This is a genomic window from Herbaspirillum sp. SJZ106, assembly GCF_006715495.1.
Lineage (GTDB): Bacteria > Pseudomonadota > Gammaproteobacteria > Burkholderiales > Burkholderiaceae_D > Herbaspirillum.
Genome location: NZ_VFNI01000006.1, coordinates 1 through 201,968, shown reverse-complemented (window position 1 = coordinate 201,968; position 201,968 = coordinate 1). Strand labels below are relative to the sequence as shown.

Here is a 201,968-nt window from a genome sequence, read left to right as displayed (position 1 = left end):
CCCATTTTTCATGGCGCTCCAACGGGCACCCCGAAGGGGCTGGCACTTAGGGGCCGCCTTTCTTTGCTTACTTTCTTTGGCGGGCCAAAGAAAGTAAGCGGCTGCCGGGCCGCCCCCGGCGCTCCGCTTCGACCGAAGAAAGATAAGCATTAAGCCAGTACATCTGCACACAGCAAGACCAGACTACCCAAATAACGACCATACAACCAACACATAAGGTGAAGCCCCCTCACGCCGCCGCAAGCACCTCCCCCTCTTGCGGCGGCACCCCATACCCCTGCGCCTTCACCAACTTCCGCAGTTCGCCAATAAAAGCCTGCGTCAGTTGCGACAACGGCTCCAGCCGCACATGCACCAGATTGGCCTGCAGGATGGGCGCGCGCGCCACCGGCCGCACCACCATCTGGCTGCTGCCGGCCCAACTGCGCACGGAGAATTCGTCCACCAGCGCCACCCCCGCCCCCATCTGCACCAGCGAACAGGCATTCTGCGGCGAGCCCACTTCCATGATGGGCCGCAGCGCCTCTTCCTCGGCCTGGTAGAAGCGGCCGACGATGCCGCCGAAGGGCGAATCCTTGTCGTAGGAGATCAGCGGGAAGGGCCTCAGGTCGGCCAACGCCAGCGTGCCGCGCCGCGCCAACTCGTGGTTGTACGGCAGCACGCACACCAGGCGGTTGCTGCACAGCGGCACCACCTCCAAGTTGGGATGCTCCATCGGCAGGATGATGATGCCCAGGTCGGCCTGGCGGTTCAGCAGGCGTTCCTTGAGGTAGCCGTAGTTGAGGCAGTGGAAGCTCAGCTTGACGTCCGGGTGCCGGTTGCGGAACAGCGTGATGGCCTGCGGGATCAGCATCTGCCCGATGCTGGGGCTGGAGACGATGTTGAGGATGCCGCTGCGGTTGTCGGCCAAGTCGGTGGCCAGTTCGTTGACGCGCTGCACCGCCTGGTAGACGCTCTCCACTTCATGGAACAGCTTCTTGGCCTCGGGCGTGGCGTACAGCCGGCCCTTGATGCGCTCGAACAGGGCGAAACCGACGCGCTGCTCGGTATGCGAAAGCAGGCGGCTGACTGCCGGTTGCGAAACGAACAACAGCTGCGAAGCGCCGCTGATGGAGCCGGTGATCATCACCGCGCGGAAGATTTCGATCTGACGCAGGTTCAGTGCCATAAGTCCTCGCCATGCATAACAGGATGTTAAGGGGAACCGACAAATGAGCAAGGAGCATGCCCAGCGGCCTGGGTTAGAGTTTCTTCATCGATTGTGAACCCAACCGCCCACTCCCGGGAAAGCACCATGTCCACTCCCCCACCTGACGGCCAGACCGTCTTCGTCATCAATCCCAACAGCACGCAGCGCGTCACCGATGGCATCGATGCCGCCATGGCGCCGCTGCGCATGGCCGGCGGCCCGGCCATCGAATGCCTGTCGCTGCCATCCGGCCCGCCGGGCATCCAGAGCCAGCACGACGTCGAATCGGTGACGCTGCCGCTGGCGGCGCTGGCGCGCTCATTGGAAGCGCGCGCCGGCGCCTTTGTGATCGCCTGCTTCTCCGACCCCGGCTTGTTCGCGGTGCGCGAAGCGGTCAAGGCGCCGGTGCTGGGCATCATGGAATGCGGCATCCTGAGCGCATTGACGCTGGGCCAGCGCTTCGGCGTGATCGCCATCCTCGACGCCTCCATCCCGCGCCACCTGCGCGCCTACGGCGCCATGGGCGTGCAGTCGCGCCTGGCCGGCGAACTGGCGATCGGCCTGAACGTGACCGAGCTCTCCCAATACCAACGCACGCTGCAACGCATGACCGAGGTCGGCCGCCGGCTGCGCGACGAGCGTGGCTCCGACGTGATCGTCATGGGCTGCGCCGGCATGGCGGTCTATCGCGAACCGCTGCAGCAGGCGCTGGGCATGCCGGTGGTGGAACCGAGCCAGGCCGCGGTTGCGATGGCGATCGGCCGCGTCAAGCTGAACTGGCATGGAGCCTGAGATGAGCGACAACACGCAAGACCTGATCGAACAATTGCGCGCCATCGTCGGCGACGCCGGGCTGGTGACCGATGCGGAGGCGCAGGCGCCTTACCTGAAGGACTGGCTGGGCAAGTGGCAAGGCCGCGTGACAGTCGTCGTGCGCCCGGCCGACACCGTCCAGACTGCTGAGGTGGTGCGGCTGTGCCACATCACGCATACGCCCATCGTCACCCAGGGCGGCAACACCGGCATGAGCGGCGGCGGCACGCCGGACGACAGCGGCGCCCAGGTGATCCTCTCGACCACGCGCATGAACCGCATCCGCGAGGTCGACCCTCTCAACAACACCATGACGGTAGATGCCGGCGTGATCCTGGCCAACGCGCAGCAAGCCGCGCGCGAGGCGGGCCGCTACTTCCCGCTGAGCCTGGGCGCCGAAGGCAGCTGCACGGTCGGCGGCAACCTCGCCACCAATGCCGGCGGCATCGCCGTGCTGCGCTTTGGCAACATGCGCGAACTGGCGCTGGGGCTGGAAGTAGTGCTGCCCGACGGGCGCATCTGGAACGGCCTGCGCGGGCTGCGCAAGGACAATACCGGTTACGACCTGCGCGACCTTTTCATCGGTTCCGAAGGAACGCTGGGCGTGATCACCGGCGCCGTGCTCAAGCTGTTCGCCCAGCCGCACGCGCGCGCCACCGCCTGGGTCGGCGCCGATACGCTGGAGCAGCTGGTCGAATTGCTGGCGCGCTCCCGCGCGCGTTGCGGCGAACGGCTGGTGGCCTTCGAGATGATGTCGGCCGCCGCGCTGGCGCTGGTGCTTCAGCACGTGGCCGACACCCGTGCGCCGCTGGCGCAGCCGGCCGCCTTCAACACATTGGTCGAACTGGCCGACACCGAGGATGGCGGCCTACAGGCGATGCTGGAAGATGTGCTGGGCCAGGCCCTGGAAGACGGCTTGGTGAACGACGCCATGTTCTGCGCCAGCCAGGCGCAAAGCGCGGCGCTGTGGAAACTGCGCGAGGGCATCTCGCAAGCGCAGGTGCGCGCCGGCAAGGTGGTCAAGCACGACATCGCGCTGCCGATCTCGTCGCTGGCAGCGTTCACGCAGGCGGCCGAGGCCGCCATCGGCGGCGAGGGCAGCACCGCCGAGATCGTCAACTTCGGCCACCTGGGTGACGGCAACCTGCACTTCAACGTGATGATCCCGCTGTCGTCGACCGATGAAGAAGCCAAGCACGCCACCGCCGTCTTCAACCGGCTGGTGCACGACCTGGTCGCGCGCATGAACGGCAGCATCAGCGCCGAACATGGCGTAGGCCAGCTGCGCCGCGACGAACTGCGCCATTACAAGCAACCGCTGGAGATGGAATTGATGTTGCGGATCAAGCAGGCTTTCGATCCCAACCTGATCATGAATCCGGGCAAACTTCTTTAAGCGCCGCCGGTCCTGTCCGCAGGCGAAAAAAAACGGCGAACCGGAGTTCGCCGTTTTTCATTGCGCAGCAACGCTTACTTCTTGCGCTGCGGCGGCAGGTCGGTGCAATGCCCTTCCGCCACTTCCGCCGCCATGCCGAGCGATTCGCCCAGCGTCGGGTGCGGGTGGATGGTCTTGCCGATGTCGACCGCGTCGGCGCCCATCTCGATGGCCAGCGCCACTTCGCCGATCATGTCGCCGGCGTGCGTGCCGACGATGCCGCCGCCGATCACGCGGTGCGTCTCGGCGTCGAACAGCAGCTTGGTGAAGCCTTCGGAACGGCCGTTGGCCACCGCGCGTCCGGAAGCGGCCCACGGGAAGTGGCCCTTCTCGATCTTGATGCCGCGGGCCTTGGCTTCGTCTTCGGTGACGCCGACCCATGCCACTTCCGGATCGGTGTAGGCCACCGACGGGATCACGCTGGCGTCGAAGAAGCTCTTCTCGCCGGCGATCGCCTCGGCCGCCACGTGGCCTTCATGCACAGCCTTGTGCGCCAGCATCGGCTGGCCCACCAGGTCGCCGATGGCGAAGATGTGCGGCACGTTGGTGCGCATCTGCTTGTCGACCGGGATGAAGCCGCGCTCGCCGACGATCACGCCGGCCTTGTCGGCAGACACCTTCTTGCCGTTGGGGCTGCGGCCTACGGCCACCAGCACCAGGTCGTAGACTTGCGGCTCGGGCGACTTGGCGCCGGCTTCGGCGGCCTCGAAGGTGACCTTGATGCCTTCCTTCAACGCTTCCACCGCCACGGTCTTGGTCTTGAGCATGACGTTGTCGAAGCGCTTCTCGTTGAACTTCTGCCAGACCTTGACCATGTCGCGGTCGGCGCCCTGCATCAGGCCGTCCATCATCTCGACCACGTCGATGCGCGCGCCCAGCGTGGAGTAGACCGTCGCCATTTCCAGGCCGATGATGCCGCCGCCGATGACCAGCATGCGCTTGGGCACCTGGCGCAGTTCCAGCGCGCCGGTGGAGTCGACGATGCGAGGATCCTGCGGCACGAACGGCAGGTTCACCACCGATGAGCCGGCGGCGATGATGGCGTGCTTGAACTGCACCACCTTCTTACTGCCGTCGGCGGCCGTCACTTCGATATGGTTGGGGCCGGCGAACTGGCCGTTGCCGTTGACCACGGCGACCTTGCGCGCCTTGGCCATGCCGGCCAGGCCGCCGGTCATGGTGCCGATCACCTTGTCCTTGTAGCCGCGCAGCTTGTCGATGTCGATCTCGGGCTTGCCGAAGGTGACGCCGTGCGAGGCCATGGCGGCGGTCTCGTCGATCACGGCGGCCACGTGCAGCAGCGCCTTGGACGGGATGCAGCCGACGTTCAGGCAGACGCCGCCCAGCGTGGCTTCCTGTTCGACGATGACGGTGTTGAGGCCAAGGTCGGCCGCGCGGAAGGCGGCCGAGTAGCCGCCGGGACCGCCGCCCAGCACCATCACGTCGCACTGCACGTCGGCGCTGCCGCCGAAGCTGGCGGCGGCCGGTGCGGCCGCTGTGGCTGCGGGAGCGGCGGGCGCTGCCGCCGGGGCTGCCGGTGCCGCCGCTGCAGGCGCCGGAGCAGCTGCCGGCGCAGGGGCCGCGGCGGCCGCGTCCGAAGCTTCCACCATCAGCAGCACCGAGCCTTCGGCGACCTTGTCGCCGACCTTGACCTTCAGTTCCTTGACCACGCCCGCCGTCGACGACGGGATTTCCATGCTGGCCTTGTCGGACTCGACGGTGATCAGCGACTGGTCGACCTTGATCGTGTCGCCCACCTTGACCATCACTTCGATGACTTCGACTTCCTTGAAATCCCCGATATCGGGGACCTTGACTTCAGAGAGACTCATTGTCTTGGCTCCGTTATGTTCTGTTTCGCTGCGCGCCGCCACCGGGGCGGCGCATCGACTTGATTAGAGCAAGGACTTGCGCAGGTCGCCCAGCACGTCAGCCAGGTAGGCCGAGAAGCGGGCCCCCATTGCACCGTCGATGACGCGGTGGTCGTAGGACAGCGAAGTCGGCAGCATCAGGCGCGGCACGAACTGCTTGCCGTCCCATACCGGCTTGGTGATCGACTTGGACAGGCCGAGGATCGCCACTTCCGGCGCGTTGATGATGGGCGTGAAGGCGGTGCCGCCGATGCCGCCCAAGGACGAGATGGTGAAGGTCGCACCCTGCATGTCGGCCGGCTTCAGCTTGCCGTCACGCGCCTGTGCCGACAGCTCGCCCATTTCGGTGGCGATCTGGCTGATGCTCTTCTGGTCGGCGTTCTTGATCACCGGAACCACCAGGCCGTTCGGCGTATCGGCCGCGAAGCCGATGTTGTAGTACTGCTTGAGGATCAGGTTTTCGCCATTGGCGTCCAGCGAGGAATTGAACGCCGGGAATTTCTTCAGCGCGGCGACGCTGGCCTTGATGACGAACGCCAGCATGGTCAGCTTGACCGGCGACTTGGCCTTGGCGTAAGCGGCATTGGAGGCGACGCGGAATTCTTCCAGTTCGGTGACGTCGGCTTCGTCGAATTGCGTCACGTGCGGGATCATCACCCAGTTACGGTGCAGGTTGGGGCCGCTGATCTTCTTGATGCGCGACAACGGCTGCAGCTCGGTGGCGCCGAACTTGGAGAAGTCCAGCGACGGCCACGGCAGCAGGTCCATGCCGGCGCCGCTGCCGTTCTTGCCCGGTGCGGCGGCAACCTGGGTCGAACCGGCCATCACGCCCTTGACGAAGTTCTGCACGTCCTCTTGCAGGATACGGCCCTTGGGGCCGGTGGCCGGCACGCGCGCCAGATCCACGCCCAGTTCGCGCGCGAACTTGCGCACGGACGGCGAGGCGTGGGCCTTGCCGCCGGTGCTGGTCGCCGATGCGGTGGCGATGGCCGGCGCGGCGGCCGGTGCTGCCGCAGGCGCTGGCGCAGCCGCGGGGGCCGCGGCAGCAGGCGCTGATGCGGCGGCCGGTGCGGCAGCAGGCGCGCCGCCGGTGGTTTCCAGCGAGGCGATGATGCTGCCCTTGGCGACCTTGTCGCCCAGCTTGACCTTCAGTTCCTTGATCACGCCGGCGTGGCTGGACGGGATTTCCATGCTGGCCTTGTCGGACTCGACGGTCAGCAGCGACTGTTCGGCCTTGACCGTGTCGCCGACCTTGACCATCAGTTCGATGACTTCGACTTCCTTGAAGTCGCCGATGTCGGGCACTTCGATCTGGATCACGCCGCCGGCGGCAGCGGGTGCAGCAGCGGGAGCAGCAGCAGGTGTCGGTGCGGGCGCCGCAGCCTGTGCCGCTGCCGGCGCCGCTGCTGCGGCTTGTGCTGGGGCCGCGGCCGGCGCTGCGCCGGCGCCTTCGCCTTCGACGATCAGCAACAGCGAGCCTTCGGCGACCTTGTCGCCGACCTTGACCTTGATTTCCTTGACCACGCCAGCCTGGCTGGAGGGAATCTCCATGCTGGCCTTGTCGGATTCGACGGTGATCAGCGACTGGTCGACCTTGATCGTGTCGCCGACCTTGACCATCACCTCAATGACTTCGACTTCCTTGAAATCGCCGATGTCCGGGACTTTTACTTCGACTTGACTCATCTGTTGCGCTCCGTTGTTCTGTTCCCCGGCCTTGGGCTGGGAGGGGGTATTCGCAGAGGGGAAGGTGCTGCCGCGTGGCCATTGCATCTTAAGCCATGTTGCGGCCGCCGCTTTCCTGTTTTCCGGCTGGCACCGACACGAAACATCCCCGCGATCAGGAAGCTGAAGCGGGGATGCTCGGGTCGGCGGAACTTACTGGGTCACCGGGTTCGGCTTGTTCGGGTCGATGCCGTACTTGGCAATCGCCTGCGCCACGACTTCAGGCTTGATCTTGCCTTCATCGGCCAGCGACTTCAAGGCCGCCACGGTCACGAAGTAGCGGTTGACCTCGAAGAACTCGCGCAGCTTGGCGCGGGTGTCCGAACGGCCGTAGCCGTCGGTGCCCAGCACCTTGTAGGAACGGCCCTTGGGCACGAAGGCGCGGACTTGTTCGGCATAGGTGCGCATGTAGTCGGTGGAGACCACGATCGGGCCGTCGGTGCCTTCCAGCGATTGCTCGAAATAGCTTTTCTTCGCGGTCTCGGCCGGGTGCAGCATGTTCCAGCGTTCCACATCCTGGCCGTCGCGGGCCAGCAGCGTGAACGAGGGCGCGGACCAGACGTCGGCGTCGACCTTCCAGTCGTCGCGCAGCAGGTCGGCGGCGGCGATGACTTCGCGCAGGATGGTGCCCGAGCCCAGCAGTTGCACGCGCAGCTTGTTCTTCTTGCCGCCTTCGTTCAACAGGTACAGGCCCTTCAGGATGCCCTCTTCCTGGCCCGGCTTGATGCCCGGATGCGCGTAGTTCTCGTTCATCACGGTGATGTAGTAGAACACGTCTTCCTGGTTGGCCACCATGCGGCGCAGGCCGTCATGGATGATCACCGCGACTTCGTGGGCGAAGGTCGGGTCGTAGGGTACGCAGTTCGGGATCGCCGAGGCGAACACGTGGCTGTGGCCGTCTTCGTGCTGCAGGCCTTCGCCGTTCAGGGTGGTGCGGCCGGCGGTGCCGCCGATCAGGAAGCCGCGCGCGCGCATGTCGCCTGCCGCCCATGCCAGGTCGCCGATACGCTGCAGGCCGAACATCGAGTAATAGGTGTAGAACGGGATCATCACGCGGTTGTTGGTCGAGTACGAGGTCGCCGCGGCGATCCACGAGCTCATGCCGCCCGCTTCGTTGATGCCTTCCTGCAGGATCTGGCCGGCCTTGTCTTCGCGGTAGTACATGACCTGGTCCTTGTCGACCGGTTCGTACAGCTGGCCGACCTGGCTGAAGATGCCGATCTGGCGGAACAGGCCTTCCATGCCGAAGGTACGGGATTCGTCGACCATGATGGGCACCACGCGCGGGCCCAGGTTCTGGTCGCGCAGCAGCGCGGTCAGCACGCGCGAATAGGCGGCGGTGGTGGAAATTTCACGGCCTTCGGCGGTCGGCTCCAGCATTGCCTGGAAGGCGGACAGCTCAGGCACCGGCAGCTTCTCGTCGGCTTGCGGACGGCGCTGCGGCAGATAGCCGCCCAGGGCCTTGCGGCGCTCGTGCAGGTATTGCATTTCAGGCGCGTCGTCGGCCGGCTTGAAGAACGGGATATTGGGCAGGTCGGCGTCCGAGATCGGCAGCTGGAAGCGGTCGCGCATGGCCTTGATGGCCTCGTCGTCCAGCTTCTTGGTGTTGTGCGCGGTGTTGCGCGCTTCGCCGGCCTTGCCGAAGCCGTAGCCCTTGATGGACTTGGCCAGGATCACGGTCGGTTGATCCTTGCTCTCTTGCGCGACCTTGAAGGCGGCGTAGATCTTGTGCGGATCGTGGCCGCCGCGGGTCAGGCGCCAGATGTCGTCGTCGGACATCTTGCTGACCATTTCCAGCAGCTTGGGGTGCTTGCCGAAGAAGTGCTTGCGCACGTAGGCGCCATCCTTGGCCTTGTAGTTCTGATATTCACCGTCGACGGTTTCCATCATCACCTTCTGCAGGATGCCTTCCTTGTCCTTGGCCAGCAGCTCGTCCCAGCCGCTGCCCCAGATGACCTTGACCACGTTCCAGCCGGCGCCGCGGAAGTCGGATTCCAGTTCCTGGATGATCTTGCCGTTGCCGCGCACCGGGCCGTCCAGGCGCTGCAGGTTGCAGTTGACCACGATGACCAGGTTGTTGAGCTTTTCGCGGCCGGCCATGCCGATGGCGCCCATCGATTCCGGTTCGTCCATCTCGCCGTCGCCGCAGAAGGCCCAGACCTTGCGGTTGTCGGTCTTGGCGATGCCGCGGGCGTGCAGGTACTTCAGGAAGCGCGCCTGGTAGATCGCCATCAAGGGGCCCAGGCCCATCGAGACGGTCGGGAACTGCCAGAATTCCGGCATCAGTTTCGGGTGCGGGTACGAAGACAGGCCCTTGCCGTCGGCTTCGCGACGGAAATGGATCAGTTGCTCTTCGGTCAGGCGGCCTTCCAGGAAGGCGCGCGCATAGATGCCGGGCGAGGAGTGGCCCTGGATGTACAGCAGGTCGCCGCCGTGGTCTTCGGTCGGGGCGTGCCAGAAGTGGTTGAAGCCGATGCCCAGCATGTTGGCCAGCGAGGCGAACGAGGACAGGTGGCCGCCGAGGTCGCCGTCGACGCGGTTGGCCTTGACCACCATGGCCATGGCGTTCCAGCGCATCCACGAGCGCAGGCGCTCTTCGTATTCGAGGTTGCCGGGGCAGTGCTCGCCCTGGTCGGCGGGGATGGTGTTGACGTAGGCGGTATTGCTGGAAAACGGAATATGCGCGCCGCGGCGGCGGGCCAGGTCGACCATGCGCTCCATCAGGTAGTGGGCGCGGTCCGGACCTTCCTTCTCGATCACGGCTTCGAGGGCGTCAAGCCACTCCTGGGTTTCCATCACGTCGGGATCGTTGGCGGCCTGCGCCAGGACTTGGTCGATTTGGGCTGACATGTCATGTCTCCTGTTTGTTGAAGGCCCTGGCCAGATCTCATGGACTGGCCGGGTCGGTCGGGTCATTCAGTGCAAATAGCCGCCGGCGATGATGCGTGGAAAACACTCATAAACTCTAATGTACGGTCTTCCAGCCGTATGGACGACGCATTTTATCAGGGATTTTTTGATTTTCAAATTGCGATAATTGATTTCATAATGCAAAATTATGCTGCAAAGCGGCATGAACAGGCGCTTTCCAGCCACCGTATTTTTACGGTCAGGACGATATGAAGGGGATTTTTTGCCATGTTTGCAATGCCGCAAAATAATCCTTCGCCACCCCGTTCAGGCCATCGAAGAAGCACTGCGACCGCAGCGGCCCACCACGAAAAATATCAAAAAGACAATGAAGTTCGCATCACAAGCCTGGCGGCAGCAGCGATACCGCCCCATGGATCATGCACCGGATGAGGTCGGTTCTATATAGATAGGCGTAAAGACGGCGGCTTGGTTCCGGCCTGGAGGATCAGACGCTGATATTGCCCAGCGTGCTGGCGCGGTAGGCGGCGACGAAGGCGTCGAAGTCGCCGGTCTGGGTGCGCTCGATTTCGCGCTGGGCCTCCAGCGAAGCCTGGGCGATGGCGACGAAGTCGGCGGTCTGCGCCGCCGTCAGCGGCTCGGCCAGCAGTTGTCCGGCCTGCGCCGCGCTGTTTTGCAGGGCCCAGGCCGGGAAGGAATTGCCGGCCGCGCGGATCTCGCGCAGCACCCGCGCCGATGGCGTGGCGTCGGGGTCGGCCAGCTTGGCGCGCTGGGCGGCCATGCTGTCGCGGTGGGCGCTGCCGCCGGCCTGCCGGTCCAGCAGTTCGGCCACCGGCGCCATGCGCTCCAGCAGTTGCTCGCCCCATTCCTTCAAGCCGATCGCACGGCCCTTGAACTGCAATTGCAGGCCGGGCTGACGCCCCTGCTTGACCGTGGCCATGAAGTTGGCGCGGTTCTCGATACCCTCCTCGTCCGAGGTCAGGCAGCTGTCGTCGAAAGCCAGGAAGTGCAGGAACACATCGAGGAAGCGCGCCGTCTGCAGGTTGATGCCCAGCGGATCGAACGGGTCGATGTCCATACAGCGCACTTCCACATACTGCACGCCGCGCGCCGACAAGGCCTGCACCGGGCGTTCGCCGCTGTAGATGACGCGCTTGGGGCGGATCGACGAATAGAACTCGTTCTCGATCTGCAGGATGTTGGTGTTGATCTGCACCCATTCGCCATCGCGCTTGGCGCCGATCGCCTCGTAAGGCGGATAGGGCTCGCTGACCGCATGCGCCAGGCTGCGGATGTAGGCCGGCAGGTTGTTGTAGTGCGGGGTGATGTTGGCCTGGGCGTTGTTCTGGTAACCCAGGTCGCTCATGCGCAGGCTGGTGCCGTAGGGCAGGTAGAGCGTGTCGTCGGACAAGGTCTCCAGCTGGTGCGGGCGGCCGCGCAGGAAATTGGTCGCCACCGCCGGCGAGGCGCCGAACAGGTACATCAGCAGCCAGCTGTAGCGGCGGAAGTTGCGGATCAAGGCGATGTAGCGTTCCGACTGGTAGTCGCGCCGCGAAACCGAGGCATCGACGCCGCGGTCGCTTTCGCGCAGCACGTCCCATACGCCTTCATTCAGCGAGAAGTTGTAATGAATGCCGGCGATGCACTGCATGGTGCGGCCATAGCGCAGCGCCAGGCCGCGGCGGTAGACGTGCTTGAGCATGCCGATGTGCGAACTGCCGTACCAGGCGATGGGAATCTCGTCCTCAGGCGGCAGCACGCAGGGCATCGAGGCATTCCACAGCAGCTCGCCGCCCAGCCGGGCGTAGACGAAGCGGTGGATCTCATCCAGCCGTTGCAGGGCGGTGGCGATATCCGGCTCGGCCGGCGTGATGAATTCCAGCAGCGACTCGGAGTAATCGGTGGTGATCAGGTCGTTGGTCAACGCCGAACCCAGCGCCGGCGGATGCGGCGTATGCGCCAGTTGCCCGTGGCGGTCGACCCGCAGCGTTTCGCGTTCCACGCCGCGCAAACCCTGGCCGAGCAGCGCGATATGTTGCGGGCTGGCGAGCTGTTGCAGGCGTTGGTTCAGCAAATCGGTCATGCGGGCGTCCTTCAAAAGTGATGTCGTAGCGCTTTGGTTGCGGGAGCATAACCGAAATTGAAATTCCCCGTCGCGCACGGGGCAAAATGCCCCCATTGTGGAAGCGCGGGCATTTTGATTGCATGAAAGGCAATTTTCTTCGATGCTCTTCCGTCGGGCGCCGCATCGTCGCCCGGCCGCGCTGGCTTTATAATCACGGGTTCTGCGCTTCATGCGCTTTCATCGCCCCGGCGCCGCCCGGGGCTTTCGCCACCGCCCTGCTTCTATATTTGCCATGCCAGCTCAACTGATCGACGGAAACCTGCTCTCCCAACAACTGCGCGCCGACGTTGCCAAACGCGCCGCCGCCCTGACCGCTCAAGGCAAGCAGCCTGGCCTGGCGGTGATCCTGGTCGGCGACAGCCCGGCGTCCCAGGTCTATGTGCGCAACAAGGTCAAGGCTTGCCAAGACAACGGCCTGTATTCGGTGCTGGAAAAGTATGAGGCCTCGCTGACCGAGGCCGAACTGCTGGCCCGCATCGACGCCCTGAACCAGGACCCGAAGATCAATGGCATCCTGGTGCAGCTGCCGCTGCCGGCCCATATCGATGCGCACAAGGTGATCGAAGCCATCGCCCCCGAGAAGGATGTGGACGGATTCCACATCAGCAACGCCGGCCTGCTGATGACCGGCCAGCCGCTGTTCCGCCCCTGCACCCCGTACGGCGTGATGAAGATGCTGGAATCGATCGATTACCCGGTGCGCGGCGCCAACGCCGTCGTGGTGGGGGCTTCCAACATCGTCGGCAAGCCGCAGGCGATGTTGCTCTTGCAAGCCGGCGCCACCGTCACCATCTGCAATTCCAAGACCCGTGACCTCGGCGCGCATACCCGCAACGCCGACATCCTGGTAGTGGCCACCGGACGCCGCAACATCGTCACCGCCGACATGGTCAAGCCGGGCGCCGTGGTGCTGGACGTCGGCATGAACCGCGACGACAACGGCAAGCTGTGCGGCGACGTCGACTTCGCCAACGTCAAGGAAGTCGCCGGCTACATTACCCCGGTGCCGGGCGGCGTCGGACCGATGACCATCACCATGCTGCTGGTCAACACCATCGAAGCCGCCGAACGCACCTGATATTGAACTGAATAGAGAAGACTCCATGACCACTGACATCGCCGCCAATCCCCTGCTCGACTTTTCGGGCTACGCCCAGTTCGACGCCATCCAGCCGGAACACGTCACGCCCGCGCTGGACAAGCTGCTGGCCGACGCCGGCCGCCTGGTAACCGAACTGGAAGCGCCGATGGCGGAGGTCACCTGGGACAACTTCGTCGAACCGCTGGAGTCCGCCACCGAAAAGCTGGGCCGCGCCTGGAGCGTGGTCGGCCACCTGAACTCGGTGATGGATACGCCGGCGCTGCGCGCCACCTACAACGAGAACCAGCCGCGCCTGGTGGAATTCTGGACCGGCCTGGGCCAGAACCTGGCCTTGTTCGAGAAGTACAAGGCGCTGCAGGCCAGCCCGGCCTTCGCCTCGCTGTCGGCCGCGCGCCGCAAGGTGGTGGACAACGCCGTGCGCGACTTCCGCCTGTCCGGCGCCGAGCTGCCCGACGACAAGAAGGAACGCTTCGCCGCCATCCAGGAAAAGCAGGCGGCGCTGACCACCCGCTTCTCCGAGAACGTGCTGGACGCCACCAACGACTTCGGCCTGTTCGTCGAGGACGAAGCCGAACTCGCCGGCCTGCCGGATGACGTCAAGCAGGCCGCGCGCGCCGCCGCCGAGAAGGACGGCAAGCCCGGCTTCAAGTTCACGCTGCACTTCCCCTCCTACTTCCCGGTGCTGCAATACGCCGACAACCGCGCGCTGCGCGAGAAGATCTACCGCGCCAACGCCACCAAGGCGTCCGAGCTGGGCGCCAGGCCGGAATGGGACAACAGCGCCAACATCGACGACATCCTGAAGCTGCGCAAGGAAGAGGCGCAACTGCTGGGCTACGCCAACTTCGCCGAAGTCTCGCTGGTGGCCAAGATGGCGCAATCGCCGGCCGAAGTCATCGCCTTCCTCGAAGACCTGGGCCGGCGCGCCCGCCCCTTCGGCGAAAAGGACTATGCCGAACTGAAGGCCTTCGCCAGGGAAAAGCTGGGCCTGGACACACTGGAAGCCTGGGACAGCACCTATGCCTCGGAAAAGCTGCGCGAGCAGCGCTACGCCTTCTCGGAACTGGAAGTGAAGCAATACTTCCCCGAGCCCAAGGTGGTGGGCGGCCTGTTCCAGGTCGCGCAGCAACTGTTCGGCGTCACCATCAAGCCGGACACCGCGCCGGTGTGGCACAAGGACGTGAAGTTCTTCCGCATCGAGCGCGACGGCCAGCTGGTCGGCCAGTTCTACCTCGACCTGTACGCGCGCAGCGGCAAGCGCGGCGGCGCCTGGATGGACGACGCCCGCGCCCGCCGCCTGACCGCCAACGGCGTGCAGACGCCGATCGCCTACCTGGTGTGCAACTTCACCGAACCGGCGGTGGTCGACGGCGTGGCCAAGCCGGCGCTGTTCACGCACGATGAAGTGATCACGCTGTTCCACGAGTTCGGCCATGGCCTGCACCACATGTTGACGCAAGTCGATGAAGTCGGCGTGTCCGGCATCTCCGGCGTGGAATGGGACGCGGTCGAGCTGCCGTCGCAGTTCATGGAAAACTTCTGCTGGGAATGGGATGTGCTGCAGCACCTCTCCGCGCATGCCGAGACCGGCGCGCCGCTGCCGCGCGCGCTGTACGACAAGATGATCGCCGCCAAGAACTTCCAGTCCGGCCTGCAGATGCTGCGCCAGGTGGAGTTCTCGCTGTTCGACATGATGATCCACCACGAGTACCAGGCAGGCGGCGACCAGACCGTGCAGCAATTGCTCAACGAATTGCGCGACCGCATCGCCGTGATCCGCCCGCCTGAGTTCAACCGCTTCCAGCACTCGTTCTCGCACATCTTCGCCGGCGGCTATGCGGCGGGCTATTACAGCTACAAGTGGGCCGAAGTGCTGTCGGCCGACGCCTACAGCGCCTTCGAGGAAGCCGCTGCCGGCGGCGGCAACGTGGTGTCGATCGAAACCGGCCGCCGCTTCCAGCAGGAAATCCTGGCCGTGGGCGGCTCGCGCCCGGCCATCGAGTCGTTCAAGGCCTTCCGCGGCCGCGAACCGAGCATCGATGCGCTGCTGCGGCATAGCGGCATGGCGGCTTGAACACCACACCGTCGTCCTGATGAAAGTCAGGGCCCAGCGTCGTTTGTCACGCTCTGCAAGCGCCTGCTGAGCGTAACGGACGGCGCTGGATCCCGGGGCATGCGCCGGGATGACGGTGCCATGAATATGGCTCGCGGCGAAGCAATCTTCTCCGCCCGATCATGGCAGCCCGTACCGCTTGCCACTATACTTCCGCCATGACCCGCATCGACTTCCATAGCAACGTCCCGCAAAAACTCGCCTATGTCTGCCGGCTGGTGCGCAAGGCGCGCGGCGCCGGCACCCAGATCGTGCTGCGCGTGCGCGATCGCAGCGAACTGCAGCAGCTCGACCAGGCGCTGTGGACCTTTTCCGAACAGGACTTCCTGCCGCATGTGGCCGCAGGCGATCCTCTGGCCGCGCAGACCCCGATCATCCTGACCGCCAGCGACGACATCGAACTGCCGCACCACCAGGTGCTGATCAACCTCTCAGGCGAAACGCCGGCCCATTTCGCCCGCTTCGAGCGCATGCTGGAAATCATTTCCGTCGACGACGCCGACCGCGCCGCCGGCCGTGAGCGCTACCGCTTCTACAAGGAACGCGGCTATCCGCTGTCCCACTTCGTGGCCAGCTAAGCGACGGTGCATGCCATGAACCACGACGACAACAGCATCCCGCTCCTGACCGAGGTCATCCCGCTGGCGCCGCCGCAGGCCGGCCATCCCGCCAGCGCCGCAGCCCAGCCCGGCGCCTTCTGGCAGCCGTCGGCGCCGGCCGCTCACCAGGCCCAACCCGCACCAGAAATGGCCAGCCCGAGCGCCGAACAGTACCGCCAATGGGAACAGGAAATCAGCGAAAACGTCCTGCAAAACCTGCTGGCGCAAGCCGATTCCGTCCTGCAGCAACACCTGCAGGACCAGATGGCGGTGGTGCTGGACAATATCTCCGACATCCTGACGCAGCGCGTCAAGGAGAGCCTGCGCCAGGCGCTGGCAGAAACCGTGACCCGCGCGGTGGCCGAGGAGATGGCCCGCTTCTCATCTTCAAAAAATTAAACATCTGCTCCAATTTCTTTGTTTTTTAAATAAACAAAGCCTCATTGCTTAATATTGAAGAAAATTCCTTGCCGGTATTGAATACATCGGCAATCGGGAAATTCTTACAATGCTGCTATCTGCTATCTGCGATCTGCTATCTGCTGGCAGCTCGGCGCCGCCGCGCACCAGACCACGCATAAACCGGGAGAATGAGATGAAAGTGATCGTATTGGGCGCAGGCATTATCGGGACCGCTTCGGCCTGGTTCCTGCAGAAAGAAGGCTACGACGTCACCGTCATCGAGCGCCAGCCCGGCGCGGCGCAGGAAACCAGCTTCGCCAACGGCTGCCAGATCTCGGTCTCGCACGCCGAGCCGTGGGCCAACCCGGCCGCGCCGATGAAGGTGCTCAAGTGGCTGGGCAAGGAAGACGCCCCGCTGCTGTACCGCTTCCGTCCCGAATGGCTGCAATGGAAGTGGGCCGTCAGCTTCCTGCGCGAATGCACTGCCGCCCGCACCGACGAGAACATCCGCAACATCGTCGCCCTGTGCGAATACAGCCGCCAGACCCTGCAGGCCGTGCGCGCCGAAACCGGCATCCAGTACGACCACCTGACCCGCGGCATCCTGCACTTCTATACCGAGGAAAAGGAATTCCAGGAATCGCTGCCGGCCGCCAAGCTGATGCGCGACCTGGGCTGCCCGCGCGAATCGATCGGCGCCGACGAAGTGGTGAAGATCGAACCGGCGCTGGCCTCGATCCGCAACAAGATCGTCGGCGGCGACTTCACCGCCACCGATGAATCCGGCGACGTCTACAAGCTGACTACCGGCCTGGCGCAAAAGGCCGAGCAAGCCGGCACACAGTTCCGCTTCTCCACCACCATCACCCGCCTGATCACCGAAGGCGCGGGCGCTTCGGCCCGTGTGACCGGGGTCGAAGTCATCAATCCGGACGGCCGCCATGAGGTATTGAAGGCCGATGCCTTCGTGGTCGCCATGGGCAGCTTCTCGCAACCGCTGGTCAAGCCGCTGGGCATCGACCTGCTGCTCTATCCAGGCAAGGGCTATTCGGCCACCTACAAGGTCATCAATCCCGACGCCGCCCCCACCGTCTCGCTCACCGACGACGGCTACAAGCTGGTGGTCTCGCGCCTGGGCGACCGCCTGCGCGTGGCCGGCACCTGCGAACTGAACGGCTATACCCGCGAGCTCAACACCACCCGCTGCGAAGCCATCACCCGCCGCACCCGGGAACTGTTCCCGGACGGCTGCGACTACGAGAACCCGGTCTACTGGACCGGCCTGCGCCCGCTGACGCCGTCCAACGTGCCCTATGTGGGCAAGACCAAGTTCAGCAACCTGTACCTGAACACCGGCCACGGCACCCTGGGCTGGACCATGGGCTGCGGCTCCGGCCGCGCCATCGCCGAAATCGTCGCCGGCCGCGTACCGGAGATCGACTTCGCCTTCACCGGCCTGCCGCGCTGGAACCGCGGCCCGGCCGTGGTGCAGCAAGCCGCCTGAGCGATACGCAACGTCTCATCCTTCACTGTTGTTGTCCCTCGCGGGCCGGTTTCCCCGGCCCGCTTTTTTATTGCCTGTTTGATTTCCCTCATGCCGTAGCCGCGCAGCGGGGCCAAGGCGGCAGGTACGCTTACATTTGCTGACACCCCCTTGGTGTAGAATCGTTTGCTTGCCTCGCGCGCTGCGCGGGCCTACGCTCGGGAACCAACTCAGCTCATCCGCGCGCTTTGGGCGCCTTCAGACGCTTTCTGCGGTTGGTTTTTCCCGATCCGACTCCATCTGGCAGACATCTGCCTTGCCGCATGCCAACATCGGCCGGCGGCCTGCAACATCAAGAGGACCATGCAATGAAGTGGGTAATCGTCTTTATTTACCTGTTTTCGATCGTTTTCATCCATTTCCGCGGACGCGTGCGGCTGCCCTTCCTGCGCCAGTTCTTCGACCACTCGTCGATCATGTCGCCGATCAACCTGTTCATGTACGCCTTCTCGCGCGTACCGGCGGTGCCCTATCCGGCCGTGCGCGAGTTCAAGGACCTGGCCCTCATCGACGAGAATTGGGAAACCATCCGCGATGAAGCCGTGGCGCTGCAGAACCTGGCCAAGATCAAGGCCGCCGAGAAAAACGACGATGCCGGATTCAACTCCTTCTTCAAGGCCGGCTGGAAGCGCTTCTACCTGAAGTGGTACAACGCCAGCCATCCTTCGGCCGAGAAATTCTGCCCCAAGACCGTCGAGATCCTGCGCCGCGTCCCCAGCGTGAAGGCGGCGATGTTCGCCGAGCTGGCGCCGGGCGGCACGCTCAATCCGCACCGCGACCCCTATGCCGGTTCGCTGCGCTACCACCTCGGCCTGGTCACGCCCAACGATGACCGTTGCTTCATCGAAGTCGACGGCAAGCGCTATAGCTGGCGCGACGGCCAGAGCGTGGTGTTCGACGAGACCTTCATCCACTGGGCGCAGAACGGGACCGAGACGAACCGTATCATCCTGTTCTGCGATGTCGAACGCCCGCTGCGCTACCGCTGGGCCGAAGCGATCAACCAATGGCTGGGCCGCACCATGATGACCGCCGCCGCTTCGCCCAATGAAACCGGCGACCAGACCGGCCGCGTGAACAAACTGTTCCGCTTCGTGTGGCTGGCCGGCCAGTATCGCCGCCGCTTCAAGAAATGGAACAAGACCGTCTACCGCATCACCAAATTCGGGTTGATCATCGCCATTGCGCTGCTGATCATCTATGCCTGACAAGCTGGCGAAAGTGACAGCGACATAAAAAATCGCCGGTCTAGGGCCTGTTAACATTTAATTTGCGAGATGCGTTGCCTCCAGAAGGCGGGGTGGCAAGGCGCGCGGTGAGGCTGGTGGTGGGCCACCAGCCTCACCGGGCAACGCGGCCAGCGCGTCTTCTGGAGGCAACCCTCCGGGAGCAGCCAGCAAGCGTCGCCTGCCGTTGTTGTTGCTCCTTGCCGTAGCACCACTACGACGCGTCGCCACGCCTAGGCAGACAACGCTTGCTGGCCACTCGCACTCGTAAATTAAATGTTAACAGGCCCTAACAACCTAATGCCGTTCAGTTAAACGCTGAACGGCATTTGTGTTTGTGCGGTCCAGATTCCGTTCGCCCTGAGTAGCTGCGCAAGCAGCGTATCGAAGGGCAGGCAAGAGCGCTAAACGGTGACACGCTGGCTTCGATACGCCCCTGACGGGCCTACTCAGCCCGAACGGGCTTGGGGGATGAGCGCTTCAGAATTAGCCTTGACTGAACGGCATTACGGCCTAGCAACCGGCGATTTTTTTGCGCGCGTTTTGCCGCGCTTGCATACGGCGCCGCCGTCCCTCGGGTATGCATGCGATGCCAGGATCAATTCTCACAAATACTCACGAAACGCACTCGGGGCAAGGCTTCCAGGCAACTGTCCATGAATCGGCAAACGCGCACAAAGTCAAAAGACTATCAAACCAGCGCGTAAATATGACTCACTGCAAAACAAAATTTCCAAGTGGAAATGAATTCGATATTTTCGGTTTCAAACTGCAGAAACTGCTTCATCCCAGCGCGCGCGAACGTGTAAAATCATCCCGCTTCCTTGCTTGATTCATGGCGTGATTCTTGCATAAGTGCTGATACATCGCGCGAATGGCGAAGCACGAAATCCGAGTACCGACCATACATAGAACAATGGGCTCATGCAGGACATCGATAACGAGATGAAGAAACCGCTGCTCAAGCATCTGGTAGAGATCACTGCTCACCGGGAGCATTCCCGTCTGGCGCTCTCCGTCATCTCGGCGCTGTACCAGCTGACCAATGTGCAGGAAATCCGCATGCTGGATATCTTCAACATGCGCGATACGCACTACGTTCAGGAAAAGATGGTGATCCGCGACGGCGAAGTCCACACCATCGACGAACACACCAGCGACGACCCCAAGGAACCCCTCTCCAGCTACCCGGCGATGGTGGCCTGCATCCGCAGCCATCTCAACGAATATCTCGAAACCGCCGAGGACGGCACGCACATCCTCTGGCTGCCGGTATGGCTGCACGGAAAGATGAACTCCTGCGTCGAAATTCGCAGCACCAAGCCCTTCGATGCACAGATGCTCGATGTCATCCATGGCATCTTCCATGTCTACTGCAATTACCAGAGCCTGCTCGACTACAGCGAGCGCGACGCCTTGACCGGCCTGTTCAACCGCAAGACCTTCGACGAACAGTTCACCAAGTACGCCTTCGCCATCGCGCCGCATGAAGCGCATTCGCTGGAGAAGAACGACCGCCGCCATGACGGCCTGGCTGAAGCCAAGGGCCACTGGCTGGCCGTGGTCGACATCGACCACTTCAAGCAGGTCAACGATCGCTACGGCCACCTGTACGGCGATGAAGTGCTGATCCTGATGGCCAACATCCTGCGCGCCTCCTTCCGCAGCCACGACCGCATCTTCCGTTTCGGCGGCGAAGAGTTCGTCATCCTGCTGCGCTCGACCACCCTGTCCGACGCGCGCAAGATATTCGACCGCTTCCGCCAGAACGTGCAGGAATACGACTTCCCGCAGGTCGGCAAGGTCACGGTCAGCCTCGGCTTTGTCGGCATCTCGCGCGAAACGCCGGTGGTCATCCTCGGCCATGCCGACCAGTCCCTGTACCACGCCAAGAAAAACGGCCGCAACCGTATCTGCTTCTATGAAGAGCTGGTCGATTCCGGTGTACTGCATTCCGGCATCACCACCAACGACACCGTCGAATTCTTCTGACCCGCCGTCTTCGACGAACGCCTCCCCAACCGCCTTCACGGCGGTTTTTTCTTGCCCTCCCCCCGCGATCCGGGCCGCCGGCGGGACTCATGCGTTTGGCGCATCCTTCCATGTTTTAAAAGCATGAGACATCGCAATTCGGCTTTCGTATGATCGCTGCGTTCCTCACCATCCGTGCGGGACCGGCCGTTTCGACGCGCCATCAGAACAACGGAAGCAAGCCGTAAAACGGACTTACAAACTGTCACCAGGAGACTTCAAATGCAGCAGGCAAAATTCAAACAAATCGGCGCTGTCATGATCATGTCCGCCGCCTTCGCCGCCCTGAGCGTATCGGCGCAGGCCCAGGACAAGAAACCCAACGTCGTGGTCATCGGCACCGGCGGCACCATCGCCGGCGCGGGCGCTTCCAGCGTCAACACCGCGGCCTACCAGTCGGCCGTGGTTCCGGTCGACAAGATCATCGCCGCCGTGCCGGAAGTGTCGAAGATCGCCAACGTGCGCGGCGAACAGATTTTCCAGATCGGCAGCGAAAGCTTCAATGACGAGCGCCTGCTGAAGCTGGGCAAGCGCGTTTCCGAACTGCTCAAGCAAAGCGATGTGGACGGCATCGTGATCACCCACGGCACCGACACCATCGAAGAGACCGCCTACTTCCTCAACCTGGTGTTGAAGAGCGAGAAGCCGGTGGTGGTGGTCGGCTCGATGCGCCCCGGCACCGCGCTGGGCGCGGACGGCGCGCTGAACCTGTATGACGCGGTGCTGGTCGCCGGTAGCAAGGAAGCCGCCGGCAAAGGCACGCTGGTGGTGATGAACGACGAAATCCATTCCGGCCGCGACGTCACCAAGAGCAACTCGTTCAAGGTCGAGACCTTCCGTTCGCCCTACGGCCCGCTGGGCTACGTGGTTGAAAACAAGCTGATGTTCTACCGCCTGCCGGCCCGTCCGCACACCACGCAAACCGAGTTCGACATCGACAAGATCAACAGCCTGCCGCGCGTGGATATCGCCTACAACTACGGCAACGTCAGCCGCGCCGCCTATGACGCCTTCGTCAACGCCGGCGCCAAGGCGATCATCCATGACGGCACCGGCAACGGCAGCGTGGCCGAACAGATCGTGCCGGTGCTGCAGGAAGTGCGCGGCAAGGGCGTGCAAGTCATCCGCGCCACCCGCACCGGCAGCGGCGTCGTGATCCGCAACGGCGAGCAGCCTGACGACAAGTACGACTGGGTCGTCACCGACGACCAGAATGCCCAGAAGGCCCGCATCCTGGCCGAACTGGCGCTGACCAAAACCAACGACAGCAAGGAACTGCAAAAGATCATGTGGAAGTACTGATCGGCCAACCTTGGCGCAAACCGGCGCAGACCGGGCCGATTTGCGTTGTTGCAAAAAAACTGGGATGACTCCCAGTTCCCTCTTTGCCCCGCTTCGGCGGGGCTTTTTTCGTCCGCAAGGCTGGCCCCGGGCAATGCAACCCGCCGCCTTCCCGGCTCCGGAACATTCCCTCTTGCGGCACAGTCTCACCAGACCCGACCAAGAGGAGATCGCCATGGACAAACGGCTTGCCTTGCTGACAAGCATCGCCGAACTGAAGAGCTCCCACGACGAAGCAGCCACGATGCTCTCGCACATCATGCTCAACGTCATCCGCACCGCCAGGCACGAAGATAGCGGGCCGCCGCTGCTGAAGTCGGTGCGCCAGTACCGCAAGGCCATCAAGGAACTGAAGATACAGTGCCTGCAGGTGGAAATGATCCTGGCCGAAATGGAAATCCCCCGGCACGTCCATTGACTCATTGCCCCGTTGGCAGTCCGCAGGCGCCGCCTGCGGACATGCGCGATGCGTGGTATAACTCTCCTTCTCGCAGGCCGGCCCATCCACAAGCAACTGGCCGGCCCGCACATCGACAAGACGCCGCCAGAGCTGTCGCCATCACCATCATTGACGCCCGCCGCGCAAGCCGCAACTGCCGTCGGCGGCATCCCTGTAACCCCTGACGAACGAGGACCTCATATGTATAAGGACGTACAGCTTTTCATCAACGGCGAATGGAGCGCCAGCGTTTCCGGCGGCACCATTGACGTGGTCAACCCGGCCACCGAAGAAGTCATCGGCAAGATCGCCCACGCCGGCCGCGAAGACCTCGACCGCGCGCTGGAAGCCGCCCAAAAGGGCTTCGACGTATGGCGCAATATCTCCGCCTTCGAGCGTTCGAAGATCATGCGCCGCGCCGCCAACCTCCTGCGCGAACGCGCCGACGAGATCGCCCGCCTGATGACGCTGGAACAAGGCAAGCCGATTCCCGAAGCCAAGATGGAAACCCTGGGCGCGGCCGACACCATCGACTGGTTCGCCGAGGAAGCCCGCCGCACCTACGGCCGCCTGGTACCGGCGCGCGTGCCGGGCGCCTACCAGATGGTGATCAAGGAGCCGGTCGGCCCGGTGGCTGCCTTCACGCCCTGGAACTTCCCGCTCAACCAGGTGGTGCGCAAGCTGTCGGCCGCGCTGGCCGCCGGCTGCTCGATCATCGTCAAGGCGCCGGAAGAAACCCCCGCCTCCCCGGCCGAACTGATCCGCGCCTACGCCGATGCCGGCGTGCCGGCCGGCGTCATCAACCTGGTCTACGGCGTGCCGGCCGAGATCTCGGAATACCTGATCCCGCATCCGGTGATCAAGAAGATTTCCTTCACCGGCTCCACCCCGGTGGGCAAGCAACTGGCCGCGCTGGCCGGCCTGCACATGAAGCGCGCCACCATGGAGCTGGGCGGCCACGCCCCGGCCATGGTGTTCGACGATGCGGACATCGACGCCGCCGCCAAGCAACTGGCCGCCGCCAAGTTCCGCAATGCCGGCCAGGTGTGCGTCTCGCCGACCCGCTTCCTGGTGCAGAAGAACGTGTTCAACGCCTTCGTCGACAAGTTCGTCACCTACGCCGAGCAACTGAAGGTCGGCAACGGCATCGACGCCGGCACCACCATGGGCCCGGTGGCCAACAAGCGTCGCATCCCGGCGCTGGAATCGCTGATCGACGACGCCGTCTCGCAAGGCGCGCAACTGCGCACCGGCGGCAAGCGCATCGACGGCCGCGGCTACTTCTTCCAGCCCACCGTGCTGACCAACATCCCGCTGTCGGCCCGCGTGATGAACGAGGAACCGTTCGGCCCGCTGGCGCTGATCAACCCGTTCGACACGCTGGATGAAGTGATTGCCGAAGCCAACCGCCTGCCCTTCGGCCTGGCGGCCTACGCCTTCGCCAAGTCGGCGCACACCAAGCACGCGCTGGCCGCGCGCGTGGAAAGCGGCATGCTGACCATCAACCACCTGGGCCTGGCGATCCCCGAACTGCCGTTCGGCGGCATCAAGGACAGCGGCTACGGTTCCGAAGGCGGCACCGAGGCGATCGAAGCCTATATCAACACCAAGCTGGTGACCCAGTTGGATGTCTGATCGGCCTGGATGAAATAAAAATGGCGAACCGGAAATCCGGTTCGCCATTTTTTTATCTGCCGCTCAATTCACCGTCGTCCTGACGAAAGTCAGGACCCAGCGTCGTTCGTCGCATCACCCCGACGCCGGTTAATCGCTACCAACGACACTGGATCCCGGCCTGCGCCGGGATGACGGGAAGCTGCGATAAGGATTTATTCTTCGCCCGACGGCGGCACCAGGATATCGCGGCTGCCATTGCGCGACATGGCCGACAGCACGCCGGCCGTCTCCATCTGTTCCACCAGCCGCGCGGCGCGGTTGTAGCCGATGCGGAACTGGCGCTGCACCGATGAAATGGACGCGCGGCGCGACTTCAGCACGAAGGCCACCGCCTCGTCATACAGCGGATCGGATTCGGGATCGGGCATGTCGCTGCCGAACATGTCGCCTTGCGCCGCATCCTCCGCGATCAGCGGCGCCAGGATCTCTTCGATATAGCGCGGCTCGCCGAACGACTTCAGGTATTCCACCACACGGTGCACCTCCTCGTCGGAGACGAAGGCGCCATGCACGCGCTGCGGATAACCCGAGCCGGGCGGCAGGAACAGCATGTCGCCATGGCCCAGCAGCGACTCCGCGCCCATCTGGTCGAGCACGGTGCGCGAGTCGATCTTGGACGATACCTGGAAGGCCACGCGGGTCGGGATGTTGGCCTTGATCAGGCCGGTAATCACATCCACCGACGGGCGCTGCGTGGCCAGGATCAGGTGGATGCCGGCCGCACGCGCCTTTTGCGCCAGGCGCGCGATCAGCTCTTCCACCTTCTTGCCGACCACCATCATCAGGTCGGCCAGCTCGTCGATGACGATCACGATGGTGGGCAACTTGTCCAGCGGCTCGGGCGCGTCCGGCGTCAGGCTGAACGGATTGGGGATCTTCTCGCCGCGCGCATGGGCGTCATCGATCTTCTGGTTGTAGCCGGCCAGGTTGCGCACGCCCAGTTTCGACATTTTCTTGTAGCGGCGCTCCATCTCGTCCACCGCCCAGTTCAGCGCATGCGCGGCCTCGCGCATGTCGGTCACCACCGGCGCCAGCAGGTGCGGAATGCCTTCGTAGATCGACAGTTCCAGCATCTTGGGATCGATCATGATCATGCGCACTTCTTCCGGCGTGGCCTTGTAGAGCAGCGACAGGATCATGGCGTTGATCGCCACCGACTTGCCCGAACCGGTGGTGCCGGCCACCAGCATGTGCGGCGCGCGCGCCAGGTCGGTGACCACCGGCGTGCCGGTGATGTCCTTGCCCATGGCCAGCGTCAGCAGCGAGGCCGACTTGCGGTAGGCTTGCGAATGCACGATCTCGGACAGCTTGATCATCTGCCGGCGCGCATTGGGCAGCTCCAGGCCCATGCAGGTCTTGCCGGGGATGGTCTCGACCACGCGGATCGAGGTCAGCCCCAGCGCGCGCGCCAGGTCCTTCATCAGGTTGACCACCTGCGCCCCGCGCACGCCCTGCGCCGGCTCGACTTCAAAGCGCGTGATCACCGGCCCCGCTTCGGCGCCCAGCACCGCCACCGGCACCTTGAATTCCTTCAGGCGCTGTTCGATCAGGCGGCCGGTCTCTTGCAATTGTTCGGCATCGACTTCGATGGCGGCATCCGGCACCACATCGAGCAAATCCAGCGCGGGCAATGGGATCTGCACCTGCGGCTCGGGCGCTTCATCTTCCGCATAAGCGGTAACGGGCGGCGCTACCGGCGCCGGCCCGGGGCTGCGCACCGCAAACGATGGCGTACCGGAAACCGGACCGGAAGGCGCTTGCGGCGCAGGAACCGATTCCGGTTCCTGGTCGAACAGCGACATGAAAGGATCTTCAATATGAAGCGCTTCAGGCTGCGCCTCGACAGGCGCAACAGAATCAACAAGAGCGGCCGGAACCAGCGGTTCCGGCACAGCTTCGAGCCATGGCGCCGTGTACGGCTCGACGGCTGCAGGCTGGGCTGCCGCCGGCATGTCTTGCGGCATCTCGCCGTGCGCCATGCCGGATTCCGCAGCTGGGGCGATGGCGCCGCCATCCGCCATCTGCATCCCGCCCGCAACCGCAGGCGCCTGTGGCTCGGCCGCTTCGCCGCCGGCAACCGCTTTCTGCCCCGCCGCTTCTTGCAGCGAGCGCATCAGGCGCGTGGGAATGACATCGGCGCGCTCGGCCGGCGTACTGGGTTCCGGGGCCTGCCTGGCCGCGCGGCCGACACTGCTGATGCGGATGCTGCGGGTCGGCGCCAGGCCGGGTTGCGAAGATTGGCTAGGCGTCGCGCGCACGATCGACGGCGGGATCTGCTGCGCCGGCGGCATCGGATTGGCCGCGCGCGACAGGCTGGCATTGGCCGCTGCGCTGGCGGCGGTAATGGCGCTGCTGGCAGCGGCGCGCGCCAGCATGGCATCGGTCGGGCGCAAGGTCTCGAAAGTCGCCCATTCCGATTCAGGGCGCGGGCGCGCATCTTGCGCCATGGGCTTGAGGGAAGGCCATTTTCCGCCGTGTCCGGAACTGTCCTGCGGTGGCGTGAACTGGCGCTGCGCGGCGCTCCTGTTCAGTGCCGACAAAGGCACTTGCCAGTCCTCCCGCCCGGCCATGCCGGGGTGGCGGCCGGGTGCGGCGGCGGGTGCGCCGGTCGCCCGCTGCATATTGGCCAGACCGGCTGGACGGGCCGGCGGCATGCGCCGCTCGGCGCCTTGCGCCGACGAGCCGCCATAGCGGAGCCCCGCCAGCCGGTTGCGTTCGCTCTCGATGCTGCCGCGCCGCGGCGGCGCCAGGTCGAGCTCGGGATGGTCGTCGCGGTCGGCCTGGTTGCCGCGTCCGAAGAACGCGCCCAGCAGCCACTTCAACCCCAGCGCCGCCAGCGCCAGCATCAGCACCACGGCGATCACTTTGTTGAACTTGCCGGCCAGCGCGCCCATCAGGGCGAAACCGAACAGGTCGGCGCTGGCGCCCTCGTCGGCGGTATCGAACTGCGCGCGGATGAGCGACTCGATAGCGCTGCTGCCGCACAGCAGCAGCAAGGTGCCGAGCCAGACGCGGATCGCGCCGCGTCCGCCGAGAATGGATTTGCGGGTCAGCGCGGACACCGCCGACCTCAGCAACAGGGGCAGTATCCACAGCACCGACCAGCCAAACCACTTGATGAAAATCATGCTATTCCCAAACTGAATCCGGCAGGCTGCTTGCCTGAACCGGCATCTTGATTCCAGATCCACGGCCGGTCAGGATCCGGCCGCCAGCGAGTGTAAACCATCCTGGCGTCATTGCTCCCCTGCCCCGGCCCCTGCCTCTGCTTCAATGCTTGCGGCCATGGCAGTGGCAGCCCACCACATGGTCGTCGACCATGCCGATGCCTTGCATGTAGGCATAGACGATAGTGGAGCCGACGAACTTGAAACCGCGCTTGGCCAGATCCTTGGAAATCTGGTCCGACAGCGGCGTCTTGGCCGGACATTCCCCGTGCGCCTTCCATTTGTTGCGGATCGGCTTGCCGCCGACGAAGCCCCACAGGTAGGGATCCAGCCCGCCCGTTTCTTCTTTCAGCCGCAGATAGCTATGCGCATTGGTGATGACCGCGGCCACCTTCAGGCGGTTGCGGATGATGCCTGGATTGGCCAGCAATTCGGCTACCTTGCGCTCGTCGTAGCGGGCGATCTTGCGGGCGTCCCAGTGATCGAAGGCGGCACGGTAGTTGGCGCGCTTGTTGAGCACGGTTTCCCATGACAGGCCGGCTTGCGCGCCTTCCAGGTTGAGCATTTCGAACAGCCGGGTCTCGTCGTGGCAAGGCACGCCCCATTCCTCGTCGTGGTAGCTCACGTACAAGGGATTGTTCATATTGACCCAGGCACAGCGTGTTTTCATGTTTCCCCCTTCGTCTTGTCGATTCAGACCGGCCATAGCGGCGGCTCATCCATCAGCGCGATCTGCTCGCGCAGCTCCAGGATGCGGTCTTGCCAGTAGCGTTGCGTGTTGAACCACGGGAAGGCGACCGGGAACGCCGGATCGTCCCAGCGCCGCGCCAGCCAGGCCGAATAATGGATCAGGCGCAAGCTGCGCAGCGCCTCGATCAGGTAGAGCTCGCGCGGGTCGAATTCGCAGAAACTCTCGTAGCCGGCCAGCAGGTCGGACAACTGGCGCACCATGTCGCCGCGCTCGCCCGAGAGCAGCATCCACAAATCCTGCACGGCCGGGCCGCTGCGGCTGTCGTCGAAATCGACGAAGTGCGGGCCGGCGTCGGTCCACAGCACATTGCCGACGTGGCAGTCGCCATGCAGGCGCAACGCCCGCACCTCGCCGGCACGCTCGAAGCAGCGGCGCACGCCATCCAGCGCGTGGTCGACGGTACTGAGCCAGGAAGCCTTGAGCTCATCCGGGATGAAATTGTGGGAGAGCAGCCAGTCGCGCGGCTCTATGCCGAAGCTGGCGATATCCAGCGCCGGGCGCTCGGCGTAAGGCTGCTGCATGCCGACCGCATGGATGCGGCCGATGAAGCGCCCCATCCATTCCAGCGTGTCGGGGCTGTCCAGCTCGGGCGCGCGTCCGCCGTGGCGGCGAAATACCGCGAAGCGAAAGCCCGCATAGCGCTGCAGGGTCGCGCCGTTTTCCAGCGCCAGCGCCGGCACCACCGGTATCTCCTCGTCGGCCAGTTGCTGCGAAAACGCATGCTCTTCCAGGATCTGCGCGTCGCTCCAGCGCAGCGGCCGGTAGAACTTGGCCACCAGCGGCGGCCCCTCCTCCATCCCGACCTGGTAGACGCGGTTTTCGTAGCTGTTCAAGGCCAGCAGCCTGCCATCGCCGAAGAGGCCGACGCTGTCGAGGGCATCGAGCACCATGTCGGGCGATAGCGTGGCGAAGGATGTGGCGTCGGGAAAATTGCTGGCGGATTCATTCATCCGGCTATTGTACTGGCGAGTACCGGCGAGGCGGCGGTCTGCGTGCTTCAAAGACCTCTCGCGGCAGTAGACAAACCGACAATGCTCGCACCGCTGGCTGAATAGAATTACACTGGCAAGCTGATTATCAGTAATTCGCATACCAAGGAAGCCATGCACCTCGACCAGCCCCTTTCCGATCAAGAGTTCGACGAACTCGACGATTTCCTCCTGTCCGACCGCTGCGCCGACGACGTCATGACCATGGACACGCTGCACGGCTACCTGACCGCGCTGGTCATCGGCCCGCAGGAAGTGCTGATGGCCGAATGGCTACCGCGCGTGTGGGGCAGCCGCCCGGAAGACACGCCCAAGTTCAAGTCCGGCAAGGAAGCCGAGCGCATCACCAGCCTGATCGCGCGCACCATGAACGAGATCGCCATCACCTTCGAGGTTGCGCCCAAGGAATACGAACCGCTGTTTTGCGAGCGCGAGCATGAAGGCAAGCCGCTGCTGGATGCGGAAGCCTGGGCCTGGGGTTTCTGGGAAGGCATGCAACTGCGCGCCCAGCAATGGGACGAGATCTTCCACTCTGACCTGGCGCCGCTGATGCGCCCGATCTACCTGCTGGGCTCGGACGAGCTGGAGGAAGAAGAAACCAAACTGATCGACGATCCGGTCAAGACCCACAAGCTGGCCATCGAGATCGAATCGGCCATCCCGCATATCCACCGTTACTGGGCGCCCAAGCGCAAGTCGGCGGTGGAGCAGGTGCAGCGCGACGCGCCCAAGGTCGGCCGCAATGACGATTGCCCCTGCGGCAGCGGCAAGAAATACAAGAAGTGCTGCGGGGCCGATGGCCAGGAGTAAGACTGTCCCGCCATTGTCGTCGCAAGCCAAGGTAAAACGGCGCGCCAGCATGAACTGGCGCGCCGTTTTGCATGAAAAGGACTGCGCAATCAGGCCGGCAACACGCCCATCTTCTTCAACGCCTGGCGCACGATCCGCTCGCGCTTGGGCAAGTCGGCCATGCGGTTGGGCGTGTCGATATTGAGCGCGAAGAACACCGGGCCTTCCTCCCGCTCCACCCAACCCACCCACCAGCCGATCTTGCCGCTCCAGCCGGATTTGGCGCGCAGGATCCAGTCCTTTCCGGCCTCGTTGACCATCACATCCTTGACGATCAACTGGTGTTCCACCTTGAAAGGCAATTCATTGCGATACAGGCGGCGCAGGAAGGCGATCTGCTCATTGGCTGAAATGGCCAGTTGGCCATCGACCCAGAACGGCTCGGGGCCGTCGGCCGAGGCATTGCCGTACGGGATCTTGCGCATATAGGCGACTTCGCGCTCCTTGCCGATCTCGGCGGCGAAACGCTCGAACACCCAGACCGCCGAATAGCGCATGGCCGAGCGCAGGTCCTGGTCGCGGTTCCATGCCGGGACGGAGCGTTGCACGCCATCCCATGGGATCACCTGGAACTCGTCGCGCAGCACGCCGGCATCGAGCGCGATCAGGCTGTGCGGCACCTTGAAGGTGGATGCCGGCACGAAGCGCTGCGCCGCCCGCTCCTGTGCATGTACCAGGATGCGTTCCTTGCCGCCGCGCAGGTCCGCTACGACCAGCGTACCCGGCACGCCGGCTTCGGCAAAATAGGCCGCCCAGTTTTCTCCCGTTTCATTACCTGAAGAAGAGGCGGCTGCTTTTGCCAAACCCGGCATGGCGCCGGCGGCAATGGCGGCCTGCAGGAATAGGCGTCGACTGGTTGACATGGCGTTCCTTTCATCATGTTGTACACACCTGGGCGACACTGCCGCCCTCGCGCACAGGCCGCCCAATATAAAACGCCCCGGTTCAAGCCGGGGCGTCAGGTGTAGAGCTGCGCGCTCAACCCAAGTTCATTCCTGGATGAAATGCTCGCGATAAAACTTCAATTCTTCGATCGATTCCAAGATATCCGCCAGCGCGGTATGCATCTGGCGCTTCTTGAAGCCGGTGGCGATGGCCGGCTTCCAGCGCTTGCACAGTTCCTTGAGCGTGGACACGTCCAGGTTGCGGTAATGGAAGAATTCTTCCAGCTTGGGCATGCCGCGCACCATGAAGCGACGATCCTGGCAGATCGAGTTGCCGCACATGGGCGACTTGCCGGCCGGCACGTATTTCTTCAGGAATTCAATCAGTTGCTTCTCGGCGTCGGCCTCGGTCACGGTCGAGGCCTTGACGCGCTCGATCAGCCCCGAGCGGCCGTGGGTGCCCTTGTTCCAGGCGTCCATGCCGTCCAGCACTTCATCGGATTGATGAATCGCAAACACCGGGCCTTCGCCCAGCACGTTCAGCTCGGAGTCGGTCACCACCACCGCCACTTCGATGATGCGGTCGTTGTCCGGGTCGAGGCCGGTCATTTCCATATCCACCCAGACCAGGTTCATCTCATTGGGGCGGATCGGTGCGGCAACTGCTTGCCCGGCGTTGGCGTCGGCGGCTTGTGACATAATTCTTCCTTATCGATGCAGTGGGAAAACGCCCATCTGCAGGTTTATTCGTTCGCTTGCTGTATGGATTGATCGTCCTGCTGTACAGCGCTGTCGCCCAGAAACTCTCAGGACAGGCCGGACATTGAACCTCCGCCATTTTCGCACAGGGAAAGCATGTCTTCACTCACGTTCTCGGTTTTGTTCGTCGCATTCCTGGCCGCCAGCCTGGCCGTTCGCTTCTGGCTGGCCGCGCGCCATGTCCGCCATGTACTGGCGCATCGCGCCGCGGTGCCGGCCGAATTCGCCGAGAAAATCCCGTTGGCCGCGCACCAGAAGGCGGCCGACTATACCGTGGCGCGCACCAGGTTCGGCCTGGTGACGCTGGCGGTCAACGCCGCGGTGCTGGTCGTCTTCACGCTGCTGGGCGGGCTGCAATGGCTGTCCGGTACCATCCTGGGCTGGACCGGCGGCCCCGGCATGTGGTACCAGATCGGCCTGGTGGCGGCCTTCGGCATCATCTCCGGCGCGGTCGACCTGCCCTTCGATTACTACCGCCAGTTCCGCCTGGAAGCCCGTTTCGGCTTCAACAAGATGACGCCCGGCCTGTTCTTCAGCGACCTGGTCAAGCAATCGCTGGTCGGCGCGGCCATCGGCCTGCCGCTGCTGTGGGTGGTGCTCACGCTGATGGAAAAGGCCGGCGCGCTGTGGTGGCTCTACACCTGGATCGTGCTGTGCGCGTTCCAGCTGCTGATGCTGGTGATCTACCCCAGCTTCATCGCCCCGCTGTTCAACAAGTTCACCGCGCTGGAAGACGATAACCTGCGCCGCCGCATCGAGGGCCTGATGCAACGCGTCGGCTTCGCTTCCAAGGGCCTGTTCGTGATGGACGGCTCCAAGCGCAGCGCGCACGGCAACGCCTATTTCTCCGGCTTCGGCGCGAGCAAGCGCATCGTCTTCTTCGACACCCTGCTGGCGCGCCTGGCGCCGCAGGAGATCGAGGCGGTGCTGGCGCACGAACTGGGCCATTTCAAGCTCAAGCACATCGTCAAGCGCGTGAGCGTGATGTTCGCCATCTCGCTGGGCTTTTTGGCGCTGCTGGGCTACCTCAAGGGCCAGGTGTGGTTCTACACCGGCCTGGGCGTGAACCCGTTGCTGTTCGGCAGCAACGATGCGATGGCGCTGATCCTGTTCATGCTGGTGCTGCCGATCTTCACCTTCCTGCTGTCGCCGCTGTCGTCGCTGACCTCGCGCAAGCATGAGTTCGAGGCCGATGCCTTCGCCGCCCAGCACACCAATGCGCAAGACCTGGTGTCGGCGCTGGTCAAGCTGTACGAAGACAATGCCTCGACGCTCACGCCCGATCCGCTGCACTCGGCCTTCTACGACTCGCACCCGCCGGCCTCTCTGCGCATTGGCCGCCTGAACCTGGCGCAAGGCGCCGCGGGCCACTAGCCACTAATCAACATGTTCCGGCTGCGCCTCGGCGCAAGCGGAACCGAGGAGAATTTCATGAGCATTACCGCCAACGAACTCGCAGCCCGCCGCTGCGCCCACCAGACCGACGCCCTGGACGCAGCCGCCATCCAGGCCCACCTGGCCGCCTTGCCCGGCTGGCAGGTCGACGGCGGCAAGCTGGCGCGCAGCTTCGACTTCAAGGACTATTACCAGACCCTGGCCTTCGTCAACGCCATCGCCTGGGTGATCCATGCCGAAGACCACCATCCCGAGCTGGCGGTCAGCTACAACCGCTGCGGCGTGAAGTTCGATACGCACAGCGTCAACAACGGCAAAGGCGGCCTGTCGATCAACGACTTCATCTGCGCCGCCAAGGTGGATGCCGTGTTCGCCCAGCGCGCCGCCTCCTGATGGCATCGAAGAAACCGCACGCCGCACCGCGCCAGGCAGCCGGCGCCTTGGAAGCCGGCCTGGTGATTGCCGCCCACGGGCGGCATTATCTTGTCCAGGCCGGCGAGCAGAAATTGCAATGCGTCACGCGCGGCAAGAAAAGAGATGTGGCCGTCGGCGACCGCATCCGCTTCGCCCGCACCTCGTCCAACCAGGGCGTGGTGGAATCCATCGACGAGCGCAAGACGCTGCTGTACCGCTCCGACCAGTACAAGTCCAAGCTGTTGGCCGCCAACGTCACGCAATTGTTCATCGTGGTGGCGACCGAACCCAGCTTCTCGGACGACCTGGTATCGCGCTCGCTGGTGGCGGCCGAATCGGCCGGCGTAGCCGCCCACCTGATCCTGAACAAGACCGACATCGCCGAAGCGCTGCCGAAGACGCGCGAACGGCTGCAGGTCTACTCCCGCCTCGGCTATCCGGTGCACGAAGTCTCGGCCACGGCGCAACCGGAGCAGACCCGCGCCGCCTTCATGCCGCTGCTGCAAAACCAGAGCACCATCCTGATCGGCCAGTCCGGCATGGGCAAGTCCTCGCTGATCAACCTGATCATTCCCGACGCCGACATCGCGGTGCGCGAAATCTCGGCGGCATTGGATACCGGCAAGCACACCACCACCTTCACGCGGCTGTACCAGATGGGGGAAGAGACCAGCATCATCGATTCGCCCGGTTTCCAGGAATTCGGCCTGTACCAGTTGAGCGAAGGCATGCTGGAACGCGCCTTTCGCGACTTCACGCCGTACCTGGGCAAGTGCCGCTTCTACAACTGCCACCACCTCAACGAACCCGGCTGCGCGGTGCTGGAGGCGGTGCAGTCCGGCGCGATCTCGGGCATGCGGCATCAGTTGTATGCGCAGCTGGTGCATGAATCGTCGCAGACCTTGTACTGAGTTCTGCCCGCCAGGAAAAACGGCCGCCTTGCATGTGCAGGCGGCCGTTTCTGTTGGCACCGTCCGGCTCAGAATTTGTAGGCTGCACTCAGCAGGACACTGCGCGGCGCGCCGGGCATGATCTGCGTCACCGCGGTGGAACTGGCGTAGTACTGGCGATTGGTCAGGTTGGTGACGGCGAGCGTCAGTTCAAGCTTGGGCAGGCGATAGCCCACCTTGCCATCCCAGCGCGTGTAGGCGGGCAGGTCGAGCCGGTTGGCCACGTCGGCGTAACGGGAGCCTTCGTAGACCAGCCCGGCCTCGCCAAAGAAGCCCAATGCCGGCGCATAGCTGACGAACAGGCTGCCGTTGGCGCCGGAGATGCCGGTCGAGCGCTTGCCTTGGAGATCCGGCGTGGCGCAGCGGTTGCAACGGGGCGCATCGACGATGCGGGAGCGCTGAACCGCAAAACCGCTGCGGATGAACCAGCTCGGCGCCACCTGGCCGTCTACCGACAATTCAATGCCGCGATTGCGTTCCAGGCCGCTGGTGACGAACAGGTTCGGGTTGCTGGAAATCAGGGTGCGGCGGTTATACAGATCCAGCTGGAATACCGACAAGGTGGTGCTGATTTTCTTCTCCAGCCAATCGCTTTTCACGCCGACCTCGAATTGCCGGCTGGACTGCGGCTGCAGCGCATTGTTGGACACCGTGCTTGCGCCGGTGTCCAGGTTGACGGTATCGGCCCCTCCGCTCGGGATAAAGCTTTTGCTGTAGGAGGCATAGAAACTGTGCTCGGCCAGCGGCGACCAGACCAGGCCCATACGCGGGCTCAAGGCGGAAGTCGTGCGTTCGGCCCGGGCTCCCGCGCCCATGCGGCTGGTCGAATCGACCGCGAAGCGATCCCAGCGCACCCCCGCCAGCATCTTCCATTGCGACGAAAGGGTGAGTTGATCCTGCGCATACAGGGCGATGCCGTCGGCGCGATGCAAACTGTTGCTGAACAAGGCCGGTGGCGCCAATGCATCTGGCGCCTTGGAGGGATTCAACAACGACACGCTGCCGGCGGGGGCACGGGAATACAGCGTCGGCTGCCGGCGTTCCACGCTGTATTCGGCGCCGAACAGCATGTCGTGACGCACGGCGCCGGTCATGGCGCGGCCTTCCAGCTCCAGATTATTCTGCCAGTTGCGCTGGTGCATATTCTGCTGCCAGCGCGCGCGCCTCACCATACTATGGTTGGCTCCCTCGAGATTGGTCGCGAAGGTATTGTCGAAGATGCTGTTCAGATGGAGCATGCCCAGCGTGTAGCGCAACTTCCAGTCCTGGTCGATCCGCTGTTCCAGCGTGGAGCGCAGGTACAGCATGCTGTCCTTGATGTAGTCGCGCTCCGGCACGCCATAGGTGGTGGCCCGGCCCGCCGGCGGCAACTGGTAGGGGCTGCCGGCGTTGCGGCGCCAGGCCGGCATGCCGCGATCCGGGGTGCGGTCGAATTCGGAAAACTCCGCCTGCAGCAGCCATGAGGTGCGGCCGTCGTCCCACTTCAGCGAGGGAGCGATGTATTGGCGCGCGCTGTTGACGTCGTCGCGAAAGCTGTTGGCATGCTCGCGGCCGGCATTGATGCGCATGGCCCATTGCTCGCTCAAGACCTTGTTCACATCCGCGGCAAAGCCCAGGCGGCTGTAACTTCCGGCGAATAGCTTGAGGCTGCTCTGGACATCGGCTCCCGGCTGCTTGCTGATGCGGTTGATCACCCCGCCGCCGCTGCCGCGCCCATAGAGGACGGCGGCCGGCCCCTTCAAGATCTCGATGCGCTCGATATTGCCCAGGCTGCGCACGTACTGCGCATCGTCGCGGATGCCGTCGAGGAAGACGTCGCCGGCACTGGAGAAGCCGCGGATCTTGAAGGAATCGAAACGCGTGTCGGAATTATTGGTGACGCCCGGCACCCCCGCCAGCGCCCCGGCCATGGTTTGTGCGCCGTAGGAGGCGGCGTCTTCCATGTTGACGCTGTTGACGGTTTGCGGCACATCCCTGAGATCGGCGGCCGTGCGCGTCGCCGTCGATACCTTGCCCGGACGCGGGTCGTAATGGCTGCGCTCGCCGGAGACTTCGATGTGCGGCAGCTTGTCATCCGCTTCGCCTTCTGCGAAGGCCGGGATGGAAAACAGGGAGGAAAAGGCCAGCGCCATCACGCTGAGGCGATGCTCGGAAATGCATTGGGTAGGCATGGATTGAATGAGGCCCGGACAGGGCCCCTCTCTGATCAAAAAGGAGGGGCAATTCTAGGACCACAAACAACAATAATTCTCATTACCATCAACGCGAGAATGCGAAAGCGCCAACAAATCACAAAACATGGCGCCCGCCCTTCAATAAATGAAAGAAATCCACCGATGTCTTTCTGACGCTTGATCGCTTGATCTTTTGACATGCCGGAACCGGCGCCAGGCGGGCATCAAGCCCCGCGTCGTACAATCCGATCCGCATCCGGCCGGAACACCGATGCCTCGCGGCAGGCACAGCACGGGCTGCGGCCCGGTTTCCTCCCGGCAACCCCGGTCGGGTATCTTTTTGCCCTGAATCCCTTATAATCTAAGCAGTTATAACGATCGGCGGCAGGCGCCACGCTGGCCGCCGTTTTCATTTATGGCAATCAAACACTACCTTCAGTTTTCCGACTTTACGCTTGATGAATACGAATACGTGATCGAACGTTCTCGTGTGATCAAACGTAAGTTCAAGAATTACGAGCCCCACCACACGCTGGCCGACCGCACGCTGGTGATGGTGTTCGAGAAGAACTCGACCCGCACCCGCCTCTCCTTCGAAGCCGGCATGCACCAGATGGGCGGCGCGGCGATCTACCTGAACACGCGCGACAGCCAGCTGGGCCGCGGCGAGCCGGTGGAAGATGCGGCGCAGGTGATGTCGCGCATGTGCGACGTGATCATGATCCGCACCTACGGCCAGGAAATCATCGAACGCTTCGCCGCGCATTCGCGCGTGCCGGTGATCAACGGGCTGACCAATGAGCAGCATCCCTGCCAGGTGCTGGCCGATGTGTTCACCTTCATCGAACACCGCGGCTCCATCTGCGGCAAGATCGTGGCCTGGATCGGCGACGCCAACAACATGCTGTATTCGTGGCTGCAGGCGGCCGAGGTGTTCGGCTTCCATGTCAACGTCTCCACCCCCAAGGGCTACGACATCGACCCGGCGCAAGTCACGCCCGGCAACAAGAACTACACCTTCTTCGCCGACCCGGCCGACGCCTGCCAGGACGCCGACCTGGTCACCACCGACGTGTGGACCAGCATGGGTTACGAAGATGAGAACGCTGCGCGCCTGAAGGCCTTCGACGGCTGGATCGTCGACGGCCCCAAGATGGCGCGCGCCAGGAAGGACGCCCTCTTCATGCACTGCCTGCCGGCGCACCGCGGCGAGGAAGTCGCCGCCGAGGTGATCGACGGCCCGCAGTCGGTGGTCTGGGACGAGGCGGAAAACCGCCTGCACGTCCAGAAGGCCCTGCTCGAATACCTGGTACACGGCAAGTTCGACTGAGCCGCCCGCACCAGCAACAAGTCATATCAACACACTCGCAACAGCCAAGATCATGTCCAACATCCTGCAATCCGTTCCGGTCAAACAAAAAGTCGGCATCGCCTTTTCCGGCGGCCTCGACACCAGCGCCGCGCTGACCTGGATGCGCCAGAAAGGCGCCATCCCCTACGCCTACACCGCCAACCTGGGCCAACCGGACGAGCCGGACTACGACGCCATCCCCAAGAAGGCGATGCAATACGGCGCCGAACTGGCGCGCCTGATCGACTGCCGCGAACAGCTGGCCAACGAAGGCATCGCCGCGCTGCAAAGCGGCGCCTTCCACATCTCCACCGCCGGCGTGACCTACTTCAACACCACCCCGCTGGGCCGCGCCGTGACCGGCACCATGCTGGTGGCCGCGATGCGCGAAGACAAGGTCGACATCTGGGGCGACGGCAGCACCTTCAAGGGCAACGACATCGAGCGCTTCTACCGCTACGGCCTGCTGGTGAACCCCAACCTGAAGATCTACAAGCCGTGGCTGGACAATACCTTCATCGATGAACTGGGCGGTCGCAAGGAAATGTCCGAGTTCATGATCAAGTCCGGTTTCGACTACAAGATGTCGGTGGAAAAAGCCTACTCGACCGACTCCAACATGCTGGGCGCGACCCACGAGGCCAAGGACCTGGAGTTCCTGAACAGCGGCATCAAGATCGTGCAACCGATCATGGGCGTGGCGTTCTGGCGCGATGACGTCGAGGTCAAGGCCGAAACCGTCACCGTGCGCTTCGAGGAAGGCCGCCCGGTGGCCCTGAACGGCAAGACCTTCGCCAACATGACCGAGCTGATCCTGGAAGCCAACCGCATCGGCGGCCGCCACGGCCTGGGCATGAGCGACCAGATCGAAAACCGCATCATCGAAGCCAAGAGCCGCGGCATCTACGAAGCCCCGGGCCTGGCGCTGCTGTTCATCGCCTACGAGCGCCTGATCACCGGCATCCACAACGAAGACACCATCGAGCAATACCGCGACAACGGCCGCAAGCTGGGCCGCCTGCTGTACCAGGGCCGCTGGTTCGACTCGCAGGCGATCATGCTGCGCGAAACCGCGCAACGCTGGGTGGCGCGCGCCATCACCGGCGAAGTGACCATTGAACTGCGCCGCGGCAACGACTACTCGATCCTCAACACCGAGTCGCCCAACCTGACCTACCAGCCGGAACGCCTGACCATGGAAAAGGGCGAAGGCGCCTTCACCCCGGCCGACCGCATCGGCCAGCTGACCATGCGCAACCTGGACATCACCGACACCCGCCAGAAGCTGGCGATCTACCAGAGCACCGGCCTGCTGGACAGCAGCACCGCCGTTTCGCTGCCGCTGCTGGACAAGGATTCGAAGTAATCGCCTGCAACCGAGATATCTGAAAGAATTTCTGATGAGCACCCAATTCGACAACGTCACCGTCCTGAAAAAGGGCAATGTCTACTTTGACGGCAAGTGCGTCTCGCACACCGTGCTGTTCGCCGACGGCACCAGGAAGACCCTGGGCGTGATCCTGCCCGCGTCGCTCAATTTCGGCACCGCTTCGCCGGAAATCATGGAAATCATCAGCGGCAGCTGCCGTGTGCGCCTCAAGGGCGAAGAAACGTGGAATACCTACGGCGCCGGCACCCAGTTCAGCGTACCGGGCAATTCGTCCTTCGACATCGAAGTCACGGAAACCGTGGATTACGTCTGCCATTACGGCTGATCCGCCGGCAGTTGCAGCGCATGTAAAAAGCGCCAGTCGATGACAAATGCCGTTCAGTTAAGCACTGAACGGCATTTTCATTTGTGGAGTTGTGTTTGTGGAGTCCAGACTCCGTTCGCCCTGAGTAGCTGCGCAGCAGCGTATCGAAGGGCAGGCAAGGCCGCTGACGCTGGCGCGCTGGCTTCGATACGCCCCTGACGGGTCTACTCAGCCCGAACGGACTCCGGTGTTGAGTAGCTCAGCATTAGCCTTGACTGAACGGCATTCCAGATCTGCCCGCTCAGATGAAAACCGGCTCCGGCTCCAGCACCACCCCGAACCTTGCCTGCACGTCGGCCTGGATCGCCCGCGCCAGCGCCGCCACCTCGGCCCCGCTGGCGCCGCCCCGGTTGACCAGCACCAGCGCCTGCTTCTCGTACACGCCGGCCGCGCCCAGCGACTTGCCCTTCCAGCCGCACTGGTCGATCAGCCAGCCGGCGGCCAGCTTGTAGCTGCCGTCGTCCTGGCGATAGCTGACCAAGTTGGCATGCTGCTGCACCAGGGCCTCGCGCTGCTGCGCGCTGACGATGGGGTTCTTGAAGAAACTGCCGGCATTGCCGATCCGCGCCGGGTCGGGCAGCTTGCGCGTGCGGATGGCGATGACGGCATCGGCAATGTCGCGCGCGCCGGGTTCAGAAATCTGCTTGTCGGCCAGCGCCTGCGCAACATCGGCGTAGCTGGCGTTGGCCTGCCATTTCCTGGGCAAGGCAAAGGTGACGTCCAGCACCACGGCGCTGTCGCGCAGTTCATGCTTGAACACGCTGTCGCGATAGCCGAAGCGGCAGGCCGGGCCGTCCAGCACCGTCACTTCGCCGGTGGAGAAATCGAAGGCGCTCAGCGCATGGAAACGATCCTTGACCTCCACGCCGTAGGCGCCGATGTTCTGGATCGGCGCGGCGCCCACGCTGCCGGGAATCAACGACAGGTTCTCCAGCCCGCCCAGGCCCTGGGCCAGCGTCCATTGCACGAAGCCATGCCAGTTCTCGCCGGCGGCGGCGCGCACATAGGTGAATTCGCTGTCCTGGCCGACCACGGCGATGCCGCGGCCGCACATGTGCAGCACCAGGCCGGGAAAGTCGCGCGTCAGCAGCAGGTTGCTACCGCCGCCCAGCACCAGGCGCGGCAAGGCGGACAGTTCGGCGTTTGCTCGCACGGCGCGCAAGGTGTCGACGGCATCCATGGCATCGATGGCCAGGTAGGCTTGCGCGCGGGCGTCGATGCCGAAGGTATTGAGTGCGCGCAAGGAAAAATCGCGCTGTACGGGGATCGGGAACATAAGGGCTGGATTATAGCTGCTGCCGGAGAACGTCTGTCGGCGCACATGCCATAGCCCTGCTGCCGCCAGTCCGTTAAAATCTCGTTGGTAACGCCGGAACCCTCCGGCCGCAAGAATAAAAGGATACTGCCATGCCCTCATTTGATACCGTTTGCGAAGCCAACCTGGTCGAAGTCAAGAATGCCGTCGAGCAGGCCAACAAGGAAATCTCCACCCGTTTCGACTTCAAGGGCACCGACGCCCGCGTCGAGCAAAAGGAACGCGAACTGACCGCCTTCGCCGACTCGGAATTCCAGCTCGGCCAGGTGCGCGACGTGCTGACCAACAAGATGACCAAGCGCAACGTCGATGTGCGTTTCCTCGACGAAGGCAAGATCGAGAAGATCGGCGGCGACAAGGTCAAGCAGGTGATCAAGGTCAAGAACGGCATCGAAAGCGACGATGCCAAGAAGATCGTGCGCGTCATCAAGGACAGCAAGATGAAGGTGCAGGCCAGCATCCAGGGCGATGCCGTGCGCATCGCCGGGGCCAAGCGCGACGACCTGCAGGCCGCCATGGCGCTGCTGCGCAAGGAAGTGAAGGATATCCCCCTGGAATTCAACAACTTCCGCGACTAAGCGGCGGCAATACGATGACGACATAACGACAACGCCGGCATGATGCCGGCGTTGTCGCTTCAGGCCACGCTGTTGCGCTGCGTGGTATCGCTTATTTCCCCGCCGCGGCCATCATGGCGTTGGCGCCCTCGCGTATCTCTTCCGGAGTCAGGTCGCGCACATGCGTGGCCACCGACCATTTATGACCGAAGGGATCGACCAGTTGCCCGTAGCGGTCACCCCAGAACATGTCGGTCAGCGGCAAGGTCACCTGGGCGCCGGCCGCCACGGCCTGGGCGAATACGGCATCCGCGTCTTCCACGTACAGGTGGATGGTGACCGGCGAGCCGCCCAGCGCCTTGGGGCCCAGGCTCTTCCATTCCGGCGCTTCATCGACCAGCATCAGGTAAGAATCGCCGATGCTGATCTGCGCATGCATCAGCCTGCCGTCGGGGCCGGGCAAACGCCCCCGGTCCACGGCGCCGAAGGCTTTCTTGTAGAACTCGATGGCGTCTGCGGCGCCGGCACAGACCAGGTGCGGCGTGATGGAATGCATGCCTTCGGGAATCGGTTTGACTTTGGATGAAGTAGACATCTGCAATCTCCTTAAGTATTTTAAGCATCAGCAATGGAACTGCGGATGCCATTCTGCACCGGGACACATGCAAAACAAAGCTCTTCCATCACACTTGCGCCGCACGGCCGCCAGTGATGCGGATAAAAAAACCGCCGTGGCCACAACCTGGCTCACGGCGGCTTGCCATGCAACAACAGCAATGATCAGGCGGCGTCGCGCTCACCCACCAGGCGGCGCTGCTTGACCGAGTCGGCCAGGCCTTGCAGCACTTGCAGGCTTTCTTCCCAGTTGATGCAACCATCGGTGATGGACTGGCCGTAGGTCAGTTCCTTGCCCGGCACCAGATCCTGGCGGCCGGCCACCAGGTGCGACTCCACCATCACGCCGACGATGCGGGTGTCGCCGGCGGCGACCTGGCGGCCGATGTCGGCGCACACCGGGATCTGGTTTTCCGGCTTCTTGGAACTGTTGGCGTGCGAGGCGTCGATCATCAGGCGCGAGGCCAGGCCGCTCTTGGCGATGTCCTGGCATGCGGCTTCCACGCTGGCGGCGTCGTAGTTGGGCGTCTTGCCGCCGCGCAGGATGATGTGGCAATCCTCGTTGCCGGCGGTCGAGACGATGGCCGAGTGGCCGCCCTTGGTGACCGACAGGAAGTGGTGCGGCTGCGAGGCGGCCTTGATCGCGTCCACCGCGATCTTGACGTTGCCGTCGGTGCCGTTCTTGAAGCCGACCGGGCACGACAGGCCCGACGCCAGCTCGCGGTGCACTTGCGACTCGGTAGTGCGGGCGCCGATGGCGCCCCAGCTGATCAGGTCGGCGATGTATTGCGGGCTGATCACGTCGAGGAATTCGGTGCCGGCCGGCAGGCCCAGCTCGTTGATGTTGAGCAGCAGTTCGCGTGCGGTGCGCAGGCCGTCGTTGATGCGGAAGCTGTTGTCCATGTACGGATCGTTGATCAGGCCCTTCCAGCCGACGGTGGTGCGCGGCTTTTCGAAGTAGACGCGCATCACGATTTCCAGCTCGTTCTTGTGGCGCTCGCGCTCGACCACCAGGCGGCGCGCGTATTCCATCGCGGCCTTGGTGTCGTGGATGGAGCACGGGCCGATGACCACCATCAGGCGGTCGTCCTGGCCGTGCAGGATGCGGTGCAATGCGGTACGCGCTTCGGCCGTGGTGCTCTCGACCTTTTCGGTGCAGGCAAACTCGCGGATCAAATGCGAAGGAGGAAGCAGTTCTTTCATTTCTCGGATGCGAAGATCGTCAGTGCGCGGCATTTTTTCTCCTGAGTTGCTTTAGCTTGGTTAGCTGGAAATCGACTAAAAAAAAACCGCCATCACTGGCGGTTTTTTAGGAAATTCGGTTTTGTCTTTTTACGAACGCTTACCGCTTTTCACCGCCGTGGGGCTGGAATAGCTAAAGTAAAAATAAAAGTAAGCGCGGAAGAAAGACATCGTCGGCTGCATGGATAAATCGAAACAGGCACCCATAGTGCTACAAATCCCGGGCTTTGGCAAGCGAAGCCACCAAAATGGCTTTCCCATGATTATTTACACAAAACATCCAAAAATAATGACTTAAATGAAAATTTAAACTCAAAATATGTGCAAAGACGGCTACAAATACAATAAATAACCAAGGCCGATGCACGGAATCTGGCCCCTATCCGATCATCCCGGGTGTGGCGGACATGCAAAAAAACATTGAAATCGCCTGCCCATTTCACCTTTTTACTGCTTCGGCGCCGCAGGCTCACCCCGCTCCGCAGCCAATCGGCTTCCTAAAAAAATAAAAGCCGCCGGGAACGCCGGCGGCTTTTGTGAGGCATGCGAAAAACGCTCAGGCGGTGCCGCCCACCGTCACGCCATCCAGGCGCAAGGTCGGCTGGCCTACGCCCACCGGCACGCTCTGGCCCTCCTTGCCGCACACGCCCACGCCCGAATCCAGGCTCATGTCGTTGCCGATCAGCGAGACGCGGTTGAGTACATCCGGGCCGTTGCCGATCAAGGTGGCGCCCTTGACCGGATAGGTCACCTTGCCGTTCTCGATCATGTAGGCCTCGCTGGCCGAGAACACGAACTTGCCGTTGGTGATGTCGACCTGGCCGCCGCCGAAGTTGACCGCATACAGGCCGTTCTTGACCGAGGCCAGGATCTCGGCCGGGTCCTTGTCGCCGGCCAGCATGTAGGTGTTGGTCATGCGCGGCATCGGCAGGTGCGCGAACGATTCGCGGCGGGCGTTGCCGGTCACCGGCATCTTCATCAGGCGCGCGTTCATGGTGTCCTGGATATAGCCCTTCAGGATGCCGTCTTCGATCAGCGTGGTGCACTGGGTCGGATTGCCTTCGTCGTCGATGTTGAGCGAACCGCGGCGGTCGGCCAGGGTGCCGTCGTCGACCACGGTCACGCCGCGGGCGGCGACGCGTTCGCCGATGCGGCCGGAGAAGGCGCTCGATCCCTTGCGGTTGAAATCGCCTTCCAGGCCGTGGCCGATCGCCTCATGCAGCAGCACGCCGGGCCAGCCGGGCCCGAGCACGACCGTCATCGGGCCGGCCGGGGCCGGGCGCGATTCCAGGTTGACCAGTGCGGTGGCGACCGCTTCGGAAGCGTACTTCTCCAGCAGCGCGTCGGTGAAATAGGCATAGCTGTAGCGGCCGCCGCCGCCGCTGCTGCCCATCTCGCGGCGCCCGTTCTGCTCGGCGATGACCGTCACCGACACCCGCACCAGCGGGCGGATATCCGCCGCCAGCACGCCATCGGCGCGCGCCACCAGCACCACGTCGTATTCGCCCGACAGGCTGGCCATGACCTGCACCACGCGCGGATCCTTGGCGCGCGCGATGCGCTCGACGCGCTCCAGCAACTGCACCTTGGCGGTGGCGTCCAGCGAGACCAGCGGATCGTGCGGCAGGTACAGCGCGCGGCCGCCGCCGGGAGTCATGTTGCCGGCGACCTTGATCTTGCCCGCACCCTGGCGCGCGATGGTGCGCGTGGCAGCCGCGGCATCCAGCAAGGCGCGCTCGGAAATCTCATCGGAATAGGAAAACGCGGTCTTGTCGCCGGACACGGCGCGCACGCCGACGCCCTGGTCGATGGAAAAGCTGCCGGTCTTGACGATGCCCTCTTCCAGGCTCCAGCCCTCGCTCTTGGTGAACTGGAAATACAGGTCGGCGTAATCCACTTTATGGGTGAACATGCTGCCCAGCGCTTTCAACAGCTTGGACTCGTCCAGGCCGAAAGGGGTCAGGAGCACGTCGCGCGCCACTTGCAGGGCGCCCATATTCGGTTCAAATAATTTCATAGGATCTTCTGGAAGGCTTAATACAGTGCAGCGACATCGGCAACAACATCGGCGACGACATCAGCAACGTTTCAAAACTTGCGGTGGCGCAATGCCGGCAGGCTTTCTCTGACATATTGTAGACGATGGGGGTCGATATCGCCGATCACAAGGCCTTCGCCTTCGGGCAATACGGAAATGATTTCCCCCCAGGGGTCGACCAGCATGCTGTGGCCCCATGTGCGGCGCCCATTGACGTGCTTGCCGCCCTGGGCCGAAGCCAGCAGGTAACACTGGTTCTCGATGGCGCGGGCGCGCAGCAGGGTTTCCCAATGGGCATTGCCGGTGGTGTAGGTGAAGGCGGCCGGCATCACGATCAATGCGCACTCGCCCATGGCCCGGTACAGTTCCGGGAAACGCAGGTCGTAGCAAACCGACAAGCCCACCCGGCCGAACGGCGCCTCGAACGTCTTGACCTCGGTGCCGTATTCGATGGTGCGCGCCTCGTCGTAGTTTTCTTCGCCGCGGGAGAAGCTGAAGAGGTGGATCTTGTCGTAGCGCGCCACGCGCCGTCCCTGCGGATCGTAGACCAGCGACGTATTGAGCACCTTGCCGTCGGTGGCCGCGGCCATCGGCAGCGTGCCGCCGATCAGCCAGATGCCGTGCCTGCGCGCCAGGTCGGCCATGAATTCCTGGATGCGGCCGGCCTGGTCGGTCTCGGCATGGCCGAGCTTGTCGCGCTCGTGCATGCCCATGATGGGCCAATATTCCGGCAGCAACACCAATCCCGCGCCCTGCTCCGCCGCCTGGCCGACCAGGCGCGCGGCGCTCTCGAAGTTCTGTCCTACCTCGGGCGTCGACACCATCTGTATCGCCGCCACCCTGAATGCTTGCGTCATGTTGTCATGCCTCATCGGAAATGCCTGCATTGCTTCAAGTACATTACCTCAAGTATCGCGCAGAACCGCCTGCCGCGCCGGCAACGTCAAGCTCCCGGCGCATCGACGGAATCAGTGGCCCACGTTGATCGGCGGGCCGATATCCTGTGCCCGGCGGCGCGCAGTCCCGGCAGCCTCGGCCGGCGTCGCCGGCTTGCCGTTATCCGGCACGCGCTCGGGTTCGACCTGCGACACCTGCCCCTGCTTGACCACGATAGGATCGCTCCACGGGCCGGTGACCTTGTATTCGAAAGTGAGTGACTTCATCACCGGATTGCGCAGGAACAGCTGGGCCAGCAAGGTGCCTACGCCGACCACCGGATTGACCGCCATCGCCACCACCGAAGCAGTGCCGAGGTTGATTTCGGGAATCACCACGACATGCAGGTCCTGCGTTTCCCTGGCGATGTCAGCCGAACCGTTCATCAGCACCGAGGCGGTGACGCCGGTCATTTTCAGGTTGTCGGTAGTTGCGATGCCGCGGTTGACCGAAGCGGTGCCGACCACGTTGTCGAACGCAAAGCCTTCGGAAAACACATCGCGGAAATCCAGCGTCAGGCGGCGCGGCAGCGCCTGCAGGTTCAGCACGCCCAGTAGCTTGCCCGCCCCCGGGTCGACCTTGAGGAATTGCCCTGAATGCACATCCATGTGCAGTTGGCCGCCCAGGCTGGCCATGTCCATGGCATAGGGCAGGCCCTTCCAGCTCAGGTCGCCGTCCAGCTTGCCGTGGCCGCCCCTGATCGTGCCCGGATAACCGAAGCGCTCCAGCAACTTGCCGGCGTCGTTGATATCCAGCGCATAGGTGATGTTGGTGGTATTGCTGGCGCCGAAAGACATCCAGTTGCCGGCGGCGCGGAACTGCGCATCCTCATTGGCCAGCACCAGCCGATTGATGCGCCATTCACGGCCCACCGCAGTCATCATATTGTTGGCGTCGAGCTCCAGGCGGCCAAGCTTCTTGCCTGCCAGTTCGAACTGCTCCGCGCGGATATCCAGCGCGGGCATTTGCTCCGAACCGCCGGCGCCTGATGCATTGGCATTGGCGGCGTCGGCCGCGCCATTCCCCTTGGGCAGAACCAGCGAAGACAAGCGCGCCGTGACCTTGCCCGACCCGCGGCTGCCGCCGGGCTCGTCCCAGGTAATGTCGCCGGAAACCTGCTGCGACTCCAGCTTCATTTTCCAGGCGTTCTTCTGGTGCGTGGCGTCCAGCACCAGCTTGTTGAGTTTTTTGCCCATCAGCGTGAATTCGCCTACGCGCGCCGAGACCATGTCCGGCTCCACGTATTGGGCCATTTCCGAACTGGTCAGCTTGCTCTGTCCCGCCGCCGATGCCGCATTGCCCTTGCCCGCGATCTCGGCCTTGAAAGCCTGCCAGGCATCCATGTCGACACTGTCGGCGGACAATGCCAGCTTCAAGCCCGACGCCGGCGACGGCAGCGGCTGGTTGTAGGCGATGCCGCCGCTGACCACGCGCCACTCGTCGGAGCGGGCCGCGACCTTCTCGCGCAGATAATGCGATGCGATGTTCGGGCCCAGCGCGACCTTGATCTCTTCGCGTTCGATCAGCGGATCGTTGGAGGCGACGGGCTGCAGTTCGAAGCGCATCGGCAGGCTCTCCTGCGGCGACTTCCTCAGCGGCGCCGGCAACTCCGACCCCAGCCCGGCCAGGCTGGACTCGACGATCACCTCGGGATGATGCTGGCGCACCAGCACCGAAGCGGTATAGCGGGCGCCGCCGGACAGGCGCGCCAGCAAGCGTTGCATCGAAGCTTCGGGATAGAGCTGGCGCAAGGCGTCGATATTGATCGCGCCATCCATGCGAACCTGGCTGCTGCCGTCGCGCTGCGTGCCGCCGGTAATGGCCACGCTGTCCCCCAGGAACTGGCCGCGGATGCCGTTGAGGCTGAAGCCGCGCTCGTTGAACTCGACCTTGCCGACGGTGCGATACATCATGGGCAACGTAGGCAACAGGTCGACATCGTTGTTGGCGAAACTGAACACGCCTTGCGCCTTGGTATCGATGGCATGGTTCAGCGGCATCTGGAATTTCAGCTCCAGCCGCGCATCGCCGGTGGCGCTGGCCTGGGCCATGACCTCGCCGGTCCAATGCGCCACCGGGCTTTGCCTGACATATTGCAGGAAGGTCGACATCGGGCCGTTGGCCGCGCCATCGATCTCCAGCACGGCCTCATGCGAGGCCAGGTCGGCAATGCGCGCCGTGACCCGGCTCAGGTTCGCGCCCAGGGTCCTGGCGCTGTCGGCCTTCACTTCCAGCTGCGTGCTGTCGATGCTGAATCTGCCGCTCCCGTCTTCCAGCAAGGGCCATTCCGGTTCCTTGCCATCCTGGTTCACATGGCCGGGCGTGTAGTTGATCTTGAGCCCATCGAAGTCGCCGCTGACCAGGAACCGGCCCTTGGGCTTGTCGCCCGGCTTTGCCGCATGGAAAGGGAAGTCGGCCAGTGCGCCCTTGAGCGTCAGCTGCACATCGCGCATGGTGCCGTCCATCAGCCCTTCGGTGAGCCAGCGCCGCAGCGGCTCGCTGATATGCGCCGGCAGGTAGCGCCGCAGCGTCTTGAGGTCGAACGCGCTCAGTTCGCCGGTGATGTCCACGCTGCCCAGCGACTGGCCCTGCAACGGCAGCAAATGCGTGCCGCGCAGGCGGCCGGCCACGCCCGGCTGGGTAAATTGCATGTCGTCCAGCGCAAACAGCAGGGTCTGGTCCTTCTGGTATTGCCAGTGCGCCTTGAGATCCAGACTGTCGAAAGGCATGCTTGGCTCGGCAAACATTTGCTCCGGCAATTGCAGGGCCATCTTCTTCGAAGACAGGCGCACCGTGCCGCCTTTCTCGGTCGCATCGATTTCCCCGGCCAGGTTCTCCACGCCCGGAAGACCTGCCCACTGCGCCGGCGCCGCCTGCTGCAGCGCGGTCTTGCGCACCTCGACATGGCGCGCCTGGGCCTTCAGGCCAAGACCGGTAAAACCGCCCCGGATGCGGTAGGAAGTCAATTCCGGATAAGTCCCCTGCCACTGCACGGTGAAATCGTGAAGCTCGCCGCGCGGAGCCAGGTCATCCAGCAGCTTGCGCTGCGACAGCGTCAAGGGCAGGCGCGCCGCCAGTTGCGACAGCGCCTCCAGGTTCAGGTGGGTGGCCTTGACGCTGGTCTGTTCGGCTTTGAGCAGGGTGGCCGGCTCATAGCTTTCGGATATCGATGTGGGCGGCAGGCTGAAACCATCCGGCATCTCGATGGAGAAATCCGAGAGCGCCACCTTGTGGCCGTTGGCGCCGAAGGTAGGCACGCCGTCCTCGGGCGTGCCGCCCAGGCTCTCGCTGGCCGAAATGCGACCATTGACGCGCTTGAGGTTCAGCGGCTCCAGCTTCTTCGACAGGCGCGCGGTGAAATCGGACAAGGCCAGGTCGGCGGTGAAATTGGCCACCTTGGCGCGATCCAGCGCCAGCCAGGCGCGCACCGAACCGCGCCCCTGGGCAATGTCGAGCGGATAGTCGAACCAGGCGCGCCAGACCGAAAGATCGGTCTGGCGCAGGTCGGCATAGAGGGTGCCGGTCCAGTGCGAAACGTCGGAAATGCGGCTGGCAAAGGCCGGATGGCTGAAATCGGCGCGCACATCCAGCGGCGCCGCATACGCGGCCGGTGGCGTGGCGCGCAGGGCCATGCGGTGGCGCAACCAATGGTTGTGCAATACCAGGTCGACATCTTCCAGCGCCAGTTCGGGCGCGCCGCGCATTTCATCGCTCCAGCGCAGCTTGCTGCCGCGGATGACAATCTCGCGCTGCGACAGCAACCAGTCCAGCGAACTGCCGTCGCCGCCGGTCGGCACCGGAATGCCGGCCACGAACAGCTTGCCGGAGGGATCGCGCCGGATGGACAGGTCGGCTTGTTCGATGACCAGGCTCTCCAGGCGCAGGCCGGCCACCAGCACGCTGGTCCACGACAGGGTGGCGGACACGTGCGGCAAGGTCAACGCAGGCTGGCCGGCCTCGTCGTGTACGGTGATGTTGTTCAGCGAGAGTTGCGGCCGCAAGCCGCTCCAGGAGGCGTCGATGGCATCGATGGACACCGCGCGGCCGATGGCCTTGGAAGCCACGCCCTCGATCTGCGGCTTGTAGTGGCCGATTTCGGGCAGCACGACATAGCGCAGCACCAGGAACAACGCGCAGAAAATGAAATAAGCCGCCAGCAGCAGCTTGAAGGTGAAGCCGAGGACGTGATAGCTGGCCCGGTTCAGGTGAAAACAGGTGCCCCGCACGATTCGCCAGCATAGCGCCCAATGGGCAGGCTTCGATGTGGCGTTATGTTGTTCTTCGGACATCAGGCTAAGGCAACTCGATATGAAATAATTCGCGCGAATGACATGATCGCATGGAAAACATGGTGTTGCCATCCGAACGGAATAGCTATGAACAGCAAAAACAGCGATAAGTTTAAAAACGGGGGATAAAATCCGCCTTTGGATAAAAATCCGTCAGTGCCGCGTCAGGCCAGTCCTATTTTCGGTTGTCGCCGGCCGGGACTGAACCTGTTTTACGCCCTGTTTTCCTTCTTTTACACCTGCGCCAACCCATTCGTCCCCTTATGCCAGATCCGACCGCTCCCCTCGTCAACGCCCAGGCTTCACGTTATTTCACCCGCTGGACCCAGGCCGACGCCGCCCGTCCGGCACTGGTCGCCGAAGCAGCCGCCCGGGCCATGGATCGCGCATTCTTTGCACGCCGCCTGCAGGCCGACCTGGATACCGGCCTTGCGCTCAACGCCGCCATGCGCCGCCTGCGCAACCTGGTTGTCTGCACGCTGATCGAGCGCGACCTGGCCGGCCGCGCCGACCTGGGCGAGGTCGTCGCCACCATGACCGAGTTCGCCGACTTCGCGGTGCAGACTCACCTGGCCGCCCTGATGCGCGAGCAGACCGCGCTGTACGGCGTGCCCATGGGCGAGGAATCCGGGCGCCAGCAGCAGATGATCGTGCTGGGCATGGGCAAGCTGGGCGGCGGCGAGCTCAATGTCTCCTCCGACATCGACCTGATCTTCGTCTACCCGGAAGACGGCGACACCCGGGCAGAAGATGGCCAGAAGCAACTCTCCAACCATGAATTCTTCGTGCGCCTGGGCAAGAAGCTGATCGGCGCCCTGGCCGAGATCACCGAGGACGGCTTCACCTTCCGGGTCGACATGGCGCTGCGCCCCAACGGCAATTCCGGCCCGCTGGTGGCCAGCTTCAACATGGTCGAGGAATACCTGGTGCGCCAGGGCCGCGAATGGGAGCGCTACGCCTGGACCAAGGCGCGCGCGCTGACCGGCGACCCGCAAGACATCGCCGCGCTGGAAGCCATCAGCCGCCCCTTCATCTTCCGCCGTTACCTGGACTTCGGCTCGATCGATGCGCTGCGCTCGATGCACGCGCAGATCCGCGCCGAGGTCAAACGCCAGGAAGCGCTGCATCCGGACCGCAGCAACAACGTCAAGCTGGGACGCGGCGGCATCCGCGAGATCGAATTCGTCAGCCAGGTATTCCAGCTGATCCGGGGCGGCCGCGATCCGGAACTGCGCGACCGCTCCACCCGCGTCACCCTGCGCACGCTGGCCGCCAAGAACCTGCTGGCGCCGGAGGTGGTGGAACAGTTGCTGGCGGCCTATGCGTTCCTGCGCGACCTGGAACATCGCCTGCAATACCTGGAAGACGCGCAGACCCACACCCTGCCGGTCAATCCCGATGACCTGCTGCTGGTGGCGCGCATGATGGGCTACCCCGACAGCGCGGCCCTGCTGCAGGCGCTGGAAGCGCATCGGCGCATCGTGGCGGCGCAGTTCGATGCCATTTTCAACGACAAGCAAGCCGCGCCCGACAACGAAAGCGAAACCCCGGGCATCAACGACACCGACGGCCTGGAAGCCATCGCCGATGCGCTCACGCTGGTCGGTTTCCCGGCGGCCGATATCGAAGCCGGCGCCAAGCGCCTGCAACTGACCTGGCAATCGCCGCGCATGCAAAGCCTGCCGGAACAGAGCCGCAACCGCCTCAATACCGTCATCAACGCCGCCCTGCCGCTGGTGGCGGCATTGCATTACGACCAGTTGCCGACGCTGGGCCGCCTGCTCGACTTCCTTGAGGCCATCGCGCGCCGCGCCGCCTACCTGGCGCTGCTGACCGAATATCCCCATGCGCTCACACGCCTGATCCGCATGATCGGCGCCAGCGGCTGGGCCGCCACCTACCTGATCCAGCACCCCATCCTGCTGGACGAACTGCTGGACGACCGCAACCTGAAAGCCGACTCCGACTGGGCCGCTTTCGCCGACAACTGCCAACGCCAGCTCGACACCGCCCCGGGCGATACCGAACGGCAGATGGATATCCTGCGCGAGCTGCACCACACCGAACTGTTCCGCCTGCTGGCGCAAGACCTGGAGGGCGACCTGTCGGTGGAGAAGCTGGCCGACGAACTCTCGGCGCTGGCCGACATCCTGGTCGCCGCCACCATCAAGGCGGCATGGCAGACCATCGCCCAGCGCCACCGCGAAGTGCCGCAGTTCGCGGTGATCGCCTACGGCAAGCTGGGCGGCAAGGAGCTGGGTTACGTGTCCGACCTCGACGTGGTGTTCCTGTACGACGACGACGACCAGGAGGCCCCGGCGCTCTACGCCAAGCTGGCGCAGCGTTTCATCACCTGGATGACCAGCCACACCCCGGCCGGCACGCTGTTCGACATCGACATCGCGCTGCGCCCGGACGGCGCCAGCGGGCTGCTGGTGTCGCCGGTCAGCTCGTTCGAGAAATACCAGCTCAACTCGGCCTGGATCTGGGAACACCAGGCGCTCACGCGCGCACGCTTCTGCGCCGGTGACGCCGCCATCGGCGAACGTTTCGAAGCGCTGCGCGAACGCGTGCTGCGCCAGCCGCGCGATTACCAGAAACTGGAGGAGGAAGTGCTGTCGATGCGCCGCCGCATGCGCGACGCCCATCCCAACCGCAGCACCCAGTTCGACCTCAAGCACGATGAAGGCGGCATGATCGACATCGAGTTCATCGTCCAATACCTGGTGCTGCGCCATGCGCCGGAACATCCGCAGTTGACCGGCGACATCGGCAACATCGCGCTGCTGAAGCTGGCCGCGCAACTGGGCCTGATCGACACCGCGCTGGCGGCTGAAGCCGCCAATGCCTACCGGCTCTTCCGCAAGCTGCAGCACCAGATCCGCCTGCAAGGCGCGGAACGCGCCCACATCGACGCCGAGCGCGTGGAACATGAGCGCGCCTGCGTGATCCGGCTGTGGCAGTTGGTGTTTGGTTGAGCGGACCGCTTGCCGGAAAAACAAGAAGATCCCGTGAGGGGTAATGCCGTTCAGTTAAGGCTAATTCTGAACCACTTATCACGGAGCCCGTTCGGGCTGAGTAGGCCCGCCAGGGCCGTATCGAAGCCAGCGTTAGCGCTCTTGCCTGCCCTTCGATACGCTGCTGCGCAGCTACTCAGGGCGAACGGAGTCTGGACTGCACAAACAAAAATGCCGTTCAGCGCCTAACTGAACGGCATTACTCCGTAAGGGGCGTTTTTGCTTTGCTGCGCCTCAATACTTGGGCGTGGGCTTGCTGTCGTCGTCGCGGCTGGCGCGGCGGTCGCTGGAACCGCTGTCGCGCGAGGAGCTGCTATCGCGGTCGCGCGACCGGTTGCTGTCGCGGGTACTGTCGCGCTCGCGCGAACGGCTGGAGGAATCCTTGGCGTCCCTGCCATCCTTATTGTCCTTGCTGTCCTTGGCCGGTTCAGGCGGCGGCGGAGGTGGCGGCGTGACGGTCTGGATGTTCTTGGCCGCCATGTATTCGTGCATGTCCTTCCAGCCGGCAAAGATGCCCGCCTTCAGGGCGTCCGGATTGCGCTGGTAGCAGTCTTCCAGGGTCTGGCCGGCCTGGCGGCAACCGGCGCCCAGGGCAATGCCTTCGGCCTTGGCTTCCTCCGGGGTCTGCTTGGGCTTGGCGAAACTGCTGATGTAGTCGCACGCGGAAAGCGAAAAGGCGACACCGGCGATCAGGGCCAGCCTGGCAACGAGGCGATGCGCTTGGAATGAGGTTGCTGACATGACGTCCCTCTTATGGATTCGAATTGATCTTGTTTGAAATGCAATGCCGCAAACGGACGAAAGGCCATTGCAAACCGAAGTTTGCAACAGCCTTTCGATCCTTTGCAGGCTGATGACATATTTTCACCGGCCTGCGCAAGCTTGCATCCGAGGAAAAGAACCCGAATCAGCCCGGAAATTGACGATACCGACCGGGAAAATTTCCAGCGGCCGGTATCGCCGGGGTCTTACTTGGCGGTCGCCAGGGCCACGGTGGTGTCCAGCATGCGGTTGGAGAAGCCCCATTCGTTGTCGTACCAGGACGAAACCTTGACCAGGCGGCCGGAGACCTTGGTCAGGGTGGCGTCGAAGTTGGACGATGCCGGGTTGTGGTTGAAGTCGACCGACACCAGCGGATCGGTGTTGTAGGTCAGGATACCCTTCAACGGACCGGCTTCCGAAGCGGCCTTCAGGATGGCGTTGACTTCGTCCACGGTGGTGTCGCGCGCGGCGACGAAGGACAGGTCGACCAGCGAAACATTGATCGTCGGCACGCGGATCGCGAAGCCGTCCAGCTTGCCGTTCAGCTCAGGCAGCACCAGGCCGACCGCTGCTGCAGCGCCGGTCTTGGTCGGGATCATCGACTGGGTGGCCGAGCGGGCGCGACGCAGGTCTTCGTGGTAGACGTCGGTCAGCACCTGGTCGTTGGTGTAGGCGTGCACGGTGGTCATCAGGCCGTTCAGCAGGCCGATCTTGTCATGCAGCGGCTGCACCAGCGGCGCCAGGCAGTTGGTGGTGCACGATGCGTTGGAGATCACGGTATCGCTGGCCTTGAGCACGCCGTGGTTGACGCCGAACACGACGGTCGCGTCCACGTCCTTGCCGCCCGGAGCGGAGATGATCACCTTCTTGGCGCCGCCCTTGATGTGGGCGCTGGCCTTTTCCTTGGTGGTGAAGAAGCCGGTGCATTCCAGCACCACATCCACGCCCAGCTCGCCCCATGGCAGCTCGGCCGGGTTGCGCTGCGCCAGCACCTTGATGCGGTCGCCATTGACCACGATCGAATCGCCGTCGACGGCCACGGTGCCCGGGAACTTGCCGTGCGCGGTGTCGTACTGGGTCAGGTGGGCATTGGTCTTCGGATCGCCCAGGTCGTTGATGGCGACGATCTCGATGTCGTGCTTCTTGCCGCCTTCGTAGTGGGCGCGCAGGATATTGCGGCCGATGCGGCCATAACCGTTGATTGCGACGCGAATTGCCATGCTCTTCTCCTTAAGGTATTAAAAAATCAATGCAAACCGGTTCTGCCGGAAAACCGCCCACAGCAAGAGAGTCTACTGGGGCGGCCGGGGCGCTCCCGGCCATTTTTCGGTCTTTCCCGGCCTTGTTCTTGCGTATTGTTCTGGCCCTGCCCTGCACTGCACCGGATGACCTGCGTCTCAGGCAAACCTTCCGGCTGACGATTCCCTGCCGTCCGCTTAAGACGATGATGACTTCAGCTTGCGCCAGACGAAACCGACTTCGTCGATCTCGGTGCCGTCGTCCCAGGTGAAGGTCTGCTCGAACAGCTGTTCGGCGCCCAGTGCCTTGAAAAACTCCCGCGCCCCCTCGTTCTTGGCCAGCACCCAGGCCATCAGTCCGGTGGCGCCGGCGCTGATCAGGGTCGCCGCGACGTTGGCCAGCAGCTTCTTGCCCAGGCCGCGGCGCTGTTCATCGGGCAGCACGCAGATGGCGGAGAGCTCGGCATCGCAGCCGAACTTGCTCTCGGCCAGCGTCATGCCCGAGGCAAAGCCGATGATCTCGCCGCCGGCTTCGGCCACGAAGGTGCAGGCCGCGTCCGAGGACGCGCCCAGCACCTGTTCCCACAGCTTCACGCTCTGCTCGGGCTGCAAGCTGTCCAGGTAGCTGTCGGGCACCAGGCCGCGATAGCTGGCGCGCCAGCTGTCGATGCGCACCCCGGCAATCGACGCCGCGTCCGAAACGCGGGCGCGCCGGATCGTGACTTCCTCGGCCGGCGCGCCCGTTGCTGCTGCTTGTGTCATTGCGTTGTCCTCGGGGGTCAGGCCAGCAGTTGCTTGGCCTTGCCCACCACGTTCTCGACGGTGAAGCCGAAGTGCTTGAACAGCACGCCGGCCGGCGCCGATTCACCGAAGGTGTCGATCCCGACCACGGCGCCGTCCAGGCCCACGTACTTGTACCAGAAGGCGGTCACGCCGGCTTCGATGGCCAGGCGCGGCAAGCCGCGGGGCAGCACGGATGCCTTGTAGGCGGCGTCCTGGCGGTCGAACACGTCGGTCGACGGCATCGACACCAGGCGCACGGCGATGCCTTCTGCCGCCAGCGCGTCGGCGGCCTTGGTGGCCAGTTCGATCTCGGAACCGGTGGCGATGATCACCAGCTTGGCGCCGGCGGCATCGCGCAGCACGTAACCGCCGCGCGCGATGTCCTTGATCTGGGCCTCGGTGCGTTCCTGGAACGGCAGGTTCTGGCGCGAGAAGATCAGGGTGCTGGGACCGTCGTTGCGCTTGATGGATTCAGCCCAGGCCACGGCGGATTCGGTGGTGTCGCACGGACGCCAGTTGTCCAGGTTGGGGATCAGGCGCAGGCTGGAGACGTGTTCCACCGACTGGTGGGTGGGGCCGTCTTCGCCCAGGCCGATCGAGTCGTGGGTGAACACGAACAGCGAACGCACCTTCATCAGCGCGGCCATGCGCAGCGCATTGCGGCTGTAGTCGGAGAAGGTCAGGAAGGTGGCGCCGAACGGCAGGTAGCCGCCATGCAGGGCGATGCCATTCATGATGGCGCTCATGCCGAACTCGCGCACGCCGTAGTTGATGTGGTTGCCGGCCTGGTCGGCGCGCACCGCCACCGATTCCTTCCAGTTGGTCAGGTTTGAGCCGGTCAGGTCGGCCGAGCCGCCCAGGAATTCCGGCAGCACCTGCGCGTAGGCCTGGATGGCGTTCTGGCTGGCCTTGCGGGTGGCGATGTTTTCCTTCTTCTCGACGGTGGAGGCGATGTAGGCGGCCACGGTCTTATCGAAATCGGCCGGCAGCTCGCCCTTCAGGCGGCGCTGCAGTTCAGCGGCTGCGGCCGGGAACTTGGCCGAATAGTCGGCGAACGTCTTGTTCCACGCGCCTTCCAGTTGCGCGCCGTTGGCCTTGGCGTCCCATGCCGAATAGACGTCGGCCGGGATTTCAAACGGGGCGGAAGTCCAGCCCAGCGCTTCGCGCACGGCGGCGATTTCCTTCTCGCCCAGCGCGGCGCCGTGCACCTTGTCGGTGCCGGCCAGGTTGGGCGAACCCTTGCCGATCACGGTGCGGCAGCAGATCAGGGTCGGCTTGTCGGCCAGCTTGGCCTGGTGGATGGCGGCGTTGACCGCTTCCACGTTGTGGCCGTCGACGGCCGGGATCACGTTCCAGCCGTAGGCTTCGAAGCGCTTCGGGGTGTCGTCCTTGAACCAGCCTTCGACGTGGCCGTCGATGGAGATGCCGTTGTCGTCGTACAGCACGATCAGCTTGGACAGGTTCAGCACGCCGGCCAGCGAGCAGGCTTCATGCGAGATGCCTTCCATCAGGCAGCCGTCGCCGACGAAGGCGTAGGTGTAGTGGTCGACCACGGCCAGGCCGGGCTTGTTGAATTCGGCCGCCAGCAGCTTCTCGGCCAGCGCCATGCCCACCGCGTTGGTGATGCCCTGGCCCAGCGGGCCGGTGGTGGTTTCCACGCCCGGGGTGATGTGCACTTCGGGGTGGCCGGCGGTCTTGGAATGCAATTGGCGGAAGTTCTTGATCTCTTCCATCGGCAGGTCGTAGCCGGTCAGGTGCAGCAACGCGTAGTGCAGCATCGAACCGTGGCCGTTGGACAGCACGAAGCGGTCGCGGTTGGCCCATTGCGGATTGGCCGGATTGTGGCGGTAGTGCTTGGCCCACAGCGCCACGGCGATTTCCGCCATCCCCATCGGCATGCCCGGGTGTCCAGAATTAGCTTTTTGTACAGCGTCCATCGCCAGCGCGCGGATCGCGTTGGCCATCTTATCGGTGGGGAGAGTGGAAATCATGTCGGTGTCAGAGAGTTGCTGGATGCGCCCGCAGGCGCCAAAAACCTGTATCGGGGAGCCAACGCCCTGTTGCCGCCGGCTCCGGTGCTGCCATTCAAATGCAAACCCCGGAAATGTCCGGGGTCGCGCGGGGCTATATTTTACCAGAGAGCGCCCGCCCCCAAGCCCTGTGCGCCATAAATGGGCCGGGAGCGGGGGCGGAGACGGTAAAATCCCGGATCGCCCCATATTTATCGCCAAGTCCCATCCACATGCCCCGTTTCTTTTGTCCGCAACCCCTCAGCATCGGGGCATCCCTGGTGCTGCCCGACCACGTAGCCCATCACGTCCAGGTGCTGCGACTGCAGCCGGGCGAGCATGTCACGCTATTCAACGGCGAGGGCGGCGAGTACACCGCCACCCTGAGCGCCATCGAAAAAAAGCGCGTCCATGCCGAGATCAAGACCTTCTCCCCGCGCGAGGCCGAACTGCCCTATGCGCTGACGCTGGCGCAGGCGCTGCCGGAAGGCGCCAAGATGGACTGGATCGTGGAAAAAGCCGTCGAACTGGGCGCCACCGCGCTCGTCCCGCTGGCCGCGCAGCGCTGCGTGGTGCGCCTGTCGGGCGAGCGGGCCGAGAAAAAACTGGCGCATTGGCAGGGCATCGTGCAGTCCGCCGTCGAGCAATGCGGCCGCAACCGCCTGCCGCACCTGGCCGGATTATCCGAATTCCGCCGCTGGATCGCCCAGAGCGACCTGCACCGCCGCATCCTGCTGTCGCCGCGCGGCGAGCAACCGCTGTCGAGTTGGGCGCGCCATCATCCACCGCAGGCCGTGACCCTGATCGTCGGCCCCGAAGGCGGCTTCAATGAAGAAGAGGAACAACTCGCCTGCGCCCAGGGCGCCTTGATGCTGTCCATGGGGCCGCGCGTGCTGCGCACCGAGACCGCTGGCATGGCGGCTCTTTCGGCCTTGAATGCGATTTGGGGAGAGATGTAAAGGCTTGTTTATTTCTCAACAGAAATATTCATACCAGGCCCGATCGCGCCGATTCCAGCCATCGAATCAAGGAAAGCCTTCGAAAACATTTATAATGGAAGGCTTTTGCAACAGAGCCACTTTCCAGCGTTCCAAACAGCTTTTCAATGAAGGTATTTCGCGGACTTCCCAACGCCGAATCGCGCGCGCCCTGCGCGCTGACCATCGGCAACTTCGACGGCGTGCATCTCGGCCACCAGGCGCTGCTGGCGCGCGTGCGCGAGGCTGCGGGCCGCCTGGAGCTGGACGCCGCGGTGATGACCTTCGAGCCGCATCCGCGCGAATTCTTCGCGCAACTGGCGGGCAAGCCGGAAAATGCGCCGGCGCGTATCGCCAACCTGCGCGACAAGCTGCAATCGCTGGCCGACTCCGGCATCGACCGGGTGATCGTCGAACATTTCGGCAGCCATTTCGCCGCGCTCTCGCCGCAAGACTTCATCGAAAAGATCCTGGTGCAAGGCCTGCACGTGCGCTGGCTGATGGTCGGCGACGACTTCTGCTTCGGCGCGCGCCGCGCCGGCAACCTGGACACCCTGGTCGCAGCGGGCAAGCAATACGGCTTTGAAGTGCATTCCATGCCGACCGTGACCAATGCCGGCGTGCGCATTTCTTCTTCGGCCGTGCGCGCGGCGCTGGCCGCGGGCGATTTTGGCCTGGCGCGCCAGTTGCTGGGCCATCCCTACTCGATCAGCGGCCATGTGGTGCACGGCAAGAAACTGGGCCGCACCATCGGCTTCCCCACGCTGAACATGCGCGTGGGCCACAAGCATCCGGCGTTGTCGGGCATCTTCGTGGTGCAGGTGCACGGCCTCGGCGACCATCCGCTGCCGGCGGTGGCCAGCCTGGGCGTGCGCCCGACGGTGGACGACAGCGGCCGCGTGCTGCTGGAAACCCACTTGCTGGACTTCCAGGGCGATTGCTACGGCAAGCTCCTGCGCGTGGATTTCCTGAAGAAACTGCGCGACGAAGAGAAGTACGTCGACCTGCCCACGCTGACCGCGGCGATCGCGCGCGATGCCGAACAGGCGCGCGCCTATTTCCGGGAAAACGCCGGCTTCGCCATTTCGGCGACCGACCGAATTTGACGCTGGCAGCCGGCCGGCCACCACGCCAGCCGCCGTCCAGCTCTCCGTTCCAGTTCTCCGTATTTGCGCCGCGTCCCATGCGGCGCCACCTGAATCAACCAGCATCCATCAGAGAAATTTGTCATGTCCAACAACGAATCGCCGGCCAAGCCGGGCAAGCAGGAAAAACCGGGCAAGGCGCCCTCCAAGTACCCGGTCAACATGACCGAGACCGCGTTCCCGATGCGCGGCGACCTGGCCAAGCGCGAGCCGCAATGGGTCAGGCAATGGCAGGAAAAGAAAGTCTACGAGCGCATCCGCAAGGCTTCCGCCCACCGCCCCAAGTTCATCCTGCATGACGGTCCGCCGTACGCCAACGGCGACATCCACATCGGTCACGCCGTCAACAAGATCCTGAAGGACATGATCGTCAAGGCCCGCAACATGGCCGGCTTCGACGCGCAATATGTGCCGGGCTGGGATTGCCACGGCATGCCCATCGAGATCCAGATCGAAAAACGATTCGGCAAGAACCTGCCGGTGGCCGAAGTGCAAGCCAAGGCGCGCGCCTACGCCAGCGAGCAGATCGAGCGCCAGAAGGCCGACTTCATCCGCCTGGGCGTGCTGGGCGAATGGGACAATCCGTACAAGACCATGAACTTCTCCAATGAAGCCGACGAGCTGCGCGCGCTCGGCACCATCCTGGAGAAGGGTTACGTCTATCGCGGCCTCAAGCCGGTGAACTGGTGCTTCGACTGCGGCTCGGCGCTGGCCGAGGCGGAAGTGGAATACCAGGACAAGCGCGATCCGGCCATCGACGTCGGCTTCCCGTTCGCTGAACCCGACAAGGTCGCGGCCGCCTTCGGCCTGTCCAAGCTGCCGACCGACCAGGGCTACATCGTCATCTGGACCACCACGCCCTGGACCATCCCGTCCAACCAGGCGCTCAACGTACATGCGGAATTCGACTACGCGCTGGTACAGACCGAGCGCAACGGCGAACCGCTGCTGCTGATTCTGGCCAAGGACCTGGTCGAGTCCTGCCTGCAACGCTACGGCCTGGAAGGCAGCGTGATCGCCACCACCGTCGGCGAGAAGCTCTCGCTGATCAACTTCCGCCACCCGCTGGCCGCCGCCGACAAGGGCTACGACCGCCTGTCGCCGGTCTACCTGGGCGACTACGTAACCGCCGACAGCGGCACCGGCATCGTCCACTCGGCGCCGGCCTACGGCATCGAAGACTTCGTCTCGTGCAAGGCGCACGGCATGAAGGACGACGACTTCATCAACCCGGTCATGGGCGACGGCCGCTACGCATCGTGGCTGCCGCTGTTCGCCGGCCTGACCATCTGGGAGGCTTCCAAGCCGATCTGCGCCAAGCTGGAAGAAACCGGTTCGCTGTTCAAGCTGGTCATGTTCGACCACAGCTACATGCACTGCTGGCGCCACAAGACGCCGATCGTCTACCGCGCCACTTCGCAGTGGTTCGCCAGCATGGACAACACGCCCAGGGACGGCGGCAAGAGCCTGCGCGAAACCGCGCTGCAAGGCATCGAAGACACCGCCTTCTTCCCCGCCTGGGGCAAGGCGCGCCTGCATGGCATGATCGCCAACCGTCCGGACTGGACGCTGTCGCGCCAACGCCAGTGGGGCGTGCCGATGGCCTTCTTCGTGCACAAGGAAACCGGCGAGCTGCATCCGCGCACGCCCGAGCTGATCGAACAGGTCGCCCAGCGCATCGAGAAGAGCGGCATCGAAGCCTGGCAGGCATTGGATCCCAAGGAACTGCTGGGCGCCGACGCCGAGCACTATGTGAAGAACAAGGATACGCTGGACGTATGGTTCGACTCCGGCACCACGCACCAAACGGTGCTGCGCGGCTCGCACAAGCAACAGTCGCAGTTCCCGGCCGACCTTTACCTGGAAGGTTCGGACCAGCACCGCGGCTGGTTCCACTCTTCGCTGCTGACCTCCTCGATGCTCAACGGCCGCGCGCCGTATAAGGCGCTGCTGACGCACGGCTTCGTGGTCGACGGCGAGGGCAAGAAGATGTCCAAGTCCAAGGGCAACGTGGTAGCGCCGCAGAAGGTGTCCGACTCGTTGGGCGCGGAAATCCTGCGCCTGTGGGTAGCCTCGACCGACTATTCGGGCGAGCTGTCGATCTCCGACGAAATCTTGAAGCGCGTGGTCGAGTCCTATCGCCGCATCCGCAACACGCTGCGCTTCCTGCTGGCCAACACCTCGGACTTCGATCCCGCCAAGCACGCCGTGCCGGTGGCCGAACTGCTGGAAATCGACCGCTACGCGATCGCCGACATGGCGCGCCTGCAGGCCGACGTGCTGACGCACTTCGAGTCCTACGAATTCCATCCTGTGGTGGCCAAGCTGCAGATGTACTGCTCGGAAGACCTGGGCGGCTTCTACCTCGACATCCTCAAGGATCGCCTGTACACCAGCGGCGTCGAATCGGCCGCGCGCCGCTCCGCGCAGACCGCGATCTGGCACATCACCCAGGCGCTGCTGCGCCTGATGGCCCCGATCCTGTCGTTCACCGCGGAGGAGGCATGGAGCTTCTTCGCCGGCAAGGAAGCCTTCGAAGCAAGCGGCGAAACCATCTTCTCGCAGACTTACTATGCCCTGCCCGAAGTGGCCGGCGCCGATGCGCTGCTGGCCAAGTTCGCGGTGCTGCATGAAGTGCGCGCGACGGTCACCAAGCAACTGGAAGAAGTGCGCATCGCCGGCGACATCGGTTCCTCGCTGCAAGCCGAGGTCGAAGTCAAGGCGGCCGGCGACAAGGCGGCCGTGCTGGAAAGCCTGGGCGACGACCTGAAGTTCGTGCTGATCACCTCCGCCGCTCGCGTGACCAAGGTCGCCACAGCGGAAGAGGAAGCCGTGGTCGTCACGCCGTCGGCGAACCAGAAATGCGAACGCTGCTGGCACTATCGCGCCGATGTCGGGTCTCATGCCGAGCATCCCGGCCTGTGCGGCCGCTGCTTCGCCAACCTGTTCGGCCAGGGCGAGCAGCGTCGCTTCGCCTGATTATTTGTAGTCGGCGCGTCTTCGATACGCCGCTATGCGGCTACTCAGCCCGAACGGAAACCAATCAATGACCGTTCGGACTGAGTAGCGCCATCGGCGCGTATCGAAGGCGCGCAATCTTAACGAGCATCCTCATGGCAACCAAAAAGCGCTCTTCCTCCACTGCCTCCGGCACGCAAAATCTTCTACCTTGGCTGGGTATCGCCGCCATCGTCCTGCTGCTGGACCAGCTCACCAAGATCACCATCCTCAAGCTGTTCCATTACGGCGAATCGCTGCCGGTGACCGGCTTCTTCAATCTCGTGCTGGTCTACAACAAGGGCGCGGCCTTCAGTTTCCTGGCCGCCAGCGGCGGCTGGCAGCGTTACCTGTTTACCGCCATCGGCATCGCCGCCGCGGTGTTCATCATCCACCTGCTGCGCAAGCATCCCGGGCAGCGCATGTTCTGCTGGGCGCTGGCGCTGATCCTGGGCGGCGCCATCGGCAACGTGATCGACCGCGTCGCCTACGGCCATGTGATCGACTTCCTCGACGTCTATGTCGGCAACTGGCACTGGCCGGCCTTCAACCTGGCCGATAGTGCGATTTGCGTAGGTGCGGTATTGTTCGTGGTGGACGAGCTGCGCCGGGTTTCCAAAAAGTAAAGAATCCGTCGTTCGCCTCATCAGGGACAAGGGACAAGACATGGATCTCGCTGGCAAGAAAATCGTACTCGGCCTGACCGGCGGCGTGGCCTGCTACAAGGCCGCCATGCTGGCGCGCGAACTGGGCCGCGCCGGCGCCGCCGTGCAGGTGGTGATGACGGCCGCGGCCACACAGTTCATCACCACGGTCACCATGCAGGCGCTGACCGGCAACACGGTCTATACCGACGCCTGGGATGCGCGCATCGCCAACAACATGCCGCACATCGACCTCACGCGCGATGCCGACGCCATCGTGATCGTGCCCTGCTCCACCGATTTCATGTCCAAGCTGGCGCACGGCGCCTGCGACGACCTGCTTTCCACGCTGTGCATCGCGCGTCCGGCGCGCGTGCCGCTGATGGTGGCGCCGGCCATGAATGTGGAGATGTGGCAGAACCCGGCCACCCAGCGCAACGTGCGCCAGTTGCGCGAAGACGGCATCCTGCTGCTGGGTCCCGACGCCGGCGCGCAAGCCTGCGGCGAAATGGGCGAAGGCCGCATGCTGGAGCCGGCCCAACTGCTGGAAGACATCGTCGCCGCGTTCCAGCCCAAGCTGCTGGCCGGCCGCCGCGTGCTGCTCACCGCCGGCCCGACGTTCGAGCCGATCGATCCGGTGCGCGGCATCACCAACCTCTCGTCCGGCAAGATGGGCTACGCGCTGGCGCGCGCGGCGCGCGAAGCCGGCGCCGAGGTCACGCTGGTGTCCGGCCCGACCGCGCTGCAGCCGCCTCACGGGGTACAGCGCATCGACGTGCAGACCGCGCAGCAGATGCATGATGCGGTGATGGCCAACGTCGCCGGGCAGGATCTGTTCGTCGCGGTGGCGGCGGTGGCCGACTGGCGCGTGGCCAATGCCAGCACGCAAAAACTGAAGAAGGACGCCGACGGCGCCGCGCCGCAATTGCAGTTCGCACAGAATCCCGACATCCTGGCCGAAGTCGCCGCCCTGCCCAAGCGCCCCTATTGCGTGGGCTTCGCCGCCGAGTCGGAGAACCTCGAACAATACGGCGCCGCCAAGCGGGTGAAGAAGAACATCCCGCTGCTGGTGGGCAATCTCGGCCCCCAGACCTTCGGCCGTGACGACAACGCCCTGATGCTGTTCGACGAACAGGGCCACGCCAGCCTGCCGCCAGCCGACAAGCTGATGCTGGCGCGCCAGCTGGTGCGCGAAATCGCGCGCCGCATGGCAGCCTGAAACCCCGCGGCCCGCGTCCTTCGCGGGCCATGTTTTTTACCCTATCGAAACAGACCGCCGCCTCCATGAAGACCATCGACATCAAGATCCTCGACCCGCGCATGCAAGACCAGTTGCCCGCCTACGCCACGCCCGGCAGCGCCGGCCTGGACCTGCGCGCCTGCATCGACGCGCCGCTAACGATCGCCCCCGGCAGCACCCACCTGATCCCCACCGGCCTGGCGATCCACCTGGCCGACCCCAACTATGCGGCCGTGATCCTGCCGCGCAGCGGGATGGGCCACAAGCATGGCATCGTGCTCGGCAACCTGGTGGGCCTGATCGACTCCGACTATCAGGGCCAATTGATGGTCTCGACATGGAACCGCGGCGCAACCGAGTTTGTCCTAAACCCCATGGAACGCCTGGCCCAGCTGGTGATCGTCCCGGTACTGCAGGTCGGCTTCAATGTGGTGGAAGAATTCGACAGCAGCGCACGCGGCGCCGGGGGTTTCGGCAGCACAGGCAAACACTGATGGAGAACCGCATGTCCGTACCCTACCTGCCCGCGTGGCAGAAGCTCAGAAGTATCGCCGTACTGGCGCCGCTGGCCGTATTGGCGGCCTGCGCCACGCAGGAAACCGGCGTCCCTGTTGCGCCCGCCGCCAGCAGCGGCAGCCCCGCCGCGGTCGTGACGCAAGCGCCCCGGCCGGCGGACACTCCTCAGCAAAAACAACTGCGCGATCTAATCGCGCAACAGGATCGCCTGTACCGTGTGGCGGCGCCGCTGTTGACCAGCAATGCGCAACTGTGCCGAGGCAATGCGCGCAACCTGCTTGGTTTCACCGCCAAGAACAAGTACTCGTTCCCCATCGAATATGCCGATACTGCGCGCAGCCTGGGCTATGACGAGCGCCTGCAGGTGACCGGCGTGCTGCCCGGCAGCGGCGCCGAGCAAGCCGGCATCCAGCGCGGCGACCTGCTGGTCATGCTGGCCGGCAAGCCGATGCCGCAAGGCACCGACGCCGAGCGCCAGGCCGCCGTGCTGCTCTCCCCGCTGGTGGTGAAAAAGGCGCCGATCAGCCTGGGCGTGCTGCGCAACGGCCAGCAACGCAACATCAATGTTCCGCTGACGTTCGCCTGCGCCTTCAGTATCGAGCTGGGCAACGCCGACAACATCAATACCTATGCCGACGGCCGCCGCGTGCTGATCACCCGCGGCATGCTCAAATTCACCCAGACCGACGAGGAACTGGCCTACCTGATCGCCAAGGACATGGCCCACAATATCCTCGGCCACGCGATCCGCCAGCGCATGGTGTCGACCATCGCCGAAGTCATCGACAACCTGCTGCTGCCGCATCCGGATCCGACCACCACCGCCGGCACCGCGGGCATCCGCGTCTATCCCCAGGATCTCGACGCGGCCGCCGATACGCTCTCGCTCTACCTGCTGGCGCGCGCCGGCTACAACATCGACAACGTGCCGGCTTTCTGGAAGCGCCTGGCGGATCAATATCCGGCCAGCGTGGCCAACGGCTACACGGCCTTGCATCCATCGACGGCGTATCGCCTCTCGATGATCGACAAGGTGACGCAGATCGTGAAGGCGAAGCAGGAAGCGGGCAAGCCTTTGATGCCCTGAACTGTTGTGGCTTGAATGAAAACGGCGCGGAAGAGAATTCTTCCGCGCCGTTTTCATTTCTACATTTGCCAATCCACCGCCGTCATCCCGGCGAAGGCCGGGATGACGGCGGTGGATATCATGCGCATTCCCGTCCCCCGGAGGGCATAAAAAAAGCCGGAACGATGTTCCGGCTTTTTCGCGGCTGCGGCCTGACGTTTATTCCACTTCCAGCTTTTCCTGCGGCTCTTCGGGAGGCACCGAGTCGTCGCCTTCCGGGAACTCCAGCTTGACCTGGTCCTTGTCATCCATCTCGACAGTGACGCGGCCGCCGCTGACCAGCTTGCCGAACAGCAGTTCGTCGGCCAGCGCCTTGCGGATCATGTCCTGGATCAGGCGCGACATCGGACGTGCGCCCATCAGCGGATCAAAGCCCTTCTTGCCCAGGAACTTGCGCAGGCTGTCGGAGAAGACGGCTTCCACCTTCTTCTCATGCAACTGCTCTTCCAGCTGCATCAGGAACTTGTCGACCACGCGCAGGATGATGTCCTCGTCCAGCGGGCGGAAGCTGATGATGGCGTCCAGGCGGTTGCGGAATTCAGGCGTGAACATGCGCTTGATATCCACCATCTCGTCGCCGGCTTCCTTCTTCTCGGTAAAGCCGATGGTGCGCTTCTGCAAGCTCTCGGCGCCCGCGTTGGTGGTCATGATGATGATCACGTTGCGGAAGTCGGTCTTGCGGCCGTTGTTATCGGTCAGCGTGCCGTGGTCCATCACCTGCAGCAGGATATTGAAGATATCCGGATGCGCCTTTTCGATTTCGTCCAGCAGCAGCACGGCATGCGGCTTCTTGTTGATGGCCTCGGTCAGCAGGCCGCCCTGGTCGAACCCGACATAACCTGGCGGCGCGCCGATCAGGCGGCTCACCGCATGGCGCTCCATGTATTCGGACATGTCGAAACGCACCAGCTCGATGCCCAGGATGAAGGCCAATTGCTTCGCCACTTCGGTCTTGCCCACGCCGGTCGGGCCGGAGAACAGGAAGGAGCCGATCGGCTTGTCGGTCTTGCCCAGGCCGGCGCGCGCCATCTTGATGGCCGACGACAATGCCTCGATCGCCGGATCCTGGCCGAACACCACGTTCTTGAGGTCGCGGTCGATGGTCTGCAGCTTGACGCGGTCGTCCTGGTTGACCGATTGCGGCGGGATGCGCGCGATCTTGGAAATGATTTCCTCGATCTCGGACTTGCCGATGGTCTTCTTCTGCTTCGACTTCGGCAGGATGCGCTGGGCCGCGCCGGCTTCGTCGATGACGTCGATCGCCTTGTCGGGCAGATGGCGGTCATTGATGAAGCGGGCCGCCAGCTCGGCCGCCGAGGTCAGCGCCGAAGCGGAATACTTCACGCCGTGGTGCTCTTCGAACTTGGACTTCAGGCCGCGCAGGATCTGCACGGTCTGCTCGACGGTCGGTTCGTTGACGTCGATCTTCTGGAAACGCCGGGACAGCGCGTGATCCTTTTCGAACACGCCGCGGAATTCGGTATAGGTGGTCGCGCCGATGCACTTCAGCTGGCCGCTGGAGAGCGCCGGCTTGAGCAGGTTGGACGCGTCCAGCGTACCGCCCGAGGCCGAACCGGCGCCGATGATGGTATGGATCTCGTCGATGAAGAGGATGCCGTTGGGGCTGTCCTTCAATTGCTTGAGCACCGCCTTCAGGCGCTGCTCGAAGTCGCCGCGATACTTGGTGCCGGCCAACAGCGCGCCCATGTCGAGCGAATACACGACGGCGTTCTTGAGGATTTCCGGAACGTCGCCCTGGGTCACGCGCCATGCCAGGCCTTCGGCGATGGCGGTCTTGCCCACGCCGGCCTCGCCGACCAGCAGCGGATTGTTCTTGCGGCGGCGGCACAGGGTCTGGATCACGCGCTCGACCTCGGACTCACGGCCGATCAGCGGATCGATCCGGCCTTCGGCGGCGGCCTTGTTCAGGTTCTGCGTGAACTGGTCCAGCGGGCTTTCCTTCTGCTGGCCCTCGACCTGCACATCCTCGGCGCCTTCCGGCGCCTTCTGCGGATCGGCCTGCTGGTCCTTGCGCACGCCGTGCGAAATGAAATTGACCACATCCAGGCGGGTCACGCCCTGCTGGTGCAGGTAGTAGACCGCGTGCGAATCCTTCTCGCCGAAGATGGCCACCAGCACGTTGGCGCCGGTCACTTCCTTCTTGCCGTTGGAAGCCGACTGCACGTGCATGATGGCGCGCTGGATGACGCGCTGGAATCCCAGCGTGGGCTGGGTGTCCACCTCGTTGGTGCCGGGCACGGTCGGGGTGTTGTCGGTAATAAAATTGGTCAGCGTTTTGCGCAAATCGTCGATATTCACCGAGCAGGCGCGCAGCACTTCGGCTGCGGACGGGTTGTCCAGCAGCGCGAGCAGCAGGTGCTCCACGGTAATGAATTCATGACGCGATTGTCTGGCTTCGACAAAGGCCATATGCAAACTGACTTCAAGTTCCTGCGCAATCATGCTTCCTCCATCACGCATTGCAGGGGATGCCCTGCCTTTCGAGCGTGGGTTAAAACGAGTTCCACTTTTGTGGATGCGATATCTTTGGGATACACACCACACATACCCTTCCCATCGCGGTGAACCTTGAGCATGATCTGCGTCGCAGTTTCACGGTCTTTGTTGAAGTACTCCTGGATGACGGCGACGACGAATTCCATCGGCGTATAGTCATCGTTCAACAAAAGGACTTGGTACATAGGGGGCGGCTTAAGTTTCGCCTCTTGCCGCTCCAACACGGTACCGCCATCATTTTCGTGCTTGGTTGCCATGCGTTTATTTGACCATCAAAAGCTGTGCAACGCACAATGATTACGTAAGATCCAGATGGGGAGATATTACGCGTTTTCCAGATGCTGCGCAGATGACGGTGATTTATCCTAAATCAAGGGCTACCGTAACCATCGGAGAAACAAGCGGCCAAACTTTAAGCTGAAAACCGCTTGACTTTTGGATTTCCAGCGAGAACAATGGATTCATTGATTAGTAGTTACTACTTGTCAATGCTGAAGGTATGTAAGGGGGCACGGTTTAAGGGGGGCTGCGTGACGCGCGATGCTTCTTGCTTTAACGGCTCGTGTGATAGTTTAAAATTTGAAAGATGCTTTTATGGCAACAGGTACAGTCAAGTGGTTCAACGATTCCAAAGGCTTTGGCTTCATCACTCCGGATGACGGCGGCGAAGATTTGTTCGCCCACTTCTCGGCCATCAACATGAATGGCTTCAAGACCTTGAAAGAAGGTCAGAAAGTCCAGTTTGATGTCACGCAAGGCCCCAAAGGCAAGCAAGCTTCGAACATCCAGCAAGCCGCTTAATCCCGGTTAGCGCCTGAAAAAGCCTCGCATCGCGAGGCTTTTTCATTGCCGCGCGCCCCTTCCTGCCTTGGCAAGGCATCCGCTGCCCGTACCGGCACGCTGAACCGTCAACGCACCCGCCAAGCAAAAAGCCGGGCATCGCCCGGCTTCCGCACTTCGCGCAAACATCAACGCGCTCACATGTTTTCGATCATTACCTCACCAAATCCCGAGCAGGAAACCTGGGTCGCGCCTTCAAGCAAGCGTGCGAAGTCGTAAGTCACGCGCTTGGACGACACCGATTTCTGCATTGCATTGATGATCAGGTCGGCGGCTTCGATCCAGCCCATATGGCGCAGCATCATTTCGGCCGACAGGATCACCGATCCCGGGTTGACGTAGTCCTTGCCGGCATACTTGGGGGCGGTGCCATGGGTGGCTTCGAACATCGCTACCGAGTCGGACATGTTGGCGCCGGGCGCGATGCCGATCCCGCCGACCTGGGCCGCCACGGCGTCGGAAATGTAGTCGCCGTTCAGGTTGAGCGTGGCGATCACGCTGTATTCGGCCGGACGCATCAGGATCTGCAGGAAGAACGCATCGGTGATCGCATCCTTGATCATGATATAGCGCCCGGTCTTGGGATTCTTCAACCTCATCCATGGGCCACCATCGATCAGTTCGGCGCCGAACTCCCTGGCCGCCAGCGCATAGCCCCAGTCGCGGAAAGCGCCTTCGGTGAATTTCATGATGTTGCCCTTGTGGACCAGGGTCACCGAAGGCTTGTCATTGTCGATGGCGTACTGGATCGCCTTGCGCACCAGGCGCTCGGTGCCTTCGCGCGAGACCGGCTTGATGCCCAGCGCCGAGGTCTCGGGGAAGCGCAGCTTCTTGACGCCCATTTCATTGACCAGGAAATCGATCACTTTCCTGACTTCAGCCGAACCGCTCTGCCATTCGATGCCGGCGTAAATATCTTCCGAATTCTCGCGGAACACGACCATGTCGGTCTTTTCCGGTTCGCGCAGCGGCGATGGCACGCCCTTGAAATAGCGCACCGGACGCAGGCAGACATACAGGTCCAGATGCTGGCGCAGCGTGACATTGAGCGAACGGATGCCGCCGCCGACCGGCGTCGTCAACGGTCCCTTGATCGAGACCAGGTAATCCTTGACCACTTCCAGCGTTTCATCCGGCATCCAGACCTCCGGGCCGTAGATCCTGGTCGCCTTTTCGCCGGCGTAGATTTCCATCCAATGGATCTTGCGCGCGCCGCCATACGCCTTTTCCACGGCGGCATTGACCACCTTGAGCATCACCGGCGTGACGTCCATGCCGATGCCATCGCCTTCGATGTACGGAATGATCGGGTTATTCGGGACATTCAGGGTGAAGTCGGCATTGGCGGTAATCTTCCGGCCTTCGGCAGGCACTTGGATATGTTGGTACGGCATCGTGGTCTCCGGCGTTTAAGCAGAACAAGCGGGGAATTTTAAGAGATTTCGGGAAAGCAGGTCGGATGGATGCCCGGGGAAGGCAACGCTGCTGCCGGCCCGGACGCCATGTCCTCTATAAGACATAAGATATGCCCTCGATTATGCCCGAGGATTTTACGGAATCCCATGATTTTGCGACGCCAGGGCCTGTTAACATTCAATTTACGCCTGCTGGCTGCGCCCGACCGGGTGCAGCCAGCAAATTCATTGTTCACAGGCCCCAGCGCATGCCTCTCATATTATTCAACAAGCCGTTCCAGGTGATGAGCCAGTTCTCCGCCCATCCGGAACGCGAAACCCTCGCCGGCTACATCCCGGTTCCCAACGTTTATCCCGCCGGCCGCCTCGATGCCGACAGCGAAGGCCTGCTGCTGCTCACCGACGACGGCAAGCTCCAGCATGAAATCAGCAATCCGCGCCACAAGCAGCCCAAGACCTATCTGGCGCAAGTCGAAGGCGACGTCTCCGGGGAAATGCTGCAACGCCTGCGCAATCCGCTCGACCTGGGCGACTTCGTCACGCAGGAAAGCCAAGCCCGGCTGATCCAGGAACCGGGCTGGCTGTGGCCGCGCAATCCCCCCATCCGCGAACGCAAGAGCCAGCCGACTAGCTGGATCGCGCTCACCATCAGCGAAGGCAAGAATCGCCAGGTGCGGCGCATGACGGCGGCGGTCGGCCTGCCGACGCTGCGCCTGGTCCGCATCGCCATCGGCCCGTTTTCGCTGGCCACGCATCCGTTGCTGCCAGGGGAGTGGCGCGAGGTGGATCCGGAGGAGCTGAAGCGTTAAGCGACAAGACTCGGTTAAATTATCAAAACGACATCAATCTTCCATCGCACGCCCAGCGACTCCCAAAAAAGATCGAAAAGGTTGTCAACCTCTGTTGCCTGCTACCGTTATTGTCAGTGATTCGCACGAATCATCGTTTGCCTCACATCCCTAACATGTTGAATTGAAGGACGCAAAATGAAAAAATTGATCGCCGCTCTGATCGCTGGTCTGTTCGCAACTGCCGCTTTCGCACAAGCTCCGGCCGCTCCGGAAGCCCCGAAGGCTGAAGCTGCCGCTCCTAAGGCAAAGAAGGCCAAGAAGGCAAAGAAAGCCAAGAAGGCAAAGAAGGCTGCTGAAGCTAAGTAATTTAGCGTCGCGCAATTCAAAAAGGCAGGCTAGTCCTGCCTTTTTTCATGCCCGGACGATCCCGCCCGGATGATCCCGCCCAAACGATTCATTTTCCCGCCGCCAATCATTGCCGGATTAACCTGTTCGCCAGCCGCGCCAAAGCACAACTGCTGCGAATCGCTATAATCCTGCAGATTCCAATCCCCCGATTGATCGAACACCAATATTGACCATGCGCCAACTCAATCGCCCCCGCCTGTTCGCCGGCATCGCCGCCACCCTGCTCACGGCATTGTGCCTTGCCGACGCTGCGGCCCAGACGCCGCAGCAAGTCCGCCGCTTCCCGACCACACAGCTCAACATCGGCATCCACCTGATCAAGGCCGAAGTCGCCCAGACCGAAGCCGAGCGTGAGCAAGGCCTGATGTTCCGGGAAAAAATGGGCGATAACGAAGGCATGCTATTCCTGTTCGGTGCACCGGCAGGCGTTTGCATGTGGATGAAGAACACGCTGATCCCGTTGTCGGTCGCCTTCATGGATGAAAAAGGCGAGATCATCAACATCGAGGAAATGAAGGAACAGACCCTGGATTCGCATTGCGCCAAACGCGGCGCGGTCTATGCGCTGGAAATGAACAAGGGCTGGTTCAAGCAAAAGAACATCAAACCGGGCGCAAAAATCGAAGGCCTGCCCAGGTAAACGCCAGGCGTCGCATCGGGACGGCATGCACCGCCCCCCCCCCCGGCGCAAGCTGGGACATGCGCCCGCCATGCCAGAAACGATACAAACGCAAAAACCCGCCTGAAAAGACGGGTTTCTGTTTTACTGCAACTGAATTGCGCCGGACTGGCCGGCTCAGCCAACAGCCGGCGAATTAAGCAGCCAGGGCCTTCAGGGCAGCAGCCAGGCGGCTCTTGTGGCGAGCGGCCTTGTTCTTGTGGATGATCTTCTTGTCGGCGATGCTGTCGATGGTCGACACCGATGCCTGGAACACGCTGGTTGCCGCAGCCTTGTCGCCACCGGCGATTGCCTTGCGAACAGCCTTGATCGCGGTACGCAGGGTCGAACGCTGGCTCGAGTTGTGCGCGTTTTGCTTAACTGCCTGACGTGCACGCTTGCGTGCCTGTGCGGTATTTGCCATGAAATTATCCTAAATCGAGAGTCGTATGCGCCGCAAACCCTTAGGACTCGCGAAGCCAAATTCTGTAAAGCCTTGGAGTATAACCATTTTTGCAGGCTTGGGCAAATACCTTGTCCAAGCCGCGTGCCCATCCGTTGCATTCAGGTCAAAACGGCGCATGCCATCCTGGCTTGCCTCAGATGCCCTACCTGACCAGCATAGGCAAATGGGCATGCGGATTCAATGACGGATACCGATGTTGCAATAAAGAAATTTCATTCATGCATCGAACCGATTTGGAATCAGGAGACTCTACCGCCACCGCCCACCCTTCCGCCCATCAGGCCGAAACGCTTGCCCGCGCCGCCGATTCCCGGCCGCCGGACTGCGCCGCGCCGCTATAATGCCGCACCATGAACTTGCATAAAACGCTCGCGACCATCTCCGGCATGACGATGCTCTCCCGCATCACCGGACTGGCCAGGGAAATCCTGTTTGCCCGCGCTTTTGGCGCCTCCGCCTATACCGATGCGTTCAACATCGCCTTCCGCATTCCCAACCTGCTGCGCCGCCTGTTCGCCGAAGGCGCCTTTTCGCAAGCCTTCGTCCCCATCCTCGCCGAATACAAGAACCAGCGCGGGGAGGAGCAGACCAAGCACTTGGTCGACCATGTCGCCACCGTGCTGATGTGGGTGATGCTGGTCACCTGCGTGGCCGGCATCGTCGCCACTCCCTTCGTGGTCTATTTCATCGCCACCGGCCTGAAATACAATCCGGAAGCGTTCGACGCCTCGGTGACGATGACCCGCATCATGTTCCCCTATATCGGCTTCATGGCCTTCGTGGCGCTGGCCGGCGGCATCCTCAATACCTGGAAGGAATTCAAGATTCCGGCCTTTACCTCGGTGCTGCTGAACCTGGCCTTCATCGTCGCATCGCTGTTCGTCGCGCCGTTCATGAAACAGCCGATCTACGCCATGGCGTTCGCCGTGCTGGTCGGCGGCATCCTGCAAGTGGCCCTGCAATTGCCGGCGCTGGTAAAGATCGGCATGCTGCCGCGCCTGTACTGGAACCCGATGATCGGCCTCTCCGACGCCGGCGTGAAGCGCGTGCTGCAGAAAATGGGGCCCGCCGTATTCGCCGTCTCGGCCGCCCAGATCAGCCTGATGATCAATACCAACATCGCCTCGCGCCTGGAGCACGGCAGCGTGTCCTGGCTCTCCTACGCCGACCGCCTGATGGAATTCCCGACCGCCCTGCTGGGCGTGGCGCTGGGGACCATCCTCCTGCCCAGCCTGTCCAACGCCCACTCCGCCAACGACATGGACGAATACTCGTCCCTGCTCGACTGGGGCCTGCGCCTGACGTTCATGCTGGCCATGCCGGCGGCGGTGGCGCTGGCCACCCTGTCGGAGCCGCTGACGGCCACGCTGTTCCACTATGGCAAATTCGACAACCTGTCGGTGACCATGACCGGCCATGCGCTGGTGGCCTACGGCGTCGGCCTGATCGGCCTGATCATGGTCAAAATCCTGGCGCCGGGGTTCTATGCCAAGCAAGACATCCGCACCCCGGTGATGATCGCCATCGGCGTGCTGATCGCCACCCAGTTGATGAACGGCATTTTCGTGCCGATGTTCGCCCATGCCGGCCTGGCCTTGTCGATCGGCCTGGGCGCCTGCCTGAACGCGGCACTCCTGTTCCTGGGATTGCGCCGCCGCCAGATCTACATCCCGCGTCCGGGCTGGGGGATCTTCCTGGCGCGGCTTACCGGTGCGCTGCTGGTGCTGGCGGGCGTGTCATTGTGGATGGCCGGCCAGTTCGACTGGATCGCCCTGCGGGCCCATCCGCTGGCGCGCATCGGCGCGCTGATGCTGGTGATCGCGGTGTGCGGGCTCGCCTATTTCGGGCCGCTGCTGGCGATGGGATTCAGGTTGCGCGAATTCAAGCGCATCGCCCGGCGTTAAGAACCTGTTGCCGCTCCGCGAAGAACGGCAAGCGAAAAAGAATAAACCGCGGCGACCTTGTATGCCAGAGTAGCTGGCTGGAAACAACAAGTATTTTTTCGCCGCGTTGCCAAGCGTGACGCGCGCCAAAATATTTTGATAGGATGGATGGCATGACGCTCACCTCCCTCGACTATTTTGCTTCGCTGGTGCGCCAGGACGATTCGATTCCGCTGTTCGAATCCGCCTTGACGCTGGGTCAGGACTTTTATCCCGAAATGGATTTCGCCGAGCAGGAAGTCGAGCTCGACCTGCTGGCGCAAAAGCTGAGGCAGCGCTTGCCGTCAGATGCCTCGCAGATCCAGAAGCTGCGCATGCTCAACCATTTCTTCTTCCAGGAAATGGCCTTCGCCGGCAACGTCAACAATTATTACGACCCCGACAACAGCTACATCCACCGCGTCATCGCGACCCGGCGCGGCATCCCGATCTCGCTGGCGGTGGTCTATATCGAACTGGCGCAACAGGTCGGGCTGGACATGAAGGGCGTTTCCTTCCCTGGCCATTTCCTGATGAAGCTGTCGGTGCAGTCGGGCGAGATCGTGCTGGATCCGATGAACGGCTCCAGCCTGTCGCGGGAAGAATTGGAAGAACGCCTGGAACCGTACCTGGAACGCCAGCACGAACAGGACTTCGGCGATGAGCTGCCGCTGGGCGCTTACCTGCGCGCCGCCCATCCGCGCGAGATCCTGGCGCGCATGCTGCGCAACCTCAAGGCCATTTTCATGGAAAGCCAGCGCTGGCAACAGGTGCTGGACGTGCAGGAACGCCTGGTGATCCTGCTTCCCGAAGAGATTACCGAAAAGCGCGACCGCGGCCTGGCGCGCGCCAACCTCGGCCTGCCCCAGGCTGCGCTGGAAGACCTGGAAGCCTACCTCGCGCTGCGCCCGCATGCGGACGATGCGCAAAACCTGCGCGAGATGCTGCCCGACCTGCGCGAGGCGCTGCGCAAACCCAACTGAGCCCCTGCGCAAACAGGAACGGCGGCTCCCGGCCCGTCCGGGCTCCGCTTACTTGCGCGCCTCGATCTCTTCCCAGCGCTCCAGGCTGACCAGCAATTCCTCGTCGATTTCGGCAAAGCGCTGGTTCAGCTTCACCGCGTCATCGGCATTGTTCTTGTACAGATCGGGATCGGCCAGCTTTTCCGAGATCGACTTCTGCTCCGCCTCCAGTTCAGCGATACGCTTGGGCAACTCCTCCAGCTCGCGCTGCTCCTTGTAACTGAGCTTCTTTTTCGGCTGTGCGGGCGCCACGGGCGCTGGGGCCGCCATGCTCGACTCGGCCTTGACTTCGTTCTTGTCTGTCTTGGCCGCCGGCCTGGCCGACGTGGTGGGAGAAGCCGCGCGCACGCGCTCCCAATCGGAATAGCCGCCGACATATTCGCGCCAGACGCCATTGCCTTCGGCGGCGATCACCTGGGTCACCACGTTGTCCAGGAACATGCGGTCGTGGCTGACCAGGAACACGGTGCCGTCGTACTCTTCCAGCAATTCTTCCAGCAGCTCCAGCGTGTCGATATCGAGATCGTTGGTCGGTTCGTCCAGCACCAGCACGTTGGCCGGCTTGGCGAACAGGCGCGCCAGCAGCAGGCGGTTGCGCTCGCCGCCGGACAGTGTGCGCACCGGCGAACGCGCGCGCTCGGGCGAGAACAGGAAGTCGCTGAGGTAAGTCATGACGTGCTTGCGCTGGCCGTTGACCTCGACCCAGTCGCTGCCCGGCGCAATGGTGTCGGCCAGGCTGGCTTCTTCATTGAGCTGGGCGCGCATCTGGTCGAAATACGCCACCTGCATCTTGGTGCCCTGCCTGACCGTGCCGCTGTCGGGCGTTTCTTCGCCCAGGATCAGTTTGAGCAGCGTGGTCTTGCCGGCGCCGTTCTGGCCGATCAGGCCGATCTTGTCGCCGCGCATGAGGATGGAGCTGAACTCGCGCACCACGGTCTTGGGGCCGTAGGCCTTGCTGACGTTGTCCAGCTCCGCCACGATCTTGCCCGAACGCTCTCCGGCCGACACTTCCAGCTTGACCTGGCCCTGGCGGTCGCGCCGCTCGCTGCGCTGCACGCGCAATGCCTCCAGCCGGCGCACACGCCCTTCGTCGCGGGTACGGCGCGCCTGCACGCCCTTGCGGATCCACACTTCTTCCTGCGCCAGGAATTTGTCGAACTTGGCGTTCTCCACTTCCTCATTGGCCAGCAACTCGGCCTTGCGCGCCTGGTAAGTGCTGAAATTGCCGGGGAAGGACAACAATTTGCCGCGGTCCAGCTCGATGATGCGGGTCGAGACGTTGTCGAGGAAGCTGCGGTCGTGGGTGACGAACAGGATGCTGCCCTTGAAGTCGCGCAGCAGGCCTTCCAGCCACAGGATGGAGCCGAAGTCGAGGTGGTTGGTCGGCTCGTCCAGCAGCAGCACGTCGGGGTTGCCGACCAGGCCGCAGGCCAGCGCCACGCGCTTTTGCATGCCGCCGGAGAGTTCGCCGATCCTGGCGTCGCGGTTCAGGTTGAGCTTGTCCAGCGTGGTCTCGACCTTGTTGCCGATGGACCAGGCATCGGCCGCGTCCAGCACGGTCTGGATCTGGTGCATGCGCTCCAGCAAGGCGTCATCGTTGTCGCCGCCGAACTGGCCGGTGATCGCCTCATATTCGGCCAGCAGCGCGGGCAGTTCGCCCAGGCCGGAGGCCACGGCGTCGAACACCGTCATCTCGTCAGGGAAATGCGGTTCCTGGTCGACATAGGCGATCTTCAGGCCCTGTTGCATCACCAGCAAGCCATCGTCCAGCCTGGAGCGGCCGGCGATGACCTTCAGCAGCGACGACTTGCCGGTGCCGTTGCGGCCGATCAGGCCGACGCGTTCGCCGGTCTCCAGCGAGAATTCGGCGTGATCGAGGAGGGCGACGTGGCCAAAGGCCAGTTGCGCGTCGCTAAGGGAAATGACTGCCATAGGAGATATGCCGCGGCCTGCTGCACCGCGTCCGGAATATGCGTAAAGAGCGGCATTGTACCGACTGCGGCGGGGAAATGCGGCGCCGCATGGCCGGTTTGTGGAAATGCTTGCCGGCAAGCACATGAAAAACATGCCCCGAAACACTTTTTACATCCTGTTAAGCATTGCCGGCGCCTGTCTTTCCGGGCCGGCGGGCTTGATGCTGTAAGATAACGCATCCAGATTTCCGCCTACTCCATGCCTCTTCCAACGTCTCCGGGCCGCTTGCAGCGCCAACGCGGCTTCCTCAATCCCAATATCGCCAAATTCATCGGACTGTCCATCCTCGGCCTCGGCATCGCCGGCGCCCTGCTGGTGGTCTATGCGCTGATCTTCATCAATCCGCGCCTGCCCTCGCTGGACCTGATCACCGACTACCGGCCCAAGGTTCCGCTGCGCATCTATTCCGAAGACAAGGTCTTGCTGGGCGAATTCGGCGAGGAAAAGCGCAGCCTGGTCAAGCTGGACGATATTCCGGCCGACATGAAGAATGCCGTGCTGGCCATCGAAGACTATCGCTTCTACCAGCATGGCGGCATCGACTATATCGGCATCGCCCGCGCGCTGGTGACCGACGTGCTGCGCGGCAGCGCCTCCCAGGGCGCCAGCACCATCACCATGCAGGTGGCGCGCAACGTGTTCCTGACCAAGGAAAAGACCTTTTCGCGCAAGCTCTACGAAGTCCTGCTGGCCAACAAGATCGAGAACGCCCTGACCAAGGACCAGATCCTTGAGGTCTACATGAACCAGATCTACCTGGGCCAGCGCGCCTTCGGCTTTGCCGCCGCCGCGCGCACCTATTTCGGCAAGGATCTCAAGGATGTCACGCTGGCCGAGGCCGCGATGCTGGCCGGCCTGCCCAAGGCGCCCTCGGCCTACAACCCCATCGTCAACCCCAAGCGCGCGCACATCCGCCAGCAATACATCCTGCAGCGCATGCTGGACGTGGGCTTCATCACCCAGGCGCAATACGACGCGGCCTCCAAGGAAGAGTTGAAGGTACGCACACCGGGCAGCCAGTACAACACCCACGCTGAATACGTCAATGAAATGGTGCGCCAGATGGTGTATGCGCAATACAAGGAAGACACCTATACCCAGGGCTTCAACGTCTACACCACCATCAATGCCGCCGACCAGCAGGCCGCCTACCTTGCCGTGCGCAAGGGCGTGATGGACTACGACCGCCGTCACGGCTACCGCGGCCCGGAAGAGACGGTGGCGCTGCCGGCCAACGCCGACGAGCGCGCCAGCGCCATCGACGATGTGCTGGACGACCATCCCGACAACGACGACATCCTGGCCGCCGTGGTGGTGGCCGCCGGCCCCAAGCAGGTCGACGCGGTGCTGCGCTCGGGCGACAAGGTGAGCATCAAGGGCGATGCCCTGCGTTTCGTCGCCAACGCGCTGTCCGACAAGGCCAAGAAGGAAGTGCGCATCCAGCCGGGTTCGCTGATCCGCGTGATGCAGGATGCCAAGCAGAACTGGCAGATCGTGCAGTTGCCGCAAGTGGAGGCGGCGCTGGTGTCGGTGGTGCCGCAGGATGGCGCCATCCGCGCCCTGATCGGCGGCTTCGACTTCACCCAGAACAACTTCAACCACGTCACCCAGGCGTGGCGCCAGCCGGGCTCCACCTTCAAGCCCTTCATCTATTCGGCGGCGCTGGAAAAGGGTTTTGCTCCGGCCAGCATCGTCAACGATGCGCCGGTTTCCTACCCGGCCGGCCCCGGCCAGCCGAACTGGGAACCGCGGGACGATGAACCGCCGGCCGGGCCGATGAGCGTGCGCACCGCGCTGCAAAAGTCGGTCAACCTGGTGGCCATCCGCACGCTCGACTACATCGGCGTACCCTACGCCAAGGACTTCATCACCGGCGCCTACGGCTTCGATTCCGACAAGGTCCCGCCCTATCTGCCGATGGCGCTGGGCGCCGGCCAAACCACTCCGCTGCAGCTTTCCGCGGCCTACTCGGTGTTCGCCAACGGTGGCTACAAGATCCAGCCCTACCTGATCACGCAGATCACCGACTCCCGCGGCAAGGTCTTGTCCAAGGCCGATCCGCTGGTGGTGGGCAACGGCGCACCGCGGGTGGTGGCCGAACGCAACAGCTACATGATGACCAGCCTGCTCAAGTCAGTGGCCCAGCGCGGCACCGGCGCACGCAGCAACAGCCTCGGCCGCGCCGACCTGGCGGGCAAGACCGGCACCACCAATGAAGCGATCGACGGTTGGTTCGCCGGCTACCAGCGCACGCTGGCTACCGTGGTATGGATGGGTTACGACCAGCCCAAGAGCCTGGGCGGCATGGAGTTCGGCGCGCAACTGGCCCTGCCGATCTGGGTCGATTACATGGGCAAGGCCTTGAAGGGCGTCCCGCAATTCGACCAGCCGGTGCCGGACGGCATCCGCTTCATCGACGGCGAACCGTATTACGACAACTTCACGCCCGAGAATGGCCTGGTCACCAACGTCGGCGTGACGGTGGTCGATGCGATTTCCAATTTCTTCGGCTGGACGCCGAGCCAGGCGCCGGCCCCCGGTACGCAGTCCGCGCCTAACGCACCTAACGCCCCGGGCACGCCACAAGCGCCGCCGCCATCGCGCGGCGCGCCTGCCAATAATTTCGACAGCAAACTGTACCAGGGGCATTGAAGCGAAGCAGGCCGGAACCGGAGCCCCAAAAGGAAAAAGCGCAGAAGACATCTTCTGCGCTTTTTTTATGCTGGCGCCCCCGACACGGATCGAACGTGTGACCTATCCCTTCGTACCACTATGGCTTTCGCCACCAGATGAATGTTTGTGGTCTGGACTATACCTTGGCCTTGGGCGGCTATCGCCATTGAGGCAACGTCGCCGACAGGCCGGAGCCGTCTAGTCTCTACACCTTCCGGTTCCCATGCTTGCCTGGAACCGGCTTGGCTCGGTATCGCCAGCAGCCGCACGCCATGTTGGCCGATGCGCTGTCAGGGTTCACCGAATTTGACTCCATTCACGCGGCGCCTTTCGGCATCCGGTGCCCAATCGTCTTTAGGAGGGGATCGCTCTATCCACTGAGCTACGGGGGCAGCAGGTCGCTATTGTAGCCGCTGCGCCCCGGCTTGGAAAGCGCAGGCCGCGCCGCGGCCGCGTTGTCCGCATGCGCCGTGCGGGGACGGGCTTGCAATGCCGGCGGCCGCTCTTCCACTACAATAGCTGCATGGCTGCCCCGGGCAGCGCCAGAAAAAGCATAAAAATCGCATCGGCCCCTGCAATCCAGGCCGATGCCGGCAAAGGGAGACCGAAGTTGGCGTTCATAGCGTATCCGGCCCGCCACGGCCACAGCAGGTTCGCACGAGGCCTGATGCTGCTGGCATGCAGCCTTGCCCTTGGCGCCGCGCAGGCGCAAAGCCCGCCGGTTTCGCCAACGGTCGCGGCCGATGCCGTCCCCGACATGCCGCAGCGGGTCGCCGCCTGCATCGCCTGCCATGGCAAGGAAGGCCGCGCCACTCCGGACGGCTACTATCCGCGTATCGCAGGCAAACCCGAAACCTATCTGTACAACCAGTTGCAACACTTCCGCGACGGCCGGCGCCAGTATCCGATGATGAACTACCTGCTCGGCAACCTTTCGGACGACTACCTGCATCAGATCGCCGCCTTCTTCGCCAACCAGCATCCGCCTTATCCGGCGCCAGCGCCGGCCGACGCCTCGGCCGCCGTCCTGCAACGCGGCCAGCAGCTCGTCACGCGAGGCATCGAGGAGCGCAAGGTCCCGGCCTGCGCCGCCTGCCACGGGACGGCGCTGACCGGCGTGCAGCCTGCCATCCCCGGCCTGCTCGGCCTGCCGCGCGACTATATCAATGCGCAACTGGGTGCATGGATCAATGGCGTACGCCAGGCAAAATCTCCCGATTGCATGGCGACGATCGCCCATAAGCTGACCCCGGAAGACATCAATGCCGCCAGCAGTTGGCTGTCGGCCCAGCCGGTGCCGCACGATGCCGCGCCGGCAGCGTCGCCCCCTGCCCCGCTGCCGCTGGCCTGCGGCAGCATGGCGCCGGCAGGAGTGCCGGGACAATGAAAAAAGCGCTCTGCATTATCGCCGCAACCGTGATGGCCGCTGCCATCGCGGTACCTGCCGCGGTCGTGGCATGGCAGTTGCTGCGCAACGAAGATCGCGGCATCGCCACGCCCGTTGCCGACCGCGCGCAGCAGATCGAACGCGGCCAATACCTGGCGCGCGCCGGCAATTGCATCGGCTGCCACACCCCGCGCGGCGGCGATGCCTACGCCGGCGGCCGCGCGATCGCCACCAAGTTCGGCACGCTCTACTCCTCCAATATCACGCCGGACAAGAAGACCGGCATCGGCAACTGGGATGCCGACGATTTCTGGCGCGCGCTGCACCATGGGCGCGCCAAGGATGGCCGCTTCCTCTATCCTGCCTTCCCCTTCCCCAGCTATACCAAGGTCAGCCGCGACGATTCGGATGCGCTGTTCGCCTTCCTCCAGACGGTCCCGGCCACAGACCGCCCCAACCGGGAACACGCGCTGCGCTTTCCCTACAACCAGCGCCTGCTGCTGGCCGGCTGGCGCGCCCTGTACTTCGAACCGGGCGAGTACCGGGCCGATACAAGGCAATCGGTCCAATGGAACCGCGGCGCCTACCTGGTCCAGGGGCTGGGGCATTGCAGCGCCTGCCACACCGCGCGCAACGCCTTGGGCGCCACCGCCGCACAGGCGGAGCTGGCGGGCGGCATGATCGCGATGCTGGACTGGTATGCGCCGCCGCTCAACGGCGACCGCGAAAACGGCCTGGGCAGTTGGGAAACAGCCCATCTCACCGCCCTGCTCAAGACCGGCGTCTCGCCGCGCGGCGCAGCCTTCGGGCCGATGGCCGAGGTGGTGGGACGCAGCCTGCAGTACCTGGACGATGCGGATATCGAAGCGATGGCCATCTACCTCAAATCGCTGCCGCCGGATGCTGCGTCCGCGCTGCCCCTGGCGCCACCGCCGGAGCCGGCCGAAGCAGAGCGCATCATGAAGCTCGGCAAACAGCTTTATGAAAATTTGTGCATCGATTGCCACAGCGACAAAGGCCAGGGCGCGACCCCAAGCTACCCGCCGCTCGATGGCAACCAGGCGGTCGCCGCCGCCTCTGCGGTCAATGCCATCCGCATCGTGCTCAACGGCGGCTACCCGCCCTCGACGGCAGGCAACCCGTATCCGTTCGGCATGCCGCCGTTCGGGCCGAAGCTGAGCGACCAGGAAGCGGCAGCCGTGGTTTCCTACATCCGCAACAGTTGGGACAACCGCGCCGGTTTCGTCTCGCCGTCGGAGGTGAACCGCTATCGCGGCGTGCCGCTGGATTGAACGTTCCGGACGTAAAAATCCGGACGTAAAAAAAGCGATCCGAATTTCGGATCGCTTCTTTATCGGCCGATGCGGATTCCCGGCCGCTCAATCCTGGACATCCGTACTCAGCCGGTATCCCACGCCGCGCACCGTCTGCACATAATGCGCCAGATCGCCGAGCGACTTGCGCAAACGCATGATGTGGACATCCACGGTGCGTTCTTCAATGAAGGTATGGTCGCCCCACACCTTGTCCAGCAGTTGCGAGCGCGAGAAGATGCGGTCCGGGTGCGCCACCAGATAACGCAACAGCTTGAATTCGGCCTGATCCAGCGCCACCGGCCGCCCGGCCGCCGATACTTGGCGGCGCTCGGCGTCGATGCTGATCTCGCCGTACTTGAGCAGCTGGCTGCCGATCTCCGGCGTCTTGCGGCGCAACAGCGCCTGTACCCGCGCCACCAGTTCCTTGGGCGAGAACGGCTTGGTCACGTAATCGTCGGCCCCTTCATTCAAGCCTTTGACCTTGTCCTCTTCCATTCCCTTGGCGGTCAGCATGATCACCGGCAGCGCAGCGGTGCGCGGCTCCCGGCGCAGCTCGTTGAGCAAGATCAGGCCGGAGCTGTCGGGCAGCATCCAGTCCAGCAGCACCGCATGCGGCAGCGACTCGGCGATCGATTGGCGGGCTTGCGCAACGTCGGTGGCGATGGTGGTGGCAAAACCTGCCCCCTGCATCGTGAAACGCAACAATTCGGCGATGCTGGGCTCATCTTCGACCAGCAGGATATGGGGCGACTCTTTTGACATGGTCCTTCTGCCTGGAAACTACATCACGGCCTGGGACGCCCACGGACAAATCCGCAAGCGCCATGGGGGTTACAGTACCTTGTCGGCGATGCGCTGGGCCATGCTGCGCGCCAGCTCGGCATCCTCGGCTTCGACCATCACGCGAATCAGCGGCTCGGTGCCGGAAGGCCGCAGCAGCACCCGGCCGCGCTCGCCCAGCGACGCCTCCACGGCCGCCTGCTCGGCCCGCAGCGCCGCATTCGACTTCCAATCGTAGCCGGCCGGAATCCTGACATTGATCAGCGATTGCGGAAACAGTCGGATGTCGGCCGTCATCTGCGCCAGCGACTGGCCGCTGCGCTTCAATGCCGACAGCACCTGCAAGGCGGAGACGATGCCGTCGCCGGTGGTGTGCTTGTCCAGGCACAGCAAGTGACCGGAACCTTCGCCCCCCAGCAGCCAGCCTTTTTCCTGCAGCACTTCGAGCACATAACGGTCGCCTACCTTGGCGCGTTCGAACGGGATGCCCATTTTCTTGAAGGCCACCTGCAACGCCATATTGGTCATCAGGGTGCCTACCGCGCCATCGACCGGGCCGGTGGCGAGGCGGTCCTTGACCATCAGGTACAGCAGCTCGTCGCCATTGTAGATGCGGCCCGATGCGTCGACCATCAGCAAGCGGTCGGCGTCGCCGTCCAGCGCGATGCCGAGGTCGGCGCCATTGGCGCGCACCGTCTCCGACAGGGCCTTGGGCGCCGTGGCGCCGCATTCCTCGTTGATGTTCAGGCCGTTGGGCTTGTTGCCGATGGTGATGACCTCGGCGCCCAGTTCGTGGAACACATGGGGGGCGATGTTGTAGGCGGCGCCATGCGCGCAGTCGAGCGCGATGGTCATGCCGTGCAGGTCCAGCGCGTTGGGGAAGGTGCTCTTGCAGAATTCGATGTAGCGGCCCTGGGCATCGTCCAGGCGGCGCGCCTTGCCGAGTTTTTCCGAAGGCACGCAGTCCATGGGCTGTTCCAGCGCCGCTTCGATATCGGCCTCGACCGCGTCGGGCAGCTTGTTGCCCGAGGCCGAAAAGAACTTGATGCCATTGTCGTGGAAGGGATTATGCGAAGCCGAAATCACCACACCGGCCGACAGGCGCAATGCGCGCGTGAGGTAGGCGACGGCCGGCGTAGGCACCGGGCCGGCCAGCATCACATCCACGCCGGCGGCGGCAAAACCCGCTTCCAGCGCGGCTTCCAGCATGTAGCCGGAAATCCGCGTGTCCTTGCCGATCAGCACCGTAGGACGCGCAACCCCATCCCGCGCCTTGGCCAGGACTTTGCCCGCGGCATAGCCCAGGCGCATGACGAAATCCGGAGTGATGGGGGCTTCGCCCACGCGGCCGCGAACGCCGTCGGTGCCGAAATATTTTGCTGCCATAAGCTCGTTTCCTTTTAAACTGACGGCCGCTCTGCGGCGGCATCGCAGGACGCCCGTAGGGCACGTCCTGTCATTCCATTCTAATTTTTATTTGCCGGGATCAATGCTCTTCCCGTCCGGCCTGCCACATGTTGAGCGCATCGACGGTTTCGGCCACATCGTGCACCCGGATGATCATCGCCCCCTGCTGGGCCGCCGCCAGTGCGGCCCCGATACTGCCTGCCATGCGCTTTTCCAGCGGTTTGCCGGTGACCGCGCCGACCATGGATTTGCGCGACATCCCCGCCAGCAACGGCAGGTCGAGCGCGCCGATCATGCGCCGGGTGTTCTTGAGCAAAGCCAGATTATGCGCCAGTGTCTTGCCAAAGCCAAAACCCGGATCGATACAGATGCGCTCGCGCGCCACGCCGGCCGCCATCATCTTGTCCGCCTGGCGGCGCAGGAAACCTTCCACCTCCGCCACGACGTCGCCGTAATGCGGCTCCTGCTGCATGGTCTGCGGCTGGCCCTGCATGTGCATCACGCACAGGCCGGCTTCGCTGTCCTTGACGGCGTCAATCGCGCCCTCGGCGCGAAAGCCGCTGATGTCGTTGATCATGTCCACCTCGGCCAGCAGCGCCTCGCGCATGACAGCCGGCTTGTAGGTATCGATGGAGAGCGGCTTGCCGCAGTCGCGCAGGGCGTAGATCACCGGCATCACGCGCTCCAGTTCCTGCTGCAGCGACAGCGGCGCGATGCCGGGGCGGGTCGACTCGCCGCCGATGTCGATGATGTCGACGCCGTCGGCGATCATCTGCTCTGCATGGGATAGCGCGAATTCGAGCGAATTGTGGCGTCCGCCGTCGGAAAACGAATCCGGCGTGACATTGAGAATGCCCATCACCAGAGGGCGACGGCCTTGCTGCACCGGCAGGCGGAACCTGCCGCATTTCAGAAATGCTTGTGTCATCGTGCGTTGTTGCCTATATCTTTGCTGCCTGGATTGCTGCTGTCCGGTGTTTTTCTTGCATTGTCCTGCGCGGCCCCGCCTTGTCCCGGCAACGCGGCAACCGGTTGCAATCGGTGCGCCGGACGGAAAAAAGGGTGAGGATCGCTCCTCACCCTTTTCCCGGTTCGCTTGCCAAACCCGCCGGCCGGGATGATCAGGCCGGTGCAGTGGCGTTGGGCGAGATGTCGCCCGGACGATTGTTGTCCGACGAGGACTTCTTGGTCGGCACGCCGTTGCGCGGCGGGCGCGGCTCGTCGCCGTTCATGATGTCGCTGATCTGGTCGGCGTCGAGGGTTTCCCACTCCAGCAGCGCCTGCGCCATCACTTCGACCTTGTCGCGGTTTTCTTCCAGCAGCTTGCGCGAGAGCGCGTATTGCTCGTCGAGGATGCTGCGGATTTCGGCATCGACCTTTTGCTGGGTGGCTTCCGACACGGTCTTGGACGCCATGCGGCCGAAGTAGGCATCCTGCTCGGAATCCTCGTAGACCATGGTGCCCAGGGTCTCGGACATGCCGTAGCGGGTCACCATCGCGCGGGCCAGCTTGGTGGCGCGCTCGAAGTCGTTGGATGCGCCGGTGGACATCTGGTGCATGAAGATCTCTTCGGCGATACGGCCGCCGAACAGGATGGAGATTTCCTCCAGCATCTTGTCCTTGTACATGTTCACGCGGTCATGCTCGGGCAATTGCCAGGTCAGGCCCAGGGCGTAACCGCGCGGCATGATGGTGACCTTGTGCACCGGATCGGCCTTGGGCAGCAGCTTGGCGACCACCGCGTGGCCGGACTCGTGGTAGGCGGTGTTGCGGCGCTCTTCTTCGCGCATCACGGCCGACTTGCGTTCCGGGCCCATGACGATCTTGTCCTTGGCGTCTTCGAAGTCCTGCATTTCGACCAGGCGCTTGTTGCGGCGCGCGGCGAACAGGGCGGCCTCGTTGACCAGGTTGGCCAGGTCGGCGCCGGAGAAACCGGGGGTGCCGCGGGCCAGGATGTCGGCCTTGACGTCCGGAGCGATCGGCACCTTGCGCATGTGCACGTACAGGATCTGTTCGCGGCCGCGGATGTCGGGCAGGCCGACCATCACCTGGCGGTCGAAACGGCCCGGACGCAGCAGCGCCTTGTCCAGCACGTCGGCGCGGTTGGTCGCAGCGATCACGATGACGCCGGAATTGGCTTCGAAGCCGTCCATCTCGACCAGCATCTGGTTCAGGGTCTGCTCGCGCTCGTCGTTGCCGCCGCCCATGCCGGCGCCGCGATGGCGGCCGACGGCGTCGATTTCGTCGATGAAGATGATGCAGGGCGCGTGCTTCTTGGCGTTCTCGAACATGTCGCGCACGCGGGATGCGCCCACGCCGACGAACATTTCAACGAAGTCCGAACCGGAGATGGTGAAGAACGGCACCTTGGCTTCGCCGGCGATGGCGCGCGCCAGCAGCGTCTTGCCGGTACCCGGGGGACCGACCATCAACACGCCGTGCGGAATGCGGCCGCCCAGTTTCTGGAATTTGGTGGGGTCGCGCAGGAACTCGACCAGCTCGTGCACTTCTTCCTTGGCTTCGTCGCAACCGGCGACGTCGGCGAAGGTGACCGAGTTGCTGTTCTCATCGAGCATGCGCGCCTTGGACTTGCCGAAGGAAAACGCGCCGCCCTTGCCGCCGCCCTGCATCTGCCGCATGAAGAAGACCCATACGCCGATCAGCAGCAGCATCGGGAACCAGGAAATGAAGACTTGCGACAGGAAGGATTGCTCTTCCGGCTGCTTGACGTCGAACTTGACGCCATTGTTGAGCAGGTCGCCCACCAGGCCGCGATCCAGGTAGGTAGCGGCGGTCTTGACCTTGGTGCCGTCCTGCGTGGTGGCAACGATGGTGCGGTCTTCGATGGTCGCATCCTTGATGCGGCCGGCCTTCACCTCGCTGATGAAGTCGGAATACGCGATCGCCTTCGCGTTCGACGCCATGGTGCGGCTGTCGAACTGTTTGAACACCATAAACAGGACGAGCGCGATGACCACCCAGATGGCGGCTTTGGAAAACATGTTGTTCACTGGAACTCCTCCGACGCCGATGCGCCACGTTGCCTTTGTATGTCCCGATTTTACCCGGATTCAAACACCCTTACTAGGAAACCGCCCATCCCATCGTGCTTGCCTGCAACGCAGCGATGGCCTGATCGCCATCGCGGGCATTGCCAAACCGATCTCGGAATCGCGACGCGGGGAAATATGCGATGAAGACACACTACATCGATCTTGCCGAAATGACAGCCACCTCAAGCATAAGTTGCTTCCTATGAAGCGATATAAGGCTGAAGCGGCGCAAAACAAGACGCAAAACAGGCCAACGGCGGAGAATTGGGAATAAGGCCGGCCTTCGGGCCACTTTAGTCGATTTTCAGCGAGGATTCTTCAGGATCTTCCCTAACAGGAAGATTTCGGAAGATTTGTCCCGGCTGGCCTTGGGCTTTTTCGAGGTCACCGTCTTGAATTCGGCGCGGAACTTGTGCACCAGTTCGTTGTAGCCAGTGCCGTTGAAGCATTTCACCAGCAGCGCACCACCGGGTTTCATGTGCGCCTGGGTGAATTCGATTGCCAGATCGATAAGATATTCGACCCGCGCCGCGTCGGCAATCGCCACCCCCGACAGGTTGGGCGCCATATCGGACAGCACCAGATCGGCCTTGCGCCCATCCAGCAAGGCTTCCAACTGGCGCAGCGGTTCTTCCTCGCGGAAGTCCCCCTGGATGAAATGCACGTCGGCGATCGGATCCATCGGCAGGATATCCAGGCCGATGATGGTGCCGTGGATGCCGCCGCCCTCGGCTCCGGCCAGCTTGTTGCGCACATACTGGCACCAGCTGCCGGGCGTACAACCCAGGTCGACGATGATCTGCCCCGGCTTGATCAGGCGCTCTTCCTCGTCGATCTCTTTGAGCTTGTAGGCCGCGCGCGCGCGATAGCCTTCCTTCTGCGCGAGCTTCACGTAAGGGTCGTTGATATGGTCGTGTAACCAGTTTTTGTTTAATTTGTTCTTTGCCATTCGCGTAGAATACTGGTTTTATCTCTTTCAGGGACAGCTTCGCGCCGCCCGGCGCGGTTCCGCCATCGCATTCCCATGTTGAAACTTACTCCCGCCGAGCGCAGCGAACTGCGCGCCCAGGCCCATGCCTTGAATCCGGTCGTCATCGTCGGCGAAAGCGGCCTGTCCGACTCCGTGCTCAAGGAAATCGACAAGAGCCTCGACTCCCACGGCCTGATCAAGGTCCGCGTGTTCGGCGACGACCGCGAAGCCCGCATTGCCATCTATGAAGCCATCTGCGAGCAGCTCAAGGCGGCGCCGGTCCAGCATATCGGCAAGCTGCTGGTGCTCTACCGCCCCAAAAAGGAAGACGAGAAAAAGAAACCCGCCGGCAGCAAGGGCGGCCTGCGCGAGGTCACCATCGTCAAGACGCATATCACCAAGCGCCCCACGGTCAACAAGATCATGCTCAAGGGCAATGAACGCGTCACCGCCGGCGGCAACGTGCGCAAGGCCAAGCCGCGCCAGCGCAGCACCAAGAAGCCGCTGGGCTGAGCAGCGCCGCGTTCCGGGATGACCGGAAAAACGGAAAACGCCGAAAAACAGAATGCCCGCAGATTGCGGGCATTTTCATTGCTGCAGCTGCTGCCTGGCGTGACGCCTGCCGCCGCTGGATGAGCCAGCGGCGGCGCTCGCGCTCATCAGACGTAGCGCACTTCCAGGATTTCGTATTCCTTCACGCCGGACGGCGCTTCCACCGCCACCACATCGCCGGCGCTCTTGCCGATCAATGCGCGCGCAATGGGCGAAGTCACGGAAACCTTGGATTCCTTGATGTCGGCCTCGTCCATGCCCACGATCTGATAAGTGACCTTCTCGCCGCTGTCCAGGTTTTCCAGGTCCACGGTGGAAGCGAACACCACGCGGCCTTCCGCGTTCAGTTCAGCGGGATCGACGATCTGGGCCGCGCCCAGCTTGCCTTCCAGGTCGGCAATGCGGCCTTCGATGAACGCCTGGCGTTCCTTGGCCGATTCATATTCGGCATTTTCCGACAGGTCGCCCTGCGCGCGCGCTTCGGCGATCGCGTTGATGACCTCCGGACGATCTTTGGATTTCAAACGTTGCAGTTCTTCTTTCAGGAGTTCTGCGCCACGCTTGGTAAGGGGAACTGTGCTCATAAGTCTCTTGCTCAAGGTTAGGGAATTGAGGAAAACGCCGACGGCGCCCACCGGCCAGACTGAAAACGCAAAAAGAAAACGCCGTCGCCGACAGGGCGACTGGTCGATGTCTTTTCATGGGAACAATCTTTACTGGTGAACGAAACGCCGCTGCAGATGTTCCGTCAGCTCGTCTCCAACACGTGCGTCCGACTCAGAGCCGCTAACAAAATCCCACTGGCCGTGTTGCGGCGGAAGGATTTTGTTAGCGGCCCCCGGACGGCGCTGCCCTGCAACATTGAACATGTTGTGGCCGCAGGGAGTCGTCCTAAGAGTCGCTAACAAAACGTCGCTGGCGGCGTTGCCCTGGCTTGCCGGAACTTCGTACCCGCGTACTGTCCGCGCCAGCCAGCCTTGCCATCAGCGTCTTGTTAGCGACTCTAAAAGTCAGAGAGGGCATCGATTGCTCAGATGCCCTCTGCGCTTGCCGGCACTACATCCAGCCGGCAAAAATAACGTGTTGTGGGTTTAGTGTATAGCTTTATGCAGGCCTTGTAAATCGTAGACGTCCAGCGCGTCCAGGTGGCGCATGCCCTCCACCGCGGCTTCGGCGCCGGCGATGGTGGTGAAGGTGGTCACGCGCGCAGCCAGGGCCGAGGTACGGATCGCTCCGGAGTCGGCAATCGCATTGCGCTTTTCCTCAACGGTGTTCACCACCAGGGCGATCTCGTTGTTCTTCACCATGTCGACGATGTGCGGACGGCCTTCGACCACCTTGTTGACGGTGGTCACCGCGATGCCGGCGGCGCTGATGGCGGCCGCCGTGCCCTTGGTCGCCACCACCGAGAAGCCCAGTGCGACCAGGTCGCGGGCCACTTGCACGGCGCGCGGCTTGTCGCTGTTCTTCACCGACAGGAACACCTTGCCCGAGGTCGGCAGCTTCACGCCGGCGCCCATCTGCGACTTCACGAAGGCTTCGCCGAAGGTCTTGCCCACGCCCATGACTTCGCCGGTCGACTTCATTTCAGGGCCGAGGATGGTGTCCACGCCCGGGAACTTGACGAACGGGAACACGGCTTCCTTGACGCTGAAGTAAGGCGGCACCACTTCGTTCTTGATGCCCTGGCTGTCCAGCGACTGGCCGACCATGCAGCGCGCCGCGATCTTGGCCAGTTGCAGGCCGGTGGCCTTGGACACGAACGGCACGGTGCGCGAGGCGCGCGGGTTCACTTCCAGCACGAACACGGTGTCGACCGTCTTGCCGTCGACTTCGGCCTGCTGGATCGCGAACTGCACGTTCATCAGGCCGACCACGTTCAGGCCCTTGGCCATCAGCGCGGTCTGGCGCTTCAATTCGTCGATGGTGTCTTTCGACAGCGAGTACGGCGGCAGCGAGCAGGCCGAGTCGCCCGAGTGCACGCCGGCCTGTTCGATGTGTTCCATCACGCCGCCGATGAAGGTGCGTTGGCCGTCGGACAGGCAGTCCACGTCGACTTCGATGGCGTCGTTCAGGAAGCGATCCAGCAGCACCGGCGAGTCGTGCGAGACCTTGACGGCCTCGCGCATGTAGCGCTCCAGGTCACGCTGCTCGTGCACGATTTCCATCGCGCGGCCGCCCAGGACGTAGGACGGGCGCACTACCAGCGGGTAGCCGATTTCCTGCGCCAGGCGCAGCGCGTCGGCTTCGGTGCGGGCGGTACGGTTGGGCGGCTGGCGCAGGCCCAGGTCCTGCAGCAGCTTCTGGAAACGCTCGCGGTCTTCGGCCGCATCGATCATGTCGGGCGAGGTGCCGACGATGGGCACACCGTTGGCTTCCAGGTCCAGCGCCAGCTTCAGCGGGGTCTGGCCGCCGTACTGCACGATCACGCCGACCGGCTTTTCCTTGTCGACGATTTCCAGCACGTCTTCCAGCGTCACCGGCTCGAAGTACAGGCGGTCGGAGGTGTCGTAGTCGGTCGAGACGGTTTCCGGGTTGCAGTTGACCATGATGGTTTCGTAGCCGTCATCGCGCATCGCCAGCGCCGCGTGCACGCAGCAGTAGTCGAACTCGATGCCCTGGCCGATGCGGTTCGGACCGCCGCCCAGCACCATGATCTTCTTCTTGTCGGTCGGATTCGACTCGCACTCTTCGTCGTAGGTCGAATACATGTAGGCGGTGTCGGTCGAGAACTCGCCGGCGCAGGTATCGACGCGCTTGAACACCGGACGCACGCCCAGCTTCTTGCGTTGCTCGCGCACGGCGGTGTCGGTGGTCTTGAGCAGCTTGGCCAGGCGACGGTCGGAGAAGCCCTTCTGCTTCAGCTGGAACAAGGTAGCCTTGTCCAGCGACTCCAGGGCGACGTCCTTTTCCAGCCACAGTTCGATGTCGACGATCTCCTTGATCTGCGACAGGAACCACGGGTCGATATGGGTCAGGCCCTGCACTTCTTCCAGCGAGAAGCCCTGCGCGAAGGCGTCGCCCACGTACCAGATGCGATCCGGGCCGGGTTCGCCCAGCTCTTCCTCGATGGTTTCGCGGTCGGTGGTCTTCTCGTTCATGCCGTCCACGCCGACTTCCAGGCCGCGCAGGGCTTTCTGGAACGACTCCTGGAAGGTGCGGCCGATGGCCATCACTTCGCCCACCGACTTCATCTGGGTGGTCAGGTGCTTGTCGGCCTGCGGGAATTTTTCAAACGTGAAACGCGGGATCTTGGTCACGACGTAGTCAATCGACGGCTCGAACGAAGCCGGGGTCGCGCCGCCGGTGATTTCGTTGCGCAGTTCGTCCAGCGTGAAGCCGACCGCCAGCTTGGCGGCGATCTTGGCGATCGGGAAGCCGGTCGCCTTGGAGGCCAGCGCCGACGAACGCGACACGCGCGGGTTCATTTCGATGACGATCATGCGGCCGTCCTTCGGATTGACCGAGAACTGCACGTTGGAGCCGCCGGTATCCACGCCGATCTCGCGCAGCACCGCCAGCGAGGCGTTACGCATGATCTGGTATTCCTTGTCGGTCAGCGTCTGCGCCGGGGCGACGGTGATCGAGTCGCCGGTATGCACGCCCATCGGGTCGAGGTTTTCGATCGAGCACACGATGATGCAGTTGTCGGCCTTGTCGCGCACGACTTCCATCTCGTATTCCTTCCAGCCGATCAGCGATTCCTCGATCAGCAGTTCGGAGGTCGGCGAAGCTTCCAGGCCGCGCTTGCAGATGGTTTCGAATTCTTCGGCGTTGTAGGCGATGCCGCCGCCGGTGCCGCCCATGGTGAAGGACGGACGGATGATGACCGGGAAGCCCAGCTCCCGTTGCACCGCCCACGATTCTTCCATCGTGTGCGACACGCCCGAGCGCGCCGAACCCAGACCGATCTTGGTCATGGCGTCCTTGAACTTGGAACGGTCTTCAGCCTTGTCGATGGCTTCCGGCGTGGCGCCGATCAGCTCGACCTTGTACTTGTCGAGCACGCCGTTGCGGTGCAGGTCGAGCGCGCAGTTCAGCGCGGTCTGGCCGCCCATGGTCGGCAGGATGGCGTCCGGCTTTTCCTTAGCGATGATGCGCTCCACCGCTTGCCAGGTGATCGGCTCGATGTAGGTGGCGTCGGCCATTTCCGGGTCGGTCATGATGGTGGCCGGGTTGCTGTTGACCAGGATGACCTTGAAACCTTCTTCGCGCAGGGCCTTGCAGGCCTGGGCGCCGGAGTAGTCGAATTCGCAGGCCTGGCCGATGATGATCGGGCCGGCGCCAATGATCAGGATGCTTTTAATGTCGTTACGCTTAGGCATTTTGTTTCTTCTCCATCATCGCCACGAACTTGTCGAACAACGGGGCGATGTCATGCGGTCCAGGGGATGCTTCGGGGTGACCCTGGAAGCAGAAAGCAGGCTTGTCGGTGCGCTCGAAACCTTGCAGCGAGCCGTCGAACAGCGAGACGTGGGTGACGCGGCAGTTGGCCGGCAGTGTCGCCTGGTCCACGGCGAAACCGTGGTTTTGCGAAGTGATCATCACCTGCTTGCTGTCGAGGTCTTGCACCGGGTGGTTGGCGCCGTGGTGGCCGAACTTCATCTTCAGCGTCTTGGCGCCGGAAGCCAGCGCCATGATCTGGTGGCCCAGGCAAATGCCGAAGGTCGGGATGCCGCGCTCGATCAGTTCCTTGGACGCGGCAATCGCGTAATCGCAAGGTTCCGGGTCGCCGGGGCCGTTGGACAGGAAGATGCCGTCCGGATTCAGGGCCAGCGCCTCGGCGGCAGTCGCCTGCGCTGGCAGCACGGTGACCTTGCAGCCGCGCTGCGCCAGCATGCGCAGGATATTGAACTTGACGCCGTAGTCGAACGCGACCACATGGAATTTCGGGGTGATCTGCTGGCCGTAGCCGCGACCCAGTTGCCACTCGGTCTCGGTCCAGTTGTAGGCCTTCTTGGTCGACACCACCTTGGCCAGGTCCATGCCGGCCAGGCCCGGGAAGGCGCGCGCCAGTTCCAGCGCTTTCGCGGTGGCGGCTTCAATGTTGGCTTCGCCGGCCACGATGGCGCCGTTCTGGGCGCCCTTCTCGCGCAGGATGCGGGTCAGCTTGCGGGTATCGATGCCGGCGATGGAAACGATATTGCTTTCCTTCAGGTAATCGGACAGCGATTGCTGGGTGCGGAAGTTCGATACCAAGCGCGGCAGATCCTTGATGATCAGGCCGGCGGCGTGGATTTGCGACGCTTCGACGTCTTCGCGGTTGACGCCGGTATTGCCGATGTGGGGGTAAGTCAGGGTGACGATCTGGCGGCTATAGCTGGGATCGGTCAGGATTTCCTGGTAACCGGTCATGGCCGTGTTGAACACCACTTCGCCAGTGGTATTGCCTGCGGCGCCGATGGAAAAACCTTGAAAGACAGACCCGTCTGCGAGCGCGAGGATTGCCGGAATCGCGGAACCGGAAAGAAGAGGCAGCAAGGGTAACTCCTGAGATTGTTACCGTCGCTGCTGGATGACCGGAAGACCTTGCGCACCAAACCGACCGGCGCAAAGCCCCTGACTCATTCGGTTCGGGTGCTTGTTGGCCTGCTGGAACGAGGTGGAGGATGGGTATGCGCTACGACGGAATTTAAATTAGCTAAACCGCATAATTATAGCGCAAGAGACTCCCTCCGGCAAATCCAGGATCGCCGAAAGTTACCGCAAGATGCGCCGAAATGAACGCAAATCGCGGGATTCGCCGGCCAGGCGCGGCCTGCCGGCGAGGAACGGAATTACAGCGCCAGCGCGGCGATGCCGGCCTTGGCGATCTGCACGTCTTCCGACGACTTCACGCCCGACACGCCCACGGCGCCGACGTAATGGCCATCGATCACGACCGGCACGCCGCCTTCGAGCAGCGCATCCAGCTCGGGCGCCGACAGGAAGGAGAAGCGGCCGTTGTTGATCATGTCTTCATAGATCTTGGTTTCGCGGCGACCCAGCGCGGCGGTGCGCGCCTTGCCCGGAGCGATGTGGGCCGAGATCGGAGCGGCGCCGTCCAGGCGTTGCAGCCACAGCAGGTGGCCGCCGTCGTCGACGATGGAAATCGTCACGGCCCAGTTGTTGGCCTTTGCTTCGGCTTCCGCGCCGGCGGCGATCTTCTTGACATCGTCCAGCGTCAGGAATGGTTTGTTTTGCATGTTGGCTCCGGTGTGCTGAAAAAATTGAACGGTGATTGTACGGCGAGAAAGATGTTTTGACATCAGGCCCGAACAAACTCTTCGGTGAGCGTTTTTCATGCGAGCCGCCGGGACGGCAAGCTGTAAATCGTTTAGCGAAAAAATTCCGGTCATGCCTGGAAATAATGCAATTATTGCAAGCTGGCATGAAATTAGCTTTTGACAGGTCATGAGAATTCACTTACAGTCCTGCAATCCTACTTATAGAGGATCCTGATGACTCTACGCCGATCTGACCGATTCCGACGCCAAACCGTGCGAGCGTGCGTGCTCGCGGCCGGACTCTGGATCAGCGCATCGGCTGGCGCCGCCGACCTCTCCCTGGCGGCCCAGGATCTTCCCCCTCCCCAAGCACAAACCCCGCAAGCCCAGCAGCAGATCAGCAAGACCAATCTTGCCATCGCCCGCCTGCAAGCCATCACCGACCGCGCATCCGAACTGGCGACCCAGGCCTTGGCCATGCTGGGCATCAACTACCGCTACGGCGGCAATTCGCCCGATACCGGCCTGGACTGCAGCGGCCTGGTGCGCTACGTATTCAAGGAAGCATGGGGCACCGACCTGCCGCGCACCTCGGCTGAAATCAGCCGCGTCGGCGAAAAGATCGGCAAGGACAACCTGCAACCCGGCGACCTGGTGTTCTATAACACGCTGCGCCGCAGCTTTTCCCATGTCGGCATCTACCTGGGCGATGGCAAGTTCATCCACTCGCCCTCCAGCGGCGGCCAGGTTCGCATCGAGAGCATGGACGAGTCCTACTGGAAGAAACGTTTCAGCGGCGCGCGCCGGATCGCCACGGACGCCAGCGATACCCAATAAGCACTATCCAGCACCATCCAGCGCCATCCCGGTGCACCGCCTACGACAAAGCCGCCAAATCTGGCGGCTTTGTCTTTTCCGGCACTGGCGCTGGCGTTGCCTTGGTTCCGCTCAATTCCCCGAAAGCAACTTCAACTTGCGCTTGATCTCCGGCATGGCCTCCATCGCCGCCTGCTCGCCGGCCAGGATGGCCACGTTACGACTGGCAAAATCGCTGCCCCTCATGGCGCCCAGGCTGGGCTGCAGCACGATGTCGGCGTTCTTCAATTCATATTGGTTGATGGTCTGCCCCATGATGGCGAACGTCTGCAGCAGCACGTCCACCGAACTGGCCGACGCCTGCGTCTCGGGCTGCGCCGAGATGTTGACCGCGATCACGAAGTCGGCCCCCATCTGCCGCGCGAAGCGCACCGGCACCGGCGCCACCAGGCCGCCGTCCACATAATAGCGATCGCCGATCCGAACCGACTGGAACACGCCCGGCACCGCCGACGACGCCCGCACCGCGATACCGGCATTGCCACGCTGGAACAGGATCGGCTGGCCGCTCTTCAGGTCGGTCGCCACCGCCCCGAAGGGAATCTTGAATTTTTCGATGGGCAGGTTGTTCAGGGCCTTGTTGACGTAGTTCTGCACTCCCTCGCCCTTGAGCACGCCGGCGACCTTGGCGAAGAACGGCACCGACCAGTCGGAAATGGTGGCCTCGTCCATCTGCAGCGCCAGCTTCTGCAGCGCGAAGCCGTCATTGCCGGCCGCATACAGCGCGCCCACCAGGCTGCCGGCGCTGGTGCCGGCGACGATATCGGCGTCGATGCCCTGCGACTCCAGCGCCTTGATCACACCGATATGGGCAAAACCGCGCGCAGCGCCGCCGCCCAGCGCCAGGCCGATGCGGATTTTCTTCGGCGCCGTCGCGGTCGGCGGCGCCGGCGTGGCGGCGGCCGACTCGGCCGGCTTGGCGTCGGAAGAACCGGGCAGCCAGGCAGTCGTGCCGCAGGCGGCCAGCAACAGGGAAGATGTCAGGACGGCGAGGGTCGCCAGGTGCGAAGCGATGCGCATGGAGAAAATAGTGACTTGGAGAAACCAGCAGCAATACATAAGCCGCCACGCTGGCGACAGCGCCCGCTGACGGCGCCGCGCCATTTTACTTGAAGCCGCTTGCCGCGGCCGCGCCCGCCCGCTGGTGTAGAATGCGCCGCCCGGTTCCGAATCCGGCTCCGCCATGCAAACGATAGAACGAAGTCCATGAATATCGTCATCAACGAAGAACTGCAAAAGTACATCGATCCCCTCACCCCCAACGAATACGCCGCGCTTGAGCGCAGCATCCTGGCCGAAGGCTGCCGCGACGCGCTGGTGCTATGGGGCGAGGTGCTGATCGACGGCCACAACCGCTACGAGATCTGCCGCAAGTACGAACTCGAATTCAAGACGGTGCAGAACGACAGCTTCAAGTCGCTGGAAGACGTGCTGTTGTGGATGATCGACAACCAGCTGGGCCGCCGCAGCGTCTCCGATTTCCAGCGCGGCATGCTGGCGCTGCGCAAGCGCGACATCCTCGCCGCCCGCATCAAGGCCGACGTCAAGCCGTCCAAGGCTGCCGCTGACGCCGATAACGCCGCCGCCGAACCCAACACGGCCGGCAGCGCCGACGCCTCGCCGGCCGATGGCGGCGATCCGCCATGGGACACCTCGCCCGACGGCGCCGCGCCGATCAAGACGCGCGAAGACATCGCCCGCGCCGCCGGCATCAGCAGCGCCACCATCGGCCAGATCGACCGCATCCGCAAGACCGCCGCGCCGGAACTGGTGCAGGCCGTGCGCAGCGGCGCCATCTCGATCAACGCCGCCGCCGCCGTGGCCTCGCTGCCCAGCGACGTCCAGGTCAATGCGGTAGCCGGCGGCAAGAAGGAACTGCGCGAAGCCGCCAAGAAAGTGCGCGAACAAAAGGCCGCCACCCGCACCCCGCGCGCGCCCAAGGCCGGCGACGGCGAAGGCAGCGCGGTGGCCATCGTGGAAGGCATGGAAAACGAAGTCACCGCCGCGCTGCGCCGCGAAGTCGCCGCGCTGCAGGCGCGCGTGACCCAATTGACGCAGGAGAACCAGGGCCTGCAAGCCGAACTGGCGCTGCTCAAGGGCAGCGGCGCCTGAGCCGCGCATCCGTCCGCCATGCCCACCTTCACCATCGCCGCGCGCGCCGAGATCGAGCTGGATATCCGCAAGAGCCGCTTCATCGGCATCGTCATGCCGGTGGCCGGCCGTGAGGCCGCGATGCAGGAGGTCGAACGCATGCGCGACGCCCACCGCGGCGCCACGCATGTGTGCTGGGCACTGATGGCCGGCGGCCATTCCGGCATGTCCGACGATGGCGAACCCTCGGGCACCGCCGGGCGGCCGATGCTGGAAGTGCTGCGCCATCACGAACTCGACGGCGTGCTGGCGATGGTGGTGCGCTACTACGGCGGCATCAAACTGGGCGCGGGCGGCCTGGTGCGGGCCTACACCGAAGCAATCGCCACCGCGCTCAAGCACACCGAGCGCATCGAACGGGTAGCGCAAGCCGAGCTCGACATCGGCGTCGGCTATGCCGCCGAACCGCAGCTGCGCCACTGGCTGGCGCAACACAACTACGCATTGCTGGACAGCCGCCACGACACGCTGGCCCACTTGCGGCTGCGCCTGCCGGCGGCCGAACTCGATCAGGCCGAAGAGGCAATCCGCCGCATCGCTTCGAACGCCTCGATCAAACGCATCATCTGATCCATGCGTTGGCGGTCGCCCGGCAGCGGCCGGCGCGACCACAGCAAGTCGAACTCGGCCAGCAACAGGTAATACTCGATTTCATCCAGTTCGGCAGGCGTCGCCATCATCGCCCTCCTCCTTATTGCTCCAATGATTTCAGTGGCTTCAGTGTGCGCGTCAGGCGCCGGGCCAGTTGCACCGCCAGCGCCGGCGCCAGTGCGAATACCGCAAACAGCACCGCCGCCGCCTCCTGCGCGCCGGCCACGCCGCCGGGAACGGTGAGTCCGGCCTCGTTGGCCGTCAGGCCGACCAGCGCCGCCCCCATTGCCATGGCGTACAACTGTACGGTGGTCACGGCCGACGACGTCAGGTTCTCCTCCCCCGGCTTGGCCGCATGCAATGCGCGCGCGATCAGGTGCGGCCAGCCCAGCCCGATCCCCATGCCGGCCGCGGCCAGCGCCAGCACGATGCCAACATCGGCAACCAGGCTCGCCGCCAGTAGCCGGCCCGGCAACAACAGCGCCAGCGCCATCAGGCCCAGTGCCATCAGCATCGGCCCGATACGCACCATGCGATCGGCCGCCGCGCCGCTGCGCCCCGAACTCGTGAGCGAACCGATGCTCCAGCCCCCCGCCATGGCGGCCGTCATGTAACCGGCCGCCAGCGGCTGGTAGCCATGCAGCACCTGCAAGAAATACGGCACGAAGATTTCGGTGCAACTACCGATCACCAGCAGCGACACGCAGGCAAACACCTTGCCCATGTCGGAGGACAGCGCATAGCCGCTGCGCGGCAACAAACTGATGCGATGGCGCAGGTCGATGCGCACCACCAGCAAACCCAGCAAGGCGCCGCCGGCCACGCAGGCCGCCGCTTTCCAGCCGGCATCGGCCTGCGCAGCCAGCGCCACCAGCAGCACCGAAACCGCCAGCAGCAGGATGCGGCCCAGGGGCATGGCGTTATCCTGCGTGTTGTCCGTCTTGACGGAACGCGGCCCCAGTTGCGTCGTCACCAGGATCGCCTGCAACAGCAGCAACGGCATCAGCGCCCAGAACGCCAGGCGCCAATGGCCGCTGGCGGCAAACAGCCCGCCCACTGCCGGCCCCAGCAAGGTGGAAATGCCCCACATGCCCGACACCAGCGCGATCGCGCGCGACCACAGGCGCTGCTCGAACACCAGGGGAATCAGCGCATACCCCAGCGCCGCCAGCAAACCGCCGCCGATGCCTTGCACCGCGCGCCCGGCCAGCATCCACATCATGCTGCCGGCGGCCGCGCACACCAGCGCGCCGGCGCCGAACACCGCCAGCCCCAGCAGGTAGGTGCGGCGCGCGCCCAGGGTCGAGAGCAGTTTTCCGGTCAGGGTGGAACCGATGATGGAAGCCGCCACGAACAGGGTCACGTTCCAGGCGTAGTAATCGAGGCCGCCGATGTCGCGCACCACCGACGGCAGGATGGTGGTGACGATATGCACATTGATCGCATGCAGCGCCACGCCGCCGGTCAGCGCCACCGCGCGCGGCGCGTTGCGGGCATTGAGCAGTTCGCCCCAGGACGCGGTGCGCCCGGCGGGTTCGGGGGACTGCAATGCCGCTTCAGTGGAAGAACTAGAACTGTTGGTCGTCATATCGTGCCTTTCATCTCTGGCTGCGGCCGGTGGCCGGGGCGCCTGCATGGACGGTTCGACAATTCCGCGAAGCCGGCATAATATGCAAGCATTTATTTGGATATTCAGACCGAATCTTAGAACGCCCTCATGAATTTAACAAGTAAACACTTGGAAAATAAATTAGCCACCGATACAGACCCGGCCGGGGCATCCACGCCCGAGCGCATCCTGTTGCACATCAAGACGCACGGCCCCACTTCCACCGCCGAGCTGGGACGCGAGCTTGGCATGACGGCCGAGGCTGCGCGCCAGCAAGTCCAGAAGCTGGTGGCCGAAGGCCTGATCGCCGGCCACCAGGAAAATACTGCGCCGCGCGCCGGCCGCCCGCGCCAGAACTGGGACCTGACCGCCGCCGGCTACGCGCGCTTCCCCGATTCGCACGCACAGCTCACGGTGCAACTGATCGGCTCGATCCGCCAACTGTTCGGCGAGCAGGGACTGGACAAGCTGATCGACCAGCGCGAACAGGAAATGCGCGCCGACTACCAGCGCCACTGCGCCGGCATCGCGACGCTGCCGAAGCGGCTGGAAAAGCTGGCCGAGATCCGCAGCGCCGAAGGCTACATGGCGCGCGTCGAGAAGCAAGGGAAGGATTGGCTGCTAGTGGAAGACCACTGCCCCATCTGCGCCGCCGCGCGAAACTGCCAGGGCTTTTGCCGTTCGGAACTGCATCTGTTCCGTGAAGTGGTGGGAGACGAGGCCAGCGTCACGCGCGAAGAGCACCTGCCGGCGGGCGGACGGCGCTGCGTCTACCGCATCGCGCGCGCCTGAATTTTTCTGATCGTTGACATCGCGCGTTTCACGTAATAATATTAGTTACATGAAACGCAGCGACCGCCTCTCCATTGCCCTGCACATCCTGTTGCACATGGGCCAGCGTCCCGACACTCCGATGACCTCGGAAGAGATCGCCGGTTGGGTCGACACCAATCCCGTTGTCATCCGCCGCACCTTCGCCGGGCTGCGCGAGGCCGGCATTGTGACGTCGACCAAAGGGCATGGCGGCGGCTGGTCGCTGGCACGGCCGATGGCGCAGATCAGCCTGCAGCAGGTCCAGCAGGCACTTGGTGAACGCCTGGTCACGCTGGGCGCACGCGAAGAATCGCCTGGCTGCCTGGTCGAGATCGCCGTCAATCGCGCGCTCGACGATGCCCTGGAAGAAGCCAACCGCCTGCTCGATCAACGCCTGGCCGGCATCACGCTGGCCGACCTGGCGCGCGACATCGGGCCGCACTTCAAGCTGGGCCAGCCGCCGCCGCATTAACGCTCACCAGGAATCGCCCTTCCCTGCCGACAACTTGACGCGCCTTGCATCGCAAGGCGTGCGGGGAAGCTCATGCCATGAAAGGAAAGTCCATGCAATACGATGTCATCATCGTCGGCGCCAGTTTCGCCGGCGCCTCAGCCGCCATGCAATTGGTGCGTGCACGCCGCAACGTTCTCATGGTCGACGCCGGCCAGCCGCGCAACCGCTTCGCCGAAGCCTCGCATGGTTTCCTTGGCCAGGACGGCGTCGCACCGCATAAGATCATGGCGATCGCCATAGAGCAGTTGCTCGCCTATCCGACTTTCGAACTGGCAGCAGCGCAGGCAGAGCACGCTACTGCCGACGGCCAGGGCGTGGCCGTCACACTGGACGACGGCAGGCGTTTCAGCGCGCGCCGCCTGATCCTCGCCACCGGCGTGCGCGACGAGCTGCCCGCCATCCCCGGCCTGCAGGAACGCTGGGGGCAGACCGCCATCCATTGTCCGTACTGCCACGGCTACGAAGTGCGCGACCGTAAACTGGGCGTGATCGCCACCACGCCGCTGTCGGCCCATCAGGGACTGATGCTGCCGGACTGGGGGCCGACCACCTATTTCACGCAAGGCCAGTTCGAACCGGAAGAACAGGAGTTGAAGCAGATGGCCAAGCGCGGCGTGACGATCGAACGCACACCGGTCATCGAGGTTCTCGGCACTGCTCCCGACATCGCAGCCCTGCGCCTGGACGATGGCCGCACGGTGGAGATCGGCGCGGTATTCGTCGGCCCGCGCGTGCACATGGCCAGCCCGCTGGCGATGCAACTGGGCTGCGCCTTCGAACAAGGGCCGATGGGGCCGTACATCCGCACCGACGAATTGCGCCAAACCTCGGTGCAGCACGTCTTCGCCGCCGGCGATGCCGCCGCAGCCTTCCACAACGCCACCTTGGCATCGGCCTCGGGCGTCATGGCGGGAGTCAGCGCGCATCGCTCGCTGGTGATGGAATGAAATGAAAAAAGAGCACCGCACGGGTGCTCTTCGATACATCGGCTTCTGCCGATTGCCGTCGCCCCGCTTTCCGCCCGGACGACGGCGCCCCTGGTGCCGCCTCACATACCCATGTACCTGCCAGGCCGGTGGTTCAGCGCAATCACCAGGTTGGCCGCTACCGCTCCCGCGATCGACGCCAGCAGCACCGTCGGCGTGACCACGAACAGCGACGCCAGCACAATCGCCACATCCACGCCCATCTGCAGCTTGCCGGCGCGCAGGCCGTAGCGATCCTGAAGGAACAGCGTCACCACATTGATGCCGCCCAGGCTGGCGCCATGGCGAAACAGCATCACGAAGCCGGTACCCATCAGCAAACCGCCGAGAATGGCGCAATAGAACAGGTTGAGCTTCTCATAGGCGATGAACTGCGGATGCAACAGCGAAAAACCCGACACCAGCGCCACCGCGCAAAAAGTCTTGCCCATGAAGCGCAGGCCCATGCGGCGAAAGGCAAAGTAATAGAACGGGATGTTGATGGTGAAGAACACCACGCCGAACGGCAGCCCGGTCAGGTACTGGATCAGGAAGGCCAGGCCGGCGGTGCTGCCGGTCAGCAGGCCCACATGGGTGTACATGTTCACTCCGAGCGAAACGAACAGGGTGCCAATCACCAGCGCCAGCGCATCCTCATACCCCTTGTGGCGCACATCGGCCGGCGCCTTGGCTGGCGCTTCAGCCACGCGACGCCTCCGGCATCGCTTCAGATTGCGCCACTGCCTGGCGGTCGCCGGCATAGGGGAAAAGATGGAAAAACATGACAGCCTCTCGAAAACCAAACAGGGAACCTCAAAATCGGCGCATCTGCGCCGGCAACCCGTTATGTTAACGCGGCGCACTCAGGCATGCACGGGAGAATCCGGGGTGGATGGCCGTTCCACGCTGCGGTCATCTATCGGGAAATGCAGCGCCGCCGCCAGCACGCCCGCGGCGAAGGTGGCGCCCCACAGCAGCGAATACGACCCGGTCAGGTCCAGCACCAGCCCACCCAGCCATACGCCCAGAAAAGACCCGATCTGATGGCTCAGGAAGCACACGCCGAACAACGTTCCCATATGGCGCGTACCGAAGATGCGCGCCACCAGCCCGGTCGTCAGCGGCACCGTGCCCAACCAGGCCAGCCCCATGATAGCGGCGAACACGGCCACCGAGAACGGCGTCTTGGGCAGCACGAAAAACAGGCCGATGGCGGCGCTGCGCAACAGATACAGCCAGCCCAGCACATGATGCTGGCGAAAACGCCCGCCCAGCCAGCCGCAGGTCCAGCTGCCGGCCATGTTGAACAGGCCGATCAGCGCCAGCGCCGTGGCCGCCAGCCCCATCGGCATGTGGCACAGCTCCAGGTAACCCGGCAAATGCGTGGCGATGAAAGCCAGTTGGAAGCCGCAAGCGAAAAACCCGATGGTCAACAGCCGGTAGCCGCGATGCCGGCAGGCCTGCCACAGCACTTCCTTCAACGAGAAATTCAAGCCGGGATCGGCGGCCGCGGCCGCGCGCGGGGGCCGTCCCAACGCCAAACCGAGCGGCGCCGCCGCCAACAGCATCAGCGCCAATACCAGCAAGGCCACGGTGATGCCCGACATCGAACGCAACGCCTGCACCAGCGGCACCATCAGCACCTGCCCCAACGATCCGCCGGCACTGGCCAGGCCCATCGCCATGCTGCGCTTCTCGGGCGCCACGCTGCGGCCGACGGCGGTGAGCACGACGCCGAAACTGGTGCAACTGATGCCGATCCCGATCAACACTCCCATGCCCAGTACCAGCACGACGCCATTCGGCGCCAGCGCCGTCATCGCCAGGCCGGCGGCATAAGCGGCGGCGCCGAACGCCACTACCGGCGCCGGGCCGTAACGGTCGGTCGCCGCGCCGGCCAGCGGCTGGGCGAGTCCCCATACCAGGTTGTGCAAGGCGATGGCAAAAGCAATCAGCGTGACCGGCAAGCCATAGTCATAAGACAGCGGGCTGATGAACAGGCCGAAGGTCTGGCGCGCGCCCAATGCCATGCTCATCACCGCGGCGCCGGCAGCGACGATGAGCAGGATCCGGTTGCGCGAAGCTGCAATGCGAGGAATGGATGGCATGGGTCTGGCGCGGTATGCGGCTGTCGTGAAACGCACATTGGAACGCCATGGCGGCGCCGGCTCAACCGAGATTTGCGCGCGCTCCCATGCGCGCCAAGCATGCGAAAAAGCCCTCCCGGCTCCCTGCGGTTACTGCTGGCCCAGCGCCCGATATAGCTCGTTGGCGCGCGTCAGGTGGGCGCGCATCGCCTCGGCGGCGGCATCGCCATCATGGGCGGCAATGGCATCGACGATGCGCTGGTGTTCGGCCAGCGTCAGCTCCTCGGCGCCTGGCGCGCGCACCAGTGTGGTGTAGAACTCGCTGGCCCAGCGGAACATCGACTCGACGATGGAAGGGAAGATGGGATTGCCGCTGATGTCGGCGATCTCGCGGTGGAAGGCCATGTCGCGCTCGATGAACTCTTCCAGGTTGACCATCGAGGCGCGGTGCTCCTCGATCGCCTGGCGCAGGCGCGCCACCTGTTCCGGCGTGGCGCGCTCGGCGGCCATGCGGGCGGTGCTGGTTTCCAGGAACACGCGCGCTTCCTTCATGTGCCGCAACATGTCGGGCTTGGTGCGCAGCAGGTGCTGGGCGCCGGCAGCGATCTGGGCGATCAGGCGCTCGGCGGTCGGGTCGACCACCCGCGCACGTTCGCCGTGGGTGATCTCGACGAAGCCGGAGCGCTCCATCGCCTGCAGCGCCTCGCGCACGGCGGGGCGGCCCACGCCGTACTGTTCCATCAGTTCGCGTTCGGACGGCAATTGCGAATCCGGCGGAAACTCGCCCGCATGGATACGCCCCATCAGGCGTTCCAGCACTTCCTGGTATAACTTGCGTCGCTGTATCGGTTCCGGCATGAGAGAAGCTGTCTCTGACTTTTAGGTATCGTTGGACGCGAACTCTACCACAATCCCAGGCCCGGCCTGACTTTGCGCCGGTTTGGCTGTGGCCCGGCATCAAGCCGCGGCACGCCCTTCCAGCACATCGCCAAAAAAGCTTTCGCTCCCTACCTGCCCGCCCTTCAATACCAGTTCCAGCCCGTCGCGGCGCGGATGCTCCGACCATGCGCGGCACAGCGGCGCGCCCGGCGCCAGGCCGGCGCACACCGACAAGGCGGCAATGTCCAATGCGCCGGCCACCTCGCCCGAGCTGTCGCCGCCGGCGATGGCGATGCGCCGCAAGTCGTTCGCCTCCAGGATGCCCCGCATGACTTGCGCCAGCGCCACGCCGACGCTGCGCGCGGCATCGGAACGCGCCATGCCGGCCGCGCGGGCAATGGCGTCGAAACCGATGACGCAAGGGTCGTCCGGCCCTTCCGCGGAAAACACCAGCGGGCTGCGGCCGGCGCCAAGCGCCGCGCCGGCGCGCGCGACCAGGCGCGCCAACTCCGTCTCGCGCGTGCCTTCGGCCAGCACCGCCGGCAAGTCCATGCGCTCGACGGCGAAACCATGCACGCGCGCCCAAGCGATCTGGCCGGCCGTCACCGGTGAACAACTGCCGCTGACGGCTGCGATCACCGGCGCCGGCCCGGCCTGCGGCAACGAAGGCTGGTCCGCAATCCAGCCGCGTGCGCGCCAGTAGGCCGCCAGCGCGTACTGCAAACCCGAAGACGAAGCGCTGAACACGCCCGCGCCCTTGCCTTCCCACACCAGCCGGCCGGCTTCGCGCAGGGTTTCCTCATCCAGCACGTCCACCAGCACCACCGGCTTGTCCTTGCCGCGCAAGGAAGGCAGGCGTGCGTGCGCAACCGAGGCGCCGTCGCGCAACTGCACCATGTCCACCAGTTCGATGCGGCGCCCGGTCTGTTTTCCCAGATGGCGGCGCAGGTCGGCTTCATCCATCGGCGTGACGGGATGGCGCGACATGGTCGGATGGCGATCCAGCCGATGGCCCACGCCATCGACCGCGGCGAACAGGTTGCCGAACATCTGGTAGCGCTTCAGGCGCGGCGCGCCCACCACCATCGGCGACCAGTCGCCCGGCATGGCGCGCACGCCGAGGTCGATGGCGCGGCCGATGGAGCCGGTCGCGGGGGCAGAGTCGAACGTAGAGCACACCTTGTATTGCAGCAGCGGCGGCCGCAGCGCCGCCAGTACCTCGAATGCCGGCGGCAGGTGTTCTTCCATCCATTGCGGCGAGCGCCCGCGCGAGGAACCGGCGATGCCGATGCAGCGCGCGTCGGGAAAGCGCGCCAGCATGGCCCGGTCCGGCGTGCGCAAAAATAGCACGGTGGACAGGCCGGCGGCCGTCATCACTTCCATGGCGTCGGTGGAGCCGGTGAAATCGTCGCCGTAGTAAGCCAGCAGCAAACCCGGCGGCAATGCGTTGCCTGGCGTTGTCATTTCCAGAATCCCAGCGCGGCCTGCAAGGCCGGGTTGCCCTTGGCGTGCTGCGCCAGCGGCACGCCTTCCATCGCCGCCACCCAGGCCTCGCGCAGCGCTTCGACGCCGGCCGACACGCCTTGCAGGTGGCCGAAGATGCCGCCGCCGGCGGTGTGTATCAGGTCGGCGCAGCCGATCGCGGCATAGGTGTCGGCCGCTTGCAGTCCGGTCTGGCCGGAGCTGAATACCGGCATGGTGGAAACCATGCCGGCGCCTTCGATCACCGGCGCCAGCACCGAACGCGCGGCGGCGATGACGCTGTCGTCCGGTTCGCTGAACTTGTTGCGCAGGCCATTGACGTGCATGTGGTCGGCGCCGGCCAGCCGCCATAGCTGCTGCCAGGGCGCGTAGTCCCAGCCCAGTTGCGGGCAACGCGTGAGGTAGCCCCAACCGGCGCGGTGCGCATGGATCGGCAGTTGCGCATGGCGGCGCAGTTCCTGCAGACCGACCAGGCCGATGGCGTTCAGGCTGGCCATCACGCAAGTGCCGCCGGCGGCCAGCACCAGGTCGTGGCGGCGACGCATCTGGTCGAGGTCGCCGGTAAGGTTGAAGGCCACCATGACCTTCTTGCCGGTGCGTTCGGCGTGTTCGTTGATGACGCGCATGACGGCGTGCACGCGTTCGTCGAACGGGCAGCGGCCGCCATCGGCTTGCAGCTCGTCGTCCTTGATGAAATCGATGCCGCCGGCCACCAGCTCGCGCACCTGCTGCACCGTCTCATCCACCGACAGGCCGATGCTGGGCTTGATGATGGTGCCGATCAGCGGGCCATGCGCGATGCCGGACAGCCTGCGCGTGCCCTCGATGCCGAAGGCCGGCCCCGGATACGCTTCGGCGAAGGCCTTGGGCAGTGTCAACCCGGTCAGGCGCAGGCCCGACACCTGGCGCAGCTCGAACAGGTTGCCGGCGATGGTGGCCATCAGGTTGGGCAAGGAGGCGCCGGTGTTCTCCAGCGGCCACGACAGTTCCAGTTCGCATTGCGTGTAGCGCTCGGCGCGCATGCCGCCCGGCAGGCTGGGTTCCTTGCTGTGGCCGAGGATGTTCAGGCGTTCGACACGGGCGCCCGAGCGCTCTTTCAGTTCCGGCGTTTCGGCGGCCAGGGCGACGAAGGTGCCGCTCGATTGCTCGCCGGCGATGACCTCGGCGGCGCGCGCGGGGTCGTCGCCGGTTTCCAGCCAGTAGCTGGCGTAGATGCGTTCCATTGGCTGTCTCTCTTATTGGTTCTTCATGCGCTGCAACGGGCCGCCGTCATGTGGTGCAGTCGGCTCGGGCGGCCCGGGCACGCTCAGGTGATGCGGCGGATGCTCTCCGCGATTTCCTCATGCTCGAACACCTTGAGCCAGTCGTCGCGCAGCAGGCGCGGCAAGCCGTTCTGGATGGCCTTGTTGCAGGCATCCGAGAAGGCGCCGGGGATTTCCTTGAAGATCACCGCGCCCAGGATGTTCATGTGGCCCAGCAGGAAGTCGCGCGCGGCTTCTTCCGGCACGCCGCGGCGCACGGTCTCGTCCATGGCCTGCTTCATCGCGTAGAGCAGCGTGGCGCACACGGTTTCCGACAGGCCCGGCTCCAGGATCGCCATCTGTTCCACGGTCAGGCGATAGCTGCGCAGGATCGGCTGGTAGATCACCTTGGCCACGTCCTCGCCGAGGTCGAAGGCCGACTCCGGGCCTTGCATCAGCGCGCTGGTGATCGACTGCCTGGCCGCGCCGCCGCCGAAGAAATCGCGCCGGCCTTCGGGCGTGCTCTCGTCGTTGAAGATCGGCGGGTGGCAAGGGTGCGCGACGAAATAGACCAGGTCCGGACGGTCCGGCAGGTGGCCGGCGAAGGGCGCGGCCGCATCCAGCGTCATCACCATCACGCCGGCGCGCAACTTGGGCGAGATCTCGGCGGCGACCTTGCCAATCAGGGTATCGGGCACCGCCAGGATGACCACGTCGACATTGTCCAGCGCGGCATCGATGCCCACGCAGTCGATCCCGGCCTCCTCCTTGAGGCGCTTCTGTCCGACCTCGCTCACTTCCACGTGGGCGACCTGGTAGTCCGACTTCTTGAGGTTCTTGGCCAGGCGCACGCCCATCTTGCCGCCGGCGCCGAACAAGGCGATTTTTTCTTTCATGATGACTCTCCGTTCAAAACTGCATCTCTGCACAAATGATTCGACAACAATCGTTTTATTCCGCAATGGCCCGGCCTTGCAGCTCGGGGATGTCTTCCCGTGCGCCGGCGCCGATGGCGAAGATCACCACCGCCGACAGCAGCATCAGCGCCCCCACCACGAACATCGGCGCCTGGTAGGAACCGGTCGCATCCTTGATGGCGCCGGTGATGAAGGGCGCCATGAAGCCGGCGGCGTTGCCCACCGTGTTGATCAGCGCAATGCCGGCAGCGGCCGCCGCGCCCGACAGGAAGCGCGCCGGGATCGACCAGAAGGTCGGCAGCGCCGAAAAGATGGCGCAAGCTGTCACGGTGATGGCCAGCACGGTGGCGGCCGGGGTCTGCATGTACAGCGCGGCCGGAATGCTGACTGCGCCCAGCAGCGCCGGCAGGCCGACGTGCCAGCTGCGCACGCCGCGGCGGGTGGCGTCACGGCTCCACAGGAACAGCGCGATGGCGGCCGGCAGATACGGGATCGCCGTGATCAGCCCCTTCTGGAACACATTGAATTTGGCGCCGAACTGGGCCTCGAAGCCGCCGATGATGGTGGGCAGGAAGAAGGCCAATGCATACAGGCCGTAGATCAGCCCGAAGTAGACCAGCGACAGCATCCACACGCGGCCGTTCTTGAGCGCGCCGGCGGCGTGCGGAACGTGGGTGGCCCGCTTGCCGCTTTGCTCGGCCTGCAGTTCGGCGGTGAGCCACTTGCGCTCGGCTTCGTTGAGCCACTTGGCGTCGGCCGGCTTGTCGGCCAGGTAGAACCAGGCGATCACGCCCACCACGATGGCCGGCAAGGCGACGCCGGCGAACATCACGCGCCAGCCTTCCAGGCCGAACAGGCCGTGCGCCTCGATCAGCAGCGCCGCCACCGGCGCGCCGATGACGATGGTCAGCGGCTGCGCCAGGTAGAACAGCGCCAGGATGTGGCTGCGGTGCCGGGCCGGCACCCACAGGCTCAGGTACAGGATGGCGCCGGGGAAGAAACCGGCCTCGGCCACGCCCAGCAGGAAACGCAGCACGTACAGCCCTTCCACGCTGCTGACCCAGGTAAACAGCAGGGCCACGATGCCCCAGGTGACCATGATGCGCGCCAGCCAGCGACGCGCGCCGTACTTGTGCAGGGCCAGGTTGCTGGGGATTTCCAGCAGCACGTAACCGATGAAGAACACGCCGGCGGCGAAGCCGAACTGGGCCGCGGTCAGCGCCAGGTCGCGGGTCATGCCGTTGGGACCGGCGAACGAGATCGCGGTGCGGTCGAGGAAATTGATGAAGAACATCAGGCCGACGAAAGGCACGAGCCTCATCGCGACCTTGCGGATGGCCGATTTCTCGACCGCGCTGGCGTTGGTTTGCATATTGTCTCCTGGCTGGTTGCGAGGCTATTGCCCTTCAACAACAACCTCTCTTGTTGTGTGTGCGCCAGGATCTGCGGGGGCTGCGAACGCCTGCGCTCGCCTGGCTGCCGTCTTTTTGCTGGTTCTGCGGTTTTGCTGGTTGCTACTGCTTGCTGCTGCTTGCTGTTGGTTGATGCCTGGTATTGCCACGCTGCGCGCTGTTATGGCCAGTTAGCGCGCCTTTCCCTTACAAAAGGCGTGTTTTCGCAACTGGTATCATCACTATACCAGTTTACTTTTTCAGCGATCGATTAATTTTTTGCAAGCCAAAGATGAACGCGGGCGACGATGCCGGATGGCAACCGGCTTCGGGGCCGCGTTCAGGTGAAGGAAGAAATGTGGAAGGGATGCGGAAAGGGGTGAGGCAGAAGATCAGGCTGCGGCCGGTTTGGGTCCGCTCCCTCCTCGTTCCAGCAGCAACTGCACGAAAGAACGCGCCGCCGGCGACAGTTCGCCGCCCTTGCGGGTGACGATGCCGATAGTCTGCGACATCGACTTCAGCGCCACCGGCAGGATGCGCAGCACGCCGCTGTCGACGAACATGCCGGCCACGCTGGTGGGCAGGATGGCGACCGTGTCGCTGGCCTGGCGCAGCACCGCCACCGTCACGAAGGTGGAGGCCGTAGCGATGGCGCCGGCCGGCAAATCCAGCCCGGCCAGATCGAACTCGCGCTCCAGCACCGCCCGCAGCGGCATGTGGCTGGGATAAGTGACCCAGCGGTAGCCCCGCAGGTCGGCCAGGCTGACCGACTTGCTGCGCAGGCGCGGATGCTCGCTCGACACCACCACCGACAATGGCTCGTCCGACAACGGCTGGTAGTGGTACTTGCCGGGGTTGTCCGACACGCTGGAGCGCCCCAGCAGCAGGTCGATGTGGCCATCGTCGAGCAAGCCCAGCATATGCACGCTGGTGTCTTCGATGATGTCGATGGACAGCTCCGGATGGCTCTTGTGCAAGGCGTTGACGGCCGGCACCACCAGCTCCGGCACCGCCCCCATCACGGCGCCGATGGCCAGCCGGCCGCCGCGCCCGGAGCGGATCTGCGCCATCTCCTCGCACAACGCGCCCAGGTCGGTCGCCATCAGCCGCGCGTAGCGGATCACGCAATGGCCGAACTGGTTGGGGATCAGCCCGCTTCGCGTGCGCTCGAACAATTGCGCCTCCAGCACCGCCTCCAGCTCGGCCAGCGACTTGCTGGCGGCCGACTGCGTCATGGCCAGCGCATTGGACGCCTTGTGCAGGGATTTATGGTCGTCCAGCGCGATCAGCAACTGGAGCTGCTTCATGCGCAGGCGCGACAGGAGGCTGTTGAGGTTCTGCTGGCTGGGGGCGCGTTTCATGGCATCGACAGTGAATAGATGGGGCAAAAGATGAGGCCAAAGATGAGGCCAAATCAGGTGAGTCGTAAAAGCGATCACATGATGGAAAGTCTTCACTATACAGCCCCAGCCGCCGGACGTATATTCATCGCCATCCGGAGCACAGGCATCCGGCCAGCCCCATCCCAAACACAAGCGGAGACACTGATGAGCACCCCTATCTATCGCGGCGTATTCCCCGTCGCCCCGACCATTTTCGACCAGAACGGCAAGCTCGACCTGGAAGGCCAGAAACGCGCCATCGACTTCATGATCGACGCCGGTTCCAACGGCCTGTGCATCCTGGCCAACTTCTCGGAGCAGTTCGTGCTGTCCGACGAGGAACGCACCCAGGTGCAAAACACCGTGCTGGAACATGTCGCCGGCCGCGTGCCGGTGATCGTCACCACCACCCACTACGGCAGCCAGATCTGCGCCGAGCGCAGCCGCGCCGCGCAGGACGCCGGCGCCGCCATGGTGATGGTGATGCCGCCGTACCACGGCGCCACTTTCCGCGTCTCGGAAAAGCAGACCTACGAATTCTATGAGCGCGTCTCCGCCGCCATCGACATCCCGATCATGATCCAGGATGCGCCGGTGGCAGGCACGCCGTTGTCGGCGCCGTTCCTGGCGAAGATGGCCAAGGAAATCGAAAACGTCTCCTACTTCAAGATCGAAACCGCCGGCGCCGCCTCCAAGCTGCGCGACCTGATCGAACTGGGCGGCGACGCCATCGTCGGCCCGTGGGACGGCGAGGAAGCCATCACCCTGATCCCCGACCTCGACGCCGGCGCCACCGGCGCCATGACCGGCGGCGGTTATCCGGACGGCATCCGCAAGATCACCGACGCCTACTTCGCCGGGGACACCGAGAAAGCCGCCGAGCTGTACATGCACTGGCTGCCGCTGATCAACTACGAAAACCGTCAATGCGGCCTGGCCGCCTGCAAGGCGCTGATGCTCGAAGGCGGCGTGATCAAGTCCGACATGCTGCGCCATCCGCAGCCGCCGATGCACCCGAAGGTGCGCGAAGGCCTGCTGCGCGTGGCGCGCCGCTTGAATCCGCTGGTGCTGACCTGGGGCAAGTAACAAGTAAGGTAACGGGCAACGAGAAAACGGGAGCTTCGCTCCCGTTTTTTATCCGCCCTGCGCCGCCGATGACGGCACGGCGCGTTACGGTGAACTATGTCATCCTGCCGCTTTGCGCTTGCCAGACACAGGAGATTGCCTTGAACCACTTCCGCCCCGTCGAACTGCACCACGCCAGCCGCCTGGTCAACCACGGACCGACCGTGCTGGTTACCGCCGCCCACGGCGAACGGCGCAACATCATGGCCGCGGCCTGGTCGATGCCGGTGGAATTCACGCCGCCGCGCATCGCGGTGGTGATCGACAAGAGCACCTATACGCGCGAGCTGATCACCGCCTCCGGCGGCTTCGGCATCATCGTGCCGGGCGCGGCGCTGATGGATCTGACCTATGCGGTGGGCAGCGCAAGCGGGCGCGACATGGACAAGTTCGCGCACCACGGCATCGCCGCCGGCGCCGGCCCGGTGTTAGGCATGCCGACGCTGGAACAAGGCTGCGCCGCCTGGCTGGAATGCCGCTGGATCGAAGAGGCGCATACCGAGAACGCCTACGACACCTTCTTCGGCGAGGTAGTCGCGGCCGCCGCCGACGCCCGCATCTTCGCCAACGGCCACTGGAATTTCACCGAAGAAAACACCGGCTTGCACACGCTGCACCACCTGGGCGCCGGCAAGTTCGTCGTCGCCGGCAATCAGCAACAAGCCGCGCTCCCAGCAGCCAAGTAAGCTCGCCTTCCTTGCGCGACAGTCATCGGGAATAGCGCCGTCATGTGGTAATACCTTTTTACCTTTGATGTGATCTCGTATAATTCCCGAGCCCGGAACCCTACAACAAACACACGTCCGGGCGCGGGCAGAAATGCGGCAAACGGCATGTCTGCCTGACCACCATCAAAAACAAGGAGACAACATGTCCTACGCCAATCCGGCTGCCGCTGCGCAGCCGATGGACGGCGAATCCGCGGTCGGCCGCCGCGTTATCGCCAAGCTGCACCGCAAGATCGTCTGGTACTGCTTCTTCCTCTTCATGATCAATTACCTGGACCGGGTCAACGTCGGCTTCGCCGCGCTGACGATGAACGCCGACCTGGGATTGTCGGCCAAGGTCTACGGGCTGGGCGCGGGGATCTTCTTCCTCGGCTACATCGCCTTCGAGATTCCCAGCAACATGATCCTGCACCGGGTCGGCCCGCGCATCTGGATCGCCCGCATCATGATCACCTGGGGCCTGGTCGGCTGCGCCATGGCCATGATCCAGGGCGCCTGGAGCTTCTATGCGCTGCGCTTTTTGCTGGGCCTGGCCGAAGCCGGCTTCGCGCCGGGCGTGCTGCTGTACATGACCTACTGGTTCCCGAAGAAGGAACGCGGCAAGGCCGTGGCCGGCTTCATGCTGGCCACCGTGCTGTCCTCGGTGGTCGGCGCGCCGCTGTCGGGTTGGCTGCTCAGTTCCACCCACGGCTGGGCCGGGCTCTCCGGCTGGCAATGGATGTTCATCCTGGAAGGCCTGCCGGCGGTAATCATGGGCGTGGTCACATTGTTTTACCTGGTAGACCGCCCCGAGCAAGGCAAGTGGCTGAACGCAGAGGAACGCCAATGGCTCACCTCCACCCTGGCCGCCGAACAGCAAAGCAACGCCTCGCATGCCCAGCATGATTTCGCCACCATCTTCCGCGACCCGCGCATGTGGATCCTGACGCTGATCTACATGTTCAACGCCGTGGCGATCTACGGCGTGGTGCTATGGCTGCCGCAGATCGTCAAGAGCCTGGGCGGCCTGAACAACTTCCAGACCGGCCTGGTCGCCGCCATCCCCTTCATCTGCGCCGCCGTCGGCCTGGTCCTGGTAGCGCGCAGCTCGGACCGCACCGGCGAGCGCAAGCTGCACACCGCTTGCGCCGGCCTGTGCGGCGGCGTGTTCCTGGCCGCCAGCGCGCTGGCGCCTTCGCCGCTGCTGGGCCTGGTGCTGCTATGCATCGCCGCCATGGGCTTGTGGGCCACGCTGGGCGTGTTCTGGACGCTGCCCACGCAATTCCTGGCCGGCGCCGCCGCGGCCGGCGGCATCGCCATGATCAACGGCTTCGCCCAGATCGGCGGCTTCGTCGGCCCCTACCTGGTGGGCTGGATCCGCGAAAGCACGCAAAGCTTCTCGACCGCCCTGCTGGTGCTGGCGATGAGCCCGATCATCGGCTTCTTCCTGTGCCTGACGCTGAAAATGCGCAACGACAGGACCGGGCGTTAAACCACCCTGGCGCCGGACGCATGGCGGCCGGCGCCATTATTTTTGCGGGAACGACATGACAAGCACCTCATTGGCCCAACGCCTGCGCCAGCCCGGCATCGTGGTGGCGCCCGGCTGCCACGACGCGCTGGGCGCGCGCATCTACCAGCAGGCCGGCTTCGAAGCCGTGTACATGACCGGCAACGGCCTCTCGGCCAGCCTGCTGGGCGCGCCCGATATCGGCCTGCTCGGCATGAGTGAAATGGTGGAACGCGGACGCGCCTTCGCCGCCGCCGTCGATGTGCCGGTGATCGCCGATGCCGACACCGGCTACGGCAACCTCAACAACGTGGCGCGCACGGTGCAAGGCTATGAAGCCGCCGGCGTGCAGGCGATCCACCTGGAAGACCAGGTCACGCCCAAGAAATGCGGCGCCATGAAGGGCCTGGCGCTGGTATCGATGGAAGAGCATGCGGAAAAGATCCGCATCGCGGTGGCCACCCGCAAGAGCGCCGATTTCCTGATCATCGGCCGCAGCGATGCCCGCATCCCGCTCGGGCTGGACGAGGCGCTCGCACGCGGCCGGGCCTACGCCGCCGCCGGCGCCGACCTGGTGCTGCTGGAGATGCTGCAATCGGAAGAAGAAATGCGGCGCGCATTATCGGCCATCGACGCGCCGCTGATGTTCAACGCGGTCGACGGCAAGACCCCGCCGCTGAACGCCGCGCAGTTCGAGCGCCTGGGGTTCCGCTTGCTGAGTTTCCCGATCTCGGCGACGCTGGCCTACACCCACATGATGCAGCGCCTGGCCGAACATATCCGCGCCACCGGCAGCGCCTTCGGCGTGCCATCGGGTTCGGCGGCGATCGCCGATTACGAAGCAGTGCTGGGGCTGGAGCGCTACCAATAAACTATCGGCGGTGCCGCACATGGGCGGGGCGGCCAGGAGCCCCCTCCTCACATGCCGCCCCAATTGCCTGACTCACTTAAGCCACTGCTTGATACGCTCACGCAGCACTTCGCAGCTGATGCCGTAGCGGTCATGCAGCGTCGGCAGCGCGCCAGCATCCAGGAATGCATCTGGCAAGCCGGCCATCTCGAAACCTGCGGGCTGGACGCGATTGCGCATCAGCGTGGTGGCGACGATTTCGCCCAGGCCGCCAATGACCGAGTGGTTTTCGGCCACCACCACCAGACGATTTTTCTTTTTGACTTGCTCCAGGACGGTTGCTTCGTCGAAGGGCTTGATGGTCGGGCAATGCAGAACGCCGACGCTGACGTTGTCAGCTTCCAGAACCTTGGCCACTTCCAAAGCACGCATGGTCATGAAACCGCTGGAAATGATGAGCACATCGTTACCATCGCGAAGTTCCTTGGCCTTGCCCAGCTCGAACCTGTAGTCGTACTCGTCCAGCACCAGCGGCACGTTTCCGCGAGCCAGGCGCATGTAGACAGGCCCCTTGTGTTCGGCAATCTGCGGAACTGCTTGCTCAAGATCCAGAGCGTCGCAAGGGTCAACGATAGTCAGCCCCGGAATTGCGCGCATCATGGCCAGGTCTTCGGTCGCCTGGTGGCTGGGGCCGTAGCCGGTCGTCAGGCCGGGCAACGCACAGCAAATCTTCACGTTCAAGTTCTCTTCGGCAATGATCTGATGAATGAAATCATAGGCGCGACGGGTAGCGAAGACAGCATAGGTTGTCGCGAACGGAATCAGGCCCTCTTTTGCCATGCCGCCGGCGGCTGCCATCAGCAGCTGCTCGGCCATGCCCATCTGGAAGAAGCGCTCCGGATATGCACGTTGGAACAGGTGAAGGTCCGTATATTTCGCCAGGTCGGCGGTCAGGCCAACGATTTCAGGGCGATTGGCGGCATATTCGACCAGCGCCTTACCGAAGGGAGCGGCTTGAACACGCTGCCCTTCGGCTGCGATAGAGGCAATCATCGCCGACGTGGTCAGGCGTGGCTTCTTTTCAGCTACGGTATTCATGCTTCGTTTCCTTCGTTGTAAGACTGGTCGAGAATTTTCAATGCTTGCTGCCATTCCGGCGGGTCCACGCGGATGAAGTGATTCTTCTCCCGCTGTTCCAGGAACGGGACGCCCTTGCCCATGAGGGTGTCGAACAGGATGACGCGGGGCTTCGGTTCGGCCAGTTGACGGGCCACGTCAAACGCCTTCACCACGGCAGCAAGGTCATTGCCGTTCACACGTTGGACGTGCCAGCCGAAGGATTCCCACTTGTCGGCCAGCGGCTCGAATCCCATGACTTTGCTGGACGGGCCATCTGCTTGTTGGTTGTTGATATCGACAAGGCAAATGAGATTGCTCAACTGATGGTGCGCAGCGCCCATGGCGGCCTCCCAAGTCGCACCTTCATCCAGTTCTCCGTCCGACATCGAGTTGTAGACGAATGCCGGATTCTTCTGGTAGCGCAGCCCCAGAGCCATGCCAACGCCAATGGCGAGGCCTTGCCCCAGCGAGCCGCCTGAGATTTCCATACCGGGGGTGTAAGTCGCCATCCCCGACATGGGCAGACGGCTATCGTCGCTACCGTAGGTTTCCAGCTCGTCTTCAGGAACGATGCCCGCTTCAATCAGCGCGGCATACGCGGCAATCGCGTAGTGCCCATGAGACAGCAGGAAGCGATCCCGGCCTTCCCATTCCGGGTCCGATGGCCGCAGCCGCATCGAGTGCTTGTAGGCCACAGCCAGTACGTCAGCCCAACCGAGTGCTTGACCGATATAGCCTTGCCCCTGAACTTCGCCCATGCGAACGGCGAAGCGGCGGATTCGATATGCGCTTTCGCGCAAACTTGCCAAATTTTCAGACATGAGAAACCCTTAGTGGATGAATGCGTATTGGTTCAGAGGAATCCGATGGAGAACCACGGTATGAAGGCGACAATCAGCAGCCCCACCACCAGTGCTCCCAGATAGGGCCAGATACGCTTGACTGCGACGTCCGGATGAACACGGCCAATCGTGCAAGCGGCGTAATATCCCAGGCCGAACGGCGGCGCGAACAAACCAACGCCCATGGACAGGATGATCACCATTGCGTAGTGCACCTCATGAACCCCAATGGCCTTGGCAACCGGGAAAAGCAACGGGGCAAACAGCACCATGGCGGGGATTCCTTCCAAGACGCTGCCCAGAACGATGAATGCTGCGATAGAGACCAACAGGAAGCCGTACTTCCCGCCCGGCACACTTGTCATGGCCTCGGCCAGCGCGTGCGAGAACCCCGACTGAGTCAGCGCCCACGACATCCCCGTGGCAGTGCCGATGATGAACAGGATGGCCCCGGACAAAGCCGCGGTATCGACCAGCATCGGATACAGGCGAGACCAGTCGAATTTGCGATAGACAAGCAGGCCAGCTACCACTGCGTATGCGATCCCGATGGTCGAAACCTCGGTTGCAGTTGCGACACCTTCCACCACGGCAGTGCGAATCAGAATCGGGAGCAGCAATGCGGGAAGAGCGATCACCAGCGTACGCAATACCACCTTACCCGGGGCGCGCTTGAAGCCTTCGGTAATCTCAGCGCTGCGCCAGCGAGCCAGTATCGCCAGCAATATCGCCAGTACGATGCCGGGCATGATGCCGCCGGTAAAGAGCGCCGCAATTGAAACACCGGCCACCGACCCGATGGTGATGAGCACCAACGACGGCGGAATCGTCTCCGCCATGGCGCCCGATGCGGCCAAGAGCGAGATCAGTTCGCCCTCATGGTTGCCGCGGCGTTTCATTTCCGGCAGCAGCACCGGGGCCACTGCCGCCATGTCGGCAGTCTTGGCGCCGGAGATGCCCGACACCAGCAACATCGCACCCAGCAGCACGTAGTTCAGGCCGCCACGCACATGGCCCAGCAGCGACGCCAAAAAGTCCACCATCGCCTTGGCCATGCCGGTCATCTCGACCAGATGGCCCAGCAGAATGAACAGCGGTACTGCCAGCAAGATAAGCGAACTCATGCCTTCATCGAAGCGCCCGGCCACCACAGCCAGCGGGCTGGACGTCACGGTCAGCATGAACGCAACGGTCGCCAGGCCGAAACAGAAAGCAATGGGAATACCCATCAAGACGGAGACTCCCAGTACCAGACCGAAGAAAATGACCAGGTTCCAGTTCCCGATGCTCTGCAGCCACCCGGAGCCTAGATACATGGCGCCACCAGCCACAGCTACCAGGGCAACAACGCCCAGCAGGTCGCTCAGGCGCTGGCGCGAAATGCGCAGCAGCGAAATGGCAATCATCAGCGCGGCGCCAACGGCAACTGCTGCGGCACGCACTGTATTTGGCCATCCCAATGCGGGCGTCTGGACGAACATCTCGTCTTCCGCGTATTCCCACATGGGTCCCATGAGGATGAGCAGCATCAGGCACGGCGCAATGATGGCCAAGGCTTCAGCCCAGGCCTTGCCACGGTCGCTTAAGAAACCGAGAAGGACGGTAGTCCGCATGTGGGTGCCGCGACGCAAAGCTACCGCGGCACCGAGATTGGCCAGCCACAGGAACAGGATCGAGGCCAGCTCATCAGTCCAGGGAAGCGGGCTGTTGAAAATGAACCGCATGACAACGCCGGCCAAGAGCACGCCTACCTCGCCAACGACAAGCGCTGCTGCAGGAATCTCGATGGCGTGGCCCAGCCAGTTCTCCATACGAGCGGACAACGACGTATCCGCTACAGTCGATTGCTCAAGCGACATGGTATTCACCCCAGGCTCCCCACACTGTTCTGCAGCAGCTTCCAGGCATCTTCACCGAACTTGGCGCGAAGGTCCTTGTAGAAGGTTCCTTTAGCCAGCATCTCCTTGAAGGAATCCTTGTCCGCCTCGATGATTTGCACACCCTTGCCCTTCAGCTCGTTGCGCGCGAAGCCGGACAGCGCGGCGATGTCGGCACGCTCGTCGGTGGCTGCCTTATCCAGCTCGCGGCGCACGATTTCCTGGATATCCTTCGGCAGGCGCTCAATGGCACGGCGGTTGCCAAGAATCCAGTAGGCATCCCACACGTGGTTGGAGATGGTGCAGAACTTTTGCACCTCATACAGACGCGCGGTACTGATGATGGCCAGCGGATTCTCTTGCCCCTCGACCAGCCTGGTTTGCAGCGATGAGTACACCTCGTTGAAGTTAATTGGCGTCGGGCTGGCGCCCAGTGCGGTGAACAGCGACGTCAGCATCGGTGCTGCCGGCACGCGAAGCTTCAGGCCCTTCAGGTCTGCGGCGGTCTTGACTGGCTTGGTCGAGGTAGTGATTTGGCGGAATCCGTTGTCCCATGGCTTGGACATGGTCAGCAGACCCACCTTCTCAATTTGGGCACGGACGTAAGCGCCCAACGGACCATCCATCGCCTTCCAGACCTCTTGATAGTCGTGGAAAGCGAAACCGGTATTGACGATGCCGGCCGCCGGCACCAACGTGGACAGAACCACACTGGCCTGGTTGAAGAATTCAACGCCGCCGTTACGAATCTGCGACATCAGGTCGGTATCGGAGCCCAACTGGTTCGCCGGGAACAGTTTGATTTCCAGGCGCCCATTCGTGGCGTTGCGAATACGATCAATCGCTTCCTGGGCTCGCTTGTTCACCGGGTGCGTCGGATCCTGACCAGTTGCGAACTTGTAGGTGAATTCGGCAGCATTGGCAGGACGACTCGCGATGGAGAAGAGCGGCAAAGCGGCGCCGACAGCGCCTGCCTTCAGAATTTGACGACGGGTGATGCCTTTCTTTGTGATTTCGGTTGTCATGTCAGGTCTCCTATTTTTCTGATTTCTTTAATATTCGGCAACGCCGGCTTAGTGAATCAACATGCCGCCGTTCACATCCAGTGTGATGCCGGTGCAGTATTGGGAAAGGTCGCTGCCCAGGAAGACGCAGGCGCCGCCGATATCGTCTGCGCGCCCCAGGCGGGCCAGAGGAATCGTCTCTGCGATCTCCGCCTTCTTTTCTTCGGTCAACTTGCCCTTGATGATGTCGGTACCAATCAGGCCAGGAGTAATGCTGTTGACGCGGATTCCTTCAGGACCGAATTCACGCGCCATTGCTCGCGCCAGGCCAAGCACGCCGGCCTTCGCGGCGGAATAATGCGGGCCGCCCAGGATGCCGCCACCGCGTTGCGCGGAAACGGACGAGATGCAAACGATGGAACCGCTCTTTTGCTTCTGCATCGCCGGCAGCACGGCCTGCGACATGTACATCGTGCCACGCAGGCTCACGTCGAGAACGCGGTCGTAGTCATTGCCGGTGATTTCCAGGGTCTTCACCGGCTGAGTGATGCCGGCGTTGTTGATGAGGATGTCGATGCGGCCGTATTTGGCGAGTGCGGAGGCGGCAGCAGCGTCGCACGACGCCTTATCGGTAACGTCCGCAACCAGGCCGAGATGGCCATCCCCCAGACGCGCTGCTGCTCCGGCAGGGTCTGCCTGCTCCAAATCCAGGACAACCACGCGAGCGCCATGCGATGCCATCAGGCGTGCAGTAGCGAATCCGAGACCGTTGATACCCGCACCGCCAGTGATGACGGCGACTTTATCCTTGAGCAGCATGAAATACATCTCCAGTTAGTTGGCGTTTGTTCAAAGGAACACTGGAGACAAAGTGGGCAATAGTGCGCCGCAACGCAGCTCTATTGGCCGCTCGCAGATGTCTCCTTTTGTTCTGGGTTCGAATATTCAACCTTTCAGGAACTGACGACAAGCGAAGTCTCGTCATGGTAAAGTGACGATCCGTCATCTTAAGAATGAAACCTCAAATGGCGACGCTACCTCCCCTGCCCAACCTACAGGCATTCGAAGCTGTTGCGCGACGAAAAAGCTTCGCGGCAGCTGCAAGCGAGTTGCACGTCACTGCCTCCGCAGTCAGTCACCAGGTAGCGAGACTTGAAGCATTTCTAGGTGTCAGATTGTTCGAGAGAAGCTCTCACGCCGTGGTCATTACCGATGCGGGCGAGAGCTTTCTTGCGCGTGTTCAAGGTGCTCTATCGGCCATCACCGCGGCGTCCATGGACGTCAAACAGGGGGTCAGCAAGAGTCTGTACATTCACTCGGCGCCGAGTATCGCCAGTCTCTGGCTTATGTTGCGACTCAACGACTTCGCCCGCTCCTATCCTGAAATTTCTTTCAATCTTTCTGCCGCACATACGCCAAGCAACTTCGAACTTGGCGAAGCTGATATCGATATTCGATATGGCATCCCGAATTGGCCAGGCTTGCAGGTTGAGCCATTGTTTGATGAACGAATCGTTCCTTTGGCAAGCCCCGCCTTCATTGAAGAAAACCAGTTACGAAAGCCGGCAGACCTGCTTGGCGTGAAGCTCATTCGAAGCAATGTCAGCGTGGTTCAATGGGCGGATTGGTTTGCGGAGTTTTCAAAAGTACGTCCACCCGAGCAATTCCCTGTTCGATTCGACCGCGCTCAGATGTCGCTCGACGCGGCAACACAAGGATTGGGAGTTGCCTTGGAAAGTACAACTGTCGCGGCACAACACATCAAGGAAGGGAAGTTGAAGCCGGTGTTCGGATTGACAAAATGCATCCGTATCAAAGCTCACTTCGCGGTGTATCCCGCTCACCATATAAAACGGCCCGCGGTTGAGGCATTTTTGGGGTGGTTACGACAGCAAGCCAAGATTCAATAAAAATGGGCCGCAATACAGTAATGCCGTCCAGTTGAGGCAAAAGCACTCATCACCGAGCCCGTTCGGGCCGAGTATATCGAAGCCAGCGTGTCGGCCTTACCGGTCTTGCCTGCCCTTCGATACGCTGCTTGCGCAGCTACTCAGGGCGAACGGAGTCTGAACCACGCAAGCACAAATGCCGTTCAGCACTTAACTGAACGGCATTAGCCGCAATGCTGTCCATTTTCATCAACCGGCCAAGCCAGATAGACTTCCTCGGCCTTGAGCGTCTTCATGAAATTTTCAGCCTGATGAGTTCGCCTCGCAGCCAAGTCATTGATTTTCATCGATTTTATAAGACCAGGTTCCCATTCATCATTAAATCTGCCCACTTATAATTCTCAAGCACAACAAGATCACCCGATAACCAAAACTTATCCCCTGCGCCCTATTGGTCTTACCAATAAACTGGTATTATCCAATCCGCAAAACGACAAGGCCCGCCATGCCGCTTGCGCTTCCAAGGCTTGCAGCGGCAATCCGCCGGCGCCGATTTGAGACAACTTATTTTCCAAAGGAAACAAGATGAAATTACTCCGCTACGGCCCGGTTGGGCAGGAAAAGCCCGGCATCCTGGACCAGGCTGGCAAGATCCGCGACCTGTCGGCGCACATCGCCGACGTCAACGGCGCCGCCCTGAGCGATGCGTCGCTGGCCAAGATCCGCGCGCTCGACATCAACAGCCTGCCCGTGGTGGACGGCAATCCGCGCATCGGCGCCTGTGTCGGCAATATCGGCAAATTCATCTGCATCGGCCTGAACTACGCCGACCATGCCGCCGAATCCAACCTGCCGATCCCGGCCGAGCCGGTGGTGTTCAACAAGTGGACCTCGGCCGTAGTCGGCCCCAACGACAACGTCAAGATCCCCCGCGGTTCCAAGAAGACCGACTGGGAAGTCGAACTGGGCGTGGTCATCGGCAAGGGCGGCGCCTATATCGACGAGAAGGATGCGCTGTCGCACGTGGCCGGCTATTGCGTGGTCAACGACGTCTCCGAGCGCGAATACCAGATCGAGCGCGGCGGCACCTGGGACAAGGGCAAGGGCTGCGACACCTTCGGCCCGATCGGCCCATGGCTGGTCACCCGCGACGAAGTCCCCGATCCGCAGAAGCTGGGCATGTGGCTGGAAGTGGACGGCAAGCGCTACCAGAACGGCAACACCAGCACCATGATCTTCGGCGTGGCGCACATCGTCGCTTACCTGTCCAAGTTCATGAGCCTGCAGCCGGGCGACGTCATCTCCACCGGCACGCCGCCGGGCGTGGGCATGGGCGTCAAGCCGGAGGCGGTGTTCCTGCGCGCCGGCCAGACCATGCGCCTGGGCATCGACGGCCTGGGCGAGCAGCAGCAAAAGACCATCGACGCTTAAGCCGTCCCGGCAGCGTCGCCGGCACATACCAACAATAAGAACAATGCGCGCAGGCCGGCCGGCTTGCGCGCCGACCTCAAGATCAGATCACGAGAAGGAGAAGGCAATGAATCATTACGACTTCCAGGGCCGCAGCGCCATCATCACCGGCGGCGCCCAGGGTTTCGGTTACGCGGTGGCCGAGCGCCTGCTGCAGGGCAAGGCCAAGGTCGTGCTGTGGGACATGGACGAGAAGGCGCTGGCCGAGGCGCGCGCCAAGCTGGAGCCGCTGGGCAATGTCGAAACCATCAAGGTCGACATTTCCAATGAAGCCGACGTCAAGAAAGCCATCGAAGCCACCGAAAAGGTCACCCAGTCGATCGATATCCTGGTGCACAGCGCCGGCATCGCCGGCCAGAACAATCCGGTGGCCGACTATTCGCCGGAAGAATGGCGCCGCGTGATCGACATCGACCTTAACGGCGCGTTCTACGTCAACCAGGTGGTCGTGCAGCGCATGATCGCCCAGAACTACGGCCGCATCGTCAACATCGCTTCCATCGCCGGCAAGGAAGGCAACCCGACCGCCTCGGCCTACAGCGCCGCCAAGGCCGGCATGATCGCCCTGACCAAGAGCCTGGGCAAGGAAACCGCGACCAAGAACATCGCCGTCAACGCCATCACCCCGGCCGCCGCGCAAACCCGCATCCTGGAGCAATGCACCCAGGCGCACATCGACTACATGCTGTCGAAGATCCCGCGCGCGCGTTTCGTGAAGGTGGAAGAACTGGCTGCCATGGTGGCCTGGCTGGTGTCGGAAGAGAACTCCTTCACCACCGCGTCGGTGTTCGACCTGTCGGGCGGCCGCGCAACCTATTGAGCGACACCATCGACCGGCACTCTCGCCAGCAGCCTGCATAGGGGCATGATGCAGGCCCGCCTGCGGCGGCCGGTCGCAATATCGTCAATGTAAAAAGCAGCACCGGCGGGCGGAGTCCTTCCGTCCGCTCATCCAATCGCACAACAACAATAAGCGACCTCCGCGTACCGCGCGGCGGCATCGGACTTTTTTGCGCCTTCGGTTTTAATCAAAAGCCTTTCGAGGAGAGACATCATGGCAGCAGTACCCTATCCGGCCAGCACGGCGGATGTTCAAGAATCCGACCTGTACCGCAGAATCACCTGGCGCTTCGTGCCCTTGCTGATGGTCTGCTTCGTGTTCGCCTACCTGGACCGCGTCAACATCAGTTTCGCCAAATTGCAGATGCAAAGCGACCTGGGTTTCTCGGACGCCGTCTACGGCCTGGGCGCGAGCATATTCTTCGTCGGCTACTTCCTGTTCGAAGTGCCGAGCAACATGATCTTGCACAAGGTCGGCCCCAAGCGCTGGATCGCCCGCATCATGGTCACCTGGGGCATCGCCTCGGCGGCGATGATGTTCGTCAGCAACGAGACCAGCTTCTATATCCTGCGCTTCCTGATCGGCTTGCTGGAAGCCGGCTTCGTGCCGGGCGCACTGTACTTCTTCACCAACTGGTTCCCGTCGGTGCGCCGCGGCCGCATCAATTCGCTGTTCATGGCGGCCATCGCCGTGTGCGGCATCATCGGCGGCCCGCTGTCGGGCGGCATCATGAAGTGGAGCCATGGCATGGCCGGCATGCACGGCTGGCAATGGCTGTTCCTGCTGGAAGGCATTCCGTCGATCCTGCTGGGCGTGGTGTGCTACCTGGTGATCGACGACAAGATCGAAGACGCCCGCTGGCTCAAGCCTGAAGAGAAGAAGCTGCTGATCGATCGCATCGCGGCCGAACCCAAGAGCGAAGCGGTGCACTCCTTCGGCGCGGCATTGAAACAGCCGTCGACCATCGTCATGTCGCTGATCTACCTGGTGCTGGCTTCCGGCATCTATGGCCTGGTGTTCTGGATGCCGCAACTGATCAAGACCGCCGGCACCGACGACACCTTCATCATCGGCCTGATCTCGATGGTGCCGTACATCTGCGCCGGCCTGGGCATGATCTTCATCGGCCGCAGCTCCGACCGCACCGGCGAACGCCGCTGGCACCTGGCCGGCTGCGCGCTGATCGGCGGCATCGGCTACGCGGCCTCCGCCTACTTCGGCGACAACACGCTGATCCTGGTGATCGCGCTGTCGGCGGCCGCCACCGGCATCATCGCCGGCATCGGCCTGTTCTGGATCCTGCCTCCGCGCGTGCTGTCGGGCGCGGCGGCCGCGGCCGGCATCGCGCTGATCAATTCGGTCGGCCAACTGGGCGGCATCATCACCCCCTACATGGTCGGCAAGATCCGCGACCTGACCGGCAGCGCCGCCATCGGCCTGTATGTGGTCGCCGCCGAATGCCTGGTCGGCGCCGCCCTGCTGCTGTGGGCACTGCCGCGCCGCATCTACTTCCGCGAACCCGCGCAGAAGTGATCCGGCATCGCGCGTAAAGCGCAGGCCCGCCATGCAAAAAGCCCCCAAGGCCCGGAGTTTCGTCCTGGCCTTGGGGGCTTTTCATTTCGCGGTCGGTTTCCCTTGCGCCGCCGCCGTCCGCTCAGGGCGCCGCCGCTCCATTGCCGGCGGCATCGTCGTGCCAACCGCCGCCCAGCGCCTTGTACAGCGATACCGTGGCCTGCAGCCGCTGCAGCTTGATCTGGCCCAACTGGTTCTGCGCTTCCGACAGGGTGCGCTGGGTATCGAGCACCACCATCAAATCCTCGGCCCCGGCGCGGAAACGGATTTCAGACAGGTCGAAGGCGAAACGCGCCTGGTCGACCTCCCCGCTCTTGAGCCGATAGCGCTCTTCCAGGCTGCGGATCGCCCCCAAGGCCTTTTCCACTTCCGAGAGGGAATTGATGACGCCCTGGCGATACACCTGCACCAGTTCCTCCTTCTGCGCAATGGCCAGATCGCGCTGGTTCTTCAGGCGGCCGCCGTCGAAGATCGGCGCGATCAGGCCGGCGCCGATGCTGGCGAACAAATTGGGCCCGTCGAACAGCGACAGCAGCGCATTGCTTTGCGCCCCGGTGGAACCCGTCAGCGTGATGCTGGGGAACAGGGCCGCGCGCGCCACCGCGACGTTGGCGTTGGCTGCAACCAGATTGGCTTCGGCGCGGCGGATGTCGGGGCGGCGCATCAACAGTTCCGAGGGCAGGCCGGCTGAAATGCGCGGCATCCGGATACGGGACAGGCCCTTCTCCTGCACGGTGAAATTCTGCGGCGGACGGCCGAGCAGGATCGCCAGCGCGGTCTGCGCGTCCTGTTCCTGCTGCTGCAGATCGGGAATCAGCGCCTTCTGGTTGGCCAGCGCCGAGCGCTGGCGCGCCAGATCCAGCGGCGAGGCGGAACCGGCCCGGCTTTGCGCTTCGACCAGCCTGAGCACGCGCTCGGCGGTGCTGACGTTCTGGCGCGAGATCTCCAATCGGTCGCGCAGCGACAGCACCTGCAGGTAGGTCGAGACGATGCCGCTGGTGACCGTCAGCGCGACCGTCTCGCGGTCATAGCGGTTGGCGCGCAGCGAGGCTTCGGCGGCGTCGCGACTTGCGCGGTTCTTGCCCCAGAAGTCCACTTCATAGCTGACCTGCAAGGCGGCGCCGGCGGAATTGACCGGCGAGCCACCCGAAATCGGCAAGTCGCGCGCGGCGTTGGCATTGATCTCGACATTGGGCAACAGCGGCGCGCCCGCGATGCGCGCCTGCGCCTCGGCCTGCTTGACGCGAGAGAAAGCGGCCGCGATCTCAAAATTATTGCGCTGCCCTTCATCGACCAGCGCGCTCAGTTCGCTGCTGCCGAATTGCTTCCACCAATCCGAATCGGGCCATAGCTGTTCGGCATGCGCCACATCGGCGAGGGCGCCGATGCTCCATTTATCCGGCACCTGCATCTCGGGCAACGGATCGGTCTGGATCGGGCGCCAGGCGCAGCCGCCCAGCGCCAGGACGCATGCCAGCGTCAACGGCAATGGGGACAACGCTGCAAACTTGGGTGGACGACTGGAATTCATATGTCAGATACGTAGCAGATCATGCGCAGGCCTTGCACTGATGCCGTTCAGTGAAGCGCTGAACGAACGGCATGTTTATTTGTGTTTGTGGAGTCCGGACTCCGTTCGCCCTGAGTCGCTGCGCAGCAGCGTATCGAAGGGCAGGCAAGGGCGCTAACGCCGGCACGCTGGCTTCGATACAGCCCTGGCGGGCCTACTCAGCCCGAACGGATTCTGTAATGAGTGGTTCAGAATGCGCCTTAACGGAACGACATTACTGGCGTTGCACCATTTTTACAGCTTTGGCGCCGCAGGCACCAGTACCTGCTCCCCTTCCTTCAAACCCGATATCACTTGCGCACGTTCGCCATCGCGGATGCCGATCTTGATCTTGCGCGCTTCCAGCTTGCCGCCCTCCTGCACCACCTTCACGGTCTGGGTGCCGTCCATGCCGGGCTTGGCCACCAGCGACAGCGGGATGCTTAGCGCCTGTTCCACGCGCGCCAGCACGAAATAGACATCGGCGCTCATGCCGCTCATCAGTTCGCGGCTGGGGTTGGCGACATCGAACAGCACGGTATAGAACGCCTTCTTGCCCTGGCGACCGGAGTCGTCGGTGGGCAGCAGCATGATCTGGCGCAGCTTGCCGCTCCAGCGCTTGCCGGGATAACCGGGCGTGGTGAAATAGGCGGTCATTCCCTTCTGCAAGCGCGTCACGTCTTCTTCAGCCACCGGCACCTGCACCGTCATGCGCGAGAGGTCGGCAATGCGCATGAGCACTTCCTGGTTGGCGCCCAGCATCTGGCCCACGCGCGCGTTCATGGTGACGATGGTGCCGCTCACCGGCGCCTCGATGCGGGTCTGCTTCTGGATCGCCTCGTCGTCCCTGATCGCGGCTTCGGTCTGCTGGATCTGGGCATTGGTGGCGTCCACCCGGGCCGCGGCCGAGTACATGTTCATGCGGCTGGATTCATACGACTCTTCGCGCGTGGCGTTCTCGGCCTTCAGCTGGGTCTGGCGCTGGAACTGCAGCTGGGCGAAGTCGAGCTGGGCATTCTGCCCCGCCAGCTCCGCCTTCAGGCGCGCCAACTGGGCACGGTTGTTTTCGATGCGGCTGTTCTGCACGGCCGGCGACACCGTCACCAGCAGCTTGCCGGCCTTGACCGTCTCGCCGATGGCGACATCCACATCGGCGATCTGGCCGGCCACCTTGGAGCCGACATCCACATAGGTTTGCACCACCACATTGCCGGTGGCATTGACCACTTGCTCGATGTCGGCCTTCTCGACCCTGACCGTCTCCAGCTTGACCGGCACCGCCCGGGGCGGTTGCGGCGCCTGGCGGTGCTGCCAGAAGGCAATCCCGCCCGCCACCAGCACCGCCAGGATGGCGCCGCCCAATAGCGCCTCACGCTTGCCGCGTGCGCGGCCGGCGCCGGCCGGCAGCGGCGCCGGGGTGGCTTGCGGAAAGTCGTCGCGTTGCTCGGTCATGTCGATTGCGTGTGCCAGAACTCGTTTCAGAAAAAGATCACGGCCGGATTACCGCCCGGCCGCCGTGCGCCCTCGTGCGCCGCCCGCGCTCAGGCAGCGGCCGCCTGCGGCGGCGAAGCGATCGCCGCCAGCCAGTCGGCATGCACGTGCGGCGCCCCGCTCCATACCGCCTGGTGCAACTGCGACAGCAATTGCGGCTCTTCGAGCAAGCTGTTCTTCTGCTTGTCGCTGAGCGCATCCGGACCGTCTTTGAGCGCCGTGCGCACCAGCTGCTCGCGCAGGTGCCGCGTCAACTGCGGCGCTCCGGGATGCGCATGCGCGGTAGCGCAGACCAGGGCGTTGAACGCGGGATCGACAACGGCATCGACGAAGCCCGGCAGTTCAGGGGTCTCATTCAGATGACGCACGGTTTCGCGCAGCTCGAACGGCGGATCGGTCTCTTCCGGAATCTTGAACAGGCCGGCGCGGCGGAAACCGCGGCCGAAGGATACCCGTGAAGACAGCACCGAGGTCGGTATCGAAATCGCCAGCGAACCGGCGATCGGCAGCAGCCACCAGATGAAGGAGGGGTTGAGCCAATAGACCAGCGCACCCCAGGCCAGGCCCAGCAGCGAGTGCCAGCCGTGGCGGCGCAGCGCTTCGCCCCAGCCGGTTTCATTGTCGGCGCGCGGCGGCGATTTCCAGCCGACCGCCCAGCCGAGGAAGGCGCCCAGCACGAAGCGCGTGTGGAACAGCATGCGCACCGGCGCCAGCACCATCGAGAACAGCAGTTCGATCACCATGCTGGCAAACAGCGCCAGCACGCCGCCGAAGCCGCGCGCACCCTTCACCGCAAACAGCAGCACCGCCAGGATCTTGGGCAGGAACAGGATGGTCGCGGTGGCCGACACCAGCGCCAGCGCTTTCTCGGGATGCCATTCGGGCCAGATCGGATAAAGCTGGCGCGGCTCGACGAAATAGGTCGGGTCGATCAGCGTATGGGCGGCCAGCAGTAAGGTCGACAGCAGCAGGAACAGCCCCCACAACGGCGCCGACACATAGGCCATGACGCCGGTGACGAACACCGCGCGGTGCACGACATGCATGCCGCGCGCCAGGAACAGGCGGAAGTTCATCAGGTTGCCCTGGCACCAGCGGCGGTCGCGGCTGAGCTCGTCGAGCAGGTTGGGCGGCATTTCCTCATAGCTGCCGTCGAGGTCGTAGGCGATCCACACCGACCAGCCGGCGCGGCGCATCAGCGAGGCTTCGACGAAGTCGTGCGACATGATCGGGCCGGACAGGTTGCCCTTGCCCGGCAGCGGCGCCAGCGCGCAATGCTTCATGAAGGGCTGCAGGCGGATGATGGCGTTGTGCCCCCAGAAGTGCGACTCGCCCAGTTGCCAGTAGTGCAGGCCGGCCGTGAACAGCGGGCCGTACACGCGCGTGGAGAACTGCTGGATGCGCGCGTACAGCGTCTCGCGCCCGGCTGCGCGCGGCGCGGTCTGGATGATGCCGGCGCCGGGATGCTCTTCCATCAGGCGGGTGAGCTTGGTGAGGCAATCGCCGGTCATCACGCTGTCGGCATCGAGCACCACCATGTAACGATAGTCGGCGCCCCAGCGCCGGCAGAAGTCGTCCAGGTTGCCGCTCTTGCGCTTGACGCGGCGGCGGCGGTGGCGATAGAAGATGCGGCCGAAGCCGCCGGTCTCGCGGCACAAGTCCGCCCAGGCGGCGGTCTCGGCGGCGCAGATGTCGGCCTGGCCGCTGTCGGAGAGCACGAAGAAATCGAAATGCCGGATCTGCCCGGTGCGCTCCAGCGACTCATAGGTGGCCCGCAGGCCGGCGAACACGCGCGCCACGTCTTCATTGCAGATGGGCATGACGATCGCGGTGCGGGCTTCCGGAGCGATCTCCTTGTTGCCCGCCTTCTCGTGCGAGATCAGGTATTTGTCATCGCCGCGCATCAGGACCAGAAAGCCCGTCATGGCGGTCCAGAAACCGGCCGACACCCACAGGAACAGCAGCGCGAACAGGCCCAGCACCAGCATCTCCAGCGGCTTGGTGCCGTGGTAAGGCAGCACGTCGCTCATGAAGTAGGTGGCCATCGAGGTCTGCAGCACCATCAGCACCAGCAGCGTGATGCGGCGCACGTTGCCGGTATGCTGCCAGTAGCCCTTCGGATCCGGCGCATCGGAACTGTCGAGGTGGTCCTCGACGTAATGCGGCTCGTCGTCGGGTACGGCTTCGGCGGCCGCCTTGGCCTTCTTGCCCCGGCGCCAGCGGCTGGGACGGCGCTCCAGCCGGCGGTTTTCCTCTTCCACCCAGCGAGTGAAGGGATTGAGCTCGCCCCAGGGGCGCGGCACCATCGATTTGCGGTTCAGCGGCGGCGCCACGGCAATATGCGGCTGCCCGCGGTCGCTGCCGATCGGCGGCACGCTGCCCTCGGCATCTGCGGCGGCCGGATCTGCGGCGGCTGGATACATCAGGCGCAGGCGCGCATCGACCGAGGCTTGCGCCATCGCGGGAGAGGCCTGGACATCCTGCCCGGCAGCATCGGCCAGCACGCGGTGCAGGTCGGCCACCGGATCGCCGGAGCCCAGCTCGCCCGCCCGTTGCGCCAGTTCGCGGCGCTGCTCAGGCGACAACGGCAGGCGCGCGAGATAGTCCTCAAGCGCCCGGGATGCCGCCGACGTCTGCCTTAGTTGGGGGGTAATATGTAGCTCCACGTTTCTGACAAGGTTGCGCCGCCGTTGGCATTGCGCAGGAAACCGCGCAGCTCGACTGGCTTGTTATCTTCCACCCGGCGCAGCTTGACTTCGATGCGCCAGCCGCCGGTCATGTCGTTCTTGCGCGTGTTCACGCTCACGATCTTGCCGTTGGCATCGGCCTCCACCACGCCCTCGACGCGGGCGTTGGCGGCCAGTTTCTTCAGCGCGGCGCCGTCGAAGTCGATGGCCAGGGCCTGGGAATCGTCCTGCTTGCCGTCTATCCTGGGACGGTAGCCGTGGCCGAAGCGGGTCTGGGTGACCCAGGCCAGCGGCGGACGCTTCTCATTTTCCTTTTGCCACAGCAAGCGGTATTCCACATTCATCGGCTGGCCGACCTTGGGCATGTTGTTCGGTACCCAGTAGGCCACGATGTTGTCGTTGGTTTCGTCCGGCGTAGGGATCTGCACCAGCTCCACCCGGCCCGAACCCCACTTGCCCTTGGGTTCGACCCAGGCGCTGGGGCGCGCCTGGTAGTTGTAGTCCAGGTCCTGGTAGCTGGAGAATTCGCGGTCGCGCTGCATCAGGCCGAAGCCCAGCGGGTTGTCGAACGAGAATGAGGTCACCAGCAGGCGCTTGGGATTGACCAGCGGACGCCACAGCCATTCGCCGGTGCCCGACTGCATCGACAGGCCGTCCGAATCGTGCACCTTGGGACGGAAATCGTCGCCCGGCCCCGGCTGGTTCTCGCCGAACAGGAACATGCTGGTCAGCGGCGCAATGCCCAGCTTGGTCACGTTGGCGCGCAGGTAGATCTGCGCCTTCACGTCCATCGCGGTATCGGCGCCGGGCTTGAGCACAAAGCGATAGGCGCCGGTGGCGCGCGGCGAGTCCAGCAGCGCATACACCGTCAGCTCGCGGCTGTCGGCCGAGGGACGCTCCAGCCAGAACTCGGTGAAGCGCGGGAATTCCTCGCCGGAATACAAGGCGGTGTCGATCGCCAGCCCGCGCGCGGACAGGCCGTAACCTTGCCCCTTGCCCATGGCGCGGAAATAGCTCGCGCCGTGGAAAGTCAGCACGTCATCCTTGACCTTGGCCGAGTTGACGGGGAAGCGGATACGGAAGCCCGCGAAACCGATATTGCGCAGCCCGCGCGGATCGATATTGCGGTTGGCGCTGTAATCGAACAATGCCGGGCTGAAATTGATCTCGCGCACCGCGCCGCCGACCACCTCGTTGACCCTGACCGGCTCGTTGAACCTGCCGCCCAGGTGGATGAAGGAAAGCTCGAACGGCAACTTCTGCGCGCGCCAGTACGATTTCTCGGCGCGGAAGTGGATCTGGTTCGCCTGCTCGTAGCTCAGGTCCTTGATCGACTTGGGCAGGCTGTCGGAGGGTTTCTTGTACGATTTGGCGGCCAGGGCCTTGGCGCGCGCGGCCACCGTATTGAAATCGAAGGCGAAGGCGGCCGAATGGACCGCCAGCAAGCCGGCAACCGTTGCCGGAATAACAAGGCGACGCCACCATGCCGGCCTTGCGGCGCGGCGCGGAAACGAGCCCGGCACAGGCCATTTGATGAACTTGAACGACATTATTGTTTTGTCTGACATGCAATCTTCTGGTTGAAATGCTTCCGGCCCGCGGCAGCCGTACGCCGCGACCGGCCCGGAAAGCAAGGCGCTAGTTTACCCAAATGTTGCGTGAATTGTTCGGCCGATGGCCCGAACCCGGCATTTGCCGGGGATATTGCCATCAAGTAATCCGATATAGCCATACCGGACCGGATGGCGATGTTGCCGGATCGGATCCGCCGCCCCGTTCCATCGGTTCCGCGCTGCCGGCGCAGCATTTTCGGCTATGCACTATCCCATATAAGGGCGGCGGCGCCACAGAAAGTTCCGTAGTGCAGCATGGCTCCTGTAACATGACGGGTTCGGCAGGCGGCAGCCGATCTTCCCGATCCGCGGCCGCGCCTGTTTGCCGCTTATTCATTGCTTAGTCATCCATCTGATCTGAACAGCACACGCGTATGTCTTCTTCCTCCGCAGCGGGCAACCTGACCATCGTCGTCGCCACCGACCGCAACAACGGCATCGGCATCAACAACACCCTGCCCTGGCACCTACCGGAAGACCTGGCGCACTTCAAGCGCACCACTTCGGGCCACGCCATCCTGATGGGCCGCAAGACCTTCGAGTCGATCGGACGGCCGCTGCCCAACCGTCGCAATATCGTCATCACGCGCAATGCAGGCTGGCAACATGCCGGCGTGGAAACCGCCGCCTCGCTGCCGGAAGCGGCCGCGCTGGCCGGCGACGGCCCCGCCTTCATCATCGGCGGCGCGCAAATCTATGCCGAAGCGCTGCCGCTGGTGAACCGCCTGATCATCACCCGTATCGAGCAAACCTTCGACTGCGACGCCTTTTTCCCCGCGCTCGATCCGCAAATCTGGCAAGAAACCGCGCGCGAGCAACATCGCGCCGAAACTTCCGGATTTGACTACGCGTTTGTGACATACGAAAGACGCTGAGCGGGCGCGCCGGCCGCTGTTGCTTTTTTCCGTTTTTTGCTTAATATGCGCACCTCTTTTGCGCATATCTGCGACAATCCGCTTTCTTTTTTGGCGCGCAAGCTTTCCGCCCAGGCGCAGTTTCTTTTTGCCCTTCTGAACGCATGCCGCCCCTCCATGGCGTCTCCTGCGTTCAAGCCCTGGAGAACACCATGAAATTCCGTTTCCCCATCGTCATCATCGACGAAGACTTCCGCTCCGAAAACACCTCCGGCCTCGGCATCCGCGCGCTGGCCGACGCCATCCAGGCCGAAGGCATGGAAGTGCTGGGCGTGACCAGCTATGGCGACCTGGCCCAGTTCGCGCAGCAGCAGTCGCGCGCCTCGGCCTTCATCCTGTCGATCGACGACGAGGAACTGGGCGCCGGCTCCGACGAGGAAACCGATTTCGCGCTCAAGGCCCTGCGCGCCTTCGTCGGCGAAATCCGCCACAAGAACGCCGACATCCCCATCTACCTGTACGGTGAAACCCGCACCTCGCGCCACATCCCCAACGATGTGCTGCGCGAGCTGCACGGCTTCATCCACATGTTCGAAGACACGCCCGAATTCGTGGCCCGCCACATCATCCGCGAAGCCAAGTCCTACCTCGACGGCCTGGCGCCGCCGTTCTTCCGCGCGCTGGTCGACTACGCGCAGGACGGCTCCTACTCCTGGCACTGTCCCGGCCACTCCGGCGGCGTGGCTTTCCTGAAGTCGCCGGTGGGCCAGATGTTCCACCAGTTCTTCGGCGAGAACATGCTGCGCGCCGACGTCTGCAACGCCGTCGAAGAACTCGGCCAGCTGCTGGACCACACCGGCCCGGTGGCCAACTCCGAACGCAACGCCGCGCGCATCTTCAACGCCGACCACTGCTACTTCGTCACCAACGGCACCTCGACCTCCAACAAGATGGTCTGGCACTCCACCGTGGCGCCGGGCGACATCGTGGTGGTCGACCGCAACTGCCACAAGTCGATCCTGCACTCGATCATCATGACCGGCGCCATTCCCGTGTTCCTGATGCCGACCCGCAACCACCTCGGCATCATCGGCCCAATCCCGCTGGAAGAGTTCACGCTGGAAAGCATCGCCAAGAAGATCGAAGCCAACCCCTTCGCCCGCGAAGCCAAGAACAAGAAGCCGCGCATCCTGACCATCACGCAGTCGACCTACGACGGCGTGGTGTACAACGTCGAGACCCTCAAGCAGATGCTCGACGGCGAGATCGACACCCTGCACTTCGACGAAGCCTGGCTGCCGCACGCCACCTTCCACGACTTCTACAAGGACATGCACGCCATCGGCAAGGACCGCCCGCGCGCCAAGAAGTCGATGATCTTCTCGACCCAGTCGACCCACAAGCTGCTGGCCGGCCTGTCGCAGGCTTCGCAGATCCTGGTGCGCGAATCGGAAACCGTGCAACTGGACCAGGACGCCTTCAACGAAGCCTTCCTGATGCATACCTCGACCTCGCCGCAATACTCCATCATCGCCTCCTGCGACGTCGCCGCGGCCATGATGGAAGCGCCGGGCGGCACCGCGCTGGTGGAAGAAAGCATCCTGGAGGCGCTGGACTTCCGCCGCGCCATGAAGAAGATCGACCAGGAGTTCGGCCTCGACTGGTGGTTCCAGGTGTGGGGCCCCAACAGCTTCTCCACCGACGGCATCGGCGAGCGCGAAGACTGGGTCATCAAGGCCGAAGACGACTGGCACGGCTTCGGCAACCTGGCGCCGGGCTTCAACATGCTCGACCCGATCAAGGCGACCATCGTCAACCCCGGCCTGTCGCTCGACGGCCAGTTCGGCGAGACCGGCATCCCGGCCTCGATCGTGACCAAGTACCTGGCCGAACACGGCGTCATCGTCGAAAAGTGCGGCCTGTATTCGTTCTTCATCATGTTCACCATCGGCATCACCAAGGGCCGCTGGAACACGCTGGTCACCGCCTTGCAGCAGTTCAAGGACGACTACGACAAGAACCAGCCGATCTGGCGCATCCTGCCCGAGTTCGCCGCCGCCAACCAGGGCCGCAACGCACGCTACGAGCGCCTCGGCCTGCGCGACCTGTGCCAGCAGATCCACGAGACCTACAAGGCCTACGACGTCGCGCGCCTGACCACCGAAATGTACCTGTCGGACATGCAGCCGGCCATGAAGCCCTCGGACGCCTTCGCCAAGATGGCGCACCGCGAGATCGACCGCGTACCGCTGGACGAGCTGGAAGGCCGCGTCACCTCGATCCTGCTGACGCCTTACCCGCCGGGCATTCCCCTGCTGATTCCGGGCGAGCGCTTCAACAAGACCATCGTCGACTACCTGAAATTCGCACGCGATTTCAACGAGAAATTCCCCGGCTTCGAAACCGACGTGCACGGCCTGGTCAAGCGCGAAGTCAATGGCAAGCGCGACTACTTCGTCGACTGCGTGAAACAGTAAGACCCGATGCGCCAGGCCTCCTGGCCTGCGCTGCGGAAAAGACAAAGCCGATACCGTGCGCCGGTATCGGCTTTGTCTTTGATGGTTCTATTCTGATGGTTCTATTCTGATGGTTCTATTCTGATGGTTCTATTTTGATGGTTCTAATAATAAGAACCTGTTCAAACAGGTTCTTAGAACGAACCGAGATAGAAATACCCGGCCAGCGCGCCGCCGAACAGCAGCCACAACGGATGGATCTTGGTCTTCAACGCGATGACGGCGGTGGCGGCGGTGATCGCGGCCAGGAAACCATGGGTGATCGAGGCCTGGGCGATCAGCAAGGCGCTGGCCGCCACCAGTCCGCCGGTCACCGGCAACAGGCCGGCCTGCACATGGCGGCGCCACGGCTTGTCCTTGAAACGCTCCCACATGTGCAGCATGATGATGGTGATCAGCGAAGACGGGCCGAACTTGGCGAAGGTGGTCACCAGCATTCCCCAGAAGCCGGCCACGTGCCAGCCGACCAGGGTCACCACCATCAGGTTGGGGCCGGGAGCGGCCTGGCCCAGCGCGAACAGCGCGCTGAAGTCTTCGGCCGACATCCAGTGATGGACTTCCACCACTTGGCGCTGCATCTCCGGCAGGATGGTGTTGCCGCCGCCGAAAGCCAGCACCGAGAGCTGGGTCATGATGACAGCCAACGCAATCAGGGTCTGGCTCATTTCGCGCCCTCCTTCGCCGTTTCCTTGCCCACGGTTGCCTTCTCCGCCGCAACTTGCGGCTTGGCGGAGAACCTATCGCCGTAGCGCGCCGTCAGCAGCACGCTGATGGGCGTCATCACCAGCATCACCCACAGCAGCGGAATCCGCAAGAAAGCGATCGCCACGAAACAGACGATGGCCACCGCCGCCAGCACCAGGTTCTTGCGCAGCGGCAGCGCGATCTTCACCGCCATCTGGATCAGCAGGCCGGCCGCCGCCGCGGCCAGGCCGGCGAACAGGTGCTTGACGTTGGGATCGTGCTGGTAATGCTGGTAGATGATGCCCAGCACCACCACCACCGCCGAGGGTACCGCGATCAGCCCGAAGATCGCCGCCAGCGCGCCCTTGACGCCGCGGAATTTCATGCCCAGCGCCACCGACAGGTTGATGATGTTGCCGCCCGGCAGGAACTGGCACAGGCCAAGCAATTCCACGAATTCGGCTTCGGACAGCCAGCGCCGGCGCTCGACCACCATTCGGTGCGCCAGCGGCAGCGCGCCGCCGAAAGCGGTCATGCCCAGGCCGAGGAAGCCCAGGAACAGTTCTTTGGAAGTGGGTGGGGTGAAGCCTGCCGTTTGTCCACCCTGCGCATTGTGCGCATCGGGTGCATCGGTTACGGCCGCGGCGTTGGCCTGGGTATGTTTGGAAGTGCTCATGTTCATCTCGCAATGCTGCTGCGGCGCCATTGCCGCACGAATGAAAGGCTACTCCCGGGGAGGGTTTTTGTCTAATATATGTCAGATACTCAATCCATATTTAACCGATATGTCACCACACATCGATTTGCGCCTGCTGCGCTACTTCATCGCCGTGGCCGAAGAGGGCCACCTGACCAAGGCCGCCCTGCGCATCGGCATCCAGCAACCGCCGCTGTCGCAGCAAATCCGCGTACTGGAGAAAGAACTCGGCGTGACCTTGTTCAACCGCATGCCGCGCGGCATGGAACTGACCGAAAGCGGCGCCGCCCTGCTGGACGATGCACGCACCATCCTGGCGCAGGTGGATGCCACGGTGGCCGGTGTACGCCGCATCGCCCAGGGCAAGATGGGGCGCATCGCGGTCGGCTTTACCGAATCGGCGTCGCTGCACCCGTTCGTGCCGGCCGTGATCCGCGCCTTCCGCGCCGCGGCGCCGGATGTAGCGCTGACGGTGGAAGAAACCAACACCGCCGAGCTGGTCGAGGCGATCCGCAAGAAGCAGCTGGACCTGGCCTTCGTGCGCTCCCCGGTGGGCGACGCCACCGGCATCGTGATGGAAACCGTGCTGGTCGAAGAAATGGTGGCCGCCCTCCCCGCCGACCATCGACTGGCAGGCAAGGGCCACAAGAAGAGCATCGCGCTGTCGGCACTGGCCGATGAATCCTTCATCATGACGCGCCGCCCCAGCGGCCCCGGCCTGTACGACACCATCATCGCCGCCTGCCGCAGCGCCGGCTTCAGCCCGCGCGTGACGCAGGAGGCGCGCAAGAACCTGTCGACGCTGAGCCTGGTCGCAGCCGGCCTGGGGGTCGCGGTGATTCCGGCATCGATGATGCGCATCAGCGCCGAAGGCGTGACCTATCTCAAGCTCAACGATGCGCCGGCGCTGAAGGCGCCCCTGCACCTGGCCTACCGCGAAGGAGAAATCGGCGGCGCGGTGGCGCTGATGCGCAGCGAAGCCCTGAAGCTGAGCGCGGCGCAGAAAAAACGCTAGCCTGGGGACGCTGCTGAAACGACAAAGGCCTCCAAGCGACGTAACGCCGTTCAGTCAAGGCTAATTCTGAGGTATTCATCAGAGCCCGTTCGGGCTGAGTAGGCCCGCCAAGGCCGTATCGAAGCCAGCGCAGCGTGCCAGCATTCCCGGTCTTGCCGGCCCTTCGATACGCTGCTGCGCAGCTACTCAGGGCGAACGGAGTCTGAACTGCACAAACAAAAATGCCGTTCAGCATTTAACTGAACGGCATTACTCCAAGCGGAGGCCCTTTCCTGACCCTGATTGCCCAATCGGACGTTCAGGTCTTGGGCAGCGTCACGCCATGCTGGCCCTGGTACTTGCCGCCACGATCCTTGTACGAGGTTTCGCAGATTTCATCGCTCTCGAAGAACAGCACCTGCGCGCAGCCTTCGCCGGCGTAGATCTTGGCTGGCAGTGGCGTCGTGTTGGAGAACTCCAGCGTGACGTAACCTTCCCACTCCGGCTCAAAAGGCGTGACGTTGACGATGATGCCGCAGCGCGCGTACGTCGACTTGCCCAGGCAGATCGTCAGCACGCTGCGCGGGATGCGGAAGTACTCTACGGTGCGCGCCAGCGCGAAGGAATTCGGCGGGATGATGCAGACATCGCCCTTGAAGTCCACGAAGGACTTCTCGTCGAAGTTCTTGGGATCGACGATGGTGGAATTGATGTTGGTGAAGATCTTGAATTCGTTGGCGCAACGGATATCGTAGCCATACGACGACGTGCCATAAGACACGATCTTGGCGCCATCGACGGAGGTGCGGATCTGGCCCGGCTCAAAGGGCTCGATCATGCCCTGCTGCTCGGCCATGCGGCGGATCCACTTATCTGACTTGATAGACATGGTGTTTTGACAATCTCTGAAGATGCGTGATTTTACGCGAAAAACCAGAGTAAATTACGGCATCGCGTCTTACTTATATATCAGCGTACCTAAATACATCATGAGGCAATGCATATATTGCTACGGGTTGATTAATGAAAAGCAAATCTCCCTTGAGCACACAATTCCGCAATTTCTAGGAGGAGCCTATGCCCCAGATAGGTTCAAGACGTACAACGTATGCCGCCAATGTAATAACAATTTAGGATTATTTGTAGATGCAAGTTTTGAAAAAGATTGGCGCGTATCACAGTCGCTATCACTTTGCGCTCATAAGACCTATTCGCCTGAAGATGACGTTGGTCTTCCACTCCTCTGCATGGGAGTGGTGAAAGATCTAGCTGTTCCAGAAATTCAGGCCGAAGAAGTATGCGAATCATGGCTTGGCCCATCAGGTGAACAAATTTACTGGATCAGACCTAAAGACGAAAATCTCTATTGGTATAGCGGAGGCAATCCCATCACCACAAAATCAGTCAAGACCCGAGCATATTTCATGTTCTCTCAACGTACTACCACGAATACTAGAAAAACGTTATTAGCATTTAGAGATTCGTTCGCCAGCAGAAAAAGGGTAAAAAAGATTTGTTGTTCAATAGTTGAAGGTTTCGATATGAGTCAGATCGGATTTGCGAAGCCAGACGATATTGATGCCAGAAGAGCTGAATTCTTTCTTCGAGAGAGGCTGCAAGGTGATCCTTTGCCAATTCAATTCTCTTCAAATATAAACTTCGATACTCGATTCTTGGCCAAACTGGCAATTGGAATTGCCTCTTCCTTATTTGGAGAAAAAACGCTACAGACGACCTATCGGAAAGAATTGCAAAAGGCCTTACATCTCCGTCCTGATGATCCTATGCCAGCAATTAATGGAATTCCCGATCTCCAAAGGATGAAGGATCCAATCTTTGAGCAAATCATGGGCAGTGAAGGGTTTGTCACTATCTGCATGACAGCTCTCAAAGAAGGTATCAGTATCAATCTAAACATCAATGCCAATATGAATTGGGTCATCAAATGTGCTGACTATGCAGATCTTTCTGAGGAAGACATTCAAAGGTTAGGATTTGGCTTGGTATTAGTCTTATCGAAACAAAAGAAAAAATGCGTAGAACTTCCCTTAATTGACTACATTGCCCACAAAATTGGGAGCGTACGCCATCCAGCACTTCACGCTCTTGAAATATCTGCTAGTACCAATACTGCCGGAGGATAAGTAAAGTCAATTAGCCAACACAAAAGCTCCGAATCTATTTTTCTTCACCGCTGCATGCTCTCCCACACCTTCTGCAGCCGCTTGACCGACACCGGCATCGGCGTCTTCAACTCCTGCGCATAGAGCGATACGCGCAACTCTTCCAGCATCCAGCGGAATTCGGTCATCTTGGGGTCGGCGCGTCCGGCGCGCTCTTTCAGGCCGCGCTGGTAAGGCAGCGCCACCTGGTTCCATTCGGCCAGCAGGCGCGTATCGCGCGCGGGGTCGGCGCGCAGCTTGTCCAGCCGTACGTTGATGGCTTTCAGGTAACGCGGATAGTGCGTCAGGTTGGCGTAGTCGGTCTCGGCCACGAAATGCTTGCCGACCAGCTGCGCAAGCTGGGACTGGATATCGGCCGCCGCCTGGGCATGCGCCTTGATGCCCTGCAATTTTTTGGGCAGCGAGTGGTACTCGGCCAGGATCTGGCCGGCCAGGCGCGCGATTTCATTGACCAGCAGGCCCAGGCGCGCCTTGCCTTCCTCCTTGCGCTTGTTGAACTCGTCGGCATTCTTCGGCAACGGGTCTTGCAGGAAGGCGCGCTCCAGGCCGGCATTGAGGATCTGGTCGCGCAATTCCTCCTGCGTTCCCAACGCCATGAACTGCATGCCCATCTGCTGCAGGCCGGGAATGTTCTTTTCCAGGTACTTCAGCTGTTCCTTCATCTGCAACGCGAACAGGCGGCGCAGGCCTGCATAGTGGAAGCGCGCCGCTTCGGCCGGGTCGTCGAACACTTCCAGGTCGCAATGCGTCTTGCGGTCCACCAGCGCCGGGAAGCCGATCAGCGTCTGCGCCTGCTTGCCGGCGCCACGCGTGATTTCCAGCAGTTCAGGCAATTCGCCGAAACTCCAGCCGGTCAGGTTGCTGTACTCGCCGGATGAAACAGGCGCGGCAGCGGCGGACGGCTTGGCTGCGGCACCTTGTGCCGGCTTTGCAGATTGCGGTACGTCGTTGCCCTCGTCCTCGTCGCGCGGCGCAATCGCCACCTGCTCGGCCAGCTTCTGGAACTGCTGGCGCGCCTGGCCGCCGAATTCGGCTTGCAGGGCGGCGAGATTGCGGCCCATCTCCAGTTGGCGGCCATGCTCGTCGACGATCTTGAAATTCATCGCATGGTGCGCCGGCAGCGTCTCCTGCTTGAAGTCGCTGGGCTTGACCAGGATGGTGATCTGCTCGCGGATGTCGGCGATGATGGCATCGATCAGGTTGCCGCGGCCGAAGATCTTGCGCTCTTCCATGCGCTCGCAGAACTTGGCCGCATAATCCGGCAGCGGCACGCAGTGGCGACGCAGCTTTTGCGGCAGCGATTTCAGCAGCAGATGCACCTTTTCCTTCAACATGCCCGGCACCAGCCATTCGCAGCGGTCGGCCGACACCTGGTTGAGCGCATACAGCGGCACGGTCAGCGTCACGCCATCACGCGTGGCGCCCGGCTCGAAATGGTAGGACAGCGCCATCGCGATGCCGGCCACGTTCATGGTCTTGGGAAACAGCTCGGTGGTAACGCCGGCCGCCTCGTGGCGCATCAGGTCGTCGCGGTTCAGGTACAGCAGCTTGGGATCGGCGGCGGTGGCCTGCTTGTGCCACTTCTCGAAATCGACGCCATTGCAGATCCCGGCCGGGATCAGCTTGTCGTAGAAGGCGATGATCAGTTCATCGTCCACCAACACGTCCAGGCGGCGCGACTTGTGTTCCAGGTTCTCTATCTCGCGCACCAGCTTCTGGTTGTGCGCGAAGAACGGCGCCCGGGTATCGAAATCGCCGCCCACCAGCCCGTCGCGGATGAAGATCTCGCGCGCCTCGTCCGGGTTGATGTTGCCGTAATTGATGCGACGCTGGCTGTACACCACCAGGCCGTACAAGGTGGCGCGCTCGGAAGCGGTGACCTGCGCGGCGCGCTTTTCCCAGCGCGGTTCGCCCCAGGATTTCTTCAGCAGGTGGCCGCCGATCTTTTCCAGCCATTCCGGCTGGATATTGGCCACGCAGCGCGCATACAGGCGCGCGGTATCGACCAGCTCGGCCGCCATCACCCAGCGGCCCGGCTTCTTGGTCAGGTGCGAACCCGGCCAGATATTGAATTTGATGCCGCGCGCGCCCAGGTATTGGGCATCGTCTTCCGACTTGAAACCGATGTTGCCGAGCAAGCCCGTCAGCAACGCCAGATGCAACTGGTCATACGTCGCAGGCGCTTCGTTGAGACGCCAGCCCTGCTCCTTGACGATGGTCAGCAACTGCGAATGGACATCGCGCCATTCGCGCAAGCGCAACTGCGAGAGGAAGTTCTCGCGGCAATGTTCCTGTAGCTGGCGATTGGACTTCTTGTGCGCGATGGCGTCTTCGAACCACTTCCAGATCTTGAGGTAACTGGCGAATTCGGACTTCTCATCGGCGAATTTCTTGTGCGCGTTGTCGGCCGCGTTCTGCGCGTCCATGGGCCGGTCGCGCGGGTCCTGCACCGACAGTGCGGCGGCAATGACCAGCAGTTCGGTCAGGCAGGCGTTGTCGCGCGCAGCCAGGATCATGCGGCCTACGCGCGGGTCCAGCGGCAACTTGGCCAGCTGCTTGCCCAGCGACGTCAGGCGGTTGACGCCATCCTGTTCTTCCACCGCGCCCAGTTCCTGCAGCAACTGATAGCCGTCGGCAATCGCGCGGCCCAGCGGCGGCTCGATGAAGGGGAAAGTTTCGACATCGGTCAGGTGCAGCGACTTCATCCGCAAGATGACCGAAGCCAGCGAAGAACGCAGGATTTCCGGCTCGGTGAACCTGGGGCGCTGCAGGAAATCCTGTTCGTCGTACAGGCGGATGCACACGCCTGCCGCCACCCGGCCGCAACGGCCGGCGCGCTGGTTGGCGGCCGACTGCGCCACCGGCTCGATCTGCAATTGTTCGACCTTGTTGCGGTAGCTGTAGCGCTTCACACGCGCCAGCCCGGCATCGACCACATAACGGATGCCCGGCACCGTCAGCGAAGTCTCGGCGACGTTGGTCGCCAGCACGATGCGGCGCGCGTTGCTGATCTTGAAGACGCGCTCCTGCTCCTGCGCCGACAGGCGCGCGAACAGCGGCAAGATCTCCACATGCGGCGGATGGTGCTTGCGCAGCGCCTCGGCGGCGTCGCGGATCTCGCGCTCGCCGGGCAGGAACACCAGCACGTCGCCGGAGCCGATGCGCGCCAGTTCGTCGACCGCATCCACCACCGCATCCATCAGGTCGCGCTGCTCGCGGTCTTTCTGCGCCTGCGATGCCCGGCCTTCGGCGCGGGCGCGCGCCTGCGCCACCTCGGCGCTGACCTGGCTGGCGCCGCTGCGGTCGGCATTGTCGATCGGACGGTAACGGATCTCCACCGGATACAAACGGCCGGAGACCTCGATCACCGGCGCCGGCACGATCTCGGGCCCCTGCGCGCCTTTGACTTCGCGGCCGAAGTGGCGGGCGAAGCGGTCGGCGTCGATGGTCGCCGAGGTGATGATCACCTTCAGGTCGGGACGCTTGGGCAACAGCTGCTTCAGGTAACCGAGCAGGAAATCGATGTTGAGGCTGCGTTCATGCGCCTCGTCGATGATGATGGTGTCGTACTGGCGCAAGAGCGGATCGGTCTGGGTCTCGGCCAGCAGGATGCCGTCGGTCATCAGCTTGATCCAGGCCCCCTTGGACAAGGTGTCATTGAAACGCACCTTGTAGCCGACCAGTTCGCCCGGCGGCGAATTCAACTCCTGCGCAATGCGCTTGGCGGTCGACGAAGCCGCGATACGGCGCGGCTGCGTGTGGCCGATCAACCCTTTTTCACCGCGCCCGAGCTCCAGGCAGATCTTGGGAAGCTGGGTCGTCTTGCCGGAACCGGTCTCGCCGCTGACGATGATGACCTGGTGCTGCCGCAGCGCCTCGGCGATTTCATGGCGGCGGCCGGAAACCGGCAATTCCTCCGGGAACGTGACCGGCGGCAAGGGATTGCGCACGGCAGGCGGAACATCGGGGCGGGCCGCCCGTGGCGGCTTGCCGGAAGGGGCTGGAGTGGAAGGCTTGGTAACGGACATGAGGCCGACATTATACCTGCGGCAGCCCGCCCGGTCAGGCTGGAAGCGCCTGCCGGGACTGCCGGCGAATGCTTTCGCGGATTTTCCGCGGCTTATACCTGCATAGGAGTTTCCCAGGTCTGTCCAAAGAGGCAATAACGATCAGATGGTATGCCAGATAGCGCACTACTTCCGGATCGAGGCATGGCAGCATGGGTTACCCGTTTCACCATCCGTTTCCTCCAAAAAAAACGGCGCATCTTCCGACGCGCCGCTGTTTCCCTGCAAAGGGAAGCCGGAAATTCCGGCCCTCCCCCTATTCACATCATCACATCACTTCAGGTCGAAACGATCCAGGTTCATCACCTTGGTCCATGCCGCCACGAAGTCCTGTACGAACTTCGCCTGGGCATCGGCGCTGGCATAGACTTCGGACAAGGCGCGCAGCACCGAATGCGAACCGAACACCAGGTCGACCCGCGAACCGCTCCACTTCACCGCGCCGGTCTTGCGGTCGCGCCCTTCGAACTCGGTGGCCGCGGGCGTCGTCGCTTTCCATACGGTGCCCATGTCCAGCAGGTTGACGAAGAAGTCGTTGCTCAGCACGCCCGGGCGCTGCGTGAAGACGCCGTTCTTGCTGCCGCCGGCATTGGCGCCCAGGACGCGCAGGCCGCCTACCAGCACGGTCATTTCCGGCGCTGTCAACGTCAGCAACTGCGCCTTGTCGATCAGCAGGTCTTCGGCGCGCACCGCGAAGGGCTTCTTCAGGAAGTTGCGGAAGCCGTCGTAGATCGGCTCCAGCGGTTCGAACGATGCGGCATCGGTTTGCGCCTCGGTCGCGTCGGTACGGCCGGGGGCGAACGGTACGACGATGTTCTGCCCCGCGTCCTTGGCCGCCTTTTCCACCGCGGCACTGCCGGCCAGCACGATCAGGTCGGCCAGCGATACCTTCTTGCCGCCGCCCTGGGCATTGAAGTCGGCCTGGATGGTTTCCAGCGCCTTCAACACCTTGGCCAGTTGCTGCGGCTGGTTCACGGTCCAGTCCTTTTGCGGGGCCAGGCGAATGCGTGCGCCATTGGCGCCGCCGCGCTTGTCGCCGCCGCGGAAGGTCGAGGCCGAGGCCCAGGCGGTGGATACCAGTTCAGGCACGCTCAGGCCCGACGCCAGCACCTTGGCCTTGAGCGCCGCCACGTCCTGATCGTTGATCGGCGCATGGTCCGCCTTGGGCAGCGGATCTTGCCAGATCAGTTCCTCGGCCGGGACTTCGGGGCCAAGGTAGCGGGCGCGCGGGCCCATGTCGCGGTGGGTCAGCTTGAACCAGGCGCGGGCGAAGGCGTCGGCGAACTGCTCCGGATGCTCGTAGAAACGGCGCGAGATCTTTTCATACGCCGGGTCGAAACGCAGCGAGAGGTCGGTGGTCAGCATGGTCGGCAGGCGCTTGCCGTTGCCCTGCGGGTCGGGGATGTCCGCCTGCGCCCCCTTGGCGACCCATTGGTGCGCGCCGGCCGGGCTCTTGGTCAGTTCCCATTCGTACTTGAACAGGTTCTCGAAGAAGTAGTTGCTCCACTTGGTCGGGGTCTGGGTCCAGGTCACTTCCAGGCCGCTGGTGATGGCGTCCTGGCCGGCGCCGCTGCCGAAGCTGCTCTTCCAGCCCAGGCCCTGCTGTTCCAGGCCGGCGCTTTCCGGTTCGCTGCCGACGTGCTTGGCGTCGCCCGCGCCGTGGGTCTTGCCGAAGGTGTGGCCGCCGGCGATCAGGGCCACGGTCTCTTCGTCGTCCATCGCCATGCGGGCGAAGGTTTCGCGGATGTCGTGCGCGGCGGCGAGCGGGTCGGGGTTGCCTTCCGGGCCTTCCGGGTTGACGTAGATCAGGCCCATCTGGACCGCCGCCAGCGGGTTTTCCAGGTTGCGGCCGGCCGGTTCGGTGCGGTCGGCTTCCTCGCCGTGGCGGTCGGGGTCGGCGGTGATCTCGCCCAGCGGGCTGCCGCCCTTGCCCTTGCCGTAGCGGTCGTCGCCGCCCAGCCAGGTGGTCTCGGTGCCCCAGTAGACATCGAGGTCCGGTTCCCAGACGTCTTCACGCCCGCCGGCGAAACCGAAGGTCTTGAAGCCCATGGTTTCCAGCGCGACGTTGCCGGTCAAAATCAGCAGATCGGCCCAGGAGATCTTGTTGCCGTATTTCTGCTTGATCGGCCACAGCAGGCGGCGCGCCTTGTCCAGGCTGACGTTGTCGGGCCAGCTGTTCAACGGGGCGAAACGCTGCTGGCCGCGTCCGGCGCCGCCGCGGCCGTCGCCGATGCGGTAGGTGCCGGCGCTGTGCCAGGCCATACGGATGAACAGCGGGCCGTAGTGGCCGAAGTCGGCCGGCCACCAGTCCTGCGAATCGGTCATCAACCGGGCCAGGTCTTTCTTCAGCGCGGCCAGGTCGAGGCTCTTGAATGCTTCTGCGTAATTGAAGTCCGATCCCATGGGGTCGGACTTCGACGAATGCTGGGCCAGCAGATCCAGGCGCAACTGCTTCGGCCACCAGTCGCGGTTGCTGGTGCCGCCACCGGCGGTGTGGTTGAAGGGGCACTTCGCTTCGTTTGACATTGCGATCTCTCCTCTTAATCGATCCAGCTAGTGCGGTGTTCGACGTTTGGCGGTTCTATGTGCCGCCAAGCGTCGAACGCTGCGCTAAAGTCACCATGCCCGGACCAGGATACGGGCATGTTTCGGATGGTTGCGTTGCGGATCTGGGCATCCTGCTCCGCGCGGCAACCCTGTCGGACGAAATGCTGGCTGCGTAATGCGACGGCTTGATGACGCCGCCGATTCCGTTGCCTTGACTTCAATTTCGTCGCGTCCTGGTCAGTTGTTCAGTAGAGCGATTAATATAAAGCATTAAAACAAGATTGTTGATTGTCTTTTTTTATCAACCTATTCGAGCATCCCAATCTCCCTCGCGGCATTCCCCGCACCCCAGTGTATTCTGCATGCCATGGATTCGCTCATCTCTGCTGCCGCACGCGCCCTGGCCACCGGCGACGCGCTGGGTGCGCTAAAACGCGTCGCCCTGCGTGAAGACCCGCCGGCGCTGGCCTTGCGCGGCATCGCCATGGCCCAGTTGGGCGAACACCCGCTCGCCCGCGCCTTGCTGCGGCGGGCCGCGCGCGGTTTCGGCGCCCGGGAAGAACTGGCGCGCGCCCGCTGCATCGTGGCGGAGGCCGAAGTAGCGCTGGCCGAGCGCGACCTGGCCGGATCGCCGCGTCCGCTCAATAGCGCGCTGGTCACGCTCGAAGCCCATGCCGACCATGCCAACGCCTTGCAGGCGCGGCTGGTCGCCACCCGAAAATTGCTGCTGCTGGGCCAATTGCAGCAAGCCGGCGCCATGCTGGCGCAGCTCGATCCGCAAGCATTGCCGTCGCCGCTGGCGGCGCTAGCCTCCCTGCTACGCGCCGAGCTGGCGCTGCGTTCGTGGCGCATCCAGGCTGCGCGGGAGGCATTTGCGCAAGCGCAGGATGCGGCGGCACGCTCGGGGATTCCCGCCCTGTCGGCAGAAGTGGCAGAAGCGCGCACCGCGCTGGAACGTACGGCAGCCAGACGGCTCGCCCCTGGGGGCGAGCAAGCCTTGCGCATCGACGAAGTGGCCGCCCTGCTCGCTTCGGACGCGCTGGTAATCGACGCCTGCCGCCGCAGCCTTGGCGCCGGCCCCGTCCAACAACCGCTGGCGCGTCGCCCGGTGCTGTTCGCCCTGGCGCACGCGCTGGCGGCGGCGTGGCCCGGCGACGTCACGCGCGAAACCTTGATCGAACGGGCTTTCCATACCCGCGCCCCGGACGAGACGCACCGCGCCCGCCTGCGCGTGGAAATCGGCCGGCTGCGGGCGCTCGCCAAAGGGCTGGCGCGCATCGATGCCACGCCCCGGGGCTTTGCCCTCCAGCCGGAAAACGCACGCGAACTGGTGCTGCTGGTCCCGCCCTTCGACGGCGACCAGGCCGGACTGCTGGCCTTGCTGTCGGATGGTGCGGCCTGGTCGACGTCGGCCCTGGCGCTCGCCCTTGACACCAGCCAACGCACCGTGCAACGCGCCCTGGCCGAGCTGGAAGCGCAACAGCGCGTGCGTTGCATCGGCCGCGCGCGCACCCGGCGCTGGCTGGCTCCGCCGCTGGCCGGATTCACGACAATCTTGTTACTCCCCGCTGCGCTGGCCATCGGATAAAGTACTTTCACGGCGCCGATATGCAGCGCAGATGGAAAAAACCGAGAACGAGGAGCGACGATGAGCAGCAAGGAAACATCCCCAGTGACCGCACAAGCCGCCGAGATCGTGCGCGAATACGGCCCCTTCCCCGGCGTTGCCGCCGTCCATGGCGTCACCTGGGACGGCCGCCGCATCTGGGCCGCCACCGGCGCCAGGCTGGTCGCCATCGATCCTGGCAGCGGCGAACCGGGACGCGCGCTGGAATGCCCCTGCGACGCCGGCACCGCCTTCGACGGCACCTACCTGTACCAGATCGCCGAACAGCGCATCGACAAGATCGACCCGGCCAGCGGCGCCGTGGTGGCCTCCATCCCCGCGCCCGGCAACGGTCGCGACTCCGGCCTTACCTGGGCCGAAGGCAGCTTGTGGGTGGGCCAGTACCGCGACCGCAAGATCCACCGCATCGATCCCGACACCGGCGCCATCCAGCGCACCATCGAATCCAAGCGCTTCGTCACCGGCGTGACCTGGGTTGACGGCCAGCTCTGGCACGGCACCTGGGAAGGCGAGGAGAGCAGCCTGCACCGCGTCGATCCCGATAACGGCGACATGCTGGAAGAGTTGCGCATGCCCACCGGCACCGGGGTGAGCGGACTCGAATCGGACGGCGCCGGGCTGTTCTATTGCGGCGGCGGCAGCAGCGGCAAGCTACGCGCGGTACGCCGGCCCAAGTAATCGGCGCGGGCGTTCGCCCGCAGCCATCCCCCACCTCAGACAACACATTGCATGGCCGTACGGCCAGGGAGCACATCATGGATATCGCCCGTCACCCCATCGCCTCTTCCGAACAATGGCTGGATGCGCGCAAGAAATTGCTGGCGCGCGAAAAGGAGGTCATGCGCCTGGCCGACCAGTTGGCCGCGGAACGCCGCGCATTGCCGTGGGAACGCGTGGACAAGGATTACGTCTTCGACACCCTCGATGGCCCGCGCAAGCTGGCCGAACTGTTCGACGGCCGCCGCCAGTTGCTGGTCCAGCATTTCATGCTGGGCCCGGGTTGGGAACAAGGCTGCCCGAGCTGCTCTTTCATGGCCGACCACAGCGACGGCATGAATGTGCACCTGGCCCAGCGCGACATCACGCTGCTTGCCGTCTCGCGCGCGCCTTTGGCCGAGATCGAACGCTTCCGCCGCCGCATGGGCTGGCGCTTCGGCTGGGTTTCCTCGTATGGCAGCGATTTCAACGCGGACTTCGGCGTCAGCTTCACGCAGGAAGAACTGGCCGCGGGCGAAGTCGGCTACAACTATGGCCGCCGCTTTTTCCCTGCGGCAGAAGCGCCCGGCATCAGCGTCTTTGTCCGCGACGATGCGGGACAGGTCTTCCACTCTTATTCCACCTATGGCCGCGGCGTGGAAGTGATGATCGGCGCCTACCATATGATGGATCTGACGCCCAACGGCCGCGGCGAACGCGACGTGCCGCACAAGATGGAATGGGTGCGCCACCATGACCGCTATGACGGCGGCGCTGCAACAAGCGCCGGCGCCGGGCAGGCTGCATGCTGCCACGCGCGCGGCTAAGGCTCGGTCTAGGTTAAAGCGTTCCGCCCCCTCTCGCGCGAAGCTGCCATGTCCGCCGCCTGGTTCTGGATTGCGCTGGCCGCCAGCGGCGCGCTGCACGGGCTGAGCCCGGCCAGCGGCTGGATATTCGCCGCCGCCCGGCCTGATGGACGGCTGCAGGCGCTGCATGCCCTGCTGCCCAGCGCGCTCGGGCACCTCGCCGCGCTCGGCCTGGCGGCGGCAGGGGCCGCCCAGGCGCTCACGGCAACGGCCCAGCGCAACCTGTCGCTGGCAACGGCGGGCTTGCTGCTGTTGCTCATGCTGGCAGCGCGCCTGCATCCCGGCCTGCGCCGCACAAGACGGATCTCCGCCGGCTGTTGCGCGCTGGCGCTGTGGTCCTTCGCGCTCTCGGGCGCGCATGGGGCGGGCATGATGTTGCCGGCGCTGATGCCGCTATGCGGCGACGCCGGTTCCGCATCCGGCACGCTGGCGCGCGCCATGGCGGCGGTGTTCATCCATACCGCGGCCATGCTGGCGTCGGCCGCCGCAGCCGCCGGCCTGGCCTGTCAGGGCAGGCGCCTGTGGCAACGCCTGCGCCGCGCACCGGCCGGCCCCTGCGCGCGCCCGGCAACAGGCGACGATTTCCCAAATTGTCCGTAGCCTGCGCCAAGCCGTTTCCCGCTTGCCAAGGCATACTGCGACATTCGCAGTTTTCATGGCAAAGCTTTTCCGATGAGTTCCAATACGATCTTGCGCGGCATCCTGTTCGGCGCACTGGCCGGCGCGGCCTGGGGGCTGGTGTTCCTGGCGCCCGAGCTGACCCGCGAATTTTCTCCCTGGCAGTTGTCCGCCGGGCGCTACCTGGCTTACGGCGCGTTCGCCGCGGTGCTGATCGCGCCGCGTTTGCGCAGTGTGGCCAGCCGCCTGGGCGCGCCCGAATGGTGGGCGCTGGTGTGGCTGAGCTTGCTGGGCAATGTGGTCTACTATGTTTTCCTGTCCAGCGCGGTGCAGTTGGGCGGCATGGCCATGACCTCGCTGGTGATCGGCTTTCTGCCGGTGGCGGTGACCATCATCGGCAGCCGCGGCCGCGGCGCGGTGCCGATCCGCAAGCTGGCGCCCTCGCTGGCGCTGGGCCTGGCCGGCATCGCCTGCGTGGCATGGCAATCGCTGGCTGCCGGGCGCTCGGCAGCCGATGGCGCCCAGCAGATCCTGGGATTCTTTTGCGCGCTCGGCGCGCTGGTGTCGTGGACCGCTTACGCTGTCGGCAACAGCCGCTGGCTGGCGCGGCTGCACGCCATCTCGGCGCACGACTGGAGCCTGCTGACCGGATTGGTGACCGGGCTGCTGTCGCTGTTCGTAGCGCTGCCAGCCTTCACGCTGCTGCTGGAACCGCATTCGCAGGCTGAATGGGGACGTTTCCTGGCCGTCTCGGCCGGCGTGGCGATCATCGCCTCGCTATTCGGCAACGCCTGCTGGAACAAGGCCAGCCGCCTGCTGCCGCTGACCATGATCGGGCAGATGATCCTGTTCGAAACGCTGTTCGCCCTGCTCTACGGTTTCCTGTGGGAGCGCCGCCTGCCGACCTTGCTGGAAACGGCGGCCATGTTGCTGGTGACGGCCAGCGTGCTGCTGTGCGTGTCGGCGCATCGCGTGGTGGATGAAGGCGGCGGGCACTGAACGCTGCCCGGCACGCACAAAAAAACGCCTTGCGATTTGCAGCCGCAAGGCGTTTTTATGCACCGTAAAACTCAGGCTTTCTGCGCGATCTTCTTCAGCACATGCGCCGCCGCTACCAGGCCGAACGATGCGGTCACCACCATCGCCGAGCCGAATCCGGCGCAGTTCAGGCCGGTGACGCCGCCTTGCGCGACATCCTCGGCGGCGGCCACATCCACGGCATCGCCGCCGATATCCATCTCTTCTCCCGCCGGGTCGATGACGCAGGCTTCGCCCTCCGCCAACTCCGGGAAGCGCAACGGCTCGGTGGAAAACACCGCGTCGATATGGAACTTGTTCCTGGTGCCGCGCGGAAAGCCATGCTGCGCGCGCAGGCGCTTGCGCACCTTGGCCAGCAAGGGCTCCTGTTCGGTGCGGCACAGGTCGCGGATCTCGATCATGGTCGGGTCGATCTGGCCGCCGGCGCCGCCGATGGTCACCAGCGGCACGCCATGCTGGCGGCAATAGGCGATCAGCGCGACCTTGGCGCGCACGTTGTCGATGGCGTCGATCACGTAGTCGAAGCGGCCCACGCCGATCATCTGCGGGACATTGTCGGGGTCGAGGAAATCCTCCACCTCGGTCACCATGCAGGTCGGGTTGATCTGCATGATGCGCTCATGCAGCGCCGTCACCTTGGCCTTGCCGAGGGTGTCGGACAAGGCGTGGATCTGGCGGTTGACATTGGACTCCGCCAGGTTGTCCAGGTCGATCATCGTGATGTGGCCGATGGCGCTGCGCGCCAGCGCCTCCACCACCCACGAGCCGACGCCGCCGACGCCGACCACGCACACATGCGCATCGCGGAAGCGCTGCAAGGCCTGCGCGCCGTACAGGCGGGCGACCCCGCCGAAACGGCGGTCGTAATCGATGTCATGCAACGTGGAAGCAGCGTCTGCGGTAGTGCTCATGGGGAAATTCAATCGCGTTGTTGAAGACAAAAGGCCGCAACGCGAACGCTGCGGCCTTCGTGGACGATGCCGATGGTGATTACACCACCGCGCCGCCGTTCTCGTCCTTGGCCTTGACCGGCTTGATCAGGTCTTCACGCTTCACGCCCAGCCACATGGCCAGCGCGGCGGCGACGAACACCGACGAATAGATACCGAACAGGATGCCGATGGTCAGCGCCAGCGCGAAGTAATGCAGGGTCGGGCCGCCGAAGAAGAACATCGCCAGCACCATCATTTCGGTGCTGCCGTGGGTGATGATGGTACGCGACATGGTGCTGGTGATCGCGTGGTTCAACACCTCGGGCGTGGACAGCTTGCCGAAGCGGCGATCGCGGAAGGCTTCGCGCACCCGGTCGAACACCACCACCGATTCGTTGACCGAATAGCCCAGCACCGCCAGGATCGCCGCCAGCACGGTCAGCGAGAATTCCCACTGGAAGAAGGCGAAGAAACCGAGAATGATGATCACGTCGTGCAGGTTGGCGATCACCGCCGCCACCGCGAATTTCCATTCGAAGCGGAACGCCAGGTAGATCACGATGCCCACCACCACCATCGCCAGCGCCATCAGGCCGTCGTGCGCCAGCTCCTCGCCCACCTGCGGACCGACGAATTCGACGCGCTGCAGGCGCACCTCGGGATCGTCGGCCTTCAACGCCGCCGTCACCTTCTCGCTCTGCTGGCTGGCGTTCACGCCGGGCTGCGCCGGCAGGCGGATCATCACATCCTGGGCGGTGCCGAAGCTTTGCACCAGGGTGTCGCGGTAACCCAGGCCTTCGACCGACTTGCGGATCTTCTCCAGGTCGGCCGGTTTGCTGTAGGCCATTTCCATGACCGTGCCGCCGGTGAACTCGATCGAGAAATGCAGGCCCTTGCTCACCAGGAAGAACACTGCGGCGACGAAGGTCAGCGCCGAGATCACGTTGAAGATCAACGCATGGCGCATGAAGGGAATGTCTTTTTTGATGCGGAAAAATTCCATCGCTATCCTTTCGGTGCCGGCCGCGGGGTCTTACCCCGCGCGATCCGGCTCAAATCACTTGTCTGCCGCGCTTACTTGGCGCCGCGCTTGGTCGAAACCTTGCCGGAAGTCGACAGCGTCTCGCTGTCCGGCTTCCAGATCTGGCCGATGGCCAGGCCGGCCAGCTTCTTCTTGCGGCCGTACCAGAGGTTGACCATGCCGCGCGAGAAGAACACCGCCGAGAACATCGAGGTCAGGATGCCCAGGCAGTGCACCACGGCAAAGCCGCGGATCGCGCCGGAACCGAAGATCAAGAGCGCCAGGCCGGCGATCAGGGTGGTGACGTTGGAGTCCAGGATGGTCGCCCAGGCGCGGTCGAAACCGATCGAGATGGCCGCCTGCGGCGAATTGCCGGCACGCAGTTCTTCGCGGATGCGTTCGTTGATCAGCACGTTGGAGTCGATCGCCATACCCAGCGCCAGCGCAATCGCGGCGATGCCGGGCAAGGTCAGCGTAACCTGCAGCGTGGACAGCACCGCCACCAGCAACAGCACGTTCACCGACAGCGCCAGCGCGCTGAAGAAGCCGAACAGCTGGTAGTAGATCACCATGAAGATGGCCATCGCCAGGAAGCCGTACAGCACCGAGTCGAAGCCCTTCTTGATGTTGTCAGCGCCCAGTTGCGGGCCGATGGTGCGCTCTTCGATGATGTCCATCGGCGCGGCCAGGGAGCCGGCGCGCAGCAGCAGCGCCAGGTCGCTGGCGGCTTCGGGCGAACCCATGCCGGTGATCTGGAAGCGCGAGCCGAGTTCGGAACGGATGGTGGCCACGGTCAGGACTTCGCCCTTGCCCTTTTCGAACAGCACGATGGCCATGTTCTTGCCGACCTTGTCGCGGGTGGCTTCGCGCATCTTGCGCCCGCCGTCGCCGTTCAGGTCGATGCTGACCGCCGGCTGGTGGTTTTCATCGAAGCTGGCCGAGGCGTTGGAGATGTAGTCGCCGGTCAGCACCGGTTCCTTGTTGAGCACCACCGGCGCGCCCTTGCCGATCTTGAACAGTTCGGAACCGAACGGGATGGCGGCGCTTTCTTCGGTGCCGCGCACCACGCTCTCGTCGACCATGCGCACTTCCAGGGTGGCAGTGCGGCCGATGATGTCCTTGGCGCGCGAGACGTCCTGCACGCCCGGCAGCTCGACCACGATGCGGTCAGCGCCCTGGCGCTGGATCAGCGGCTCGGCCACGCCCAGCTCGTTGACGCGCTTGGACAGGGTGGAGATGTTCTGCTTGACGCCGTCTTCCTGGGTCTGCTTCAAGGCTTCCGGACGCAGGGTGGCGACCAGTTTCAGGTCGTCGCCGGCGCCGGCGTCGGCCAGCACCATCTCTTGCAGCTCGCCCAGCGCGGCGCGGGCCTTGGTGCGGGTGTCGGCGTCGCGGAACGAGATTTCGATGGCGTCGCCGTTGCGGCTGATGCCGTTATGGCGGATGTTCTTGTCGCGCAGCAGGCTGCGCACGCTGGCCTGCAATCCTTGCAGGCGCTTGTTGAGCACGGCCTTGATATCGACCTGCATCAGGAAGTGCACGCCGCCGCGCAAGTCCAGGCCCAGGTACATCGGGAAGGCGTGCAGGCTTTGCAGCCATTGCGGGGTATTGGGCAGCAGGTTGAACGCGACGATATAGGTCGGGTCCGACGGGTCGGTGTTGAGCTCCTTTTCCAGCAGGGCCTTGGCCTTGAACTGGATGTCGGTGGTGGCGAAACGCGCGCGCACCGAAGGCTGGGCGCCGCTGCCGTCGAATGCGACGCTCTCTGCGGACAGGCTGCCTTGCTTCAGGATCTCATCGACGCGGCCAGCCACGGCGGCCTCGACCTTCATGGTCGATTTGGCGCTGCTGATCTGCACGGCCGGCGACTCGCCGAAGAAGTTCGGGACGGTATAAATCACGCCGAACAGCAAGGCAACGACGATTAATGCGTATTTCCAGAGAGAGTAACGATTCATGGTGTTGTGCTTCTAGCTTCCAGAATGAGCTGCGGGTTGCTTGCAGCTTGCAGCGGGAACCCGGGGGTTCCAACAACATGGGCGCATCACCGATGCGCCCATTGGACCGTTGCGGCCGGATTACAGGCCCTTGATGGTGCCCTTGGGCAGCAGCGTGGCAACGGCTGCCTTTTGCACGATGATTTCGTTGCCTTCGGACACTTCGATGGTGATGTAGGCATCGGTGACCTTGGTGACCTTGCCCAGGATGCCGCCCGAGGTGACGATTTCGTCGCCCTTGGCCAGTGCATCCATCATCGCTTTCTGTTCTTTCTGACGCTTCATCTGCGGGCGGATCATCAGGAAGTACAGCACCACGAACATCAGGATGATCGGCAGGAAGCTGGTCAGGTTGCCCAGCATGCCACCGGGGGCTGCTGCTGCCGTTTGCGCGTATGCATCGGAAATAAACACGTAAGGCTCCAAAGGTTGATTGAAAAATAGCCCTGCATTCTAGCACTGCGCAGGCGCTATGCCCCTAAATCGGGACGGCTTGCCGGAGATCAAGATCGATTTGGCGATTTTCCGGCCTGTTTGCCCGCCTTTGACGGCCATGCCGGTCCGGCGCTGCCATTGCTCTTATCAAAACGGCATCGCCGCGTCACGGCAAAACTTGTACAGTGGCAAACAAAATCAAGACAAGATGGAACGCGCCGTTCCGCCACGACACAGGAGACCCCCGCATGCTGCCCACCGCGCCGCAACCCTACGAGGACATCGCCTCGGGCTTTGGCTGGAATATTCCCGAGCACTACAACATCGGCGTCGACGTCTGCGACAAATGGGCCGAACGCGAACCGCAGCGGCTGGCGCTGGTGCATATCGCGCGCGACGGCGGCGTGCGTGAATACAGCTTCGGCCAGATGCGCGCGCTGTCGAACCGCATGGCCAACCTGCTGCGCGCGCACGGCGTGCAACGCGGCGAGCGCATCGGCATCCTGCTACCGCAGGCGCCGGAGACTGCGTTCTCGCATGTGGCGGCGTACAAGAGCGGTTGCATCGCGATCCCGCTGTTCGCGCTGTTCGGCGCCGAGGCGCTGGAATATCGGCTGCACAACAGCGGCGCCAGGGTAGTAGTGACCAATGCCGAAGGCGCGGCCAAGCTGGCCGGCATCCGCGACCGCCTGCCAGCACTGAAGACAGTCTTCACCATCGACGGCGCCCGGCCCGGCACGGTCGACCTGCATGCGGCGCTGGCCGGCCAGGGCGAATCGTTCACCCCGGTCGCCACCCGCGCCGACGACCCGGCAGTCATCATCTACACCTCCGGCACCACCGGCCAGCCCAAGGGCGCGCTGCATGCGCACCGCGTGCTGCTGGGCCACCTGCCCGGAGTCGAGATGTCCCACAATTTATTTCCGATCGAAGGCGATCGCATCTGGACGCCGGCCGACTGGGCCTGGATCGGCGGCCTGCTGGATGTGCTGCTGCCGGCCTGGCACCACGGCGTGGCGGTAGTGGCGCACCGCTTCGAGAAATTTACCGGCGAAGCGGCGTTCCAGCTGCTGCAGGACCACGGCGTGCGCAACTGCTTCCTGCCGCCGACCGCGCTGAAGATGATGCGCACGGTGAGCGCTCCCGAACAACGCTGGAAGCTCAACCTGCGCTCGGTGGCCAGCGGCGGCGAATCGCTGGGCGCCGAACTGCTGGACTGGGGCCGCAAGACCTTCGGCCTGACCATCAACGAGTTCTACGGCCAGACCGAATGCAACATGACGGTTTCCTCCAACGCCGCCATCATGCCCTGCCGCCCCGGCAGCATCGGCCGCGCCGCGCCCGGCCACCGGGTAGCGATCGTGGACGACCGGGGCCTGCCGCTGCCCGACGGCGCGCAAGGCAACATCGCCGTGCTGCGGCCCGATCCGGTGATGTTTTTACAGTACTGGAACAATCCCGAGGCCACCGCCGCCAAGTTCGCCGGCGACTGGCTGCTGACCGGCGACACCGGCGTACGCGATGAGGAAGGCTATATCCGCTTCGTCGGACGCGACGACGACGTGATCACCTCGGCCGGCTACCGCATCGGCCCCGGCGAGATCGAGGACAACCTGCTGCAGCATCCGGCGGTGAAGATGGCGGCGGTAGTGGGCGCGCCGGACGCCGAGCGCACCGAGGTCGTAGTGGCGATCGTGGTGCTCAACGACGGGCATGAAGCCGGGGAAACGCTCAAGCGCGCGTTGCAGCAGCACGTCAAGACGCGGCTGGCGGCGCATGAGTATCCGCGCGAGGTCTACTTCGTGGAGGAGTTGCCGATGACGACTACCGGCAAGGTGATCCGGCGGCAACTAAGGGATATGGTGGAGAACTGGCGCAAGGCCTGAGCATCTTGGTGTCGTCCCGGCGCAGGCCGGGACCCAGCGGCGTTTGTCATGCCGCAACGGTAGTTGCACGGCGCTGGATCCTGACTTTCGTCAGGACGACAGGTAACCAAAGGTTCAAACGCCGCGCGCCCGGTCTTCCTTGAACTTGGCGACGAAAGCCTGGAAATGGCCGCCGTCGATGGCGTCGCGCATCTCCTGCATCAGTTGCAGGTAGTAATGCAGGTTGTGCACGGTGTTCATGCGCGCGCCGAGAATCTCCCCGGCGCGGTGCAGGTGATGCAGGTAGGCGCGCGAGAAGTTCTCGCAGGCGTAGCAGCCGCAGGTTTCGTCGTAGGGCTTTTCGTCATCCTTGTACTTGGCGTTCTTGATCTTGATATCGCCGTAGCGGGTGAAGATCCAGCCGTTGCGCGCATTGCGGGTCGGCATCACGCAGTCGAACATGTCGACGCCGCTGGCCACGCCGGCCACCAGGTCTTCCGGCGTGCCCACGCCCATCAGGTAGTGCGGCTTGTCGGCCGGCAAGCGCGGGCCGACGTGTTCCAGCACGCGCATCATGTCTTCCTTGGGCTCGCCCACCGACAGGCCGCCGATGGCGAAGCCGTCGAAGCCCAGCTCGCTCAGGCCGGCCAGCGATTCGTCACGCAGGCCCTCGAACATGCCGCCCTGGACGATGCCGAACAGCGCATTGGGGTTCTCGCCCTGGTCGAATTCATCCTTGGAACGCTTGGCCCAGCGCAGCGACATGCGCATCGACTTGCCGGCTTCCTCGCGGGTGGCGGGACGGCCGTCGATCTCGTAGGGGGTGCATTCGTCGAACTGCATCACGATGTCGGAGTTCAGCACGCGCTGGATCTGCATCGAGATCTCGGGCGAGAGGAACAGGCGGTCGCCGTTGATCGGCGAGGCGAAGGTCACGCCCTCTTCGGTGATCTTGCGCATCTCGCCCAGCGAAAACACCTGGAAGCCGCCGGAGTCGGTCAGGATCGGCTTGTCCCAGCCGATGAACTTGTGCAGGCCGCCGAACTTGCCGACCACCTCCAACCCCGGACGCAGCCACAGGTGAAAGGTGTTGCCGAGGATGATCTGGGCGTTGATCTCGTTCAATTCCAGCGGCGACATCGCCTTGACCGACCCATAGGTGCCGACCGGCATGAAGATCGGCGTTTCCACGGTGCCGTGGTTCAGTTTGACGCGGCCGCGGCGGGCATTGCCGTCGGTCTTGAGCAGGGTGAATTCGAGCATCGGTCAGCCTCGGTTGCAGGTGAGCAGCATGGCGTCGCCATAGCTGAAGAAACGGTATTTCTCTTGGATCGCGTGCGCATAGGCGGCGCGGATGTTGTCGTAGCCGGCGAAGGCCGAGACCAGCATCAGCAGCGTCGACTTGGGCAGGTGGAAATTGGTCACCAGGCGATCCACGGTCTTGAACGTGTAGCCGGGCGTGATGAAGAGTTGGGTATCGGCGCTGCCGGCTTGCAATTGCCCGGACTGCGAGCCGGATTCCAGCGCGCGCATGCTGGTGGTGCCGACCGCCACCACGCGCCCGCCCGCCGCCTTGGTGGCGCGCACCGCCTCCACCGTGGCTGGCGAAATGGTGTACCACTCGCTGTGCATCTTGTGCTGCGACAGGTCTTCCACCCGCACCGGCTGGAAGGTGCCGGCGCCCACATGCAGCGTGACGAAGGCTTGCTTGACGCCGCGCGCGGCCAGTTGATCCAGCAGGGCCTGGTCGAAGTGCAGGCCGGCGGTAGGCGCGGCGACCGCGCCCGGTTCTTTGGCGTAGACGGTCTGGTAGCGCGTCTCATCAAAGGCATCGGCCTCGTGTTCGATATACGGCGGCAACGGCAGGCTGCCGTATTGCTCCAGCAACGCGAATACGTCGGACGGGAAATGCAGCGTGTAGAACTCGCCGAAGCGCTCGCCCACGGTGACGTCGAAGGCGTCCGCCAGGCGGATTTTGGTGCCCGGCGGCGGCGACTTGGAGGCGCGCAGCTGGGCGTGCACGGTACGGGGATCGAGCACGCGCTCGACCAGCGCCTCGATCTTGCCGCCGGTTTCCTTGACGCCGAAAAAGCGCGCCTTGAGCACGCGCGTGTCGTTGAATACCAGCAGGTCGCCGGGGTTGAGCAGCGCGAGGATGTCGGCGAAACGGCGGTCAGTGAGCGTGGCGCCGTCTACCTGCAGCAGGCGCGAGGCGCTGCGCTCGGCCAGCGGCGTCTGCGCGATCAGCTCGGGCGGGAGCGCGAAATCGAAGTCGGAAAGAGAATACATGCGTGTACGATGAAATATCGGGGGCGTTCTGCCCGCACGGCAAAGCAAAGAAGTGTTGCCGGTGGGATTGATACTGTAAATAATCACAGTAAAATAACGCCCAACCCGCTATTTTACGCTGTCGGGGCATTTTTCCCATATGCCTGCCCCGCTAGCGTTTATCAGCGATCCATATCACCCGCCCGCACCCGACGCGCCACGACCAACGCCGCCACGACGCATGCCCGCTACCGCGAAGAAAACCACGAGCAAGAGCTCGGACAAGAAGGACGCCGCCAAAGCCGGGGCGGCCGGCGCCGCCAAACCCGAAAACAAGCTGGCCAAGCTGGGCCTGCACAATGACATGGACTTGGCGCTGCACCTGCCGCTGCGCTACGAGGACGAAACCACGCTCATGAGCATCGCCGAGGCCTCCCTGCGCGGCCTGCAGACGGTGCAGGTGGAGGGCGTGGTCACCGCCTGCGACGTGCAGTTCCGGCCGCGCCGCCAGTTGGTGGTGACGGTGGGAGACGACAGCGGCCAGTTGGTGATGCGCTTCCTCAATTTCTACGGCAGCCAGACCAAGCAACTGGCCGAAGGCACGCGGGTGCGGGTGCGCGGCGAACTGCGCCACGGCTTCTTCGGCGCCGAGATGGTCCATCCGCAATACAAGGTCGTCAACCAGGGCGCGCCGCTGCCCGATGTGCTCACGCCCGTATATCCGGCCGGCGAAGGCCTGTCGCAGGCCTACCTGCGCAAGTCCATCGCCAATGCCATGAGTCGGCTCGACTGGCAGGACACGCTGCCGCCATCGATGCTGGACACGCTCAAGCTGGCCGCCTTCGAACCGTCGGTGCGGCTGCTGCACAACCCGCCGCCGGATGTCGACGAGCATGCGCTGATCGAGCGCTCGCACCCGGCCTGGATCCGCATGAAGTTCGACGAACTGCTGGCGCAGCAGTTGTCGCTGAAGCGCGCCCAGGCCGCGCGCCGCGCCAAGACTGCGCGCGCGCTGCCGGTGACCGGGCGGGTGACGGCCGACCTGATCAAGCAACTGCCGTTCAAGCTGACCGGGGCGCAAGAGCGCGTGCTGGAAGAAATCCGCGCCGACCTGCGCCACTCCTTCCCGATGCAGCGCCTGCTGCAGGGGGATGTGGGCAGCGGCAAGACGGTGGTGGCGGCGCTGGCCGCGGCCCAGGCCATCGACAGCGGTTTCCAGGCGGTGCTGATGGCGCCGACCGAAATCCTGGCCGAGCAGCATTTCCGCAAGATCGCCGCCTGGATGGAGCCGCTGGACGTGGGCGTGGCCTGGCTCTCGGGCAGCCAGAAGAAGAAGGAAAAGACCGAGGCGCTGGCCCACATCGAGTCCGGCGCGGCGCGGCTGGTGGTAGGTACCCATGCGCTGATCCAGGACACGGTGCAGTTCGACAACCTGGGGCTGGTGATCGTGGACGAGCAGCACCGTTTCGGCGTGGGCCAGCGGCTGGCCTTGCGTAACAAGAGCAACAAGAGCTTCAACCCGGCCGAGGCCGACAATGCCACCGTGCCGCACCAGTTGATGATGTCGGCCACGCCGATCCCGCGCACGCTGGCCATGACCTATTACGCCGACCTGGAAGTGTCTGTGATCGACGAACTGCCGCCGGGCCGCTCGCCTATCGTGACCCGCGTGATCGACCAGAACCGGCGCGACGAGGTGATCGAACGCGTGCATGCGGCGGCGCTGGAAGGCAAGCAGATCTATTGGGTCTGCCCGCTGATCGAAGAGTCCGAGGCGCTGCAGTTGCAGACCGCCACCGACACCCACGCCACCTTGTCGGCCGCCCTGCCCGACCTCACCATCGGGCTGGTGCACGGGCGCATGAAACCGGTGGAAAAACAGATCGTGATGGAAGGCTTCAGCCGCGGCGCAATCCATGTGCTGGTGGCGACCACGGTGATCGAAGTCGGGGTGGACGTGCCTAATGCCTCGCTGATGGTGATCGAGCATGCCGAGCGCTTCGGCCTGTCGCAGTTGCACCAGTTGCGCGGGCGCGTGGGCCGCGGTTCGGCCGCCAGCGTGTGCCTGCTGATGTACCAGGGGCCGCTGGGCGGCACCGCCAAGGAGCGGCTGGCGATCATGCGCGAAACCACCGACGGCTTCGAGATCGCCCGGCGCGACCTCGACATCCGCGGCCCCGGCGAATTCCTGGGCGCGCGCCAGTCGGGCGAAGCCATGCTGCGCTTCGCCGACCTGGCGACCGACCAATGGCTGGTGGAAAAGGCGCGCGACACCGCGCAGGCGCTGCTGCAACATGCGCCGGACATCGTCGAGCGCCATCTGGCGCGCTGGCTGGGCGGGCGCGAGGATTACCTGAAGGTATGAAGGCCGCGGCGGCCGGCGGCATGGCCCGCCTGGCGCCGGCGCGACATCATTTCGCGCTTTTTGGGCGGGATTTCCTGCCGCCGGCGGCGCGCTCGGCCTGGCGTTGCTTCCAGGCTTCCAGCTGCGCCAGATAACGCTCGCGCGCCTGTTCATAGATATCGAAAATGCAGGGCACGCAACCGCTGCCGCAACAGTCTTCCAGTTGCGGCTCGACGGGCGGCTCCGGCGCCGGATCGTCGATCTGGCTGGCGCTATCTTGCTGGGCGGATTTTCTAGGACGCATTATTCATTGATGACCGACATGGTTAAGACGCACCGGATGCAGCGGATGGGCCGGATGGGCCGGATGGAACATGCTGCGGCATCTGCCCGTGCCGCCAAGAAAAAGAACCGGCATTGAAATTATTCAATTCCAACCAGAAAAACAGGGAGCAAATGTTCGATGTGCACCGATTGACTAGGTGATTTTCAAAGGCCAATCTACTTGTTCAGTGAGGTTAACGATTTTTTTCACTATTTGGCGGACGCTGGAGAAACTTACGCCAGATCGGCTACCGCGCCTGCAAACGCGGCCCGCCCGCATCCGACCGCATCCATCATTGAGGAAACCCCTATGTTAATGTCGTCCCACGATCCGTTCCAGCCTCGCCGCCAGCTCTGTTCCCGCTGCCAACGCGTCCAGACGGCATGCATCTGCCACTGGATTTCGCCGATCGACCATCTCTTCGACGTGCTGATCCTGCAGCATCCGCTGGAAGCCGGCAGCGCCAAGAACAGCGCCCGCCTGCTGCACCTGAGCCTGCCGCACAGCAAGCTGGCGGTGGGAGAAATCTTCGATCCCGCCGAGTTGCATGCCTTGCTGCACGCGCCTTCGATGCTCCCCTCCGGCGCCGGCATCGAGCTGCCGGTGCAGCCGGTGCTGCTCTATACCGAAGATGCCGGCACGCCGGCCAGCTCCCGCTTCGATGCGCGTACGATGTCTATCGACGGCCAGCCGCCCGAGCAACGGCTGCGGCTGGTGATCCTGGACGGCACCTGGCGCAAGAGCCGCAAGATGCTGCATGAGAATCCCTTGCTGCATGCGTTGCCGCGGCTGGCGCTGCAAGACACGCCGCTGTCGCAATACGTGATCCGCAAGGCGCATAAGCCGGAGCAGTTGTCCACGCTGGAAGCCGCCGGTTATGCGCTGATGCAGCTAGAGAAAAACAGTGAGAAGTACCACCCGCTGCTGACCGCCTTCGATGGCTTCGTGCTGCAGCAGACCCAGTTGCGCAGCCGCGGCCAGGCCAGCCGGTGCGGCGACTGAAGCGCAGGCGGCGCCCTCTGATCTTTTCCTGGCGCGCCGGCGGGCAACGGAATTGAAACAAAGTCCAACCGCGCTGCAACTAGGCCCTGGATATGCTGTCCGACCCCGCCAATGAGCATATAATTGCGCGATCCTCGACAATTGGCGATTGCGCTCAATTCCTATCCAGCGACCCACCAAGATGAGTTCAGAATTCCAACAACTGGCCGACAAAGTCGCCCAGCTCGCCCGACTGGCACAGAACCTGCGCGATGAAAATGCCGAGCTGCGCCGTCACGTCAAGACGCTGACCGACGACAATGCGCAATTGAACCAGCGCATCGATGAAGCCTACCAGCGCGTCAGCGCGGCGCTGTCCGAACTGCCTGCCGCCGAACCCGAGGAACCGGCGCAAACCACTGAGGAGGCCGCATGAGCGTCATCCAGATCCAGGCCACCATCATGGGCCAGCCCTATACCCTGGCCTGCCGCGAAGGCGAACAGGCTGCCTTGCACCATGCCGTCAGCTATCTCGACCAGAAGATGCGCGCCATCCGCGACGCCGGCAAGGTCAAGGGCACCGACCGTATCGCCGTGATGGCCGCCCTGGGCATCGCCGCCGAACTGCTCTCCACCCAGCAAGCCGAAGGCCCGTTCGCCGGCCTGACCATCGCCGAATGGAAACAGCAGGTCGCCGCCATCAACGACGTGCTGGACCAGGCGTTGGCGCCGCAGGAAAAACTGTTCTGACTCCGGCCGCGCCGCCAATAAAAAACGGCTGTCTGCGCGACAGCCGTTTTTTTATTGCGATCCCTCCGCGATGCGCCCCATTGCCATCGCGCCCTTGCATTGCCAGATGCGCAACGCATCGGCACGGGCATTGCGGCAAGCGGGCATGAAATTGTTATCGCAATGCAAGAAGCCGCCGCCCCGGAAAGATAGAGCAGGAAACACGCCCGCACACAAGCCTGTTCCGTTACAAATTCGCGTTATATTTTTGTACTAAGTCCTTGGACTCGCCGGCCGATTGCGTTAGACTTTGTACTCCTGCCGTGTTCGCGGTTGCCATATATTCCTTGAACCATTTACGAGCATAGGCTGTAGGATCGTTCGATGGGCGTGAGCGTCGCTAGTCCGATGAACCCGAAATTGAACTACTGCAGCCAACTTGAACCGTCAGGTTCAGGATGCCGGCACAGCGGCACAGGCGGGACTTGATTCCATGAAAAACGGCTGCATCTGCAGCCGTTTTTCATTTCCTCGCATCTTTGCATCTTTATTTCCTTGCGCCCGGATATCGGCCTGCGCAACGGCACCCGCCTTCCTCTGATTCTTCAGATATCCCGTTTCCTGGCGCCCTTGCGCTCATGCCCGACTTCGGCGATGGCATCCTGGAATTCGGTCACATCCTCGAAACTCTTGTACACCGAAGCGAAACGGATATAGGCGATCTTGTCCAGGCGCTTGAGTTCGCGCATGACCAGTTCGCCGATCTGGCCCGACATCACTTCGCGCGCACCGCTTTGCAGCAGCTTTTCCTGGATGCTCTGGATGGCGGCGTCGAGCGCCTCGGCCGAGACCGGACGCTTGCGCAACGCCAACATCAGGCTGCCGCGCAGCTTGGCCGGGTCGAACTCGGTGCGGCTGCCGTTCTTCTTGACGATCACCGGCATCGTCAGCTCGATGCGCTCATAGGTGGTGAAACGCTTGTCGCAATTGTCGCAACGGCGCCGGCGGCGGATCGAGCTGCCGTCTTCGGAAACGCGCGTGTCCAGCACCGGTGTATCTTCGTGATTGCAGAATGGGCACTTCATGGCGGCAATGGGCGGTTGTTACTGTTGCGTTATCCGTATCTGCCGGCCTGCTGGTTGGCAAACACGCTCAAACCACATGGTACTGCGGATAAGCGACGGCGCCCGGTCCCGGGCGCCGTCGCTCAGCTCGAACTGCAAACAAGCCATGGCGGCCTGGCGGCCCCCATGCGGTCATGCGGCCATGATCAGCCGTAGACCGGGAACGCGTCGGTCAGCTTCTTGACTTCGGCCTTCACGCGCTCGATGGTGGCTGCGTCATGCGGGTTGTCCAGCACGTCGGCGATCAGGTTGCCGACCTTTTCCGCTTGCTCTTCCTTGAAGCCGCGGGTGGTCATGGCCGGGCTGCCCAGGCGGATGCCGGAGGTCACGAATGGCTTTTCCGGATCGTTGGGGATGCCGTTCTTGTTGCAGGTGATGTGGGCAGAACCCAGGATCGCCTCGGCTTCCTTGCCGGTCAGCTTCTTCGGGCGCAGGTCCACCAGCATCACGTGCGACTCGGTGCCGCCGGAGACGATGCGCAGGCCGCGCTTGATCAGGGTCTTGGCCAGCACGTCGGCGTTCTTCACCACTTGCTGCTGGTAAGCCTTGAATTCCGGCGAGGAGGCTTCCTTGAAGGCCACCGCCTTGGCGGCGATGACGTGCATCAGCGGACCGCCCTGGATGCCCGGGAAGATCGCCGAGTTGATGGCCTTCTCATGCTCGGCCTTCATCAGGATCACGCCGCCGCGCGGGCCGCGCAGGGACTTGTGGGTGGTCGAGGTGACGAAGTCGGCGTGCGGCACCGGGTTCGGGTAGACGCCGGCGGCGATCAGGCCGGCGTAGTGGGCCATGTCGACCATGAAGTAGGCGCCGACTTCCTTGGCGATCCTGGCGAAACGCTCGAAATCGATGCGCAGCGAGTAGGCCGAAGCGCCGGCGATGATCAGCTTGGGCTTCTTCTCGCGCGCCAGGGCTTCCATGGCTTCGTAGTCGATCTCTTCCTTGTCGTTCAGGCCGTAGGAGACGACGTTGAACCACTTGCCGGACATGTTCAGCGCCATGCCGTGGGTCAGGTGACCGCCTTCGGCCAGCGACATGCCCATGATGGTGTCGCCCGGCTTCAACATGGCGAAGAACACGCCCTGGTTGGCCTGGGAGCCGGAGTTGGGCTGCACGTTGGCGGCTTCGGCGCCGAACAGGGCCTTCAGGCGATCGATCGCCAGTTGCTCGGCGATGTCCACGTATTCGCAGCCGCCGTAATAGCGCTTGCCCGGATAGCCTTCGGCGTACTTGTTGGTCAGTTGCGAACCCTGGGCTTCCATCACCGCCGGCGAGGTGTAGTTTTCCGAAGCGATCAGCTCGATGTGCTCTTGCTGGCGGGTGTTTTCCTTTTGGATGGCAGACCACAGGTCCGGATCGACTTTTGCGAGAGTCTGGTTCTTGTCAAACATGGTTTCTCCAAATTGATGAGGTGCGGCCGAAGACCAACCGTCACGGCGGCACAATGCCATTCGGGTCGACTTCAAAATCGAATGAGGGGCCAAACAGGTAGGATTGCGGGCAGCCTCAGTCGTACTTTCCATTCGGCTGCCCAGGCGCACGGCTGATGAAATCTCACGCTTCCCGATGGATGCCCATCTTGGCCGGAGATGCTCCGGCTTTTCGCCAGTCACGTGAGACGAAATGGTGAGCGCATTGTATTGAAACGGGGCGATTTCAGCAAGACGGTTCGCCATCGCGCAACACCGCCCGCCCCGCCCTGAAAGCGAGCCTGCCCTCGTAAAAACCGGCTTTGGGCTACAATTTCGTTTTCTTTCCGGGACGGCAATCCCGCCGGGCCCAGCGCCCGCGCCAAGGCTGCCGCCGGCCCCGCACCACAACAGGAGATTTGCAGATGGTCGTTTTGATTACAGGAGCAACCGCAGGATTCGGCGCCGCCATGGCGCGCAAATTCGTCAAGAACGGACATCAGGTGATCGCCGCCGGCCGCCGCAAGGAACGCCTGGATGAACTGGTCAACGAACTGGGCGCCGGCAATGTGCTGCCGCTGGTGCTGGACGTGACCAGCAAGCAATCGATCGAATCCGGCCTGGCCAGCCTGCAGGGCCAGTGGAAGGACATCGACGTACTGGTCAACAATGCCGGCCTGGCCCTGGGCCTGGGCCCGGCCCACGAAGTCGCGCTGTCGGACTGGGAAACCATGATCGACACCAACGTCAAGGGCCTGGTGACCATCACCCACTCCCTGCTGCCGGCCATGGTCAAGCGCGGCAGCGGCACCATCATCAACCTGGGTTCGGTGGCCGGCGCCTATCCTTATCCGGGCGGCAACGTCTATGGCGCCACCAAGGCCTTCGTCGACCAGTTCACGCTGAACCTGCGCGCCGACCTGGTCGGCACCGGTGTGCGCGCCACCAACCTGGCGCCGGGCCTGTGCGGCGGCACCGAGTTCTCCAACGTGCGCTTCAAGGGCGACGACGCGGCCGCGGCCAAGGTCTATGAAGGCACCCAGCCGCTGACCGCCGAGGATATCGCCGAAGCGGCCTTCTGGGTCGCCACCATGCCGGCCCATGTGAACATCAATTACATGGAACTGATGCCGACTTGCCAAGGCTTTTCGCCCTTCAACGTCAAGCGCAAACAGTAATGGATGAGGTAGAATGGGAGTCTGCTGCGGTGCCACAACGCCGCAGCTCTCACATTCCACCGGGCCCTGGCCGTTTCATGCAAGCAACATTTTCCGTGCCGCTGCAACTACAATTCGCCGAATAACAAGAAGCATATGAGTGCCGCCAGTAGTCCGTTCGACTGGAAGATCCGAGTCTATTACGAAGATACCGACACCGGCGGTGTCGTCTTCTACGCCAATTACCTGAAATTCTTCGAGCGCGCCCGCACCGAGTGGCTGCGCTCTTTCGGTTTCCAGCAACAACAGCTGGCTGAAACCACCGGCGCCATCTTCGTGGTCAAGGGCACCAGCGTCGATTATCTCTCCCCGGCCCGGCTGGACGATGAACTCAAGCTCACGGTCGTGGTCGAAAAGCTCCGAAACGCTTCCATTGAATTTGTCCAGGAAGCCTGGCGCCTGCCGTCGGGGAACGGCGCCGCCGGAAATAACCAGGAAGCAACATTGCTGGCCCGTGGACGCATCACCGTGGTCTGCGTCGATGCCGCAAGCTTCCGACCGCAACAAATTCCCGCAGAACTGCTGTCGCGCATCAAGACTGCCCCCGGACTACCCCGGCAGGATGCGCCATGAGCACATGGCTACCAAGAACATGCCGGCTGCCGGCAAGCTTTTCTTAACAAGCGCCGGTATCGGAACCGAAATCTTTGCTCTTACAATTTGCAGTCCTTTTAATTGCCGCCCTTTTAGCCGCCACACTTCCCCATGAACGTCACACAAGACCTGTCCTTCATTTCGCTGATCGCCAACGCGTCCGTTCTGGTGCAACTGGTGATGCTGTTGCTGCTGTCTGCATCGGTCATCAGCTGGACCTACATCTTCCGCAAGATGTTCGCCATCCGCAGCGCCCGCATACAGACCGAAGAATTCGAGCGCGTCTTCTGGTCCGGCGGCAACCTCGCCGCGCTGTACCAGGACGCCCTCTCCAACCGCCGCAAGGCGGGCGGCAGCGGCGGCGCGCTGGAACGCATCTTCCAGGCCGGCATGGGTGAATTCAACAAGGCCAAGGCCTCGGTGGCCGCACGCGGCGGCGCGGCCGACAACGGCGCCCTGCTCGACGGCGCGCGCCGCGCCATGCGCGCGGCCTACCAGCGCGAGATGGATGCGCTGGAATCGCACCTGGCCTTCCTGGCCTCGGTCGGCTCGGTCTCGCCCTACGTCGGCCTGTTCGGCACCGTGTGGGGCATCATGAACGCCTTCCGCGGCCTGGCCAACGTGCAACAGGCCACGCTGGCGGCGGTTGCCCCCGGCATTGCCGAAGCGCTGATCGCCACCGCCATCGGCCTGTTCGCGGCGATTCCGGCGGTGGTGGCCTATAACCGCTACTCGCACGACATCGACCGCCTGGCGATCCGTTTCGAGAGCTTCATCGAAGAATTCTCCAACATCTTGCAACGTCAGGCACGCTAATGGCAGGCTCATCGATGCGCGGGGGCCGCACCCGCAAGTTCAAGTCGGAAATCAACGTCGTGCCTTACATCGACGTGATGCTGGTGCTGCTGATCATCTTCATGGTCGCCGCCCCCATTACCAATCCGAGCGTGATCAACCTGCCGACCGCCGGCAAGTCCACGCAGCCACCGGCCGACTACATCGAAATCGCCCTGAAGCCCAACACCCAGGCCACCATCCGCCTCAACGGCCCCAAGAGCGGCGGCAAGAAGGCTGAAACCGTGACCGGCAAGGTCGACCTGTCCGAGCGCCTGCAGGCCTTGCACGCCGACAATCCGGACCTGGCGGTGATGATCTCGGCCGACAAGGACATCAAGTACGACGAGGTGGTGCAGGTGATTTCCGAAGTGAAGAAACAGGGGATCGCGCGCGTCGGCCTGGCCACCAAGTGAGCAGTTACCAAGCAGTCACCATGAGCGACAACTCTCCGTACAACATCCCCAGGCCTCCCGGCCGCTGGCGCGCCATCGCGCTGGCGCTGGTGATGCACGTCGCGCTGTTCCTGTTCTTCTGGATCGGCATCCGCTGGCAGAACGAGACGCCGCTGACGGTCGAGGCCGAGATCTGGGATCCGCAATACAAGGAAGCGGCGCCCCTGCCCGTGCCGCCGCCCCAGCCGGAACCGCAACCCGAGCCGCAACCGAAAATCCAGCCCGAACCCAAGCCGCAGCCGCCCAAGGTGATCGACGAGCCCAAGGTCGAGAAGCCCGATATCGCCCTGGAAAAGGAAAAGAAACGCAAGCAGGAGCTGGAGAAGAAGGAACAGCAGGAAAAGCAGGAGAAGGCGGAAAAAGAGAAGGCTGAGAAGGAAAAGGCCGAACGCGAGAAGAAGGAAAAGCTCGAAGCCGAGAAGCAGAAGAAACTGAAGGAAGACAAGCAGAAAGAGGAAGAGGCCAAGAAGAAGGCCGATGCCGAGAAGCAAGCCGCCGACAAGAAGAAGGCGGCTGCCGACGCCAAGGCCGCCGAGGCGCGCCGCCAGGAAGACCTGAAGCGGATGATGGGCCAGGCGACCAGCGCCACCGGCGGCAGCGGCACGGCCGAGAAGTCGCAAGGTCCCAAGGGCACCCCGGACTACGCCAACAAGCTGCGCGCCAAGATCCGTTCCAATACGATCTTCGATGTACCCGCCAATCTGAGCGGAAACCCCGCCGGGGAGTACACTGTCGAATTGTTCCCGGACGGAACGGTACGCAGCGTGCGCACCATCAAGGCGTCGGGCCTGCCCGGCTTCGACGATGCGGTGCGCCAGGCCGTCATGAAGTCGCAGCCGTTCCCGGCGGACAAGGATGGCAAGGTGCCGTCCAGCTTTACTTTCACCCATTACCCGAAAGATCAGTAAACGATGATAAATGTCCGTTACCTGACCAGCATTGCCGTCACCGCCGCCAGCCTGTCCTTTGCGCCGGCTTCGCAGGCGCAGTTGCGCTTCGAGATCACCGGCGTGGGCGCGACCCAGATTCCCGTCGCCGTGGCCGCCTTTCCCGGCGAAGAAGCCGCGCCGCAACAGATCACTTCCATCGTCAAGGCCGACCTGGCCCGCAGCGGCATCTTCAAGCTGATCGACAACAGCGACGCGCTGTCCGATTCGTCCGTCATCAACTACGCCGACTGGCAAAAGCGCGGCGCCAACGCACTGGCGGTGGGCAGCGTGCAGCGCCTGGCCGACGGCCGCTTCGACGTGCGCTACCGCCTGTTCGACACCGTGCAGTCGAGCCAGCTCTCGGCGCTATCCTTCGGCAGCCAGCCGCAACTGATCCGCCTGACCGCGCACAAGATCGCCGACGACATCTACCAGAAGCTGACCGGCATCCCCGGCATCTTCTCGACCCGCATTTCCTACGTGACCAAATCGGGCAGCGAATACCGCCTTGAAGTGGCCGACGCCGACGGCGAAGGCCGGCAGGTCGCGCTGATTTCGAACGAGCCCATCATCTCGCCGGCCTGGTCGCCCGACGGCACCAAGGTCGCCTACGTCTCGTTCGAAGCCAAGAAACCGATCATCTACATTCAGAACCTGGTGACCCGCCAACGCTCCGTCGTCGCCAATTTCAAGGGCAGCAACTCGGCCCCGTCGTGGTCGCCCGACGGCTCGCGCCTGGCGGTGGCGCTGTCGCGCGACGGCCTGACCCAGGTCTACATCATCAATGCCGACGGCTCCGGCCTGCGCCGCCTGACCAACACCTCCGGTATCGACACCGAACCGCGCTTCTCGCCTGACGGCGGCAGCATCTACTTCACCAGCGACCGCAGCGGCGGCCCGCAGATCTACAAGGTCGGCGTGGACGGCGGCAGCGCCCAGCGCGTCACCTTCAACGGCAGCTACAACATCAGCCCGCGCATCTCGCCCGACGGCAAGACGCTGGCCTTCATCTCGCGCCGCGACGGCCAGTTCCAGCTGTACGCGCTGGACCTGACCAACGGCCAGGAACAGCGCCTGTCCGACGGCAGCCGCGACCAATCGCCCAGCTTTGCCCCCAACGGCAAATACATTATGTACGCGACGGAAGCTGGTCGTCGCGGATCCCTTGCCATCGTATCTGTCGATGGCCGTGTCAAGCAGCGTCTGACAACGCAAGTCGGAGATATCAGGGAACCGACTTGGGGTCCGTTCATGAAATGAAATAAAGAAATCCAACATTAACATTCATCACGACAAGGAGAAATCCAAAATGCGTACCATCAGCACCCTCGCCCTCATCGTCTCCAGCGCTGTTCTGCTGGCCGCTTGCTCGTCCACCAAACTGGACGACAAGAACGCCCCTGTTGAAAACCGCGCCGGTTCCGGCAGCGGCGCCGATATGCGCGCCGTCGGCACCGTCAACGCCGGCTCCGCCGATCCGCTGAACGACCCGCAAGGCGTTCTGGCCAAGCGCAGCGTCTACTTCGACTACGACAGCTACACCGTCAAGGACGAATACCGCTCCGTGGTTGAAAACCACGCCAAGTACCTGGTGGCCCACAAGGACCGCAAGGTGATCATCCAGGGCAACACCGATGATCGTGGCGGCGCCGAGTACAACCTGGCCCTGGGCCAGAAGCGTGCAGAAGCCGTGCGCAAGGCACTGGTGCTGCTGGGCGTGTCGGAGTCGCAAGTCGAAGCCGTATCCTTCGGCAAGGAAAAGCCGAAGGCCCTGGGCCAGGACGAAGCCTCCTACGCTGAAAACCGTCGCGCCGACATCGCTTATCAGTGATCGACATGCGTACCGCTTTCAAACTGAAATCGGTAACCGTGGCAGCCGTACTGGCTGCCACGGCTTATTTACCGCTCACTGCCCACGCTGCCCTGTTTGGCGACGACGAGGCGCGCAAGGCGATCCTGGAGATCCGCGCCAAGATCGAAGCCCTGCAGCACGACATTGACAACAAGGCCGACAAGAACAGCGTCCTCACACTCTCCGACCGCAACGACAACCTGCAATCGCAGATCTCGGCGCTGCGCGGCCAGATCGAAGTGCTGACCAACGAGGTCACCAACGCCCAGCAGCGGCAAAAAGATTTTTACGTTGACCTCGACGCGCGCCTGCGCAAGCTCGAACCGCAACAGGTCAATGTCGACGGCCAGACGGTTGCCGTCGGCGTCTCCGAACAGCAGGCCTACGATGTCGCGCTGTCCCAGTTCAAGGGCGGCGACTACAAGGGCGCGGCCAATGCCTTCGGCGACTTCATCAAACGCTACCCGCAATCGGGCTACGCCGCCTCGGCGCAGTACTGGCAAGGCAATTCCCTGTACGCCCAGCGCGACTACAAGGGCGCCATCGCGGCCCAGCAGAATGTCGTGAAGAACTACCCCGACAATCCCAAGGTAGCCGACGCCATGCTCAACATCGGCAGCTCGCAAGCCGAACTGAAGGACAAGGCCGCCGCCAGGAAAACGCTGGAGCAACTGATCGCCAAATACCCGAACAGCCCGGCCGCGCAAACCGCCAAGGAACGCCTGCCCACGCTGAAATAAGGGCCCTGGCAGCAAACCGGCTGTTGTATAGCGTTTTACGCAAGGATTTGACACCGCCAATGAAGTTTGCCTATAATTGCGGTCTTTCGGGTCGTTAGCTCAGTTGGTAGAGCAGCGGACTTTTAATCCGTTGGTCGCAGGTTCGAGTCCCGCACGGCCTACCAGAAATTCAGAAGTAGAAAAAAGGGCTCCAGTTCGCTGGAGCCCTTTTTGTTTTTCTAGCGGCGTGTATTTTTCTGCCATTTCTGAGGCCGTCCTCCAGACCTGTTAGCCTGAGCTGATCATAGGGACGCAAAATCAGGCGCGCGCGCCATCTCCCTTTACCGCTTGAGCGGCTGCCCCGCAAACCCCAATTTTTCCAGGAACGCCGACACGATCGGCGACCAGATATCCACTCCGTTGGAAAACAGCAAGTGTCCATTCTTCCCGAACGGCGGCAGCAGATGGTAGTCGGCCGTGCCGCCGGCGTTCACGAAAGCCGCGTGCCAGGACTTGCTATAGGACGGGCCGAAATAAAGGTCATTCTCGGTATAGATCCACAGCATGGGCGCCTTGGCGGTCTTGCCGAATTGGGCATACATGTCTTCCATGCGTCCCGGCTGGCAGGGGTTGGCCGGATGCCCGACCGGATCGCCGCCGGAGCCGCCGGCGAAGTTGATGGCGCCGACCAGGCCGGCCGGCGCCAACGCGGCGGTGGCAACCGTCGAATAACCGCCCACCGATTGCCCTACCAGCAACACGCGCTGCGCATCGACATAGGGCTGCTGCTTGGCATAGTCCAGCACCGCCAGGATCTCCGTGCTGGCGGCCTTGGCCATGGGCGCGTAGTCCTTGCTGCTGCAACCGCCGCTGTCTTCCGGGTCGAACTGGGTGCTGTACTGGCCGTAGCCGATGCGGGTCGGCTCGAATACCGCAAAGCCGCGCTCGATGAAGTAGCGCACCTGCCTGGTATAACGCACGCGCGGCGGGTCGCGCCGGTTGGTCGGACTGCGGCCGTGGTTCAGGATCAGGATGGGGAATGGTCCGGGACCATCCGGCTTGAACTGCGTAATCACGACCTTTCCGGTTTCTTCCTTGCCGTAGAGATCCTTGACCGTGACATCGATCGATGTCACCGATTCGTTAAGATCCATCGCCAGTTGCTGGGCGTGGAGATTGGCGGCGCTGGCGGCGAAGAGCCACGCCGTAAGCAGCAGTATGTGTCGGCGCATGTTTTTCTTGTCGTGGAAATGAAGCTGCAAAGGCAGCCGGAGCCGCTACGCTAACGCCGGCCGGGCGTTCCGGCAAGCACAATGCACGAACGCATGGCTCGCCCGCCACAGCATCGGGCTTTGCCCTGCGGATTGCCGAAGACGAACCCTGCGCTTGCGCCCGACGATACGCGATCCGATATACTTCCGCTTTTCATCCGCAGGTTTTCGATATCCCGATTGCCAACCATGTCCGACCAGCCGCCCGATCCCTTGTTTCCCGATGACGCCGTCAGCGGCGCCGATACCGTTCCGGCGCCGCGGCCGTGGATCGTATTGCAGAACGCGCATGAGGTCGAGACCTGGATCGAGACCTATAACCGCGAATTGCAGGCGGTCGTCTGGCGCAACAAGCTCAATACGGCCAACGCCGGCCAGGGCATCTGCTTCGCGCTGGAACTGGGCGGCGAAATCTACCTGCACACCACGACCGAAGGCCAGGTGCTGCTGGACGTGAGCGAAGAAGCCTCATGGGTCAACCCGGTGATCAGCGCCGCCACCGGCGCGGCGTCTCCGGCCGGCACCGTCTGGGTACTACCGCAGGATACGCTCACGCAACTGATCCTCGGCCTGTCAGGCATGATCGCGACTTCGCAGTTCGTGCTCAGGCATGAATACCGGATCGGAAAAAGCCAACGTATCCGGTTCTGAGCGCCCCCCGACGGAAAACATTGCCAACAAGGATAGATCCATGAATGAACGCCCCCTGGTCGTCGCCGGCGCCATCAACATGTTCATTGCTGTGGGCTGCGGCGCCTTCGGCGCGCACGGCCTGAAGAAGATGCTTTCCGAGGACATGCTGGCAGTCTGGCATACCGCCGTCACCTACCAGGCCATGCATGCGCTGGGCATGATCGCCGTCGCCCTGCTGCTGCCCAGATTCGGCGGCGCGATGATGCGCTGGGCCGGCAACCTGATGCTGGCCGGCATAGTCATCTTCAGCGGCAGCCTCTACCTGCTGGCGCTGACCGGCACCCGCGTGCTGGGCGCGATCACACCCATCGGCGGCGCCGCCTTCCTGGCGGCGTGGCTGCTGGTGGCATGGTCGGCTTACAAGGGCATGCGCTGAACCGCAGCCTGCCGACAAGAACACCGCCCTCTCTCGGGCTAATGCCGTTCAGTTAAGACTAATTCTGAAACACTCATCACAGCCCCCCCGTTCGGGCTGAGTAGGCCCGCCAGGGCCGTATCGAAGCCAGCGCGCCAGCGTTAGCGCTCTTGCCTGCCCTTCGATACGCTGCTGCGCAGCTACTCAGGGCGAACGGAGTCTGGACTGCACAAACAAAAATGCCGTTCAGTACTTAACTGAACGGCATTAACTCTCTCGAACGGCTTTTGCATTTCCGGCGTACGGATGATCAGCGATGGAAGAACTCTGCGATCAGCGTGGCGCCGATGAAGGTTCCGGCATTGGCCGCAAAGGACACCAGCACGATGCGCCAGCCCAGCTTGCGGAAAGCGGGAATGTCCTTGGCGATCGACAGGCCGGCGAAGGTCAGCATCGGCGTGATGACGGCCAGGAAGTTCACCTTCGCCGTCAGGTCGACAATGGCGGCCGCCCACGGACAGGCCGGCGAAGTCAGGAACATCGCCACCAGCGTGACCCAGCACACGGCCGGCACTTTCTTGCCGGTCAGGTTGCGCAGCTGGTCGCCGACGAACACCACCGCCACCATCAACGCAATACAAGCAAGCGATGCCAGCGGCGTCACCTTGTAAGCGATCCAGTTGGCGACCATGGTCAGCACACCGGCGAAGACCCAGGCGCTGATGCGGCCGGCCAGGCCGAGTTCGGCGGTGTCGAGATGCGTTTCCTTGTGCAGGCCGTCGTCCGGCGGCGTGGAGGCGGAATTGGTGCGGCCGATGAGCGGCTCCAGCACGCGGTAGCCCCACACCGCCAGCGGCAGCGAGATGAACAGCGTGAAGTAGGTGCCGATAGTGGTGGTGATCAGGTTGCTGGCAGCGGCAAAGGTGGCCACGTCCTTGGCGACATCGGCCGGCTGCAGCGCGGCGATGGCGCCGGCGGCGGCCGCCATCATGCTGCCCGAACCGACGCCCGCGCCCATGGCCAGCGAATAGGGGTGGAAGATGTTCAGGCTGGCGATGAAGCCGGCGAACACCGCGATGAAGACGGCGCCGAACAGCGTGCCGGTGATGTACTCCGCCAACACCCCGCGGCCCTCCGGCGAATCCATGCCGTAGCGCTCGCCGATGATGGCCAGGCTGGGCTCGCGGCCCACCGAGAAGGTAGCACCGATGGCCTCGCGCTTGATGCCCAGCAGCAGCGCCAGCGGCAGGCCGATCACGATGGTGCCGACGAAGTGCCCGAACTCCTGGAACACCAGCGCCCAGCCCGACTCGACCAGCTTGGGCAGGGAATTTCCCACCATCAGGCCCAGCTTGGCGACGAACAGCAGCAGCGCCGGCTGCAGGATGGCGGCAGCCTGGAACTGCATCGGCTGCGTCAGCGCCACGCCGCCCGGCAAGCGGCGGCTGAACAGGCCCAGCGCGGCGCCCATGATCAGCGCCCACACCATGGGCAGCAGCACGATCTTGCCGGGGCCGAGTTTGAGGGTGGCCGATCCTATCCATTCGGCGATGATCAGGATGAGCGCCGCATAGGCGTATAGCTTCCAGGTTTGCTGCCCCTGCCGTGTTGCCGATACCGATGTCGCTGCTGCCTGCATGTTGCTCTCCCGCTGTGGATGAAGTACTGCATCGCGTTGATCCGGCCCCGTCGCGTTGCCGGACGGGGGGTGATGTCGTGTCGTTTTACCTCGTGTTTACCTCGTGTATTGCCGCTGCCCTGCAGCGCCATGCGCCGGCCTCCCCGCCCGCGCATGGCACATGACACATGGCGCATTGCCAGCGCAACCGCATCCGGCTTATACGTAGCCGAACGCCGCGGCCGGCGCCGCCGCCGTCTCCACCCACACGCTCTTGGTCTGGGTGTATTCATGCAGCGCCTCGACGCCGCTGGAACGGCCGTAGCCGCTCTGGTTGTAACCGCCGAAAGGCGAAGCGACGTTGATGGTCTTGTAGCCGTTGATCCAGAAAGTGCCGGCGTTGACCTGCGCCGCCACACGGTGGCCGCGGGCGATGTCGTTGGTCCAGACCGCGCCGGCCAGGCCAAAGTCGCTGTCGTTGGCGATGCGCACCGCATCCTCTTCGGTATCGAAGGGAATGGCCACCACCACCGGGCCGAAGATCTCCGTGCGCGCCACGTCCATCTCGTTGGTCGCATGCGCCAGCACCGTCGGCCGCACGAAGAAACCCTCGCCCGCCTGCTGCGGTGGCGTAGCAAGCTTCGCGCCCGCCTTCACGCCCTCGGCGATCATGCTGATCACATGCTCGTACTGCTTCTTGTTGGAAATCGGCCCGACTTCGGTGCCGTCGTCCAGCGGCGAGCCCACCTTGATGCGCGCGGCGCCGCCGGCCAGCATGTCGACGAAACGCTCATACAGGGAGCGTTGCACCAGCAGACGCGAACCGGCCACGCAGCTTTGCCCGGCCGAAGAGAAGATCGCCGCCTGCGCGCCCAGGCAGGCACGCTTCAGGTCGGCATCCTCGAACACGATGTTGGCGGACTTCCCGCCCAGCTCCAGCACGCATGGCAGCAAGCGGCGCGCGGCGGCTTCGGCGATCTTCTTGCCAGTGGCGGGCGAACCTACGAACACCACCTTCTTCACCGCCGGATTGTCGATCGCAGCCTGGCCCACGGTGTGGCCATAACCGGCCAGTACGTTGATCAGGCCGGCCGGCACGCCGGCCTGCTCGGCCAGCGCAGCCACCGCCAGCGAGGTAAACGGCGTGAGCTCCGAAGGCTTCAACAGCACCGCGTTGCCCATGGCGATGGCGGGCGCCACCTGCCAGCCGCAGGTGAAGATGGGCGCATTCCAGGGCGTCACCTGCAGCACCGTGCCGACAGGTTCGCGGCGCGTGTAGTTCAGGTGCGTGGTCGGCACCGGGATGACATCGCCATAGAACTTGTCGCACCAGCCGGCGTAGTACTCGAACATCTCGGCCACCTTGGCGACCTCGCCACGGCAGTCGCGGATCGGCTTGCCGGCGCTGATGGCTTCCAGTTGCGCCAGCGGTTCGAGATGGTTGCGGATCTGCTGGCCGACGGCGAACACGATGCGCCCGCGCGCGGCATGGGTCAGCGTCCACCACTGCTTTTGCGCGGCGGCGGCGGCGCGTACGGCCTGCTCCACCACGCCCGCGCCGGCATCGCAATACGCCAGGCTGGGACGGCCGCTGGCGGCGCTATGAAGTTGCACGGCTGGGCCATCGCCCGCCACCAGCTGGCCGCCGACGTAGGAACCGATGGTGGTCGCGCCCGGGAAGAAATGCGCGAACGCGGCCAGCAGGTGTTCCGATTCATTCAATTGCATTGCTTGCTCCTGAAACCTTGAGTGGAAAATATCTGGAAACGATCTGGAAATGATCCGGCGGCGCCGGTGTTTATTCGTTCATCGCTTCACCCAGCTGTACGATGCGGTTGAAGTCTTCGCCATCGGCGATGCTGTCGGCACTGAAAGCCCACAGGCGGCCGGCTTCGGCCGACAGCGGCGCATCCACGCGCAGCTCCTGCAGCAGCCCCATGGCCAGGCGGATGTCCTTGCGCATCAGCTTCATGGTGAAGCCAGAGTTGAAGGCGTCGTTGAAGACCCAAGTGGGATAGTTGACCTGCGTGACGCCGCTGCGCCCGGAGCCGGCGTTGATGCCTTCGAAGATCTGCTGCGCATCGAGTCCGGCTTCACGCGCGATGCGCGCGGCCTCGCCGGCCACCAGCAGATGGGCGCCGCACATCAGGTTGTTGAGCAGCTTGGTGACGTGGCCCGCGCCGACCGGCCCCACATGCACGCGCTTGGCGCTGATGGCTTCCAGCACCGGCATGGCGGCGGCGATATCGCCGGCATCCCCGCCCAGCACCATAGTCATGGCGCCGGTGGCTGCGCCCTTGGGGCCGCCGCTGACAGGGCCGTCGATGAAGCGCAGCCCGCATTCGACCAGGGCTGCGGCCACCTTGCGGGTGCTGTTCGGATCGGCCGTGGTGGTATCCACCACCAGCAGGCCGCGGCGCGCGCCTTCCAGCACGCCGCCCGCGCCCAGCACCACCGCCTCCACCACATCCGAGGTCGGCAGCGACAAAATCAGCAGCTCGACCTGCCCCGCCAGTTCCGCCGCCGAGGAGGCGATCGCCGCGCCATCGGCCTGCAACGCGGCACAGGCCGCCGGCGACGGATCGAAGCCCGCCACCTTGTAGCCCGCGCGCAGCAGCGAACGCGCCATGCCGCTGCCCATGTTGCCCAGACCGGCCACGCCGACCGTCGCTATCGTTCCTGCCTGTTCCATGCACGCTCCCTGAAGATTCATCGGATCGGACCGGCATGTCATGCGCCGGTCGTGAATGCAGTGTGCAAGCAGAGGCGGTACGGATCAATTACAAGGAAACTGGGTTTTTGTTCTAATTAACAGAACGCAGGATGGTCTCAGCTGGTGACCTGGAAGGCCTGCATCAGCGAACTGGAATACGACAGCAGCCGGTTGGCCGCCACCGACAGCTTGCGGCCCACCCGCGTGATCAGGTGTACCTCGGCGGTGGTCAGCACGTCGCTGTCGATGGGAATGGCCAGCAACTCGCCGGCGGCCAGCTCGGTCGACACCGAAAAGCGCGGCAGCAGCGTGATGCCCTGGCCGGACTTCACGAAGTGCTTGAGCACATTGATGGAATTGGTGCTCAGCAGCGGATTGAACTTGATCTTGGCCGCATACTCCGCCAGCGCCAGCAGCTGGCGCGTGCCGTAGGATTCGTGCATCAGGCCGATCGGGTATTCGGTCAGTTCCTTCAGGCTGCACGACTTGCTGTTGCGCAGCGGCGATTGCGGTCCGACGATGACCTGCATCGGCTGCGGCTGCACCGCGCGCGAGACGATCTTGGGATCGCTGGGCGGGTTATAGACCAACCCGATCTCGGCCTGGTCTTCGGCGACCTGGCGCAAGACCTCGTTGGTGCCGGCCAGGTCGATGGAAATCGAAATCTGCGGATGCCGGGCCGCGAAGTAAGCCATGGGCTGGCTCATGAAATCGCTGACGAACCCCTCGCCGATGACGATGCTGACGTGGCCGCGTTTCAGGCCGCGCAGGCCCTGCAGCTTGGACAACAGGTCGGCCTGGTGGGCGCCCTGCTCGCGGTAGTAGTCGATCAGCAGCTGCCCGGCCTCGGTCGGCACCACGCCGCGCCGGTGGCGCTCCATCACGGGGATGGCGACTTCCTGCTCCAGCAGCGCAATCTGCCGGCTCACCGCCGACGGGGCGATATCGAGCTTGTCGGCGGCGGCGCGCACGCTGCCGCATTGCACCGCCTCGAAGAAATAGGCCAGGCGCTGTTCATTGAGCTTTCTCATGTGTTCTCCCTGGACATTGCCCCGACCTGCCGGCCGAGGCTCATGTTGCCCGGATTAGAACACAAATTCGATTTCCCACTATCGAATGCTGATTCAGGCAGCAGCGCCGCTGAGCGCCGCCTTGACCAGATCGTCGATCTCGCCGGTAATGTCCGACAGCACCCCGGCCACCACCGAAAACTCCTTGCCCGCCAGGCCTGAACGGGCCGCGACGATGCGTGCATTGAAGGCCACCATCTTGGCTTCGCGGGCGATGGTCTCGATGTTGGTCATGATGCCGCGCAGTTGTTTGCGCATCAGGCGCGCGTGCTTCCTGGACTGCTCTTCGTAGATCGCCGTGATCTGGTTCAGCACCGCCAGCAGCGGCGTGGTTTCCTTGACCAGTTCGGCCAGCAGCTCGGGAGCCGCCTTGAGCTTGTCGTCGATGGCGTTGAGCGTGCGGCCGGCCAGTTCGGCAAAGCCGGTGATGCGCGCATCGCCGCCGGCCTTGCCGAAATAAGCATCTTCCAGCTCCGGACAGAACACGCCGGGCAAGTCGCCCGATCGTTTCAGCAACATGGCGTGGGCGCCGCGAAACAACGCCAGCGCCTCGCGCGCGGTAGCGGTAGCGTCTGCATGCCCTTGCGCACCCAGCACCGCGTACAGCACCAGGCGCTGCGAAGTGAAGCGGCGGCGCCCCGACAGGTTGATCAGCATGCCAAACACTTCGCCCGACAAGGGGATGACATCGGCATCGGCGTCGTCATCCCCGCCCACGACCGCCATCGCGGGCGAGACGGCTGACGCATCATTTACCGCGGCCGGACGGCAAGGCGACATGAGCCGTGCGTCCTGCCCGGCGGTCTGGCTGGTCATAGCTTACCTCCACTCTGTCGCTCTGCGATGAAGGATCAGGCCGCTTCGCGCGCCGGATGCGCCTGCTTGCGGTACAGGAATTCCAGCACCGCGGTGCGGTACGCGGAGTATTGCGCATCCTGCGCCAGCGCCACGCGTTCGCGCGGACGTGCCAGCTTCACCTCCAGGACTTCACCGATGGTGGCGGCCGGGCCGTTGGTCATCATCACGATGCGGTCCGACAGCAGCACGGCCTCGTCGACGTCGTGGGTCACCATGACCACTGTCGACTCGGTCTTGGCCACGATCTTGAGCAGCTCGTCCTGCAGGTGGGCGCGCGTCAATGCATCGAGAGCCCCGAACGGCTCATCCATCAGCAAGACCTTGGGTTCCATCGCCAGCGCGCGGGCGATGCCCACCCGCTGCTTCATGCCGCCGGAGATTTCATTTGGGCGCTTGGTCTCGGCCGCCCACAGGCCCACCAGCGCCAGCGCGGCGCGCGTGCGGTCGCGCAGTTGGGTGCGGTCTTCCTGCGCGCCGAACACGCGCTCGACGCCGAGGTGGATGTTCTCGTAGCAGGTCAGCCAGGGCAGCAGCGAGTGGTTCTGGAACACCACCGCGCGCTCCGGCGACGGGCCGCCGATTTCGCGGTTGGCGCACAGCAGCACGCCTTCGCTGGGCCGGGTCAGGCCGGCGATCAGGTTCAGCAGCGTCGACTTGCCGCAGCCGGAGTGGCCGATGAGCGTAACGAACTCGCCCTTGGCAACCGTCAGGTTGATGTCGCGCAGCGCATGGAAACTGCCCTTCTTGGTGTTGAACACCATTTCCACGCCGTGGATGTCGATGAATTTGCCGTTGATGTTTTCCATGATGTCCCCCGCGTTCGGTTTCAGTTGCTGACCTGCTCATAGGTGAAGGCCTTGGCCAGCGCCACCAGCGCCTGCTCCAGGATCAGCCCGACCACGCCGATGACGACGATGGCGATGATGATGTGCGGCACGTTCAGGTTGTTCCATTCATCCCAGACCCAGAAGCCGATGCCCACGCCGCCGGTCAGCATCTCGGCGGCGACGATCACCAGCCAGGCGGTGCCGATGGACAGCCGCACGCCGGTCAGCATGTAGGGCAGCACCGAGGGAAACAGGATCTTGGTCAGGATTTTCCATTCCGGCAGGTTCAGCACGCGCGCCACGTTCATGTAGTCCTGCGGCACGCGCTGCACGCCCACCGCGGTGTTGATGATCATCGGCCAGATCGAGCAGATGAAGATCGACCAGATCGCCGCCGGGTTGGCCGACTTGAACACCAGCAGGCCGATCGGCAGCCAGGCCAGCGGCGAGACCGGTTTCAGCAGGCTGATGATGGGCCCGAACATGGCCGCCAGGAACTGCACGCGCCCGATGGCGAACCCCAGCGGGATGCCCACCAGCGCCGCCAGGCCGAAGCCCACGCCCACGCGCTGCAACGACGCCAGCACGTTCCAGCCGATGCCCTGGTCGTTGGGGCTGTTGCGGTAGAAGGGATCGGAGAACATGTTCAATGCTTCCTGCAGCGTCGCCAGCGGCGTCGGAAAGCTGCTGTTCTTCAAGGCGATGATCTGCCAGACCAGCACCAGCACCGCCACTCCCAGCAGCGGCGGCACGATGCGCATGAAAACGCCGCCGGCGGCGATGCGGCGCCTGGCCGGGCGAACCTGCGCCGCAGCCGGCGCAGGCGTGAGCGCCTTGGCCTCGTTGGCGGCATCGGCGCCGCGTGCCGCGGCCGGCGCCCCGGCGGCCGGCTTGGCGTTATCGCCCATGATGTTCTCCATGACTGCGCTCATTTCGACTCCCTTCCTGTTGGAACTTCAATCGCATCGGCGCGCCTCCCTCGGCGCGCCGCATATCGCCGGCATGCGCCGACGATCAGACCTTGATCTTGAACGACTGGGCATAGGCCGCCGGATTCTTGCCGTCCCACACGGTGCCGTCCATGAACTTGGAGGTGCGCATGACATCCTTGGGCACCGGCGTCTTGGTCATCGCGGCGGCGTCCTTGAACAGGTCGATCTGGTTGACCGCCTTGGCCACGGCGAGATAGTCGGGATCGCTCTTCAACAGGCCCCAGCGGCGGTGCTGGGTCATGAACCACATGCCGTCCGACAGGTACGGGAAATTGACCGTGCCGTCGTCGTAGAACTTCATGTAGTTGGGATCGTCCCAGGTCTTGCCCAGGCCATTCTGGTAACGCCCCAGGATGCGCTGGTCGATCACGTCCTTGCTGGTGTTGACATAGGACTTGTCGGCGATGACCTCGGCCATCTTGTTCTTGTTGGTCAGCGAGGCGTCGATCCATTTACTGGCGTCAATGATGGCGGCCATCATCGCGCGGCAGGTGTTGGGGTATTTCTTGACGAACTCCAGCGACGTGCCCAGCACTTTCTCCGGGTGGTCCTTCCAGATGTCCTGGGTGGTGGTGGCGGTGATGCCCACGCCGTCGACGATGGCGCGATGGCCCCAGGGCTCGCCCACGCAGAAGCCGTCCATGTTCCCCACGCGCATGTTGGCCACCATCTGCGGCGGCGGCACGGTGATCACCTTGGCATCCTTCATCGGATTGATGCCGTTGGCCGCCAGCCAGTAGTACAGCCACATCGCGTGGGTACCGGTAGGGAAGGTCTGGGCGAAGGTGTATTCGCGCTTGTCGGCCTGCATCAGCTTGGCCAGCGAAGCGCCATCGACGGCGCCCTTGTCGGCCAGCTTCTTCGAGAGGGTGATGGCCTGGCCGTTGTGGTTCAGGCCCATCAGCACCGCCATGTCCTTCTTCTGGCCGCCGATGCCCAGCTGCACGCCGTAGATCAGGCCGTACAGCACATGGGCGGCGTCCAGTTCGCCATTGGTCAGCTTGTCGCGCACGCCGGCCCAGGAAGCCTCCTTGCTGGGCACGATCTTGATGCCGTACTTCTTGTCGAAGCCCAGCACCGAAGCCATCACCACCGAAGCGCAGTCGGTCAGGGGAATGAAACCGATCTTGACCTCTTCCTTTTCCGGCTTGTCGGAACCGGCCGCCCAAACGCCGCCGGTGGCTAAACCCATCATGCTCGCTCCCGCCGCGATGCCCGCGGTATGAATGATCTTGCGGCGCGTCGCATCCACTTCCGCGCCATTGGTTACCCCGGTCACCGCCTTGCCCGCCTGCTCTTCCTGGAAACCCATCGCATTTTCCCCCTTGCTAGCCGATAAACGAAAAAAGGCGTATCCCGACATGAATCGCTTCATGTCGAAAGACGCCTTTGTCTTGGGCGATGCAACCTCCGTTGGCCGCACCTATGCGCACTCGTTGCGCTACGGGGTACGTTCAGCAAAGACCGTGCCAGACGGATGCAAAACGCAGCCGAATACCCGCCATCGCCTATGAAAACGGGATCCGCGGCAGCATCGAAGGCAGTTGCGCACAGGTTTCGGCGAAAGTGCGCAACGCCAGCAAAACGAGCGCCGCACCGCACTTCATTTGTGCTTTGCACCAAATTGGCGGAACAGGGAAAGGAGGGGAAAAGCGACCGGGAAAGAAGCGTTCAGCCCAGCAGGTCCTCGGCATCCAGCAGGCGCTGGGCCACTTCGGAGAGTTTGAGGTTGCGGTTCATCGCCATGCCGCGCAGCTTCTGGTAGGCCTGGTCTTCGGACAAGCCCTTGCGCGCCATCAGCACGCCCTTGGCGCGCTCGACCAGTTTGCGTTCGGCCAGCTTGTTACGGGTATCGGACAGCTCGGCCAGCAGTTTCTGCTCCTGGCGAAAACGCGCCAGCGCCACGTCCAGCACCGGCTTGACCCGCTCTGAATGCAAGCCTGCCACGATGTAGGCGGTCACCCCGGCGGCCATGGCGGCTTCCATGCTGGAGGTGTCGTCGTCTTCGGTGAACATGACGATGGGGCGGCGTTCGTCGCGGGTGGCGATCACGATATGTTCCAGCACGTCGCGCGCGTCGGACTCGGCTTCGATGATGATCATGTCCGGCTGCAGGCTGGCAATGCGGTCCGGCAGCGAAAGGTCGGCCGGCAGCGCGGCAATGATGTTGTAGCCGGCATCGAGCAGCCCGGCGCGCAGCGCTTCGGCCCGCTGTCGCGCCTGCTCATGCGCGGCTTCGTCATGGTCTTCTTCCAGGTGCGGCACGGAATTGACGATGACGATACGCAGCGGGCGTCCGCCTGCGGGGGCGGTAGATGTCGATGGGCTACCGGACTTCATAGAAAGGACGAACTGGCTATCGGCTCTGGTGAGAACGCAAACAAGTCAAACTCGCTGATCCGTTTCCAACGATTGCGCTGCGAAGCAGCATGCGATTGACGGCCGGAATAGTAACCCATTGCCGCTCAAAAAACATGCATCGCCATAAAAACAGGCGCAGGCGCCGGTGCGGCATGCCAGAACGATATAGCAAATTTCGCACCATTGGACGCTTTCCGCTTGCGCGACAAGGCCGGGCGCATTTTCCTACAGGGATTCGCGGCGCACGCTGATCGCGCCCCAAGAGCCTTGAGCCTAAGCTGCATTCACTTGCACCAGCTGGCCGGCGAACCGGCGGCGACAATTTCAATAAGACAACAAGAGGAGAAAAACCATGACACTCGGCACCATACTGCTCATCATTCTGATCCTGGTGTTGCTCGGCGTCCTGCCGACCTGGCCCCATAGCCGCACCTGGGGATATGGCCCCAGCGGCATCGCCGGCACTATCGTCATCATCCTTCTGATCCTGCTGTTGCTGGGAAAGATATAGAACGGGTTTCCATAGACCAAGCCTGATAACATCCGTCCTGCGGATGGGCGTCCGGCGCCGCCTGCGCCCTGCCATCGGCCGTGTCGTGTTGTTTTGCAACGGCCGCGCCGATGCGCATGCTTATGCCAATTTCCCTCATGAGGTGGGTCTATGAAGAAAAATATTCTCGCAGTCTCTTGCCTGGTTGCCGCGGCGTCACTGTGCGCCTCTTTTGCCCATGCAGCAGAAGAAGACGTCAGCAAGGCCGATCCGGCCCGCTGGTACAAGGCTGACGATACCCCCAAGGAACGCTACCGGAACCTGACCAAGGAAGCCAACGCCGCCTATGGCGAGGCCCTGCAAACCTGCAAGGGCATGCGCGGCAAGCAAGCCAGGAGCTGCCGGGACGAAGCCGGCGCGGCGAAAAAAGCAGATATGGAACGCGCCAGGCGCATCTACAAGGATTACAAAGAAACTACCCCGGCCTCCTGAACAGGGCAGACGCGGGCCTCAACAAAAAGCCGGCTTAAGCCGTCATGCCGTTCAGTCAAGTCTAATCATCACAGAACCTGTTCGGGCTGAGTAGGCCCGCCAGGGCCGTATCGAAGCCAGCGTGTCAGCCTTACCGCTCTTGCCTGCCCTTCGATACGCTGCTGCGCAGCTACTCAGGGCGAACGGAGTCAGATCCGCACAAACAAAAATGCCGTTCAGCGCTTAACTGAACGGCATTACCTGCCTAAGCCGGCTGTTTGTTTCTGGCAGGCGTTTCTCCGCCTGCGGTTCGTGCATGGCCCTTGCTCAGCGGCCGATCTGGTTGCCGATCACTCCGCCCACGGCAGCGCCGCCGGCGGTGCCGATGCCGCTGCCCCCGGTCAGCACGGCGCCGCCGACGGCGCCGACGCCCGCGCCGATGGCGGTATTCTTGTCACGTTGCGACATGTTGCTGCAGCCGCTCAACGCCGAAAAGGAAAACACGGCGATAGCAGCGATAGCGACTTTTTGAATTGTTTTCATCACGGCACCTCCTTGATATGTGGGAATAGATTAGATACCCGAAAACGACTCAAATTCCTCATCGCAGGCCAAAACCGGAAAGGGTTACATCGCTTGCATCCGCTTACCGCAGCTCTGCGGTATCAGGTCATCGGACGCATGCTCGCGACAGGGTACGGGGAATGGGAAGGGAAATGGGAATTATGCTGCCCGGTTTGCGGCTGCGCAGTACACTCTTGCCTGGCGCCTGCCAGGTCGCGGACGATCACCGCGTTGCGAATCGATTTCGACCGCTTGCCCTGGGCCATGTCCATGTAACGGAATTTTTTTTGCCCCAGCTTCTGCAACTGGGTGGAGTCCATCGGCGCGTGACGCTCCATCACCGATGATGACCAGCGCGAGGCCGCATCCGCCAATGGCGCGTCGAGGCGGTGGGCGCCGGCCTGCGAGGCTGCTGCAGATATTCCCGCCAGCAGGCAGAATCCAAGTAGTGTTCTTTTCATGGTCCCTCCCTGGAGGCCACCTCTGTGGCCGTGGGCAAATCGCCATGCAATCGGCAGGAAATCACGGGCATTTTTCACTTTGCCGCACGATGAACATATGTTCGCCGAAAATGCTGCAGCACAAAATCAGCCCTTTCTGATTATCCTGTAGGATTTTTCCTACCCGCCGGAGCCTGTCCTCCCCGGCGGGTCCGGTCAGCGCTTCATCGATTCCTTGGCATCGCCATAGGCTTTCTGGACATTGCCTTCCACTTGCTTGGAAACACCCTTGATTTTCTGGGTCTGGCTGCCGGCTGCCTCGCCGGCCTTTTGCTGCACCTTACCCGCTGCCTGCTTCAGGCTACCCTTGACTTGGTCCTTGTTCATGATCTCTCCTCGGATGATTGACTCGGATGGTTGATACAGGCCCCGGCACAGGAATATCCGATCCGCCGGGGATCGCCGTTCCCGATTCAGGCATGTGGCGACGATGAGTTCATGGTAACGACGAGCACCTTCCAGCGGCATAAGAAAGCCGCTCTTTCGAACGTAGGAGAAAACGGAAACAGGCGCAGGAATACGGCACCGGCCAAGAAATAACGCGCGATGAAGAAAACCGCCGACGGGCCAGTGCCGTTCAGCTTTCCGTCGGCGCCATCTCCAGCCTGATAGGCAGGCTGATGGAGATCAGCGCCCCCTTGCCGGGAGTGGAGCGGATATCGACCTTGCCGCCGAAATAGGTAGCCCGCTCGCGCAGGCCGCGCAGGCCGTAGGTCTTGTGGTTGTCGCGCCGCTCCTCCGGAATGCCCACGCCATCGTCGCGCACCGTCAGCGCCACGTGGTCCTCGTCGATGTCGAGGATCACGTCGACCTTGCTGGCCTTGGCGTGTTTGGTGACGTTGTTGAGCGCCTCCTGCAGCATGCGGTAGATGGCGATCTCCATCTCATGGCCGACTGCCACGTCCTCGTCCGGCAGGCTGGCATGGCAGGCGATGCCGGTGCGCTCATGCAGGTCGTCTAGCTGCTCCGAAATCGCCGCCTTCAAACCGAACAGGTCCAATGTATTGGGGCGCAGCTCGGTCTGGATGCGCCGCGTGGTCGCCACCAGCGATTTGAGCAGGCCCTGCATGCGGGTCTTGCGGTCGATCCATTTCTCATCGGCCGGCAGCACCTGGTAGACCCCTTCCAGATGCATCGACAAGGCCGTGAGCGACGCCCCCATGTTGTCGTGCAGCTCGCGCGCGATGGCGCGCTTTTCTTCTTCGCGCACCGTCTCCAGGTGATTGGTCAGTTCGCGCAGCAGCGCGGTGCGCTGCACCACGGTCTTTTCCAGCTGGCTCTCGCGCTGGCGCAGTACATCCTCGGCCAGTTTGCGCTCGGTGATGTCGGTGCTGATCCCGATCACCCCTTGCACGCTGCCGTCCTTGCCGAACCAGGGCACCTTGGCGGTCTGGAAGGTAATGACGCCTTCGGGCAGATGAAGCGTCTGCTCCAGCTTCTCCGGTTTTCCGGAGGCCATCACCCGCCGGTCGTCGCGGTCGATGCGATCGGCTTCCTCCTCCACCATGAACAGCTCGCGGCTGGAACGGTACATGGTTTCTTCCCAGGTCTTGCCGAGTTTTTGCAGCGTGGCCGGATTGGCGAAAATCATCAGGCCCTGGCGGTTCTTGACGAAGATCGGGTCGCTGGTGCTTTCGCTGACCGCGTTGAGCAGCGCGCTGGTCTCGGCCAGCTTTTGCGCGTTGCGCGTGCGTTCGCCGTATTCGCTGTCGAGCTTGCTGGCCGAACTCCAGAAGATGAACAGGATGATCGCGCCATTGACCAGCGTCAGCGTGGGCAGCAGCAGTTCCGGCAAGACCCAGCCATTGGACAAGCCCCAGTTCAGCAACAGGCTGAAGGCCAGCAGCAGGAACAAGGTCTGCGGCAAGAGCCGGCGCAGCATCTGGCCGCCCGGCGCGATGCGCATGATCACCGCCATCACCGGGTGGCCGGGACTGGCCATCAGCAGGGCTGCGCCCAGGAGCGCAAACACCAGCGCCGACAGCAATGGCACCGGCAGGTAGAAATCGAAGTAAATGAACTGGCTCACGCCGTAGATATAGCCCACCAACGGGATCGCGGAGAGTCCGATCAGGCCGAAGGAAAGGTATTCGGACGGATAATAGCCGCCCAGCAGGCGCCAGTCGTGCAGCAGCAGGACCGCCGCCATCAGCAGGAAACCCACCGACAGCAGCGGCGGTATCACCAGCGGGGAAATCGGATGCGCCGCATCCACCGGCAGCCAGCCCAGCCCGTACAAGCTGCCATGCACCAGCGTAACCCCGCCCAGCACGAGCAGCAGCAGCGCCAGGAGATTGACCAGCAGGTCCAATCGCGCGCTATGCGCCGATACGTTCACGCAACGCAGGTACAGCGCGCAACCGCCCAGGATGAAGCCGGCGGCCGTGACCTCCTTCACCGCCAGCAGGTCGGCCAGCAGCTTGCGGTATTCGACCTCCAGGAAGGTGGCGGCCAGCACCACCATGCCGAACAGGGCCACCGCCATGGCCAGTCCCATGGCCAATGTCACCATGCTGCTGTAGCTGGATTGGGAAGCGGCAAAGTGCTCGACCGAGGAGTTCTTTTGCATATCCGCCGAGGACGGGCGAAGGCCGCTGTTTTTCTTTTGCATCGTCGGGAATCCCCTGCTTCTGTTGAAGCTGTTTTTTTTGAATCGATGGCGATCGCGCCGAACAGCCCCGAAAAGGCGGCATTGCCGGGGCCTGTTTCATCGATTGATCATCGATTGATGAAACGTCCCCCCCGGCCAGGACATTCAATGATGCCGCAAAAGAAAATGGGTCAGATGCTGCCGGGCAGCACCGGGCCGGGCGGCGCATTGGCAGGCGCATAACTTGCCACGCCCATCTTTTCACGCGCGAGCTTCTCCAGCAAATCGTGCAACAGCGGCAACTCGGACGACTTGTCGAAGAAGTGCCCCACGCCGCATTGCTGGCCAGCACGGCGGTAAGTCGGGCTGACATGGTTGCTGAACACCACCTTGACCTCGTTCTGGCTGCGGGCATCGAACCGCGCCAGCGATTGCAGCAGGCTCATGCCATTGCCTTGCTTCAACTGGATGTCCAGGATCAATACGTCGTAGCTGTGGTGCTGGAGATGCTGCAGGGCATCGGCCTCGCTCTCGGCGTAGCCGGCCAGACTGATGCCGGCGATTTCGGCCAGGCTTTCCACGATCAGCTCTCGCACATCCGCCGAATCCTCCACCAGGAAGATCCGCAAGGGCGCGTCGCCAGCGCCGTACTCCGCCCAGGAATTGAGGATGTCGTTCATGATCTGCACTATTTCTCGATGCCGCCTGCGTCTGCCGCAACCGTCGCCTGACCCGCCGGACCGACGGCCGGATGACCCATGCTCAATCGATCAGGTTGTTCTTGATCGCGTAATAAATGATGTCCGCATTGTTGGTCATGCTCATTTTCTGCAGCACGCGCGAGCGGTAAGTGCTCACCGTCTTGACCGAGAGGCATAGTTCATCGGCGATCTGAGTCACCCCCTGGCCCTGCCCAAGCTTATAGAAAATCTCGTACTCGCGCTGGGAGAGCGTCTCGTGCAGCGGTTTTTCCGAATCCACAGGCTCGCTGGTCAGGAGTTCGGCCACGCCGTAGCTGATGTACTTATGGCCGCGCAGGATGGTGTTGATGGCGCTGACCAGTTCCGTGGCCAGCGCCTCCTTCTGCACATAGCCGCTGGCGCCGCTGCGCAGCACCTGCACCGCATAGCGGCTCTCGGGATGCATGCTCAGCATCAGCACCGGCAAGTCGGGCTTTTCACGCTTGATCTGCTTGAGCACCTCCACGCCGCTTTTGTCCGGCATGGCGATATCCAGCAGCACGATATCCCAGTCCTGGGTACGCACCAGGCGGATCGCTTCTTCGGCGGTACTGGCTTCGCCCCCGACCTCCATGGTCGCAATTTCGGAGATGAAGTGCTGTACACCTGCCCGCACGACCGCATGGTCATCGACTACAAGTATTTTTGTCATGGTAATTTGAGCGGTGATAATGATGCCGCGGCATTGCTTGCGTTGTGGCGTCGCTTGCGCACGGCTTCTGCCGTGCCAGGCCGCGCATCGCAGCCATGGCGCCGGCGCCCGGCCTGCTTGCGCAATATCCTTGCGGCCGTCGGAGCGACCTTGAAATGCCTTGGCATAATGGCCTTCAACTATACATTACAGCCCATTCCCTGTCTGCTTCCGGAGCGCGCTGGCCGCCGCAGATGCGCTCTGGAAGCGAACAAGCGCAAACCGGCCCAGGGCCGGCTGCGCTTTCTGGCAGGCCTGTTCCCAGGCCGTTATTACTGTTTCAACCGCAAGTCATTGCGCACAGATACGACGCCCTTCACGCCACGGGCCAGCTCGGTCGCACGAGTGGCGGACGTCGCGCTGGAGACGAAACCGGACAGCTGCACCACGCCCTTGTAAGTTTCGACATTGATTTCCGACGACGCCAGGTTCGGCTCATTGAACAGCGCCGCCTTTACCTTGGTGGTGATGACGGCGTCGTCCACATATTCGCCGGTTCCCTCCTTGCCCGGGCTGGAAGCGCAGCCCACCAGCGATACCATCAACAACGCCAGGAAAAAGCCTGCGAAACGTTTGGACAGGGAAATTTTATTGAACGTCATGATGTTCTCCTAAAGAAAAACCGGTGCGGGAATGGCCATTGGCAGGCTGTTCAGCCTCCAAGGCCCGTTATTGTTCAAGCCACTACTTGGCGTACTGGGATTTGGCGGCTGCCTTGCATTGATCCTTGGCGTCGCCGCTCATTGCGTCGCATTTTTCCTTGGCAGCGTCGTAATTGGCGTCATTCTTGTCTTTCCGGGCATCCTTGTCGGCTTCGGCATTCTTGCGCTTGGCCTTGGCATCGGCCAGGGCCGACTCATGCGCCGCCTTGGCTTCCTTCTCGCAAACGTCCTGGTCATTGCCCCGGAGCGGGCCGCATTTCTTCTTGGCCATCTTGTAGTCGGCATCTGCCCTGGCCTTGTCGGCCTTGTACTGGGCCGCATTCGGATCGGCCGCGGACGCTGCACCCTGCATGCCGATGGCGGCCACGCCGAAGATCATGGTTGCGATGATGGTTTTCATATTTCTCCTTTTCTCTCTTTTCCTGACAATAGATATCCCTTTCTCCGGATTTCCCTTGCGTCTTCCTGAGGGTCCGGCGACCCGCACTGTCCGGAGCGCGCATCAAAGATTGAGCAAATCGGCCATGTCGTCGGCGTGCTCCTCTTCCTGCGCCATGATCTGGACCAGCATGTGCCGGGTGGTCGGGTCGCCGTCGCCGATGCGTTCGATCATCTGGCGATACGCTTCTATCGCCACCCGCTCCTCGACCAGGTTGGCGCGAATCATTTCCTTGATGCCGTGCGATTCGTCGTATTCGGCATGACTGCGCCGGGACAGCGTCGCCGGATTGAAATCCGGCTCGCCGTTAAGCTGCACGATGCGCTCGGCAATCTTGTCGGCATGCTCTTGCTCTTGCTGCGCATGCTGCAGGAACTCGGCCTTGACGGACTCGTTCTCCATGCCTTTGGCTGTGTAGTAATGGCGCTTATAGCGCAACACGCACAGCAATTCAGTGGCCAGCGCATCGTTGAGCATGGCCAGCACTTCCTGGCGGTTGCCGCGATAGCCGTCGGTCACCGCCCCGTCATCGACCTCCTTGGCCGCGGCACGGATGGATTCCTTATCGAGACGGAAGGATTGCTTGTGCTGGACAGATTTGTGCTGGACGGATGCCAGCGATGAATTCTTCGCCATGCTCACTCCTTTCTCTTCTGATGTCGTGGTTCATGCGCATCGGCCTTGCCGCTGGCCCTGCCGGCTCGCCGGCGGACTCAATCCCGCTCGGCGCAACGGCCCACCGCCAACCCGACCAGCAGGCCGATGCCGCTGGAAATGACGATCGCCCGCCAGGGATTGGACTGCACATAATCATCGGTGGTGGTGACGATCTGGCGGCCGGCATGCATCACTGCGGACTGCGCGTCCTGGGCGGTATTCAATGCCTGATCCAGCACCTGCTGCCCTTTCGCGCGCAATTCGTCCGCGTTCTTGCCGGTGGCTGCGGCCGCTTCGGCGAAAAGATCCTGGGCTTGCTGCAACAAAGCCCGTACATCGTTGCGAACGGTCTTCAGATTATTGGCCTGCATGCTTGTCCTCCATTCATTCGGGGTTCATCATTGACCGCGCCGCCATCGGCTCACAACAGATACTGCAGGACGATCAGCGTCAGCACCGGCACACCCAAAAGCCATCCAAGCACAAGCTTGTCCATGAACGTCTCCCTTGATCTTCTTCTCATCGCGCCGGATTGCCTTGCCGCGTCTGTTCTGGCGCCATGCCCGATCTGCTTGCGCAGCGGCTCGCGATCCCGAGGTCTCCAAGATACCCGCAGCCCACTGCGCCACCTATAGGCCCCAAGCCCATTGACCTGTAGGACAAACTACCCCGGCGCTGCGGGCGCTGGCAGGCCATGGGCGCGGCCCATTTACATCGAGGCGCGCTGGTGGCGCAATGAACGCTTGATCAGTTCCTGCGCTTCTCCCACCGCATGCATGATCTTGCCGTCGGTCTGGCGCTGCATGGCAGCCTGCTGCCATTGGGCATTGCCCGTCATCGAAGCGAGCCGCTCCTGGACTTTGCCCAAAGCGAACTGGAAATGGCCGGTGATCGTCTTCTTGTTCATGGGTACACCTCCGGAAATAGAATCGGGTCAGCCTTGCGATATGGGGAAAATGTTAACAACCGGCTACGGCGGCGCTCTATAGGACGCTCCCCGATTGTCTTGTAGGACAACGCGAAAGTCCGCCACAGGAGCGGCTTCCAGCGCTTCAGGCAACCGCCGGCGCAAGCCTGCGGACGAAAATCCTTCATTCCTACGCCCGCATGCGCCGCCGTCCGATGGCAGCCGCATAGGACGACGCCTAGGATGGCGGCACTGGGCCTCGGACCTCGCGTTCGCCCAGCAGCATTGCATGTGCATGCGCAACAAGGAAGGCGAACAGCATCGGCTGGCACATCGGCTGGAATTTTCCGGCGCGGCTGTATGGCGTTGCCCCATCCGTTCGCCCACCGAACCATCCGTTGTCGCCCCGGCGACCGCCGGGGCGATCAGGCACAAGGAGGCCATCATGACCAACGACCATCTGATTTCCGCATTGAACGACCTGATCCAGATTTCCAAGGATGGCGAGAAGGGATTCCGCACTTGCGCGGAGGATGCCGAACAACGCGATGCGCGCTACCAGGAGATGTTCATGGCACGCGCCGCCGAATACGGGCAGGTCGTGCTGGAGCTGCAAGACCTGGTGCATCGCCTGGGCGGGGAGCCGGCCAACCACAGCACCTTCGGCGGCACGCTGCATCGGCAATGGGTGGCCCTGAAGGCTGCACTCATGGGCCGTGACGATGAGACCGTCCTCAGCGAATGCGAACGCTGCGAGGATGCCGCCATCCATGCGTATCGGCAGGCCTTGAGCCTGGATCTGCCCAACGATGTGCGCCTGATCGTGGAGCGCCAGTACCAGGGTGTGCTGGCCAACCATGACAAGGTGCGCGGCCTGCACAACCAGGTGCGCAGGCGCAACGCCGCCTGATGCTATCCCGCCGCGGCAGCGGCAGCCTGGCGATGAAAAAAGCGCAGCCTGCATGATGCAGGCTGCGCCGTTGGCATGGATGCCATGACATCCATGCCATGGCATCGAACCGCGAGGTTCACTTGCGGTCGCGCAAGAAACGCACGCGGTCGGCCAGCGCCGTTACCATGGTCTTGAGGAATTCACGGGTAGGCTCGTGGACCAGCTTGCCATCGGCATCGAAACGCTCGGCGGCAGTGCCGATCATGACCTCCGGCTTGTTGATGAATTGCAAGTCGAGGAAGACGCCGATCTGCCGCAAGTGATACTGGGCGCGCGCGGTGCCGATGACGCCCGGGCTGGCGCCCATGATGGCGGCGGGCTTGCCGGCGAACGGCTGCTGCGGAGGGCGCGAAGCCCAGTCGATGGCATTTTTCAGCACGCCCGGCACCGAATAGTTGTATTCGGGGGTGGAAAAGATGATGGCGTCGGCCTGTCCGATCTGCTCGCGCAAGCGTTCCACGGCAGGCGGCCAGCCCTGCTCGCGCACATCGTCGTTATACAGCGGGATGGCCGAAATATCGGCTTCGGTCAACGACACGCCCGGCGGCAGCAGTTCATGCAGCGCCCGCAGGGCGGCGGTGTTATAGGACTTGGCGCGCAAGCTGCCGGAAATGCCGAGGATCTTCACGTCTGTCTGGCTCATACAGTTCTCCTTGCTGGGGGAATAAACGGTGAACGATAAATCCTAACAGCAAAGGCGCCAGGGCGAATCCGATGGACACCATAAAAAAACGCCGCATGGGGTCACCCATGCGGCGTCGTGGCGATGCAGTTCGTGATGGGCGTGCTGTCTCAACCCTCGCCCAGGTACGCCGCCTTGACCCGCGGATCGTTCAGCATCTCGCCGGCCTTGCCCTCCATGGTGATCAGCCCAGACTCCATCACATAGCCCCGGTGCGCCGCCTCCAGCGCCAGCTTGGCGTTCTGCTCCACCAGCAGGATCGTGATCCCCTGCGCCGATACATTGCGGATCACCTCAAAGATCTTCTCCACCATGATCGGCGACAGGCCCATCGACGGCTCATCCAGCAGCAGCAGCGTCGGGTGGCTCATCAGCGCGCGCGCCATGGCCAGCATCTGCTGCTCCCCGCCCGACAAGGTCCCCGCCATCTGCCCCGCCCGCTCCTTCAGGCGCGGGAAGACCGCGAACCACTTGTCGATGTCGGCCGCGATCTGGCCCTTGTCGTTGCTGGTGTAGGCCCCCATCAACAGGTTTTCCTGGATGCTCATGCGGGTAAATACCCCGCGCCCCTCCGGCACCATCGCCAGCTTGTCCTTGACCAGCTCGAAGGATTTCTTGCCCTTCAAGGCCGTGCCCAGGTATTCGATGTGGCCCTCCACCTT

General features: G+C 63.4%; 173 protein-coding genes, 1 tRNA gene, 1 other RNA gene and 1 riboswitch. Of the genes, 82 read left to right on the top strand and 93 right to left on the bottom strand.

Annotated elements, in window-relative coordinates; genetic code table 11:
* Positions 1 to 229: 229 nt before the first annotated feature.
* Positions 230 to 1,168, bottom strand: coding sequence for a LysR family transcriptional regulator (locus FB598_RS18510; protein WP_141917104.1), 939 nt, complete (start codon positions 1,166 to 1,168; stop codon positions 230 to 232).
* A gap of 126 nt (positions 1,169 to 1,294) precedes the next feature.
* Here FB598_RS18510 and FB598_RS18505 point away from each other — a divergent pair, with 126 nt between their 5' ends.
* Together FB598_RS18505 and FB598_RS18500 are read left to right on the top strand one after the other, a co-directional pair.
* Positions 1,295 to 1,981, top strand: coding sequence for an aspartate/glutamate racemase family protein (locus FB598_RS18505; RefSeq protein ID WP_141917107.1), 687 nt, complete (start codon positions 1,295 to 1,297; stop codon positions 1,979 to 1,981).
* A gap of 1 nt (position 1,982) precedes the next feature.
* Positions 1,983 to 3,398, top strand: coding sequence for an FAD-binding oxidoreductase (locus tag FB598_RS18500; RefSeq protein WP_141917109.1), 1,416 nt, complete (start codon positions 1,983 to 1,985; stop codon positions 3,396 to 3,398).
* Positions 3,399 to 3,472: 74 nt separating this feature from the next.
* On the opposite strand, the gene lpdA is transcribed toward FB598_RS18500, so the two are convergent.
* The 4 genes from lpdA to gshA all read right to left on the bottom strand — a co-directional run bounded on the left by lpdA (position 3,473) and on the right by gshA (position 11,987).
* Positions 3,473 to 5,269, bottom strand: coding sequence for a dihydrolipoyl dehydrogenase (gene lpdA, locus FB598_RS18495; RefSeq protein WP_141917112.1), 1,797 nt, complete (start codon positions 5,267 to 5,269; stop codon positions 3,473 to 3,475).
* 63 nt (positions 5,270 to 5,332) lie between these two features.
* Positions 5,333 to 6,994: a dihydrolipoyllysine-residue acetyltransferase gene (aceF, locus tag FB598_RS18490; protein ID WP_141917114.1), complete on the bottom strand. Its 1,662-nt coding sequence runs from the start codon at positions 6,992 to 6,994 to the stop codon at positions 5,333 to 5,335.
* Between the two features lie 192 nt (positions 6,995 to 7,186).
* Positions 7,187 to 9,883 (bottom strand): pyruvate dehydrogenase (acetyl-transferring), homodimeric type, encoded by a 2,697-nt coding sequence (aceE, locus tag FB598_RS18485; RefSeq protein ID WP_141917117.1) that lies wholly within the window; start codon positions 9,881 to 9,883, stop codon positions 7,187 to 7,189.
* Between the two features lie 508 nt (positions 9,884 to 10,391).
* Positions 10,392 to 11,987: a glutamate--cysteine ligase gene (gene gshA / locus FB598_RS18475; RefSeq protein ID WP_141917123.1), complete on the bottom strand. Its 1,596-nt coding sequence runs from the start codon at positions 11,985 to 11,987 to the stop codon at positions 10,392 to 10,394.
* Positions 11,988 to 12,261: 274 nt separating this feature from the next.
* Here gshA and folD point away from each other — a divergent pair, with 274 nt between their 5' ends.
* The 10 genes from folD to FB598_RS18425 all read left to right on the top strand — a co-directional run bounded on the left by folD (position 12,262) and on the right by FB598_RS18425 (position 24,460).
* Positions 12,262 to 13,107 carry a bifunctional methylenetetrahydrofolate dehydrogenase/methenyltetrahydrofolate cyclohydrolase FolD gene (gene folD / locus FB598_RS18470; protein ID WP_141917125.1) on the top strand — a complete coding sequence of 282 codons (846 nt, stop codon included), beginning with the start codon at positions 12,262 to 12,264 and terminating at the stop codon, positions 13,105 to 13,107.
* Between the two features lie 25 nt (positions 13,108 to 13,132).
* Positions 13,133 to 15,205 (top strand): M3 family metallopeptidase, encoded by a 2,073-nt coding sequence (locus FB598_RS18465; RefSeq protein ID WP_141917126.1) that lies wholly within the window; start codon positions 13,133 to 13,135, stop codon positions 15,203 to 15,205.
* Positions 15,206 to 15,402: 197 nt separating this feature from the next.
* A complete protein-coding gene (locus FB598_RS18460) occupies positions 15,403 to 15,822 on the top strand; it encodes a DNA polymerase III subunit chi (RefSeq protein ID WP_141917468.1) in 420 nt (139 codons plus the stop codon).
* A 15-nt stretch (positions 15,823 to 15,837) separates the two neighbouring features.
* Positions 15,838 to 16,242: a hypothetical protein gene (locus FB598_RS18455; protein WP_141917130.1), complete on the top strand. Its 405-nt coding sequence runs from the start codon at positions 15,838 to 15,840 to the stop codon at positions 16,240 to 16,242.
* Between the two features lie 196 nt (positions 16,243 to 16,438).
* Complete coding sequence (locus FB598_RS18450; protein ID WP_141917131.1) at positions 16,439 to 17,749, top strand: D-amino acid dehydrogenase; 1,311 nt, start codon at positions 16,439 to 16,441, stop codon at positions 17,747 to 17,749.
* Between the two features lie 347 nt (positions 17,750 to 18,096).
* Complete coding sequence (lpxO, locus tag FB598_RS18445) at positions 18,097 to 18,996, top strand: lipid A hydroxylase LpxO (protein ID WP_141917133.1); 900 nt, start codon at positions 18,097 to 18,099, stop codon at positions 18,994 to 18,996.
* Between the two features lie 942 nt (positions 18,997 to 19,938).
* Positions 19,939 to 21,006, top strand: a complete 1,068-nt coding sequence (locus tag FB598_RS18440) for a GGDEF domain-containing protein (protein WP_183405797.1) — start codon at positions 19,939 to 19,941, stop codon at positions 21,004 to 21,006.
* 297 nt (positions 21,007 to 21,303) lie between these two features.
* Positions 21,304 to 22,347, top strand: coding sequence for an asparaginase (locus FB598_RS18435; protein WP_255463964.1), 1,044 nt, complete (start codon positions 21,304 to 21,306; stop codon positions 22,345 to 22,347).
* 214 nt (positions 22,348 to 22,561) lie between these two features.
* Positions 22,562 to 22,804 (top strand): hypothetical protein, encoded by a 243-nt coding sequence (locus FB598_RS18430; RefSeq protein WP_141917138.1) that lies wholly within the window; start codon positions 22,562 to 22,564, stop codon positions 22,802 to 22,804.
* Positions 22,805 to 23,026: 222 nt separating this feature from the next.
* Positions 23,027 to 24,460 (top strand): NAD-dependent succinate-semialdehyde dehydrogenase, encoded by a 1,434-nt coding sequence (locus tag FB598_RS18425; RefSeq protein ID WP_141917140.1) that lies wholly within the window; start codon positions 23,027 to 23,029, stop codon positions 24,458 to 24,460.
* Between the two features lie 194 nt (positions 24,461 to 24,654).
* Here FB598_RS18425 and FB598_RS18420 read toward each other — a convergent pair whose 3' ends face one another.
* From FB598_RS18420 to FB598_RS18410, 3 genes are all read right to left on the bottom strand, one after another.
* Positions 24,655 to 27,630: a DNA translocase FtsK gene (locus tag FB598_RS18420; RefSeq protein ID WP_141917141.1), complete on the bottom strand. Its 2,976-nt coding sequence runs from the start codon at positions 27,628 to 27,630 to the stop codon at positions 24,655 to 24,657.
* Between the two features lie 142 nt (positions 27,631 to 27,772).
* A complete protein-coding gene (locus tag FB598_RS18415) occupies positions 27,773 to 28,339 on the bottom strand; it encodes a DNA-3-methyladenine glycosylase I (RefSeq protein WP_141917143.1) in 567 nt (188 codons plus the stop codon).
* A 23-nt stretch (positions 28,340 to 28,362) separates the two neighbouring features.
* Positions 28,363 to 29,370 carry a serine/threonine protein kinase gene (locus tag FB598_RS18410; RefSeq protein WP_141917144.1) on the bottom strand — a complete coding sequence of 336 codons (1,008 nt, stop codon included), beginning with the start codon at positions 29,368 to 29,370 and terminating at the stop codon, positions 28,363 to 28,365.
* A gap of 153 nt (positions 29,371 to 29,523) precedes the next feature.
* Here FB598_RS18410 and FB598_RS18405 point away from each other — a divergent pair, with 153 nt between their 5' ends.
* Positions 29,524 to 30,219: a UPF0149 family protein gene (locus FB598_RS18405; RefSeq protein ID WP_141917145.1), complete on the top strand. Its 696-nt coding sequence runs from the start codon at positions 29,524 to 29,526 to the stop codon at positions 30,217 to 30,219.
* 89 nt (positions 30,220 to 30,308) lie between these two features.
* On the opposite strand, the gene blaOXA is transcribed toward FB598_RS18405, so the two are convergent.
* Positions 30,309 to 31,070 (bottom strand): class D beta-lactamase, encoded by a 762-nt coding sequence (gene blaOXA / locus FB598_RS18400; protein WP_141917473.1) that lies wholly within the window; start codon positions 31,068 to 31,070, stop codon positions 30,309 to 30,311.
* Positions 31,071 to 31,247: 177 nt separating this feature from the next.
* The gene (gene orn / locus FB598_RS18395; protein ID WP_141917146.1) at positions 31,248 to 31,841 is read right to left on the bottom strand and encodes an oligoribonuclease; all 594 of its coding nucleotides are present in this window, start codon (positions 31,839 to 31,841) and stop codon (positions 31,248 to 31,250) included.
* Between the two features lie 156 nt (positions 31,842 to 31,997).
* On the opposite strand from orn, the gene FB598_RS18390 reads away from it, so the two are divergent.
* Genes FB598_RS18390 through rsgA form a run of 3 tightly spaced genes read left to right on the top strand, consistent with a single transcriptional unit; the run spans position 31,998 to position 34,621 of the window.
* The gene (locus FB598_RS18390) at positions 31,998 to 33,275 is read left to right on the top strand and encodes a M48 family metallopeptidase (RefSeq protein WP_141917147.1); all 1,278 of its coding nucleotides are present in this window, start codon (positions 31,998 to 32,000) and stop codon (positions 33,273 to 33,275) included.
* Positions 33,276 to 33,332: 57 nt separating this feature from the next.
* Positions 33,333 to 33,689, top strand: a complete 357-nt coding sequence (locus tag FB598_RS18385) for a 4a-hydroxytetrahydrobiopterin dehydratase (RefSeq protein ID WP_141917148.1) — start codon at positions 33,333 to 33,335, stop codon at positions 33,687 to 33,689.
* Positions 33,689 to 34,621 carry a ribosome small subunit-dependent GTPase A gene (rsgA, locus tag FB598_RS18380; protein WP_141917149.1) on the top strand — a complete coding sequence of 311 codons (933 nt, stop codon included), beginning with the start codon at positions 33,689 to 33,691 and terminating at the stop codon, positions 34,619 to 34,621. The genes FB598_RS18385 and rsgA overlap by 1 nt, the downstream gene beginning before the upstream one ends.
* Before the next feature lie 68 nt (positions 34,622 to 34,689).
* Here the strand turns inward: rsgA and FB598_RS18375 are convergent, their stop codons facing one another.
* Positions 34,690 to 36,831 (bottom strand): TonB-dependent siderophore receptor, encoded by a 2,142-nt coding sequence (locus tag FB598_RS18375; protein ID WP_141917151.1) that lies wholly within the window; start codon positions 36,829 to 36,831, stop codon positions 34,690 to 34,692.
* Between the two features lie 418 nt (positions 36,832 to 37,249).
* Between FB598_RS18375 and argF the strand changes: the two genes are divergently transcribed.
* The 3 genes from argF to FB598_RS18360 are packed head-to-tail and all read left to right on the top strand — an operon-like array spanning position 37,250 to position 39,900.
* A complete protein-coding gene (gene argF / locus FB598_RS18370; protein WP_141917153.1) occupies positions 37,250 to 38,164 on the top strand; it encodes an ornithine carbamoyltransferase in 915 nt (304 codons plus the stop codon).
* Positions 38,165 to 38,216: 52 nt separating this feature from the next.
* Complete coding sequence (gene argG / locus FB598_RS18365; protein WP_141917155.1) at positions 38,217 to 39,551, top strand: argininosuccinate synthase; 1,335 nt, start codon at positions 38,217 to 38,219, stop codon at positions 39,549 to 39,551.
* Positions 39,552 to 39,585: 34 nt separating this feature from the next.
* The gene (locus FB598_RS18360) at positions 39,586 to 39,900 is read left to right on the top strand and encodes a pyrimidine/purine nucleoside phosphorylase (protein WP_141917156.1); all 315 of its coding nucleotides are present in this window, start codon (positions 39,586 to 39,588) and stop codon (positions 39,898 to 39,900) included.
* Between the two features lie 280 nt (positions 39,901 to 40,180).
* Here the strand turns inward: FB598_RS18360 and murB are convergent, their stop codons facing one another.
* Positions 40,181 to 41,215, bottom strand: coding sequence for a UDP-N-acetylmuramate dehydrogenase (murB, locus tag FB598_RS18355; protein ID WP_141917157.1), 1,035 nt, complete (start codon positions 41,213 to 41,215; stop codon positions 40,181 to 40,183).
* 131 nt (positions 41,216 to 41,346) lie between these two features.
* On the opposite strand from murB, the gene FB598_RS18350 reads away from it, so the two are divergent.
* A complete protein-coding gene (locus FB598_RS18350; protein ID WP_141917158.1) occupies positions 41,347 to 41,832 on the top strand; it encodes a YajQ family cyclic di-GMP-binding protein in 486 nt (161 codons plus the stop codon).
* A gap of 91 nt (positions 41,833 to 41,923) precedes the next feature.
* Here FB598_RS18350 and FB598_RS18345 read toward each other — a convergent pair whose 3' ends face one another.
* The 5 genes from FB598_RS18345 to FB598_RS18325 form a co-directional block, all read right to left on the bottom strand.
* The gene (locus tag FB598_RS18345) at positions 41,924 to 42,406 is read right to left on the bottom strand and encodes a VOC family protein (protein WP_141917159.1); all 483 of its coding nucleotides are present in this window, start codon (positions 42,404 to 42,406) and stop codon (positions 41,924 to 41,926) included.
* 185 nt (positions 42,407 to 42,591) lie between these two features.
* A complete protein-coding gene (gene aroG / locus FB598_RS18340) occupies positions 42,592 to 43,662 on the bottom strand; it encodes a 3-deoxy-7-phosphoheptulonate synthase AroG (RefSeq protein WP_141917160.1) in 1,071 nt (356 codons plus the stop codon).
* A gap of 562 nt (positions 43,663 to 44,224) precedes the next feature.
* Positions 44,225 to 45,685, bottom strand: coding sequence for a metalloprotease TldD (tldD, locus tag FB598_RS18335; protein WP_141917161.1), 1,461 nt, complete (start codon positions 45,683 to 45,685; stop codon positions 44,225 to 44,227).
* A 71-nt stretch (positions 45,686 to 45,756) separates the two neighbouring features.
* Positions 45,757 to 46,563, bottom strand: a complete 807-nt coding sequence (locus FB598_RS18330; protein WP_141917163.1) for a carbon-nitrogen hydrolase family protein — start codon at positions 46,561 to 46,563, stop codon at positions 45,757 to 45,759.
* 111 nt (positions 46,564 to 46,674) lie between these two features.
* Positions 46,675 to 50,931, bottom strand: coding sequence for a YhdP family protein (locus FB598_RS18325; protein ID WP_141917166.1), 4,257 nt, complete (start codon positions 50,929 to 50,931; stop codon positions 46,675 to 46,677).
* 263 nt (positions 50,932 to 51,194) lie between these two features.
* On the opposite strand from FB598_RS18325, the gene glnE reads away from it, so the two are divergent.
* Positions 51,195 to 53,909, top strand: coding sequence for a bifunctional [glutamate--ammonia ligase]-adenylyl-L-tyrosine phosphorylase/[glutamate--ammonia-ligase] adenylyltransferase (gene glnE / locus FB598_RS18320; protein ID WP_141917168.1), 2,715 nt, complete (start codon positions 51,195 to 51,197; stop codon positions 53,907 to 53,909).
* Positions 53,910 to 54,182: 273 nt separating this feature from the next.
* Here the strand turns inward: glnE and FB598_RS18315 are convergent, their stop codons facing one another.
* From FB598_RS18315 to tkt, 4 genes are all read right to left on the bottom strand, one after another.
* The gene (locus tag FB598_RS18315) at positions 54,183 to 54,689 is read right to left on the bottom strand and encodes a hypothetical protein (protein WP_141917170.1); all 507 of its coding nucleotides are present in this window, start codon (positions 54,687 to 54,689) and stop codon (positions 54,183 to 54,185) included.
* A 227-nt stretch (positions 54,690 to 54,916) separates the two neighbouring features.
* Positions 54,917 to 55,930, bottom strand: coding sequence for a type I glyceraldehyde-3-phosphate dehydrogenase (gene gap, locus FB598_RS18310; protein ID WP_141917173.1), 1,014 nt, complete (start codon positions 55,928 to 55,930; stop codon positions 54,917 to 54,919).
* A gap of 216 nt (positions 55,931 to 56,146) precedes the next feature.
* Complete coding sequence (locus FB598_RS18305; protein ID WP_141917176.1) at positions 56,147 to 56,710, bottom strand: GNAT family N-acetyltransferase; 564 nt, start codon at positions 56,708 to 56,710, stop codon at positions 56,147 to 56,149.
* A 17-nt stretch (positions 56,711 to 56,727) separates the two neighbouring features.
* On the bottom strand, positions 56,728 to 58,722 hold the full coding sequence (gene tkt, locus FB598_RS18300; RefSeq protein WP_141917178.1) for a transketolase: 1,995 nt from the start codon (positions 58,720 to 58,722) through the stop codon (positions 56,728 to 56,730).
* A 251-nt stretch (positions 58,723 to 58,973) separates the two neighbouring features.
* On the opposite strand from tkt, the gene FB598_RS18295 reads away from it, so the two are divergent.
* The 7 genes from FB598_RS18295 to FB598_RS18265 all read left to right on the top strand — a co-directional run bounded on the left by FB598_RS18295 (position 58,974) and on the right by FB598_RS18265 (position 67,346).
* Complete coding sequence (locus FB598_RS18295) at positions 58,974 to 59,699, top strand: 16S rRNA (uracil(1498)-N(3))-methyltransferase (RefSeq protein WP_141917181.1); 726 nt, start codon at positions 58,974 to 58,976, stop codon at positions 59,697 to 59,699.
* Between the two features lie 146 nt (positions 59,700 to 59,845).
* On the top strand, positions 59,846 to 60,823 hold the full coding sequence (locus FB598_RS18290) for a bifunctional riboflavin kinase/FAD synthetase (protein ID WP_141917184.1): 978 nt from the start codon (positions 59,846 to 59,848) through the stop codon (positions 60,821 to 60,823).
* Positions 60,824 to 60,946: 123 nt separating this feature from the next.
* On the top strand, positions 60,947 to 63,841 hold the full coding sequence (gene ileS / locus FB598_RS18285) for an isoleucine--tRNA ligase (RefSeq protein WP_141917187.1): 2,895 nt from the start codon (positions 60,947 to 60,949) through the stop codon (positions 63,839 to 63,841).
* Positions 63,842 to 63,975: 134 nt separating this feature from the next.
* Positions 63,976 to 64,485, top strand: a complete 510-nt coding sequence (gene lspA / locus FB598_RS18280; protein ID WP_141917189.1) for a signal peptidase II — start codon at positions 63,976 to 63,978, stop codon at positions 64,483 to 64,485.
* Between the two features lie 40 nt (positions 64,486 to 64,525).
* The gene (gene coaBC, locus FB598_RS18275; protein WP_141917190.1) at positions 64,526 to 65,722 is read left to right on the top strand and encodes a bifunctional phosphopantothenoylcysteine decarboxylase/phosphopantothenate--cysteine ligase CoaBC; all 1,197 of its coding nucleotides are present in this window, start codon (positions 64,526 to 64,528) and stop codon (positions 65,720 to 65,722) included.
* Positions 65,723 to 65,787: 65 nt separating this feature from the next.
* Complete coding sequence (gene dut, locus FB598_RS18270; protein WP_141917192.1) at positions 65,788 to 66,237, top strand: dUTP diphosphatase; 450 nt, start codon at positions 65,788 to 65,790, stop codon at positions 66,235 to 66,237.
* Positions 66,238 to 66,248: 11 nt separating this feature from the next.
* On the top strand, positions 66,249 to 67,346 hold the full coding sequence (locus FB598_RS18265) for a M48 family metallopeptidase (RefSeq protein ID WP_255463960.1): 1,098 nt from the start codon (positions 66,249 to 66,251) through the stop codon (positions 67,344 to 67,346).
* A 198-nt stretch (positions 67,347 to 67,544) separates the two neighbouring features.
* Here the strand turns inward: FB598_RS18265 and clpA are convergent, their stop codons facing one another.
* Positions 67,545 to 69,848 (bottom strand): ATP-dependent Clp protease ATP-binding subunit ClpA, encoded by a 2,304-nt coding sequence (clpA, locus tag FB598_RS18260; protein WP_141917197.1) that lies wholly within the window; start codon positions 69,846 to 69,848, stop codon positions 67,545 to 67,547.
* Positions 69,845 to 70,159 (bottom strand): ATP-dependent Clp protease adapter ClpS, encoded by a 315-nt coding sequence (gene clpS, locus FB598_RS18255; RefSeq protein WP_050468104.1) that lies wholly within the window; start codon positions 70,157 to 70,159, stop codon positions 69,845 to 69,847. The genes clpA and clpS overlap by 4 nt, the downstream gene beginning before the upstream one ends.
* Positions 70,160 to 70,496: 337 nt before the next feature.
* Between clpS and FB598_RS18250 the strand changes: the two genes are divergently transcribed.
* Complete coding sequence (locus FB598_RS18250; protein WP_141917199.1) at positions 70,497 to 70,703, top strand: cold-shock protein; 207 nt, start codon at positions 70,497 to 70,499, stop codon at positions 70,701 to 70,703.
* A 176-nt stretch (positions 70,704 to 70,879) separates the two neighbouring features.
* Here the strand turns inward: FB598_RS18250 and icd are convergent, their stop codons facing one another.
* Positions 70,880 to 72,136, bottom strand: coding sequence for an NADP-dependent isocitrate dehydrogenase (gene icd / locus FB598_RS18245; protein ID WP_141917202.1), 1,257 nt, complete (start codon positions 72,134 to 72,136; stop codon positions 70,880 to 70,882).
* A 269-nt stretch (positions 72,137 to 72,405) separates the two neighbouring features.
* Here icd and FB598_RS18240 point away from each other — a divergent pair, with 269 nt between their 5' ends.
* The 3 genes from FB598_RS18240 (at position 72,406) to FB598_RS18235 (ending at position 73,996) form a co-directional block, all read left to right on the top strand.
* Positions 72,406 to 72,966 (top strand): pseudouridine synthase, encoded by a 561-nt coding sequence (locus FB598_RS18240; protein ID WP_141917204.1) that lies wholly within the window; start codon positions 72,406 to 72,408, stop codon positions 72,964 to 72,966.
* 177 nt (positions 72,967 to 73,143) lie between these two features.
* The gene (locus tag FB598_RS20805) at positions 73,144 to 73,314 is read left to right on the top strand and encodes a hypothetical protein (RefSeq protein WP_006463172.1); all 171 of its coding nucleotides are present in this window, start codon (positions 73,144 to 73,146) and stop codon (positions 73,312 to 73,314) included.
* Between the two features lie 214 nt (positions 73,315 to 73,528).
* Positions 73,529 to 73,996, top strand: a complete 468-nt coding sequence (locus tag FB598_RS18235; protein ID WP_141917206.1) for a DUF192 domain-containing protein — start codon at positions 73,529 to 73,531, stop codon at positions 73,994 to 73,996.
* A 175-nt stretch (positions 73,997 to 74,171) separates the two neighbouring features.
* Here FB598_RS18235 and rpsT read toward each other — a convergent pair whose 3' ends face one another.
* A complete protein-coding gene (gene rpsT, locus FB598_RS18230; protein ID WP_050468109.1) occupies positions 74,172 to 74,438 on the bottom strand; it encodes a 30S ribosomal protein S20 in 267 nt (88 codons plus the stop codon).
* 392 nt (positions 74,439 to 74,830) lie between these two features.
* On the opposite strand from rpsT, the gene murJ reads away from it, so the two are divergent.
* A complete protein-coding gene (gene murJ / locus FB598_RS18225; RefSeq protein WP_141917208.1) occupies positions 74,831 to 76,384 on the top strand; it encodes a murein biosynthesis integral membrane protein MurJ in 1,554 nt (517 codons plus the stop codon).
* Positions 76,385 to 76,536: 152 nt separating this feature from the next.
* The gene (locus FB598_RS18220) at positions 76,537 to 77,385 is read left to right on the top strand and encodes a SirB1 family protein (RefSeq protein ID WP_141917210.1); all 849 of its coding nucleotides are present in this window, start codon (positions 76,537 to 76,539) and stop codon (positions 77,383 to 77,385) included.
* Between the two features lie 48 nt (positions 77,386 to 77,433).
* Here FB598_RS18220 and FB598_RS18215 read toward each other — a convergent pair whose 3' ends face one another.
* A complete protein-coding gene (locus tag FB598_RS18215; RefSeq protein ID WP_141917211.1) occupies positions 77,434 to 79,356 on the bottom strand; it encodes an ATP-binding cassette domain-containing protein in 1,923 nt (640 codons plus the stop codon).
* Between the two features lie 240 nt (positions 79,357 to 79,596).
* Between FB598_RS18215 and FB598_RS18210 the strand changes: the two genes are divergently transcribed.
* The 3 genes from FB598_RS18210 to FB598_RS18200 all read left to right on the top strand — a co-directional run bounded on the left by FB598_RS18210 (position 79,597) and on the right by FB598_RS18200 (position 84,750).
* Positions 79,597 to 82,050, top strand: coding sequence for a penicillin-binding protein 1A (locus tag FB598_RS18210; RefSeq protein ID WP_141917213.1), 2,454 nt, complete (start codon positions 79,597 to 79,599; stop codon positions 82,048 to 82,050).
* Between the two features lie 688 nt (positions 82,051 to 82,738).
* Positions 82,739 to 83,458 (top strand): cytochrome c, encoded by a 720-nt coding sequence (locus tag FB598_RS18205; protein ID WP_370455038.1) that lies wholly within the window; start codon positions 82,739 to 82,741, stop codon positions 83,456 to 83,458.
* Complete coding sequence (locus FB598_RS18200; RefSeq protein WP_141917216.1) at positions 83,455 to 84,750, top strand: cytochrome c; 1,296 nt, start codon at positions 83,455 to 83,457, stop codon at positions 84,748 to 84,750. The genes FB598_RS18205 and FB598_RS18200 overlap by 4 nt, the downstream gene beginning before the upstream one ends.
* 87 nt (positions 84,751 to 84,837) lie before the next feature.
* Here FB598_RS18200 and FB598_RS18195 read toward each other — a convergent pair whose 3' ends face one another.
* From FB598_RS18195 to ftsH, 4 genes are all read right to left on the bottom strand, one after another.
* Entirely contained in the window at positions 84,838 to 85,536 is a 699-nt protein-coding gene (locus FB598_RS18195; RefSeq protein ID WP_141917218.1) for a winged helix-turn-helix domain-containing protein, read from the bottom strand.
* A gap of 69 nt (positions 85,537 to 85,605) precedes the next feature.
* A complete protein-coding gene (gene glmM, locus FB598_RS18190) occupies positions 85,606 to 86,940 on the bottom strand; it encodes a phosphoglucosamine mutase (RefSeq protein WP_141917221.1) in 1,335 nt (444 codons plus the stop codon).
* 100 nt (positions 86,941 to 87,040) lie between these two features.
* On the bottom strand, positions 87,041 to 87,889 hold the full coding sequence (gene folP / locus FB598_RS18185) for a dihydropteroate synthase (protein WP_141917223.1): 849 nt from the start codon (positions 87,887 to 87,889) through the stop codon (positions 87,041 to 87,043).
* 193 nt (positions 87,890 to 88,082) lie between these two features.
* Positions 88,083 to 89,972 carry an ATP-dependent zinc metalloprotease FtsH gene (gene ftsH / locus FB598_RS18180; protein WP_141917225.1) on the bottom strand — a complete coding sequence of 630 codons (1,890 nt, stop codon included), beginning with the start codon at positions 89,970 to 89,972 and terminating at the stop codon, positions 88,083 to 88,085.
* Between ftsH and FB598_RS20800 the strand changes: the two genes are divergently transcribed.
* Positions 89,932 to 90,288 carry a hypothetical protein gene (locus tag FB598_RS20800; protein WP_183405822.1) on the top strand — a complete coding sequence of 119 codons (357 nt, stop codon included), beginning with the start codon at positions 89,932 to 89,934 and terminating at the stop codon, positions 90,286 to 90,288. The two genes, ftsH and FB598_RS20800, sit on opposite strands and share 41 nt — an antisense overlap.
* 30 nt (positions 90,289 to 90,318) lie before the next feature.
* Here FB598_RS20800 and FB598_RS18175 read toward each other — a convergent pair whose 3' ends face one another.
* Positions 90,319 to 90,963, bottom strand: coding sequence for an RlmE family RNA methyltransferase (locus FB598_RS18175; RefSeq protein ID WP_141917227.1), 645 nt, complete (start codon positions 90,961 to 90,963; stop codon positions 90,319 to 90,321).
* 75 nt (positions 90,964 to 91,038) lie between these two features.
* Here FB598_RS18175 and yhbY point away from each other — a divergent pair, with 75 nt between their 5' ends.
* Positions 91,039 to 91,497, top strand: a complete 459-nt coding sequence (yhbY, locus tag FB598_RS18170) for a ribosome assembly RNA-binding protein YhbY (protein ID WP_141917230.1) — start codon at positions 91,039 to 91,041, stop codon at positions 91,495 to 91,497.
* Positions 91,498 to 91,643: 146 nt separating this feature from the next.
* On the opposite strand, the gene greA is transcribed toward yhbY, so the two are convergent.
* The 4 genes from greA to FB598_RS18150 all read right to left on the bottom strand — a co-directional run bounded on the left by greA (position 91,644) and on the right by FB598_RS18150 (position 97,721).
* Complete coding sequence (greA, locus tag FB598_RS18165) at positions 91,644 to 92,120, bottom strand: transcription elongation factor GreA (RefSeq protein ID WP_141917233.1); 477 nt, start codon at positions 92,118 to 92,120, stop codon at positions 91,644 to 91,646.
* A gap of 507 nt (positions 92,121 to 92,627) precedes the next feature.
* A complete protein-coding gene (carB, locus tag FB598_RS18160) occupies positions 92,628 to 95,861 on the bottom strand; it encodes a carbamoyl-phosphate synthase large subunit (RefSeq protein ID WP_141917235.1) in 3,234 nt (1,077 codons plus the stop codon).
* Positions 95,854 to 97,017 carry a glutamine-hydrolyzing carbamoyl-phosphate synthase small subunit gene (carA, locus tag FB598_RS18155; RefSeq protein WP_141917237.1) on the bottom strand — a complete coding sequence of 388 codons (1,164 nt, stop codon included), beginning with the start codon at positions 97,015 to 97,017 and terminating at the stop codon, positions 95,854 to 95,856. Before carA ends, carB begins: the two co-directional genes overlap by 8 nt.
* Before the next feature lie 296 nt (positions 97,018 to 97,313).
* Positions 97,314 to 97,721 (bottom strand): heme-binding protein, encoded by a 408-nt coding sequence (locus FB598_RS18150; RefSeq protein WP_141917239.1) that lies wholly within the window; start codon positions 97,719 to 97,721, stop codon positions 97,314 to 97,316.
* 255 nt (positions 97,722 to 97,976) lie between these two features.
* Here FB598_RS18150 and FB598_RS18145 point away from each other — a divergent pair, with 255 nt between their 5' ends.
* Positions 97,977 to 98,579 (top strand): C40 family peptidase, encoded by a 603-nt coding sequence (locus FB598_RS18145; protein WP_141917241.1) that lies wholly within the window; start codon positions 97,977 to 97,979, stop codon positions 98,577 to 98,579.
* Positions 98,580 to 98,690: 111 nt separating this feature from the next.
* On the opposite strand, the gene FB598_RS18140 is transcribed toward FB598_RS18145, so the two are convergent.
* Positions 98,691 to 99,638: a patatin-like phospholipase family protein gene (locus FB598_RS18140; protein ID WP_141917243.1), complete on the bottom strand. Its 948-nt coding sequence runs from the start codon at positions 99,636 to 99,638 to the stop codon at positions 98,691 to 98,693.
* A gap of 186 nt (positions 99,639 to 99,824) precedes the next feature.
* Between FB598_RS18140 and FB598_RS18135 the strand changes: the two genes are divergently transcribed.
* A complete protein-coding gene (locus FB598_RS18135) occupies positions 99,825 to 100,730 on the top strand; it encodes a hypothetical protein (protein ID WP_141917245.1) in 906 nt (301 codons plus the stop codon).
* An 18-nt stretch (positions 100,731 to 100,748) separates the two neighbouring features.
* Entirely contained in the window at positions 100,749 to 101,339 is a 591-nt protein-coding gene (locus tag FB598_RS18130) for a YigZ family protein (RefSeq protein ID WP_141917247.1), read from the top strand.
* On the opposite strand, the gene FB598_RS20795 is transcribed toward FB598_RS18130, so the two are convergent.
* Both FB598_RS20795 and FB598_RS18125 read right to left on the bottom strand, forming a co-directional pair.
* Positions 101,279 to 101,449, bottom strand: coding sequence for a hypothetical protein (locus FB598_RS20795; protein ID WP_183405796.1), 171 nt, complete (start codon positions 101,447 to 101,449; stop codon positions 101,279 to 101,281). The genes FB598_RS18130 and FB598_RS20795 overlap by 61 nt on opposite strands.
* Positions 101,450 to 101,460: 11 nt before the next feature.
* The gene (locus FB598_RS18125) at positions 101,461 to 102,948 is read right to left on the bottom strand and encodes an MFS transporter (protein ID WP_141917250.1); all 1,488 of its coding nucleotides are present in this window, start codon (positions 102,946 to 102,948) and stop codon (positions 101,461 to 101,463) included.
* A gap of 129 nt (positions 102,949 to 103,077) precedes the next feature.
* On the opposite strand from FB598_RS18125, the gene FB598_RS18120 reads away from it, so the two are divergent.
* The 3 genes from FB598_RS18120 (at position 103,078) to FB598_RS18110 (ending at position 105,243) form a co-directional block, all read left to right on the top strand.
* The gene (locus FB598_RS18120) at positions 103,078 to 103,761 is read left to right on the top strand and encodes a metalloregulator ArsR/SmtB family transcription factor (protein ID WP_141917253.1); all 684 of its coding nucleotides are present in this window, start codon (positions 103,078 to 103,080) and stop codon (positions 103,759 to 103,761) included.
* 49 nt (positions 103,762 to 103,810) lie between these two features.
* Entirely contained in the window at positions 103,811 to 104,254 is a 444-nt protein-coding gene (locus tag FB598_RS18115; protein ID WP_141917255.1) for an Rrf2 family transcriptional regulator, read from the top strand.
* 92 nt (positions 104,255 to 104,346) lie between these two features.
* A complete protein-coding gene (locus tag FB598_RS18110) occupies positions 104,347 to 105,243 on the top strand; it encodes an NAD(P)/FAD-dependent oxidoreductase (protein ID WP_141917257.1) in 897 nt (298 codons plus the stop codon).
* 101 nt (positions 105,244 to 105,344) lie between these two features.
* Here FB598_RS18110 and FB598_RS18105 read toward each other — a convergent pair whose 3' ends face one another.
* The 8 genes from FB598_RS18105 to FB598_RS18070 form a co-directional block, all read right to left on the bottom strand.
* On the bottom strand, positions 105,345 to 105,968 hold the full coding sequence (locus FB598_RS18105; protein ID WP_255515809.1) for a YitT family protein: 624 nt from the start codon (positions 105,966 to 105,968) through the stop codon (positions 105,345 to 105,347).
* Between the two features lie 156 nt (positions 105,969 to 106,124).
* The gene (locus FB598_RS18100; protein WP_141917261.1) at positions 106,125 to 107,369 is read right to left on the bottom strand and encodes an MFS transporter; all 1,245 of its coding nucleotides are present in this window, start codon (positions 107,367 to 107,369) and stop codon (positions 106,125 to 106,127) included.
* Between the two features lie 129 nt (positions 107,370 to 107,498).
* Complete coding sequence (locus FB598_RS18095; RefSeq protein ID WP_141917264.1) at positions 107,499 to 108,206, bottom strand: transcriptional regulator NanR; 708 nt, start codon at positions 108,204 to 108,206, stop codon at positions 107,499 to 107,501.
* Between the two features lie 99 nt (positions 108,207 to 108,305).
* Positions 108,306 to 109,691: a 3-oxo-isoapionate kinase OiaK gene (oiaK, locus tag FB598_RS18090; protein WP_141917267.1), complete on the bottom strand. Its 1,386-nt coding sequence runs from the start codon at positions 109,689 to 109,691 to the stop codon at positions 108,306 to 108,308.
* Positions 109,688 to 110,932: a ribulose-bisphosphate carboxylase large subunit family protein gene (locus FB598_RS18085; protein WP_141917269.1), complete on the bottom strand. Its 1,245-nt coding sequence runs from the start codon at positions 110,930 to 110,932 to the stop codon at positions 109,688 to 109,690. The genes oiaK and FB598_RS18085 overlap by 4 nt, the downstream gene beginning before the upstream one ends.
* An 83-nt stretch (positions 110,933 to 111,015) precedes the next feature.
* Entirely contained in the window at positions 111,016 to 111,846 is an 831-nt protein-coding gene (locus FB598_RS18080; RefSeq protein ID WP_141917272.1) for a phosphogluconate dehydrogenase C-terminal domain-containing protein, read from the bottom strand.
* A gap of 55 nt (positions 111,847 to 111,901) precedes the next feature.
* Positions 111,902 to 113,239, bottom strand: a complete 1,338-nt coding sequence (locus tag FB598_RS18075; RefSeq protein WP_141917275.1) for an MFS transporter — start codon at positions 113,237 to 113,239, stop codon at positions 111,902 to 111,904.
* Between the two features lie 411 nt (positions 113,240 to 113,650).
* A complete protein-coding gene (locus FB598_RS18070) occupies positions 113,651 to 114,619 on the bottom strand; it encodes a LysR family transcriptional regulator (protein WP_141917278.1) in 969 nt (322 codons plus the stop codon).
* Positions 114,620 to 114,805: 186 nt separating this feature from the next.
* Between FB598_RS18070 and FB598_RS18065 the strand changes: the two genes are divergently transcribed.
* From FB598_RS18065 to FB598_RS18050, 4 genes are all read left to right on the top strand, one after another.
* Positions 114,806 to 115,726, top strand: a complete 921-nt coding sequence (locus FB598_RS18065) for a dihydrodipicolinate synthase family protein (protein WP_141917281.1) — start codon at positions 114,806 to 114,808, stop codon at positions 115,724 to 115,726.
* A 140-nt stretch (positions 115,727 to 115,866) separates the two neighbouring features.
* A complete protein-coding gene (locus FB598_RS18060) occupies positions 115,867 to 116,451 on the top strand; it encodes a flavin reductase family protein (RefSeq protein WP_141917283.1) in 585 nt (194 codons plus the stop codon).
* Between the two features lie 184 nt (positions 116,452 to 116,635).
* The gene (locus tag FB598_RS18055; protein ID WP_221292357.1) at positions 116,636 to 117,964 is read left to right on the top strand and encodes an MFS transporter; all 1,329 of its coding nucleotides are present in this window, start codon (positions 116,636 to 116,638) and stop codon (positions 117,962 to 117,964) included.
* Positions 117,965 to 118,019: 55 nt separating this feature from the next.
* Positions 118,020 to 118,853 (top strand): oxaloacetate decarboxylase, encoded by an 834-nt coding sequence (locus FB598_RS18050; RefSeq protein WP_141917286.1) that lies wholly within the window; start codon positions 118,020 to 118,022, stop codon positions 118,851 to 118,853.
* Positions 118,854 to 118,925: 72 nt separating this feature from the next.
* Here FB598_RS18050 and FB598_RS18045 read toward each other — a convergent pair whose 3' ends face one another.
* The 5 genes from FB598_RS18045 to FB598_RS18025 are packed head-to-tail and all read right to left on the bottom strand — an operon-like array spanning position 118,926 to position 124,493.
* Entirely contained in the window at positions 118,926 to 119,930 is a 1,005-nt protein-coding gene (locus tag FB598_RS18045) for a transketolase family protein (RefSeq protein WP_141917289.1), read from the bottom strand.
* Entirely contained in the window at positions 119,927 to 120,772 is an 846-nt protein-coding gene (locus tag FB598_RS18040) for a transketolase (RefSeq protein ID WP_141917291.1), read from the bottom strand. Before FB598_RS18040 ends, FB598_RS18045 begins: the two co-directional genes overlap by 4 nt.
* 32 nt (positions 120,773 to 120,804) lie before the next feature.
* The gene (locus FB598_RS18035; protein WP_141917293.1) at positions 120,805 to 122,661 is read right to left on the bottom strand and encodes a TRAP transporter large permease subunit; all 1,857 of its coding nucleotides are present in this window, start codon (positions 122,659 to 122,661) and stop codon (positions 120,805 to 120,807) included.
* Entirely contained in the window at positions 122,658 to 123,695 is a 1,038-nt protein-coding gene (locus tag FB598_RS18030) for a TRAP transporter substrate-binding protein (protein WP_141917295.1), read from the bottom strand. Before FB598_RS18030 ends, FB598_RS18035 begins: the two co-directional genes overlap by 4 nt.
* Before the next feature lie 48 nt (positions 123,696 to 123,743).
* On the bottom strand, positions 123,744 to 124,493 hold the full coding sequence (locus tag FB598_RS18025) for an SDR family NAD(P)-dependent oxidoreductase (protein WP_141917297.1): 750 nt from the start codon (positions 124,491 to 124,493) through the stop codon (positions 123,744 to 123,746).
* A 206-nt stretch (positions 124,494 to 124,699) separates the two neighbouring features.
* Between FB598_RS18025 and FB598_RS18020 the strand changes: the two genes are divergently transcribed.
* Positions 124,700 to 125,584 (top strand): LysR substrate-binding domain-containing protein, encoded by an 885-nt coding sequence (locus tag FB598_RS18020; protein ID WP_141917300.1) that lies wholly within the window; start codon positions 124,700 to 124,702, stop codon positions 125,582 to 125,584.
* Positions 125,585 to 125,787: 203 nt separating this feature from the next.
* On the opposite strand, the gene FB598_RS20960 is transcribed toward FB598_RS18020, so the two are convergent.
* Entirely contained in the window at positions 125,788 to 125,910 is a 123-nt protein-coding gene (locus FB598_RS20960; RefSeq protein ID WP_255463959.1) for a hypothetical protein, read from the bottom strand.
* Between the two features lie 238 nt (positions 125,911 to 126,148).
* Here FB598_RS20960 and FB598_RS18015 point away from each other — a divergent pair, with 238 nt between their 5' ends.
* From FB598_RS18015 to FB598_RS18005, 3 genes are all read left to right on the top strand, one after another.
* Entirely contained in the window at positions 126,149 to 126,994 is an 846-nt protein-coding gene (locus FB598_RS18015; RefSeq protein ID WP_141917302.1) for an ureidoglycolate lyase, read from the top strand.
* A gap of 106 nt (positions 126,995 to 127,100) precedes the next feature.
* A complete protein-coding gene (locus tag FB598_RS18010; RefSeq protein ID WP_141917304.1) occupies positions 127,101 to 127,853 on the top strand; it encodes an SDR family NAD(P)-dependent oxidoreductase in 753 nt (250 codons plus the stop codon).
* A 234-nt stretch (positions 127,854 to 128,087) separates the two neighbouring features.
* Positions 128,088 to 129,407 (top strand): MFS transporter, encoded by a 1,320-nt coding sequence (locus FB598_RS18005; protein WP_141917306.1) that lies wholly within the window; start codon positions 128,088 to 128,090, stop codon positions 129,405 to 129,407.
* A 121-nt stretch (positions 129,408 to 129,528) separates the two neighbouring features.
* On the opposite strand, the gene FB598_RS18000 is transcribed toward FB598_RS18005, so the two are convergent.
* From FB598_RS18000 to FB598_RS17985, 4 genes are all read right to left on the bottom strand, one after another.
* The gene (locus tag FB598_RS18000; RefSeq protein ID WP_141917309.1) at positions 129,529 to 130,977 is read right to left on the bottom strand and encodes an efflux transporter outer membrane subunit; all 1,449 of its coding nucleotides are present in this window, start codon (positions 130,975 to 130,977) and stop codon (positions 129,529 to 129,531) included.
* Positions 130,978 to 131,250: 273 nt separating this feature from the next.
* Entirely contained in the window at positions 131,251 to 132,447 is a 1,197-nt protein-coding gene (locus tag FB598_RS17995; protein ID WP_141917311.1) for an efflux RND transporter periplasmic adaptor subunit, read from the bottom strand.
* An 89-nt stretch (positions 132,448 to 132,536) separates the two neighbouring features.
* Entirely contained in the window at positions 132,537 to 135,152 is a 2,616-nt protein-coding gene (gene mdoH, locus FB598_RS17990; protein WP_141917313.1) for a glucans biosynthesis glucosyltransferase MdoH, read from the bottom strand.
* Positions 135,125 to 136,741, bottom strand: a complete 1,617-nt coding sequence (locus FB598_RS17985; RefSeq protein ID WP_141917314.1) for a glucan biosynthesis protein G — start codon at positions 136,739 to 136,741, stop codon at positions 135,125 to 135,127. Before FB598_RS17985 ends, mdoH begins: the two co-directional genes overlap by 28 nt.
* 419 nt (positions 136,742 to 137,160) lie before the next feature.
* Here FB598_RS17985 and FB598_RS17980 point away from each other — a divergent pair, with 419 nt between their 5' ends.
* Both FB598_RS17980 and FB598_RS17975 read left to right on the top strand, forming a co-directional pair.
* Positions 137,161 to 137,661, top strand: a complete 501-nt coding sequence (locus FB598_RS17980; RefSeq protein WP_141917316.1) for a dihydrofolate reductase — start codon at positions 137,161 to 137,163, stop codon at positions 137,659 to 137,661.
* Between the two features lie 191 nt (positions 137,662 to 137,852).
* On the top strand, positions 137,853 to 140,117 hold the full coding sequence (locus tag FB598_RS17975) for an arginine/lysine/ornithine decarboxylase (RefSeq protein WP_141917318.1): 2,265 nt from the start codon (positions 137,853 to 137,855) through the stop codon (positions 140,115 to 140,117).
* Between the two features lie 173 nt (positions 140,118 to 140,290).
* Here FB598_RS17975 and FB598_RS17970 read toward each other — a convergent pair whose 3' ends face one another.
* A complete protein-coding gene (locus FB598_RS17970) occupies positions 140,291 to 140,821 on the bottom strand; it encodes a chromate transporter (RefSeq protein WP_141917320.1) in 531 nt (176 codons plus the stop codon).
* Entirely contained in the window at positions 140,818 to 141,516 is a 699-nt protein-coding gene (locus FB598_RS17965) for a chromate transporter (RefSeq protein WP_141917322.1), read from the bottom strand. The genes FB598_RS17970 and FB598_RS17965 overlap by 4 nt, the downstream gene beginning before the upstream one ends.
* A gap of 109 nt (positions 141,517 to 141,625) precedes the next feature.
* Between FB598_RS17965 and FB598_RS17960 the strand changes: the two genes are divergently transcribed.
* Positions 141,626 to 142,552, top strand: coding sequence for a LysR family transcriptional regulator (locus FB598_RS17960; protein WP_141917324.1), 927 nt, complete (start codon positions 141,626 to 141,628; stop codon positions 142,550 to 142,552).
* A 298-nt stretch (positions 142,553 to 142,850) separates the two neighbouring features.
* Here the strand turns inward: FB598_RS17960 and dcd are convergent, their stop codons facing one another.
* Positions 142,851 to 143,420: a dCTP deaminase gene (gene dcd, locus FB598_RS17955; RefSeq protein WP_141917326.1), complete on the bottom strand. Its 570-nt coding sequence runs from the start codon at positions 143,418 to 143,420 to the stop codon at positions 142,851 to 142,853.
* Between the two features lie 22 nt (positions 143,421 to 143,442).
* Here dcd and FB598_RS17950 point away from each other — a divergent pair, with 22 nt between their 5' ends.
* Complete coding sequence (locus tag FB598_RS17950; RefSeq protein WP_255463957.1) at positions 143,443 to 144,675, top strand: HNH endonuclease; 1,233 nt, start codon at positions 143,443 to 143,445, stop codon at positions 144,673 to 144,675.
* 44 nt (positions 144,676 to 144,719) lie between these two features.
* On the opposite strand, the gene hrpA is transcribed toward FB598_RS17950, so the two are convergent.
* Both hrpA and katG read right to left on the bottom strand, forming a co-directional pair.
* Positions 144,720 to 148,742, bottom strand: a complete 4,023-nt coding sequence (gene hrpA / locus FB598_RS17945; RefSeq protein ID WP_141917328.1) for an ATP-dependent RNA helicase HrpA — start codon at positions 148,740 to 148,742, stop codon at positions 144,720 to 144,722.
* A gap of 312 nt (positions 148,743 to 149,054) precedes the next feature.
* The gene (katG, locus tag FB598_RS17940) at positions 149,055 to 151,307 is read right to left on the bottom strand and encodes a catalase/peroxidase HPI (protein WP_141917331.1); all 2,253 of its coding nucleotides are present in this window, start codon (positions 151,305 to 151,307) and stop codon (positions 149,055 to 149,057) included.
* Between the two features lie 388 nt (positions 151,308 to 151,695).
* On the opposite strand from katG, the gene FB598_RS17935 reads away from it, so the two are divergent.
* From FB598_RS17935 to FB598_RS17915, 5 genes are all read left to right on the top strand, one after another.
* Complete coding sequence (locus FB598_RS17935; protein ID WP_141917334.1) at positions 151,696 to 152,916, top strand: helix-turn-helix domain-containing protein; 1,221 nt, start codon at positions 151,696 to 151,698, stop codon at positions 152,914 to 152,916.
* Between the two features lie 60 nt (positions 152,917 to 152,976).
* Entirely contained in the window at positions 152,977 to 153,633 is a 657-nt protein-coding gene (locus FB598_RS17930; protein ID WP_141917336.1) for a hypothetical protein, read from the top strand.
* Between the two features lie 77 nt (positions 153,634 to 153,710).
* Entirely contained in the window at positions 153,711 to 154,478 is a 768-nt protein-coding gene (locus FB598_RS17925; protein WP_141917339.1) for a thioredoxin family protein, read from the top strand.
* 48 nt (positions 154,479 to 154,526) lie between these two features.
* Entirely contained in the window at positions 154,527 to 155,117 is a 591-nt protein-coding gene (locus FB598_RS17920) for a hypothetical protein (protein ID WP_141917341.1), read from the top strand.
* A 72-nt stretch (positions 155,118 to 155,189) separates the two neighbouring features.
* Complete coding sequence (locus tag FB598_RS17915; protein WP_141917343.1) at positions 155,190 to 156,134, top strand: DMT family transporter; 945 nt, start codon at positions 155,190 to 155,192, stop codon at positions 156,132 to 156,134.
* A 71-nt stretch (positions 156,135 to 156,205) separates the two neighbouring features.
* Here FB598_RS17915 and tcdA read toward each other — a convergent pair whose 3' ends face one another.
* The 4 genes from tcdA to yajC form a co-directional block, all read right to left on the bottom strand.
* On the bottom strand, positions 156,206 to 157,084 hold the full coding sequence (gene tcdA, locus FB598_RS17910) for a tRNA cyclic N6-threonylcarbamoyladenosine(37) synthase TcdA (RefSeq protein WP_141917346.1): 879 nt from the start codon (positions 157,082 to 157,084) through the stop codon (positions 156,206 to 156,208).
* A gap of 79 nt (positions 157,085 to 157,163) precedes the next feature.
* The gene (gene secF, locus FB598_RS17905; protein WP_141917349.1) at positions 157,164 to 158,108 is read right to left on the bottom strand and encodes a protein translocase subunit SecF; all 945 of its coding nucleotides are present in this window, start codon (positions 158,106 to 158,108) and stop codon (positions 157,164 to 157,166) included.
* Between the two features lie 71 nt (positions 158,109 to 158,179).
* On the bottom strand, positions 158,180 to 160,084 hold the full coding sequence (gene secD, locus FB598_RS17900) for a protein translocase subunit SecD (RefSeq protein ID WP_141917351.1): 1,905 nt from the start codon (positions 160,082 to 160,084) through the stop codon (positions 158,180 to 158,182).
* A gap of 120 nt (positions 160,085 to 160,204) precedes the next feature.
* Positions 160,205 to 160,537: a preprotein translocase subunit YajC gene (gene yajC, locus FB598_RS17895; protein WP_141917354.1), complete on the bottom strand. Its 333-nt coding sequence runs from the start codon at positions 160,535 to 160,537 to the stop codon at positions 160,205 to 160,207.
* 269 nt (positions 160,538 to 160,806) lie between these two features.
* On the opposite strand from yajC, the gene FB598_RS17890 reads away from it, so the two are divergent.
* Entirely contained in the window at positions 160,807 to 162,444 is a 1,638-nt protein-coding gene (locus FB598_RS17890; protein WP_141917357.1) for an acyl-CoA synthetase, read from the top strand.
* A gap of 114 nt (positions 162,445 to 162,558) precedes the next feature.
* Here FB598_RS17890 and tgt read toward each other — a convergent pair whose 3' ends face one another.
* Complete coding sequence (tgt, locus tag FB598_RS17885; RefSeq protein WP_141917359.1) at positions 162,559 to 163,686, bottom strand: tRNA guanosine(34) transglycosylase Tgt; 1,128 nt, start codon at positions 163,684 to 163,686, stop codon at positions 162,559 to 162,561.
* A gap of 3 nt (positions 163,687 to 163,689) precedes the next feature.
* Positions 163,690 to 164,712, bottom strand: coding sequence for a tRNA preQ1(34) S-adenosylmethionine ribosyltransferase-isomerase QueA (queA, locus tag FB598_RS17880; RefSeq protein ID WP_141917361.1), 1,023 nt, complete (start codon positions 164,710 to 164,712; stop codon positions 163,690 to 163,692).
* Positions 164,713 to 164,932: 220 nt separating this feature from the next.
* On the opposite strand from queA, the gene recG reads away from it, so the two are divergent.
* The gene (gene recG, locus FB598_RS17875; RefSeq protein ID WP_141917363.1) at positions 164,933 to 167,056 is read left to right on the top strand and encodes an ATP-dependent DNA helicase RecG; all 2,124 of its coding nucleotides are present in this window, start codon (positions 164,933 to 164,935) and stop codon (positions 167,054 to 167,056) included.
* A 46-nt stretch (positions 167,057 to 167,102) separates the two neighbouring features.
* Here the strand turns inward: recG and FB598_RS17870 are convergent, their stop codons facing one another.
* Complete coding sequence (locus tag FB598_RS17870) at positions 167,103 to 167,339, bottom strand: oxidoreductase-like domain-containing protein (protein ID WP_141917366.1); 237 nt, start codon at positions 167,337 to 167,339, stop codon at positions 167,103 to 167,105.
* 330 nt (positions 167,340 to 167,669) lie between these two features.
* On the opposite strand from FB598_RS17870, the gene FB598_RS17865 reads away from it, so the two are divergent.
* The 4 genes from FB598_RS17865 to ssrS all read left to right on the top strand — a co-directional run bounded on the left by FB598_RS17865 (position 167,670) and on the right by ssrS (position 169,559).
* A complete protein-coding gene (locus tag FB598_RS17865; RefSeq protein WP_141917368.1) occupies positions 167,670 to 168,362 on the top strand; it encodes a tRNA-uridine aminocarboxypropyltransferase in 693 nt (230 codons plus the stop codon).
* A gap of 181 nt (positions 168,363 to 168,543) precedes the next feature.
* Positions 168,544 to 168,777, top strand: coding sequence for a DUF904 domain-containing protein (locus FB598_RS17860; RefSeq protein WP_141917370.1), 234 nt, complete (start codon positions 168,544 to 168,546; stop codon positions 168,775 to 168,777).
* Positions 168,774 to 169,091: a cell division protein ZapA gene (locus tag FB598_RS17855; protein WP_141917373.1), complete on the top strand. Its 318-nt coding sequence runs from the start codon at positions 168,774 to 168,776 to the stop codon at positions 169,089 to 169,091. The genes FB598_RS17860 and FB598_RS17855 overlap by 4 nt, the downstream gene beginning before the upstream one ends.
* Before the next feature lie 291 nt (positions 169,092 to 169,382).
* Positions 169,383 to 169,559, top strand: a non-coding RNA gene (gene ssrS, locus FB598_RS17850) — 6S RNA.
* Positions 169,560 to 169,675: 116 nt separating this feature from the next.
* Here the strand turns inward: ssrS and nrdR are convergent.
* A complete protein-coding gene (gene nrdR, locus FB598_RS17845; protein WP_141917375.1) occupies positions 169,676 to 170,155 on the bottom strand; it encodes a transcriptional regulator NrdR in 480 nt (159 codons plus the stop codon).
* A 185-nt stretch (positions 170,156 to 170,340) separates the two neighbouring features.
* The gene (gene glyA, locus FB598_RS17840; RefSeq protein ID WP_141917378.1) at positions 170,341 to 171,585 is read right to left on the bottom strand and encodes a serine hydroxymethyltransferase; all 1,245 of its coding nucleotides are present in this window, start codon (positions 171,583 to 171,585) and stop codon (positions 170,341 to 170,343) included.
* A gap of 131 nt (positions 171,586 to 171,716) precedes the next feature.
* Positions 171,717 to 171,817: riboswitch (ZMP/ZTP riboswitch) on the bottom strand.
* Between the two features lie 211 nt (positions 171,818 to 172,028).
* Between glyA and FB598_RS17835 the strand changes: the two genes are divergently transcribed.
* From FB598_RS17835 to FB598_RS17795, 9 genes are all read left to right on the top strand, one after another.
* The gene (locus FB598_RS17835; RefSeq protein ID WP_141917380.1) at positions 172,029 to 172,781 is read left to right on the top strand and encodes an SDR family oxidoreductase; all 753 of its coding nucleotides are present in this window, start codon (positions 172,029 to 172,031) and stop codon (positions 172,779 to 172,781) included.
* Between the two features lie 135 nt (positions 172,782 to 172,916).
* On the top strand, positions 172,917 to 173,393 hold the full coding sequence (gene ybgC, locus FB598_RS17830; protein ID WP_141917383.1) for a tol-pal system-associated acyl-CoA thioesterase: 477 nt from the start codon (positions 172,917 to 172,919) through the stop codon (positions 173,391 to 173,393).
* Between the two features lie 132 nt (positions 173,394 to 173,525).
* Positions 173,526 to 174,230, top strand: a complete 705-nt coding sequence (gene tolQ, locus FB598_RS17825; protein ID WP_141917386.1) for a protein TolQ — start codon at positions 173,526 to 173,528, stop codon at positions 174,228 to 174,230.
* The gene (locus tag FB598_RS17820) at positions 174,230 to 174,664 is read left to right on the top strand and encodes an ExbD/TolR family protein (RefSeq protein WP_141917389.1); all 435 of its coding nucleotides are present in this window, start codon (positions 174,230 to 174,232) and stop codon (positions 174,662 to 174,664) included. Before tolQ ends, FB598_RS17820 begins: the two co-directional genes overlap by 1 nt.
* Before the next feature lie 20 nt (positions 174,665 to 174,684).
* Entirely contained in the window at positions 174,685 to 175,611 is a 927-nt protein-coding gene (gene tolA, locus FB598_RS17815) for a cell envelope integrity protein TolA (protein WP_141917392.1), read from the top strand.
* A 3-nt stretch (positions 175,612 to 175,614) separates the two neighbouring features.
* Complete coding sequence (tolB, locus tag FB598_RS17810; RefSeq protein WP_141917395.1) at positions 175,615 to 176,892, top strand: Tol-Pal system beta propeller repeat protein TolB; 1,278 nt, start codon at positions 175,615 to 175,617, stop codon at positions 176,890 to 176,892.
* Positions 176,893 to 176,941: 49 nt separating this feature from the next.
* Positions 176,942 to 177,463 (top strand): peptidoglycan-associated lipoprotein Pal, encoded by a 522-nt coding sequence (gene pal / locus FB598_RS17805; RefSeq protein ID WP_141917398.1) that lies wholly within the window; start codon positions 176,942 to 176,944, stop codon positions 177,461 to 177,463.
* Positions 177,464 to 177,468: 5 nt separating this feature from the next.
* Positions 177,469 to 178,224, top strand: coding sequence for a tol-pal system protein YbgF (gene ybgF / locus FB598_RS17800; protein WP_141917401.1), 756 nt, complete (start codon positions 177,469 to 177,471; stop codon positions 178,222 to 178,224).
* Between the two features lie 88 nt (positions 178,225 to 178,312).
* A tRNA-Lys gene (locus FB598_RS17795) sits at positions 178,313 to 178,388 on the top strand.
* A 156-nt stretch (positions 178,389 to 178,544) separates the two neighbouring features.
* On the opposite strand, the gene FB598_RS17790 is transcribed toward FB598_RS17795, so the two are convergent.
* A complete protein-coding gene (locus tag FB598_RS17790) occupies positions 178,545 to 179,435 on the bottom strand; it encodes a S9 family peptidase (protein WP_141917403.1) in 891 nt (296 codons plus the stop codon).
* Between the two features lie 228 nt (positions 179,436 to 179,663).
* Between FB598_RS17790 and FB598_RS17785 the strand changes: the two genes are divergently transcribed.
* Entirely contained in the window at positions 179,664 to 180,125 is a 462-nt protein-coding gene (locus FB598_RS17785) for a hypothetical protein (RefSeq protein WP_141917406.1), read from the top strand.
* Positions 180,126 to 180,165: 40 nt separating this feature from the next.
* Positions 180,166 to 180,543 (top strand): DUF423 domain-containing protein, encoded by a 378-nt coding sequence (locus FB598_RS17780; protein WP_141917409.1) that lies wholly within the window; start codon positions 180,166 to 180,168, stop codon positions 180,541 to 180,543.
* 289 nt (positions 180,544 to 180,832) lie between these two features.
* On the opposite strand, the gene FB598_RS17775 is transcribed toward FB598_RS17780, so the two are convergent.
* The 9 genes from FB598_RS17775 to FB598_RS17735 form a co-directional block, all read right to left on the bottom strand.
* Positions 180,833 to 182,161, bottom strand: a complete 1,329-nt coding sequence (locus FB598_RS17775) for a DUF3100 domain-containing protein (RefSeq protein WP_141917411.1) — start codon at positions 182,159 to 182,161, stop codon at positions 180,833 to 180,835.
* 198 nt (positions 182,162 to 182,359) lie between these two features.
* Positions 182,360 to 183,868 carry an aldehyde dehydrogenase family protein gene (locus FB598_RS17770; protein WP_141917413.1) on the bottom strand — a complete coding sequence of 503 codons (1,509 nt, stop codon included), beginning with the start codon at positions 183,866 to 183,868 and terminating at the stop codon, positions 182,360 to 182,362.
* A gap of 70 nt (positions 183,869 to 183,938) precedes the next feature.
* On the bottom strand, positions 183,939 to 184,832 hold the full coding sequence (locus FB598_RS17765) for an NAD(P)-dependent oxidoreductase (protein WP_141917416.1): 894 nt from the start codon (positions 184,830 to 184,832) through the stop codon (positions 183,939 to 183,941).
* A 137-nt stretch (positions 184,833 to 184,969) separates the two neighbouring features.
* On the bottom strand, positions 184,970 to 185,884 hold the full coding sequence (locus FB598_RS17760) for a LysR family transcriptional regulator (RefSeq protein ID WP_141917418.1): 915 nt from the start codon (positions 185,882 to 185,884) through the stop codon (positions 184,970 to 184,972).
* Between the two features lie 93 nt (positions 185,885 to 185,977).
* Positions 185,978 to 186,649 carry a methyl-accepting chemotaxis protein gene (locus tag FB598_RS17755; RefSeq protein ID WP_141917482.1) on the bottom strand — a complete coding sequence of 224 codons (672 nt, stop codon included), beginning with the start codon at positions 186,647 to 186,649 and terminating at the stop codon, positions 185,978 to 185,980.
* A 125-nt stretch (positions 186,650 to 186,774) separates the two neighbouring features.
* Entirely contained in the window at positions 186,775 to 187,587 is an 813-nt protein-coding gene (locus tag FB598_RS17750) for an ABC transporter ATP-binding protein (protein ID WP_141917421.1), read from the bottom strand.
* Between the two features lie 20 nt (positions 187,588 to 187,607).
* Entirely contained in the window at positions 187,608 to 188,540 is a 933-nt protein-coding gene (gene ntrB / locus FB598_RS17745) for a nitrate ABC transporter permease (protein ID WP_141917423.1), read from the bottom strand.
* Positions 188,541 to 188,622: 82 nt separating this feature from the next.
* Positions 188,623 to 189,912, bottom strand: coding sequence for a CmpA/NrtA family ABC transporter substrate-binding protein (locus FB598_RS17740; RefSeq protein WP_370455040.1), 1,290 nt, complete (start codon positions 189,910 to 189,912; stop codon positions 188,623 to 188,625).
* A gap of 359 nt (positions 189,913 to 190,271) precedes the next feature.
* Positions 190,272 to 190,940: an ANTAR domain-containing response regulator gene (locus FB598_RS17735; RefSeq protein WP_141917426.1), complete on the bottom strand. Its 669-nt coding sequence runs from the start codon at positions 190,938 to 190,940 to the stop codon at positions 190,272 to 190,274.
* 373 nt (positions 190,941 to 191,313) lie between these two features.
* Here FB598_RS17735 and FB598_RS17730 point away from each other — a divergent pair, with 373 nt between their 5' ends.
* Both FB598_RS17730 and FB598_RS17725 read left to right on the top strand, forming a co-directional pair.
* Positions 191,314 to 191,472, top strand: coding sequence for a DUF3309 family protein (locus FB598_RS17730; protein ID WP_141917428.1), 159 nt, complete (start codon positions 191,314 to 191,316; stop codon positions 191,470 to 191,472).
* Positions 191,473 to 191,622: 150 nt separating this feature from the next.
* Positions 191,623 to 191,943, top strand: coding sequence for a hypothetical protein (locus FB598_RS17725; RefSeq protein ID WP_141917431.1), 321 nt, complete (start codon positions 191,623 to 191,625; stop codon positions 191,941 to 191,943).
* 306 nt (positions 191,944 to 192,249) lie between these two features.
* On the opposite strand, the gene FB598_RS17720 is transcribed toward FB598_RS17725, so the two are convergent.
* The 11 genes from FB598_RS17720 to FB598_RS17670 all read right to left on the bottom strand — a co-directional run bounded on the left by FB598_RS17720 (position 192,250) and on the right by FB598_RS17670 (position 199,672).
* Entirely contained in the window at positions 192,250 to 192,465 is a 216-nt protein-coding gene (locus FB598_RS17720; protein WP_141917434.1) for a glycine zipper 2TM domain-containing protein, read from the bottom strand.
* Positions 192,466 to 192,587: 122 nt separating this feature from the next.
* Positions 192,588 to 192,947, bottom strand: a complete 360-nt coding sequence (locus FB598_RS17715; RefSeq protein WP_141917437.1) for a hypothetical protein — start codon at positions 192,945 to 192,947, stop codon at positions 192,588 to 192,590.
* Between the two features lie 195 nt (positions 192,948 to 193,142).
* A complete protein-coding gene (locus tag FB598_RS17710) occupies positions 193,143 to 193,313 on the bottom strand; it encodes a CsbD family protein (protein ID WP_141917439.1) in 171 nt (56 codons plus the stop codon).
* Between the two features lie 250 nt (positions 193,314 to 193,563).
* Positions 193,564 to 195,597: a PAS domain-containing protein gene (locus FB598_RS17705; protein ID WP_141917442.1), complete on the bottom strand. Its 2,034-nt coding sequence runs from the start codon at positions 195,595 to 195,597 to the stop codon at positions 193,564 to 193,566.
* A 170-nt stretch (positions 195,598 to 195,767) separates the two neighbouring features.
* Complete coding sequence (locus FB598_RS17700; protein ID WP_141917444.1) at positions 195,768 to 196,256, bottom strand: response regulator; 489 nt, start codon at positions 196,254 to 196,256, stop codon at positions 195,768 to 195,770.
* Positions 196,257 to 196,338: 82 nt separating this feature from the next.
* Positions 196,339 to 196,968, bottom strand: a complete 630-nt coding sequence (locus tag FB598_RS17695; protein ID WP_141917447.1) for a response regulator transcription factor — start codon at positions 196,966 to 196,968, stop codon at positions 196,339 to 196,341.
* A 311-nt stretch (positions 196,969 to 197,279) separates the two neighbouring features.
* The gene (locus FB598_RS17690) at positions 197,280 to 197,609 is read right to left on the bottom strand and encodes a BON domain-containing protein (RefSeq protein ID WP_141917449.1); all 330 of its coding nucleotides are present in this window, start codon (positions 197,607 to 197,609) and stop codon (positions 197,280 to 197,282) included.
* An 82-nt stretch (positions 197,610 to 197,691) separates the two neighbouring features.
* Positions 197,692 to 198,069, bottom strand: a complete 378-nt coding sequence (locus FB598_RS17685) for a cell envelope biogenesis protein TolA (RefSeq protein WP_141917451.1) — start codon at positions 198,067 to 198,069, stop codon at positions 197,692 to 197,694.
* 102 nt (positions 198,070 to 198,171) lie between these two features.
* A complete protein-coding gene (locus FB598_RS17680; protein ID WP_141917453.1) occupies positions 198,172 to 198,744 on the bottom strand; it encodes a bacterioferritin in 573 nt (190 codons plus the stop codon).
* Between the two features lie 77 nt (positions 198,745 to 198,821).
* On the bottom strand, positions 198,822 to 199,136 hold the full coding sequence (locus FB598_RS17675) for a YqjD family protein (RefSeq protein WP_141917456.1): 315 nt from the start codon (positions 199,134 to 199,136) through the stop codon (positions 198,822 to 198,824).
* A gap of 338 nt (positions 199,137 to 199,474) precedes the next feature.
* The gene (locus FB598_RS17670) at positions 199,475 to 199,672 is read right to left on the bottom strand and encodes a CsbD family protein (RefSeq protein ID WP_141917458.1); all 198 of its coding nucleotides are present in this window, start codon (positions 199,670 to 199,672) and stop codon (positions 199,475 to 199,477) included.
* Positions 199,673 to 200,117: 445 nt separating this feature from the next.
* On the opposite strand from FB598_RS17670, the gene FB598_RS17665 reads away from it, so the two are divergent.
* On the top strand, positions 200,118 to 200,582 hold the full coding sequence (locus FB598_RS17665) for a PA2169 family four-helix-bundle protein (protein WP_141917461.1): 465 nt from the start codon (positions 200,118 to 200,120) through the stop codon (positions 200,580 to 200,582).
* Between the two features lie 118 nt (positions 200,583 to 200,700).
* Here FB598_RS17665 and FB598_RS17660 read toward each other — a convergent pair whose 3' ends face one another.
* The gene (locus FB598_RS17660; protein ID WP_141917463.1) at positions 200,701 to 201,267 is read right to left on the bottom strand and encodes an NADPH-dependent FMN reductase; all 567 of its coding nucleotides are present in this window, start codon (positions 201,265 to 201,267) and stop codon (positions 200,701 to 200,703) included.
* A 149-nt stretch (positions 201,268 to 201,416) separates the two neighbouring features.
* Positions 201,417 to 201,968, bottom strand: a 552-nt coding sequence (locus FB598_RS17655) for an ABC transporter ATP-binding protein (RefSeq protein WP_141917465.1), incomplete at its 5' end; no start/stop codon positions are given.

What these genes read in the sequence shown, in the direction of transcription:
- FB598_RS18510 (WP_141917104.1), bottom strand. Translation starts at nt 1,168, where the DNA reads ATGGCACTGAACCTGCGTCAGATCGAAATCTTCCGCGCGGTGATGATC.
- FB598_RS18505 (WP_141917107.1), top strand. Translation starts at nt 1,295, where the DNA reads ATGTCCACTCCCCCACCTGACGGCCAGACCGTCTTCGTCATCAATCCC.
- FB598_RS18500 (WP_141917109.1), top strand. Translation starts at nt 1,983, where the DNA reads ATGAGCGACAACACGCAAGACCTGATCGAACAATTGCGCGCCATCGTC.
- lpdA (WP_141917112.1), bottom strand. Translation starts at nt 5,269, where the DNA reads ATGAGTCTCTCTGAAGTCAAGGTCCCCGATATCGGGGATTTCAAGGAA.
- aceF (WP_141917114.1), bottom strand. Translation starts at nt 6,994, where the DNA reads ATGAGTCAAGTCGAAGTAAAAGTCCCGGACATCGGCGATTTCAAGGAA.
- aceE (WP_141917117.1), bottom strand. Translation starts at nt 9,883, where the DNA reads ATGTCAGCCCAAATCGACCAAGTCCTGGCGCAGGCCGCCAACGATCCC.
- gshA (WP_141917123.1), bottom strand. Translation starts at nt 11,987, where the DNA reads ATGACCGATTTGCTGAACCAACGCCTGCAACAGCTCGCCAGCCCGCAA.
- folD (WP_141917125.1), top strand. Translation starts at nt 12,262, where the DNA reads ATGCCAGCTCAACTGATCGACGGAAACCTGCTCTCCCAACAACTGCGC.
- FB598_RS18465 (WP_141917126.1), top strand. Translation starts at nt 13,133, where the DNA reads ATGACCACTGACATCGCCGCCAATCCCCTGCTCGACTTTTCGGGCTAC.
- FB598_RS18460 (WP_141917468.1), top strand. Translation starts at nt 15,403, where the DNA reads ATGACCCGCATCGACTTCCATAGCAACGTCCCGCAAAAACTCGCCTAT.
- FB598_RS18455 (WP_141917130.1), top strand. Translation starts at nt 15,838, where the DNA reads ATGAACCACGACGACAACAGCATCCCGCTCCTGACCGAGGTCATCCCG.
- FB598_RS18450 (WP_141917131.1), top strand. Translation starts at nt 16,439, where the DNA reads ATGAAAGTGATCGTATTGGGCGCAGGCATTATCGGGACCGCTTCGGCC.
- lpxO (WP_141917133.1), top strand. Translation starts at nt 18,097, where the DNA reads ATGAAGTGGGTAATCGTCTTTATTTACCTGTTTTCGATCGTTTTCATC.
- FB598_RS18440 (WP_183405797.1), top strand. Translation starts at nt 19,939, where the DNA reads ATGCAGGACATCGATAACGAGATGAAGAAACCGCTGCTCAAGCATCTG.
- FB598_RS18435 (WP_255463964.1), top strand. Translation starts at nt 21,304, where the DNA reads ATGATCATGTCCGCCGCCTTCGCCGCCCTGAGCGTATCGGCGCAGGCC.
- FB598_RS18430 (WP_141917138.1), top strand. Translation starts at nt 22,562, where the DNA reads ATGGACAAACGGCTTGCCTTGCTGACAAGCATCGCCGAACTGAAGAGC.
- FB598_RS18425 (WP_141917140.1), top strand. Translation starts at nt 23,027, where the DNA reads ATGTATAAGGACGTACAGCTTTTCATCAACGGCGAATGGAGCGCCAGC.
- FB598_RS18420 (WP_141917141.1), bottom strand. Translation starts at nt 27,630, where the DNA reads ATGATTTTCATCAAGTGGTTTGGCTGGTCGGTGCTGTGGATACTGCCC.
- FB598_RS18415 (WP_141917143.1), bottom strand. Translation starts at nt 28,339, where the DNA reads ATGAAAACACGCTGTGCCTGGGTCAATATGAACAATCCCTTGTACGTG.
- FB598_RS18410 (WP_141917144.1), bottom strand. Translation starts at nt 29,370, where the DNA reads ATGAATGAATCCGCCAGCAATTTTCCCGACGCCACATCCTTCGCCACG.
- FB598_RS18405 (WP_141917145.1), top strand. Translation starts at nt 29,524, where the DNA reads ATGCACCTCGACCAGCCCCTTTCCGATCAAGAGTTCGACGAACTCGAC.
- blaOXA (WP_141917473.1), bottom strand. Translation starts at nt 31,070, where the DNA reads ATGCCGGGTTTGGCAAAAGCAGCCGCCTCTTCTTCAGGTAATGAAACG.
- orn (WP_141917146.1), bottom strand. Translation starts at nt 31,841, where the DNA reads ATGTCACAAGCCGCCGACGCCAACGCCGGGCAAGCAGTTGCCGCACCG.
- FB598_RS18390 (WP_141917147.1), top strand. Translation starts at nt 31,998, where the DNA reads ATGTCTTCACTCACGTTCTCGGTTTTGTTCGTCGCATTCCTGGCCGCC.
- FB598_RS18385 (WP_141917148.1), top strand. Translation starts at nt 33,333, where the DNA reads ATGAGCATTACCGCCAACGAACTCGCAGCCCGCCGCTGCGCCCACCAG.
- rsgA (WP_141917149.1), top strand. Translation starts at nt 33,689, where the DNA reads ATGGCATCGAAGAAACCGCACGCCGCACCGCGCCAGGCAGCCGGCGCC.
- FB598_RS18375 (WP_141917151.1), bottom strand. Translation starts at nt 36,831, where the DNA reads ATGCCTACCCAATGCATTTCCGAGCATCGCCTCAGCGTGATGGCGCTG.
- argF (WP_141917153.1), top strand. Translation starts at nt 37,250, where the DNA reads ATGGCAATCAAACACTACCTTCAGTTTTCCGACTTTACGCTTGATGAA.
- argG (WP_141917155.1), top strand. Translation starts at nt 38,217, where the DNA reads ATGTCCAACATCCTGCAATCCGTTCCGGTCAAACAAAAAGTCGGCATC.
- FB598_RS18360 (WP_141917156.1), top strand. Translation starts at nt 39,586, where the DNA reads ATGAGCACCCAATTCGACAACGTCACCGTCCTGAAAAAGGGCAATGTC.
- murB (WP_141917157.1), bottom strand. Translation starts at nt 41,215, where the DNA reads ATGTTCCCGATCCCCGTACAGCGCGATTTTTCCTTGCGCGCACTCAAT.
- FB598_RS18350 (WP_141917158.1), top strand. Translation starts at nt 41,347, where the DNA reads ATGCCCTCATTTGATACCGTTTGCGAAGCCAACCTGGTCGAAGTCAAG.
- FB598_RS18345 (WP_141917159.1), bottom strand. Translation starts at nt 42,406, where the DNA reads ATGTCTACTTCATCCAAAGTCAAACCGATTCCCGAAGGCATGCATTCC.
- aroG (WP_141917160.1), bottom strand. Translation starts at nt 43,662, where the DNA reads ATGCCGCGCACTGACGATCTTCGCATCCGAGAAATGAAAGAACTGCTT.
- tldD (WP_141917161.1), bottom strand. Translation starts at nt 45,685, where the DNA reads ATGAAATTATTTGAACCGAATATGGGCGCCCTGCAAGTGGCGCGCGAC.
- FB598_RS18330 (WP_141917163.1), bottom strand. Translation starts at nt 46,563, where the DNA reads ATGACGCAAGCATTCAGGGTGGCGGCGATACAGATGGTGTCGACGCCC.
- FB598_RS18325 (WP_141917166.1), bottom strand. Translation starts at nt 50,931, where the DNA reads ATGTCCGAAGAACAACATAACGCCACATCGAAGCCTGCCCATTGGGCG.
- glnE (WP_141917168.1), top strand. Translation starts at nt 51,195, where the DNA reads ATGCCAGATCCGACCGCTCCCCTCGTCAACGCCCAGGCTTCACGTTAT.
- FB598_RS18315 (WP_141917170.1), bottom strand. Translation starts at nt 54,689, where the DNA reads ATGTCAGCAACCTCATTCCAAGCGCATCGCCTCGTTGCCAGGCTGGCC.
- gap (WP_141917173.1), bottom strand. Translation starts at nt 55,930, where the DNA reads ATGGCAATTCGCGTCGCAATCAACGGTTATGGCCGCATCGGCCGCAAT.
- FB598_RS18305 (WP_141917176.1), bottom strand. Translation starts at nt 56,710, where the DNA reads ATGACACAAGCAGCAGCAACGGGCGCGCCGGCCGAGGAAGTCACGATC.
- tkt (WP_141917178.1), bottom strand. Translation starts at nt 58,722, where the DNA reads ATGATTTCCACTCTCCCCACCGATAAGATGGCCAACGCGATCCGCGCG.
- FB598_RS18295 (WP_141917181.1), top strand. Translation starts at nt 58,974, where the DNA reads ATGCCCCGTTTCTTTTGTCCGCAACCCCTCAGCATCGGGGCATCCCTG.
- FB598_RS18290 (WP_141917184.1), top strand. Translation starts at nt 59,846, where the DNA reads ATGAAGGTATTTCGCGGACTTCCCAACGCCGAATCGCGCGCGCCCTGC.
- ileS (WP_141917187.1), top strand. Translation starts at nt 60,947, where the DNA reads ATGTCCAACAACGAATCGCCGGCCAAGCCGGGCAAGCAGGAAAAACCG.
- lspA (WP_141917189.1), top strand. Translation starts at nt 63,976, where the DNA reads ATGGCAACCAAAAAGCGCTCTTCCTCCACTGCCTCCGGCACGCAAAAT.
- coaBC (WP_141917190.1), top strand. Translation starts at nt 64,526, where the DNA reads ATGGATCTCGCTGGCAAGAAAATCGTACTCGGCCTGACCGGCGGCGTG.
- dut (WP_141917192.1), top strand. Translation starts at nt 65,788, where the DNA reads ATGAAGACCATCGACATCAAGATCCTCGACCCGCGCATGCAAGACCAG.
- FB598_RS18265 (WP_255463960.1), top strand. Translation starts at nt 66,249, where the DNA reads ATGTCCGTACCCTACCTGCCCGCGTGGCAGAAGCTCAGAAGTATCGCC.
- clpA (WP_141917197.1), bottom strand. Translation starts at nt 69,848, where the DNA reads ATGATTGCGCAGGAACTTGAAGTCAGTTTGCATATGGCCTTTGTCGAA.
- clpS (WP_050468104.1), bottom strand. Translation starts at nt 70,159, where the DNA reads ATGGCAACCAAGCACGAAAATGATGGCGGTACCGTGTTGGAGCGGCAA.
- FB598_RS18250 (WP_141917199.1), top strand. Translation starts at nt 70,497, where the DNA reads ATGGCAACAGGTACAGTCAAGTGGTTCAACGATTCCAAAGGCTTTGGC.
- icd (WP_141917202.1), bottom strand. Translation starts at nt 72,136, where the DNA reads ATGCCGTACCAACATATCCAAGTGCCTGCCGAAGGCCGGAAGATTACC.
- FB598_RS18240 (WP_141917204.1), top strand. Translation starts at nt 72,406, where the DNA reads ATGCCTCTCATATTATTCAACAAGCCGTTCCAGGTGATGAGCCAGTTC.
- FB598_RS20805 (WP_006463172.1), top strand. Translation starts at nt 73,144, where the DNA reads ATGAAAAAATTGATCGCCGCTCTGATCGCTGGTCTGTTCGCAACTGCC.
- FB598_RS18235 (WP_141917206.1), top strand. Translation starts at nt 73,529, where the DNA reads ATGCGCCAACTCAATCGCCCCCGCCTGTTCGCCGGCATCGCCGCCACC.
- rpsT (WP_050468109.1), bottom strand. Translation starts at nt 74,438, where the DNA reads ATGGCAAATACCGCACAGGCACGCAAGCGTGCACGTCAGGCAGTTAAG.
- murJ (WP_141917208.1), top strand. Translation starts at nt 74,831, where the DNA reads ATGAACTTGCATAAAACGCTCGCGACCATCTCCGGCATGACGATGCTC.
- FB598_RS18220 (WP_141917210.1), top strand. Translation starts at nt 76,537, where the DNA reads ATGACGCTCACCTCCCTCGACTATTTTGCTTCGCTGGTGCGCCAGGAC.
- FB598_RS18215 (WP_141917211.1), bottom strand. Translation starts at nt 79,356, where the DNA reads ATGGCAGTCATTTCCCTTAGCGACGCGCAACTGGCCTTTGGCCACGTC.
- FB598_RS18210 (WP_141917213.1), top strand. Translation starts at nt 79,597, where the DNA reads ATGCCTCTTCCAACGTCTCCGGGCCGCTTGCAGCGCCAACGCGGCTTC.
- FB598_RS18205 (WP_370455038.1), top strand. Translation starts at nt 82,739, where the DNA reads ATGCTGCTGGCATGCAGCCTTGCCCTTGGCGCCGCGCAGGCGCAAAGC.
- FB598_RS18200 (WP_141917216.1), top strand. Translation starts at nt 83,455, where the DNA reads ATGAAAAAAGCGCTCTGCATTATCGCCGCAACCGTGATGGCCGCTGCC.
- FB598_RS18195 (WP_141917218.1), bottom strand. Translation starts at nt 85,536, where the DNA reads ATGTCAAAAGAGTCGCCCCATATCCTGCTGGTCGAAGATGAGCCCAGC.
- glmM (WP_141917221.1), bottom strand. Translation starts at nt 86,940, where the DNA reads ATGGCAGCAAAATATTTCGGCACCGACGGCGTTCGCGGCCGCGTGGGC.
- folP (WP_141917223.1), bottom strand. Translation starts at nt 87,889, where the DNA reads ATGACACAAGCATTTCTGAAATGCGGCAGGTTCCGCCTGCCGGTGCAG.
- FB598_RS20800 (WP_183405822.1), top strand. Translation starts at nt 89,932, where the DNA reads ATGACCACCCAGATGGCGGCTTTGGAAAACATGTTGTTCACTGGAACT.
- FB598_RS18175 (WP_141917227.1), bottom strand. Translation starts at nt 90,963, where the DNA reads ATGGCAAAGAACAAATTAAACAAAAACTGGTTACACGACCATATCAAC.
- yhbY (WP_141917230.1), top strand. Translation starts at nt 91,039, where the DNA reads ATGTTGAAACTTACTCCCGCCGAGCGCAGCGAACTGCGCGCCCAGGCC.
- greA (WP_141917233.1), bottom strand. Translation starts at nt 92,120, where the DNA reads ATGAGCACAGTTCCCCTTACCAAGCGTGGCGCAGAACTCCTGAAAGAA.
- carB (WP_141917235.1), bottom strand. Translation starts at nt 95,861, where the DNA reads ATGCCTAAGCGTAACGACATTAAAAGCATCCTGATCATTGGCGCCGGC.
- FB598_RS18150 (WP_141917239.1), bottom strand. Translation starts at nt 97,721, where the DNA reads ATGCAAAACAAACCATTCCTGACGCTGGACGATGTCAAGAAGATCGCC.
- FB598_RS18145 (WP_141917241.1), top strand. Translation starts at nt 97,977, where the DNA reads ATGACTCTACGCCGATCTGACCGATTCCGACGCCAAACCGTGCGAGCG.
- FB598_RS18140 (WP_141917243.1), bottom strand. Translation starts at nt 99,638, where the DNA reads ATGCGCATCGCTTCGCACCTGGCGACCCTCGCCGTCCTGACATCTTCC.
- FB598_RS18135 (WP_141917245.1), top strand. Translation starts at nt 99,825, where the DNA reads ATGAATATCGTCATCAACGAAGAACTGCAAAAGTACATCGATCCCCTC.
- FB598_RS18130 (WP_141917247.1), top strand. Translation starts at nt 100,749, where the DNA reads ATGCCCACCTTCACCATCGCCGCGCGCGCCGAGATCGAGCTGGATATC.
- FB598_RS20795 (WP_183405796.1), bottom strand. Translation starts at nt 101,449, where the DNA reads ATGATGGCGACGCCTGCCGAACTGGATGAAATCGAGTATTACCTGTTG.
- FB598_RS18125 (WP_141917250.1), bottom strand. Translation starts at nt 102,948, where the DNA reads ATGACGACCAACAGTTCTAGTTCTTCCACTGAAGCGGCATTGCAGTCC.
- FB598_RS18120 (WP_141917253.1), top strand. Translation starts at nt 103,078, where the DNA reads ATGAATTTAACAAGTAAACACTTGGAAAATAAATTAGCCACCGATACA.
- FB598_RS18115 (WP_141917255.1), top strand. Translation starts at nt 103,811, where the DNA reads ATGAAACGCAGCGACCGCCTCTCCATTGCCCTGCACATCCTGTTGCAC.
- FB598_RS18110 (WP_141917257.1), top strand. Translation starts at nt 104,347, where the DNA reads ATGCAATACGATGTCATCATCGTCGGCGCCAGTTTCGCCGGCGCCTCA.
- FB598_RS18100 (WP_141917261.1), bottom strand. Translation starts at nt 107,369, where the DNA reads ATGCCATCCATTCCTCGCATTGCAGCTTCGCGCAACCGGATCCTGCTC.
- FB598_RS18095 (WP_141917264.1), bottom strand. Translation starts at nt 108,206, where the DNA reads ATGCCGGAACCGATACAGCGACGCAAGTTATACCAGGAAGTGCTGGAA.
- oiaK (WP_141917267.1), bottom strand. Translation starts at nt 109,691, where the DNA reads ATGACAACGCCAGGCAACGCATTGCCGCCGGGTTTGCTGCTGGCTTAC.
- FB598_RS18085 (WP_141917269.1), bottom strand. Translation starts at nt 110,932, where the DNA reads ATGGAACGCATCTACGCCAGCTACTGGCTGGAAACCGGCGACGACCCC.
- FB598_RS18080 (WP_141917272.1), bottom strand. Translation starts at nt 111,846, where the DNA reads ATGAAAGAAAAAATCGCCTTGTTCGGCGCCGGCGGCAAGATGGGCGTG.
- FB598_RS18075 (WP_141917275.1), bottom strand. Translation starts at nt 113,239, where the DNA reads ATGCAAACCAACGCCAGCGCGGTCGAGAAATCGGCCATCCGCAAGGTC.
- FB598_RS18070 (WP_141917278.1), bottom strand. Translation starts at nt 114,619, where the DNA reads ATGAAACGCGCCCCCAGCCAGCAGAACCTCAACAGCCTCCTGTCGCGC.
- FB598_RS18065 (WP_141917281.1), top strand. Translation starts at nt 114,806, where the DNA reads ATGAGCACCCCTATCTATCGCGGCGTATTCCCCGTCGCCCCGACCATT.
- FB598_RS18055 (WP_221292357.1), top strand. Translation starts at nt 116,636, where the DNA reads ATGTCCTACGCCAATCCGGCTGCCGCTGCGCAGCCGATGGACGGCGAA.
- FB598_RS18050 (WP_141917286.1), top strand. Translation starts at nt 118,020, where the DNA reads ATGACAAGCACCTCATTGGCCCAACGCCTGCGCCAGCCCGGCATCGTG.
- FB598_RS18045 (WP_141917289.1), bottom strand. Translation starts at nt 119,930, where the DNA reads ATGAATACCGTAGCTGAAAAGAAGCCACGCCTGACCACGTCGGCGATG.
- FB598_RS18040 (WP_141917291.1), bottom strand. Translation starts at nt 120,772, where the DNA reads ATGTCTGAAAATTTGGCAAGTTTGCGCGAAAGCGCATATCGAATCCGC.
- FB598_RS18030 (WP_141917295.1), bottom strand. Translation starts at nt 123,695, where the DNA reads ATGACAACCGAAATCACAAAGAAAGGCATCACCCGTCGTCAAATTCTG.
- FB598_RS18025 (WP_141917297.1), bottom strand. Translation starts at nt 124,493, where the DNA reads ATGCTGCTCAAGGATAAAGTCGCCGTCATCACTGGCGGTGCGGGTATC.
- FB598_RS18020 (WP_141917300.1), top strand. Translation starts at nt 124,700, where the DNA reads ATGGCGACGCTACCTCCCCTGCCCAACCTACAGGCATTCGAAGCTGTT.
- FB598_RS20960 (WP_255463959.1), bottom strand. Translation starts at nt 125,910, where the DNA reads ATGAAAATCAATGACTTGGCTGCGAGGCGAACTCATCAGGCTGAAAAT.
- FB598_RS18015 (WP_141917302.1), top strand. Translation starts at nt 126,149, where the DNA reads ATGAAATTACTCCGCTACGGCCCGGTTGGGCAGGAAAAGCCCGGCATC.
- FB598_RS18010 (WP_141917304.1), top strand. Translation starts at nt 127,101, where the DNA reads ATGAATCATTACGACTTCCAGGGCCGCAGCGCCATCATCACCGGCGGC.
- FB598_RS18005 (WP_141917306.1), top strand. Translation starts at nt 128,088, where the DNA reads ATGGCAGCAGTACCCTATCCGGCCAGCACGGCGGATGTTCAAGAATCC.
- FB598_RS18000 (WP_141917309.1), bottom strand. Translation starts at nt 130,977, where the DNA reads ATGAATTCCAGTCGTCCACCCAAGTTTGCAGCGTTGTCCCCATTGCCG.
- FB598_RS17995 (WP_141917311.1), bottom strand. Translation starts at nt 132,447, where the DNA reads ATGACCGAGCAACGCGACGACTTTCCGCAAGCCACCCCGGCGCCGCTG.
- FB598_RS17985 (WP_141917314.1), bottom strand. Translation starts at nt 136,741, where the DNA reads ATGTCAGACAAAACAATAATGTCGTTCAAGTTCATCAAATGGCCTGTG.
- FB598_RS17980 (WP_141917316.1), top strand. Translation starts at nt 137,161, where the DNA reads ATGTCTTCTTCCTCCGCAGCGGGCAACCTGACCATCGTCGTCGCCACC.
- FB598_RS17975 (WP_141917318.1), top strand. Translation starts at nt 137,853, where the DNA reads ATGAAATTCCGTTTCCCCATCGTCATCATCGACGAAGACTTCCGCTCC.
- FB598_RS17970 (WP_141917320.1), bottom strand. Translation starts at nt 140,821, where the DNA reads ATGAGCCAGACCCTGATTGCGTTGGCTGTCATCATGACCCAGCTCTCG.
- FB598_RS17965 (WP_141917322.1), bottom strand. Translation starts at nt 141,516, where the DNA reads ATGAGCACTTCCAAACATACCCAGGCCAACGCCGCGGCCGTAACCGAT.
- FB598_RS17960 (WP_141917324.1), top strand. Translation starts at nt 141,626, where the DNA reads ATGTCACCACACATCGATTTGCGCCTGCTGCGCTACTTCATCGCCGTG.
- dcd (WP_141917326.1), bottom strand. Translation starts at nt 143,420, where the DNA reads ATGTCTATCAAGTCAGATAAGTGGATCCGCCGCATGGCCGAGCAGCAG.
- FB598_RS17950 (WP_255463957.1), top strand. Translation starts at nt 143,443, where the DNA reads ATGCGTGATTTTACGCGAAAAACCAGAGTAAATTACGGCATCGCGTCT.
- hrpA (WP_141917328.1), bottom strand. Translation starts at nt 148,742, where the DNA reads ATGTCCGTTACCAAGCCTTCCACTCCAGCCCCTTCCGGCAAGCCGCCA.
- katG (WP_141917331.1), bottom strand. Translation starts at nt 151,307, where the DNA reads ATGTCAAACGAAGCGAAGTGCCCCTTCAACCACACCGCCGGTGGCGGC.
- FB598_RS17935 (WP_141917334.1), top strand. Translation starts at nt 151,696, where the DNA reads ATGGATTCGCTCATCTCTGCTGCCGCACGCGCCCTGGCCACCGGCGAC.
- FB598_RS17930 (WP_141917336.1), top strand. Translation starts at nt 152,977, where the DNA reads ATGAGCAGCAAGGAAACATCCCCAGTGACCGCACAAGCCGCCGAGATC.
- FB598_RS17925 (WP_141917339.1), top strand. Translation starts at nt 153,711, where the DNA reads ATGGATATCGCCCGTCACCCCATCGCCTCTTCCGAACAATGGCTGGAT.
- FB598_RS17920 (WP_141917341.1), top strand. Translation starts at nt 154,527, where the DNA reads ATGTCCGCCGCCTGGTTCTGGATTGCGCTGGCCGCCAGCGGCGCGCTG.
- FB598_RS17915 (WP_141917343.1), top strand. Translation starts at nt 155,190, where the DNA reads ATGAGTTCCAATACGATCTTGCGCGGCATCCTGTTCGGCGCACTGGCC.
- tcdA (WP_141917346.1), bottom strand. Translation starts at nt 157,084, where the DNA reads ATGAGCACTACCGCAGACGCTGCTTCCACGTTGCATGACATCGATTAC.
- secF (WP_141917349.1), bottom strand. Translation starts at nt 158,108, where the DNA reads ATGGAATTTTTCCGCATCAAAAAAGACATTCCCTTCATGCGCCATGCG.
- secD (WP_141917351.1), bottom strand. Translation starts at nt 160,084, where the DNA reads ATGAATCGTTACTCTCTCTGGAAATACGCATTAATCGTCGTTGCCTTG.
- FB598_RS17890 (WP_141917357.1), top strand. Translation starts at nt 160,807, where the DNA reads ATGCTGCCCACCGCGCCGCAACCCTACGAGGACATCGCCTCGGGCTTT.
- tgt (WP_141917359.1), bottom strand. Translation starts at nt 163,686, where the DNA reads ATGCTCGAATTCACCCTGCTCAAGACCGACGGCAATGCCCGCCGCGGC.
- queA (WP_141917361.1), bottom strand. Translation starts at nt 164,712, where the DNA reads ATGTATTCTCTTTCCGACTTCGATTTCGCGCTCCCGCCCGAGCTGATC.
- recG (WP_141917363.1), top strand. Translation starts at nt 164,933, where the DNA reads ATGCCCGCTACCGCGAAGAAAACCACGAGCAAGAGCTCGGACAAGAAG.
- FB598_RS17870 (WP_141917366.1), bottom strand. Translation starts at nt 167,339, where the DNA reads ATGCGTCCTAGAAAATCCGCCCAGCAAGATAGCGCCAGCCAGATCGAC.
- FB598_RS17865 (WP_141917368.1), top strand. Translation starts at nt 167,670, where the DNA reads ATGTTAATGTCGTCCCACGATCCGTTCCAGCCTCGCCGCCAGCTCTGT.
- FB598_RS17860 (WP_141917370.1), top strand. Translation starts at nt 168,544, where the DNA reads ATGAGTTCAGAATTCCAACAACTGGCCGACAAAGTCGCCCAGCTCGCC.
- FB598_RS17855 (WP_141917373.1), top strand. Translation starts at nt 168,774, where the DNA reads ATGAGCGTCATCCAGATCCAGGCCACCATCATGGGCCAGCCCTATACC.
- nrdR (WP_141917375.1), bottom strand. Translation starts at nt 170,155, where the DNA reads ATGAAGTGCCCATTCTGCAATCACGAAGATACACCGGTGCTGGACACG.
- glyA (WP_141917378.1), bottom strand. Translation starts at nt 171,585, where the DNA reads ATGTTTGACAAGAACCAGACTCTCGCAAAAGTCGATCCGGACCTGTGG.
- FB598_RS17835 (WP_141917380.1), top strand. Translation starts at nt 172,029, where the DNA reads ATGGTCGTTTTGATTACAGGAGCAACCGCAGGATTCGGCGCCGCCATG.
- ybgC (WP_141917383.1), top strand. Translation starts at nt 172,917, where the DNA reads ATGAGTGCCGCCAGTAGTCCGTTCGACTGGAAGATCCGAGTCTATTAC.
- tolQ (WP_141917386.1), top strand. Translation starts at nt 173,526, where the DNA reads ATGAACGTCACACAAGACCTGTCCTTCATTTCGCTGATCGCCAACGCG.
- FB598_RS17820 (WP_141917389.1), top strand. Translation starts at nt 174,230, where the DNA reads ATGGCAGGCTCATCGATGCGCGGGGGCCGCACCCGCAAGTTCAAGTCG.
- tolA (WP_141917392.1), top strand. Translation starts at nt 174,685, where the DNA reads ATGAGCGACAACTCTCCGTACAACATCCCCAGGCCTCCCGGCCGCTGG.
- tolB (WP_141917395.1), top strand. Translation starts at nt 175,615, where the DNA reads ATGATAAATGTCCGTTACCTGACCAGCATTGCCGTCACCGCCGCCAGC.
- pal (WP_141917398.1), top strand. Translation starts at nt 176,942, where the DNA reads ATGCGTACCATCAGCACCCTCGCCCTCATCGTCTCCAGCGCTGTTCTG.
- ybgF (WP_141917401.1), top strand. Translation starts at nt 177,469, where the DNA reads ATGCGTACCGCTTTCAAACTGAAATCGGTAACCGTGGCAGCCGTACTG.
- FB598_RS17790 (WP_141917403.1), bottom strand. Translation starts at nt 179,435, where the DNA reads ATGCGCCGACACATACTGCTGCTTACGGCGTGGCTCTTCGCCGCCAGC.
- FB598_RS17785 (WP_141917406.1), top strand. Translation starts at nt 179,664, where the DNA reads ATGTCCGACCAGCCGCCCGATCCCTTGTTTCCCGATGACGCCGTCAGC.
- FB598_RS17780 (WP_141917409.1), top strand. Translation starts at nt 180,166, where the DNA reads ATGAATGAACGCCCCCTGGTCGTCGCCGGCGCCATCAACATGTTCATT.
- FB598_RS17775 (WP_141917411.1), bottom strand. Translation starts at nt 182,161, where the DNA reads ATGCAGGCAGCAGCGACATCGGTATCGGCAACACGGCAGGGGCAGCAA.
- FB598_RS17770 (WP_141917413.1), bottom strand. Translation starts at nt 183,868, where the DNA reads ATGCAATTGAATGAATCGGAACACCTGCTGGCCGCGTTCGCGCATTTC.
- FB598_RS17765 (WP_141917416.1), bottom strand. Translation starts at nt 184,832, where the DNA reads ATGGAACAGGCAGGAACGATAGCGACGGTCGGCGTGGCCGGTCTGGGC.
- FB598_RS17760 (WP_141917418.1), bottom strand. Translation starts at nt 185,884, where the DNA reads ATGAGAAAGCTCAATGAACAGCGCCTGGCCTATTTCTTCGAGGCGGTG.
- FB598_RS17755 (WP_141917482.1), bottom strand. Translation starts at nt 186,649, where the DNA reads ATGGCGGTCGTGGGCGGGGATGACGACGCCGATGCCGATGTCATCCCC.
- FB598_RS17750 (WP_141917421.1), bottom strand. Translation starts at nt 187,587, where the DNA reads ATGGAAAACATCAACGGCAAATTCATCGACATCCACGGCGTGGAAATG.
- ntrB (WP_141917423.1), bottom strand. Translation starts at nt 188,540, where the DNA reads ATGAGCGCAGTCATGGAGAACATCATGGGCGATAACGCCAAGCCGGCC.
- FB598_RS17740 (WP_370455040.1), bottom strand. Translation starts at nt 189,912, where the DNA reads ATGGGTTTCCAGGAAGAGCAGGCGGGCAAGGCGGTGACCGGGGTAACC.
- FB598_RS17735 (WP_141917426.1), bottom strand. Translation starts at nt 190,940, where the DNA reads ATGAAGTCCGGTAGCCCATCGACATCTACCGCCCCCGCAGGCGGACGC.
- FB598_RS17730 (WP_141917428.1), top strand. Translation starts at nt 191,314, where the DNA reads ATGACACTCGGCACCATACTGCTCATCATTCTGATCCTGGTGTTGCTC.
- FB598_RS17725 (WP_141917431.1), top strand. Translation starts at nt 191,623, where the DNA reads ATGAAGAAAAATATTCTCGCAGTCTCTTGCCTGGTTGCCGCGGCGTCA.
- FB598_RS17720 (WP_141917434.1), bottom strand. Translation starts at nt 192,465, where the DNA reads ATGAAAACAATTCAAAAAGTCGCTATCGCTGCTATCGCCGTGTTTTCC.
- FB598_RS17715 (WP_141917437.1), bottom strand. Translation starts at nt 192,947, where the DNA reads ATGAAAAGAACACTACTTGGATTCTGCCTGCTGGCGGGAATATCTGCA.
- FB598_RS17710 (WP_141917439.1), bottom strand. Translation starts at nt 193,313, where the DNA reads ATGAACAAGGACCAAGTCAAGGGTAGCCTGAAGCAGGCAGCGGGTAAG.
- FB598_RS17705 (WP_141917442.1), bottom strand. Translation starts at nt 195,597, where the DNA reads ATGCAAAAGAAAAACAGCGGCCTTCGCCCGTCCTCGGCGGATATGCAA.
- FB598_RS17700 (WP_141917444.1), bottom strand. Translation starts at nt 196,256, where the DNA reads ATGAACGACATCCTCAATTCCTGGGCGGAGTACGGCGCTGGCGACGCG.
- FB598_RS17695 (WP_141917447.1), bottom strand. Translation starts at nt 196,968, where the DNA reads ATGACAAAAATACTTGTAGTCGATGACCATGCGGTCGTGCGGGCAGGT.
- FB598_RS17690 (WP_141917449.1), bottom strand. Translation starts at nt 197,609, where the DNA reads ATGACGTTCAATAAAATTTCCCTGTCCAAACGTTTCGCAGGCTTTTTC.
- FB598_RS17685 (WP_141917451.1), bottom strand. Translation starts at nt 198,069, where the DNA reads ATGAAAACCATCATCGCAACCATGATCTTCGGCGTGGCCGCCATCGGC.
- FB598_RS17680 (WP_141917453.1), bottom strand. Translation starts at nt 198,744, where the DNA reads ATGGCGAAGAATTCATCGCTGGCATCCGTCCAGCACAAATCTGTCCAG.
- FB598_RS17675 (WP_141917456.1), bottom strand. Translation starts at nt 199,136, where the DNA reads ATGCAGGCCAATAATCTGAAGACCGTTCGCAACGATGTACGGGCTTTG.
- FB598_RS17670 (WP_141917458.1), bottom strand. Translation starts at nt 199,672, where the DNA reads ATGAACAAGAAGACGATCACCGGCCATTTCCAGTTCGCTTTGGGCAAA.
- FB598_RS17665 (WP_141917461.1), top strand. Translation starts at nt 200,118, where the DNA reads ATGACCAACGACCATCTGATTTCCGCATTGAACGACCTGATCCAGATT.
- FB598_RS17660 (WP_141917463.1), bottom strand. Translation starts at nt 201,267, where the DNA reads ATGAGCCAGACAGACGTGAAGATCCTCGGCATTTCCGGCAGCTTGCGC.